The 226,348-nt window shown below is 61.3% G+C and carries 217 protein-coding genes and 6 pseudogenes (1 of these 223 only partly in view); 101 read left to right on the top strand and 122 right to left on the bottom strand.

Going from position 1 to position 226,348, the window contains the following annotated elements; genetic code table 11:
- The 11 genes from gspE to gspD all read left to right on the top strand — a co-directional run.
- Nucleotides 1-1,439 carry the 3' portion of a type II secretion system ATPase GspE gene (gspE, locus tag ACWJKU_RS02265; RefSeq protein WP_454145407.1) on the top strand. It extends 322 nt beyond the left edge of the window, so 1,439 of the gene's 1,761 nt are visible here — the last part of the coding sequence; its start codon lies beyond the left edge, outside the window; it ends in the stop codon at nt 1,437-1,439.
- Nucleotides 1,440-1,444: 5 nt separating this feature from the next.
- The gene (locus tag ACWJKU_RS02260; RefSeq protein ID WP_454145406.1) at nt 1,445-2,662 is read left to right on the top strand and encodes a type II secretion system F family protein; all 1,218 of its coding nucleotides are present in this window, start codon (nt 1,445-1,447) and stop codon (nt 2,660-2,662) included.
- A gap of 66 nt (nt 2,663-2,728) precedes the next feature.
- A complete protein-coding gene (gene gspG, locus ACWJKU_RS02255) occupies nt 2,729-3,163 on the top strand; it encodes a type II secretion system major pseudopilin GspG (protein ID WP_454145405.1) in 435 nt (144 codons plus the stop codon).
- Between the two features lie 89 nt (nt 3,164-3,252).
- Nucleotides 3,253-3,774, top strand: a complete 522-nt coding sequence (locus ACWJKU_RS02250) for a GspH/FimT family pseudopilin (RefSeq protein WP_454145404.1) — start codon at nt 3,253-3,255, stop codon at nt 3,772-3,774.
- Entirely contained in the window at nt 3,764-4,189 is a 426-nt protein-coding gene (locus ACWJKU_RS02245) for a type IV pilus modification PilV family protein (protein ID WP_454145403.1), read from the top strand. The genes ACWJKU_RS02250 and ACWJKU_RS02245 overlap by 11 nt, the downstream gene beginning before the upstream one ends.
- Entirely contained in the window at nt 4,189-4,824 is a 636-nt protein-coding gene (locus tag ACWJKU_RS02240; RefSeq protein ID WP_454145402.1) for a prepilin-type N-terminal cleavage/methylation domain-containing protein, read from the top strand. Before ACWJKU_RS02245 ends, ACWJKU_RS02240 begins: the two co-directional genes overlap by 1 nt.
- Nucleotides 4,825-4,828: 4 nt before the next feature.
- Nucleotides 4,829-5,743: a general secretion pathway protein GspK gene (locus ACWJKU_RS02235; RefSeq protein ID WP_454145401.1), complete on the top strand. Its 915-nt coding sequence runs from the start codon at nt 4,829-4,831 to the stop codon at nt 5,741-5,743.
- A 5-nt stretch (nt 5,744-5,748) separates the two neighbouring features.
- Complete coding sequence (locus tag ACWJKU_RS02230) at nt 5,749-6,861, top strand: PilN domain-containing protein (RefSeq protein WP_454145400.1); 1,113 nt, start codon at nt 5,749-5,751, stop codon at nt 6,859-6,861.
- Entirely contained in the window at nt 6,809-7,420 is a 612-nt protein-coding gene (gspM, locus tag ACWJKU_RS02225) for a type II secretion system protein GspM (protein WP_454145399.1), read from the top strand. The genes ACWJKU_RS02230 and gspM overlap by 53 nt, the downstream gene beginning before the upstream one ends.
- A gap of 3 nt (nt 7,421-7,423) precedes the next feature.
- The gene (locus ACWJKU_RS02220; RefSeq protein ID WP_454145398.1) at nt 7,424-8,101 is read left to right on the top strand and encodes a hypothetical protein; all 678 of its coding nucleotides are present in this window, start codon (nt 7,424-7,426) and stop codon (nt 8,099-8,101) included.
- Between the two features lie 388 nt (nt 8,102-8,489).
- On the top strand, nt 8,490-10,910 hold the full coding sequence (gene gspD, locus ACWJKU_RS02215; protein WP_454145397.1) for a type II secretion system secretin GspD: 2,421 nt from the start codon (nt 8,490-8,492) through the stop codon (nt 10,908-10,910).
- A gap of 110 nt (nt 10,911-11,020) precedes the next feature.
- Here gspD and ftsY read toward each other — a convergent pair whose 3' ends face one another.
- The 3 genes from ftsY to ACWJKU_RS02200 form a co-directional block, all read right to left on the bottom strand.
- Complete coding sequence (gene ftsY / locus ACWJKU_RS02210) at nt 11,021-13,036, bottom strand: signal recognition particle-docking protein FtsY (RefSeq protein ID WP_454145396.1); 2,016 nt, start codon at nt 13,034-13,036, stop codon at nt 11,021-11,023.
- Between the two features lie 126 nt (nt 13,037-13,162).
- Nucleotides 13,163-13,765: an SCO family protein gene (locus tag ACWJKU_RS02205; RefSeq protein WP_454145395.1), complete on the bottom strand. Its 603-nt coding sequence runs from the start codon at nt 13,763-13,765 to the stop codon at nt 13,163-13,165.
- Nucleotides 13,766-13,787: 22 nt separating this feature from the next.
- Complete coding sequence (locus ACWJKU_RS02200) at nt 13,788-14,519, bottom strand: SURF1 family protein (protein ID WP_454145394.1); 732 nt, start codon at nt 14,517-14,519, stop codon at nt 13,788-13,790.
- 61 nt (nt 14,520-14,580) lie between these two features.
- Here ACWJKU_RS02200 and ACWJKU_RS02195 point away from each other — a divergent pair, with 61 nt between their 5' ends.
- Nucleotides 14,581-14,844, top strand: a complete 264-nt coding sequence (locus tag ACWJKU_RS02195; protein ID WP_454145393.1) for a twin transmembrane helix small protein — start codon at nt 14,581-14,583, stop codon at nt 14,842-14,844.
- A gap of 537 nt (nt 14,845-15,381) precedes the next feature.
- On the opposite strand, the gene ACWJKU_RS02190 is transcribed toward ACWJKU_RS02195, so the two are convergent.
- Genes ACWJKU_RS02190 through gap form a run of 3 tightly spaced genes read right to left on the bottom strand, consistent with a single transcriptional unit; the run spans nt 15,382 to nt 18,910 of the window.
- Nucleotides 15,382-16,419: a class 1 fructose-bisphosphatase gene (locus ACWJKU_RS02190; RefSeq protein WP_454145392.1), complete on the bottom strand. Its 1,038-nt coding sequence runs from the start codon at nt 16,417-16,419 to the stop codon at nt 15,382-15,384.
- Between the two features lie 24 nt (nt 16,420-16,443).
- On the bottom strand, nt 16,444-17,886 hold the full coding sequence (gene pyk, locus ACWJKU_RS02185) for a pyruvate kinase (protein ID WP_454145391.1): 1,443 nt from the start codon (nt 17,884-17,886) through the stop codon (nt 16,444-16,446).
- 10 nt (nt 17,887-17,896) lie between these two features.
- Nucleotides 17,897-18,910 carry a type I glyceraldehyde-3-phosphate dehydrogenase gene (gene gap, locus ACWJKU_RS02180; protein WP_454145390.1) on the bottom strand — a complete coding sequence of 338 codons (1,014 nt, stop codon included), beginning with the start codon at nt 18,908-18,910 and terminating at the stop codon, nt 17,897-17,899.
- 288 nt (nt 18,911-19,198) lie between these two features.
- Here gap and ACWJKU_RS02175 point away from each other — a divergent pair, with 288 nt between their 5' ends.
- Nucleotides 19,199-19,618, top strand: coding sequence for a hypothetical protein (locus ACWJKU_RS02175; RefSeq protein ID WP_454145389.1), 420 nt, complete (start codon nt 19,199-19,201; stop codon nt 19,616-19,618).
- Nucleotides 19,615-21,969, top strand: coding sequence for a Lon protease family protein (locus tag ACWJKU_RS02170; protein ID WP_454145388.1), 2,355 nt, complete (start codon nt 19,615-19,617; stop codon nt 21,967-21,969). Before ACWJKU_RS02175 ends, ACWJKU_RS02170 begins: the two co-directional genes overlap by 4 nt.
- 144 nt (nt 21,970-22,113) lie before the next feature.
- Here ACWJKU_RS02170 and ACWJKU_RS02165 read toward each other — a convergent pair whose 3' ends face one another.
- The 5 genes from ACWJKU_RS02165 to ACWJKU_RS02145 are packed head-to-tail and all read right to left on the bottom strand — an operon-like array spanning nt 22,114 to nt 26,118.
- Entirely contained in the window at nt 22,114-22,374 is a 261-nt protein-coding gene (locus ACWJKU_RS02165) for a YfhL family 4Fe-4S dicluster ferredoxin (protein ID WP_454145387.1), read from the bottom strand.
- 7 nt (nt 22,375-22,381) lie between these two features.
- The gene (coaD, locus tag ACWJKU_RS02160; protein ID WP_454145386.1) at nt 22,382-22,870 is read right to left on the bottom strand and encodes a pantetheine-phosphate adenylyltransferase; all 489 of its coding nucleotides are present in this window, start codon (nt 22,868-22,870) and stop codon (nt 22,382-22,384) included.
- On the bottom strand, nt 22,867-23,436 hold the full coding sequence (gene rsmD, locus ACWJKU_RS02155; RefSeq protein WP_454145385.1) for a 16S rRNA (guanine(966)-N(2))-methyltransferase RsmD: 570 nt from the start codon (nt 23,434-23,436) through the stop codon (nt 22,867-22,869). The genes coaD and rsmD overlap by 4 nt, the downstream gene beginning before the upstream one ends.
- Nucleotides 23,433-24,746, bottom strand: a complete 1,314-nt coding sequence (locus tag ACWJKU_RS02150; protein WP_454145384.1) for a M16 family metallopeptidase — start codon at nt 24,744-24,746, stop codon at nt 23,433-23,435. The genes rsmD and ACWJKU_RS02150 overlap by 4 nt, the downstream gene beginning before the upstream one ends.
- Nucleotides 24,736-26,118 (bottom strand): M16 family metallopeptidase, encoded by a 1,383-nt coding sequence (locus ACWJKU_RS02145; RefSeq protein WP_454145383.1) that lies wholly within the window; start codon nt 26,116-26,118, stop codon nt 24,736-24,738. Before ACWJKU_RS02145 ends, ACWJKU_RS02150 begins: the two co-directional genes overlap by 11 nt.
- Before the next feature lie 83 nt (nt 26,119-26,201).
- Between ACWJKU_RS02145 and cyoE the strand changes: the two genes are divergently transcribed.
- The 4 genes from cyoE (at nt 26,202) to lon (ending at nt 31,871) form a co-directional block, all read left to right on the top strand.
- Nucleotides 26,202-27,116 (top strand): heme o synthase, encoded by a 915-nt coding sequence (gene cyoE / locus ACWJKU_RS02140; protein WP_454145382.1) that lies wholly within the window; start codon nt 26,202-26,204, stop codon nt 27,114-27,116.
- Nucleotides 27,117-27,195: 79 nt separating this feature from the next.
- Complete coding sequence (gene recJ / locus ACWJKU_RS02135; RefSeq protein ID WP_454145381.1) at nt 27,196-28,965, top strand: single-stranded-DNA-specific exonuclease RecJ; 1,770 nt, start codon at nt 27,196-27,198, stop codon at nt 28,963-28,965.
- 129 nt (nt 28,966-29,094) lie between these two features.
- Complete coding sequence (locus ACWJKU_RS02130; protein ID WP_454145380.1) at nt 29,095-29,499, top strand: Hsp20/alpha crystallin family protein; 405 nt, start codon at nt 29,095-29,097, stop codon at nt 29,497-29,499.
- 8 nt (nt 29,500-29,507) lie between these two features.
- Nucleotides 29,508-31,871, top strand: a complete 2,364-nt coding sequence (lon, locus tag ACWJKU_RS02125; protein ID WP_454145379.1) for an endopeptidase La — start codon at nt 29,508-29,510, stop codon at nt 31,869-31,871.
- Between the two features lie 249 nt (nt 31,872-32,120).
- On the opposite strand, the gene ACWJKU_RS02120 is transcribed toward lon, so the two are convergent.
- Nucleotides 32,121-32,798 (bottom strand): DJ-1/PfpI family protein, encoded by a 678-nt coding sequence (locus ACWJKU_RS02120; RefSeq protein ID WP_454145378.1) that lies wholly within the window; start codon nt 32,796-32,798, stop codon nt 32,121-32,123.
- A gap of 114 nt (nt 32,799-32,912) precedes the next feature.
- On the opposite strand from ACWJKU_RS02120, the gene ACWJKU_RS02115 reads away from it, so the two are divergent.
- The 4 genes from ACWJKU_RS02115 (at nt 32,913) to ACWJKU_RS02100 (ending at nt 36,866) form a co-directional block, all read left to right on the top strand.
- Nucleotides 32,913-33,527: a TetR/AcrR family transcriptional regulator gene (locus tag ACWJKU_RS02115; RefSeq protein ID WP_454145377.1), complete on the top strand. Its 615-nt coding sequence runs from the start codon at nt 32,913-32,915 to the stop codon at nt 33,525-33,527.
- Nucleotides 33,528-33,872: 345 nt separating this feature from the next.
- Complete coding sequence (leuA, locus tag ACWJKU_RS02110; protein ID WP_454145376.1) at nt 33,873-35,585, top strand: 2-isopropylmalate synthase; 1,713 nt, start codon at nt 33,873-33,875, stop codon at nt 35,583-35,585.
- 68 nt (nt 35,586-35,653) lie between these two features.
- The gene (locus ACWJKU_RS02105; protein WP_454145375.1) at nt 35,654-36,292 is read left to right on the top strand and encodes a DsbA family protein; all 639 of its coding nucleotides are present in this window, start codon (nt 35,654-35,656) and stop codon (nt 36,290-36,292) included.
- Nucleotides 36,285-36,866, top strand: coding sequence for a GNAT family N-acetyltransferase (locus ACWJKU_RS02100; protein WP_454145374.1), 582 nt, complete (start codon nt 36,285-36,287; stop codon nt 36,864-36,866). The genes ACWJKU_RS02105 and ACWJKU_RS02100 overlap by 8 nt, the downstream gene beginning before the upstream one ends.
- 82 nt (nt 36,867-36,948) lie before the next feature.
- Here the strand turns inward: ACWJKU_RS02100 and ACWJKU_RS02095 are convergent, their stop codons facing one another.
- A complete protein-coding gene (locus ACWJKU_RS02095; RefSeq protein WP_454145373.1) occupies nt 36,949-37,965 on the bottom strand; it encodes a methyltransferase in 1,017 nt (338 codons plus the stop codon).
- Between the two features lie 275 nt (nt 37,966-38,240).
- Here ACWJKU_RS02095 and ACWJKU_RS02090 point away from each other — a divergent pair, with 275 nt between their 5' ends.
- The 7 genes from ACWJKU_RS02090 (at nt 38,241) to ccmI (ending at nt 44,413) form a co-directional block, all read left to right on the top strand.
- The gene (locus ACWJKU_RS02090) at nt 38,241-39,080 is read left to right on the top strand and encodes a class I SAM-dependent methyltransferase (RefSeq protein ID WP_454145372.1); all 840 of its coding nucleotides are present in this window, start codon (nt 38,241-38,243) and stop codon (nt 39,078-39,080) included.
- Nucleotides 39,081-39,450: 370 nt separating this feature from the next.
- On the top strand, nt 39,451-39,621 hold the full coding sequence (ccmD, locus tag ACWJKU_RS02085) for a heme exporter protein CcmD (RefSeq protein WP_454145371.1): 171 nt from the start codon (nt 39,451-39,453) through the stop codon (nt 39,619-39,621).
- Entirely contained in the window at nt 39,618-40,073 is a 456-nt protein-coding gene (ccmE, locus tag ACWJKU_RS02080; RefSeq protein ID WP_454145370.1) for a cytochrome c maturation protein CcmE, read from the top strand. The genes ccmD and ccmE overlap by 4 nt, the downstream gene beginning before the upstream one ends.
- The gene (locus ACWJKU_RS02075) at nt 40,070-42,046 is read left to right on the top strand and encodes a heme lyase CcmF/NrfE family subunit (RefSeq protein WP_454145369.1); all 1,977 of its coding nucleotides are present in this window, start codon (nt 40,070-40,072) and stop codon (nt 42,044-42,046) included. Before ccmE ends, ACWJKU_RS02075 begins: the two co-directional genes overlap by 4 nt.
- A 184-nt stretch (nt 42,047-42,230) precedes the next feature.
- Nucleotides 42,231-42,761: a DsbE family thiol:disulfide interchange protein gene (locus ACWJKU_RS02070; protein WP_454148011.1), complete on the top strand. Its 531-nt coding sequence runs from the start codon at nt 42,231-42,233 to the stop codon at nt 42,759-42,761.
- Entirely contained in the window at nt 42,758-43,213 is a 456-nt protein-coding gene (locus ACWJKU_RS02065) for a cytochrome c-type biogenesis protein (RefSeq protein WP_454145368.1), read from the top strand. Before ACWJKU_RS02070 ends, ACWJKU_RS02065 begins: the two co-directional genes overlap by 4 nt.
- Nucleotides 43,214-43,219: 6 nt before the next feature.
- Complete coding sequence (ccmI, locus tag ACWJKU_RS02060; protein ID WP_454145367.1) at nt 43,220-44,413, top strand: c-type cytochrome biogenesis protein CcmI; 1,194 nt, start codon at nt 43,220-43,222, stop codon at nt 44,411-44,413.
- Nucleotides 44,414-44,639: 226 nt separating this feature from the next.
- Here ccmI and ACWJKU_RS02055 read toward each other — a convergent pair whose 3' ends face one another.
- The gene (locus tag ACWJKU_RS02055) at nt 44,640-45,092 is read right to left on the bottom strand and encodes a hypothetical protein (protein WP_454145366.1); all 453 of its coding nucleotides are present in this window, start codon (nt 45,090-45,092) and stop codon (nt 44,640-44,642) included.
- Nucleotides 45,093-45,421: 329 nt separating this feature from the next.
- Between ACWJKU_RS02055 and ACWJKU_RS02050 the strand changes: the two genes are divergently transcribed.
- Nucleotides 45,422-46,012, top strand: a complete 591-nt coding sequence (locus tag ACWJKU_RS02050) for a hypothetical protein (protein WP_454145365.1) — start codon at nt 45,422-45,424, stop codon at nt 46,010-46,012.
- 5 nt (nt 46,013-46,017) lie between these two features.
- Here the strand turns inward: ACWJKU_RS02050 and tnpC (ACWJKU_RS02045) are convergent.
- The 3 genes and pseudogenes from tnpC (ACWJKU_RS02045) to tnpA (ACWJKU_RS02035) all read right to left on the bottom strand — a co-directional run bounded on the left by tnpC (ACWJKU_RS02045) (nt 46,018) and on the right by tnpA (ACWJKU_RS02035) (nt 48,098).
- A pseudogene (gene tnpC / locus ACWJKU_RS02045) lies at nt 46,018-47,500 on the bottom strand (IS66 family transposase).
- Nucleotides 47,437-47,691 (bottom strand): annotated as a pseudogene (gene tnpB / locus ACWJKU_RS02040) (IS66 family insertion sequence element accessory protein TnpB); the annotation flags it as partial. The pseudogenes tnpC (ACWJKU_RS02045) and tnpB (ACWJKU_RS02040), both read right to left, overlap by 64 nt.
- Nucleotides 47,688-48,098 (bottom strand): IS66-like element accessory protein TnpA, encoded by a 411-nt coding sequence (gene tnpA / locus ACWJKU_RS02035; protein ID WP_454145364.1) that lies wholly within the window; start codon nt 48,096-48,098, stop codon nt 47,688-47,690. The gene tnpA (ACWJKU_RS02035) and the pseudogene tnpB (ACWJKU_RS02040), both read right to left, overlap by 4 nt.
- Nucleotides 48,099-48,212: 114 nt before the next feature.
- On the opposite strand from tnpA (ACWJKU_RS02035), the pseudogene ACWJKU_RS02030 reads away from it, so the two are divergent.
- Nucleotides 48,213-48,533: pseudogene (locus ACWJKU_RS02030) on the top strand (right-handed parallel beta-helix repeat-containing protein); the annotation flags it as partial.
- 141 nt (nt 48,534-48,674) lie between these two features.
- Nucleotides 48,675-49,184 carry a choice-of-anchor Q domain-containing protein gene (locus tag ACWJKU_RS02025; RefSeq protein WP_454148009.1) on the top strand — a complete coding sequence of 170 codons (510 nt, stop codon included), beginning with the start codon at nt 48,675-48,677 and terminating at the stop codon, nt 49,182-49,184.
- A 212-nt stretch (nt 49,185-49,396) separates the two neighbouring features.
- Here the strand turns inward: ACWJKU_RS02025 and ACWJKU_RS02020 are convergent, their stop codons facing one another.
- The 4 genes from ACWJKU_RS02020 to ACWJKU_RS02005 all read right to left on the bottom strand — a co-directional run bounded on the left by ACWJKU_RS02020 (nt 49,397) and on the right by ACWJKU_RS02005 (nt 54,762).
- Nucleotides 49,397-50,641 carry an HlyD family efflux transporter periplasmic adaptor subunit gene (locus ACWJKU_RS02020; protein ID WP_454145363.1) on the bottom strand — a complete coding sequence of 415 codons (1,245 nt, stop codon included), beginning with the start codon at nt 50,639-50,641 and terminating at the stop codon, nt 49,397-49,399.
- 118 nt (nt 50,642-50,759) lie between these two features.
- Nucleotides 50,760-52,280, bottom strand: coding sequence for an efflux transporter outer membrane subunit (locus ACWJKU_RS02015; protein WP_454145362.1), 1,521 nt, complete (start codon nt 52,278-52,280; stop codon nt 50,760-50,762).
- Nucleotides 52,277-53,872, bottom strand: coding sequence for a DHA2 family efflux MFS transporter permease subunit (locus ACWJKU_RS02010; RefSeq protein ID WP_454145361.1), 1,596 nt, complete (start codon nt 53,870-53,872; stop codon nt 52,277-52,279). Before ACWJKU_RS02010 ends, ACWJKU_RS02015 begins: the two co-directional genes overlap by 4 nt.
- Nucleotides 53,869-54,762 (bottom strand): hypothetical protein, encoded by an 894-nt coding sequence (locus tag ACWJKU_RS02005; protein ID WP_454145360.1) that lies wholly within the window; start codon nt 54,760-54,762, stop codon nt 53,869-53,871. The genes ACWJKU_RS02010 and ACWJKU_RS02005 overlap by 4 nt, the downstream gene beginning before the upstream one ends.
- Nucleotides 54,763-55,113: 351 nt before the next feature.
- Between ACWJKU_RS02005 and norR (ACWJKU_RS02000) the strand changes: the two genes are divergently transcribed.
- On the top strand, nt 55,114-56,655 hold the full coding sequence (gene norR / locus ACWJKU_RS02000; RefSeq protein WP_454145359.1) for a nitric oxide reductase transcriptional regulator NorR: 1,542 nt from the start codon (nt 55,114-55,116) through the stop codon (nt 56,653-56,655).
- 136 nt (nt 56,656-56,791) lie between these two features.
- On the opposite strand, the pseudogene ACWJKU_RS01995 reads toward norR (ACWJKU_RS02000), so the two are convergent.
- The 4 genes and pseudogenes from ACWJKU_RS01995 to ACWJKU_RS01980 all read right to left on the bottom strand — a co-directional run bounded on the left by ACWJKU_RS01995 (nt 56,792) and on the right by ACWJKU_RS01980 (nt 60,532).
- Nucleotides 56,792-57,579 (bottom strand): annotated as a pseudogene (locus tag ACWJKU_RS01995) (sensor histidine kinase).
- Nucleotides 57,580-57,810: 231 nt separating this feature from the next.
- Nucleotides 57,811-58,083, bottom strand: a complete 273-nt coding sequence (locus tag ACWJKU_RS01990; RefSeq protein WP_454145358.1) for a TraR/DksA C4-type zinc finger protein — start codon at nt 58,081-58,083, stop codon at nt 57,811-57,813.
- Nucleotides 58,084-58,361: 278 nt separating this feature from the next.
- A complete protein-coding gene (locus tag ACWJKU_RS01985; RefSeq protein ID WP_454145357.1) occupies nt 58,362-58,760 on the bottom strand; it encodes a hypothetical protein in 399 nt (132 codons plus the stop codon).
- A 173-nt stretch (nt 58,761-58,933) separates the two neighbouring features.
- A complete protein-coding gene (locus ACWJKU_RS01980; RefSeq protein ID WP_454145356.1) occupies nt 58,934-60,532 on the bottom strand; it encodes a diguanylate cyclase domain-containing protein in 1,599 nt (532 codons plus the stop codon).
- A 145-nt stretch (nt 60,533-60,677) separates the two neighbouring features.
- Here ACWJKU_RS01980 and ACWJKU_RS01975 point away from each other — a divergent pair, with 145 nt between their 5' ends.
- The 3 genes from ACWJKU_RS01975 to ACWJKU_RS01965 all read left to right on the top strand — a co-directional run bounded on the left by ACWJKU_RS01975 (nt 60,678) and on the right by ACWJKU_RS01965 (nt 63,463).
- Nucleotides 60,678-60,902: a hypothetical protein gene (locus tag ACWJKU_RS01975; protein WP_454145355.1), complete on the top strand. Its 225-nt coding sequence runs from the start codon at nt 60,678-60,680 to the stop codon at nt 60,900-60,902.
- A 188-nt stretch (nt 60,903-61,090) separates the two neighbouring features.
- Nucleotides 61,091-61,510, top strand: coding sequence for an RDD family protein (locus ACWJKU_RS01970; RefSeq protein ID WP_454145354.1), 420 nt, complete (start codon nt 61,091-61,093; stop codon nt 61,508-61,510).
- A 132-nt stretch (nt 61,511-61,642) separates the two neighbouring features.
- Nucleotides 61,643-63,463: an adenosylcobalamin-dependent ribonucleoside-diphosphate reductase gene (locus tag ACWJKU_RS01965; RefSeq protein WP_454145353.1), complete on the top strand. Its 1,821-nt coding sequence runs from the start codon at nt 61,643-61,645 to the stop codon at nt 63,461-63,463.
- A 136-nt stretch (nt 63,464-63,599) separates the two neighbouring features.
- Here ACWJKU_RS01965 and ACWJKU_RS01960 read toward each other — a convergent pair whose 3' ends face one another.
- From ACWJKU_RS01960 to ACWJKU_RS01950, 3 genes are all read right to left on the bottom strand, one after another.
- Nucleotides 63,600-63,962 (bottom strand): HPF/RaiA family ribosome-associated protein, encoded by a 363-nt coding sequence (locus tag ACWJKU_RS01960; RefSeq protein ID WP_454145352.1) that lies wholly within the window; start codon nt 63,960-63,962, stop codon nt 63,600-63,602.
- 307 nt (nt 63,963-64,269) lie between these two features.
- On the bottom strand, nt 64,270-65,508 hold the full coding sequence (locus tag ACWJKU_RS01955) for an aminotransferase class I/II-fold pyridoxal phosphate-dependent enzyme (RefSeq protein WP_454145351.1): 1,239 nt from the start codon (nt 65,506-65,508) through the stop codon (nt 64,270-64,272).
- 15 nt (nt 65,509-65,523) lie between these two features.
- The gene (locus ACWJKU_RS01950) at nt 65,524-66,498 is read right to left on the bottom strand and encodes an L-threonine 3-dehydrogenase (RefSeq protein ID WP_454145350.1); all 975 of its coding nucleotides are present in this window, start codon (nt 66,496-66,498) and stop codon (nt 65,524-65,526) included.
- Nucleotides 66,499-66,710: 212 nt separating this feature from the next.
- On the opposite strand from ACWJKU_RS01950, the gene ACWJKU_RS01945 reads away from it, so the two are divergent.
- Complete coding sequence (locus tag ACWJKU_RS01945; protein WP_454145349.1) at nt 66,711-67,088, top strand: 4a-hydroxytetrahydrobiopterin dehydratase; 378 nt, start codon at nt 66,711-66,713, stop codon at nt 67,086-67,088.
- 105 nt (nt 67,089-67,193) lie between these two features.
- Here ACWJKU_RS01945 and hflD read toward each other — a convergent pair whose 3' ends face one another.
- Complete coding sequence (gene hflD / locus ACWJKU_RS01940; protein WP_454145348.1) at nt 67,194-67,823, bottom strand: high frequency lysogenization protein HflD; 630 nt, start codon at nt 67,821-67,823, stop codon at nt 67,194-67,196.
- 51 nt (nt 67,824-67,874) lie between these two features.
- On the bottom strand, nt 67,875-68,231 hold the full coding sequence (locus ACWJKU_RS01935) for a nucleotide pyrophosphohydrolase (RefSeq protein ID WP_454145347.1): 357 nt from the start codon (nt 68,229-68,231) through the stop codon (nt 67,875-67,877).
- 146 nt (nt 68,232-68,377) lie between these two features.
- Here ACWJKU_RS01935 and ACWJKU_RS01930 point away from each other — a divergent pair, with 146 nt between their 5' ends.
- Nucleotides 68,378-68,686 (top strand): hypothetical protein, encoded by a 309-nt coding sequence (locus tag ACWJKU_RS01930; protein WP_454145346.1) that lies wholly within the window; start codon nt 68,378-68,380, stop codon nt 68,684-68,686.
- A 5-nt stretch (nt 68,687-68,691) separates the two neighbouring features.
- Nucleotides 68,692-69,744: a metallophosphoesterase gene (locus ACWJKU_RS01925; protein ID WP_454145345.1), complete on the top strand. Its 1,053-nt coding sequence runs from the start codon at nt 68,692-68,694 to the stop codon at nt 69,742-69,744.
- Here ACWJKU_RS01925 and ACWJKU_RS01920 read toward each other — a convergent pair whose 3' ends face one another.
- From ACWJKU_RS01920 to ACWJKU_RS01910, 3 genes are all read right to left on the bottom strand, one after another.
- Entirely contained in the window at nt 69,745-70,227 is a 483-nt protein-coding gene (locus tag ACWJKU_RS01920) for a CDP-archaeol synthase (protein ID WP_454148007.1), read from the bottom strand. It lies immediately after the preceding gene.
- A gap of 134 nt (nt 70,228-70,361) precedes the next feature.
- Nucleotides 70,362-71,024 (bottom strand): DUF1614 domain-containing protein, encoded by a 663-nt coding sequence (locus ACWJKU_RS01915; protein WP_454145344.1) that lies wholly within the window; start codon nt 71,022-71,024, stop codon nt 70,362-70,364.
- Nucleotides 71,025-71,082: 58 nt separating this feature from the next.
- Nucleotides 71,083-71,589, bottom strand: coding sequence for an Hsp20/alpha crystallin family protein (locus tag ACWJKU_RS01910; RefSeq protein WP_454145343.1), 507 nt, complete (start codon nt 71,587-71,589; stop codon nt 71,083-71,085).
- Nucleotides 71,590-71,890: 301 nt separating this feature from the next.
- Here ACWJKU_RS01910 and ACWJKU_RS01905 point away from each other — a divergent pair, with 301 nt between their 5' ends.
- Nucleotides 71,891-73,180, top strand: coding sequence for a hemolysin family protein (locus tag ACWJKU_RS01905; protein WP_454145342.1), 1,290 nt, complete (start codon nt 71,891-71,893; stop codon nt 73,178-73,180).
- A gap of 26 nt (nt 73,181-73,206) precedes the next feature.
- On the opposite strand, the gene ACWJKU_RS01900 is transcribed toward ACWJKU_RS01905, so the two are convergent.
- The 4 genes from ACWJKU_RS01900 to ACWJKU_RS01885 are packed head-to-tail and all read right to left on the bottom strand — an operon-like array spanning nt 73,207 to nt 75,971.
- A complete protein-coding gene (locus tag ACWJKU_RS01900; RefSeq protein ID WP_454145341.1) occupies nt 73,207-73,392 on the bottom strand; it encodes a hypothetical protein in 186 nt (61 codons plus the stop codon).
- Nucleotides 73,393-73,405: 13 nt separating this feature from the next.
- Entirely contained in the window at nt 73,406-73,990 is a 585-nt protein-coding gene (locus tag ACWJKU_RS01895; protein WP_454145340.1) for an alpha-ketoglutarate-dependent dioxygenase AlkB family protein, read from the bottom strand.
- A 47-nt stretch (nt 73,991-74,037) separates the two neighbouring features.
- A complete protein-coding gene (locus ACWJKU_RS01890; RefSeq protein ID WP_454145339.1) occupies nt 74,038-75,375 on the bottom strand; it encodes a nicotinate phosphoribosyltransferase in 1,338 nt (445 codons plus the stop codon).
- Nucleotides 75,372-75,971, bottom strand: a complete 600-nt coding sequence (locus ACWJKU_RS01885) for an isochorismatase family protein (RefSeq protein ID WP_454145338.1) — start codon at nt 75,969-75,971, stop codon at nt 75,372-75,374. The genes ACWJKU_RS01890 and ACWJKU_RS01885 overlap by 4 nt, the downstream gene beginning before the upstream one ends.
- 198 nt (nt 75,972-76,169) lie before the next feature.
- Here ACWJKU_RS01885 and ACWJKU_RS01880 point away from each other — a divergent pair, with 198 nt between their 5' ends.
- Nucleotides 76,170-76,475, top strand: a complete 306-nt coding sequence (locus ACWJKU_RS01880; protein WP_454145337.1) for a heavy-metal-associated domain-containing protein — start codon at nt 76,170-76,172, stop codon at nt 76,473-76,475.
- A gap of 337 nt (nt 76,476-76,812) precedes the next feature.
- A complete protein-coding gene (locus tag ACWJKU_RS01875) occupies nt 76,813-77,793 on the top strand; it encodes a malate dehydrogenase (protein ID WP_454145336.1) in 981 nt (326 codons plus the stop codon).
- A 76-nt stretch (nt 77,794-77,869) separates the two neighbouring features.
- Here the strand turns inward: ACWJKU_RS01875 and argF are convergent, their stop codons facing one another.
- The 3 genes from argF to ACWJKU_RS01860 are packed head-to-tail and all read right to left on the bottom strand — an operon-like array spanning nt 77,870 to nt 80,216.
- Complete coding sequence (gene argF / locus ACWJKU_RS01870) at nt 77,870-78,769, bottom strand: ornithine carbamoyltransferase (RefSeq protein WP_454145335.1); 900 nt, start codon at nt 78,767-78,769, stop codon at nt 77,870-77,872.
- Nucleotides 78,766-79,953 (bottom strand): acetylornithine transaminase, encoded by a 1,188-nt coding sequence (locus ACWJKU_RS01865; protein ID WP_454145334.1) that lies wholly within the window; start codon nt 79,951-79,953, stop codon nt 78,766-78,768. The genes argF and ACWJKU_RS01865 overlap by 4 nt, the downstream gene beginning before the upstream one ends.
- Nucleotides 79,950-80,216, bottom strand: a complete 267-nt coding sequence (locus tag ACWJKU_RS01860) for a hypothetical protein (protein WP_454145333.1) — start codon at nt 80,214-80,216, stop codon at nt 79,950-79,952. Before ACWJKU_RS01860 ends, ACWJKU_RS01865 begins: the two co-directional genes overlap by 4 nt.
- Nucleotides 80,217-80,238: 22 nt before the next feature.
- Between ACWJKU_RS01860 and ACWJKU_RS01855 the strand changes: the two genes are divergently transcribed.
- Nucleotides 80,239-80,778 (top strand): ferritin-like domain-containing protein, encoded by a 540-nt coding sequence (locus tag ACWJKU_RS01855; protein WP_454145332.1) that lies wholly within the window; start codon nt 80,239-80,241, stop codon nt 80,776-80,778.
- Between the two features lie 12 nt (nt 80,779-80,790).
- Here the strand turns inward: ACWJKU_RS01855 and parE are convergent, their stop codons facing one another.
- The 5 genes from parE to alaC form a co-directional block, all read right to left on the bottom strand.
- The gene (gene parE, locus ACWJKU_RS01850) at nt 80,791-82,677 is read right to left on the bottom strand and encodes a DNA topoisomerase IV subunit B (RefSeq protein WP_454145331.1); all 1,887 of its coding nucleotides are present in this window, start codon (nt 82,675-82,677) and stop codon (nt 80,791-80,793) included.
- A 25-nt stretch (nt 82,678-82,702) separates the two neighbouring features.
- On the bottom strand, nt 82,703-83,794 hold the full coding sequence (gene thrC, locus ACWJKU_RS01845) for a threonine synthase (protein ID WP_454145330.1): 1,092 nt from the start codon (nt 83,792-83,794) through the stop codon (nt 82,703-82,705).
- 101 nt (nt 83,795-83,895) lie between these two features.
- Nucleotides 83,896-84,114, bottom strand: coding sequence for an addiction module protein (locus ACWJKU_RS01840; protein WP_454145329.1), 219 nt, complete (start codon nt 84,112-84,114; stop codon nt 83,896-83,898).
- A 44-nt stretch (nt 84,115-84,158) separates the two neighbouring features.
- Entirely contained in the window at nt 84,159-85,469 is a 1,311-nt protein-coding gene (locus ACWJKU_RS01835; RefSeq protein WP_454145328.1) for a homoserine dehydrogenase, read from the bottom strand.
- Nucleotides 85,470-85,503: 34 nt separating this feature from the next.
- Nucleotides 85,504-86,688, bottom strand: a complete 1,185-nt coding sequence (gene alaC / locus ACWJKU_RS01830; RefSeq protein WP_454145327.1) for an alanine transaminase — start codon at nt 86,686-86,688, stop codon at nt 85,504-85,506.
- 172 nt (nt 86,689-86,860) lie between these two features.
- On the opposite strand from alaC, the gene thiD reads away from it, so the two are divergent.
- Nucleotides 86,861-87,664 (top strand): bifunctional hydroxymethylpyrimidine kinase/phosphomethylpyrimidine kinase, encoded by an 804-nt coding sequence (thiD, locus tag ACWJKU_RS01825; RefSeq protein ID WP_454145326.1) that lies wholly within the window; start codon nt 86,861-86,863, stop codon nt 87,662-87,664.
- Here thiD and ACWJKU_RS01820 read toward each other — a convergent pair.
- The 3 genes from ACWJKU_RS01820 to ACWJKU_RS01810 all read right to left on the bottom strand — a co-directional run bounded on the left by ACWJKU_RS01820 (nt 87,649) and on the right by ACWJKU_RS01810 (nt 89,672).
- The gene (locus tag ACWJKU_RS01820) at nt 87,649-88,407 is read right to left on the bottom strand and encodes a BON domain-containing protein (protein WP_454145325.1); all 759 of its coding nucleotides are present in this window, start codon (nt 88,405-88,407) and stop codon (nt 87,649-87,651) included. The genes thiD and ACWJKU_RS01820 overlap by 16 nt on opposite strands.
- Nucleotides 88,408-88,466: 59 nt before the next feature.
- Nucleotides 88,467-89,033 (bottom strand): HPF/RaiA family ribosome-associated protein, encoded by a 567-nt coding sequence (locus tag ACWJKU_RS01815; RefSeq protein WP_454145324.1) that lies wholly within the window; start codon nt 89,031-89,033, stop codon nt 88,467-88,469.
- A gap of 144 nt (nt 89,034-89,177) precedes the next feature.
- The gene (locus ACWJKU_RS01810; protein WP_454145323.1) at nt 89,178-89,672 is read right to left on the bottom strand and encodes a BCAM0308 family protein; all 495 of its coding nucleotides are present in this window, start codon (nt 89,670-89,672) and stop codon (nt 89,178-89,180) included.
- Between the two features lie 220 nt (nt 89,673-89,892).
- Between ACWJKU_RS01810 and ACWJKU_RS01805 the strand changes: the two genes are divergently transcribed.
- Entirely contained in the window at nt 89,893-91,509 is a 1,617-nt protein-coding gene (locus ACWJKU_RS01805; RefSeq protein ID WP_454145322.1) for an NAD+ synthase, read from the top strand.
- Nucleotides 91,510-92,384: 875 nt separating this feature from the next.
- Here the strand turns inward: ACWJKU_RS01805 and ACWJKU_RS01800 are convergent.
- The 18 genes from ACWJKU_RS01800 to ACWJKU_RS01715 all read right to left on the bottom strand — a co-directional run bounded on the left by ACWJKU_RS01800 (nt 92,385) and on the right by ACWJKU_RS01715 (nt 115,796).
- A complete protein-coding gene (locus tag ACWJKU_RS01800; protein WP_454145321.1) occupies nt 92,385-93,260 on the bottom strand; it encodes a VPLPA-CTERM sorting domain-containing protein in 876 nt (291 codons plus the stop codon).
- Nucleotides 93,261-93,784: 524 nt separating this feature from the next.
- A complete protein-coding gene (locus tag ACWJKU_RS01795) occupies nt 93,785-96,664 on the bottom strand; it encodes a PAS domain S-box protein (protein WP_454145320.1) in 2,880 nt (959 codons plus the stop codon).
- A gap of 162 nt (nt 96,665-96,826) precedes the next feature.
- Entirely contained in the window at nt 96,827-97,618 is a 792-nt protein-coding gene (locus ACWJKU_RS01790) for an ABC transporter permease (protein ID WP_454145319.1), read from the bottom strand.
- 258 nt (nt 97,619-97,876) lie between these two features.
- Nucleotides 97,877-98,593 (bottom strand): ABC transporter ATP-binding protein, encoded by a 717-nt coding sequence (locus ACWJKU_RS01785; protein ID WP_454145318.1) that lies wholly within the window; start codon nt 98,591-98,593, stop codon nt 97,877-97,879.
- Nucleotides 98,577-99,221, bottom strand: a complete 645-nt coding sequence (locus ACWJKU_RS01780) for an MBL fold metallo-hydrolase (protein WP_454145317.1) — start codon at nt 99,219-99,221, stop codon at nt 98,577-98,579. The genes ACWJKU_RS01785 and ACWJKU_RS01780 overlap by 17 nt, the downstream gene beginning before the upstream one ends.
- Nucleotides 99,222-99,448: 227 nt before the next feature.
- Nucleotides 99,449-101,251, bottom strand: a complete 1,803-nt coding sequence (gene oadA / locus ACWJKU_RS01775) for a sodium-extruding oxaloacetate decarboxylase subunit alpha (protein ID WP_454145316.1) — start codon at nt 101,249-101,251, stop codon at nt 99,449-99,451.
- Between the two features lie 7 nt (nt 101,252-101,258).
- Entirely contained in the window at nt 101,259-102,677 is a 1,419-nt protein-coding gene (locus tag ACWJKU_RS01770; protein WP_454145315.1) for an acetyl-CoA carboxylase biotin carboxylase subunit, read from the bottom strand.
- 145 nt (nt 102,678-102,822) lie between these two features.
- Complete coding sequence (locus ACWJKU_RS01765; protein WP_454145314.1) at nt 102,823-103,977, bottom strand: autotransporter domain-containing protein; 1,155 nt, start codon at nt 103,975-103,977, stop codon at nt 102,823-102,825.
- Entirely contained in the window at nt 103,961-106,297 is a 2,337-nt protein-coding gene (locus ACWJKU_RS01760; RefSeq protein WP_454145313.1) for a DUF3438 family protein, read from the bottom strand. Before ACWJKU_RS01760 ends, ACWJKU_RS01765 begins: the two co-directional genes overlap by 17 nt.
- 16 nt (nt 106,298-106,313) lie before the next feature.
- Nucleotides 106,314-106,793, bottom strand: a complete 480-nt coding sequence (locus ACWJKU_RS01755; RefSeq protein WP_454145312.1) for a hypothetical protein — start codon at nt 106,791-106,793, stop codon at nt 106,314-106,316.
- Nucleotides 106,790-108,010 carry a type II secretion system F family protein gene (locus ACWJKU_RS01750; protein ID WP_454145311.1) on the bottom strand — a complete coding sequence of 407 codons (1,221 nt, stop codon included), beginning with the start codon at nt 108,008-108,010 and terminating at the stop codon, nt 106,790-106,792. Before ACWJKU_RS01750 ends, ACWJKU_RS01755 begins: the two co-directional genes overlap by 4 nt.
- Before the next feature lie 6 nt (nt 108,011-108,016).
- Nucleotides 108,017-109,816, bottom strand: a complete 1,800-nt coding sequence (locus ACWJKU_RS01745) for an ATPase, T2SS/T4P/T4SS family (protein WP_454145310.1) — start codon at nt 109,814-109,816, stop codon at nt 108,017-108,019.
- A 70-nt stretch (nt 109,817-109,886) separates the two neighbouring features.
- Entirely contained in the window at nt 109,887-110,498 is a 612-nt protein-coding gene (locus ACWJKU_RS01740) for a hypothetical protein (RefSeq protein ID WP_454145309.1), read from the bottom strand.
- On the bottom strand, nt 110,495-111,907 hold the full coding sequence (locus tag ACWJKU_RS01735) for a hypothetical protein (protein WP_454145308.1): 1,413 nt from the start codon (nt 111,905-111,907) through the stop codon (nt 110,495-110,497). Before ACWJKU_RS01735 ends, ACWJKU_RS01740 begins: the two co-directional genes overlap by 4 nt.
- A gap of 32 nt (nt 111,908-111,939) precedes the next feature.
- Nucleotides 111,940-113,100, bottom strand: coding sequence for a prepilin-type N-terminal cleavage/methylation domain-containing protein (locus ACWJKU_RS01730; protein WP_454145307.1), 1,161 nt, complete (start codon nt 113,098-113,100; stop codon nt 111,940-111,942).
- Nucleotides 113,100-113,777, bottom strand: coding sequence for a type II secretion system protein (locus ACWJKU_RS01725; protein ID WP_454145306.1), 678 nt, complete (start codon nt 113,775-113,777; stop codon nt 113,100-113,102). Before ACWJKU_RS01725 ends, ACWJKU_RS01730 begins: the two co-directional genes overlap by 1 nt.
- A gap of 40 nt (nt 113,778-113,817) precedes the next feature.
- Nucleotides 113,818-114,552 carry a hypothetical protein gene (locus tag ACWJKU_RS01720; protein ID WP_454145305.1) on the bottom strand — a complete coding sequence of 245 codons (735 nt, stop codon included), beginning with the start codon at nt 114,550-114,552 and terminating at the stop codon, nt 113,818-113,820.
- A gap of 311 nt (nt 114,553-114,863) precedes the next feature.
- Entirely contained in the window at nt 114,864-115,796 is a 933-nt protein-coding gene (locus ACWJKU_RS01715; protein WP_454145304.1) for a type II secretion system protein, read from the bottom strand.
- 856 nt (nt 115,797-116,652) lie between these two features.
- Here ACWJKU_RS01715 and ACWJKU_RS01710 point away from each other — a divergent pair.
- Nucleotides 116,653-118,845: a TonB-dependent receptor domain-containing protein gene (locus ACWJKU_RS01710; RefSeq protein WP_454145303.1), complete on the top strand. Its 2,193-nt coding sequence runs from the start codon at nt 116,653-116,655 to the stop codon at nt 118,843-118,845.
- A gap of 96 nt (nt 118,846-118,941) precedes the next feature.
- Here the strand turns inward: ACWJKU_RS01710 and ACWJKU_RS01705 are convergent, their stop codons facing one another.
- From ACWJKU_RS01705 to ndhC, 13 genes are all read right to left on the bottom strand, one after another.
- On the bottom strand, nt 118,942-120,375 hold the full coding sequence (locus tag ACWJKU_RS01705; RefSeq protein ID WP_454145302.1) for an NADH-quinone oxidoreductase subunit N: 1,434 nt from the start codon (nt 120,373-120,375) through the stop codon (nt 118,942-118,944).
- Entirely contained in the window at nt 120,372-121,898 is a 1,527-nt protein-coding gene (gene nuoM, locus ACWJKU_RS01700; protein WP_454148005.1) for an NADH-quinone oxidoreductase subunit M, read from the bottom strand. The genes ACWJKU_RS01705 and nuoM overlap by 4 nt, the downstream gene beginning before the upstream one ends.
- The gene (gene nuoL, locus ACWJKU_RS01695; RefSeq protein WP_454145301.1) at nt 121,898-123,730 is read right to left on the bottom strand and encodes an NADH-quinone oxidoreductase subunit L; all 1,833 of its coding nucleotides are present in this window, start codon (nt 123,728-123,730) and stop codon (nt 121,898-121,900) included. Before nuoL ends, nuoM begins: the two co-directional genes overlap by 1 nt.
- Nucleotides 123,731-123,902: 172 nt before the next feature.
- Complete coding sequence (nuoK, locus tag ACWJKU_RS01690) at nt 123,903-124,214, bottom strand: NADH-quinone oxidoreductase subunit NuoK (protein ID WP_454145300.1); 312 nt, start codon at nt 124,212-124,214, stop codon at nt 123,903-123,905.
- Nucleotides 124,211-124,711, bottom strand: coding sequence for an NADH-quinone oxidoreductase subunit J (nuoJ, locus tag ACWJKU_RS01685; RefSeq protein WP_454145299.1), 501 nt, complete (start codon nt 124,709-124,711; stop codon nt 124,211-124,213). Before nuoJ ends, nuoK begins: the two co-directional genes overlap by 4 nt.
- A gap of 9 nt (nt 124,712-124,720) precedes the next feature.
- A complete protein-coding gene (gene nuoI, locus ACWJKU_RS01680) occupies nt 124,721-125,248 on the bottom strand; it encodes an NADH-quinone oxidoreductase subunit NuoI (protein ID WP_454145298.1) in 528 nt (175 codons plus the stop codon).
- A gap of 28 nt (nt 125,249-125,276) precedes the next feature.
- A complete protein-coding gene (gene nuoH, locus ACWJKU_RS01675; RefSeq protein ID WP_454145297.1) occupies nt 125,277-126,221 on the bottom strand; it encodes an NADH-quinone oxidoreductase subunit NuoH in 945 nt (314 codons plus the stop codon).
- Entirely contained in the window at nt 126,218-128,896 is a 2,679-nt protein-coding gene (nuoG, locus tag ACWJKU_RS01670; RefSeq protein ID WP_454145296.1) for an NADH-quinone oxidoreductase subunit NuoG, read from the bottom strand. The genes nuoH and nuoG overlap by 4 nt, the downstream gene beginning before the upstream one ends.
- A gap of 122 nt (nt 128,897-129,018) precedes the next feature.
- The gene (gene nuoF, locus ACWJKU_RS01665) at nt 129,019-130,293 is read right to left on the bottom strand and encodes an NADH-quinone oxidoreductase subunit NuoF (protein ID WP_454145295.1); all 1,275 of its coding nucleotides are present in this window, start codon (nt 130,291-130,293) and stop codon (nt 129,019-129,021) included.
- The gene (gene nuoE, locus ACWJKU_RS01660; protein WP_454145294.1) at nt 130,278-130,778 is read right to left on the bottom strand and encodes an NADH-quinone oxidoreductase subunit NuoE; all 501 of its coding nucleotides are present in this window, start codon (nt 130,776-130,778) and stop codon (nt 130,278-130,280) included. The genes nuoF and nuoE overlap by 16 nt, the downstream gene beginning before the upstream one ends.
- A 527-nt stretch (nt 130,779-131,305) precedes the next feature.
- Nucleotides 131,306-133,096, bottom strand: a complete 1,791-nt coding sequence (gene nuoC / locus ACWJKU_RS01655) for an NADH-quinone oxidoreductase subunit C/D (RefSeq protein ID WP_454145293.1) — start codon at nt 133,094-133,096, stop codon at nt 131,306-131,308.
- Between the two features lie 10 nt (nt 133,097-133,106).
- Entirely contained in the window at nt 133,107-133,745 is a 639-nt protein-coding gene (locus ACWJKU_RS01650; protein ID WP_454145292.1) for an NADH-quinone oxidoreductase subunit B, read from the bottom strand.
- A 14-nt stretch (nt 133,746-133,759) separates the two neighbouring features.
- A complete protein-coding gene (gene ndhC / locus ACWJKU_RS01645) occupies nt 133,760-134,173 on the bottom strand; it encodes an NADH-quinone oxidoreductase subunit A (protein ID WP_454145291.1) in 414 nt (137 codons plus the stop codon).
- A 269-nt stretch (nt 134,174-134,442) separates the two neighbouring features.
- Here ndhC and argS point away from each other — a divergent pair, with 269 nt between their 5' ends.
- Nucleotides 134,443-136,203, top strand: coding sequence for an arginine--tRNA ligase (gene argS, locus ACWJKU_RS01640; RefSeq protein ID WP_454145290.1), 1,761 nt, complete (start codon nt 134,443-134,445; stop codon nt 136,201-136,203).
- Between the two features lie 115 nt (nt 136,204-136,318).
- Nucleotides 136,319-136,879, top strand: coding sequence for an SPOR domain-containing protein (locus ACWJKU_RS01635; RefSeq protein WP_454145289.1), 561 nt, complete (start codon nt 136,319-136,321; stop codon nt 136,877-136,879).
- 83 nt (nt 136,880-136,962) lie between these two features.
- Here ACWJKU_RS01635 and ACWJKU_RS01630 read toward each other — a convergent pair whose 3' ends face one another.
- From ACWJKU_RS01630 to ACWJKU_RS01605, 6 genes are all read right to left on the bottom strand, one after another.
- On the bottom strand, nt 136,963-137,265 hold the full coding sequence (locus ACWJKU_RS01630; RefSeq protein ID WP_454148003.1) for an antibiotic biosynthesis monooxygenase family protein: 303 nt from the start codon (nt 137,263-137,265) through the stop codon (nt 136,963-136,965).
- A 43-nt stretch (nt 137,266-137,308) separates the two neighbouring features.
- The gene (gene ppnN / locus ACWJKU_RS01625; RefSeq protein WP_454145288.1) at nt 137,309-138,673 is read right to left on the bottom strand and encodes a nucleotide 5'-monophosphate nucleosidase PpnN; all 1,365 of its coding nucleotides are present in this window, start codon (nt 138,671-138,673) and stop codon (nt 137,309-137,311) included.
- A 275-nt stretch (nt 138,674-138,948) separates the two neighbouring features.
- The gene (locus ACWJKU_RS01620) at nt 138,949-139,617 is read right to left on the bottom strand and encodes a uracil-DNA glycosylase family protein (RefSeq protein WP_454145287.1); all 669 of its coding nucleotides are present in this window, start codon (nt 139,615-139,617) and stop codon (nt 138,949-138,951) included.
- Complete coding sequence (mdoH, locus tag ACWJKU_RS01615; protein WP_454145286.1) at nt 139,595-141,658, bottom strand: glucans biosynthesis glucosyltransferase MdoH; 2,064 nt, start codon at nt 141,656-141,658, stop codon at nt 139,595-139,597. Before mdoH ends, ACWJKU_RS01620 begins: the two co-directional genes overlap by 23 nt.
- A gap of 18 nt (nt 141,659-141,676) precedes the next feature.
- On the bottom strand, nt 141,677-142,177 hold the full coding sequence (locus tag ACWJKU_RS01610; RefSeq protein ID WP_454145285.1) for a hypothetical protein: 501 nt from the start codon (nt 142,175-142,177) through the stop codon (nt 141,677-141,679).
- Nucleotides 142,174-143,757, bottom strand: coding sequence for a glucan biosynthesis protein (locus tag ACWJKU_RS01605; RefSeq protein ID WP_454145284.1), 1,584 nt, complete (start codon nt 143,755-143,757; stop codon nt 142,174-142,176). The genes ACWJKU_RS01610 and ACWJKU_RS01605 overlap by 4 nt, the downstream gene beginning before the upstream one ends.
- 474 nt (nt 143,758-144,231) lie before the next feature.
- Here ACWJKU_RS01605 and ACWJKU_RS01600 point away from each other — a divergent pair, with 474 nt between their 5' ends.
- Both ACWJKU_RS01600 and ACWJKU_RS01595 read left to right on the top strand, forming a co-directional pair.
- The gene (locus ACWJKU_RS01600; RefSeq protein WP_454148001.1) at nt 144,232-145,062 is read left to right on the top strand and encodes an HAD-IIA family hydrolase; all 831 of its coding nucleotides are present in this window, start codon (nt 144,232-144,234) and stop codon (nt 145,060-145,062) included.
- A gap of 13 nt (nt 145,063-145,075) precedes the next feature.
- Entirely contained in the window at nt 145,076-145,570 is a 495-nt protein-coding gene (locus ACWJKU_RS01595) for a SixA phosphatase family protein (RefSeq protein ID WP_454145283.1), read from the top strand.
- 89 nt (nt 145,571-145,659) lie between these two features.
- On the opposite strand, the gene ACWJKU_RS01590 is transcribed toward ACWJKU_RS01595, so the two are convergent.
- The 5 genes from ACWJKU_RS01590 to ACWJKU_RS01570 form a co-directional block, all read right to left on the bottom strand.
- Nucleotides 145,660-146,364 carry a C39 family peptidase gene (locus ACWJKU_RS01590; protein WP_454145282.1) on the bottom strand — a complete coding sequence of 235 codons (705 nt, stop codon included), beginning with the start codon at nt 146,362-146,364 and terminating at the stop codon, nt 145,660-145,662.
- Between the two features lie 47 nt (nt 146,365-146,411).
- Nucleotides 146,412-147,050 (bottom strand): hypothetical protein, encoded by a 639-nt coding sequence (locus tag ACWJKU_RS01585; protein ID WP_454145281.1) that lies wholly within the window; start codon nt 147,048-147,050, stop codon nt 146,412-146,414.
- Nucleotides 147,051-147,315: 265 nt separating this feature from the next.
- On the bottom strand, nt 147,316-147,609 hold the full coding sequence (locus ACWJKU_RS01580) for a hypothetical protein (RefSeq protein WP_454145280.1): 294 nt from the start codon (nt 147,607-147,609) through the stop codon (nt 147,316-147,318).
- 1,129 nt (nt 147,610-148,738) lie between these two features.
- Nucleotides 148,739-150,094: a sigma 54-interacting transcriptional regulator gene (locus ACWJKU_RS01575; RefSeq protein WP_454145279.1), complete on the bottom strand. Its 1,356-nt coding sequence runs from the start codon at nt 150,092-150,094 to the stop codon at nt 148,739-148,741.
- 245 nt (nt 150,095-150,339) lie between these two features.
- Nucleotides 150,340-151,584 carry a transporter gene (locus ACWJKU_RS01570; protein WP_454145278.1) on the bottom strand — a complete coding sequence of 415 codons (1,245 nt, stop codon included), beginning with the start codon at nt 151,582-151,584 and terminating at the stop codon, nt 150,340-150,342.
- 753 nt (nt 151,585-152,337) lie between these two features.
- On the opposite strand from ACWJKU_RS01570, the gene ACWJKU_RS01565 reads away from it, so the two are divergent.
- From ACWJKU_RS01565 to ACWJKU_RS01530, 8 genes are all read left to right on the top strand, one after another.
- Complete coding sequence (locus ACWJKU_RS01565) at nt 152,338-152,931, top strand: DUF2238 domain-containing protein (RefSeq protein WP_454145277.1); 594 nt, start codon at nt 152,338-152,340, stop codon at nt 152,929-152,931.
- A 37-nt stretch (nt 152,932-152,968) separates the two neighbouring features.
- On the top strand, nt 152,969-153,649 hold the full coding sequence (locus tag ACWJKU_RS01560) for a TIGR04283 family arsenosugar biosynthesis glycosyltransferase (protein WP_454145276.1): 681 nt from the start codon (nt 152,969-152,971) through the stop codon (nt 153,647-153,649).
- The gene (locus ACWJKU_RS01555; RefSeq protein WP_454145275.1) at nt 153,642-154,421 is read left to right on the top strand and encodes a sterol desaturase family protein; all 780 of its coding nucleotides are present in this window, start codon (nt 153,642-153,644) and stop codon (nt 154,419-154,421) included. Before ACWJKU_RS01560 ends, ACWJKU_RS01555 begins: the two co-directional genes overlap by 8 nt.
- A gap of 3 nt (nt 154,422-154,424) precedes the next feature.
- On the top strand, nt 154,425-155,072 hold the full coding sequence (locus ACWJKU_RS01550) for a TIGR04282 family arsenosugar biosynthesis glycosyltransferase (protein ID WP_454145274.1): 648 nt from the start codon (nt 154,425-154,427) through the stop codon (nt 155,070-155,072).
- 116 nt (nt 155,073-155,188) lie between these two features.
- Nucleotides 155,189-156,169, top strand: coding sequence for a tRNA dihydrouridine synthase DusB (gene dusB / locus ACWJKU_RS01545; protein WP_454145273.1), 981 nt, complete (start codon nt 155,189-155,191; stop codon nt 156,167-156,169).
- Nucleotides 156,166-156,456: a helix-turn-helix domain-containing protein gene (locus ACWJKU_RS01540; RefSeq protein ID WP_454145272.1), complete on the top strand. Its 291-nt coding sequence runs from the start codon at nt 156,166-156,168 to the stop codon at nt 156,454-156,456. The genes dusB and ACWJKU_RS01540 overlap by 4 nt, the downstream gene beginning before the upstream one ends.
- 45 nt (nt 156,457-156,501) lie before the next feature.
- Entirely contained in the window at nt 156,502-158,064 is a 1,563-nt protein-coding gene (gene purH / locus ACWJKU_RS01535; protein ID WP_454145271.1) for a bifunctional phosphoribosylaminoimidazolecarboxamide formyltransferase/IMP cyclohydrolase, read from the top strand.
- Between the two features lie 24 nt (nt 158,065-158,088).
- Entirely contained in the window at nt 158,089-159,327 is a 1,239-nt protein-coding gene (locus ACWJKU_RS01530; protein ID WP_454145270.1) for a (Fe-S)-binding protein, read from the top strand.
- Nucleotides 159,328-159,417: 90 nt separating this feature from the next.
- Here ACWJKU_RS01530 and speD read toward each other — a convergent pair whose 3' ends face one another.
- The gene (gene speD, locus ACWJKU_RS01525; RefSeq protein ID WP_454145269.1) at nt 159,418-160,212 is read right to left on the bottom strand and encodes an adenosylmethionine decarboxylase; all 795 of its coding nucleotides are present in this window, start codon (nt 160,210-160,212) and stop codon (nt 159,418-159,420) included.
- Nucleotides 160,213-160,326: 114 nt separating this feature from the next.
- Nucleotides 160,327-160,746, bottom strand: a complete 420-nt coding sequence (locus ACWJKU_RS01520) for an OsmC family protein (protein WP_454145268.1) — start codon at nt 160,744-160,746, stop codon at nt 160,327-160,329.
- A gap of 117 nt (nt 160,747-160,863) precedes the next feature.
- On the opposite strand from ACWJKU_RS01520, the gene crp reads away from it, so the two are divergent.
- Complete coding sequence (gene crp, locus ACWJKU_RS01515; RefSeq protein ID WP_454145267.1) at nt 160,864-161,511, top strand: cAMP-activated global transcriptional regulator CRP; 648 nt, start codon at nt 160,864-160,866, stop codon at nt 161,509-161,511.
- 226 nt (nt 161,512-161,737) lie between these two features.
- On the opposite strand, the gene sodB is transcribed toward crp, so the two are convergent.
- Both sodB and ACWJKU_RS01505 read right to left on the bottom strand, forming a co-directional pair.
- Nucleotides 161,738-162,319, bottom strand: coding sequence for a superoxide dismutase [Fe] (gene sodB / locus ACWJKU_RS01510; protein WP_454145266.1), 582 nt, complete (start codon nt 162,317-162,319; stop codon nt 161,738-161,740).
- Between the two features lie 277 nt (nt 162,320-162,596).
- Nucleotides 162,597-163,091, bottom strand: coding sequence for a YybH family protein (locus ACWJKU_RS01505; RefSeq protein ID WP_454145265.1), 495 nt, complete (start codon nt 163,089-163,091; stop codon nt 162,597-162,599).
- Between the two features lie 94 nt (nt 163,092-163,185).
- On the opposite strand from ACWJKU_RS01505, the gene ACWJKU_RS01500 reads away from it, so the two are divergent.
- The 8 genes from ACWJKU_RS01500 (at nt 163,186) to ACWJKU_RS01465 (ending at nt 170,671) form a co-directional block, all read left to right on the top strand.
- Nucleotides 163,186-164,109 (top strand): LysR substrate-binding domain-containing protein, encoded by a 924-nt coding sequence (locus tag ACWJKU_RS01500; RefSeq protein ID WP_454145264.1) that lies wholly within the window; start codon nt 163,186-163,188, stop codon nt 164,107-164,109.
- Nucleotides 164,110-164,198: 89 nt separating this feature from the next.
- Nucleotides 164,199-164,672, top strand: a complete 474-nt coding sequence (locus tag ACWJKU_RS01495) for a CYTH domain-containing protein (RefSeq protein WP_454145263.1) — start codon at nt 164,199-164,201, stop codon at nt 164,670-164,672.
- 76 nt (nt 164,673-164,748) lie between these two features.
- The gene (locus tag ACWJKU_RS01490) at nt 164,749-165,306 is read left to right on the top strand and encodes an SRPBCC family protein (RefSeq protein WP_454145262.1); all 558 of its coding nucleotides are present in this window, start codon (nt 164,749-164,751) and stop codon (nt 165,304-165,306) included.
- A gap of 578 nt (nt 165,307-165,884) precedes the next feature.
- On the top strand, nt 165,885-167,297 hold the full coding sequence (gene ntrC, locus ACWJKU_RS01485; RefSeq protein ID WP_454145261.1) for a nitrogen regulation protein NR(I): 1,413 nt from the start codon (nt 165,885-165,887) through the stop codon (nt 167,295-167,297).
- 299 nt (nt 167,298-167,596) lie between these two features.
- Nucleotides 167,597-167,773, top strand: coding sequence for a hypothetical protein (locus ACWJKU_RS01480; protein ID WP_454145260.1), 177 nt, complete (start codon nt 167,597-167,599; stop codon nt 167,771-167,773).
- A gap of 43 nt (nt 167,774-167,816) precedes the next feature.
- Nucleotides 167,817-168,188, top strand: coding sequence for a hypothetical protein (locus ACWJKU_RS01475; RefSeq protein WP_454145259.1), 372 nt, complete (start codon nt 167,817-167,819; stop codon nt 168,186-168,188).
- A 473-nt stretch (nt 168,189-168,661) separates the two neighbouring features.
- Nucleotides 168,662-170,056, top strand: a complete 1,395-nt coding sequence (locus ACWJKU_RS01470) for a sodium:solute symporter family protein (protein ID WP_454145258.1) — start codon at nt 168,662-168,664, stop codon at nt 170,054-170,056.
- 9 nt (nt 170,057-170,065) lie between these two features.
- Complete coding sequence (locus ACWJKU_RS01465; RefSeq protein WP_454145257.1) at nt 170,066-170,671, top strand: CPBP family intramembrane glutamic endopeptidase; 606 nt, start codon at nt 170,066-170,068, stop codon at nt 170,669-170,671.
- 45 nt (nt 170,672-170,716) lie between these two features.
- Here ACWJKU_RS01465 and ACWJKU_RS01460 read toward each other — a convergent pair whose 3' ends face one another.
- Genes ACWJKU_RS01460 through ACWJKU_RS01450 form a run of 3 tightly spaced genes read right to left on the bottom strand, consistent with a single transcriptional unit; the run spans nt 170,717 to nt 174,461 of the window.
- Nucleotides 170,717-171,817: an XdhC family protein gene (locus ACWJKU_RS01460; RefSeq protein WP_454145256.1), complete on the bottom strand. Its 1,101-nt coding sequence runs from the start codon at nt 171,815-171,817 to the stop codon at nt 170,717-170,719.
- Between the two features lie 11 nt (nt 171,818-171,828).
- A complete protein-coding gene (locus ACWJKU_RS01455; protein ID WP_454145255.1) occupies nt 171,829-173,997 on the bottom strand; it encodes a molybdopterin cofactor-binding domain-containing protein in 2,169 nt (722 codons plus the stop codon).
- 2 nt (nt 173,998-173,999) lie between these two features.
- Entirely contained in the window at nt 174,000-174,461 is a 462-nt protein-coding gene (locus ACWJKU_RS01450; protein WP_454145254.1) for a (2Fe-2S)-binding protein, read from the bottom strand.
- Between the two features lie 91 nt (nt 174,462-174,552).
- Between ACWJKU_RS01450 and ACWJKU_RS01445 the strand changes: the two genes are divergently transcribed.
- Nucleotides 174,553-175,173: a nucleotidyltransferase family protein gene (locus ACWJKU_RS01445; RefSeq protein WP_454145253.1), complete on the top strand. Its 621-nt coding sequence runs from the start codon at nt 174,553-174,555 to the stop codon at nt 175,171-175,173.
- 182 nt (nt 175,174-175,355) lie between these two features.
- Nucleotides 175,356-175,673 (top strand): hypothetical protein, encoded by a 318-nt coding sequence (locus ACWJKU_RS01440; protein ID WP_454145252.1) that lies wholly within the window; start codon nt 175,356-175,358, stop codon nt 175,671-175,673.
- Between the two features lie 69 nt (nt 175,674-175,742).
- On the opposite strand, the gene greB is transcribed toward ACWJKU_RS01440, so the two are convergent.
- Genes greB through smrA form a run of 3 tightly spaced genes read right to left on the bottom strand, consistent with a single transcriptional unit; the run spans nt 175,743 to nt 178,011 of the window.
- Entirely contained in the window at nt 175,743-176,249 is a 507-nt protein-coding gene (gene greB / locus ACWJKU_RS01435; protein ID WP_454145251.1) for a transcription elongation factor GreB, read from the bottom strand.
- A gap of 38 nt (nt 176,250-176,287) precedes the next feature.
- On the bottom strand, nt 176,288-177,379 hold the full coding sequence (locus tag ACWJKU_RS01430; RefSeq protein WP_454145250.1) for a phosphotransferase enzyme family protein: 1,092 nt from the start codon (nt 177,377-177,379) through the stop codon (nt 176,288-176,290).
- Between the two features lie 35 nt (nt 177,380-177,414).
- Complete coding sequence (gene smrA, locus ACWJKU_RS01425; RefSeq protein ID WP_454145249.1) at nt 177,415-178,011, bottom strand: DNA endonuclease SmrA; 597 nt, start codon at nt 178,009-178,011, stop codon at nt 177,415-177,417.
- Nucleotides 178,012-178,537: 526 nt separating this feature from the next.
- On the opposite strand from smrA, the gene ACWJKU_RS01420 reads away from it, so the two are divergent.
- Entirely contained in the window at nt 178,538-179,659 is a 1,122-nt protein-coding gene (locus ACWJKU_RS01420) for a CapA family protein (protein WP_454145248.1), read from the top strand.
- Between the two features lie 23 nt (nt 179,660-179,682).
- Here ACWJKU_RS01420 and ACWJKU_RS01415 read toward each other — a convergent pair whose 3' ends face one another.
- Both ACWJKU_RS01415 and ACWJKU_RS01410 read right to left on the bottom strand, forming a co-directional pair.
- A complete protein-coding gene (locus ACWJKU_RS01415; RefSeq protein WP_454145247.1) occupies nt 179,683-180,642 on the bottom strand; it encodes an OmpA family protein in 960 nt (319 codons plus the stop codon).
- Nucleotides 180,643-180,678: 36 nt separating this feature from the next.
- Nucleotides 180,679-181,479 carry a motility protein A gene (locus ACWJKU_RS01410; protein ID WP_454145246.1) on the bottom strand — a complete coding sequence of 267 codons (801 nt, stop codon included), beginning with the start codon at nt 181,477-181,479 and terminating at the stop codon, nt 180,679-180,681.
- Between the two features lie 261 nt (nt 181,480-181,740).
- On the opposite strand from ACWJKU_RS01410, the gene ACWJKU_RS01405 reads away from it, so the two are divergent.
- A complete protein-coding gene (locus ACWJKU_RS01405) occupies nt 181,741-181,986 on the top strand; it encodes a hypothetical protein (protein WP_454145245.1) in 246 nt (81 codons plus the stop codon).
- Nucleotides 181,987-182,229: 243 nt separating this feature from the next.
- On the opposite strand, the pseudogene tnpC (ACWJKU_RS01400) reads toward ACWJKU_RS01405, so the two are convergent.
- From tnpC (ACWJKU_RS01400) to ACWJKU_RS01375, 6 genes and pseudogenes are all read right to left on the bottom strand, one after another.
- Nucleotides 182,230-183,712, bottom strand: a pseudogene (gene tnpC / locus ACWJKU_RS01400) (IS66 family transposase).
- Nucleotides 183,649-183,903 (bottom strand): annotated as a pseudogene (gene tnpB, locus ACWJKU_RS01395) (IS66 family insertion sequence element accessory protein TnpB); the annotation flags it as partial. The pseudogenes tnpB (ACWJKU_RS01395) and tnpC (ACWJKU_RS01400), both read right to left, overlap by 64 nt.
- Nucleotides 183,900-184,310 carry an IS66-like element accessory protein TnpA gene (tnpA, locus tag ACWJKU_RS01390; RefSeq protein ID WP_454145244.1) on the bottom strand — a complete coding sequence of 137 codons (411 nt, stop codon included), beginning with the start codon at nt 184,308-184,310 and terminating at the stop codon, nt 183,900-183,902. The pseudogene tnpB (ACWJKU_RS01395) and the gene tnpA (ACWJKU_RS01390), both read right to left, overlap by 4 nt.
- Before the next feature lie 99 nt (nt 184,311-184,409).
- The gene (locus tag ACWJKU_RS01385; protein ID WP_454145243.1) at nt 184,410-185,177 is read right to left on the bottom strand and encodes an enolase C-terminal domain-like protein; all 768 of its coding nucleotides are present in this window, start codon (nt 185,175-185,177) and stop codon (nt 184,410-184,412) included.
- 278 nt (nt 185,178-185,455) lie between these two features.
- A complete protein-coding gene (locus ACWJKU_RS01380; protein ID WP_454145242.1) occupies nt 185,456-186,010 on the bottom strand; it encodes a c-type cytochrome in 555 nt (184 codons plus the stop codon).
- A complete protein-coding gene (locus ACWJKU_RS01375) occupies nt 186,003-186,656 on the bottom strand; it encodes a molybdopterin-dependent oxidoreductase (protein ID WP_454147999.1) in 654 nt (217 codons plus the stop codon). Before ACWJKU_RS01375 ends, ACWJKU_RS01380 begins: the two co-directional genes overlap by 8 nt.
- Nucleotides 186,657-187,090: 434 nt before the next feature.
- Between ACWJKU_RS01375 and ACWJKU_RS01370 the strand changes: the two genes are divergently transcribed.
- On the top strand, nt 187,091-187,510 hold the full coding sequence (locus ACWJKU_RS01370) for a hypothetical protein (RefSeq protein ID WP_454145241.1): 420 nt from the start codon (nt 187,091-187,093) through the stop codon (nt 187,508-187,510).
- 69 nt (nt 187,511-187,579) lie between these two features.
- On the opposite strand, the gene ACWJKU_RS01365 is transcribed toward ACWJKU_RS01370, so the two are convergent.
- Entirely contained in the window at nt 187,580-187,714 is a 135-nt protein-coding gene (locus tag ACWJKU_RS01365; RefSeq protein WP_276205406.1) for a hypothetical protein, read from the bottom strand.
- A gap of 81 nt (nt 187,715-187,795) precedes the next feature.
- On the opposite strand from ACWJKU_RS01365, the gene ACWJKU_RS01360 reads away from it, so the two are divergent.
- From ACWJKU_RS01360 to ACWJKU_RS01350, 3 genes are read left to right on the top strand one after another with little or no spacing between them, the layout of a single operon-like run.
- Complete coding sequence (locus ACWJKU_RS01360; protein ID WP_454145240.1) at nt 187,796-188,638, top strand: REP-associated tyrosine transposase; 843 nt, start codon at nt 187,796-187,798, stop codon at nt 188,636-188,638.
- A 25-nt stretch (nt 188,639-188,663) separates the two neighbouring features.
- A complete protein-coding gene (locus ACWJKU_RS01355) occupies nt 188,664-188,834 on the top strand; it encodes a hypothetical protein (protein WP_454145239.1) in 171 nt (56 codons plus the stop codon).
- A complete protein-coding gene (locus ACWJKU_RS01350) occupies nt 188,816-189,148 on the top strand; it encodes a DMT family transporter (protein WP_454145238.1) in 333 nt (110 codons plus the stop codon). The genes ACWJKU_RS01355 and ACWJKU_RS01350 overlap by 19 nt, the downstream gene beginning before the upstream one ends.
- Before the next feature lie 106 nt (nt 189,149-189,254).
- Here the strand turns inward: ACWJKU_RS01350 and ACWJKU_RS01345 are convergent, their stop codons facing one another.
- The 3 genes from ACWJKU_RS01345 to ACWJKU_RS01335 are packed head-to-tail and all read right to left on the bottom strand — an operon-like array spanning nt 189,255 to nt 191,817.
- The gene (locus tag ACWJKU_RS01345; RefSeq protein ID WP_454145237.1) at nt 189,255-190,079 is read right to left on the bottom strand and encodes an NYN domain-containing protein; all 825 of its coding nucleotides are present in this window, start codon (nt 190,077-190,079) and stop codon (nt 189,255-189,257) included.
- An 8-nt stretch (nt 190,080-190,087) separates the two neighbouring features.
- Nucleotides 190,088-190,897 carry a tRNA pseudouridine(65) synthase TruC gene (gene truC, locus ACWJKU_RS01340; RefSeq protein WP_454147997.1) on the bottom strand — a complete coding sequence of 270 codons (810 nt, stop codon included), beginning with the start codon at nt 190,895-190,897 and terminating at the stop codon, nt 190,088-190,090.
- A gap of 5 nt (nt 190,898-190,902) precedes the next feature.
- Nucleotides 190,903-191,817 (bottom strand): D-hexose-6-phosphate mutarotase, encoded by a 915-nt coding sequence (locus ACWJKU_RS01335; RefSeq protein WP_454145236.1) that lies wholly within the window; start codon nt 191,815-191,817, stop codon nt 190,903-190,905.
- Nucleotides 191,818-192,159: 342 nt separating this feature from the next.
- Here ACWJKU_RS01335 and ACWJKU_RS01330 point away from each other — a divergent pair, with 342 nt between their 5' ends.
- Nucleotides 192,160-192,591 carry a YcgN family cysteine cluster protein gene (locus tag ACWJKU_RS01330; protein WP_454145235.1) on the top strand — a complete coding sequence of 144 codons (432 nt, stop codon included), beginning with the start codon at nt 192,160-192,162 and terminating at the stop codon, nt 192,589-192,591.
- Between the two features lie 226 nt (nt 192,592-192,817).
- Here the strand turns inward: ACWJKU_RS01330 and ACWJKU_RS01325 are convergent, their stop codons facing one another.
- The 3 genes from ACWJKU_RS01325 to ACWJKU_RS01315 are packed head-to-tail and all read right to left on the bottom strand — an operon-like array spanning nt 192,818 to nt 197,547.
- Nucleotides 192,818-194,173, bottom strand: a complete 1,356-nt coding sequence (locus tag ACWJKU_RS01325; protein ID WP_454147995.1) for a di-heme oxidoreductase family protein — start codon at nt 194,171-194,173, stop codon at nt 192,818-192,820.
- Nucleotides 194,173-195,507, bottom strand: coding sequence for an ABC transporter substrate-binding protein (locus ACWJKU_RS01320; protein ID WP_454145234.1), 1,335 nt, complete (start codon nt 195,505-195,507; stop codon nt 194,173-194,175). Before ACWJKU_RS01320 ends, ACWJKU_RS01325 begins: the two co-directional genes overlap by 1 nt.
- A 15-nt stretch (nt 195,508-195,522) precedes the next feature.
- On the bottom strand, nt 195,523-197,547 hold the full coding sequence (locus ACWJKU_RS01315) for a TonB-dependent receptor plug domain-containing protein (RefSeq protein WP_454145233.1): 2,025 nt from the start codon (nt 197,545-197,547) through the stop codon (nt 195,523-195,525).
- A 475-nt stretch (nt 197,548-198,022) separates the two neighbouring features.
- Between ACWJKU_RS01315 and ACWJKU_RS01310 the strand changes: the two genes are divergently transcribed.
- The 12 genes from ACWJKU_RS01310 to ACWJKU_RS01255 all read left to right on the top strand — a co-directional run bounded on the left by ACWJKU_RS01310 (nt 198,023) and on the right by ACWJKU_RS01255 (nt 208,541).
- Nucleotides 198,023-199,567 carry a porin gene (locus ACWJKU_RS01310; protein ID WP_454145232.1) on the top strand — a complete coding sequence of 515 codons (1,545 nt, stop codon included), beginning with the start codon at nt 198,023-198,025 and terminating at the stop codon, nt 199,565-199,567.
- 69 nt (nt 199,568-199,636) lie between these two features.
- Nucleotides 199,637-200,398, top strand: a complete 762-nt coding sequence (gene modA / locus ACWJKU_RS01305; RefSeq protein WP_454145231.1) for a molybdate ABC transporter substrate-binding protein — start codon at nt 199,637-199,639, stop codon at nt 200,396-200,398.
- Between the two features lie 38 nt (nt 200,399-200,436).
- On the top strand, nt 200,437-201,252 hold the full coding sequence (locus ACWJKU_RS01300; protein ID WP_454145230.1) for a TOBE domain-containing protein: 816 nt from the start codon (nt 200,437-200,439) through the stop codon (nt 201,250-201,252).
- Between the two features lie 16 nt (nt 201,253-201,268).
- Nucleotides 201,269-201,961, top strand: a complete 693-nt coding sequence (gene modB, locus ACWJKU_RS01295) for a molybdate ABC transporter permease subunit (protein WP_454145229.1) — start codon at nt 201,269-201,271, stop codon at nt 201,959-201,961.
- Between the two features lie 9 nt (nt 201,962-201,970).
- On the top strand, nt 201,971-203,077 hold the full coding sequence (gene modC / locus ACWJKU_RS01290; protein ID WP_454145228.1) for a molybdenum ABC transporter ATP-binding protein: 1,107 nt from the start codon (nt 201,971-201,973) through the stop codon (nt 203,075-203,077).
- 278 nt (nt 203,078-203,355) lie between these two features.
- Nucleotides 203,356-203,685, top strand: coding sequence for an ArsR/SmtB family transcription factor (locus tag ACWJKU_RS01285; RefSeq protein WP_454145227.1), 330 nt, complete (start codon nt 203,356-203,358; stop codon nt 203,683-203,685).
- Nucleotides 203,682-204,110, top strand: a complete 429-nt coding sequence (locus ACWJKU_RS01280) for an ArsI/CadI family heavy metal resistance metalloenzyme (RefSeq protein WP_454145226.1) — start codon at nt 203,682-203,684, stop codon at nt 204,108-204,110. Before ACWJKU_RS01285 ends, ACWJKU_RS01280 begins: the two co-directional genes overlap by 4 nt.
- On the top strand, nt 204,011-204,613 hold the full coding sequence (locus tag ACWJKU_RS01275; protein WP_454147993.1) for an arsenate reductase ArsC: 603 nt from the start codon (nt 204,011-204,013) through the stop codon (nt 204,611-204,613). The genes ACWJKU_RS01280 and ACWJKU_RS01275 overlap by 100 nt, the downstream gene beginning before the upstream one ends.
- Nucleotides 204,614-204,781: 168 nt before the next feature.
- The gene (gene arsB / locus ACWJKU_RS01270; protein ID WP_454145225.1) at nt 204,782-205,936 is read left to right on the top strand and encodes an ACR3 family arsenite efflux transporter; all 1,155 of its coding nucleotides are present in this window, start codon (nt 204,782-204,784) and stop codon (nt 205,934-205,936) included.
- Nucleotides 205,937-205,977: 41 nt separating this feature from the next.
- Nucleotides 205,978-206,340, top strand: coding sequence for a hypothetical protein (locus ACWJKU_RS01265; RefSeq protein ID WP_454145224.1), 363 nt, complete (start codon nt 205,978-205,980; stop codon nt 206,338-206,340).
- 350 nt (nt 206,341-206,690) lie between these two features.
- Complete coding sequence (locus ACWJKU_RS01260) at nt 206,691-207,110, top strand: hypothetical protein (protein ID WP_454145223.1); 420 nt, start codon at nt 206,691-206,693, stop codon at nt 207,108-207,110.
- Between the two features lie 510 nt (nt 207,111-207,620).
- Nucleotides 207,621-208,541, top strand: a complete 921-nt coding sequence (locus tag ACWJKU_RS01255) for an FAD-dependent oxidoreductase (RefSeq protein ID WP_454145222.1) — start codon at nt 207,621-207,623, stop codon at nt 208,539-208,541.
- A 381-nt stretch (nt 208,542-208,922) separates the two neighbouring features.
- Here ACWJKU_RS01255 and dinB read toward each other — a convergent pair whose 3' ends face one another.
- The 4 genes from dinB to ACWJKU_RS01235 form a co-directional block, all read right to left on the bottom strand.
- Nucleotides 208,923-210,083 (bottom strand): DNA polymerase IV, encoded by a 1,161-nt coding sequence (dinB, locus tag ACWJKU_RS01250; RefSeq protein WP_454145221.1) that lies wholly within the window; start codon nt 210,081-210,083, stop codon nt 208,923-208,925.
- Between the two features lie 122 nt (nt 210,084-210,205).
- A complete protein-coding gene (locus ACWJKU_RS01245) occupies nt 210,206-210,769 on the bottom strand; it encodes a YqiA/YcfP family alpha/beta fold hydrolase (RefSeq protein WP_454145220.1) in 564 nt (187 codons plus the stop codon).
- Between the two features lie 94 nt (nt 210,770-210,863).
- Complete coding sequence (locus ACWJKU_RS01240; RefSeq protein ID WP_454145219.1) at nt 210,864-212,759, bottom strand: Lnb N-terminal periplasmic domain-containing protein; 1,896 nt, start codon at nt 212,757-212,759, stop codon at nt 210,864-210,866.
- A 35-nt stretch (nt 212,760-212,794) separates the two neighbouring features.
- Nucleotides 212,795-213,232 carry a DUF3015 family protein gene (locus tag ACWJKU_RS01235; RefSeq protein WP_454145218.1) on the bottom strand — a complete coding sequence of 146 codons (438 nt, stop codon included), beginning with the start codon at nt 213,230-213,232 and terminating at the stop codon, nt 212,795-212,797.
- 412 nt (nt 213,233-213,644) lie between these two features.
- Between ACWJKU_RS01235 and ACWJKU_RS01230 the strand changes: the two genes are divergently transcribed.
- On the top strand, nt 213,645-213,866 hold the full coding sequence (locus ACWJKU_RS01230; RefSeq protein ID WP_454145217.1) for a hypothetical protein: 222 nt from the start codon (nt 213,645-213,647) through the stop codon (nt 213,864-213,866).
- A gap of 268 nt (nt 213,867-214,134) precedes the next feature.
- Here ACWJKU_RS01230 and ACWJKU_RS01225 read toward each other — a convergent pair whose 3' ends face one another.
- Nucleotides 214,135-214,437 carry a helix-turn-helix domain-containing protein gene (locus tag ACWJKU_RS01225; RefSeq protein ID WP_454147991.1) on the bottom strand — a complete coding sequence of 101 codons (303 nt, stop codon included), beginning with the start codon at nt 214,435-214,437 and terminating at the stop codon, nt 214,135-214,137.
- Nucleotides 214,438-214,521: 84 nt separating this feature from the next.
- Between ACWJKU_RS01225 and ACWJKU_RS01220 the strand changes: the two genes are divergently transcribed.
- Genes ACWJKU_RS01220 through ACWJKU_RS01210 form a run of 3 tightly spaced genes read left to right on the top strand, consistent with a single transcriptional unit; the run spans nt 214,522 to nt 215,212 of the window.
- Nucleotides 214,522-214,734: a hypothetical protein gene (locus tag ACWJKU_RS01220; RefSeq protein WP_454145216.1), complete on the top strand. Its 213-nt coding sequence runs from the start codon at nt 214,522-214,524 to the stop codon at nt 214,732-214,734.
- Between the two features lie 23 nt (nt 214,735-214,757).
- Nucleotides 214,758-215,027 carry a hypothetical protein gene (locus ACWJKU_RS01215; protein ID WP_454145215.1) on the top strand — a complete coding sequence of 90 codons (270 nt, stop codon included), beginning with the start codon at nt 214,758-214,760 and terminating at the stop codon, nt 215,025-215,027.
- Nucleotides 215,028-215,059: 32 nt separating this feature from the next.
- Complete coding sequence (locus tag ACWJKU_RS01210; protein ID WP_454145214.1) at nt 215,060-215,212, top strand: hypothetical protein; 153 nt, start codon at nt 215,060-215,062, stop codon at nt 215,210-215,212.
- A gap of 268 nt (nt 215,213-215,480) precedes the next feature.
- Here the strand turns inward: ACWJKU_RS01210 and norR (ACWJKU_RS01205) are convergent, their stop codons facing one another.
- Nucleotides 215,481-217,007, bottom strand: coding sequence for a nitric oxide reductase transcriptional regulator NorR (gene norR / locus ACWJKU_RS01205; protein WP_454145213.1), 1,527 nt, complete (start codon nt 217,005-217,007; stop codon nt 215,481-215,483).
- Between the two features lie 146 nt (nt 217,008-217,153).
- On the opposite strand from norR (ACWJKU_RS01205), the gene ytfE reads away from it, so the two are divergent.
- The 3 genes from ytfE to ACWJKU_RS01190 all read left to right on the top strand — a co-directional run bounded on the left by ytfE (nt 217,154) and on the right by ACWJKU_RS01190 (nt 222,174).
- Nucleotides 217,154-217,843: an iron-sulfur cluster repair protein YtfE gene (gene ytfE / locus ACWJKU_RS01200; protein WP_454145212.1), complete on the top strand. Its 690-nt coding sequence runs from the start codon at nt 217,154-217,156 to the stop codon at nt 217,841-217,843.
- Nucleotides 217,836-220,118 carry a nitric-oxide reductase large subunit gene (locus tag ACWJKU_RS01195; RefSeq protein ID WP_454145211.1) on the top strand — a complete coding sequence of 761 codons (2,283 nt, stop codon included), beginning with the start codon at nt 217,836-217,838 and terminating at the stop codon, nt 220,116-220,118. The genes ytfE and ACWJKU_RS01195 overlap by 8 nt, the downstream gene beginning before the upstream one ends.
- A gap of 625 nt (nt 220,119-220,743) precedes the next feature.
- Nucleotides 220,744-222,174, top strand: coding sequence for a multicopper oxidase family protein (locus ACWJKU_RS01190; RefSeq protein WP_454145210.1), 1,431 nt, complete (start codon nt 220,744-220,746; stop codon nt 222,172-222,174).
- Nucleotides 222,175-222,418: 244 nt separating this feature from the next.
- Here the strand turns inward: ACWJKU_RS01190 and ACWJKU_RS01185 are convergent, their stop codons facing one another.
- Nucleotides 222,419-222,697, bottom strand: coding sequence for a DUF5666 domain-containing protein (locus ACWJKU_RS01185; protein WP_454145209.1), 279 nt, complete (start codon nt 222,695-222,697; stop codon nt 222,419-222,421).
- 205 nt (nt 222,698-222,902) lie between these two features.
- Between ACWJKU_RS01185 and ACWJKU_RS01180 the strand changes: the two genes are divergently transcribed.
- From ACWJKU_RS01180 to ACWJKU_RS01155, 6 genes are all read left to right on the top strand, one after another.
- Complete coding sequence (locus ACWJKU_RS01180) at nt 222,903-223,223, top strand: DUF3450 family protein (protein WP_454145208.1); 321 nt, start codon at nt 222,903-222,905, stop codon at nt 223,221-223,223.
- Between the two features lie 64 nt (nt 223,224-223,287).
- Complete coding sequence (locus ACWJKU_RS01175; RefSeq protein WP_454145207.1) at nt 223,288-223,494, top strand: DUF3450 family protein; 207 nt, start codon at nt 223,288-223,290, stop codon at nt 223,492-223,494.
- A complete protein-coding gene (locus tag ACWJKU_RS01170) occupies nt 223,491-224,108 on the top strand; it encodes a hypothetical protein (RefSeq protein ID WP_454145206.1) in 618 nt (205 codons plus the stop codon). Before ACWJKU_RS01175 ends, ACWJKU_RS01170 begins: the two co-directional genes overlap by 4 nt.
- 6 nt (nt 224,109-224,114) lie before the next feature.
- Nucleotides 224,115-224,471 (top strand): hypothetical protein, encoded by a 357-nt coding sequence (locus ACWJKU_RS01165; protein ID WP_454147987.1) that lies wholly within the window; start codon nt 224,115-224,117, stop codon nt 224,469-224,471.
- Nucleotides 224,365-224,907, top strand: coding sequence for an energy transducer TonB (locus ACWJKU_RS01160; protein ID WP_454145205.1), 543 nt, complete (start codon nt 224,365-224,367; stop codon nt 224,905-224,907). Before ACWJKU_RS01165 ends, ACWJKU_RS01160 begins: the two co-directional genes overlap by 107 nt.
- A gap of 419 nt (nt 224,908-225,326) precedes the next feature.
- The gene (locus ACWJKU_RS01155; RefSeq protein WP_454145204.1) at nt 225,327-225,863 is read left to right on the top strand and encodes a PepSY domain-containing protein; all 537 of its coding nucleotides are present in this window, start codon (nt 225,327-225,329) and stop codon (nt 225,861-225,863) included.
- Nucleotides 225,864-226,348: the final 485 nt, after the last annotated feature.

The following is a 226,348-nucleotide window of genomic DNA, read 5'->3' as shown; positions in this document are numbered from 1 at the left end:
ATCTCAAGGAAAACCACGTGGTCGGCATCGCCGCCCAGGACAACGAATTCGTCGTGGCGGTGGCGGACCCGTTCGACCGCGAGCTGCTGGCCGCCCTGACCCTGGCCTGCGAAAAACCCGTGCGACCGTATGTCGGTCTGCCGTCCGAGATCGACCGCGCGCTCGAACAGCAGCTCGGCTCCGGCAAGACGCTGATGGGCCAGATCGTCGAGGATTTCGGCAGCGACGACGACATCGACGAGGCCGATGTCGAACACCTCAAGGACCTGGCCTCGGAAGCGCCGGTGATCCGCATGGTCAATCTGATCATGCAGCGGGCGGTGGAGTCGCGGGCGTCCGATATTCACGTCGAACCGTTCGAACAGCGACTGAAGGTCCGCTTCCGGGTCGACGGCGTGCTGCGCGAGGTGGAAGCCCCGCCGGTACGCTCGACCGCCGCCGTGATTTCGCGCATCAAGATCATGGCCAAGCTCAACATCGCCGAGCGCCGCCTGCCCCAGGACGGGCGCATCAAGCTGCAAGTGCAGGGCAAGGAACTGGATTTGCGCGTCTCCACGGTGCCGACCATGTACGGCGAAAGCGTGGTCATTCGTCTCTTGCACAAGGAAAGCATCGCGTTCGATTTTTCCTCGCTCGGCTTCGAGGGCGCCATGCTCGAGCGGTTCCTGGACGTGCTGGCGCTGCCCCACGGCATCATCCTGATCACCGGCCCCACCGGCAGCGGCAAGAGCACCACCCTGTACACGGCGCTGCACAAGCTCAATACGCCCGAGCGCAAGATCATCACCGTCGAGGATCCGGTGGAATACCAACTGGAGGGCGTCAACCAGATCCAGGTCAAGCCCCAGATCGGCCTGACCTTCGCCAACGCCCTGCGCTCCATCGTCCGGCAAGACCCGGACGTCATCATGATCGGCGAAATGCGCGATCTGGAAACTGCGCGCATTGCGGTGCAATCGGCGCTCACCGGCCACCTGGTGCTGTCCACGCTGCACACCAACGACGCCGCCGGCGGCGTCACCCGGCTCATGGATATGGGCCTGGAGGACTACCTCATCACCTCCACCGTGAACGGCATCCTCGGCCAGCGTCTGGTGCGCCGGCTCTGCCCGAATTGCCGCGAGGCCTATCCCGCGCTGGCGGAGATGGTCGAGGAAATGAAGCTGGCGCGGTTCGCCGACGGTCCGGTCGTCCTGCACCGGCCCAAAGGCTGCGAGCAATGCGACGGAACCGGCTACCGGGGACGCCTTGCGATCCAGGAATTCCTGGTCATGAGCGACGACATCCGCCGTCAGGTGATGAATCACGCTCAAGCGCGGCAGATCGAAGAGATAGCCTTGCAGGAGGGCATGTTCACCATGTACGAGGACGGTTTGCGCAAGGCCGTCGCAGGACAGACCACCATCGAAGAAGTGCTGCGCGTCACATCGGATAGTTGAGGATTATGGCTCTTTACGTCTATAAGGCCGTGGACCGGGATGGCGAAACGGTGGAAGCGGAACGCGAAGCCGTCGACGAAAGCACCTTGATCGCGACCCTGCAAAACGAAGGCTTCCTGCCGATCCGGGTGGCACCGGCGAAATCGCGGCCGCTCGCGTGGCTGAGTCTCGGCCGCAGCAAGATAAGGATTTCGCAGAAGCAGATCGCCCTGTTCACGCGCGAACTGCTGACCCTGCTCCACGCCGGGCTGCCGCTGGACCGGGCTCTCACCGTGCTGCTCGAACTGACCGCGAACGAACCGGCCTTGAACGGCCTGATCGCCAAAGTGCTGGATTCGGTCAAGGGCGGAGCGCAGCTGTCCGATGCGCTGGAAGCCCAAGGCGGGGTTTTCTCGCGCTTCTATATCAACCTGATCCGCGCCGGCGAAGCGGGCGGCGCGCTGGAACAGGTACTGGAGCGCCTGTCCGATTATCTGGAGCGATCCAAGGAGCTTCGCGATACCGTCACCACCGCGCTGATTTATCCCGCCATTCTGGTCGCCATGGCGGTGTTGTCGCTGCTGCTGCTGCTGACCTTCGTGGTGCCGCAGTTCACCGAGATGTTCGAATCGGCCGGCAAGGAACTTCCCGTGCCGACCCAGATCGTGGTCGGCGCGGCCGAGGGCCTACGGTCCTACTGGTGGGTCTTGCTGATGCTGATCGTGGGCGTTATCGGCTATTTCCGCTATCAATTCGCGGACGCGGACCGCCGGCGGGTCTGGGACGGACGGCTGTTGAGCCTGCCCCTGATAGGGGATCTGATCCGCAAGCTGGAAGTCGCCAGTTTCAGCCGCACCCTGGCCACCCTGCTGGCCAACGGCGTCTCCATGCTGGCGGCGCTGACCATCGTCAGGGAAACGCTCGGAAATCGGGTGGTCGCCGAAGGCGTCGGCGTGGCCGTGGAAAGCCTGAAAGGCGGCGGCAGCCTCTCGATACCGCTGATCGAGAGCGGTCTGTTTCCCACCCTGGCCATGCAAATGATCAAACTGGGCGAGGAATCCGGCCATCTAGCCGAGATGCTGGAACGCGTCGCGGTCACTTACGACAAGGAGATCAAGATTTCGGTACAGCGCCTGCTGGCTCTGCTGGAGCCGGTGTTGATCGTGGGCTTGGGTATCATGATCGCCGGAATCATCATTTCGATTCTGATGGCGATCTTGAGCGTCAACGATCTGGCTTTTTAAACTCGTTTCTTCACCATCCGCTCACACAATATTTTTACTCAATTTTTACTCATGGGTCTTACCGTCATGCCAAAACATCAATGCCTCACCCGCGCTCAGCGCGGCTTTACCCTGATCGAACTGTTGGTCGTGCTGGCCATCATCGGCTTGTTGGCCGGCTTAGTCGGACCGCAGGTCGTCAAACACCTGGGAGAATCCAAAACCAAGACCGCGCGGCTGCAAATCGAAGAATTCTCTTCGGCGCTGGACATGTATCGCCTGGATGTAGGCCGTTATCCGGCCACCGACGAAGGACTCGCGGCGCTCGTCGAGCAGCCGAGCAACGCCAGGGTCTGGAACGGCCCGTATCTCCGCAAGAAAAAAATCCCGGCCGATCCCTGGAACAATCCTTACCATTACGCATCCCCCGGCCAGCACGGCAAATTCGATTTGTTCACCCTGGGAGCGGACAACGCCGAGGGCGGCGAAGGCGAGGACCAGGACGTCGCAAGCTGGGAATGAATCGGCGTGTTCCCGGAATGTTTTGAGCCCGGAAAAAAGCCTGCCGGCGAGTTTCAAGAAATGCTCTTCGATGCCGGGCGGTCCATCGCGTGGAACGCCCCGCCCGGGTGATCATGCGCAAGCTTCGCCGTCCGCATCGCGCATCGCTTCGCGCCCCGACCACCGGAGCTTTCCGGTCGTTCGGATTCACGCTGCTGGAAATGCTGCTGGCGCTGTCCGTGGCGGCCGCGCTGACGGCCGTGGCGGTGCCGAACATCGCGCCGATGCTGACCCGTGCCCAACTCACCGCGGCCGCGCGAGACGTCGCGTCCGGCCTGCGGTACGCGCGCGGCCAGGCGCTCAGCGAGGCGCGCGAAGCAAGCTTCGAGCTGAACGTGAATCGCGGGACCTATCGAGTCAGCGGCCGTCGAAAGAATTTTTCATTGCCCGGGAGCGTCCGGCTCAGCCTTTACACCGCCGAACGGGAAGCCGGCGAAGACGGCATCGGCAGCATCCGTTTTTTTCCGGACGGCTCGTCGACCGGCGGGCGCGTCACTCTGGAAGCGGCCGGAAAAAAGCGTCTGGTGGACGTCAACTGGCTCACCGGAGAGGTCGTGATTCGTGAAGAATAGGCGCGCTTCCCGCCAGGGCGGATTCTCCCTGCTCGAGATCCTGGTCGCTTTCGCCATACTGGCCTTGGCCTTGGGCGTGCTGCTGCGCATCTTCGGCGGCGCGGGCCGCATCGCGGGACTCGCCGGCAATTATGCGCGCGCCGTGGTGATCGCCGAATCGCTGCTGGCGGCCGCCGACACCGAAACCCCTTTGCAGCCGGGCGAAACGAACGGCGACATCGACGCGGTTTTTCATTGGATCATGCGCGTGAGTCCCTATCAGGGCGAGGAAAACGTCTCGTTTGCCGAGAACCTGCCGGTCGCGCCTTATCAAGTGGCGCTCAGCGTGGCCTGGGAGGAAGGCGACGAGCCGCGCTCGTTCGAGCTTACGACGCTCAGACTGCTGCCCACTAAAACGGGAATCACCGGTTTTTGATGGCCACACCGCATAAACGCCGCGCCAGCGCCGGTTTTACGCTGATCGAGGTTCTGATCGCCACCACCCTGCTCGGCGTCATGATGCTCTTGTTGTTCGGCAGCCTGCGTATCGGCGTAGCTAGTTGGGACAGCGGCGAAGACAGGATGGCGCGGGCCAGCCGACTGTTTCTCGTGCAAAACTTCTTGCGCAACCATATCGGCAGCGCGCTGCCTCTGGTCGAGATGGACGAGTCCGAAGGGGGCGCCACCTCCTTGAGAGGCGGGGAAGACTGGATCGAATATGTTGCGACCATGCCGCCGCAAATCAGGTCGGGCGGGCTTTATCGCTTCAGGCTGTATGTCGCCGGAGACGGGCACCAACAGGATCTGAAGGTCGCCATGCGGCCGTATGTCTCGAACCCGAATTCGAGCGGAGCGGCCGAACCGATCGAAGATGTCGTGTTGCTGGAAAAGCTGGATCGAATCAAATTTTCCTATCTGCCGGAAAATCTCCGGATCGGACAACAGAACAATTCGGTCTGGCTGGCGGAATGGCAACAGCCTCGGCTGCCGATGCTGATTCGAGTGCAGATCGAGCCGGAAAACGAAGAGCCCTGGCCCGATTTGGTGATCGCGCTCAGAACTCGCAGATAACCCTATGGCATCTCGCTCCCGAGCGAAACAGCAAGGCGTAGCCCTGATCTTGGTACTCTGGATATTGGCCTTGATGACCGTCATGGCAGGCAGTTTCGCATTGTCGACCCAGCGCGAAACCTCATTGGTGACCAATGTCCGGGAACGCGCCAAGGCCGTGGCCTTGGCCGACGGCGGCATACATTACGCCATGTTCATGCTGAGCTTGCCGAACGCGGCGGAGCGCTGGCGCGCGGACGGCACGCCCTATCGAACGATATTGGACGGCGTGCCCGTTCAAATACGTATTTATGACGAAGCGGGAAAAATCGATCTTAATATCGCTCAGGAAGCGACGTTACGGACTATATTGACGAAATTGCTCCAAAACGAAGATCAGGCGGTAAAATTGACGGATGCCATTTTGGATTGGCGCGACGGCGACGACATGAAACGTCTCAACGGCGCGGAATCCGCCGAATACCGCGCGGCCGGGTTGGACCAGATGCCGCAGAATCGCAATTTTCTGGTATTGGAGGAACTCCGTGGAGTTTTGGGCATCACGCCGTCGCTGTACAAAAAATTAGAGTCTTTATTCACCCTTTACACCAATGTCGACGGTATCAATCCGGCAAAAGCCTCGAGAGACATCTTATTGGCCCTGACCGACGGCAACAGCCAGGCCGTGGACGGCTTCATCGCCGCCCGCCAGGCAGGAAACGGAAACGTATCCCCGCCTCCGCTTCCCGCCATTCCCGGCATTCGATTCCACTCATTCGGCGATTCGGTTTACACGATCCGCGCCCGCCCGGTATCGCGGGACCGCGCCGAGCCGCCGGTTACGGCCGTCGTTCGCCGGGAAGCGAGCCGCCTGGGCGGAATCCCCTTCGTCTTCCTGAGATGGAAGCCGCAAACAGCCGGCGTCACGCCCGATCAATAGTACCCATGCTGAAACTCGATACGTCGATCGATCTCGACATCGCCAGATTTCTCCGCTGGTGGGCGGGCGAATTGTCTTTCCTCGTCCCCGCGAGATTGAAGAAATTTTTCGGCACGGCCAGCGAACGCCTGGTCTTGACCAAAGACGATTTCGGACTGAACGCGATTTACCTCGGCGACGAAGGAGACCGCCCGCTCGGCCGTTTCGCCTTGGACGAAAGCGGCAGCCAGAAACGGGAGCGCCTCCTCGCCGGCATGCCGGCTCTGGCCGAGGCAAAAGTCCTCCTGCGATTGACCGACGGCCAGTCCTTGCGGAAGACGCTCAAGCTTCCGCAGGCGGCGGAAGAAAATCTGAGCCAGGTAGTGGCCTTCGAAATGGATCGCCTGACGCCGTTCAAGAGCGATCAGGTTTATTATGCGACGCGCCTGCTGGAACGGTCGCCGGCAACTCGCCAGATCACGGTGGAACTCATATTGACCCCTCGTCATAAATTGGACGCCATGCTGGACGAGTTGGCGGTTTGGGGCTGGCGGCCGGACATCGTGGACATGGCGGGCGATTCTCCGCCCGGCGCCTACAACCTGTTGCCCGAAAAATATCGGCCGCCGCGGAACCCGTGGCCTTACAGGATCAACTCGGCGCTAACCGGAACGATCGTCTTGCTGATGATCGCGCTGAGCGTCATTCCGGTCTGGGCCAATCGGTCGCTCGCGCTAAAACTGGAACAGGAGGTGAAAAAGGCCAGCAAGAGCGCAAAGGAAGTCGAGTCCTTGCGCCAGCAGATGGAAGATCTGGTACACCGAACGAAATTTCTTCAGCAAAGGAAGCGCACCGAACCGGCCGTGGTGGATATGCTGAAGGCGCTGACCGATGTCATGCCCGATCAAACCTGGCTCAACGGCTTGCAGTATCGGGACCACCGGCTCGTGATACAAGGGCAGTCGCCGTCCGCTTCGGCTTTGATCGAGCTGATCGAGGCGTCGCCCTTTTTCCAAAACACCAGCTTTGTCTCGCCGGTAACGAAAGATACGGCCAGCGGACTGGAGCGTTTCCAGATCGCCAGCGATGTCGTCAACGGGAGGTTCTCTGAAAAACCGGCTTCATCTGAATCTGAATAAGCCCAGGCTTCTGGCTTTAGGCATTCTCGCCGGCCTCATCGCCCTGCTCTATCTCGTGGCGGTCGGTCCGCTGATCGGCCTTGCCCGGGAGTACGGCGAATCCGTCGACGATTTGCGGTTTCGCTTGCAGCGCTATCGAAAAGTCGCCGCGGAAAAGAACGACTTGATCGCCAAGCTGGAACAGATCAGGACCGCAGAACGGCAGGACGAACGGTTTATCGCGCGCGATACCGCCGCCCTGGCGTCGGCCGACCTGCAATCGATGATCAAGGAAATCGTGAGCCAAGCCGGCGGCGAACTGACCAGCACCCAGGTGATCCCGGAGCGGAAAGAAGAAAATTTCACCCGGATCTCGGTAAAGGTGCGCGTGAACGGCAGCACCACGGTACTGCGCGACGTATTGCACAGCATCGAAACCTCAAAACCCATGCTGTTCGTGGAAAACCTCAATATCCGGCCGATTCGGATGCCGCGCTACCCTGCGGCCAAGCCGTCCCAGCCTGCGGTCGACAAGCTGAGCGTGGATTTCGACGTCATCGGTTACATGCAAGCCGGTTAAGCCATGCCCAAATGGTCCCGCGATAATGTATTGAGCTTGATTTTGGCCGGCGTCGCGGCCTTGCTGCTCATCGGCGTCGTCATTGAATCAGCGGTGCTGAAAAGCAAGCGCTCGGCCGTGATGGCTTCCTCGGAAAAAGTCGCGGCTCCGGAAGCAATCGAGCCCGTCGACACCGAAGAGGTCGAGTTGCCCGATATTCAGGAATACGAAACCATCGTACAGCGCCCGCTATTCATGGAAGGCCGGCGTCCGGGAGCGGAGGGCGGGGAAACGACGGCGACGGCGGCGCAAAATACGCCGTTGACCGTGAAGCTGATGGGCGTCGCGTTCACGCCGAAGGACAAGACCGCGCTGTTCGTGGATGCCAAGGGCAAGTACAAGCGGCTGAAGAAGAACGGCTCGATCGAGGGCTGGACGCTGATCGATTTCGCCTTCGACAGAGTGACGCTGCAACAGGGCGATGAACAAAGGGTACTGATGCTGCTCAAACCCAAACCTAAAACGGCGCCGGTTCAGGCCACACCGGGCCAACCTCAGCAAGCACCGCAGCAACAACAGCAACCGGTGCCCGCGAATCCGGTGGCGAGCCCGTCGCCCCCCGTGGACGACACGGGCGAAGAAACCGAGGTCATCGAAGAAGAAGAAACGGCTGATGAAGACGCCGAAAACGCGGAGCAGTAAAACGAGCCTTTCCGAGCCGCGGATACCGGGCTGCTCAATGTTCCGAGCGATTGTCGGCGATTAATCGGCTGCCGCGCTCCGAAAAGCGGAGTCGCGGCCGCTTTCTTGCTCGAAAGACCGTTGGATGTCCGTTTTCGAGCCGTCACCGAGCGGTCGTTCATGCTGAATGATCGTGACAAATCGTAAAATGCGATAACGAAGGACGAAACGGCAGGTCTGGCGCGCAGCCGCCGAGAGGAGGCCGGATATAACGGGTCCGACGCGTGCCGCTTCATTCAGGATCGATACCGGCTCCGTGATTTCGATCGAAGGATGGTTCGAGTGCTGATCACATGCTACGAAACAGTACTTTAGATCGACTACCAGATTCCAAAAACGAAAAGAGTCCATGCATAAAACAAATCGATTCGTAGTTGCACCGCTGGCGCTTGCCCTGATTTTTTCCGGATGCGAATACCTCAAACCAAACGTAACCAAGCCGGCGTCCTTACCGGAAAATTTAACGGCCGAGCGTCCGAAAATCGAAACTACCGTTCCGCTGCAAACCGAAGCGATCGCCCAGGAACCGCCGAGGCCGCCCGAATATTACCCTCCATCCGGCAGCGTGATCGGCCCCGGCGCGCCTGTCGAGAAAGCCCGCCGCAAGGAAGGAAAGTACACCCTGAACTTCGATGATGCCGATCTGGGGGAAGTGGCCAAAGTCATGCTGGGCGACATGCTCAAGGTCAATTATGTCTTGAGCCCGAAAGTGGCCGGCAAGGTGAGCCTGCAAACGGCCCGTCCCCTGGCCGACGACGAACTGCTCCCCACCCTGGAGATGCTGCTCAAGATAAACGGAGCGGTATTGATCCGGGACAAAGGGCTCTACCGCATCGAACCGGAGACCACGGCGACGGCCGACGCACCGGGCGCGCGATTGGGCATCGCCGGGCAATCGTTGCCCGCAGGCTACCAATTGCGGGTGGTGCCTTTGCGTTATGTAGGCGTGCAGGAAATGCAAAAGGTCATCGAACCCATGATGCCGCCCAAGTCCATCGTGCGCGCCGACGAAAACCGGAACGTCATGGTCCTGGCGGGAACCGGCGAGGAGCTGGAGGGAGTGCTCGAAACGATCCGCATGTTCGACGTGGATTTCATGCAGGGCATGTCGGTCGGACTGTATCCCCTCAAAAACGTCGAACCCGCCATGCTAACGGAAGAACTGAACAAAGTTCTGGGCGACACGACCAAAGGCCCTCTGGCCGGCGTGATTCGCTTGCTGCCCATCGAACGCCTGAACGCCATTCTGGCGGTGACGCCCCAGCCGCGCTATCTGGACGAAGTGGAGACCTGGGTCGAACGCCTGGACCGCTACAGCAGTACGCGGGCTGGCGGAGTCCATGTCTATCGGGTACAGAACGTGGACGCCGTGGAACTCGCCGAAACCTTGTCCAACATATTCGGCGGCGGTCCTGGACCGCGGCGAACGCCCGGCCCATCCCTGGCGCCGGGCATGCAAGGCACGACCATCGGAGGCGTGGGGGGCGGCGGGGGCTTCGATCAAACCGGCGGTGGCATCGCCTCCGGCAGCGAATCGACGGGAATCTACGGCGGCGGCACGGGAAGCGCTCTCGGCGGCGCCAACTCGATGTCGAGCGGCTTCGGCTCCACGGCGGGAGGACTGGGCGGGACCACAGGAGGACTGGGCGGGACCACAGGAGGACTGGGCGGGACCACAGGAGGACTGGGCGGGACCACAGGAGGACTGGGCGGCGTAAGCGGCCGAAGAACCGGCGGCCTGGGTACGCGAGGCGGGATCGGCGGTGCCCGGGCCGGCCGCGGCGCGACGGTGGCCGAACTCGGCGGCGTCCGCATCGTGGCCGATCCGCCCAATAATGCCTTGATCATCACCGCCAAAGCGCAGGAATACAAGGAAATCGAAGCGGTGATCAAGGAGTTGGACATCATGCCCTTGCAGGTGCTGGTGGACGCCACGGTTGTCGAAGTCACACTGAGCGGCAACCTGCAATACGGGCTCCAGTGGCTGTTCAATCAAGGCAGCAGCGCGTATGGACTGGGCAGCACGACAGCAGGACAAGAAAACGGTTTAACGACAAATGCGCTTACGACGGCTGCCGCAGCAGCCGCAGGAGGGGGCTTTTCCTACGCCCTCGTCAACAGTGCCAAGGATATCCGGATCGTCCTCAATGCCTTGGCGAGCGAGAACAAGCTCAACGTGATTTCCTCGCCCTCCTTGATGGTGCTGAACAATCAGGAAGCCCAGATCAACGTGGGCGATACCGTTCCCCTCGCGACCGGTCAATCGACCCTGCTCGCCGGCGTCGGCACCACCAATCAACCGGCCATAACCTCTCAGTTTCAGTACGTCGACACCGGCGTGATCCTGCATGTCCGCCCCCGGGTCAACGCGGGAGGACTGGTGACCCTGGAAATCACGCAGGAAGTCAGCACGCCTCATCACATCACAGTAGGGAATACCGATACGTTCACCATCTCGAAGCGAGCGATCGAAAGCGCGGTGGCCGTCGGAAACGGCGGAACCATCGCCTTGGGCGGCCTCATTCGAGACAATCACACCAAGGATTTATCAGGGATACCCTTCCTGAGCAAGATTCCCTGGATCGGTCCCTTGTTCGGGACGACCACAAAGAAGCTCGACCGAACCGAACTGGTCGTGCTTCTGACGCCCAGGGTGGTTCAGCAGGAAAAGGATATCGGTGCGATCACGTCCGAATTCAAACGAAAACTCACCGGACTTTTCGAAGAGACGGGCCGGCCCGGCGAGCTGAGACTCAAAACCAAGGAATAGAACACGCCCGGCACCGTGCATCGGACGGCGCAGACCGGGCGCCGGTGAAGTAGCCTCGGCGTACCGGCCTCAAGCGGTTAATGGCCTTTTTCGCACGAGCAGGTCTCCGGTCACTCCGCGAACAAGGCGTCCACGAATTTCCGTGCGTCGAAATCCTGTAGATCGTCGATGCCCTCGCCGATCCCGATGAACCGGATCGGCAACCCGAACTGCTTGGCTAGGGCGAAAATGACGCCGCCCTTGGCGGTGCCGTCGAGCTTGGTGAGCGCGATGCCCGTCAGCCCGACCGCCTCGTTGAACAGCCTGGCCTGCGAAATCGCGTTCTGGCCGGTGCTGGCGTCGAGCACCAGCAGCACCTCGTGCGGCGCGGTTTCGTCCAACCGGCTCATGATGCGCTTGATCTTGCTGAGCTCCTCCATGAGATTCGACTTGGTGTGGAGGCGTCCCGCGGTATCGGCGATGAGCACGTCGACACCCCTCGCCTGGGCCGCCTGCACCGCATCGTAGATGACCGACGCCGAATCGGCCCCGGTATGCTGGGCGATCACCTGGACGTTGTTGCGCTCGCCCCAGGTCTGCAATTGCTCGACCGCCGCGGCGCGGAAGGTGTCGCCGGCCGCCAGCATCACGCTGTGCCCCTGGTTTTGCAGGCGCTTGGCGAGCTTGCCAATGGTCGTGGTCTTGCCCACGCCGTTCACGCCCACAACCAGGATGACGAAGGGCCGGGTCTCCGCCGGGATGTCCAGCGGGAAACTGACGGGCCGGAGAATGTCGTACAAATATTCGCGGAGGCTGGCCGCCAAGGTGGCGATGTCGCCGAGCTGATGCCGCTCCAGGCTTTCCGTCAGATGGCGAACGATGTCCTGAGTCGCCGTCACGCCGATATCGGCCATGAGCAACTGGGATTCGATATCTTCCAGAACATCCCGGTCGATGGCTTTCTTGCCGAGGGCGAGGGTTCCGAGAAAGCCGGTGAGACCGCCGCGGGTTTTTCCGAGTTGGCTTTTGAGCCGAACGAATAAGCCTTCCGGCGTGGGCCGTTCGGGCACCTTTTCGACCGGAACCGGCGGAACGATCGGCGGCAAGACCTCGGCGGACGGCGCGACGGCGATGCGCTCGGCGACTATCTCGCGCTCGGGCGCCTCAGCCTCGATCCGGCGCGGCAGGCGCAGATAAAGATGAACATGGACCAGATTCAGCCAAAGCAGCGCGGCCACGGCATGGTGCGCAACCGCAACGGCAACCGGCAAGCGCAGCAGAACCGCCGCGATCCCCAGGCTGACCTCCGCCAGCAGCAAAAAGCTGAGAAGCACGCCGGCCTTGCTCAGGCGAGGCACCTTGCGGTTCGAGGTGATCGCGAAAGCCAGCACGCTGAGCACCAGAAACACCGCGACGGCTCCCACGCGATGCGCCCAATGGATGGCGATGCGGGCATCCAGCGGCAATCCGCCCTTTTGATAGTCGGGACCGATTCCTCGCCAAAGCGTAAAGCCTTCGGCGTAATCGGCACCGGGCCAATACGAACCCATGCACGTGGGGAAGTCCGGGCAGGACAGCGCGGCGTAATTGGACGAGGTCCATCCGCCCAGAAAAATCTGCGCGAACAGCAACAACAGGGAAAAACCGCTCAGGCGGCGCAGCCAGCGGGTATCTCCGGCCGGGGGCGTCTGCGGACTCACTGCGAGGTACAGCCAATACAACAAGGCGAGCGTCACAAACCCCGCCAATAAATGGGCCGTGACGATGGCCGGCATGACCAGAAATTTCACGGTCCACATGCCGAGAAGCGCCTGCCCGATCACCAGGGCAAGGCTTGCATAAGTCAACGCGATCGCCTTGCCCCGGTTTTCCCGCACCCGGAACACCAGTCCGGCCAGCACCAGGACGGAAACGCCCAAAGCGCCGGCCAGATAACGGTGGATCATTTCTTTCCAGGCTTTGGCCGCCTCGAACGGAGCATGCCGCAACGCCTCGGCGATCTGCGGCTCCTCCACGATCATCTTTCCGTAACAGCCGGGCCAATCCGGACAGCCGAGCCCCGCATCGGAAATACGGACATAAGCTCCCATCGCCATGACGCAAAAGGCGAGAATCAGGGAAAAAAGGGTTAAGTTTCTGAAGAACATAGTCCTATGTTGTTATTGTCGTCTCGACGTTCGAGCCCGGTGATCCGGAGCGGATAGCGGTCCCGGTTCGGAGGCTGTGTGAAGAGAAGCTTCGCGAATCCCGGCCGTAGAGCATTTCGCGGTCTTTCAGCCGATCTGTGACGCGCGAAGCAGATGCTTCAAATCCTTGAGCACGCCGTAAGGATCGAACCCGGAATCGTACCACAGGGCCGCATTTCCGAGCGGATCGACAAGAATCATCATGTCCTCGGCTAACGGTTTTCCGACCACGGCCGCCAGTTTCTGCGACAAAGCCTCGCTCGTTACCGCCACCAGCAGGGTTTCGTCGTCCTTGAGCACGGGAGCGAGACCGACCGCGGCCGAGTCATCTCCGACCAGCAACAAACGGTGCACCCGCGGAATTTCCTTGTTCAGCATGAGCCGGATTTGCCTGGTCTTGTGAAGAGTTTCCGCACAGCGGTCGGCGCATGTGCCCGAAACCACGTGCAACATCACCCAGCGGCCTTTGATTTCCGACGACATGTCGCTCTGGTTGACGGGGCGAGCGAGCAATTCGCCGTAATCGAGGGGTTTCGGCGGCAGGATCAAGCTGCCGTAGTTGCTGCGCTGGGTGATCAACTGCGGATTTTTGGCGTAATACCACGCCGCAGCGAAAGGAATGATGGAGATAAGCGCGATAAAAACGATCAGGGCGCGATTTCGCCACAGAGAGCTTTTTGGAACAGACATGGGACGCATGGAATTGAAAAAATTAGGACATTATCGTCTTCGCCCGCGATTTGACGCCGTGCCGAACATACAACACTAGCGCGACCAAAGCGAACAGAAACCATTGCAGCGCATAGCCCAGGTTTTTTCCCGGATCTGGACGGTTTTCCTTCCAGGCCCGGACGTAACCTTCGCCGGCCGTTTCATCCGCCAGAATCTGATAGGGAAGCACCGCATACCCGAGCCGCTCGCCGATGCGGGCGGGGTCCACGACTTGCACCACGGCCGGCCAACCGGGCGTGGGTATTTCGGCGCCTTCGAGCCGCAAACCGACATCCGGAAAGCGCTCCGCCGTGCCGGCGATGCGCACGGTCGGCTGGCGAATATCCAGCTTGGGCAGTTCGGAACGGTTCGACCCCAGCGGTATCCAGCCCCGGTTCACCAGAACCGCGGCATCGGTCCCCGCGATGCGCAAAGGCGTCAACACATGGTATCCGGGGCTTTGCCGATGAATCTGATTGTCCAGGAGAAATTGATGATCCACGTCGTATTCGCCGGAGACGATGACGCGCCGATATCGAATGCCTTCCAGGCTCGGTTCTTCGGCGCGCAGCGTAAGCGGCTGGTCTTGCATCCGCTGCTGCTGCAACGCTATCAGTTCCTTCTTTTCGTCGGCGCGATGAAGCTGCCAAACGCCCAAGGAAACGAACAGGGGAAGGGCTACGATCAAGCCCAGCGAAGCCGCCAGCCCCGGTTTGAAGCTATAATCACGCAATCGTCACCTCTGGTGTAAACGTCCGGTCATCGCACCGCCTCAACCACACTGAATATCATTCGTGAAAGCGTTCATCATTCTGGTCCTGCTGATCATCATCGGAAGCCTGGGCACGGCGCTGGTTTACCTCGTCAAGGACCGCGCCCGCTCTCCGCGCACGGTCAAGGCCTTGACCATCCGCATCGGCTTATCCATAGGCTTGTTCTTCCTCTTGCTCCTGGCCTACCGCCTGGGACTCCTGCACCCTCACGGCCTTCCGGTCGGCCGAATTCCGCCGCCCGCGGAGAATCAGGGCCAGGCCGACGGCTTACGGCAACCGCCTTAATGTAACTCTGATTAAGTCCTTCGACGGCTCAGGGCGAACGGTAACGTATCGATTCCGTTCGTGGCGAGCCCTTCCAGGCTCAGGACAGGCCCTTCGACTCTGCTCAGGACAGGCTTGTCGAACGCTCTTCCGAGCCTGCCCCGAGCCTGTCGAAGGGGCATGAACGGAATCCGCTTGTTCTCGGAGCTTCCTTAACCGCGCGGTGAATTCCGAAATGCGGCGTTCCATTCCGGCTGCCGCCAAGGACGTTATGATACCCGGTGCAGGCGTAAATTGAGCGAGATTTTGCGTGCCGCAGGTTTGGCCGAGGATGGCGAATGGATGTATCCGGGACGCCCCGAGCATCGCCGCCGCTATCGATTCGACGCGCCGATTCACGGAAAGCAGCCGAAAAAAAGCCCGGCAACCAGGAACCGCCAAGCTTTCTCCGGGCTGTTACCTGCGTGAAGCAAAGTGTGAGGCCCCGTTCGATCGCCTCGCCCCGACTCGATCGGAGGGCGAAGGGCTCGCGGCTTTTTTGGGCTATCGGTAACGCTATTACCGGTGGTAAGACACCACCCGATCGACTTCCGCTTTCGACCCCAAGATCACGGGTACGCGCTGATGAATGCCGGCCGGCTCGATCTCCATGATGCGCCGGCGTCCGGTGGAACTCGCCCCGCCCGCCTGCTCGACGATGAAACTCATCGGATTAGCTTCATACATCAAGCGCAGCCGGCCCGGCCTGCCGGCGTCGCGGGTGTCGTAGGGATACATGAAGATGCCGCCCCGGGTCAGGATGCGGTAAACCTCCGCGACCATCGAAGCCACCCAGCGCATGTTGAAGTTCTTCTCGCGGCCGCCGTCCCGGCCTTTGAGGCACTCGTCGATATAGCGCTTGACCGGCTCTTCCCAATAGCGCTGATTGGACATGTTGATGGCGAATTCGGAGGTCTCTTCGGGAATCCGCATATTGCGGTGCGTCAAGACGAATTCGCCCACATCCCGGTCCAGGGTGAAGCCGTTCACGCCGTTGCCGGTCGTCAGCACCATCAGGGTGGTCGGACCGTAGGTGCAGAACCCCGCGGCCACCTGCTTGGTCCCCGGCTGGAGGAAATCCACCTCGGTCGGGTTGTCCCGGCCTTCCGGCGCGCGAAGGATGGAGAAAATCGTGCCCACCGTCAGGTTGATGTCGATATTGGACGACCCGTCGAGAGGATCGAAGCAGATCAGGTATTTTCCTTTCGAATAGCCCGGCGGAATCCGAATGATTTCGTCGTTCTCCTCGGACGCCATCGCCGCGAGATGACCGGTCCACTCCAGCGACCCGATGAAGATATCGTTGGCGATCACATCCAGTTTTTTCTGCGCTTCGCCCTGAATGTTTTCGGAACCCGCAATCCCGAGATTGCCGGCCAGTCCGCCCCGATTCACCTCGTGCGCGATGGACTTGCAGGCGGTCGCGATATCGCTGAGCAGCATCGTGAACTCGCCCGTGGCGTTCGGACTCTTGCGCTGCTCGTGGATGAGAAACCGGGTCAAATAGTCGCCGTTCATGTTTTCTCCCTTGATGACGAAAGTGATAAAAGCCGCCATCCCTAACGGCAGGGAATCCGCGCCCTATGCCGCCCCGACCCGGGCGATCTTCAAGGCGTTGGTTCCGCCGCGCACGCCGGTGAGATCGCCCTTGGTCAGAATGACCAGATCGCCCGGCTTCGCCAGGTCGCGCTTCAGGAATTCGTCGATGATCTCTCGATTCAGCACCGCGTGATCGGATGTCGTGCTGTGAAAGCTGATGGGATAAACGCCGCGATACAGGGTGACTTTGCGGCAGGTTTTTTCGTGCCGGGTCAGCGCGTAAATCGGAATGCCGGAACTGATGCGCGACATCCACAGAGGCGTCGAGCCCGATTCCGTCTGCGCGCCGATCGCCGCGACCGGCAAATGGTTGGCGATATACATGGACGCCATCGCAATCGCTTCGTCGATGTAGTCGAAGGTCTCGTCGATGCGGTGGGTGGACTGCTGGAGCCGCGGATGCTGCTCGGCTTCCCTGCATATCCTGCTCATTGCCGCGATCGCCTTGTCCGGGTAGTTGCCGGTGGCCGTTTCGGCGGAAAGCATGACCGCATCGGTGCCGTCGATCACCGCATTGGCCACATCGAACACCTCCGCCCGGGTGGGCATCGGACTGCGGATCATGGATTCCATCATCTGGGTGGCGGTGATGACCGCCCGATCCCGGCTGCGCGCCAGCTTGATCAGGTCTTTCTGCACCCACGGCAGGACGGCGTCGCCGATTTCCACGCCGAGATCGCCGCGCGCCACCATGATGGCGTCGGACGCATCGACGATGGCCTCGATCACGCCCGGGTGCAGAGCCTCGGCGCGTTCTATCTTGGCTACGATGCCCGCTTCTCCCCCGGCGGCGCGCAGCAAGTCCCGCGCTTCCTGGATATCCGAGGCGGATCGCGGGAAGGACACGGCCAGGTAATCGGCATCGATTTCCGCGGCCGTCCCGATGTCCTCCTTGTCCTTGTCGGTCAGGGCCGCGGCGGACAGGCCGCCGCCCTGCTTGTTGATGCCCTTGTGGTTGGATAGCTCGCCCCCGACGATCACCCGGCAGACGATCCGCGTGCCCTCGATCCGGTCCACGCCCAACTCGATGCGACCGTCGTCCAGCAGCAGAACGTCGCCCGGCCGCACGTCTTTCGGGAGATCGGGATACAGGCAGCCGACCTGGCGTTCGTCGCCCTGATCCGGGGGAAAGGCGATGTCGAGATCGAAGCGGGCGTTTTCTCGAAGGTAAACCTTGCCGTTCCCCAGGAACCGCGCAATCCGGATCTTGGGTCCCTGCAAATCGACCAGAATGCCGACGTGCCGGCCCAGTTTCCGGCTGATCGCGTTCACCGCCGCGGCGCGCTTTTTGTGAGTCTCGGCGTCGCCGTGGGAAAAATTGAGCCGGACGACGTCGATGCCCGCTCTGATGGCCCGCTCCAAAACGGCGGGATCGTCCGTGGCCGGACCCAGAGTCGCTACGATCTTCGTTCGCCTCATCGTCATCGCTCGATTTCTAGCCGGCTTCCATCAAAGCCACCGTGGCATCCAACATCCGGTTGGAGAAGCCCCACTCGTTGTCGTACCAAGCCAGCACTTTGACCATGTTGCCCTGCATGACCTTGGTAAGGGTCGCCTCGTAAATCGAGGAGCGGGCGTCGTGATTGAAATCCATGGAGACCAAGGGCAGATCGTTGTACCCGAGAATACCCTTCAGCGGGCCTTCCGACGCCTTGCGGATGACGTCGTGAATCTCGTCCTTGCTGGTTTTGCGCGATGCCACGAAGGTGAGATCGACCAGCGAAACGTTGATGGTGGGCACGCGAATCGCGAAACCGTCCAGACGCCCGGCCAGCTCCGGCAGGACCAATCCGACCGCCGCCGCGGCTCCGGTCTTGGTGGGAATCATCGATTGCGTGGCGGCCCGGGCGCGGCGCAGATCCTTGTGGTAAACGTCGGTCAGCACCTGGTCGTTGGTGTAGGAATGAATGGTGGTCATCAAACCGTGCTCGACGCCGATCGCCTCGTGCAGGGGCTTGACCAGCGGCGCCAGGCAGTTGGTGGTGCAGGACGCGTTGGAAATCACCGTGTCGCCGCTCTTCAGCGCGCGGTGATTGACGCCGTAAACGATGGTGGCGTCCACGTCTTCTCCGCCCGGCGCGGAAATGATCACTTTCTTGGCGCCGGCGGCGAGGTGGGCCGATGCCTTGGCCTTGGAGGTGAAGATGCCGGTGCATTCGTGGACGACGTCGACGCCCAGATCGCCCCAGGGCAGCTTGGCCGGATCCCGCTCGGCAAACACGCGAATCCGGTCGCCGTTGACGATCATGCAATCGCCATCCACCGAAACTTCCCCCGGAAAGCGGCCGTGTACCGTATCGTATTTGGTCAGGTGAGCGTTGGTGTTGGCGTCGCCCAAATCGTTGATCGCCACGATTTGAATTTCCCCGGTCCGTTGCGACTCGTACAAGGCCCGCAGGATGTTCCGTCCGATGCGGCCATATCCGTTGATTGCAACTTTAATTGTCATGGTTATTCTCCAAACTCAAAGGATAACGGTACTGATGGGATGGTCTTGATGATTCTTGAATTGGACCGATCTCGTCCGGACGCGTTCGCGCTGGCACTTGGAACGGAGAGTGAAGTGACTCGGCATAACTTGGCCTTTCGCCCGAGGATTCGCCAGCCGCGCTCGCGTCCCGGCTTTCTTGAAAAGACTGGGTTTCGAATATAGCAAACTCAAACTTCGTTATCCAGTTATTGAAACCGGCCGGCCCGCGCGCTAGCGTAGGCCGAAATCTTGGTAAGGAGCGGCGAAATGTATTCGAAGGAAGTGTTCCATCGTTCCCGAGAACGCCGGCGGGAAAGGCGCGCCTTGGCCGCTGCCGTTTACAACCTTTCGCGAACCCTGCTTTACCGGAGCGGTGAAGCAGCCTTGTTCGTCCCGGTCCGCAGCATGCAGTATCTGGCCGTGATCGATCCGGAGGAAATCGTCTTTCTGGACGGCGCCGTTTCCCGCAGCGACATCGTCCTCGCCTGGCAAAGCTTCAGGGCCGCGGAGCGTAGCGCCCTGGACGAGCCGGTCATCTACGAGGCGGTTTATTACACGGACGATGCGCCGACCATCATGCCGCGCATCCAAAGCGAATTTCCGCGCGCGCTACGGCAAATGGACGAAAAAAACCGGAGCGCGTCCGGTGCGAATGCCAAAATCATCCCATTGAAAAAGCGCCGATGACAAATCCTCGCGGAACATTCGGGCTGCCTCCGGCCGCCCTCAAATCGAGCGTCCGGCCGGAAGATCTGCCCTTCGCAACGACCGAAGACCTGGAACCGTTCCACGGCATGCTGGGGCAAGCGAGGGCCCACTCGGCCATCGCCTTCGGCGTCGCCATGCAAAGACCGGGTTACAACATCTACGTGATGGGCGAAGCCGGAACCGGGCGCCTCTCGCTGGTCACCCAATACCTCAAGGCGCGAGCGCGGGAACAGCCGCCTTCGAGCGATTGGGCCTACATCAACAATTTCGACGACCCGCGCAAGCCTTTTGCATTGGAACTCCCGCCGGGCCAGGGAAAATCCCTGTTCGCCGACATCGAAACGCTGGTCGACAACCTTCTGGCCACCTTTCCGGCGGCCTTCGAGAACCCGAGCTATCAAAGGCGCAAAACGGCCATCGAGCGGGAGGTCAAGCAACGTTACGGCCGGGCGGTCGACAAAGTCGAGCGGCGTGCAAAGGAACGCAATATCGCCCTCTTCCGCGACGGCGACACTGTCGTATTCAGCCCCCTGATCAACGGCAAACCCGCCGGAGAAGACGATTTCGCCGCCTTGCCGGAGGCCGAAAAAAACCGGTTCCACGATCATGTCAGGGCCTTGGAGGATTACCTGAACGAGCTTCTCGCGGAAATGCCGCAGTGGAAGCGCGAGAGCATCGACCAGCTACGGCAGCTCGACAAATCGACGATCGACGAAGCCATCGAGCCCCTGTTGGCGGGCTTGCACGAAAAATACGCCGACCTGCCCGCGGTGCTGTCTTATCTGGCGGAAATCCGCCGCAGCCTGCCGCGCGTCGTCGCCGAGCACTTGGCCGGGGAGCGCGGATACGAGCCCCACGAGGAAGCGGCCAAACGGGCGGCTCTGATCGCGCAATACGCCCCGCGGCTACTGGTCAGCCACGGCCCCGATGCCGGCGGGCCCGTGGTCTACGAGGCGAACCCCAACCACCCCAACCTGTTCGGCCGCCTCGAATACGTCAGCGAGCAAGGCGCCTTGACCACCCATTACCACTTGATTTATCCCGGCGCGACGCATCAGGCCAATGGCGGCTACCTGATCCTGGAGGCCGAAAAGCTGATCGCCGAGCCGCACGTCTGGCCGACGCTGAAACGAACGCTCAAGACCCGCCGCATCAGGATCGAGCCGCCCGCCGAATATCAACCGGCCGTCGCCCCGACGATCGATCCGGATCTGATCCCGCTGTCGGTCAAGCTGATTCTGGTCGGCTCTCGCGAACTTTATTACCTGTTGCAATCGATGGACGAAGAGTTCAACGAATTGTTTCGGGTTCTCGCCGAATTCGACGACGATATCCCACTCACCCCGGCATCGATGCTGACTTTTGCGCGGCTCGTCAAAACCCACGCCGAAGCCGACGGGTTCAGGCCGATCACCGCGGACGCCATCGCCCGGCTGATCGAGTTCAGCTCGCGGGCGGCGGAACACCAGGAGCGCCTTTCCGCACAGGTGCACGACGTCTTCGAACTGGTCGCGGAGGCGGAGCAATTCCGCGGACAGGAGGGCGCGAAAGCGATTGCCGGGCGCCATGTCCAAAAGGCTTTGTCGGCCAAGGAAGAACGCCTCGGACGGATCAGCCAGGTTCTGCTGGAAGACATGCTGAGCGATACCATCCTGATCGACACCGACGGCGACTCCGTCGGCAGAATCAACGGCCTAACCGTATTGGAGGTCGGAGACTGGCGATTCGGAATGCCGGCGCGCATCACCGCCACCGTTTATCCCGGCAGCCGCGGCGTGGTGGACATCGAACGGGAAGTCGAACTGGGCCAAGCGATCCATTCCAAGGGCATCATGATTCTCTCGGGCTATCTGGGCCACAAATATGCCTCCGAATTCCCTCTGGCGATCTCCGCCAACATCGCCCTGGAGCAATCCTACGGCTACGTGGACGGCGACAGCGCGGCCCTCGCCGAATTGTGCGCCTTGCTTTCCGCCCTGACCGGCGTGCCGCTGGCGCAGTCCTTCGCCGTCACCGGCTCCATCAATCAATACGGCGAAGTACAAACGGTCGGAGGCGTCAACGAAAAGATCGAGGGCTTCTTCCGCCTGTGCCGGGCGCGGGGACTGACCGGGATGCAGGGGATCGTCATTCCCAAGGCCAATACTCGCAACCTGATGCTGAAAGACGACGTCATCGAAGCCGTTCGCCGCCGTGCATTTTTGATTCACGCAGTGAGTTCGGTGGATCAGACCCTGGAATTGCTGACCGGGCAAAAAGCCGACGACATCAATCGTCTTGCCGTGGCCAAACTGCGGCAAATGGCCAGGCACGCGGAGCGGAAATGCTGAGAGTCATGGTCGAGCGCCGGGAACGGCCACCGCCCCATCGACTTCAAGTAGGTCGCCAATCCTTTGGCGACGAGGATGTCGGGAAGGGATTCCCGACTCAATCAAACGGGGTGAGGGCCGGCCTGACCCCGATCCACACCGGATTCACGTCGCGCCCTGCCCTTTGGTCAAGACCAAATATTTTTGGTGAAGCGTCTCGCGGTCTTCCGCGTAATTCGGATCCTTTTGAATGCAGTCCACCGGGCACACTTCCATGCATTGCGGCCTGTCGAAATGCCCGACGCACTCGGTGCACAGCGCCGGATCGATCCGGTAAATGTCCTCGCCCTGCGAAATGGCGACGTTCGGGCACTCGGGCTCGCACACATCGCAGTTGATGCATTCGTCGGTAATCATCAAAGCCATAACGATCTCACTCAGAAGTTGCGTATTTTGCGACCAGCGCTTCCCGCACCAGTTCCGGCACGAAACCCGACACGTCCCCGCCGAGTTTGGCAATCTCGCGAATCACCGAAGACGAGATGAAGGCGTACTTTTCGCTGGGCGTCAGAAACATCGTCTCCAAGTCCGCGCAAAGATGGCGATTCATGCCGGCCAATTGAAACTCGAACTCGAAATCCGACACCGCGCGAAGCCCGCGCAGAATCACGGTGGCGCCGCACTTTTTCGCGCAGTTCACCAGCAGGGTATCGAAGCCCAGGATTTCGACGTTTCCCAAGGCGTGCAGCGAACGGCGCGCCAGTTCCACCCGCTCGTCCAGGGTAAACAAAGGCGTCTTGTTCTTGTTCTCCGCCACGGCCACGACCACGCGGTCGAAAATGCGGGCGGCGCGCGTCACCAGGTCGACATGACCGTTGGTGATGGGATCGAAGGTTCCTGGATAGATCGCGGTAATGTTCATGAGGATGAACCGGGCGACATGCGCTCACACAAGTGATAGCCGACCTCGCCGGCCGTATCGCCGCGCAAAACCCGCCAGTTTTCCGGAAGCCCGTCGAGCCGAAAGCCGCTCTCGGCTTCCAGATAGATCTTGGCGCGGGGCGACAGCCAGCCGTGCTCTTCCAGCGCCCGGCAGCACGGGATGATCAAATTCCGACGGAAGGGCGGGTCGAGAAAGACCAGATCGAACGGCTGCCCCGTCCCCGCCAGGAAACGCCCGACTTCCGCTTGGACGATCTCCATCGTCTCGGCGTTCAACAATGTGCGATTCCGTTCGAGGGCCGCGCACGCCGCGGCATCCCGTTCCACTTGCACGACCCTTGCGGCGCCGCGCGAAGCGGCTTCGAACCCCAGCGCGCCGCTGCCGGCGTACAGATCGAGGCAACGCGCGCCGTCGAGGTCGTTTCGCAGCCAGTTGAACAGCGTTTCCCGCACCCGGTCCGGCGTCGGCCGAAGCCCGGGCGCGTCGGGAAACCTGAGCTTGCGGCTGCGGAAACGGCCACCGATGATACGCAGCTCATTCCTCACTTCGCCCCGCCGCCGACCAGCACGGTCTGGAGCTTGCCCGGATCGATCCGGGACCGGAAAGCGCGCTTGACGTCTTCCCGGGTCACCGCTTCCACCTTGCCGGTGAACGTGGCGAGATAATCCAGGGGACGATCGTAAAACGCGATGATGGCCACCTGCTCGGTGAGCTTTTGATTGCTGTCCAGGCGTAGAACGAATCCGCCGACGATGTTTTTCTTGGCGGCTTCCAGCTCCTTGTCGGTCGGTCCGTTTTCGGCGAAATCCTCGATCGTCTTGAGCGCGACGCGCAGCGCCTCCTCGGCCTGATCGTTGCGGGTCTGGAGCCCCATCTGGAACGGGCCGGCCTTCTTGAGCGGCATGAAATAGCTGTAGGCGCTGTAGGAAAGTCCCCGCTTTTCGCGAACTTCTTCGCTGATGCGGGAAACCAGGCCGCTGCCGCCCAGGATGTGGTTGCCCACATAAAGCGGAAAATAATCGGGATCGGTCGCCGTCATCCCGAGAACTCCGGCGCGGACGTGGGTCTGCTCGGACGGAAACGGCTGTTTGACGGTTTCGGCCGACTTGAGCGGCTCGGGCGCCGGCAACGCGGACGGAGCGGCGCCTTTTTCGAGACCCGACAGCAATTTTTCGGCGATGGCTTCCGCGTCCGCCCGTTTCACTTCGCCGACGATGACGACGATGGCGTTGCTCGCCACGTAATAGCGCTTGTGGAAGTCGGCCAGATCGTCGCGGGTCAGCGGCTGCACGGTTTCGGCAAACCCTTCCTGCGGATGGGCGTAAGGATGGTTGCCGTACAGCGCCTGAAAGAAGGCGATTTCGGCGAGGTCGTCGGGCTGTTCGCCGCGCTGCTTGATCGCGAGCAGCGTCCGATTTTTCTCCCGATCGAAGTCTTTTTGCTCGAAGCGGGGACGGGCCAGGATTTCCCGCCCCGTGTCCAGCGCGACACTCAGCTTTTCGGGATGAGTCAGGCTGCGCAGCGACAGCCAGGCCGAATCGCGCGAAACGCCGGTTCCCAGCACCGCTCCGACGCTCTCGAGCCGCTGGGCGATGGTGTCGGCGTCCCAATCGCCGGCGCCGGTATCGAGCATGCCGGAGGTGAGGGAGGCGAGGCCGAACTTTTCACCATCGCGGGCGCTGCCGGCGTCGAACACGACCCGGACGTCGAGCAGCGGCAAGCCCTCGGTCGGCACGAAATAGACCCTGCCGCCCTGCGGCGAGACCCAGTGCTGGATTTCCGGCACGGCGTAAACCGGCGCGCTGGCCAGCAAAAACAGAAACACGAGGCATCGCGACGCGCGCTTAACGAACATGATCACCTCCCATCGGTGCGGTTTCTTCCGGCGCCTTCGCGCCCTCGGGCAAGGGTAAGGGCTCCAGATAGGCCACGCTGAGCCGGTCGTCGATCAGGTATTTTTGGGCAACCTTCTGAACCTGCTCGGCAGTCACGGCGTTGACCTTGTCCACATACTCGCGGACGGTTTTCCATCCGAGTCCGACGGTTTCGGTCATGCCGAGCTGCATCGCCTGATAAAACATGGAATCCCTCTGATAAACATGATGGGCCAGCACTTGCGCCTTGACCCGCTCCAATTCTTCGACGGACACCGGTTCGTCGCGAAGACGGCGGACTTCCTCGTTCAGCGCTTTTTCCAGGGCCTGCAAGGTTTTGCCCTGAACCGGCGTCCCTTCCAGAGTGAAGAGATTGGTCAAGCGGGAATAGAGATCGTAGCCGGCCCCGGCGGATGCGGCCACCTGCTGTCCGCGCACCAAACGGCTGGACAGGCGCGCGCTGTTGCCGCCGTCCAGAATCCCGGCGGCGACTTCCAGCGCGTAGGCCTCCCAATCCTCCTCGCCTATCGTTCGCAAGGCGGGTGTTTTGAAGCCCATCACCAGATAGGGCAGCTTGGCCGGCAGGCGAACGATCATGCGGCGCGGTCCCAGTTGCTCGACTTCGCCCCGGCGCTTGATCTCCGGCAGCTTGCTGGGCTTCAACGGACCGAAGTATTTCTTGGCGAGCGCGTAAACCTCCTGCGGGTTCACGTCGCCCACGATGACGACCGTCGCATTGTTCGGCGCGTACCAGAGTCCGTACCAGTGCTTGAGGTCGTCGACGGTCAGTCCGCTGACGTCGTCCGGCCAGCCGATGACCGGGTTCTTGTACGGACTATCGGTGTAGGCGACCGCCTGGAAGTGTTCTACCATCTTGGCGCGCGGCTGATCGTCGGTGCGCAGCCGGCGCTCCTCCAGGACGACCTGTTGTTCTTTCTTGAATTCTTTATCGGCCAGCAGCAGATTCCGCATGCGGTCGGCTTCGAGTTCGAAGCTCACCGGAAGCCTGGTTTTTTCCAGGGTCTGGAAATAGGCGGTGTAATCTTGCCCGGTGAAGGCGTTTTCTCGACCTCCGTTTGCTGCGATAATACGGGAGAATTCGCCCGGCGGATGTTTTTCGGTACCCTTGAACATCATGTGTTCGAGCATGTGCGAGATGCCGGTGATGCCGCCGTGTTCATAGCTTGCGCCCACTTTGTACCAGACCTGCGAAACGACTGCCGGCGCACGGTGGTCTTCTTGGACCAAAAGCTTCAACCCGTTATCCAGCCGGAACTCGTGAACCGCAGGCTCAGCAGCGTGAAGCGACAGCGGCGATATCAGCAGGGCCAGACGGAGTCCGCGAAACAGCATTTGACGCTCTCCTTAATGTGTTGAGGATCGGACGGCAGGTTGCCGAACCAGCCGATATTGTAAACGAAGACCGTAGTGAAACGATGAACTCGACGACTCATATCGAATCCACGAACGCCGTTTCCTGGAGAACCTATCTCGCTCTGTGCAAGCTCAAGGTAGTTGGCCACATCGTGTTCACTGCCGTGATCGGCATGTTTTTGGCCGTGCCGGGACTGCCTCCTCCGGCCGTTTCGTTGTGGGCGACTCTGGGCATCGGACTGGCCGCCGCTTCCGCGGCCGCCATCAACCACTTCCTGGACCGGCGCGCCGACGCCGAAATGGCGCGAACCCAGCAACGGCCCTTGCCGTCCGGCCACGTTCAGCCCAATCAGGTGATAACCTTCGCTGCCGTTCTGGGCACGCTTTCGATGGCGATCCTGGTCATCTTCGTGAACCCGCTCACCGCGTTTTTGACCTTCCTCTCGCTGATCGGCTACGCCTTCATCTACACCGTTTATCTGAAGCGCGCGACGCCGCAGAATATCGTTATCGGGGGAGCCGCCGGCGCGGCGCCGCCGGTGCTCGGCTGGTGCGCCGTGACCGGCGCGGTGCATCCTTACTCTTTGCTGCTGTTTCTGCTGATCTTCACCTGGACCCCGCCTCATTTTTGGGCTTATGCGATCGCCAAGCGGGACGACTACGCCAAGGTGAACATCCCCATGCTGCCCGTCACCCACGGCGTGGAGATCACCCAGTTGCACATTCTGCTCTACACCATATTGCTGCTGATCGTGAGCCTGTTCCCGTATCTCACGGGGATGAGCGGCTTTCTCTATCTTGGCGCGGCCGTGGGACTGGGCGGCGGGTTTCTGTATTACGCGATTCGCCTCAAGAGAGAAGTCGACAACCAGTTGGCCATGAAAACTTTCGGCTATTCGCTGGTCTATCTGATCGGAATCTTTTCGGCTTTGCTGATCGATCATTACGTGCCGCTCATCGCAGGCTTATCCCGATAGTCCCGAGCAGCAGGATGGGCAAAGGCCGTCAGGCCGTGCCCATCCCACAAAATCCACATTCGACGGTCAGCATTACCCGATGCCTTACTATCCGGTCAAAAAGAAAATCATTCCCCGCGGCCCGGATCGGCTTCCCGACCGAGCCTTTTCCCATCTCCCGCCGCTGCTGCAACGCATTTATACCGCGCGCCGACTGACCGTCGCCGACGAATTGGACCGCTCGCTGGCGCAACTCCCTTCGCCCTGGCTGTTGAGCGGCATGGAGGGCATGGCCGATCGACTGGCGGAGGCGATCCGGAACAATCGGAGCATTCTGGTCATCGCCGATTACGACACCGACGGCGCCACCGGCTGCGCCGTGGCCGTCCGCGGGCTCAAGCTGCTCGGCGCGGAACGGGTTTCCTATCTCGTGCCCAATCGCTTCGAATACGGCTATGGCCTGACGCCGGAAATCGTCGCCCTGGCCGCCCAAAGCGCCCCGGACATCCTGCTCACCGTCGACAACGGCATTTCCAGCATCGAGGGCGCGGCGGCGGCCAAGGCCCGCGGCATGCAGGTCTTCATCACCGACCATCACCTGCCCGGGTCGGAGCTTCCCGACGCGGACGCCATCGTCAACCCGAATCTGGCCGGCGATCCTTTTCCGAGCAAGTATTTGGCCGGCGTCGGCGTGATGTTCTACGTGCTTTCGGCGGTGCGGAACCGGCTTCGAGCCGCCGGTCATTTCGCCCGAACCGGCCCTTCGACTGGCATCAGGACAGGCACGGAAGAACCGAATCTCGCGCAACTGCTGGATTTGGTGGCTTTGGGAACGGTCGCCGACGTGGTGACGCTGGATCACGTCAACCGCATCCTGGTTCACCAGGGGCTGCAGCGCATCCGTTCGGGGCAAGCCCACGCCGGATTGCTGGCGCTGCTGGAGGTTTCCGGGCGCCCTTCGCGGCTGATCGCGGCGGCCGACCTCGGCTTCGCCGTGGCGCCCCGGCTCAACGCCGCCGGGCGGCTCGAAGACATGACCCTCGGCATCGAGTGCTTGCTGACCGACGATGCCGACGCCGCCCGCGTCATGGCGGCCCGGCTCGACCAGTTGAACCGGGAGCGGCGCGAAATCGAGGAACAGATGAAACTCGACGCCCTCGCCCACCTCGAAAATCTCGATGACTCCCTGGCGACGACGGCGGGGCTTTGCCTGTTCGACGACTCCTGGCATCAGGGCGTAGTCGGCATACTCGCCTCCCGGATCAAGGACCGCGTGAACCGGCCGGTGATCGCCTTCGCCCGGACCGACGGCGACGAGATCAAAGGATCGGCGCGCTCCATTCCGGGCGTGCACATCCGCGATGTTCTGAGCGATATCGCCACGCGCTGTCCGAACCTGCTGCGGAAGTTCGGCGGCCACGCGATGGCTGCCGGGCTGAGCCTCCGCCGCGACGACCTGCCGCGCTTCACCGAACTGTTCGAGGAAGAAGTGGCCCGCCACCTGACCCATCTGGATCTCGACCACGCCGTCCACAGCGACGGCCCGCTCGAAGCCCACGAGATGGTGCTGGAAATCGCCGAGTTGCTGCGCCAGTCGGGACCCTGGGGCCAAGGTTTTCCCGAACCCTTGTTCGACGGCGAATTCGACGTGGCGCAAAGCCGCATCGTCAGCGACCGCCATCTCAAGCTGCTGCTCAGGATCCCGAACTCCGACAGGCTGATCGACGGTATCGCCTTTTTCGTCGACGAGCCGGCCGATTGGCTGGCTTGCCGGCGGCTGCGGGCGGTTTATCGGCTCGACATCAATGAATTTCGCGACGCCCGAAGCGTCCAACTTCGCATGGAGTACATGGAAAGCAGCGACGCCTAGCCGCGCCTCGCGGCGGATTCGCCGAAACCGGCGTCCGCACGGCGTTCATCGTTCGGGCAGGCATATCTGCGGCCGGGCGCCGGCTTTCGCCATGTACGGCCCCAAGCCCGCTTTCGCGAGATTATTGCCATGTCGCACGGTCCGACAACCTGGATGTGGGCGCAAGCCTGCGAAATGCTGGAACAGGCGGAGCGCCTTCACCGGCGCTTCTTTCAAGTCCACCGGCTGGCCGCCTCCCGGCCGGCGTGGGAACCGCCCGTCGATATCATCGAAACCGGCGATGCGCTCACCATCACGGTCGTACTGCCGGGCGTACCCCCGGAAGCCATCGACGTCGCTGTGACCGAGGACATGCTCGTCGTGTCCGGCGAACGGTCTTTGAATATAGCCCCGGACGCCGCCGTCATCCATCGTCTGGAAATTCCCTATGGCCGCTTCGAGCGGCGCATTCAATTACCGCCCTGGCGCTTGCGTCCCGGCGACCCGATTTACGCAGACGGCTGTCTGACCATTCCTCTTTTTAAGACGGATTGAGTGCCGCCATGAAAACCGAACAACGATCAGACAAATACTCCGAATCCGCCGCGGCCCTGCCCCCGGATGCGATCGCGATCATCCCGGTGCGGAATATCGTGCTGTTTCCGGGCGTCATCATTCCGATCAGCATCGGTCGTGAACCCTCCATCGCCGCGGCCCAGTATGCGCTGCGCCGGGACACCTCGATCGGAATCCTGTTGCAGCGGGACGCTAAGGTGGACACGCCCGAACCGGACGAGCTGTATACGGTCGGCTCCCAGGCCGCCATCCTGCGCTACGTGACCGGACCGGAAGGCTCGCACAACATCGTCTGCCAAGGCGAGCAGCGGTTCCGGGTCCTCGAATTTCTGCAAGGGTATCCGTTTCTGGCAGCCCGCATCGAGCCGGTCAAGGAGCAAGAGATCGAAACGCCGGCCATCGAGGCCCGCCTGTTGCAACTGAAGGATCAAGTGGCCGAGGTGCTGGCGTTGCTTCCGCAAGCCCCGCCGGAATTGTTGAACGCCGTTCAACAGGTATCCTCGGCGCCCATGATGGCCGATTTGGTGGCTTCGTTCATGGATCTGGCGATCGCGGAAAAGCAGGAAATCCTCGAAACGTTCGATCCCCAGGCGCGGCTCGACCGGATTTCGAACCTCCTTCGTCACCGCATTCAGGTTCTTCGCATTTCCAAGGAAATCAGCGAGCAAACCAAACAGAGCATGGACGAGCGGCAGCGCGAATTCCTGCTCAGGGAGCAGCTTAAAACGATCCAGAGACAGTTGGGCGAAACCGACGAGCACACCGAGGAAATCGGCGAACTGTACGAAGCCATCGCCAAGGCGAAAATGCCCGAAGAAGCCGAAAGCCAGGCGATGAAAGAACTAAAGCGGCTGGAACGGATGCCCGAAGCGAGCGCCGAGCACTCCATGGTGCGCAGCTATCTGGAATGGCTGGTCGAACTGCCCTGGTCGGTCGAGACCGAGGATCGGCTGGATATCGCCGAGGCGCGCCGAGTGTTGGACGAAGATCACTACGGCCTCGAAAAGATCAAAAAACGGATTCTCGAATACCTGGCGGTGCGCAAGCTGAACCCAGCCGGGAAAAGCCCGATTCTCTGCTTCGTCGGGCCGCCCGGCGTCGGCAAGACGTCCCTCGGTCAAAGCATCGCCCGCGCCACCGGCCGCAAGTTCGTGCGGGTCAGCCTGGGCGGCGTACACGACGAGGCCGAAATCCGGGGCCACAGGCGAACCTATATCGGCGCCTTGCCCGGCAACATCATCCAGGCCATCCGTAAGGCCGGCGCGCGCAATTGCATCATGATGCTGGACGAAATCGACAAGCTCGGCGCCAGCTTCCACGGCGATCCCTCCGCCGCATTGCTGGAAGTGCTCGACCCCGAACAGAACAGCACCTTCCGCGACAACTACCTCGCCGTTCCGTTCGACCTCAGCCACGTCATGTTCATCGGCACGGCCAACATGCTCGACACTATTCCGGGCCCCTTGCGCGACCGCATGGAAGTGATCCACCTGCCCGGCTACACGGCCGAAGAAAAGCTTCAGATCGCCCGGCGCTATCTCGTTTCCAAGCAGGCCGAAGCTTGCGGCCTGGATCCCGACCAATGCGAGATCACCGACGAGGCGCTGAACGCCATCATCCGCGACTATACCCGCGAAGCCGGCGTAAGAAACCTGGAACGGGAAATCGGCGCCGTGTTCCGTCATGCCGCCGTCCGCATCGCCGAGGGCGAAATCGAGCGTCTGACGGTCACGCCCGAATTGCTCCCGGCCATTCTCGGGCCGAGGCGCTTCGAAAGCGAGGTCGCGATGCGCACCAGCGTCCCCGGCGTCGCGACCGGCCTCGCCTGGACCCCGGTGGGCGGCGACATTCTGTTCATCGAAGCCAGCCGCGCTCCCGGCACCGGCAAGCTGACCTTGACCGGGCAACTGGGCGACGTCATGAAGGAAAGCGCCCAGGCTGCCCTGAGCCTCGCCAAGGCCCGCTGCGCCGACCTCGGCATCCAGCCCGAACTGTTCGAGAAAAGCGACATTCACATCCACGTGCCCGCCGGAGCCACCCCCAAGGACGGCCCCAGCGCCGGCGTCGCCATCTTCGTCGCGCTGGTGTCGCTGCTAACTCAAAAAGCGGTCCGCAGCGACACCGCCATGACCGGCGAAATCAGCCTGCGCGGCCTCGTGCTTCCCGTGGGCGGCATCAAGGAAAAGGTGCTCGCCGCTCTCGCCGCCGGCATCGCCCGCGTGCTGCTGCCGGCCCGCAACCAAAAGGAACTGGAGGAAATTCCCGCCGAAGCGAAAGAAAAACTGCAATTCGTCTGGCTGGAACAGGCGGAAGACGCCCTCCGCGAAGCGCTCGGCGAACGCCCCGCTTGATCGCGCCGATTCGTCCCGTTCAGACGCGCCGGCTCGACCGCCGCCGCACTTCGACCAGGCCCTGCGAGAACGTCGGCGCATATCCGAAGCCGCATAGGCGGCCGCGCCGATCGCGTTGACCGAACCGTCGCCGTGACTCCACCAAAGAAAGCCACATTCGGCGGCAGGCGAGTTACTTTTCTTGGCTTGTACAAAGAAAAAGCACCCGGATGGCTCTGTTCCTCCGGTCAGTTATCGTGCGATTTCCAATCAAGATGAAGCGCGGGAATCGGCATATTCGACGTCCGTCGCATACATCTCGTAAGCCTTGCTGTATTCCATGACCCGGGCCACCTCCCTGATGAAATCTTCGCCGTACCCCGCCCTGCGCAGCAGGTGAAATCCCACCTCCATCCCGGAGCTGATGCCGCCGCCCGTGATGATCCGTCCGGCATCGACCACCCGCGCCCGGCTGATGCGGCAGGCCGGCGCCAGGTCGGCCAGGCGATCGATAGGCACTTTACCCGAGGGGGATTGTTCCACGCGATCGGGCTCCTTGCGGTTGGTCGCCGCTTTTCCGTCCAACAGCCCCATCCGCGCGTAAATCCACGAGCCGGTGCAGACCGAAACCAGCAGCGTTTTCTCGGGCAAGCCGCGAATGAATTTGTGCAAATGCCCGTTGTTGATCTCCTGACGCGTGCCGAAACCGCCCGGAATCAGGAAAGCGTCCATGTCGGGCCGGTCCGCGAAGGAGTAGTTGGGCAGCACCGTGAAGCCGGCCTGTGCCTGCACCGGCCGCAAGGACTCGGCGATGAAGAACGCCTCCAGCTCGGGATCGAATCGACGAGCAACCGAGAACACGCCATAGGGCGCCGCGAAGTCGACGATTTCCAGATCCTTGCAGATATAAATACCTAATCGGAAACCGGGTTTGAACGTGTAACTCATGGTCGTTTCCTTGTGTTGGTTGAGGGCCAATCCGCCATGTAGACAGATCTGTCTACAGCATTGATGAGACAGACTATTCTGTCAATAATCCCGTAAACGCTTTCAAGAGCTTTTATGACTCAAGACGCCGCGCCCGTTACGCCCTCGGCCCGCGACCGCATCCTGGAAACCGCACAGCGGCTGTTCTACCGGCACGGCATCCGCGCCGTCGGCGTGGATCGCATCATCGCCGAGTCGGGGGTCGCCAAGATGTCCTTTTACCGCCACTTTCCATCGAAGAAAGACCTGGTGATCGCATTCCTGGAACGGCGCCACCGGTTCTGGATGGACTGGTTCACCGGGCGCGTTCGGGAACTGGCGGCAACTCGGACTTCGCCCGGCCTCGCCGTCTTGGCGGACGCGATCGAGGAGTGGTTTTCGGAACCCGACTTCCGCGGCTGCGCGTTCATCAATACGGTCGCGGAACTGAGCGAAGATTCGGCGGAAGAACGCCGGATCGCGGCGGATCACAAGCGCGAACTGCGGGATTTCATCAGGACGCTGATCCCCGAGCGGCCGGGGCTCTCGGCGGACGACACGGCGGAACGGGCTGTGCTGATCATCGACGGCGCCATCGTGCGGGCCCAGATGACGGGCGATGCCAAACCGGCCGAGGACGCGCGCGCCTTGCTCGCCCTCCTGCTGGATGAAAGGATTTTTGGCTCGTCGTATACGACAGATGCGTATTGACACCCCAGCGAGCGTGCTGTTAGCGTTGGACCATGAATAAACGGCAGCCCTCCTCCATCCTTCCCCTTCCGGCTCTTACCTTGGGCCTGGGTCTGCTGCTGCCCCTCGCGGGCAAATAACTCTCCTCACACTCCTTTTTCGATCGACTGAATACCCCTTGCGGGGATAACTGCGTCCATCCGACGCCATGTCCTGGAGTACGACCATGAACGACCTGATGCTTTCTCTGTCCCTGCTTCGACTTCAACCCGGTTGCCTGGCCTTGCGCTCGCGGCAGCCCGGCAGCCTTTTCGTCGCCGCCCCGAACACCCGTCCCATCCGACGAAAACCCAGGAGTCACCGATCATGTTGAAGCATCCGAACACCAAGTACCGCTCCTTTCCCAAGGTCCAACTCGCGGACCGCACCTGGCCCGACCGGGTCATCACCCAAGCCCCCATCTGGATGAGCACCGATCTCCGGGACGGCAATCAGGCACTGTTCGAGCCCATGACCGCCGAGCGCAAGATGCGCCTGTTCAAGAAGCTGGTGGACATCGGCTTCAAGGAAATCGAGGTCGCCTTCCCTTCCGCCTCCCAAACCGAATTCGACTTCGTCAGAACGCTGATCGAAGGCGGTCACGTCCCCGCCGATGTTACCATCGAGGTGCTCACCCAAGCCCGCGAACACCTGATCCGACGCACCATGGCATCGCTCTGCGGCGCCCGCCGCGCCATCGTTCACGTCTACAACGCCACCGCCCGGCCGTTCCGGGAAATCGTTTTCGGCATGAGCCCCGACCAGGTCATCGCGATGGCCGTTTCCAGCGTGAAGCTGGTGCGGGAACTGGCGGAAGCGCGTCCGGAAACCGAGTGGATACTCGAATACAGCCCGGAAGCCTTTACCGGCACCGAACTCGAGTTCGCCCGCGATATTTGCGACGCGGTGGTGGAAGCCTGGGGCGCCACGCCGGAGCGCAAGGTCATCCTCAATCTGCCGGCCACCGTGGAAATGGCGACGCCCAATGTCTATGCCGATCAGATCGAATGGATGCATCGGAACCTGTCGCGGCGCGACGACATCGTTCTAAGCGTGCACCCGCACAACGACCGAGGGTCGGCCATTGCCGCCGCGGAACTGGCGCTCATGGCCGGAGCCGAGCGGGTCGAGGGCTGCCTGTTCGGCAACGGCGAGCGGACCGGCAACGTGGACTTGGTGACCTTGGCGCTCAATCTATACACCCAGGGCGTCGATCCGGGCCTCGACTTCTCGAACATCAACGACATCGCGCGAACCGTGGAAGACTGCATCCGCCTGCCGATCCATCCGCGCCACCCTTACGTGGGCGATCTGGTATTCACAGCCTTTTCCGGTTCACATCAGGACGCGATCAAGAAAGGCCTAGCCCACCAGCGACCCGATGCGTTCTGGGAAGTGCCCTACCTGCCGATAGACCCCGCCGACCTGGGCCGCTCTTACGACGCCGTCATCCGGGTCAACAGCCAGTCCGGTAAAGGCGGCATCGCCTATCTTCTGGAATCCGCTTACGGCCTGTCGTTGCCGCGCCGGCTCCAGGTGGAGTTCAGCAGCGTGGTGCAGCGCCATGCCGACGCCACCGGCGCCGAAATCATGCCGGACGAACTTTGGCGGATGTTTTCGGAGGAGTATCTGGAACCGGCGACGACCATCCGCTATCTCGAGCATCATTTGTTCAAGCACGGAGCGGTTCAGGGCATTCGTCTGATGCTGGAAACGAACGGCCGGCGGATCACGCTGACGGGCGAAGGCAACGGCCCCATCGACGCCGTGGTCCACGCACTCGGGGGAATGGTGCGGCTACAGTCCTATGAAGAGCGCTCCATGGGCCAGGGCTCCGACGCCAGGGCCGCCGCCTTCGTCGAAGTCGCGATCGACGGCATTCCCGGCATCCGATACGGCATCGGCATAAACGCCAACATCGTCGCGGCCTCGGTGCTGGCGATCGTCAGCGCGCTGAACCGCGGTCTCAACGGCATCGAACCCGAGGCACGGCAAAGGCTTGTCGCCATTCTGCAAAAGACCGCGCGGCAGGTCGCTTGATCGGCGCCGCCCAGACGCGGATGATGGGCGCGGTTTGAGGCCCATCGTCCGCCGCTTCGAGTTCGTGCATGAAAAACCTGCGTTTTTATTTCAGTTTTCGCAGCCCTTATGCCTGGCTGGCCTTCTACCGGTTGAGCAAGATCTCGGATCGGTTGCCGGCGCCTATCGAATACATTCCTTTGTTTCCGCCCAAGCCGTTTCCCGGCGATCCGGTTGCTTCTCCGCAGAAAACGGCTTATGTGGCCGAGGACGTCGGGCGATTCGCCAAGGCTTACGGGCTTCCGCTGCAATGGCCGAAGCCGTTCGACACGGACTGGAAACGGCCCCACGCCGGCTTTTTGTACGCCCTTGATCAGGGCCGGGCGGTGGAGTTCGGACTGGCGGCGTTTGCCGCGCGTTTCTCGCGGAGCGAAGACCTCGGCGACGACGCGACTCTGATCGGGGTGGCAGAACGCTGCGGGCTGGAACCGGACGCCGTCATTCGAAGCGCCGACGACCTCGCCTTGCAGCGGCGCGTGCTGAAAGGCGTCGTGCGCGGACAGCGGGAAGGACTGTTCGGCGTGCCCTTCTTCGTTTACGGTCCGCACCGCTACTGGGGCAACGACCGTCTCGAATGGGTGCTGCGCGACATCGCCGCCGACTCGGGGCGAAAAGTCCCCGACTTGAAGAACGATGTTTTTTCCGGTTTGTTTTCCTTCGATGACTGAATCGATCGAATTCGACACCGAACGTCTCCGGTTGCGTCAATGGCGCGCCGCCGACCGCGAGCCTTTTGCACGACTGAATGCCGATCCGCGGGTGATGGCGTTCCTCCCTTCCCCGCTCGACCGAGCCGCCAGCGATGCGATGGCCCAACGCATCCAGGCGTTGATCGAGGAACGCGGATGGGGTTTCTGGGCCGCCGAACTCAAGCGGACCGGCGAATTCATCGGATTCGTCGGGCTGCATGTGCCCATGCCCGAGCTTCCGTTCGCGCCGTGCGTCGAAATCGGCTGGCGACTCGCATACGCTCACTGGGGCCGCGGCTATGCGACCGAAGCGGCGAGAGGCGCCTTGCGCGTCGGCTTCGATGTGCTGAATTTTCCCGAAATCGTTTCTTTCACGGCAGTGGGCAATACCCGGTCGCGCGCCGTCATGGAACGGCTGGGCATGGTTCAAGCGCCGGAAACGTTTCGGCATCCAGCCCTTCCCGCCGGCCACCCGCTCCGCGAGCACTGTTTGTATAGGCTGCCCGGAGACTCGTGGGAAAACCTGCGACAAGCTCGGGACTCATGCCGATAAGCCTTGAGCGGCGTCCGATTTACTCAGCGACATAAAAGCGACGGCCCCGGCAAAAACAGCGAATACGCGATTCGGCTATCTCTCATTTCCTCGCTTCCATGACTTTATAGCCGTCGCGTTGGGTCAGCACCCTGTCGTGCCCGGCACACGCCCGAACGACTTTTTCGTAAGGCAGATGCCGGTTGGCAACGAAATAGAGTCGACCGCCGGGCTTCAGGGACGTCAGCGCCGCCCGCACGAAGGCTTGGCCCAAGCCGGGCTCCGCCTCCCGGCCGGCGTGGAACGGCGGGTTCATAACCACGAAATCGAGCCGGTCGACAGGCAATCCCGCGGCGACGTCGTACCAATGGAAATGCAACTGCGTGCCGGAGGCAAACGCGGCGAGATTGTGCCGGGCGGCCTCCAGCGCCTTGCGCTCGGCTTCGAACAGGCACAATTCGGCGACGGCGGGCGAGCGGGCGAGCAGCATCCGGCTCAAATAGCCGTAACCGGCGCCAAGATCGGCGCCGCGCCCCGCCAGGCCGTCCGGCAAATACTCGGCGAGCAGGCGCGAGCCGGGGTCGATGCGGTCCCAACTGAATACGCCGGGCCGGCTCACCAGATCCGTTCCCGGTATTGGCCGAAGTTCGCCGCCCCGAAGCCAGGACGCCATCAGCGCCGAGTCGAGCCGCGCCGATTCTTTGGTTCCCCAAAAAACCCGGCATTTATGCTTGCTGAACGACCGAACGCCGCCGAGCAGCTCGGCACAGCGTTTTTCCAGCGAAGCCGCGCCCAGATCGTTTGCGGCCGTGACCGCCAGCGTTCCGCCCTCGACCAGCCGAGAAGCCGCCCGCGCCATGTGGTAAAGGGTTTCTTCCTTGTGCTTGGTCGCGAAAACGATGCAGAGGCCGCACGGCGCATCGGCGTCGGCGACGGTCTCGACGCCGAGTCTGGCCAAGGCGTCGGCATCCGGCTTGTTCGTCTGTTGGCACACGACCGCCCCCCCGCCGAGCCGCCGGAGATAGTCCCCCGGCGCGGCGCGAAGGATCAGAATGTCCCCGCCGCTCTCGATGGGATGCTGCTCGAGGAATTTGTCTAGGGCTGAAGCTTGGGGATTCATGCGTGTCGGTCCGGGGACGTGCGGGAGTGTTGCTATGGCGCATCGGCGAGGGGCGGCTCCCTCGATTCGGGAACGATGCCGATGTTTGCCGCCCGAACGCCTGGTAGTATACAAGCTCGCGGCCTCGTTCCGGCGTTGAGAGAGATCCGATTGACTCTCCGATCCGGGCCAATGAATTATGTAATCTTTTCGAACTAAAAGGCCCTCGCCACCCTCTCCAATCGCAAACGGCCATCCCGGAGAGAGGGCCTTTTCGGAGTTCTGAGCGATCGACCATGTCCAACCCCATCGAATTGCCCTATTTCGACGCGCTCTTGAGCCTCCTGGACCGCGGCCATCCGGCCGTCGATCGAGCCTTCGGACGCCATGTCCACTGGGGCTATTGGCCCGAGCCCGAACTGGCGGACGGCTCGCCGGAAGATTTCGCGCTAGCGGCCGAACGGCTTTCCGAGCTGGTTTACGCAGCAGCCGAGGTCGGGAACGGCCAGCGGATTTTGGATGCGGGCTGCGGCTTCGGCGGCACGATCGCGAGCCTCAACGACCGATTCCGGGACATCGTCGCTTCCGGCCTGAACATCGACCGGCGCCAACTGCGACGAGCGGGCGAGCGCGTTCCGGCCGAGCCCGGAAACGCCCTGGACTGGATTCAGGCCGACGCCTGCGCCCTGCCCTTTGCCGACCGCAGTTTCGACGCGGTTTTGGCGGTCGAGTGCATTTTCCATTTCCCGAGCCGGAAAAAGTTCTTCGAGGAGGCTTATCGAGTGCTGAAACCCGGCGGGGGGCTGGCCTTGTCGGACTTCGTCCCGACGCCCTTGTTGCGCCCCGCCATGACCTTCGCCTCCCGCTGGCCGGTCTCGGCCGGCTTTTACGGACGCTGCCAGTTTCACAGCACCTTGAAGGACTATCGCCGCCTGGCCGAGGAGACCGGATTCGTCGTCCGGCACGAGCGGGACATCACGTCCAATACCCTGCCCACCTATGACTTCGTGCGGAAGCTGGCCAAGGACATGTCCGTGAAAACGGCGTCGGCGGTCGTGGAGACGCTATTCGCCGAAGGGGCCAGCCGCCTGGGACTGCTGCGTTATCTGGTGCTGGCTTTCGAGAAGCCCCGCTAAGGGACTATCGAGTCGAGGCCTCCAGTTCCGATTCCGGTGCAGGGTGGGTTAGGCGCGCATGACCCCGAGCCAGCGATGTTCGCTGGCGTTTCGGCGCGCGGAAAGTCCCGCGGGGTATAAATAGTTTATGGCGGTGCGCGCCTAATCCACCCTACAATCTGCGGTTGTTTTCAAGCAGAACGGAATGTCCTTGGTGAACGACTCCCACGGAACTGTTCGGGCCTTGAACGGTCCCATCGAACGATCGAATTTTCTTGAAAAGCGTCCAAATCTGTTGGTTTTTCGAGATTTACTTTCACTCGCGCAATTATTTCGCCTCGATATGGTTTAATAGCGAGGCTAACAGTCTCAACGAGCTTCAATCGACTCCATGAATTGGCAACAGTTTTTTTCCATGGGCGGCTACGGCTTCTACGTGTGGACGTCCTACGGTTTGATGTTTGCGGTTTTGGGCCTCAATCTGTTTCTGTCCACGCGCCGGAAATCCGAGGTGCTGAAGAGCATCGCCCGGCGTCCGAAACAGGAGGGTAGAGCGTCATGACGCCGCGCCGCCGCCGCATGATCGTGGTCGGGGTGATTCTGATCGGCGTCAGTCTGGCGACCTTTCTCGCGCTCACCGCGTTCCAGAAGAATCTGCTGTATTTCTACACGCCGTCGCAAGTCGCCGCCGGCGAAGCCCCCAAGGGTTATCCGTTCCGCGTGGGCGGCCTGGTGGTCGAGGGCAGCGTTCAGCGCGAACCCGACAGCCTGACCGTGCGCTTCTCCGTCACCGACGGAAGCTCCGCGGTTCCCGTCCATTACACCGGAATCCTGCCCGATCTGTTCCGGGAAGGCCAGGGCATCATCTCGGTCGGACAAATCAACGAAGCGGGCGTGTTCGAAGCCAGCGAAGTGCTCGCCAAGCACGACGAGAATTACATGCCGCCGGAAGTCGCCGATGCGCTGAAGCAGGGCGGACAGATGCCCACCAGTTATAAGGATTACCAGAAATGATGGCGGAACTCGGGCACATCGCCCTGATCATGGCGCTGTTCATGGCGCTGTTGCAGTCGGTGTTTCCGCTGCTGGGCGCGGCCCAGGGCGTGCCGGTGTGGATGGCGGTGGGGCGTGCCGCCGGGCGCGCCCAGTTCTTCTTCCTGGCCGTGGCTTTCGCCTGCCTGATCGGGAGCTTCGTGAACCATGATTTTTCCGTGCTCTATGTGGCGCGGAACTCCAATACCGCCTTGCCCCTTTATTACCGCATCTCGGCCGCCTGGGGCGCCCACGAAGGGTCGATGCTGCTCTGGGCATCGATCATGGGACTGTGGACCGTGATGGTGACGATCTTCAGCCGCAGCCTGTCGGAGGAATTCCTGGCGCGCGTCCTGGGCATCATGGGCCTGGTCAGCGTCGGCATCCTGCTGTTCATCCTGCTGACCTCCAATCCGTTCGAGCGTCATTTTCCGCCACCCGCCGACGGCAACGATCTCAATCCCCTGCTGCAGGACATGGGCATGACGGTTCATCCGCCCATGCTGTACATGGGCTACGTCGGACTCTCGGTCGCCTTCAGCTTCGCCATCGCGGCCCTCCTCGGCGGCTCTCTGGATTCGGCCTGGGCACGCTGGTCGCGGCCCTGGACCCTGATCGCCTGGGTGTTCCTGACCTTCGGCATCGTGCTCGGCTCCTGGTGGGCGTATTACGAACTCGGCTGGGGCGGCTGGTGGTTCTGGGACCCGGTGGAAAACGCCTCGTTCATGCCCTGGCTGGTCGCGACCGCCCTGCTCCACTCGCTGGCGGTCACCGAAAAGCGCGGCGCCTTTAAGGCATGGACGGTGCTGCTCGCCATCTTCGCCTTTTCGCTGAGTCTCCTGGGCACCTTCCTGGTGCGCTCCGGCGTCCTGACCTCGGTGCACGCCTTCGCCTCGGACCCGGCGCGCGGGCTTTTCATCCTGATCTTCCTGGCCGTGGTGGTGGGCGGTTCGCTGCTGCTGTACGCGGTGCGGGCGCCGACCGTCAAGGACCGTGTCCGTTACGGCTTCGTGTCCAAGGAAAATCTTCTGCTGCTGAACAACGTCCTGCTGATCACGGCGGCCGCGAGCATTCTGCTGGGGACGCTCTATCCCCTGGTTCTCGACGCCTTGCAATTGGGCAAGATTTCCGTCGGCTCGCCGTATTTCGCCAGCGTGTTCGGCCCGGTCATGACGCCCATTTTTCTTTTGGCCGGCATCGCGCCGATGTTCGCCTGGCGCGAAGCCGATCTCGGCAAGATCGGGCGGCGCGTGCGCCATGTCCTCCTCGGAAGCCTGGCGCTGGGCGTGGCGTCCACCGCGGTTTTCTGGGACGCCAAGGACATCAAGACCATGGCGGGACTCGCGATGGCCTTCTGGCTCGCGGCCAGCGCGCTGTTGAGCCTCTGGAACCGGGTCCGGCTGCGCGAGTCGCCGCTTCAGGGCCTCAAGGCGCAGTCCCGGAGCGTCTACGGCATGACCCTGGCCCATATCGGCATCGCCGTGTTTCTCACCGGCGTCGTCCTGTCGGATCGCTACAGCGAAGAAAAGATCGTGCGGCTGGCTCCGGGGGAATCCTCGGCATTGGGCGATTACACGTTCACGTTCAAGGGCGTGACCGAGGTGCAAGGCCCCAACTTCGTCGCGCAGCAGGGCGATTTCCGCGTGCAGCGGGGCGACCGGGAGATCGCCGAACTCCATCCGCAAAAGCGCGTTTACCGCGTGCAGCGCAATACCATGACCGAAGCGGCGATCGACCCGGGCCTCACCCGCGATCTTTACGTCGCACTCGGCGAGCGGATGGACGCCGATGCCTGGAGCGTGCGGATTTATTACAAGCCGTTCATCCGCTGGATCTGGCTGGGCGGACTATTGATGATAGCCGGCGGCCTGTTTTCCGCCGCGGACCGCCGTTACCGTTTGGCGCCCCGCCGGGAGGAAGCTTGGAGCGAGTCGGCGGAAAGCAAGCCGGCGTGAGGGTGAAGGTCATTCGTTGTCGAGAATGCGGGCTCCACCCCTTTGTGGGCCGGAATAAAATCGCGGGTCGGGCATCTGTTCCGGCTATTTGTCGGCAAAGGATTGCCGACCATTACCGTCTAATCCAGACCCAGGTTTCCTTGATTTATAGTACGTCTCTTTTCGCAACCGCAGTTTCATGACCATGCGTTATCTCATTCCCTTGGCCGTGTTCGCCGTCATGGTGATCTTTCTCGGCATCGGCCTGACCCTGAACCCCAGAGAAGTGCCTTCGCCGTTCATCGGCAAACCCGCGCCCATGTTCACCTTGCCGCAAGTGAACGACGCCGCCAAGACTCTGAGCCGCGACGATCTCAAAGGCCAGGTGAGCCTGGTGAACGTCTGGGCTTCCTGGTGCACCTCCTGCCGCGAAGAACATCCGGTATTGGTGCAGCTCGCCAAGCAAAACATCGTTCCCATTTACGGCCTCAACTACAAGGACGAGCGGGACAACGCCCTCGCCTGGCTGCAACGCCTGGGCGATCCTTACACGGCCAGCGCCTTCGACCCCGAGGGCAAGACCGGGATCGACTGGGGCGTGTACGGCGTGCCGGAAACCTTCGTCGTCGACCGCGACGGCATCATCCGCCACAAGCAGACCGGACCGATCACGCCGGAAATCCTGGAAAAGAAATTGCTGCCCTTGATCCGCCAATTACAGACCCAACCTTCATGATGCACCGGTTACTACCGTTCTTCTTAATCCTTCCCTTCACCGCTCAAGCCATCGAAATCCGCCAGTTCGACGATCCGGACAAACAACAGCGGTATGAGCGCCTGATCGAAGAGCTTCGCTGTCTGGTCTGCCAGAATCAATCTTTGGCCGATTCCGATGCCGATCTCGCCCGCGATTTGCGGGACGAGGTCTACACCATCATCCAGACCGGCAAGAACGAAGAGGAAGCGGTCAAATTCCTGACCGACCGCTACGGCGATTTCGTACTGTATCGCCCGCCTTTCAAAATGACGACGGCCCTTCTGTGGATCGGACCGTTCCTCCTGTTGACCGCCGGCGGCGCCCTTCTCTGGCTGCAGGTGAAACGCCGCAGCGCGGCGGACAATCTGGTCGAGCTTACGGATGAAGAGAAGAAGCGGCTCGAACGGCTGAGAAACAATCTGGAAGGGTAAACGTCGATGATGGGGTTTTGGCTTTCGACCGTGCTGCTGTTGACGGCAGGCTATGTCTTTTTTCTTCCCGCGCTTCTCGGCAAAACCGGCGGCGGACGGATAAACCGGGCCCGGCTCAATCTTCTCCTGCACCGCCAGCGGCAGACCGAACTCGCCCAGGAGGCGGCCAGCCCCGAAGACCTGGAGCGCCTGACCGCGGAATCCGAACGGAATCTGCTCGGCGATCTGGAGGCGGTCGAAGAAACGAAAACGCATTCCGGCACCCGCGGCCGGCCGGCCGTCATCGCCACTCTGGCCGTCGTTCCGGTGCTGGCCTTGACCCTCTACCTCGCGCTGGGCCGGATCGATCTCGTCGGCGCGCGCGCACCGGACGACATGGCCAACGTCCAGGACAGCATCAATCAGTTGGCGGAACGGCTGGCCAAACAGCCGAACGACCTGGAAGGCTGGGTGCTGCTCGCCCGCTCGCTGCAAGCGACCCATCAGCCGGACAAGGCGATGACCGCCTACGAATTCGCCCTGAAACTCGCCCCCGAAGACCTCGACGTCAAGGCGCTGTATGCCCAGGCTCTGGCCGAAACGCATCAAGGCAGCATGGCCGGCAAACCGACCGAAATCATCGACGAAATCCTCAAAAAGAATCCCGACCATCAAACCGCGCTCTGGATGGCGGGGCTGGCCGCCGCGGAGCGGAAGGACGCGGCCAAGTCGGTGGAATATTGGGAAAGATTGAAAAAGCAATTCACGCCGGGCAGCGAGGAGGACAAGCAAATCAGCGCGTATATCGCTCAGGTTCGAGGCCATGCGGCACCCGGCGAGACAACGGCGCCGGCCGCCGCAACCGCCGGCGCCGGCAAACGCATCCGCGTCGCGGTGAGCCTGGCCGAAAACCTCAAAGCCCGGGTTTCGCCGAACGACGCCCTGTTCGTCTTCGCTCGCGCGGCCGAAGGCCCGCCCATGCCCTTGGCGGTCGTTCGCAAACAGGCCAAGGATTTGCCGGTTGAAGTCGAACTGGACGATTCCATGGCCATGATGCAGGGCGTGACGCTCTCGACCTTCGACCGCGTCGTGATCGGCGCGCGCATTTCGAAGAGCGGACAGCCGAAACCCGAACCCGGAGACCTGCAGGGCCTCAGCGAAGCCGTGACGCCGAAGGACAACGGAAGCTACAAGATCGTGGTCGACCGGATCGTCGAGTAGGAGGCCGGGCGCTAGAGCGCTTTCGGTCGTGGCGCCCTTACCGCCGACACTTGTCGCCCAATCTCGACTCGACGGGTGATTTCATGCGGGAGCGGATTTCGGCCCGCGGCGGCACGAGACCGTCGGCGAAGCCGATTCCCGCCGAAGCGAAACATGGACGCGCCCCCGCGCGCCGTCTCCGGAACCGCCGGCCCGTGCGGTCCTCCGAACGGCGCTCGGTTCAACCTTACCGCCGACACTTGATCTGTAAAGAATTGATATTGCGGTGAAAATTCAGGTCGCCCAGGTGATGCGCCTTGACTCCGGGCCCGAAGCTGATCTTCAAATCCTGATAGCTCCCGATATCCTTTTCTCCCCAGGCTTTAAGTTCATACGGGTGATTGACCGGCCCCTGGGGAGTGTCCTTGAAGTTTTCCTGGCGAAAGGCGAAAACTTCGGCGTCCGGGCCGACCGCCAAGCTTTCGATCCGGTTGCTCCAATTCTCGCCGCTCAGCGACTTGAGATCGGAAAGCTCGGCAGGTCCTGTCAGGCGAACATGGGAACCTTCGTAATCGGGTTTATCGTAGAGATCCAGCCAACATTCTCCCGCGGCAAGCGCCGGGGATCCGGATGACAACAAAGCAGCCAAGGAAAGACAGGATGCGAGCCAGCCGAATTTACGAGCGGACTTGCTATACATGGCAAACTCCTTTGTGTCGAAGGTTAGTCTGCAAACAGCCGCGACGAATCGTCGTTATAGCGCCCCTCCCTGGCATCCGGCTCCACTCGACTTGGAGCCTCCCTTGCGAAACGAGTTCCTGAACCTTTGCAAGCCTCGGTCCGTCAACGCCGATCAGCGGCTTCGGCTCAGATTACGCCTCAGAATTCTTGCCGGCAAGGTCCGGGCGGATTGGCCGATTTCGCTGTTTTCTGTATTCTTGAAGCGCGCCGGCGACCGGATGGGACTCTCGCGGCCACCGGCAACCTTTCGGATCGTGCAGGACTTGTGTCGAACAAGGAGGAAAAGACATGGCTGCTTTCATCTTCAATTCGGCGCTTCGCCAATGCCTATCGGTATTGCCGGTACTCCTCGCCTTAGCGGCCGATCCCGTCGAGGCGACTGTTTTCACGGTCGGTGCGGCCGGCGGCGACCCGGCTTGCACGCTGGCCGATGCGATAACGGCAGCGATAATCAATACCCAAACCGGAGGCTGCCCCGCAGGATCCGCGGACGATACCGACATCATTGAACTTACCGGCGACGTCATCCTCACGGAAGCCTTGCCCGAGGTGAGGAGCTACTGCAGCCCCGAGCGAGAGCCCTATCCCTGTGCTGAGAGCGTTCAAACCCGCATCACGATCAACGGCCACGGTCATTCGATCGCACGCCCGCGCGATCCGGATACCCCGGAATTCGACCTGCTAACGATTTTTACGCCTTGTGGCGAAATCGATATGCCTGCGCCAATCATCAAACTGAACGAGGTCGAACTAAAACATGGCCGGGCCGGCATTTCATTGGAGGGTGGAACGCGCGGCACCTATTGTCTGCCGGATCTTGAGCTGGTGAATAGCCGGATTACCGACAATGACGTAAGCGTCCGAGCCTTACCGTGTTGACGGCGTCAAGCGGCGATGGGCTGGGTCAGTTCCGTCACCTGATCGGCGAGGTTCCAGGGCAAGAGTTCGTCGATCCGATTGACCGGATGCTCGGCGATGCGGGCAGCACGGTCCGGAGGTACGCCTCCGGATCGAGGCCGTTGAGTTTGGCCGTGCCGATCAGGGTGTAGATCGCCGCCGCTCGCTGGCCGCCGGCGTCGGAGCCCGCGAACAGATAGTTCTTCCGGCCGAGCGCCACCACCCGCAACGCGCGTTCCGCGGCATTGTTGTCGATCTCCAGACGACCGTCATCGCGATACCGGGTCAGTGCCGGCCAGCGCGTCAGGGCATAGCGGATCGCCTCGGCTAGAGCCGACTTTTTCGAGACCTGTGTCAGCGTGGTGTGCAGCCAGGTTTGAAGCGCCTCAAGCTGAGGACCCGCGCGGGCTTGCCGCGCTGCGGCGCGGGTCTCCGACGACTGGCCCCGGATCTCGGCTTCGAGGGTATAGAGCGCGCCGATACGCTGGAGCACCTCGGCCGCCAAGGGACTCCCGTGGGCCTTGTGGAGCTCGTAGAACTTGCGCCGGACATGCGCCCAACAGGCCACCTCCCGCACGCGGCCGGTATCGTACAGCCCGTTGAATCCCGCATAGCCATCCGCCTGCAGGGCGCCTTCGAAGTCCTCCAGATGCGTCCCGGGATACTGGCCTTGGCGGTTCGGCGAGTAGGCGAACCACACCGCGGGCGGTGTGAGATCACCGGCCGGGCGGTCGTCCCGGACATAGGTCCACAGCCGACCGGTCTTCGTCTGGCCCTGACCGGCGCGAGCACCGGGACCGGGGTATCGTCGGCATGCAGCTTCGGACCGGCGAGCACATGGCGGCGGATCGCCAAGGCCGACGGGTGGAGGAGGCCCGCGGCTTCCCCGACCCAATCGGTCAAGGTGGACCGGGACAGGTCCACGCCTTCGCGGGCGTAAATGGCCGACTGGCGGTACAGCGGCAGATGATCGCCGTATTTCGAGACGAGTACATGGGCCAGGAGCCCCGGACCCGCGAGCCCCTGGGCCATGGGCCGGCTCGGCGCCGACGCCTGGACGATGCGGTCGCAGCGGGCGCAGGCGCACTTGGGGCGGACGTGGCGGATCACCCGGAAGCGGGCCGGGACGTACGCCAGGATTTCGGCGACCTCCTCGCCCAAGGGCTTCAAGGGACCGCCACAGTCGGGGCACTGCGCGAGGTCGGTCTTGTGGATGTGGCTTTCCCGCGGCAGATGGTCGGGCAGTGACCGAGACGTCCTGGCCCGGCGCTCGGCCGCGCGGGGTTCGACGATCGCCGCGAGTTCCGCATCGCCCGTTTCCAGTTCTGGACGGGAGCCGTGCGGATCGGGCGGCGCCAGTCGATGCCTTCGAGCAGCATCGATAACTGGGCGGGGGTGAGGGAGACCGTGCCGTTGGTGGCCTGCGGCCAGACGAAGCGGCCCCGCTCCAGCCGCTTGGCGAACAGGCAGAGTCCATCGCCGTCCCACCAGAGTAGTTTGATCCGGTCGCCGCGTCGCCCGCGAAAGGCGAAGATATGGCCGGAGAAGGGATCCGCCTCGAGCTGGGTCTGGACCAGGGCGGCCAAGCCATCGAAGCCACGGCGCAGATCGGTCACCCCGGCAGCGATCCAGATGCGGGTGCCGGACGGAAGCGCGATCATGAGCCCTTGAGACTCGCGAGGACGGTGCGCAAGGTCGCCGCATCGACGGAACCTTTCACCTGGACCCGCGTACTCCCAAACTCGATGGTGATGGTGCCCGGCGGAGCGGATACCGTGGCTTCACGCGCCGGCACGGCCACTGCGGAGTCCAGAGCGGGCGTCATCGCCACCGGTAATAAGGTCGGCCTCAGCGGATCGGCCGGTGCGTTCCGGTCCTTAAGGTACTGTCGGCGCCATTTGAACAGTTGATTGGCGTTGATCCGATGCGCCAGCGCAATCCCCGCGACCGAGACGCCCGGCTGTAGGGTCCGCTTCACCCGTTCGCGCTTGAACTCAGGCGCAAACCGCCGCCGGCCCAAGGTATCCATCGCCACCACGCCCGTTGTGAAGTCAGCATCGTGAGTCATCAGTGCGTCCACCTCAAGAGTGCGCGGACACCCCATGCGTCCGCTCGCACCAGTGTCGCCTGAGCCTTTCAACCCGTCGAGACGGTCCCCGGCGGACGCTTACACAATGACGGGGCTGGCATATCGGCGCGCTTTGCCTCGCTGCGGCTCACGAACAGCGTGATCGAGAACAATGGCGGCCGTGGCATCGGCGGTTATGCCAGCGACATTGAGCTGACGGACAGCACCATCGCGCACAATGCGGATCGCGGTGTCTCGGTTCTTGGCGGCATTCCCGAATTTGAAACACAAGGGGTGCTATCCGTGACCCGCAGCACCCTCGCCGACAATACCGGCGGCGGCGTCGAACTCGCCCGTCTTCACGCCACGCTCGTGAACAGTACCGTGTCCGGAAACGGAAATACCGAGACTACGGGAGGCGGCATTTACGTGGTGCCCAGCAGCAGTAGCAGCGATGAACAACCGGTAACCGAGTTAACGCTCATCAACACGGCCGTTTCCGACAACGTCGCTAAGCTCGGCGGAGGCGTATACCGCGAGAGCGGAAAGAACAGCTTCTTTATCGACAGAAGCGTCATGATCAACTCGATTCTTGCCGATAACACCGGCGGCGACTGCGTGAGCGCCGCCGGCACCACGCGCATTGCCTTCATCGGGCAAAACCTGATCGAGGATGGCGGTTGCTTCGACCCGAGCTATTCGAATCCCCCGCTGATCGGCGATCCCAAGCTCGGTCCCCTCGAGGACAATGGCGGGCCGACGCTGACCCATGCGCTTCGAAGAGGCAGCATAGCGCTGGATCGGATCGCTTTCGTTTACGGTGCGAACGGCAACCCGCTGGGCTGCGAAGGTACGACCGACGGCGTTACCGCCGGAGTCGTGACCGATCAGCGAGGGGCCAACCGAGCACGGCCCGGTGACGACTTTTGCGACATCGGCGCCTTCGAGCTCGCTCGTCTCCCATCCGGCAAGAGCGACTGCAAAAATGGCGGCTACAAGAAGTTCGGCTTCGAAAATATCGGACAGTGCGTCCGATACGTGCTTACCGGGAAATGGAGCCGCGCTGCGGCGCTTTTACGTCAGTGAACGGAAACCGGCGATCAACGCGGCGACCGCGGTAATTTCGCCGTTTCTCGCGCCTCGGGCAACCAGGGGCCGCGAGTTTATCGAAGCCCGCGGCGCCTGGCTTCGACCGTGCCATAGCCGGGTTTCAGCCCCGGTGAGCGCGGCTTCGCCAAATCGATCCGACGCCGCAAAGCTGGCCCGGGCATCGTCGAAGCGGCGCGGGATGCGATACTCTAGCGGGCCGTCCCCTTTCGGCCGGACAGGTCCTGACCGACGTAGGAAAGCGCATCGGACCAGGTGCAGGAAGATTCCAATGAATCGTCTTTCGGGACCACGTTGGCCGAGATGATTTCCTGAGCCTTGAATTCCGCGGCGGCCAGCTCACCACCGAAGATATCGGTTTCGTACTCCTCGGTCGAAGCCTCCGCGAGCGAGGTACTTAAAGAGCGGCCGGGCTCGTTGATGTGAATGGACGTCACGGTGGACAGTCCGGGACGAATGGGGTTCTTCAGGAGATCCTCTTTGCGCAGGGCGATACGCACCGGAACGCGCTGAACGATGTGAATGAAATTGCCGGTGGCGTTGTCCGGCGGCAGCAGGGCGAACACGCTGCCGGTGCCGGGCACCAGTCCTTCGACCGTTCCGCGATAGGTATGGCGCCTACCGTACAGATCGATGATCACCTCGACCGACTGGCCGGGCCGCACCTCGCGCATCTCGGTTTCCCGCAGGTTCGCCTCGACCCACAGATGGTCCAGGGGAACCACCATCATGATCGGGTCTCCGGGACGAACCCGGTCTCCGACCTGAGCCTTGCGCTTCGCGACATACCCCGAGATCGGCGCCTGGATACGCTGCCGGACGAACTCCAGGTAGGCATCGATGAAGCGATGCTTGGCCGCCTCGATATCGGGATGCTCGGTCCGGGTGGTCCCGCCCACCCGCGCTTCTATGGAATTGAGCTCGGCGACGACCTCCCGCAACTCGGCATCGAGAGCGGCCATCTGATCTTCCGCGTTTTGAAGAACCTGTTCGGACACCGAACCGCTGGGAAACGCCATGCGAAAACGAACGACGTCGTGACGCACGCGGGCGAGCTGCGCCGACCGCGCGGCCAGCTTCTGGCACAGTTGCTGGCGCGTCGCAAAGAGCGCGCCGATTCCGCGCACCGTACGCCCCAAATCGCCCTCGCTCTGCCCCAGGGCCGCATAAGCGCGGTGTTCGTCGAGCCGGACCAGCAGGTCGCCTTTGTTGACATACTGGGTTTCTTCGACCAAAACCTGAGTGACGATGCCCGTCGCATCGGCTTCGACCGGGATCAGGTTGCCCGTGATGAAGGCATTGTCGGTCACGACCCAGAAACGGCCGTGAATCCACCAATAGGCGGCATAGGACAGGGCGCTCGCGAGCACTGCCAGCGCCACCAGCAAGAGACGGCGATTACGCCGCGCGCGGATAGCCTTGGGATGAATCTTCATAGGAGCCTGTTCGGGTTTCCCTGGTTTTTATTCGAATTCGGGTAAGAGGGTGTTTCTTGTTCTTGCGATTCGGCAGGGCCGCGACGGGGCTCGGCCCTGCCTCGGCGAGGCCGGAGTTTCAATCCGCTATCTGCTGGGGACGAGTGATATCGATATCCTTCGTGTACCCGCCGCCCAGAGCTTCGATCAGATCGGCCATGGCCACGAGCTGATTGGTTTCCAACGCCTTCAGCGCAAACTCATGGTCCAGAACGGAGTGCCGGCGCTCCAGCACCGCCCGGCGATCGTCGAGCCCGCTGCGATATCGATCCTGAGCGAGATCGAGCACCGCGCGCTGCGACTTCAGCAGGCGGTTGTGCGCTTCGACGATGGTTCGCCCCTCCTGCCACCCGCTCAGACTGTCGGCGACTTCCTGCGCGGCTTGCAGCAAGGTCTGGTTGTAAAGCTCCACCGCCTCGTCGTATTCCGCCCGTTGCGCCGACAGCTCCCCGCGCAGGCGCCCTCCCTCGAAGATGGGGAGCCGCACGCCCGGCGCGATGCCATAGGCGAAGCTCTTCCCGGAAAACAGAAGGCTGGCGAGAGAGCTTGCGCCCTTGGTAAAGCGGAGGGCGCTCAGACCGACGAAAGCCGTCATGTCGATCGTCGGCAGAAAGCTGGCTTTGGCGACCTTGATCCGTTGCGCCGCCGCCTCGGCCCGATAGAGCGCCGAAGCGAGATCCGGACGATGGGTGAGCAGCTCCAGCGGAAGCTTCGTCGGCATCGGAATTCTTTCGGGAATGCTCACCGGCTCGATAAACAGACCTCGCGTCGCGTCGGGACCTCGCCCGATCAGGCGCGCCAGCAGATTCCGCTGAAGATCCAACTGATCGCGGGTACTCGCCTCGCGCTTGCCGGCCGCCTCCAGGTCGGATTCCGCCAGTTTGACCGGATCGGCGGAATCCAGCCCCGTGTCGTAGCGCGTTTCGGCCAGGCGGAGCAATTCGCGCCGCAATTCCACCATGTCCTCCACCAGTTCGAGCTGCTGCCGCAACGCGATCCCCCGGAAGTAACACCGGGCAATCGCAGTGGTCAATTGCAGCCTGACTTCGGCCTCCTCCGCCTCCTCGGCGGCCATTTCGCCCAGGGCAGCCGCCAGTGCGGCGCGGTTCTTCCCCCAAAAGTCGAATTCATAACGCAAGCTCAACGGATTGATGGTACCTACGACGATATGAGCTCCGGCCGCTTCGGGGTTGAGCGCGGCATAGACGCTGTCGCCCGAAAGCCGCGCGTGCTCGACCTCCGCCTCGGCATCGAGGAACGGCAACAATCGCGCCCCTTCCACCCGGGCATAGCCATCCGCCTCGCGCAGCCGGGCCGCGGCCGCCTTGAGCCCGGGGTTGTCGTTGAGCGCCATATTCATCAGATGATTCAGCTCGGAACTGCCGAATTGCAGCCACCAGTAGTCCCGCGGCCAGGATCTTCGCGCCGTGAGAGGTTCTTCCTCGCGAGCGTGCGACAATTTGTGCTCCATCTTCGGATGTTGCAAGAATTCGGCGCGTTGCCCGTCGTGCGGAATCCAGGCACACCCCCCCGCCAGAAAGAGGGACGCCGTTCCGATTCCGGCGAGCAGGCGCCGTCGATGAATGAATAGACGACTCATGGTTTCTCCATCAGTTCTTCGGCCCTGGTGTCTCTCACATCCTGCGCCGGACTCGGGCGCAGCGGCCGGTGAGTGGGATGGGCCAGCCACACCAGCCCGGCCAATCCGAGAAAAATGTAGCTCGCCATCAAGAAAGCGTCATTGAGCGCCAAAATGCCGGACTGTTGCTTGATGAGAGCGAAGAGCGCGCCCTTTGTCATGCCGGCGTCGAGACCGGCGGCTTCCAGCCGCGGAGAAATCCAGCCCAGCACATCGACCGACGGAAACCGCCGTCCTCCGAAATTATCCGCCAGATGCAATTGGTGGAAAGGACTGCGACGAAACAGCATGACCCCCTGCAACGTGATGCCGAGCGCGCCGGCGGCGATACGCAGCAGCGCCGTTTCCTCCGCGGCGCGCATCACCTCGCGCGGCGGCATGCCGTGGAGAGTGATCACGGTCAGCGGCGTGAAGAACGACCCCAGGAAAAAGCCGAGAAGCATCATGGGCCAAATAATTTGGTCGAACGATTCAGGGTCGTCGAACAGCCCGATCCAGTACAGGGTAAACGCCAGGCCGAGCAGATTGATACAGGCGAGCACCCGAGCGTCGATGCCCCTGACCACCAGGTGCATGACAGCGGTCACCGGCGCCGCGAACACGATCATGGAGAGAAACAACAGGCCGGCGAGAAACGAGGAATATCCCAGCAGCAGTTGAAGTTGAACGATGAACAGCGACAGCAGACCCTGAATGGACAAAAACCCCAGGGAGAGGCAAATCACGCCGATGGCAAAATTGCGATAGGAGAACAAGCGGATATCGAACACGGGATGGCGTTCGCCCAGCTCCCAGATCACGAGACAGGGCAGCGCCACGGCGACGACGATCAGCACGCCGCGCAGGAAGGGCGAATCGAACCAGTCGAAATCGTTGCCCTGATTCAGGATGGTCTGCACGCCGCCGAGCACCAGGGCCAGCAGCACGAAGCCGACGAAATCGAAACGGATGTGGCGGCGCTGAAATCCCCGCCCGTACAACAACGCGCCGGTTACGCCCGCGATGATCAGGGCGAGGGGGACGTTCAGATAGAACAGATAGCGCCAGCCGATCTCGTCGGCAACCCAGCCGCCCACCGGAAAACCGACCGTGAAGGGCATCAGCGTGAACAGCCCCCATACCCCCAATCCGATCGATTTGCTCCGGTCGGGATATTCTTTCAGCAACAGGGCCTGCCCGATGGGTAGCGTGACGCCGCCGGTAAAGCCGAGAAAAATGCGCGCAGGCAGGAACAGCTGCAGCGTTTCGCTGATGGCGCATAAATAAGAGGCCACGGCATATATCAGGAATGCCGCGACGAACAAGCGGTAATCGCCGAAACGTCCGGCCAACCAGCGAGCGATGGGAAACGCCAGCGCCAGGGAAATCATGAAATCCGTCTGGGCCCAGGTGCCGAAGCTCGGCAATACTCCGCCGAGATCGCCCGCGACGTGGGGCATCAGTGCGATATAGGCCCCGGCATTGAACAGTATGTTCATGTGCGCCAGGCCGAGCACGATATTGAACAGAACGAAGCGCCACCCACGCAGGCGCCGGGGAAAAACGATCGTCACGGAGTCGGCGCCCCGGCTGCAAAGGCTGTTTCGATGTTCCGTCCGCTCGACAAGGCATCCTGCGGCGCCGGCGCCAGCCCCAAGTCGCTCAAACCGCGACTGATGAGCCGCGCTCCGGCCTCGGCCACGAGCGCCTTGAATTTTTCCGCCTCATGGTCGAGCAGTGTTTGCGCCGTCCCTTCGACCGGAAAAGCTTCGATGCCGGCTCTGCCGATGACCTGCCGGGTCGCCGGATCGACCAGTTTGACCAGCACCTGCAAGGGCGCCTGAGCCTCGAAAATTCGGTAAGTTCCGATGCCTACCTCCAACACGGCGTCGACGCGCTCCGCTCCATGCGAGCGATAGTCGATCGGCGAGGTGTCCTGGTTGTACCACTGCCGGATGGCGCCGTGCCAGTGCGCAAGATTTGCGGTGCGGTCGCGAAGGGACATCGGAAGGCGGTAGTAATGTGCTCCGGAAACCGCTTTGAACCCGCCTGAATTCAACTGTGAAGCCGCCTCCCGCGCCAGCACGAAAGTGGGTGTCCAGTTGTCATCGAGAGATGCGGCCGGCTCCAGCCCGGGCATGTTTTCCGCCGCGGACGACATCCGCCGGGGAACCGCTTCCGGCACGAGGTCGTCGCGGCTTACCAGACCGGCGATGAGCACTCCGCCCGGATTTCTGTAGATTTTCTTCTCCAGGAACAAATCGAACGGCACGGTATCGTTCTGCCGATAGATGGGCAATCGAGATTCGATCAAATCCGGTATCACTTCGAGGGGCGGCGGCTCCACCGGGATCACGAGCACCGTGTTTATTTCGCCCGCTCCGGCGGCCGGCGGCTTGACCGGCGGAGCAACGCAGGCGCTCAGTGCAACGAGCAAGGCCAGCAATACGCTATAACGCTTCATATTTGGCGGATACCACAGCCCCACGGAATTTCTTGCGAATAAGGAATACGGCCGCCCCGAACAAGCCGTCGATTTCCGACACGCCGGCACGGCCTTTTCGCTGTAAGCAAACTCAATGCCACGACACAAATCCTTGATTACTAAAGAAACTCTGTGAACGAGCAAAACCCAATGTCGTCGCAATGACATCGACTCGACAATACGTCGGGCTCAAGCTCGGCACTTTACTCCCAAATTACGGGCGTTACCAACACATGGCGGGCGATTTGTCATGAAAACGCATCGCTGTCATTCTGATAACATATGTCGATTCGACAGCATCTTGACAATAAATCGAAGCACGAAAACAGAATGACCGGAGACTCCATTCACGAAGCCGTATTGAGCTTGACGGCGAATCTTTCGATGAAAGAGCGCATCGAGAAATTTCTCGAAATTTTCGCCAAGGTCACGGGAAATCATGCCTGCATCCTGTTGCGCTATCAGGACGGGGTACTCGTGCCCGTGGCGACCCGCGGCCTGTCGCCCGAAGTCATGGGGCGGCAATTCCGTCCGGATCAGCACCCCCGGCTGGCGGCCATCCTTCAATCGAGAACGCCGGTCCGATTCGAGGCCGACGATCTAAGACCGGACCCTTATGATTCGCTCCTGCTGAATGACATCGGAAGCCGGTTGCCCGTTCATGCCTGCATCGGTTGCAGCCTTTATAACGAGAATACCCTGTTCGGGGTGCTTTCGGCGGATGCGCTGAAACCCGGAGCGTTCGACGGCATCGACGATCACATTTTCCAGACCTTCGCCGCCATCGCGACCGTGGCCTTGCGCTATGAAACCTTTATCGGCGCGCTGGAAAAACGGGCGAGACACCGCGAACTGGTCACCAGCGAATTGGTGAACGAGGCTTTTCAGCGCGGCGGCCAGATGCTTGGCGAAAGCCCCGCCTTGCAGGAACTGAGGCGCAATATCGGCATCGTCGCCCGATCCGATCTGACGGTCCTGATCATGGGCGAAACCGGGGTCGGCAAGGAAGTCGTGGCGCGCCTCATACATGCGCAATCGCTGCGATCCGATCAACCCCTGGTGTACGTGAACTGCGCCGCGCTGCCGGAATCCTTGGCGGAGAGCGAACTGTTCGGGCATGTCCGCGGCGCTTTCACCGGAGCCAACACCGACCGGGCCGGCAAATTCGAATTGGCGGAGGGAGGCACTTTATTCCTGGACGAAGTCGGCGAACTGCCCCTCTCGATCCAGGCGAAGCTGCTGCGCGCCTTGCAGTTCGGCGAAATCCAGCGGATCGGCTCGGACAAGAGCCACCGGGCCGACGTCCGCATCATCGCGGCGACCAATCGCAAACTTGCCGAAGAGGTGAAGGCGAGACGGTTCCGGGCCGATCTTTATCACCGGCTCAGCGTATACCCTTTGAACGTACCGCCGCTGCGGGAACGGCTTACCGATGTGGCCCAGTTGGCCGGGCATTTTCTGGACCAGGCCCGAACGCGCCTGGGTCTGGATCGGGCAAACCTGGCGCCCGCGACGATCAAGTCGCTAATGGCTTATTCATGGCCGGGCAACGTCCGCGAACTCGAACATGTCGTGGTCCGCGCCGCTCTGCGCGCCTCCGCGGATCGCGGCCGCTCGCTGACTTTGGAACCCGGCGATTTGGACATCGGCCCCGACATTCAGCGGAGTGCGGACGCCAAAACCGGCCAGCCGGGCGGCACGATATCGCTCGCATGCGCGGTGGACGACCTTCAGCGGCAGTTGATTCTCAAAACCCTGGACGAATGCCGTTTCAACTGGTCGGAAACGGCACGCCGCCTGGGGCTCGACCGCGGCAATCTGCACCGTCTTGCCCGGCGCCTGGGACTGAAGCCGGCCAGCCGTACGCATTGACGGCGTCCGCCCGCGAAGAAAGGACGACGATAGAGTCGACCGTGCCACATCCGGCCGGTCGATGCCCAAAAAAAAGCCGGACGATATGTCCGGCCTGGATGTAAGGAAAGCAACCATAGTCTCGAGCTTTCGACTGCTACGTCGCCAAAAAGTTTAGGCGGGACCAGGTTGCCCGAGAATCGTGCGGATCGCGGCCCGACATCGGCTCTTGCTCCGCTCGAAGCGGCAGCCGCACGACGAACTCGGTGCCGCGGTTTTTGTCCTCGCTGCAAACGTCCACCCGCCCGCCGTGCCTCTCGACCAGGCTTCGCACCAGCAAAAGACCGAGCCCAGGCCGCCCTGGGTGCGGTCCAGCGTCCTCGGACCTTGTATAAACAAATCGAAGATATGGGGCAAAAGCTCGGGCGGTATGCCGATACCTTCATCTTTGATGCGCACCGCCGCTTCGCCGGATTCGACCTCTACCGAGAGCCAAATGCGGCCTCCATCGTTACTGTACTTGGCCGCATTGTTGAGAATATTGGCCAGAGCCTGCGTCAGGCGCACCTCGTCGCCGTCCAAATCGATGCCGAGCGGTTCCGACTCGACGATAAGGTCGAGCCGGCGGGCCTTGATTAGCGGCAAATTGACCTCGATCGCCCGGACGATCACGGCAACGAAATTGAGCGGAGCCTGGCGCAGCGTAATCTTCCCGCGGGTAATCCTGGACACGTCGAGCAGGTCGTCGACGATTCGGGTCAACTGAGCCGCTTGACGATCCACGACCTCCCATGACCACTCGGCCCTGGGCTCCTGCAAATTCAAGCGGCGCAGCACTTCGACCGCAATGCGGATCGATGCCAGCGGATTCCGCAATTCGTGGGCCAGCATCACGAGAAACTCGTCTTTGCGCGATTGAACCTGAACGATGTCTTCGCCGGACATCGAATCGCCGATGTCCATGATCTGGACGCCAGGATCGGATGACGACATAGCGCAAGCACTTCCTTAGCCATTGAAAAAACACGGCCGCCGGATCGCTCGGAGTGCCCGAAAGCTTTGCCGGGCGGCGCCGACACATGCGCCGCGACCGCCCGTGACGCCTCGCGGTCGAGCCGTAAATCGAAACGGCGGCAGGAACGTACTTCGAACACGGGCAGGATCGGATGCCACGAATCACGTGTCCCAATCATCGAACCCCGGATACAGTCGGGCCTCGTTCTGCTGCTCGCGATCGTACTCCGTTTGGCAATCGATGCAGCGTACCGCGCAGGGATTAGCCGCAAGACGCTCCACGGGGATAGGCGCCTCGCAGTCGAGGCAAACGACCAGTCCGCATTCGGGATCGGTCATCTGCTGTTCCTTTTCGGCCAGCGATGCCTTCAGGCGCTGCAACGCTTCGGTACGCGCGCATTCTTCGACGATCTGGGCAATATCGATATAGTCCATGTCGGCAGCCTCCTAATCAGGAAAGATTTACGCCCGGGGCCGTTCGACGGGCTGTCGGGCGACTTAACCCCTTCGAGAAAGTCATGCTTTGTTCGGTTCCCGCCACCGTATTGGTACTTAATGGTGTAGCGGAAGGCGCGCCGACGGTATCGGGTGAGACACTTATGGAACCCTACTTACGCCGAGCGAATGGGTATACGCATCCTCAAGGGCATCACCGGACAGCCGAGAAGCCTCATGAGATGCGCGCGGCGGAACGTCCGCCTTGATTGATCGTGCTATTCGGCAGGCTCGTTTTGCTCGAACTTCGAAAATTCGTCCTGATCCAGCCGGCCGTCCCGATTCTTGTCCAGTTCGCTCCAGCGCTCCTTTAATTTACTGTCGGCTTCGGCCTCTTTTTCCGAAATCAAACCGTCATGGTTCTCGTCCAGTTTTTTGAAGCGCTCGCTCTTGATTTCCCTTTCGACCTGGACCTGATGGCGGCTCGCCGGCATATCCTTTTCGATCTGCTGACCGGCCGGCAAATCGACCGGAGGCTCGGCCGGCTGATTGGTGATGTCTAAAGATTTTTTCGTCGCTTCGTCCGGATTGGACACTCCCGGCACTTGCTGTTGTTCAGCCAACGCCGCGGACGAACCCAGCAAGGCGAGAATCGTTAAAACAGTCGACGCTTTCACGGCAAACCTCCATATCCAACCACAAGGTGTCAAACGATATGAAGCGAAGCTGTCAGGTTTTCCGCTTCTGACGATTAGGACCGAATGTCCCGGGAACGGTTCAAGGCTTTTGCCGATCCGGGATTTTCGTGGCGAGGGCTTTTACGCTGCGGCGAATCCGGGGATACAAGCCATCACCACGGCATCGGGCGAAAATCCAGAGATTCGAGCCCGGAAGCAAAGAATGGCCGACCTTTGCCTGCAGCCTTATCCTGGTACATGGCCCGATCGGCCGCTCTCAGCAAATCGGCGGCGTTCGATCCGTCCTCGGGGTAGACGGCCACCCCCACGCTGGCGCCCAAAACGGGCAATATCTTATTGATTCCATTGATTTCAACGAATGACTGGCGAAAAGCATTCTTGATTTTCTCGGCGACGGATTCAGCACCGCAACGATCCCCGACGTTTTGCAGGAGCACCACGAACTCGTCGCCGCCAAGCCGGCCGACGGTATCCATTTCCCGAACGGAATGCTGAAAAATCCGGGCGGCGCGCTGCAAGACCTTGTCTCCGATCTGATGGCCGTAATAATCGTTAACCTGTTTGAAACCATCCAGATCGAGATAGAGCACGGCCACTTTTTTCTTCGACCGGTGCGCCGAAATCAACGCCTGGTCCAAACGGTTCAAGAACAACTGGCGATTCGGCAATCCGGTCAAAGGGTCGAAGTTGGCCAGCAAAAACAACCTGTTGCCCTCTTCGAGCCGACGCTTCTCGTAACGGTCGTGAATTCTGGCGACGCCCAGAAAAACGAGGAGAGAAGCCAATGATCCCACGAAGATTAAATTCAGCCGGCGCCAGTCGAGGTTGGTCCACCCTAGCTGTTGCTCGATTTCGAGAACGAAGAATTTTTCCGGCTCCCCGAGCGAGCTGCGGAAGAACAGCTTGGGAAACAAGGCGGATTCGAGGGGCGTTACCGGCAATGCCGGCCGGCGAATCAAGCCGTCGTTCGGGCTTGCGCCCTCGCGCGCCGACTCGAAAAGACCGAGCGCCAGCGAGGCGGAGTCGGCAGGCATCTGGAGCAGGGCCTTCACCCGACATATGACGACCGCAAAGCTGACGCCGTCTCTCCGGTTTACCGGCTCTATCAGGGCATAGCCCCAATCGCCGTTGCCCAGCAAGAACGGGTGGCTGGCCCAAATTCCTCCGGTATTCAGGGCATACCGGAAAGCGTCGCTGAGCAAGGGCGCGAAGTCGAAATCAAAACCAGACGAAGACCGGACCTTATCGTCGAGCGGCTCGACCGGGATCGAAGGATACGAAAGCGGTTTATTCGCGATCGCCTGCCAAATCGGATTATTTTCATCATGGAAAAAGGCGCGCACCGAGGTACCGTTCGCCTCCTCACGAGGGCGAAGCGTTACGAATTCGTTCAACGCTCCCTTTTCGGGTTTCGGGAGCGTGCCCATAAAGTGGATGCCCGCATTTTTATCGGCGAGCAAGCGCGTATAGGCCGAGATTTTTTCTTGATTCAGGGAATCCTGAACCTTCAGGAACGCGGCCAGACTATGCGTCGCGTCGATATAGTGGCGGGTCTGCGAAACCAGTTGCGCCTGAATGAGCGCGGACGTTTCGGAAAACCGCCGGGTTTCGCGCTGAATGTCGAGAAAAACGGCGAACGCCAATCCCGCGCTGGCCATCAGCAACCAGCAAATCGTCAATAACGCATACAAAGAAAACCGCTTGACGATCTGCTCGACAATTCCCTTTTGCAGCAAGGACGCAGTCTGCATGGCTTTTGTGCTACCATTCGGCGCTGCCGGCTCAGCCTCAAGGATTCTTAGATCGTCACCGGAATGGCGGTGCGGCCCGAAAGGAACGTACCACTCTGCATCTCTATGAATCCATGATTGCAATAAATTTTGGAAGAGGAGATACATGTTCAAACCCAGACTCGACGTATTCCTTGCTCACCCGATTCATACCTGCGCGCTCGTCGCGAATTTCATCGTTCTGCTGCTGGTACGCCCACCGATCATGCTGTCCATGCTGCTCGTCACGCTGCTGGTTTATCTCTCGATGTTCTTTGGCGCCAAACTGGCGCCGGACGAGGCTCAAACGTCTTTGTCGTCGAGCAACGACGATAAACCGGGCGTTCGCTGAGCGGTCATCATGTTCTCCCGCCGATCCGATGGATTCGCTGAGTAGCTTACCTGCGGACGGCGCAAGGTAATGTGATTTAATACCAACTTCTGCAAAAACCGCTCGTCGATAATTCGTGCAAAAATCATGCACAAATTTTTCCGCATCCGCCGGAAACGAACCTTGAACGCTTCGATTGATTCGCCCTCGTGACTCCGGAGCACGACTCATCTGCCCTGCTGCGCCGCCTGGCAGCCCTTTTTTACGACACCGTAGTGCTCGTCGCGGTACTCTTCGCCGCAACCGTCGTCCTGCTGCCGTTTCATGACGGGAAAGCCTTCCGGCCGCATCACGGCTTCTATACCGCCTATTTATTGATGGTCAGCTTCGTTTTTTTCGGATGGTTTTGGACTCATGGCGGGCAAACCCTCGGAATGCGCGCCTGGAAAATTCGCCTGTGCACGACAGCCGGCAATCCCGTATCCTGGAGCCAGGCCTTCATCCGCTTTGTCGGCGGCCTGTTATCGTTCGGTTGCCTGGGATTCGGCTACCTCTGGACTTTGTTCGATTCACAAGGGCGGAGCTGGCACGATCGCTTGTCCGGGAGCAAAATCGTTCGCCAAGACTGACGGCCGCCAGGACGGCCATCGATCTCGAGCGTCTAAGGCGAAAGCGATACCGGATGGGGCGGCGAATCGGGCAAATTCCGCTCGCCCTTCATCACGGCGCGAGAAACCAGGAAAACGCAGCGGAGACGTCTCATGCAAGACCGCCCCGATGTATTCGAGAATCCCGTGTCCCGGGAAGTCTGGAACTGGAAATATCGCCTCGCCGACGACGAGGCGCGCGACGCCACCGTCCGAGATACCTGGCGGCGCGTGGCGCGGGCTTTGGCCAGCGTGGAACCCGAACATTCCGAGCAGTGGGAAAGCGCCTTTCTGGAAGCGTTGGAAGACTTCCGCTTTCTGCCCGGCGGGCGCATTCTGGCGGGTGCCGGCAGCCGACGCGACGTCACCTTGTTCAACTGTTTCGTGATGGGGACTATCGAAGATTCCATGGAGGGTATTTTTTCCGCGCTCAAGGAAGCGGCGCTGACCCTGCAACAGGGCGGCGGCATCGGTTACGACTTTTCCACTTTGCGTCCGTCCGGCATGCCCGCCCGACGATGCGGCGGCGTGGCTTCCGGCCCGGTTTCCTTCATGCGCATCTGGGACAGCATGTGCGCCACGCTTCTTTCCGCCGGAGCCAGGCGGGGAGCCATGATGGCCACATTGCGCTGCGATCATCCGGATATCGAAATCTTTATCGGCGCGAAGCATGCCTTGGGCGAACTGCGGAATTTCAACCTTTCCGTGCTGATCACCGATGATTTCATGGACGCGCTGGAGCACGACCGGGATTGGCCGCTGGTTTTCCCGGCCCCCCCCCGGGAAACACCCGCCGACACCGGGCCAATCGTCTTCCGGCGCTGGTCTCACACCGACTCGCCCGTCCCGTGCCGGATCGTTCGCGTGATCAAGGCCCGGGCGCTGTGGCATGCCATCATGCGGTCCACCTACGAATACGCCGAACCGGGCGTTCTGTTCATCGATCGCATCAACCGGGAAAACAATCTTTGGTATTGCGAGCACATCTCCGCCACCAATCCGTGCGGCGAAATTCCTTTACCGCCTTACGGCGCTTGCGATTTAGGCTCCGTCAATCTCGCGCGCTTCGTATCGGACCCGTTCGAGGACAACGCCGCTTTGGATTTCGCGGCCATTGAACGGATTACCGCCGTGGCCGTGCGCATGCTGGACAATGTCATCGATGTCAGCCGCTTTCCCCTGCCGCAACAACGGGATGAAGCGCTCGGCAAGCGACGTATCGGCCTGGGAATCGCCGGCCTGGCGGACGCACTGATCATGTTGGGACTACGCTACGACGACGAGCGCGCCTGCCGGCTTGCCGGCAAAATCATGCGAACCATGTGTCTTGCCGCGTATCGGTCGTCCATCGAACTGGCGCGAGAGAAGGGTTCTTTCCCGCGCCTGGAGCGCGACAAATACTTGCAGAGCCGGTTCGTTCGCGCCCTGCCGCACACGGTCAGAAAAGGCATCGCCGAGCACGGCATCCGCAACAGCCATTTGCTGGCGGTCGCCCCCACCGGCTCCATCAGCCTGCTCGCGAACAACATCTCCAACGGGCTCGAACCGGCATTTGCCGAGCGCTACCAACGGCACATCCTGACGCCCGAAGGCCCGCAGAACTACGACATCGAAAACCATGCGGTTCGGTTGTGGCGGCTCGGCCGTTCGGAGCACGTGCGGCCGCCCGCTTTCGTCACCGCCTTCGAGCTGTCCCCGCTGGCTCATTTACGGATGCAGGCCGCAATCCAGCGCTCCGTGGACAACGCCATTTCGAAAACGGTTTACCTGCCGGAGGACTTTCCCTTTTCCGATATGGAGTCGCTGTACCGGCAGGCTTACGACATGGGCTTGAAAGGGTGTACCACTTATCGGCCGAATCCCGTTACCGGAGCAGTGATCAGCCCGTCGGAACCGTTGACGGCTTCCGCGCTCTGCTGCGAGCAAAACGTTTAGACGGCGTCTGTCGCCCTGTCACGACGGGTGAACCGAACGGGCAGCGGGAAATAACGGGGAATCGATGGAGACCGGTTCGGCGGGGCGTAAAAAGATTCGAATCTCGCTACGCCCCGGCCACGGTGCGATGAGGCGATTAAAGGGCGGTGGACGAAATCTTGTGGTTCTTGACTTCGCCGCGCTGCATGCGAACGTGCTCTTCGAGCTGACGCTTGGCGGCGTCGAAAGCGTCGCGTAGCGCGACGTATACATCCTCGTGCGCCTGTTTGTCATGATGATCGCGGCTGACCACGATCTGTTTCTGGGGCACGCTCAAATCGATTCTGACTTTAAAGAGATTACCCTGGTGCTGGTGATGATGCTCCGCTTCGACGGCGACTCGACAACTGATGATGTGATCGCAGAATTGCTCCAGTTTTGCGGCTTTCTCCCGAATGCGGGTTTCAACGGCGTCGGAGTGAGGAATTCCTCGAAACGTAATCTCTAGTGGAACTTGCATAGGTCTTTCCCATTAAGTGTCAAGTCTGAAAATAATCCAAAAACATCCACCGAAGCGCCGGCTCGTCCAGGTTATCGGCTTTTTCGGCAGATTGGATCCATTGGCTGCTTATATCGTGTGCCCGTAGGGCCGGGGTCGAGAGCGCCGTAAATACGATCAACCCCTGATTCCGTGCCGCTCCGGTAACAATGATATACAACCCGAACTCATCCTGTCGACCTGGGGCCGGCGCACGCTCGGCCGCCGTTCATGCGGGGTTTGGCGAGTTGCCGCCGCGCCGTATCCGAACCCGGAATCCGAAGTCCGGCTACGAGGCATCGGTTCCGCCGAAGTCTTCCAGCGCCGCCAACGCCAGGTCGAGATCCGCCTCGGTATGGTCGGCGGAAATCTGAAACCGGATTTCTTCGTCGCCGCGCGGTACGACGGGATAAACGATTCCGGTCGCCAGAATGCCCCGCTCCCACAGGTGAAGAACCATGCTCCGGGTCTTTTCGGTATCCCTGAGCATCAAAGGGACGACCGGATGCTCGCCGGGCAGCGTTTCGAATCCCAAGCCTTTCAGCCCCTGCCGGAATCCGGCCGTCAGATCGCGCAGCCGGTCGAGCCGGTGTCGCCCTTGGGGACCGCTCACGATCTCGACCGCTTTCGCGGCGGCGGCCGCCTCGCCCGGCGTGATCGGGTTGGAATAAATATACAGCGGGGCTTTTTCGCGCAAATAATCGACCAACAGCGAACTGCCGACGACATACCCCCCATTGACGCCGAAAGCCTTTCCCAAAGTACCGATCAAAATATCCACCGGCCCGCACTCCGCATATTCTTCGGTTCCCCGGCCGGTTTGTCCGAAAGCGCCGACGCCGTGGGAATCGTCGACGATGAGCACGACTCCCTCGGCGAATTTTTCTTCGTAGCTCCCGGCCAGCGTCAGCAGTTCCTTGAGCGGTGCATGATCGCCGCGCATGCTGAAGATGCCGTCGGTCACCACGACCGCGCGCCGGCACGATTCGGCGGCCTGCCGTAAAAACGTTTCGGCCTGATCGACGTTCAAATGCCCGTATACGAATTTCTCCTTGGGACGGGCCAGACGAATCGCGTTGATGATGCAGTTGTGGTTCAACTCGTCGCTGATCACCGCGGTTTCCGGGCTGATCAAGGTCGGCAAAATCCCCATCACCGCGGCGTAAGCCGAGCTGAACAGCATCGCCGCCTCGCGGCCGTGGAACTCGGCCAGGCGCTGCTCCAGCCGCACGTGCGGCTCATAGGTGCCGCTGATGAATCGCACGGCACCCGGGCCGGTGCCGTAGGCCCGAACGCCGTCCTCCTCGGCTTTCATGACGTCCGGATGAAACGCAAGCCCCAGATAGCCGTTGGAATTCATGCGGAGAAACGGACGATCTCCCTCCCCTTGCAGCAGATAACGGATACCGCGCCCGTCCCGCGGCGGCAAGACGGCGGTGATGATCGTTTCCCGGCTCTTGCGCAGGCCGGATTGGTCCAGCCGCGCCAATTCTTGCTTCAACAAGCTCTTCATGCGCTCCGCGGACATAGTTCACCTCATTGGCTAAACGGTTGACGCGCTTTGCAGTTTGGCGTGAATCTTAGCGAGCATATCGCTCGTCATTCGCGCAATGTCGTAGTTCGGCACCCAGCCCCATTCCGCCCGCGCCGCGCTGTCGTCCAAGGATTGCGGCCAGGAATCGGCGATCGCCTGGCGCACGGGGTCCACTTCATAATCGATCGCGAAATCCGGAATCGTTTTGCGAATCTCCGCGGCCAGTTCGCTCGGGGTAAAACTCATGGCGGTCACGTTGAACGCGTTGCGGTGCTTCAACCCGCCCGGATCGGCTTCCATCAGCGCCATCATGGCGCGAACGGCGTCCGGCATGTACATCATGTCGAGGCGGGTGTCGGCCCGAAGAAAGCAGGTGTAATGGCGATAGCGGATCGCTTGATAGAAGATGTCCACCGCGTAATCGGTGGTTCCGCCGCCGGGCGGCGTCCGATAGGAAATGATCCCCGGCAGGCGCAAACCGCGGGTATCGACGCCGAACCGGCGGAAATAGTAATCGCAGAGCAATTCGCCGGTGAGCTTGGTGATGCCGTAGATCGTGGTCGGGCGCTGGAGGGTGTCCTGGGGCGTGCCTTCGCGCGGCGTGGTCGGGCCGAAAGCGCCGATCGAACTTGGAAAGAACACGGCGCATCGGTGCTGGCGGGCGACCTCCAGCATGCGATACAAGCCGCCCATGTTGATGTTCCAGGCCACTTGCGGCCGCTCTTCGGCCACCGCGGAAAGAAGCCCCGCCAGATGATAAATGGTCTCGATCCGGTAACGGCGCACCACGTCCTGAATCTGGCGCAACTGGGTGCAGTCGAGATGCTCGAACAGGCCATCGCCCGCTCCGGCCGGGGGCATGCGGATATCGGCCGCCACCACGCGGTCCTCCCCGTATCGGGTTCTCAACGCCGGAATCAGCTCCGAACCGATTTGACCGAGCGCGCCGGTCACCAGAATTCGACCTCGCAAACCCAGGCTCATCTCTCTCCCTCCGAATCAGCGGACAGACAAGGACCTTCCGATCGCCGAGCGGCTTGCGCTCAAGGTTAAAACGCGCCGCCGGCGGGGTCAATGCAACGCATTCGGGATCACGGGGTCGTACAGATAGCCCTGACACCTAAGAGCCTTGACAGGCGGTCTCGGGATCAACAAGCTGAATCTCCCCGTCGACACTTACGCCCAGAGGTAATCCCATGTCCGAAAGAGAAGAAAAGGCCTATTCGCAGGAAGACATCGAGCGCCGCCTGAAACAGGAGCTTCCGCATTGGTATTACGAAAACGGCTGGATACGCCGCAAGTTCCGGACTCACGGCTGGAAAGCCACCCTGATGGTGGTGAATACGGTCGGACATCTGGCGGAAGCCGCCTGGCATCATCCCGACCTGACCGTCTCCTACGCTTTCGTCATCGTCAAGTTGATGACTCACACGGCGAAAGGCGTGACGGACAAGGATTTTGCGCTGGCGAAAAAGATCGAGGAGGTGGTGCAGTGGAACGCCAACGCGGAGACCGGCGGTGTTCTGGAAGGCACGCCGGACGACCCGCGCCTCAGATACATCAAATACGACTGAACGATTCCGGCAACGAGCGCACTGCCCTTCGCCGAACCGAGCCCGTCGCGACGGGCTCGGTTCGGCGCCGCATTTTCGAGGCCAGAACCGTTGCCGGCCTCGACCTCAAACCCGGCTGAGCGATTCCAGCAACTGATGCGCTTCCTTTTGCAGCTTCGGGCGGAGAAACAGCAATTTCCACCGGCTGCCGCCGCATTTCCGCCACAGCACCGTCGAGCGGATGCCGGCCAGCAAAAGCGACCGGATTCTATTGGCATTCTCCGGATCGGACAGATACATCTGCTCGCCGGCCACCATCACCCTCGGCTTCAGTTGGCTGATAGTCTGCTGATAGGTTTCGGCCAGCGTGGCAAGCACGTCCTCATCCAGAACGCCCCGGTCCTCCGCCTGAGCGACGGCCTTTTCCATGCCCAGGCGAATGGTTTCGAGCATGCGAGGCTGCTTCATCAGCTTGCGCTCGAGAAAAATCAGCGTCGAAGCGTAGCGCGCCTGCTCCGGATCCACCACATCGGGACCGCCCAGTTGCCTCTCGATTTGCCTTAGGCCCGTCATGATCCGGTGAAGGCCGCCATAAACATCCACCACGTCTCCCGAATCGATCTTGAGTACGCTGCCGATGCTGGCCTCCATGTCCTCGCGATCCACCGTCCCCCGCTTGGCGATGTGCTGCACGAGGTAAACCGCCTGGGACAGGCCGGCCAAAGCGATCACTTGATTGCGTAAGGTTTTCATCATGACAGATCGAAACTCGTGTCGGGGAATGGCGGAAACATTCCCCGCGCTGGATTATTGTTCGCGCCGATTGTATTTCACCGCGTTTCCTTTGGCCAATTCGACGGGATACTTTTCGGCGTTCTTCCGCATCTTGTCGCTGACCGCCTCTTCCAAATCGACATCCAGCCGATCGGCCAGCCGCAGCAGATAAATCAGAACGTCGGCAATCTCTTCCCGCACCGCGCGGTACTCTTCGGGCTTTTCCGCCAGGCGGCGCGACTCGTCCTCTTGAAGCCATTGAAAATGCTCCAGCAGTTCCGCCGCTTCCACCGCCAGGGCGATCGCGAGGTTTTTCGGGCTGTGGAACTGATCCCAGTCTCTTGCGTCGGCGAATTCTCTTAAAGCCTGTTGTATCGCTGCAATGTTCATGGAAAGCTCTGTATATCGTATTTTTTTATTGACGCGGAATAAGCGAAAATAGTTGACACGAATATCGCAACGGAATGAACACACCAGACTCCGGGTGAAATCCGATGATGTCGTGTCCGTAACCCATCGCTCGTGAAGGTGTAAAAATGGAAAGCCTGATTCAGAACCTGCAACGCACGATTCGCGCCTTGGAGAGCCTGAGCGAAAAAAAACTGCCCGAAGCCGATCGGGTGGACGAACTGCTCGATCAACTGTTTCAGCAGAAAATCGACCTGGTCAATGTCAGCGCGAACAGTTCGTCTCCGGTCTACCAGCAGGCGACCCAAGCCATGAGCCAGGCGGCATCCCGCGTCGAGCGGGCCGTCAAGGAGCCGTCCCGGATGGACGAGGCCATTCCGGTCGTGTTCGACGCCATCGGCAAAGTAGCCAAACTTTTGAATCATGTGATGCACTGAGACGAATGCAGCCGATACCGCCGGATCAGCGATTTCCCTTTCCGCCGCTGGAAACGGCGGGGAACGCCACGCTTGCGGCGCGCGCCCTCTCGCCCCCTCACCTTCGTTGCCCGCCCATCGATCCGGAAACCTATCGATGGCTGGAAAGGCGGGTGGGACGCTGCCATCTCAACCAAAGACTGGGCATCGAGCATGATTTCGAGGCCCGGGTGTTCGGTCAGGGGCGCACCTTGTTCCACATCGAGAACTGGTACTCCGTTCACGGCCTGATGCGCCATGTCCTGAGGCTCTTGTGGCTGCACGGGCGCGGCCGGGAAAACGCCCGGACCATACAAATCCGACGCAACGAGATCAAGCTGGAGCGGCTCCCCCGAGCGTTCGACGGCTTTACCTTGCTGCACATCACCGATCTTCATCTGGACATCTCCGAAGACATGCCCGATGCGCTCATCGAAGCCGTGGGCCGGGTCGACGGCTACGATGCCTGCGTTCTGACCGGCGATTTTCGTGCGAAAACCTTTGGCCCATACGAACCGACGCTGACCGCCATGCGGAAGGTTCGTCCGTTTCTGAAAGGACCGGTCTATGCAGTTCTCGGCAATCATGACACCATCCGCATGGCGCCCGGACTGGAAAACCTCGGCATCCACATGCTGTTGAACGAATCGGTAGCCCTCGCCCGCGGCGATGCCAGCATCTATCTCGCCGGCATCGACGATCCGCATTATTACCGCGCCGACAATATCGAAAAGGCGACCGATCAAATTCCCGAGGAAGCGGTTTCCATTCTATTGTCCCACTCGCCGGAAACATACCGGCATGCGGCCTATGCCAGCTTCGACGTGATGTTGAGCGGCCATACCCACGGCGGCCAGATTTGCCTGCCCGGACGCATCCCCGTCATGCTCAACGCGAAAGCCCCGAGAGCGTTCTGCAACGGCCCCTGGCGCTATCATTCCCTGCAAGGTTATACCTCGGCCGGCAGCGGGGTCAGCATCGTGGACGTACGGCTGAATTGCCCGCCCGAAATCACCCTGCACCATCTGCGTTGCGCTTGATCAATAAGGTTGCTGGCGTATGCGGAGCTGGAAGAGAACGCGCGAGAGCGCCAGCTCTAAGCCTATGAAAGCAGCGACGAGAGCGGCGACGCAGGACAATTCCAAGCCCAGCTCGGCGCGCACCGCAAGCAGCGGAAACAAGGATTCGGGAATCTGATCCAATCCGAACGCCATGCCGCTGGAAGGAACGCCGAGACGCCGCTTGACGAAACTGGAAAAAAGATCGCCCGACATGGCCGCGACGCCGATCCAGAGCCCCAGTTCGACGGGAAGCCCCAAACCCGCGGCGGCCAGTCCCGTGGCGGGAATCGCGGCGACGAGTCCCCGCCAGGTCTTCGACGAGCCGAACAAAGGACGCCGGTCGAGGAAATGCGCGCCGCCGTCGATCGGCCATGCCAGGCGTTCGCCCAGCCCCTTTTTGAGCAATATGGGAGCGCCGTTAGCGGCCATCAGTAGGAACAGAAGCTTGAAAGCCAGCATCATCACCTAGAGCGGCCGCACCAATCGACCGATGAGATACATCCTAAATGATCCGCCGCCGCGAAGAAACACGCGCCTTCGGAGGATGAACCGGGAACCGTTCCCTCCCCCGCATCGAATTCACGAATTCCGCCGCGTCAGCTCAGGAGCACCGCCACCAGGCCCGTCATGAAGATGCCGTCGAACGTGCCGGCGCCCCCGATCGAAGCGATCGGAGCCGCCATGCGGCGGATGTCCTTCAGACGCAGCAGGTCGGCGCCGATCAAGACCCCCAAAGATCCCGAGATATAAGCGAGAGGAGCCCGATACTCCTCTCCCAGAAAAATGGCGGCCAGCGCCGCCGAAAGTGGCGCGACCAGGATCGGCATGCCGATGCCGAGTCCCGGAATGGGCCGGCTCATGACATAGCTGACGCAAGCGACGAATGCCGTGGCCGCCACGATATGCAGAGGCGGAATATCGTAGTTTTTGATCAAGTACAGCGAGAACAGCACCGGTACCAGGCAACCGCCTACGTTGACCGCGACCTGGGTGCGCCCGGTAAACGGCACGGACGGGCGTCGCAACAGGCCGTACCCTATCCTTTCGACCGGCGGCGGCGCGGACACGCGCAGCGTAAACAAAGGCAAATTGATGGCGCTCCCGAGCAAGGACGTTATCAGCAACGTCAGCGCTGATTCGGGATTCAAACCGAGTTTCTGGAAGGTTAACGCGATCAGCCCCAGCTTGATGCTGAAGGTGATCCACAGCAGCAACCCCAAAAAGAACAAAAAAAACAAAGGCGAAAACGGTGATCGCACGAGCACGGATCCGGCTGATAAAAAGGCCGCGGGTTCAATTCCCGCGGCCTATTGAAGATTATTCCACTTTGATTTTTTGACGCGCGGAGCCGGCCACTTTGGGAATGGTCAGTTCGAGCACGCCGTCTTTGAAGCTGGCCTTGGTCTTATCGCCTTCCACCCGGCACGGCAAACGAACGGTGCGCTGGAATTCGCCCCGGCTCAACTCGCGCCGGTAATACTGACCCTTTTCCTCCTTTTCCTCGTGCTGGGCCGTGGCCCGAATCGTCAGGGAATTATCCTGCAACGAAACGTCGAGATTTTCTTTGACGACGCCCGGCAGTTCCGCGCGAACCGCCAATTCCTGTTCGCGATCGATCACATCCACCCGGGGCACGCGGCCGCCGAACAAAGGCTCCCTTTCCGGCCAGCCCCGCCCGAAAAAGAACGGCTGCATCCAGTTGCGCCGCACCTCGTCGAACCATTGCTCGATTTCATCGAAGGGGCTCAAGAACTGTCCCTGCTGCGGTTGGACCATTTCCTTGCCGGTGGTTTTTTTGGTTTGGCTCTCTTGCTTATCGGTCATGACATTTCCTCCTTTACATCACACGAAGCCAAGTCCGCATATCGGACCCGATCAAGACATCAAAACCGAACCATCGATTTGTGAAATAAGGTTGCCTATGGCCGTTTTCAACGATTTTGAAGGATCATGGCTTTTCGATAGGCCTGCAACATTCGACTGCGTCTCGGGTCAAAGTGTTGCCTTGCGAAGGTCGTTTCTTCGGTCTTTTCGTCCGCTCGCTTCGCGCGGCGCAGTACCGCTTTTGCATCACTCTTTCTTATTCGCTACTCTAGCTTACCGGATTAACAACCGCTATCCCTTGATGGAAATCCTCATATTGGTCTTTCTTTTCCTATTGAATGGCGTATTCGCCATGTCGGAAATGGCCATAGTCTCCGCCCGAAAAATCCGCCTGCAACAATCCGCCCAAGAAGGCCATTCCGGCGCCAAGATCGCCCTTCGACTGGCGAACGAGCCGTCCCATTTTCTTTCCACGATTCAGGTCGGCATTACATTGATCGGAATCCTCAGCGGCGCTTTCGGCGAAGCCGCCATTTCCGGCCGACTCGCCGCCTATCTCGAACGGTTTCCGGAAATCGCCCCTTACAGCCACGGACTCTCGCTGGCCGTGGTGGTCATCGGCATCACTTATTTTTCTTTGATCATAGGCGAACTGGTCCCCAAACGGCTGGCGCTGCAAAAGCCCGAAAAAACCGCCATGGTGATCGCCCGGCCGATGCGCTTCATTTCTCTGGTGGCTTATCCCCTGGTCAAGATCCTGAGCCTGTCGACGGACTTCATCCTGCGACTGTTCAGAGCCCGGCAACCCGAGGAACCGCTGATCACTGAAAAAGAAATCAGGATCATGATCGAACAGGGTACCGAAGCTGGCGTGTTCCATAAATCCGAACAGGAGATGGTTTCGAACGTTCTGCGCCTGGACGATCTCCGCGTCGGAGCGATCATGACGCCCCGCATGGATATCTATTATCTGGATATCAAGGATTCGTTCGAGGAAAACCGCCGCAAGATCATCGATAGCCCCTACTCGAGAATTCCCGTGTGCAAAGACGGGATCGACAACGTCATCGGATTCGTCCAGGCCAAGGATCTTCTGACCAAAGCCCTTCTCGGCGAAAGCATGGACCTCGGCCGATTGATCAGGACGCCGCGCTACGTCCCGAAGTCCCTCAATCCCATGCAATTGCTGGAGGAGTTCAAACGCTCGAAGACGCCCATGGCTTTAGTCGTGGACGAGTACGGCGAGGTTGCCGGACTGGTCACGCTCAAGGACGTGATGGAAGCCATCGTGGGCGACATCCCCATGGCCGAGGGAGAGGAAGAACCCGAAGCGGTTCAGCGGAACGACGGCTCCTGGCTCTTGGACGGAATGCTGAGCACCGCGAAATTTAAGCAGCTTTTCGATCTGGAAGAACTGCCCGACGAAGCGACCGGTAATTTCCACACGATAGGCGGTTTCGTCATGCTGCAACTCGGCCACGTTCCCCGCGCCGCCGACCATTTCGAATGGAACCATCTGCGCTTCGAAGTGGTGGACATGGACAAAAACCGCGTAGACAAACTGCTGGTTTCGCCGGTCGATCTCGATTAACCGGCGATGTTCGGCCGCTGCCCCGATCAGCGCAACTCGCTCTTCGCGGCGCCGCAGCGTTCGCACCGATACACGGTGACCAACCTGCCCTGTTTCACGTCGAAGGGCTTCTCCTGCGCCACTTTCCATTTGTGAAATCCGCTGCGGCACAGGGTCTTGCCGGCATGCTTTTCCGACGGCTTGGGCCGTCGGAACTTAACGACGTTGTTCATGGATCGATGCTCCTCAAGCGAGGGAAAAAAGGGTTCTGAAGGTCAGATTGATGCGCTCGGTCTTCGGCTCCCGCGTCTTCGGAACCGAGTGCCGCCAGCCGTGCTGCAAGCTCCCGCCCATGAGCAGCAGACTGCCGTGAGTCAAACGTATGTCCAGCGTTTCTCCGGTCTTGTTGTGGCGCAACTTGAACAGTCGTTCGGCGCCGAAACTCAGGGAGGCGATAAACGGATTCGGCCCGAGCTCTTTTTCCTTGTCCGCGTGCCAGCCCATCGAATCCTGGCCGTCTCGATAGAGATTGCCGAGCACGCTGTTGAAGTTCCGCCTGCAAAAACCTTCCACGCGGCCCTTGAGCATCAGTAGGATTTCGACCCAAGGCAAGGGGATATGGTCCACGCCCGAATAGCGATAAATTGCGCCGGGATCTCCGTACCAGCACATAAGGCGCGGCACCTTGACCCGCCGGCCGACGATCGTAATCTCCTCTTCCTGCCACGCCAAATCCCGCCGCAAGAGCGCATGAAACGAATCCGCCTCCGCGCGGGGAATAAAACACTCGACGAAATAAAGCTCGCCGTCGCGAGGGGCGAGATTCGTCATGGGCACGCGACTCATCGAGCTTGACCTATTTTCAAGAGGCAGACGGCTCAAAGCCCCATGCGGTCCATCCGCTCCACCAAGCGTTGCAGACCGTCCGAAATCAGCACGGGATACGGCGCGGACTCCTCGACGGATTTCAGCGCGGGCGGCAATCGCTGCAATTGATCCCACAGCCGTTCCCGCATGACGGCAAGCGATTCCTGCGCGCCGAGGCGCTTGCCCTTCGTCATGACCTGGCGAAGCAGCGGTTCGCCGCCCGTACGAGGTTCGCATTCTTCTGCGATGACATCGTGCAGCATTTGGCCGCCGTTGCCGTAATGGCGGTACGCCTGCTTACATCCGGGCCAGTTCTCCTTGCCTTTCGACCGCTTGCGTCTGGGCCGTCCGGCATATTCCTGTAGTTTGTACGCGCAGTTCAAGTAAGGCATGTCTTCGGACGTCGTCATGCGCGTACCGATCCCGAATCCGTCGATGGGAGCCCCCGTCTCGAGCATATTCAAGAGTGCGTGCTCGTCCAGATCGCCGCTGGCGAAAATGCTGCACTCGGAAAGCCCACCCCGGTCCAGAATCGACCGCACGCCCTTGGCCAACTCCGCCAGATCGCCGCTGTCGAGACGCACTCCTTTTATAGGAATATTTCTCGCGGCCAGCCTGGAAGCCAGAGCGACCGTTTTTTTGGCGGCATCCAGAGTGTCGTAGGTATCGATCAGGAGCAGCACGTTGCCAGGCAGGCTTTCCGCGAACCGCTCGAATGCCTCCGCCTCGTCGTCGTGAGCCATGATGTAGGAATGGGCCATCGTGCCGTAAATCGGGATGCCGAACAGTTTTCCGGCCAGAACGTTCGACGTGCCGTCGAAACCGCCCAGATAAGCGGCGCGGGCTGCCATCAGCCCGGCCTCGGCGCCGTGGGCGCGGCGCAGCCCGAAGTCCACCAAAAGCTTGCCGGGCGCGGCGAGCGCCGACCGAACCGCCTTCGAAGCGATCAGGGTCTGGAGCTGAACGATATTGATCAAGCGGGTTTCGACGATCTGCGCTTCGGAGATCGGCGCGGTTATCCGGGCGATCGGCTCGTTCTGAAAAAAAACCGTTCCTTCCGGGATGGCGTAAACATCTCCGGTGAAGCGAAGGCCGGACAAATAGTCAATAAACTCGGGCGTGAAGTACCCTAGAGTTCTGAGCCATTCGCACTCTTCGTCGGCAAACCCGAAGTTTTCCAGGAACCCGACGAGTTGCTCCAACCCCGCCGCGACCAGGAAATTACGCTGCGGCGGGACCTTCCGCACGAACAGTTCGAAGGTCGCCGTGTCGGACATGCCCTCCCGATGGTAGGCCTGCAGCATGGTGAGCTGATAAAGATCGGTAAGGAGCGCGCTGTTCCCGTTCATGCCGTCATCCGATCCTGCGATATCAGGCGAGCCCCCAGGCGCGCCATCTCGCTTACGGCCTTTTCGCCGTCGCCGGGATTCCGGTCGATGGCCTTGATCGCATCTTCCAGCACGTAAACCCGAAACCCCAAGGCCAAAGCGTCCTTGACGGTGTTCAGGACGCAATAATCGGTTGCCAGGCCGCCGACGAATACCGTCTCCACGCCCTTTTGCAACAAGCGGTCGTGAAGATCGGTGCCGGAAAATCCCGAGTAAGCCTCGGCATCTTTTTGGGTCGCTTTCGACACGATCTGAACGTCGGGCGGAAGTTTCAAAGATCCGGCGAATGCCGCTCCCCATGTCCCGGCGATACAGTGCTCCGGCCAAGGGCCGCCTCGATCGGTAAAGGAGCAATGTCCTCTCGGATGCCAGTCGCGGACGGCAAAAACAGGCGAACCCGAACGGCGGAAGCGTTCGATATACACATTGAGCGGTCGAATCACTTCGTTGCCATGAGGCACCGCCAGGCGGCCTCCGGGCAGAAAATCGTTCTGAACGTCGGCAACGATCAGAGCATCCTTGGATGTGAGCAGAATTGTCGGGCTATTCATAGTCATAAGTAAGACGAGATTCGCTCGTATCGCATCATCCGGCGTTTGAACATTTATTGTAAACGGTCTATCGCTTTAAACGCCTTTCACGCCGGTATTGAAGGTATCTGGCCCGCTCAAACGCCAGGACTTATAATTCTTGGGCGTCCGGACACGGCACCAAGTTCAAGCCTTCGGCGAAAGCGGCATCGTCCGCTTTGAACTTTGGCGCAATTCGTCGCTGTTGGTTCAGAAGATGTCGCAATCGCGGCAGCTCCGGAAATCCGTGTCGAAAACCACAGCATTCACATATTGGGTGTGACCATGGCTAAAATTGTCTTGAAAGTATCGGGCATGAAGTGCGGCGGCTGCGAAAACCAGGTTCAGGACGCCGTCAAATCCTGTGTCGGCGTTTCAGCAGCCAAGGCCTCCCACACGGCGGGCTCGGTCGAAATCGATTATGACGAAACGAAAACCGACCTGGCCTCGGTCAGAAAAGCAATCACCGAAAAAGGCTTCGCCGTCGGCTGAAAATACCGTCGCAGAATGGGATAGAGCCGATCGATTTCGCGGAAAATGCCAAGCCGGACGCCGATCGAAGCCGGCTCGGAAAATGGTCGGCGCGCCTGCGCCCCGGCGAGACCATTCTTCGCGACGACCGGTACCGCCATCACAAATCCCACACGCGACGAGATAGCGGCCTCCGGCCCAAGCCGGCATTCGGATTCGGAAAAGCGCCAATGGATACATGATGGAATGGCAAATCGCGCCGCACACCTGTCTAACGTCTAGAGACTCGCGGGCAAGGACAAGCCCCCGCTCTTAGCGTCACGGCTCGATACTCAAATATCATAAAAAGGGTAATCACATGAAAACGCCTGCGCATATCGCCGTTACCGGAGCGGCGGGGCAAATTAGTTATGCATTGCTTTTTCGGCTGATTGCAGGGGATTTGCTGGGCGACGATCAGCCCATCGTATTACGTTTACTTGAGATTCCCGAGGCCCTTTCCGGACTGGAAGGCGTCAGAATGGAACTGATCGATTGCGCCTCGCCCTTGCTCCATGACGTGATCGTGTCCGATAACCCCTATGTGGCGTTCGAAGACGCCGACCTCGCCTTTTTGATCGGCGCCAAACCGCGAGGCCCCGGCATGGAGCGCAAGGATCTGCTGAGAGTGAATGCGGACATATTCGCCATCCAGGGCCGGGCCCTCAACGCCGCCGCCAAGCGAAGCGTCAAAACCCTGGTAGTCGGCAATCCCGCCAACACCAATGCGCTGATTACGCAACACAACGCGCCCGACCTTCCGGCGGAAAGTTTCTCCGCGATGAGCCGGCTCGATCACAATCGGGCGGTGAGCCAGTTGGCTCTGCACTGCGGTTGCCCGGTGCGCGATATCAAAAGAGTGATCATCTGGGGCAATCATTCGACGACCCAGTATCCGGACTTGCAGCACGCGCTGGTTCAGGGAAAGCCGGCTTTAGAACGGATCGAGCGGAACTGGTACGAAAAGGAGTTCATACCCACCATACAGAACCGGGGCGCCAACGTGATTCAAACGCGCGGAAAGTCGAGTGCCGCTTCGGCCGCCAACGCGGCGCTGGACCATATGCGCAACTGGATATTCGGCACGCCGCCCGGCGATTGGACCAGCATGACCGTGCGCAGCGACGGCAGTTACGGCATCACGCCGGGCCTGATGTTTTCCTATCCGGTGGAAATCGAGCACGCGAAGTACCGGATCGTGCGGAATCTCGATACCAGCGAGTTTGCCCGCGCAAGACTCAAGATAACGGAGGCCGAATTATTGGCCGAGCGTGAAGCCGTGCGGCATCTTCTCAATTAAGGTCGGGCGAGGCGCCGGAAGCTTCGATTCTACGGCGGACGCGATGGGATTCCGTCCGCCGCGGCCCGATGAAAAATCAGTTCGCCACCATCAGCAATTCCAGCAAAGCCTTTTGCGAATGCAAGCGGTTCTCCGCCTCGTCCCAAACCACGCTTTGCGGACCCTCCAGCACTTCGGCGCCGACCTCTTCTCCGCGATGAGCGGGCAGACAATGCATGAACAGCGCATCCGCCGCCGCCAGCTTCATCAAAGCCGAATCGACTTGATAGCCCTGGAAGGCGCGCCGGCGCTGCGCCTGCTCAGACTCCTGCCCCATGCTCGCCCACACGTCGGTGACCACCAGGTCGGCGCCACGCACCGCATCCGCCGGATCGCGCAGCAATTCCACCCGGTCGCCGCCCCATTCGATCAGCGCCGGTTCGGGCTCGTAGCCCTCGGGGCAAGCGATCCGGAGCTTGAAATCGAGCATTTCCGCCGCGTGGATATAGGTCTGGCACATATTGTTGCCGTCGCCGATCCAGGCCACCGTCCTGCCGGCGATATCGCCGCGGTGTTCCAAATAAGTCTGCATGTCGGCGAGCAACTGGCAGGGATGGAACCTGTCCGTCAGGCCGTTGATGACGGGAACTCGCGAATAGGCCGCGAAGGTTTCGACCGTTTCGTGGGCGTGGGTGCGAAGCATCACGGCATCGACCATCCGCGAGACGACCCGGGCGGAATCTTCGATGGGTTCGCCCCGTCCCAACTGGGTATCCCTGGGCGACAGAAAGATCGCAGCGCCCCCGAATTGCACCATGCCGACTTCGAACGACAGCCGCGTACGGGTGGAGGATTTCTCGAACATCATCCCGAGCACTTTGTTTTTCAGCGGCTCGTACGGGCTCTTGAGGTGCTTGAGTTCGATGGCCCGCCGGATGAGCGTTCGAAATTCGCCGCCGCTCAAATCCAACAGAGTAATCAAATGACGTGGCTTCATAGGCTTTCTCCGACCCCATGGGCCGTATGGTCGGCGACCAGATCGGCGATGCCTTCGATCAGCGCCTTCTCTTCTTCGTCGTTCAAAACGAACGGCGGCAACAACCGGATCGTTCGATCCGCCGTAACATTGATCAAAAAGCCCCGGCTCAGGGCCTGGACGACCAGGTCGGCGCAAGGGGTATCGAGCTCGATACCGATCATCAGACCTTTTCCGCGGACCTCGACGACACGGGAGTTGCCGGCCAGTTTGCGCCGGAAACCGGCCAACAGGCGCTCGCCCAATACCGCCGCGCGCTCCACCAGCCGGTTTTCGGCGATCGTCCGGAGCACCGCCAGCGCGGCGCCGCACGCCAAGGGATTGCCGCCAAAGGTGGAAGCGTGCTTGCCGGCGGTCAGCATGTCCGCCGCGATACCCCGCGCGAGACAGGCGCCGATCGGCACGCCGTTGCCCAAAGCTTTGGCCAGGGTGATGACATCGGGCATGATGCCGTGGTGCTGAAATCCGAACCACTTACCGGTCCGGCCGATGCCGGTCTGAACCTCGTCCAGCATCAAGAGCCAGCCGCGCTGATCGCAGACGCGGCGAAGGCCGGGCAGGAAATCGTCCGGCGGAACGCGCACGCCGCCCTCGCCCTGGACCGGCTCGACCAGAACGGCCACGACATTCGGATCGGCGACGGACTCGACGGCGGCGACGCTGCCGTACGGCACCCGCAAGAAGCCTTCGACCAGGGGTTCGAAACCGTCCTGCACCTTGGGATTACCGGTGGCGCTCAAGGTCGCGAGCGTGCGCCCGTGAAAGCTGGCTTCCATGACGACCACGGCGGGCCGTTCGACGCCGCGATGATGCCCGTAACGGCGGGCGATTTTGAGGGCCGCCTCGTTCGCTTCGGCGCCGGAATTGCAGAAAAAGGCGTTCTCCAGTCCGCTCAGGCGGCACAGTTCGCCGGCAAGCTGCTCTTGCGGCTCGATTCGGTAGATGTTCGAGGTGTGCAGCAATTTGCCCGCTTGCTCGCAAATGGCGCGGGAAATGGCCGGATGGGCGTGACCCAGGCTGCATACCGCCACGCCTGATATGGCGTCCAGATAGCGCTTGCCTTCCGTGTCCCAAAGCCATGCGCCCTCGCCCCGGTCGAACGTTACCGGCAGCCGGGCATAAGTCGGCATTACCTGACTGGTCATCGGTTCTCTTCCCAAAAATAAAAAGGCAGTCGCAAGACTGCCCTGAAAATGAAGGCAAACATTATAGTAAAAAAAAGCACCGGCACAAGCGCTGGGGTGCTCGCGGCCGGATAGCGGCAACCAGCCCGGTTGCCGGGCATTTTCCGGCATTCGGGCATGACGATTCCTGCAAAAGGAACCGCGCCGCCGAAACCCGGCGACTTTTTCGCCGGATCGGCTGTCTTAACGAATAGCGGACCATCCTCATCAGCAACGATGTCCATTACTGGAAAGGAGAACCGAGTTATGGCGGATCGACCGTTTTTGACCGATGTCAAAACCCTGCGGGAGCGTGCGAGACAACACATCGAGCAGGGCGCGGTGACTCCGGGCTACAAGGCCGACCGGGAAACCGTGATCAGACTCCTCAACGAAGCGCTGGCCACCGAAACCGTATGCGTGCTTCGCTACAAGCGCCACTACTTCATGGCGACCGGCATCAATGCCCAAAGCGTCGCCCAGGAATTCCTGGAGCATGCCAACGAAGAACAGGCGCACGCCGATCGCATCGCCCAGCGCATCGTGCAACTGGGCGGAGAGCCCGATTTGGCGCCGGACGGGCTGTCATCGAAAAGCCATTCCGAATATGTAGAGGGCGAGTCGCTGGTCGATATGATCAAGGAGAACCTGGTCGCCGAGCGTATCGCGATCGACAGCTATCGGGAGATCGTCGAGTATCTCGGAAACGACGACCCCACCACCCGTAGCCTCATGGAAGAAGTTCTGGCCGACGAAGAGGAACATGCCGAGGATTTGGTGAGCCTACTTCAGGACTTGGGGCCGTAGGCCGAAAGAAGCTCAGATCTCCGCCAGATTGCCTTTTTCCTCGAGCCAGATCTTGCGATCGGCGGCGCGCTTCTTGGCCAGGAGCATATCCAGGCGCTCGTCGGTCGCTTGCTGCTCTTCGAGGGTCAGTTGCACCAGCCGCCGGGTATCGGGGTTCATCGTGGTTTCGCGAAGCTGCGACGGATTCATCTCGCCCAGGCCCTTGAAGCGCTGAACGTTGATCTTGCCCCTGATCTTTTCCGCCTCGATCCGGTCGAGCACGCCTTTTTTTTCCGCTTCGTCCAGAGCGTAATAAACGTTCTTGCCCACGTCGATGCGATACAGGGGCGGCATGGCGACGAACACATGCCCCGCCGCCACCAAGGGCCGGAAATGACGGACGAACAGCGCGCACAGCAGAGTGGCGATGTGATTGCCGTCGGAATCGGCGTCCGCCAGCACGCAGACCTTGCCGTAACGCAGCCCGCCGAGGTCGGCGGAACCCGGCTCGACCCCAATCGCGACGCTAATGTCGTGCACTTCCTGAGACGCGAGCACACCGCCCGAATCCACTTCCCAGGTATTGAGAATCTTGCCGCGCAAGGGCATCACCGCCTGGTATTCCTTGTCCCGCGCCTGCTTCGCGGAACCGCCGGCGGAATCGCCTTCCACCAGGAACAACTCGGTCAACTGCATGTCCTGGGAACTGCAATCGGCCAGCTTTCCGGGCAGGGCCGGCCCCGCCGTGACCTTCTTGCGGGTCACCTGACGACTGGCCTTGAGCCGCTTCTGGGCGCTCTCGATCACCAATTCGGCGATACGCTCGCCGATGGCGGGATGCTGATTGAGCCACAGGCTGAACGCATCCTTCACCACGCCGGACACGAATGCCGCGCATTCGCGGGAACTGAGCCGCTCCTTGGTCTGGCCGGAAAACTGCGGCTCCTGCATCTTGACCGAAAGCACGTAATGGCAGCGCTCCCAGACATCTTCCGGCGCGATCTTGATACCGCGCGGCAGAAGATTCCGGAACTCGCAGAATTCCCGCACCGCCTCGGTCAACCCGGTGCGGAGTCCGTTGACGTGAGTTCCTCCTAAAGGCGTCGGCACCAAATTGACGTAGCTCTCGGTGACCGGCTCGCCCGCCTCGGGCGTCCAGACCACCGCCCAGTCGACGGCTTCCTGATGCCCTTCGAGGTTGCCGACGAACGGCTCTTCCGGCACGCACTCGTTCGATCCGATACGGTCCAGCAGATACTGTGGAAGTCCGTTCTCGTAGTGCCATACTTCCTCTTCGTTGGCCTGTTCGTCCTTTAGCGTGATTTTGAGCCCCGGACACAGCACCGCCTTGGCGCGAAGCAAGGCTTTCAGGCGCGGAACGGCGACGCGCGGCGTATCGAAATAGCGGGCTTCCGGCCAAAACCGGACCGTGCTGCCGGAATCCCGCTTGGCGGTCGTGCCGATTTCGCGAAGCTCGGAGGTTTTTTCGCCGCGGGCGAAACTCATCGCGTAGATTTTCCCGCCCCGGCGCACTTCGACTTCGAGGCGGTCGGACAGCGCGTTCACGACCGAAACGCCGACCCCGTGGAGTCCGCCCGAGAAGCGGTAATTCTTGTTGGAGAACTTCCCGCCTGCATGCAGCTTGGTCAGAATGACTTCCACTCCCGAAACGCCGAGTTCCGGATGAATGTCCACCGGCATCCCGCGCCCGTCGTCCCGGACTTCCACTCCGCCGTCGGCCAGCAGCCGCACTTCGATGGATTTCGCATAACCCGCCAAAGCTTCGTCGACGCTATTGTCGACCACTTCCTGGACCAGGTGATTCGGGCGAGCGGTATCGGTGTACATGCCCGGCCGCTTCCGCACCGGGTCGAGTCCCGAGAGGACTTCAATGGATGAGGCGTCGTAGATTTCGTTCATGAACACTCTAAGGAGTCGATTACAACTACATCGCCTCCAAAATCGCCCGTTTCACCGAATCCAGGGTCGCGTCCACCGTCGCCGGCTGGGCCGAGCACTGGGCGATGGCCGTGTCGGGGTCCTTGAGACCGTTGCCGGTCAGAGTGCAGACGATGGTGCTGCCTTCGGGAATCCGGCCGGACTTGATGTCGTGCAAGGCGCCGGCCAGGGAAGTGGCCGAGGCCGGTTCGCAGAAGATGCCTTCCCGTTCCGCCAGAAGTTTCTGTGCCGCCAGGATGTCCTCGTCGGTGAACGGCGCGAACCAGCCGCCCGATTCCTTTTGCGCGCGCCAGGCGCCGTCCCAGGACTGCGGATGCCCGATGCGAATCGCGGTGGCGACGGTTTCGGGATGGTCCACGAACGCGCCGCTGACGAAGGGCGCGGCGCCCGCGGCCTGATAGCCGCACATGACCGGTCGTTTGTCGGTGATCGGCGCATGGGTTGCGGTGCCGAGAGCGTATTCGCTATAGCCCTTCCAATACGCCGTGATGTTCCCCGCGTTGCCCACCGGCAGACAGTGATAGTCCGGGGCGCGGCCGAGCGTGTCGACGATTTCGAAAGCGGCGGTTTTCTGCCCTTCAATGCGGTACGGATTGATCGAGTTGACGATCGTTACCGGCGCATGATCCGCAATCTCCTTGACCAACTGCATGCCGGCATCGAAATTCCCGTTGATCTGGATCACCTTGGCGCCGTAGATCATGGCCTGGGCCAGCTTGCCCATCGCGATCTTGCCCTCCGGGATCAGCACGAAGGCGGTGATGCCGGCGCGCGCGGCATAGGCGGCGGCGGCGGCCGAGGTATTGCCGGTGGAGGCGCAGATGATGGCCCGACTGCCCTCGTGCACGGCCTGGGTCACGGCCATGGTCATGCCGCGGTCCTTGAACGAGCCGGTGGGATTCAAGCCTTCGAACTTGACGTAAATATCCACGTCCTTGCCGACCAGCTTCGGGATGTTGATCAGTTGGATCAGCGGCGTGTTGCCCTCGCACAGGCTGATGGGCCGGGTGTCCGGGGTTACCGGCAGGCGGTCGCGGTATTTTTCGATGAGGCCGGTATAGCGGGTCGAATATGCCATGATGAGTCTCTAAGCGATTTGTTTAAAACTTGATTATTTTGCTCGATCGCGCCAGTAACCGGGCTCACGATGCAAGTGGGCAATGCCTACAAACCGGACATTCAATGAACGGAATACTTCGCCATCACATCTTCTATCGAGACGGATTCTATTTTTCCGGAGCGATAGTCTTCCAGACGCATTTCTGTCTCTTCGGCCCACAATTTATCGATGGCCTCATCCGACCGGTCGAGGCTATTTAAAACGTGTTCGACCAATTCGATCCTTTCGCCTGGCGAAAGGGATAATGCCTTCTGAATCAATTCGTTCGTGGTTGCCATATTTTTTCTCCAGGGCGTGCCGGACTAGGCTGTCAAGGAGACCGCTACCCCAGCGTTTCCAACCGAATCCGCTTCACCGGTCCGTTGATGGCGGACAGCGCTTCGATTTCGCGGACGGCGTCGTTCAGCCTCCGCTCCTGGACCTTCTGCGTCAGCATGATGACGGGCAGATGACGTTCGCCTTCGGGCGGTTCCTTCTGGATAACGGCCTCGATGCTGATGTTGTGATTGGCCAGGATGCGCGTCACGTCGGCCAGAACGCCGGGTTTGTCCTCGGCGCTGAGGCGGAGGTAGTACGCCGTTTCGACATCCTCGATGGGCAGGATGGGAATGTCGGAAATCGCCTCGGGCTGGAACGCCAGGTGCGGTACCCGATTCTCGGGATCGGAGGTCAGCGCGCGCACCACGTCGATGACGTCGGCCACGACCGACGAAGCCGTGGGCTCGGCTCCCGCTCCTGCGCCGTAGTACAAGGTCGGACCCACCGCATCGCCCTTGACCAGCACGGCGTTCATGACGCCGTTGACGTTGGCGATCAGGCGCCGCTCGGGAATCAACGTCGGATGCACCCGCAGCTCGATACCTTTTTCGGCGCGGCGGGCGATGCCGAGCAGTTTGATGCGATAGCCCAGGGCTTCCGCATAGGCCACGTCGAGGGCCGTGATGCTGCTGATGCCCTCGGTCCAGACCTTGTCGAACTGGAGCGGAATGCCGAAGGCGATCGATGCGAGAATCGTCAGCTTGTGGGCGGCGTCGATGCCTTCCACGTCGAAGGTGGGATCGGATTCGGCATAACCCAGCGCTTGCGCTTCCTTGAGCACGTCCAGGAAATCCCGCCCTTTTTCGCGCATCTCGGTCAGGATGAAATTGCAGGTGCCGTTGATGATGCCGGCCAGCCACTCCACCTTGTTGCCCGAGAGCCCTTCGCGCAACGCCTTGATGATCGGAATTCCGCCGGCCACGGCCGCTTCGAAAGCCACCATCAAACCCTTTTCGCTGGCCTTGGCGAAGATCTCGTTGCCGTGCAACGCGATGAGCATCTTATTGGCAGTGACGACGTGCTTGCCGGCGTCGAGCGCCCGCATCACCAGATCTTTCGCCGGATCGACGCCACCGATCAGTTCGACGACGATGTCGACCTCGGGGTCGGTGACGACTTCATAAGGGTCCGTAGTCAATCGGATGCCGGTGGTGTCGCAAATCCTGGAACGGTTGGGGTCTCGAGCCGCCACCACGCCGATGTGGATTTCCCGGCCGGCTCGCCGCGTGATTTCGCCGGCGTTCCGCTTGAGGACCTTGACCGTGCCGCCACCGACCGTGCCCAGACCGAGCAAACCGATATTTACGGGTTTCAAGACGATCTCCTGTGTAGCAATAAAAATGCCTAAATTATACCGAGTTATCCTTGCGCATCATATGCCGTATGCCGCGGATCGCCTGGCGGGTGCGGTGTTCGTTTTCGATCAGGCTGAAGCGAACATGATCGTCTCCATACTCGCCGAAGCCGATGCCGGGCGATACCGCCACCTGAGCTTCGAGCAGCAGTTTCTTGGCGAATTCGAGGGAGCCCAGATGCTTGTACTGCTCCGGAATCGGCGCCCAGACGAACATGGTGCCCTTGGGTTTCTGAACCGTCCAACCGATGTTGTCCAGCCCCGCGCACAAGACATCGCGGCGCATGCGGTAGGTTTCGCGGATTTCGGCGACGCAGTCCTGAGGACCTTCCAGGGCGGCGATCGCGGCCACTTGGATCGGCGTGAACGTGCCGTAGTCGAGATAGGACTTGATGCGCCCTAGGGCCGCGACCAGTTCGCGATTGCCGCACATGAAACCGACTCGCCAGCCGGGCATGTTATAGCTCTTGGAGAGCGTGAAGAATTCGACCGCCACGTCGCTCGCGCCCGGCACCTGCAGGATGGACGGCGCGGTGTAGCCGTCGAACACCAGATCCGCATAGGCGATGTCGTGCACGACCCAGATTTTGTACTCCCGGGCCAGCGCGACGACCTTCTCGAAGAACTCCAGTTCCACGCATTGCGTGGTCGGATTGCCGGGGAAGTTCAGGATCAGCATCTTGGGCTTGGGCCAGGAGGTCTTGATGGCTTTCTCCAATTCCTCGAAGAAGTCCACGCCCGGCGCCAGCGGCACATGGCGCACGTCCGCTCCCGCCAAAACGCAGCCGTAGGGATGAATGGGATAAGCCGGGTTCGGCACCAGCACCGCATCGCCGGGGCCCAGAGTGGCGAACATCAGATGGGCCAGGCCCTCTTTCGAACCGATGGTGACGATCGCCTGGGAATCGGGGTCGAGGTCGACGCCGAAACGGCGCCGATACCAACCGCAGATCGCTCGGCGAAGACGGGGAATGCCTTTGGAAACGGAATACCGGTGGGCGGTTCCCTTGTGAGCCACTTCGACCAGTTTGTCGACGATGTGCTGCGGCGTGGGGCGGTCGGGGTTGCCCATGCCGAAATCGATGATATCGACACCCTGGGCACGCTCCTTAGCCTTGAGTTCGTTAACGATATTGAAAACGTAGGGAGGCAGGCGCTTGATACGTTGAAATTCTTCCATCCAGGACTCTTTGAATAGGGATACTTTTTAAAGCGGAATGAGTGGGCGCGTGGCCAAACGACTTAAAGTACCGATGCACTTTTAGCCTGTCAACGGCGCTTTAGGGCGGAAAGTCTAGCCGAGCGCGGCCGGCCGTGGGAAACTTCGTCTACGAACATTCATCGCCCCACCCATGAAGCCCTCACCTCCCATCGTCTTGTGCTTGTCGGGACACGATCCGACCGGCGGCGCCGGCATTCAGGCCGATATCGAAACCGTTTCCCGACTCGGCTGTCATCCCTGCTCGGTCATAACGGCATTAACCGTTCAGGACACGCATAACGTCCGCAAGGTCTTGCCGCAGAACGCCGAAGACTTTCTGGAGCAGGCGCGTACGGTGCTTCGGGATCTTCCGGTCGCCGCCGTCAAGATCGGCCTGCTCGGAAGCGTCGATATCGTTCACGCGGTGCGCGAACTGCTCGAGGCCGCCGCCGGCATTCCGGTCGTCCTGGATCCGATTCTGGCGGCGGGAGGCGGAGCGAATCTGTCGAACGAGGCGCTGATCGACGCGTTGAGACAGGCGCTGATCCCGCGGGCGACGGTGCTGACGCCGAATTCCCCCGAGGCCAGAAAATTGACGGGGACGAGCGATCTGGCGGATTGCGCGCGAGAACTCCTCGCACTCGGTTGCCCGAACGTCTTGCTGACGGGAACCCATGAGGACGATAGCGAAGTCGTCAATCGCCTGTACCGCGCTTCCGGCTCGAAAACCTATCGCTGGCCGCGCTTGCCGGGAAGCTATCACGGCTCCGGCTGCACCCTGGCATCCGCCGTCGCCGCCGGGCTGGCCCGCGGCCGGGATGTCGAATCCGCCGCATCGGCGGCTCAGGATTTCACCTGGCGAGCCTTGAACGCGGGATTTCGGCCCGGCCGCGGCCAATGGCTCCCGAACCGGCTTTGTCCCGCGTCATCGAAAAGCCGTCATCCCGCGACCTGAATGCGGTCTACTACGTCGTGTACGCCGGGGATGTACCACGCATCGAGCACGGCCAGGCGCCGCTCCTCGTCGCTGGGGAGATATCCTTCCAGCGTCACCGTGCCCTGTTCGGCCGTGACATAAAGCTGCGACTGGTGAACCAAGGGATCCTTTTCCAGCACCATGAGCACGGCGTCGGCCAGTTCGCCGCCGGTTTCCCGCTCGGGGGGGACGACGTGCAGCAAGTTCTCGACCGCTTCGCAGCCGGCGGCCCACCATGCGAGAACTTCCGCAAAGCGGCGATGGGATAGGCTGAGCACGTTGCCCGACAACTTCACGGTGCCGTCCCGCACGTCGATCTCGATGCGCTGTTCGCCCCAGTCGCCTTCGCTGCGGTCGGGCCACTCGCTGCGGCCGACGCGAATCGTCTCGAGGCGGTCTCCTTCGCGCACGTAGAGGCCGCAATCCCGGAAAACCGGCTCCTGCTGCAGCAGATTGACGACCTCGTCGCGCAGTCCGCCCGCCTTCTCGGACGGCGGTACGGCGATACGCAACCGGTCCACGACCGGCGCATTGTCCGCGTGGCGATAGGCAACGGCGTGCGCGATCCGTTTTGCCGCGATATCGCCGACCCTGCCTTCCAAGACGAGGGCGCCGTCCTCGACGCCGATGCGGATGGGATAATCGTGCAGATTGACCCGGGTGTCGTGTTCCAGGTCGGCCAGCACGGCCTTGATTCGATCATCCTGCGGATGGGTCGGCATATATCGCTCTCCTTGACTCCGAACTGTACGAGCCCTGCCCGTCGACGCGCGGATCCCGGCTAACCCACGACGTGGTGCTTTCCTTCCACCGTCACCGAACTCGCCTGAGGGCCCTGCTCGCCCATTTCCTCGACGAAACGGACGGGGTCGCCGATGCCTAATTTGTCGAAATCGCCCTGCACCACGCTGTTCCTATGGAAATAAATCAGGCGACCGTCGGGCGTCTCGATCATTCCGTAATCGCCCTCCGGATTGATCTGGGCAATGTTTCCGTGGGGCACGATCTCGTGGGTTTTGATGTCCTGCCGGGTCCGCCGGTTGTAATCCTCCAGTTGTCGGCGGGCGGCGTCGAAAGCGTCGCGGATCGCCACGTAAGCGTCTTCGTGCGCATGATCCTTGCCCGGATCGCGGCTGACCACCAACTCGTCGTTCGGCACGGTGATATCGATTCTGACATGGTAGGTATTGCCTTGCCGATGATGCCGATGCAGTGCTTCGACCATCACCCGGCAGGACATGATGCGATCGAAGAACTGATCCAATTTCGCGGCGCGATCGCGAACCGCTTGCTCCATAGCCTCGGACGGCTCCATGTTGCGGAAAGAAATCTGTAACGGCAGTTGCATGCTCTTACTCCTGAAACCGGACGGGGCGCGGCTTTTCGATACGCCCTAGTTATCCACAGATTTTGCAAAAAAGCATGACGTAAAAGCCCGTACCCGCCGCCCGGCCGGGGCCTTCCCCGGCATGGCGGCGGGTACGGGCAGAGATCAGCGCGACCAGTTCACCCTGAGAAGAAACTCCTCTTCCTGATAGGAAAAATCGAGATCGCCTTTATAGGCGTTCTGGATCGCCTGCCCGGCCGCCCTGGCAAGCTGGGGATCGGTGAAGGTGATCAACGCGCCGCCATCCTGCTCCTCGACGGCCATGATGCGTTTTAAGGGCCGTTCGGCCTTTTCCCTTTCCTCGATATTGCGGACGAGATGCAGAATCTCATCTTTGTGCCGGGCGAAAAACTCGCCCATCAGGGTGAGAAATCCGGCCGGGCATTTGTCATGGATGCGGTGGCAGGCGGGACACAGCGCCTCGTTTGCGCCCGCGGGCGCTTCGGACCACTGCCAGCGGCCGTCCTGATAAACCGCCCGGCATTCGGAGCAAGCCGTGGGCTCCGGCAATTTTTGCCGTATCTTATAAGTGTCGTGCTCATGCTCGCGGAGCAAACGGTCTCGCCGCTCTTCGCGGTGCAGATTGGGGGGTTGGGTCATGACGAAATCTCCTTCTCGAGTGCGGTCGAAAGTAAATCCGAAACAATACCGTCCTGCGCCTGCGGTCGACGGCGAATCATCGTCGGGGACCGAGGCACGGACCTCGCGCGCGGACGACGCCTTTCCGGCCGAAAGCGGACGACGTCGTTTCCACTCGTTCCGGCGGCGATTTCAGGCGAAAATAGCCGTCATACATTGGACATTCGAATCGCTAAAAACCGTGAACCTTCGCATCGTCATCGCCCAACTCGATTTTCTCGTCGGCGACCTCTCGGGCAACGCGCGCCGCGTTTTGGACGCCGCCCGCGAGGCGCGCGACCGGCTTCAAGCCCACGCCGTGGCGTTTCCCGAACTGGCCCTGACGGGCTACCCGCCCGAAGACCTGATCCTGCGCCCCGATTTCGTGGCTCAGGCCGCGCGCGTCCTCGACGAAATCGCCGGCCAGGTGAACGGCATCGACGTGATTCTGGGTTTTCCGGAAAAACGGAGCGGGATGCCTTACAACAGCGCCGCCGTGCTGCGGAACGGCAAAATTCACGCGATCTACCGCAAGCAGGCCCTGCCCAATTACGGCGTGTTCGACGAGAAACGTTATTTTCTGCCCGGTTCGGAACCCTGCGTGTTCGACTTGCAGGGGATACCGGTGGGCCTCACCATTTGCGAGGATCTATGGCAGCCCGGCGCCGTGGAGCAAGCCGCGAAAGCCGGCGCCAGACTGATCCTGAACCTCAACGCCTCGCCCTATCACGCCAACAAGACCCGGGAACGCGAAGCGGTCGCCCGGGAGCGCATCGCGGCGACCGGCGTGCCGCTGATCTATGTCAACCTGGTCGGCGGGCAGGACGAGCTGGTCTTCGACGGCGCGTCGTTCGTGATGAACCGGGAAGGCGCCGTCACCTGCCGCGCCCCGGAATTCGAAGAAACCCTGACACCCGTCGATTTTGCCTGCGGCAACACGGTGGAACCGATCGTAGACGGCATCGCCGAACCGCTGCCGGAGATCGAAAGCATCTACAAAGCCCTCGTCATGGGCATCCGCGACTATGTCGGCAAGAACCGTTTCGAAGGCGCGGTGCTCGGATTGTCCGGCGGCATCGACTCGGCCTTGACCCTGGCGCTCGCGGCAGATGCCCTGGGAGCCGGCAGAGTCGAGGGCATTTTGATGCCGTCGCGCTACACCGCGGCCATGAGCATCGAGGATGCCCGGCTCGAGGCCGAAACGCTGGGCTGCCGCTATCACACCATTCCCATCGAACCGGCCTTCGACGCCTTTCTCGACATGCTCGAGGAAAGCTTTGCCGGATTGCCTCCCGACACCACCGAGGAAAACATCCAGGCGCGCTGCCGGGGCATCATCCTCATGGCGTTTTCCAACAAGAAGCGAAAAATCCTCCTCACCACCGGCAACAAGAGCGAGATGAGCGTGGGCTATGCCACCCTCTACGGCGACATGGCGGGCGGATTCGCGCCGCTGAAGGACGTGCCCAAGCTGCTCGTCTATCGGCTGGCGGAATATCGCAACAGCCTTTCGCCGGTCATCCCGCAGCGGGTGATCGAGCGCCCGCCCTCCGCCGAGCTCAGGCCCGACCAGAAGGACGAAGATTCGCTCCCGCCCTACTCGGTGCTGGATCCGATTCTCGAACTGTACGTGGAGTACGACAAATCGGTGGAGGATATCGTCGCCGCCGGATTTCCCGAGCGCGAGGTCAAGCGCGTGGCGCAAATGGTCGATCGCAACGAATACAAGCGCCGCCAGGCGCCGCCCGGCGTCAAGATCACGCGCCGCGCTTTCGGCCGGGACCGGCGCTATCCGATCACATGCGGATACGGGCGGTAGCGCGGCATCCCGGTCGATTTCCGGCAGCCGGCTCAAAAGCGAACGTCCGACTTCGCGCCGGTCGCCCGGACATCGCGGCGGAAATGACGGCTCCGCGTCATGGAAAAATAAAAAAAGAAGGCAGAACAAAGTGCTTGGGGGGGGGATGGGGGTGTTCTGCCCTCTGGGGAAGTCTTGAGGAGAAACTCTCGAATGCCGGCCGGCTCGTCAAGGAATTTCGGCTCATGTCCTATTCGGTCCGAAATCTGTTTTCGCTCGAACGACCGCCGTCCCTAATCGACGAGTTGCCGTACGCCAAAGTAAAGTAAAGCCCTGTTCGAATCCAGCGTCGCCTTGCGAGCGTACGAAAGGCTTCATCCGATTCGGAACGTTCCGTCTCCTTTCGGAAGGTTCCGAATCGCTCGGAATTTCAACGAAACATCCCGGTTCCGTCGGGACCCTCCCGTCCCCGGCGACATCCCTGAATCCCTTCGCCACATCCTGCGCTCCCTGTCGAAAGCTCCTGCTTCCGCCTCGATGCCGCAACCGTCGGAGACTTCCTCCACCTTCGGTTACGATTGCTTTCGAGTGGTTGTCATTAAACCGGGATTTCAAGTTACGGAAAATACGGATGAATTCGTACGTTATTCCGCGGAAGGCGAGGCTCGCGCGCTCAAAGTCGGAGCGGCCGGCCGGCGCCGCGCGGGAGAAGCCGAAAATCGGCGGCCCCGCCGACGGAAACGCGCTGCCGCCGGGATAGGCACCCGCAAGGAGCGTGGCGGCCGACGCCAAGGCCGGGTACGGGCCCGGCCTTGGCCGACGCGGCTCGTCGCCGCGCCGGGGCATCCTCGCCCCGAATCAACCCGACCCATAGGCCGGGTCAGCGCATCGCCGGTTCACGCCCGAGCGCCCGCCACACGGCGGCGGCCGATCGTGATCAGGCCGGACAAGGCGGACCCGAGCAGCCAGACCGAAGCGGGCAGCGGAATCGGCGCCGGCTGAAATCCCGGCGCCACGTCGACCCTCAAGTCGCCGAAGTCTTTCTCGATCCAGGCAAAGCCGTTCCCCAGCGCAGAGGCCGCAAGAATGTCCTTCACCGTCAACTCGATTTCGATGGAGTTCGTGGCGACATCCTGATTGACGGTCAAATCCCAGGGACCGCCATGAGTGGCGGTGCCGGTTCCGGACGCGGAAAACGTCTGGGTTTTGGTATCGCCGATGACTTGAGAGGTCGTCGCATCTTCGATCCGCAGGGATGCGAAAGCCGATACCCACGACCCGTCCCCGGTCACCTGATGGACGCCGCCCTCCCGCCAGCTCACGCCGGTAATCGTCTGGTTAGGCGCGGCCGTGGCCTTGAACGTGAAGCCGACGGCCTCATGATCGGTGCCGGCCGATCCATTGTTCGCCTGGCCCGCGCCGGGAGACAGCGCGTCGAACGACAACGGCGCCGGCCTGAAGCTGAGGTCGACGCCGGTATCGTCCGACGTCACCGTCGGGCTTCCCAATGCGCCCAGATCGCCGTTGACCAGGGTGAAGTCCACGAGATCGCCGGACCAGGACGTCGCGGCATGAGCCGACGGCCACGCCAGTCCCAGCGACAGCATGGCGGCTGCCGGGATGAATGCCTTTAGCTTAAACATGACCTTGTGCCTCCAACACTTGATTTCCCTGAAAATCGCCCGATTTCCGAAGCGCCGGACGCGGCGTTTCCGCCACTCTCGCGCCTGCAAACCGGGCAACAGCCATTTTCCCTTGGCGGCTCCGGACATCCTGTATCCGCCACGGCGGACGCGATGTCCGCCGTGACTGCCACAATGACTTGATGCTCAAGCTCCGAAGGCTATCGACTTCACCGCTCGGTCTTTCCTCTGCCGAGCGCGAAAAATCCGCGCCTGCAGCCGTCCGTCAAAGAGCAGCCAGGTTGCTGACACAAATCGGCAAAACCGATTGTGATCCCAAAAAAACGGGTTCTCTCCAGATTAAAGAGAACCCGGTCTTTCAGGATAATGCCCCGCCCGAAGGCGGGTTCCGCGATCGAAACGGCCCACCGGCCCCGAAACCTCGATCGCTCCAAAAATCTCGACGGCCAGACCCGACTCGTTGGTATGCATTTCCGGAATCACTCCTTTTGGAACTGCCCCACTGAAGTTCATGAACGGACCGGTCAGCGTCCCAATCAGCGGATCCGAGAAACTACATTAAAACGTCGGCGCTCTCCTCGAAAATACGCGGAAATTCGTAAGTACTTCGTTACCGGGCCGTCACTTCAGAGATAAATCGGAGCCGCCGTGCCTCAACCGTCCCGCAGCGTGGCCAGCAACGCGCTCAGGATCTCGGGATCCACCGGCTTCACCAAATGATGGTCGAACCCCGCCGCTTTCGACCGGGCGCGGTCATCCGCCTGGCCGTAGCCGGTAACGGCGATCATCAGTGCCTTTTGCAATCCCGGCAGTCCGCGCATTTGCCTCGCGACTTCATAACCGTCCATGCCCGGCAATCCGATATCGAGCAGCACGGCTTCGGGCTGGAATTCGCCGGCCACGGTCAGCGCGCCGGGGCCGTCGAAGGCGGTGCGCACGTCGTGTCCGTCCAGGCTGAGCAGCAAGGCCATGCTTTCCGCGGAATCGACGTTGTCGTCGACGACCAGGACTCGGACGCCGGCCGATTGCGATGCGGATTCGCCGCCCGCCGGGCCCGAATCTTCTTGAGCCGGCGCCGCCGCGATCCGGGGCAGGCGCACGATGAATTCGGCGCCGTTGCCGGAACCCGAACTTTGCGCGTCCACTCGACCTCCGTGCATTTCGATCAGCCGCCGCACCAGCGCGAGCCCGAGTCCGAGCCCGCCCTGGGAGCGATCCAGAGAACGGCTGCCCTGGGTGAACAATTCGAAGATGTGCGGCAAAAGCTCGGCCGGAATCCCCATGCCGTTGTCGCGCACCCGCACCAGCGCATCGTGCGGCGAAGCCTCCACGATCAGTTCGATGCACCCGCCGGCATCGGTGTACTTGGCCGCATTGTTCAGGAGATTGGCGATGGCCTGCACCAACCGGGTCACGTCGCCCTCGACCCGCACCGGCTCCGGCGGCAAGCCGACCGTCAGCTTGTGGCGGCGGGATTTGATCAACGGCAGGCTGGTTTCGACCGCCCGCTCGATCACCGTTGCGAGATCGAGCGGCACCTTTTTCAAAGCGATGGTGCCGCGGGTAATGCGGGAAATATCGAGCAGATCGTCGAGCAGGCGGCTCATCTGAGTCACCTGGCGGCCGATCACGTCGCGCGTCCATTTCAGTTCGGGATCGGTCAATCCCAGTTGCCGCAGAACCTGCACGGCATTCCGGATGGGCGCCAGCGGATTCCGGAGCTCGTGGGCGAGCATGGCGACAAACTCGTCCTTGAGACGGTCCGCCTCGCGCAGAGCCTGTTCCGCCTTCCGGCGATCGGTCACGTCGATCGCCATGGAGGCGAGAAACGGCCGCCGGTCGGGCAGGCGCATGGGCGCCGATCCGTAAAACAGCCAGCGCCGCGAGTCGCCGGCCTTGGTCCATACCGTGATCTCTTCCGGCTCCGCGATCGAGCCTTCGGTAAACCGCCGCTGCGTTTCCGCCAGCACGCCATCCACCGCGTCCTCGGGAATTCGGCGCCCTTTCAGAAACCAGGCGCGGGCATCGGGAATCTCCTCGTGGGTCCACCCGGTCAGTTCGGTCACCGCGCAACTGATTTCGAGGATCTGGCCATCCGCGGCGTGCACGAAAATCGGAATCGGCGCCTGCTCCACCACCCGGCGGAAGCGCTCCTCGCTTTCGCGCAGGGCGTCTTCGGCCTGCATGCGCTCGGAAATGTCGCGGCAGACGGTGGACAAATATTCGACCGCCCCGTCCGCCCCCCGATGCGCCAGAATCATCTGCGAAACCGGAATTTCCGTCCCGTTCCGGGCCAGCAAAGCCGTCTCGCCGGTCCAGGCGCCTTCGCGCAAAGCCGCCGGAATGCCTTCCTCCAGAACCCGCGGCTTCATCCGCGGCGACAGATGGTCGCCTATCATGGTCGAGACGAGTTCGTTCCGGTCGGCGAACCCGAGCATCCGCTGCCCGGCGCAGTTGACGTAGATCAGTTCGCCGTCGGGCTCGGCCAGCCCGATCAAGTCCTGCGACGCCTCGATCATGCGCAGCAAACGGATCTGAGCGGCTTCGAGCCGCTTGCGGTCGGTCATGTCGCGAGCGATGCCGAGTATCGCCGGGCGGCGGTTGAAATGAATGCGGCGCGCGCAGAGTTCCACGGGCACCCGGCGGCCGTCCCGGCGCAAAAACGCCGTCTCGCGGCGCCAGGGAGATTCCCGCTCGTCGCTCTCGCTTTGCATGAAGCACTCGTCCCAGGACTCGACGTCTTCGGGCGCCATCACCGATCGAACGGGCAATCCGATACAGTCCTCGCCGGTATAACCCAGCAGCGCCGACAACGCGGGATTCGCGAAAGCCAAATGGCCGTCGTGGGCCACGAACACGCCGTCGTCGAGTGAGTCGAGCAGCGCCTTGTATTTCGCCTCGCTTTCCGACAAGGCCCGGGCCGCCTCCCGGCGTACCTTGGCGAGTTCGAGATGCGTCGCGACGCAAGCCAGAAGCCCGCGCGCCGAAATCGGCTTGATCAGATAACCGTCCACCCCGGCGCCCGATTCCTCGATGCAGGTTTTTTCCTCCGGACGCGCGGCGGTCAGGATCAGCGGGATGTGGTGGATTCTGGCGTTGGCCTTCAAGGCGTGCAACAGCACGGAGCCGTCGCATTGCAAGGTCTTGAGATCGGCCAGCACGAGATCCGGGGGATCGGTCAGGATCGCATCGAGCGCGGCCGTCCCCTGGGCCACGGTCGCGACATCGTACCGATCCTGCAAAAATCGCTTGAAGGAGATGCGCACGTTGGCGTTGCCGTCGGCGACGAGCAGGCGCGCGCGCGGCATGTGCTTTTCGCCGTCTCGGACCGCGGCGGACGCCGAGCGGCGGAAGTCCGGTTTCGGGATCGCGGCGGCCGCGCCGTTTTCGGATAATCGCCGCGAAACCTCGAATGTGGCGGGGTCTGGCGGGGCGGACCGGGCCTCGTGAAGCACCCCGATGCGCTCGATGAAGCCGCTGCCCGCAACCGGCCTTTCCGCGGTGATTGGATTGTCCTTCTCCATGCTGATCATCCTGTGATATTCCTGAGCTTGCAAGCCACGCCCGAAACGCCGATTTCTAACCGAAACGGCTTCCATCGCTAAGATTTCGAGCACGTATCGTCCTCTTGACCGACCGTTTTTACCGCACTTTGCCGGATCGAATCAAGCCTTCCGGGACATCGAACGCAGCCGTCAGACGTCCTCCGCGATATCCGCCTTCAAGACGTCGAATGCGTCGAATGCGATGTTCAGGCTGAACGCCAGATTGAGAATGCCGGTAAGCGTCGTGCCGGCGAAAATGCACAGCATGATGGCAATCTGGTATTTCACCGCCACCCAGGGTTCGCCGCCGCCCAGAATCTGGCCGGTCATCATGCCGGGCAGCGACACCAGCCCCATCGTCGCCATACCGGCCAGAGTCGGATTGACCGCGGCCTTGACGGCTTCGCGAAAGTAGGGCCTCACCGCCTCCCGGCGGGTGGCGCCGAGCAGCAGATAGGTCAGATATTCGTTTTCGTTTTTCTTGAGCGCGGCGTAGAAACGCTCCAGTCCGATCACGTTGCTCTGGAGGCAGTTGCCGAGGATCATGCCCGCCAGGGGCACCAGATAGCGGGCATCGTAATAGAGCGGCGGCCGGATCACCAAAACCAGCAGATAGGCCGTGGCGAACAAGACGCCGACGGACACCGCCGCGAACGTGGCGGCGAAGAAGTAACGCCGCTTCAAGCCGGCGCGTTTCAGAATCGTCCAGTCGGCCACCACCAGCATGGCCAGCACCCATAGCCCGTTCAGCCAGGGATTATTGAGCGCGAACAAAGTCTTCAGATAGACGCCCACCAGGGCCAGTTGCAGGCTCATGCGAACGATGCCGGTAATGATCGCCCCGCCGAGGCCCAGCCCGATCGATCCGAGCAGCAGCCAGGGCAGCAGCACGATGCCGTAAAGCGCCGCCATCTGCGGCAGGGCGATATCAATAGTTTCCATTGCGATGTTTCAATCCGTGCCCGGCCTCATGCGCCGGACGAGAACCCGCCAACGGATGGAGGCCGGCGGATCGGCCCTTCTCGTGAATGAGGAGGTTGCCGGAAGGATAACGATACACCGCATCATCGTCCAGATTCGGCCATTGCGAACCCTCTCCCTGGCGTCCGTCCCTTCGGGACCCGCCTGCCGGCGGTCCAAATACGCTCCCTTCGAACTTGTCCTCCTGCGAGGGAGGTTTCAGCTCCGCTGCTCTTCGAGTCAGACCGGCAAGGTGTTCTGATGAATTCGAATGAGGCGGCCGCCGTCCAACTCCAAAACGGCATCGCAGCGCGCAACCCAGTCGGGATCGTGAGCCACGGAAAGCACGGTGAATCCGGGATCGGCGAAGACATCCAGCACCACCCGCTTGCTCTCGGCGTCCAGGGCGCTGGTCACTTCGTCCAGGAGATAGAGGCTTTTTCCCAGCAACAATGCGCGCGCGATGGCGATGCGCTGCTTTTCGCCGCCGGAAACGCGGCTGCATTCCCGCTCCAGAATGTCCGGAGGCAACTGAAGACGCCGCAGCGCATCGATCAATCGAGACGCGGAAGGCTTGCTGTCTCTGTGCGCCTTGAATTGAAAAGGCAACATCAGGGCTTCGCGCACCGTTGCGGCGCCCAGCGCCGGCTCTTGACCGATGTAGGCGGCATGCCGCCGGACGGTGCGGACGGCCGACGGATCGAGCGGTCTGTCTTCGAACAGAATTCTGCCTCCCGCCAGCGGATAAAGCCCCAGCAAGGTCTTGAGCACCGTGCTCTTGCCGGAGCCCGATTTACCGCGAAGCACGGCCTTTTCGCCGGCGCCCAGGGTGAAACTGAGATCGGTCAGGATCGGTTTGCCGCGAACCGACACGCAGACCTGGTCGAAGCGGATGAGAGCCGCGCGATCCGGCCGACCGCCGGCCGGATGGCGTGCGAGATCAGCTCCGGACGGCATCGCCCACGAACGGGTTGGTGCGGCGCTCCTCGCCGAAGGTGGACAAAGGACCGTGGCCGGGGATGAAAACGACATCGTCGCCCAGGGGAAAAAGCCGCCCGCGGATGGATTTGATCAAAGCGTCGTGATCGCCGCGGGGCAAATCGGTCCGGCCGATGGAACCTTTGAACAGCACGTCCCCGACGACGGCGAGCCGTTCGCCGGGATGAAAGAAAACCAGATGGCCCGGCGTATGGCCTGGGCAGTGCAAGACCTCGAGAGTCTGATGGCCGAACCGCACCGTATCGCCGTCCTCCAGCCAGCGGTCGGGGGTGAAGGCGGCCGTCGGCGGAAAATCGAACATTTCGCACTGTTCCGGCAACTGATCGATCAGGAACCGGTCTTCCTTCTGCGGACCCTCGACCGGAATGCCGAGCCGCGCGGCCAAGATCGCGGTGCCGCCGGCGTGGTCCACGTGGGCGTGAGTCAGCAAAATCTTGACGAGCTTCACGCCGGCCTTTTCGGCCGCCTCCAGGATTCGATCCAGATCGCCGCCGGGATCGACCACGACGCCTTCCCGGGTGTCCTCGCACCAGAGGAGCGAACAGTTTTGCTCAAATGTCGTAACAGAGAGGGTGGTAGCTTTCATATCGGTATCGCGAAGTTGGATTCAAAGGCAGATGATACCGGAAGAACGCTGTCGCGCGGACCCGACGTTTGCCGGCAACGGCTGCCGCTTCGGCCGGAGTCGAGACGGGCTCATCCGCGTATCCGTCGATTTACCGGCGAATCCGTAAGCTCGGAGCAGTCCATCGGTCTGTGAGCTTCGATTGCGAATGGCTTTCGTGCGGAACGCAGGGCCGTATCGGAAACGCTCTAAGGCTCGATTTCCATCAACACTTCGTTGGGATTCACCCGGTCGCCTTTCTGGACGTGAATCGCGGCGACCGTGCCGGCGATGGGGGCCTGGATTTCCGCTTCCATCTTCATCGCCTCGGTGACCAGGACGCGCTGCCCCGCGCCGACCTTGTCTCCCGGCCGCACCAGGATGTCGACGATGTTGCCCGGCATCGCGGTCACCACGTCGCCCGGCTTGCCCGGAACGGGGCGCCCGCTCGGCGTGACGCCGCGCCGGTAGCCGCTCAGCACCTCGAGGTCGACTTCCTGGGGCACGCCGTCGAGAGTGATGTAAAACCTCCGGTGGCGCGGATCGTTGAAATTGGCGCCGGTGATGTGGACGTCGTAGGCCTCGCCGTGAACGAACACCTTGAACTCGGTGGGCACCTCGCCTTGCTCCGCCGGCTGTGACGGCGCCTCCGGCGGAACCAAAGGCTCCGGCTGGAGCCGGCCTTCGCGCCGCTCCTGGAGGAATTTCCGGCCGACTTCGGGAAACATGGCGTAGATCATCAGATCGGTTTCGCTCTCCGCCAGATCGCCGATTTCCGCGCGCAGATTGTCCAGTTCCGGCGGCAGGAGGTCCGCGGGGCGGCATTCGGCCGGCTGCTCGCGGCCAATGGCGCGGCGCTGCAAGTCCGGATCGACCGGCGCCGGCGGGCGGCCGTAGCCGCCCTGGAGATAGCGTTTGACCTCGTTGGTGATGGACTTGTAGCGCTCGCCGGTGACCACGTTCAGCACCGCCTGGGTGCCGACGATTTGCGATGTCGGCGTTACCAGGGGCGGATAGCCGAGGTCGCGGCGAACTCGCGGGATTTCATCGAAGACGTCGAGGATGCGGTCGAGCGCGCCCTGCTCCTCCAACTGCTTGGCAAGGTTCGACATCATCCCGCCCGGCACCTGGTTGATTTGAACCCGGGTGTCGACGCCGGTGAATTCGCTCTCGAACCGGCGATATTTCTTCCGCACCTCGGCGAAATAGGCGGCGATGTCCTGCAACAATTCCAGGTCCAGCCCGGTTTCGTGATGGGTGCCGCGCAAAGCGACCACCATGCTCTCGGTGGGCGGATGGCTGGTGCCGCCGGCGAAGGACGAAATGGCGGTGTCGATGTGGGTGCAGCCATATTCCACCGCCTTGAGCTCGCACATTTCGGCCAGGCCCGAAGTGGCGTGGGAATGGAGATGCAGCGGCACGCCGAGGTTCTCCGAGAGGGCCGAAACCAACTCGGCCGCGGCCACGGGCGTCAGAAGCCCCGCCATGTCCTTGATGGCGATGCTGTCGGCGCCCATCTCGACCAGGGCCTGGGCCTGCTCCACGTAAAGATCCACCGTGTGCACCGGGCTCAGGGTGTAGCAGATGGCGCCCTGGGCGTGCCTGCCCGTTTCCTTCACCGCCCGGATGGCGGTTTCCATATTGCGGATGTCGTTGAGGGCGTCGAACACGCGGAAGACGTCGATACCCTCCTTTGCCGCAAGCCGCACGAATTCCCGCACCACGTCGTCGGAATAGTGCCGGTAGCCGAGAAGGTTCTGGCCGCGCAGCAGCATCTGCAAGCGGGTGTGGGGCAAGGCGCGGCGAAGCGTCCGCAACCGTTCCCACGGGTCCTCCTTCAAAAACCGCAGGCAGGCGTCGAAGGTGGCGCCGCCCCAGACTTCCAGCGACCAATAGCCGACCCGGTCCAGCTTGTCGCAGACGGGCAGCATGTCCCCGGTGCGAAGGCGCGTCGCGATCAGGGACTGGTGGGCGTCGCGCAGTACGGTGTCGGTGATGTAAACCTTGCTCATGGCTCTCTCAAAGCCCCACGTGGGCGGCGATAGCGGCCGCGACGGCCAGGGCCGCGTCGTCGTGGCTGCGTTTCTGGGAATAATTCAGGAGTTCCGGATGATCCTGCAAAAATCCGGTATCGAAGCGCCCGGCGATGAAATCGGGATGATCCAGGATTTCCCGATAGAACGGCATGGTGGTCCTGACGCCGCTGACGGCCATGTCGCCGAGCACGCGCCGGCCGCGCGCCAGCAGTTCGGCCCAGGTGCGGCCGCGCACGATGACCTTGGCGCACAAGGAGTCGTAATACGGCGGAATTTCGTAGCCGGTATAAATGGCGGTGTCGATGCGGACGCCGGGCCCGCCCGGCGCGTAATAGCGGGTGATGCGGCCGTAGCTCGGCAGAAAATCGTTTTTCGGGTCTTCGGCGTTGACGCGGAACTGCATGGCATAGCCGGCAACCTTCACGTCTTCCTGGCGTAACGGCAAGGGTTCGCCGTCGGCGATACGGATTTGCTTCTGCACGATGTCGAAACCGGTGATTTCCTCGGTGATGGTGTGTTCCACCTGCACCCGCGTGTTCATCTCCATGAAATAGAATTCGCCGTTCTCGGCGAGCAGGAATTCCACCGTCCCGGCGTTCCGGTAATTCGCCGCGCGGGCGGCGCGCACCGCGAGCCGGCCGACGCGCTCGCGCTGTTCCGGGGTGAGCTGGGGCGACGGCGCGATTTCGATGAGCTTCTGGTTGCGTCGCTGGATCGAGCAGTCGCGCTCGTACAGATGGACCAGGTTGCCGTGATGGTCGCCCAGCACCTGCACTTCGATGTGTCGGGGACGCTCGATGCACTTTTCCAGAAACACTTCGGCGTTGCCGAACGCCTTGGTGGCCTCGGAAATCACCCGCTCGTAATTCAGGCGAAGCTCCTGAGGCGTGTCGCAGCGACGAATCCCTCGCCCGCCGCCGCCCGAAGTTGCCTTGAGCATGACCGGATAACCGATGCGTTCGGCCTCCGCCAGTGCCCGATCGAGGCTGTCGACGTTGCCCTCGCTGCCCGGCGTCACCGGCACGCCGGCGCGGGTCATGGTCTCGCGGGCCGCGGTTTTGTCGCCCATGCGCCGGATGGTGTCGGCGTCCGGGCCGATGAAGGCGATGCCGCGGGCGACGCAGGCGGCGGCCAGTTCCGGGTTTTCCGACAGAAAGCCGTAGCCCGGATGGACCGCGTCGCAGCCGGTTTCCACGGCCAGATTGACGATGCGATGGGGATTCAGATAGCCGGCCAGTTCTTCCGAGCCGATGCAGTAGGCTTCGTCCGCCTTTTTCACATGGAGCGCGAAGCGGTCGGCCTCGGAAAAAATCGCCACCGAGCGAATCTCCATTTCGGCGCAGGCGCGGATGATGCGCACCGCAATCTCGCCGCGGTTGGCGATGAGAATTTTACGGATCATGTGGTTTCCCGCGGATCGGAACCGATTTATCCGAACAACCTAGAGAAACCTTATTCTACAGAAACCCGACACCAAGAATAGCCGGGCAATCCCTTGTTTTTATTATTGAAACCATAAGAATACCGAATGTTCGCGAGATAGCTCCTCAATAGCGGTAATTTAGACCGACCGAAGCGGAGAAGGCTTCCCACCGCACGCCGTTCAAGCGGGCAGTCAGGGCCGCGCCGTCCGCGAAATAAGTCTTGTCCTTGCCGTCGTCGGTATGCCAGTGCCGATAGTCGCCTCTGACGCCGAGCGACAGCCGCGGCGTGATCGCGTAATCGATCGAACCGCCGGCCCTCACCCCTTCGCCGTCGGCATCGTGGCGGAAGCTTTCGGGATGCCGAAAATCCTCACGCAGATTCCAGTCCGCCTCGGCGTGGAAATCGGCCCAGTGATATTCGGACCACAGGCTCAGCCTCAGACCGGGCAAGGGCTGTGTCCGGAATTTCAGGCCCAGCCACGGCCCGTGCCAGCGCGTATCGTAGCGGCTGTCCAGCCCGTCGAAGCGGCCGAGCGGCGTCGGGAAACCGTGCGCGGAGACGGTCTGGCGGCCGTCCTGCATCCGGAGATTTTGCTCCTGGTAGGCGTAGCCCGCCATCGGCGTGACGCTGAGCCGGTTCGGATCGCCGCCCGCGGGGATGAAAAACGAATGCCCGATGCCGAGCGAAGCATCCAGCATGTGGCCTTTGTCCGCCTTGCTGTCGGAACGGGAGAATTCCAGCGTGCGGTCGTTTCCCAAAAAATCGGAATCCCGGCTGTCGCCGTCCACCACCCAGGCGTAGCCGAGCTTGCCGTCGAAATGCCAGCCGCCGGGCGTGACGATCTCGGCCTGACCGGCCAGTTGCACGCTGCGAATGTCCTTCCATTCGAGTTCCGAAAGCACGTTCGGGTTGCCGGTCGGCGAGGCGATGCTCCAGTTCAGCCGATCCTGCCGATAACCGGAGGCGAGGCCGTAGTCGAATTCGTAGCGCCTTTTCGAATCCGGTTTCCGCGGAGATTCGCCGTTTTTTTCGGGTTCGGCTTCGGCGCGGCGGCGGGCGGGCGCGGCGCTCGCTCCCGAAAACACCCTCATTTCGAGCGGCTTCGCGCCTTCGCGCTCGACGGAAACGATTCTCGCGCCCGCGTCTTCCGGAGCGGCATGAAAGACGTGCATCTTCAGATCGGGAAGCGCTGCGCCGCCCGCAATCGCGATCGTGCGGGCCTGCGCCCCGGCGGCCGCGAGCAAGGCCGGCAGCAATGCGCTAACGGCGCAGCGCATCGTGGAACGGCTCCGCCGAGATCAAATAGGCATAAGTGCCGTCGCCGCTCGTTCCGGCCTTGGCGAGCCGTTCCGATTCGAAGGTCGCGGCCAGCCAGCGCCCGCGCAACTGCTCGTGATCGACGCGGCGGCGCGACGGCGCGAGGTTCTGAAGATAGACCGCGGTGACGTGGACGCCGTCTTTTTCCCAACCGGCCACCGGGCTCGCCTCGATGTCCCGGTTCGCTATCAGCGGCAGGGCGTCGCGGCGGGCCAGTTCGGTCCGGTAAATCCCCGGCGGCGGTTCGGTAATGCCCGGCTGGCGCATCGCTTCGGCGGCCACGCGGGTCAGTTCGGCGTAAGTGTCTTCCGGCCGCCCGGCCCGCGCCGCATCGAGGGGCCGTTTGGCCACCGCGTCGTCGGACGCTTCCGGCGGGCGCTTGGGGCGCGAGCGCGGCGGTCTTCGGTATTCGTCCAGGTCGTCCTGGCTATCGTAGAACTTGTACTGGTCCTCCAGCTTGTAACGGTCGTGCTGGCGGCCCGGATTGCGATAGATGTCGAGGGAGCCGCCCATCTGCGCAGCGTTGGGATGGATGCTCCCGTCCTCAATCACCTCCCGGCTGACGATCGCCGCTTCGCCGGGCGTCTTCATGACGTGCGGAGTCAGAATCACGATCAGCTCGCGCCGCGTCCTTTGCTTGGCGGTGTCGCGGAATATCGCGCCGAGCAGGGGAATGTCGCCCAATATCGGAACCTTCTTTTCGGTATCCGAGGCTTGCTCGTCGATCAGGCCGCCGATGGCCACGGGGCTGTTGTCCTTGGCCACCACCGTACCGCTGAAAGTCCGGGAATTGACCACATCCACCAGCGCATCCTGAATCTGCGCCTGATTCTGCGGGTTGGTCACCGCCAGGGGGATGCTCGCCTTGGCGCCGAGAGCCGACTGCTCCACCAGGATGCGGATGCTGACCGTGCCGTCGGCGTTGATGTTGGGGGTCAAGAGCAGGGTCGTGCCGACCGAGCGCAATTCGGTGCGCGGCACCAGAATGGGCTGGATGGCGGTCGACGTGAGCAGCCCGCCGGTCGGCTGGCTCGACGTATTGGTGGAGGCGTCGTAGCCGGTCGTCACCGGCCGCTCCTCGCCGAGAAAGATGCGGCTCACCTCCTGATTGGTGGTCAGCAGCATCGGCGTCGCCACGCTGGTGACCCGCCCTTCCTTCTCCAGAATCTGAATCTTGGCGTTGAACTTCTTGTTGACGAAGGTGGACAAGAGCGCCGCATCGATGGCGCGGGCGCCGGGCAATACCGACAGGGCCAGGTCGCCGGCGGTGATGTCGAAGTTGAATACCGAATCGAAGCCGTCCGACAGATCCACCGAAAGAATCTTCACTTCCAGCATGAGGGTGGAAAGCTCCTGATCGAGCTCGGCCACCAGCGCCCGGATATGTTCGAGCGCCTCGCGGTCGCGGGTGCGGACCATCACCTTGTTTTGCGAGCGCAGCACGCTGACGAAGATGCGCGACATGCGCCGCTGGATTTCCTGCTCGAGCGGGGAACCGGCGCCGGTCTCGCCCGCGATCTTGAGCTGCCGGTTCAGATCCTCGCCGCTGATGATGGCCTCCTCCATGCGGTGGGCCGCCATGTCCTGCGCGGCTTGCCGGCGGGTGTCCTGCTCGTCGCGGTCGCTGATGGCCGGCCTGGAAACGCGCGGCCCCGACTGGAACGGGCCGGTGGCCGCGCCCTGCATCGTCTGGTTGCCCTGAAACAGAGACTGGTTCTGCTGCCGGGAACTTCCGCCTCCGCCGGAGCCGAATCCCTGGGTGCGCTGCGAATCGATGATATTGAAGCGGCGGAACCGCCCTTGCAGATCGGCCGCGATTTCCGCCTGATCGGACCCCGGCGCGAACTCGACCCGCTCGCCGTACAAATCGCGGACGGCATAGGCGATTTCGAGCGCGTAAGGATATTTCAGCGTGAAGATTTTGGTCTCTTCGTTGGTCGCGTCCGCATCGCCCAGCTTGAACTCGCGCGTGGTGTAGACGCGCAAGATGCGCGAATCGGGATCTTTCTGATACCAGAGGCTGTGCATCCGACCCAAGGCGTCGAGCACTTCCATCGGCCGCACGTTGCGCAGGAACAGCGCGGTCTTGATCGCCGCCGCCTCCTTCGAGGCGATGATGTTCAGCCCCGATTGATCGGACAGAATGCGCAACGCGTCGCCCACCGTGATGTCGCGAAAGTCGATCGCCGCGATGACCTGATCGGCGGCGTGCAAGGCGCGCGCGGGCCAGATCGCCGCGACCGAAACCAAAAGCAGAAAAATCAAGCGGAAACGTTTCATGCGGGAAGGGTTCTCGTCAGCGCAGGATAAGGGTCTGCCGGAAGGGAAGCAGCTCCAGCTGAAGGCCGGCGTCGTCGAAGGCTTTGGCGCGGACGGTGATAGGCTCCCCCGACCGGGTGTAGCAACTGATTTCGCCGTCCGGCTCGATCAGGTAATTTGCACCGTCGACCTCGATCATCGCCTTGCCGGCGCCCGCGCCTCCCCGCACCGCGGCCACCAGGCGAACCCTGGGCGGCTTGGCCGCCGGCGCTTGTCCCGAAGACGCGGCCGGCGCTTTCGGAGCCGCGTTGCGCAAGGCGTCGCGGAGCACGGGCGTGAGCCGCGTCGGATCGTCCAGCTCCCGCACCGTGTCCTTTAACACCCGATCGCGCCGATCGAGGACCGCCTCCACCTTTTCGGCCACCGAAGGCTCGGGTAGCGTCGTGTCCTCGGCCGACGCCGACAGAACGACCAAAGCAAGCGCGGCGCACCCGGCGCGAATCGACAGGGGCATCATTTCGGAGATCCTCCCCCGGCGGCGAACATGGCGGTCAGGAACGCGGCGTAGACGAAGCCGATGATGCCGCCGACGACCACGGTCATGGCCGGGGCGATCATCCCGCTCATCCGGCGGATGTCCTTGGCCAGGAGTTCCTGATGAAACGCGCCCATCTCCTCCAGCATCTCGTCCAGACGGCCCGAGTTCTCGCCGATCACCATCATCCGCGCCAGCATGGGCATGTAACCGAAACGGGCGGCCAGCGATTCCGAAAGCGAGGCGCCCTCGGCCACCCGCTTCCGGGCATGGGCCACGCACTGCGCGAGATAGCGGTTGCGGTGCAGGCCCTGCACCGTCTCCAGCGCCTCGAGGATATGAACGCCGCTGCGGAGCAGCGCTTCCATCGAGCGCGCGAACACCACCGTGCCGGACAGCCGGAACAGCCGCCCGAACAGGGGCAGCCTCAGAACCAGCGTGTCCAGCGCCAGGCGGCCCGGCGGCCAGCGGTACAGGCCGATCAGCACCGCGAGCGCTGCCGCCAGACCCGCCGCGATGGCCGGGGTATAGGTCTGGAACCATCCGGAGGCATCGATCAGCGCCTGGGTCATGGGCGGCAGCTTGCGCCCCATGATGGACAGAAATTTCTGGAGTTCGGGAATGATCTTGACCAGCATGAAAACGGTGACGCCGATGGTGAACAACAGCACGAAGCAGGGATAGAGCAAGGCGCCGACCAGTTGCGCGCGAATCTTGCGCTGCTCCTCCAGCTCCGTCGAAGCGTGCTGGAGCGCGCGGTCGAGATAACCGGTCTTTTCCCCGACCCGCACCAGTTGAATGCTCAGTTCGGTGAACGCCTTGTGCTCGGCCAGCGCGTCCGCGATGCTGCTGCCCTGACGGATGCGGGCGGACACCCGGCGCCAGATTTTCTGCACCGACAGTCGCGAGTGATCGGCGACGAGATCCACGGCTTCCAGGAGGCTGACGCCGCTCTTGAACATCATCGCGATGTGGTGGAAGTTCTGGGCGACGTCCACCGAATTCATCGAGCGGTATTCCAGGGGATTGAGCGAGCGCAGCCGCTCGCCCAGCGACGTCTCGCGATCCTCGGCGACGGCCAGCGGCAGCAGCCCCTGCCGGCGCAGCAAGGCGATCAGATCGTCGCGGGAGGCGGCGACGGTCACGCCGGTTTGCGCGATGCCCTGGCGATTGCGCGCGGTATAACGGAATCGAGGCATAGCGCGTTACCAGGACAGGGCGATCTGCATCACTTCGCCGGCCGAGGTCCGGCCGGCGATCAGTTTTTCCAGCCCGTCGTCCAGCAGAAACCGGAAACGCTCGGCCCGCATGCGCTCGACCAGTTGCGGTTCGGTTTCGCCTTCGACGATGCCGCGCGCCCACTCCGATTTCAGCGGCAGCATCTCGTACAAGCCGAGCCGTCCGGCGTAGCCCTTGCCGATGCAATAGACGCAGCCGCCCGGCTCGTAAACCGTCAGACCGGTCAGATCGGGGCGCCCCAGGGCGAAGGCTTCGCGCTCGGCGAGCGGGCGCGGAATGCGGCAATGCGAGCAAAGCCGGCGCACCAGGCGCTGAGCCACGATCAGCCGCATCGTGGCGGCCACCAGATAGGGCTCGACGCCCATGTCGAGCAGACGGGTGACGGTCGCCGCCGCAGAATTGGTGTGCAGCGTGCCGAGCACCAGGTGTCCGGTCAAGGCGGCCTTGATCGCCACGTCGGCGGTTTCCCGGTCGCGGATCTCGCCGATCATCATCACGTCGGGATCGTGCCGCAGCATGCTGCGCAGCGCCTTGGCAAAGCTCACCTTGTCGGCGGCGTCCACCTCGCACTGGGCGACGCCGTCGATGGCGTATTCGATGGGATCTTCCACCGTCAGGATATTCACGTTGCGCTCGCTCAGCAGCAGGCGGATCGCGGCGTAAAGCGTGGTGGTCTTGCCGCTGCCGGTGGGGCCGGTCAGGATCATCATGCCCTGGCTGCGGCGCAGAAAGGTTTCGATGGTGCGGCGGTGGTCGACGCTGAAGCCGAGCTTGTCCAGCGTCAGCGATTCGGTGTCCAGCGCCAGGAGGCGCAGCGTCATGCGCTCGCCGTATTTGGTGGGCAGCGTCGCGACCCGGAGGTCGATGCGCTTGCCGCCGCCGGCGCACTGATGGGTAAAGCGTCCGTCCTGGGGCGCGCGCTTTTCGGCGATGTCCAGCCCGCTCATGACTTTCAGGCGGCTGACGATTTCCTGGTAAACGGCGCTGGGAAACCGGGCGTAGGTCTCCAGCCTGCCGTCGATGCGAAAGCGCACGGTGACGCCGGTCCGCTCCGGATCGATATGGATGTCCGACGCCTGCCGCAGAAACGCGGCGTTCAACAAATCGTCGCTCAATTCGCTGGCGCTCTGGCCGTCGCCGACGACCGCCACCGCGTTCTTCGCCTCGCGGCTGTCTCCGTAAACCCGCGTCAGCACCGACTTCAGAGCATCGGGATCGGCTTCCCAGGCCACCACCGGCGCTTTCAGCATGCGTTCGGCCACCGCCAGGGCGCCGGCGTCCTGCGGGTCGGCGCAGGCGACGTGCACGGCGCCGCCGATTTGGACGAAAGGCAGCAGTTGGCGGCGAAACGCCACGTTGGCCGGAACTTTCATCGCCCAGGCCGGATCGACGCGCACCGACGCGATGTCGAGCCGGTGCGAATCGGGCGTAAAGGCGGCGTATTCGCGGAATTTCAGCCCGAGCCGTACGCCGTCGCCGCCGGGCGCCAGCCAGCAGAGTTCCGCCGGGCGGGTAAACGCCGTTGCCGGCGCGTGGATCGTCACGGCCAGTTCGGCCCCTTCGCGCAGAAGATCGGCCGGCGCATTCGCCGGCAGCCGCAGCCCGGCGCCGCCGGGCGAAATGTTCGCCACCGTCGCGCCGAGTTCCATGCCGTCCGGGCCGTAAACGGTCGCCATCCAATCGGACGGCGCGCTCTCGCGCCGATTCAGCCGTTTCTCGGCGGTCGGCTCGGTATCGTCTGCAAGCGGTTTACGACTGATCGGCATGTTGTTCATCACCTTGTTTTTCTCCGCGCCACTCGCGCCCTCCCCATCGAAACGGCCGGCGCTACTCCGCTCAGGCACCCGGCCCCAGCCACATCCACAAGGACCATTGCAAATCCGAAGACTCGTCGCCGGGCGGATACATGGCCCAGATCACCGGAAGCAGGGCCGCGCCGTCGTCCTCGGCGATGGCCTCGAAAACCCGGCGGGCGGCGCGATAATCCCCGGCAAAGTCGACGCGCAGGAGCGTCCAGCGCGAATCCTTGGCGTTTTGCAGCCGCTGAACGATGTCGCGGTAGGTCTTGGGCAGGTTCTGGCCCGGGTCTTCGGCGGTATTGTCGCCTTCCCGAAGACCGTGCCGTTCGAGCAGCCGCGACACGCGGTCGCTCACCTGACCGGCGTAACCCGGACGCCCCGCCAGCCCGGTCCGCTCCTGGACCATGCGGTTGAACTCGTCCTGCTGGCTTTTCATGCGCCGGATGTCCTCGTCGAGCCGGGTCTGCTGGGCGCGAACGCCCGGCAGGGCTTCCGGCGCGATTCCGCGCGACATCATCTCCGTCGCCTCTTTTTCGGTTTGTTCGGCCTGGCCGCTGATCCGCCCGCTGACGAACGTGAAATAAACGACCAGCAGCACCAGCGCCGGCAGAATTCGCTTGAGGAGCCGTTCCCGCTTTTCCTCGTTCATGCGCCCTCCTTCCGCTCGCTCGCCGCCGGCGATTGCGAAAATCCCTCGAGACCGCCATCCCTCAGCTTGATTTCGAAACCCCACGGGCCGCCGCCTTCCAAATATTTCAGATCGTTGCTGAGCGCGGGCGCCACGTCCCAGCCCAGGGGCTGTAACGGCTCGTGCAGCGACGACGCGAGGCGGACCGCTTCGCTCGGGCGCAAGGCGATGCCCCGCACCGCAATCTCGCCCTGGCCGGTCGCGATCTCGTCGATGACGATGCCGTCGGTGCGGTATTGCGCGAGCGCCTTCAACAGCGCCGCCGGGCGCTCGCGCAAGGCGCTCACCACCGCCGGGAGCGAAGCCTGGCTGCCTTCGAGCGCCGCCACGTCCTTGCGCAGCTTGTCGTATTCTTCCTGCTTCTTCTTGATGGCGTCGCGCAGCGTCTTGATCTCGGCGTCGGCCTTCTTCAGCTCGTCCAGCCGGGCTTGAGCGCGGCCCGCCTGAACCGAGAACCAGCCGAAGTGTGCGACGCAGATCGCCAGGGCGGCGGCCGCGAACCCGCCCATGAAAAAATATTCCCGGTAAGGATGGGCCCTGGGACGGAATACCGGCACCACCGGCGCTTCGGCCGCCGTCAGGAGCTTGGCCCAGGCGCCCAGCCAGCGGGGCAGGTCGCCTTCGTCGTCGAGCCGGAAATGGGCGATCTCAGCCGCCCTCTCCTGAACCGCTCCCGAACCGAGCTGCTCCACCCGCGCGCCGGCCGGCAACCGCTTGCGCCAGCGCTCCAGATCGCGCTGCGCCCGCGGCTGGAACGCCTGCACCGAGTCCGCCCCGGCTCCCGCTCCCGATATCCCCAGCACGGTTTCCGGCCAATATTCCAGACGCCACCAATCGCCGCTCCCGTCCGAAAGCGGCAGAGGCAGTCCCCCCGGATGGAGCAGCCCGCTCAACCGGCCGCCCGCTTTCCCGACCGCCGCCTGAACCTGCTTGAACGCATCCTGCGGCGCGAGCGACACCCAATACTGGTTCATGTCGTCCTCGGAACCGGTCAGCGTGAACGCCAGATCGCGCCCGGCGGTCGGAAACCCCATGGCCGCCTCCAGTTCGAACGACAGCGCCTGGATCAGCAAATCGTCGGCAACCCCGGCGGTCTGGACCGTCGGCAGGCTCAGGGAATGAACGGACAACCCGTCGCACAGCACCCAGACGCTCCGGCCGAACGTCCTTCCGCTCGCGGCGGCGACGAAGGCGACGATCTCCGGCAACGTCTCGATGCCTTCGCAAGCCTTGCCGAAGACCTCCGGCACCCCGATCTCGCCCTCGCCATCGGCATCGACCCGGACGACCTCCTTGGCGCCGGCGAAGATCAGGGTATGGGCGGGGCCCGGGGAGCGCAGGCGGAATTTTTGGAGGGTTTGTTTAAGCATGAGATGGATTCATCAATCGCGACGGCCAAGGCTCAGGGCAACAGCCATTCGATGGGCGCTATCGAAGATCGCGGCCAGTAGAGATTGGTCGCGTAGGAGACTACGAAGCACTTGTTCGTCGATCCTCCTTCCCACCATCCTCCCTGTGCATTGCACGCCGCCGGATCGGAAATTGGCGGGGTTTTGACGATTTCCTGGGTGGGTTTCCAGCACTTGCTGTTTGCGGCATCCCAATAGCCTTTATTGGCTTCGCAAACCGCTTGGGCGCCATAACTGCCGGTAGCATCCTCAAAGACTGCCGCCGCGTATTCGCCCAAGCGCAAATCGATGACATTGGTTCCCGAGAAGTTGAAGGTCACACCCGGCTGAGCGCAGTCTTTGTACAGCGTTGAACTGTTAGGGTCGCTGACCTTTCGGACTAGCCCCCCGTCATTTCGGATGACGAGATGCAGATGAACCGGGGAGTTATATGGGCTATTGCAACCCGCGCCAGGCCCGATGAAATTGACGTGTAAACGGCTGATCCCCGTTTGCTGATAATCCTGACTCAACACCTGACCCAAACAGTCTTTCCTATAGTCGTCGCCGCAATTGCCGGCACCTCTGACTCGATCGCTGCCGTAACTCAAAACCACGGCATCATCACCCCCGCTTATGCCGTACCACCATCCGTAATTCCGGTCGGCCGTATCCAGGGTCCACGTACCGCCGCCGGTCGTGCAGTCGAGTTGATTCGTGTAATTCAAGTCGCTGCAATAACCCTGCGCTTCTCGTCCCCAGCCGTCGGTGAAAGCATCGGGGTGTGCCGGATTCTGTGAACTCGGGAGATAGGGTCCGCGCCAGCCGTAGCCCAGGCCGGTGAGAGGATCGATGGCGTAAACGGGTAATCCCGTGCCGTCCAGCAACTCGCGCAAATCGTTCGGCAACCGCCCCATATCCGCCACGAATCCGCTGACCACCGCCCGGCCGTTCACCGTTTTGCGCGGGTCGCCGAGGATAGCTTCGCGGATCATATGCAGGCGATTTTGGGTCTGTTCGAAGCGGGCCTGGTCCTGCAGTCCGCCGGTCGATTGCAGGGCGACCGTGCTCAGCATGGCGAGAATGAGCAGGGTGACGGTCAGTTCGAGCAGAGTGAGGCCGCTTTGCTTGCGGAAAGGCCCGATTTCGTGCCGAGCACGCCTCTGCCGCTTCATCACTCGCACGCCTGATTTCCCTCGGGTCGAGGATCGGGAAGGCGCAAGAACAGCACGCGATCGTCGTGGCGATTCGCGGCGTTCGCGTCAGCCTCGGACGTGTCCAGCGCGCCGTCCGGCCCCGGGGACACCAGGCGGGCGTAATCGGCAATCCGGGCTTCTCCGGCATCGCAGGTATTGTCGGCGTCGACGTCGTTGCAGGGTATTTGCAGAACGATGGCGCCGCGATTGCGGAACATGTCCCGAACCCCTAATTCCCCGGTGGTTTCGTTCAAGGTCGATCCGTTCAGAAGATAGGGGCCGTGCCAGCCGCGGCGGGTGGCTGGGTTGAATGCCCGATGCCTGTCGCAGCTCGCGTTGCCGGGGTCGTTGGGAGGCAGGCAGTCCGGGTCGGAAACGTCCCAGTCGGCAAGCAGATAATGCAGGCTATGGCCCGAGCCGGCCGCTGCGGTCGGATGCCGCGGCAAATCGCCCATATCCCCCCGATATCCCGGCGCCGCACCGCTGCCCATGATGGCGTCGCGAAGGACGGCGAGGCTGGCGTCGGTGGTTTGGCAGGCGGCCGCCCGGCTTGTTCCGCTCAGATACGGCATGGCGATGCCCGCCAGCCCGATCAGCACCATCAGCACGACGCTCAGCTCGACCAGCGTCATGCCGCGTTGATTGCGAATGTTCATCGTTCTTGTGTCAGCGCCGCCCGAAGCGAATCGGCCGGCGTCATTTGCACTTCCGGTTGCCGCCGCCCGGATCGCCCATTTGCAGGTACAGCACCCGGTCGTCGCCCCGGCTGCCGGCGTTGTAGTCGGTCAGGGCGGTTTCCAGCACCCCGTCGGGGCCGGCCGATACCAGCCGCGCGTTGCCCGGCAGCCACATATCTTCCCGGTCGCCGCAGGCGCCGTTGCGGTTCTTGTCGTCGCAGGGAATCTGGAGCACGATCGGATTCCGGCAGTAGCGTTCGGCATCCGAATTGGTGCATTCGGGCGCGTGATGCCTGAATCCGTCGAGGACGCCCATATCGCCGTTCGCCAAGCCGTTGATGAAGCGGCCGCTGCCGCAACTGTCGTCGGAGAAGCTGCAATGGGCCTTGCGGACGTCGATCCGCACGCCGTCTCTCAGGTACGGACCGTGCCAGCCCCGGCCGGTCGCCGGATCGAAGGCGTGGAGCGGCAGCAGCAGCGACGCCGGGTCGAACAGATCGTGGATCGAGTGCGGAATCTCGCCGACATCGGCGCGGTAGCCCAGTCTGGCCGGCACGCCCAGAATTGCGGCGCGGACCGCGATCAGGCCGGCATCGGTGGCGGCGCACTCGGCCGCGAAATCGCCGCCGTGCACAAACGACATGGTCACGCCTATTGATGCCGACACGATCGTCAGCACGGCCGCGCGCTCGGACAGGCTCATCCGGCGGCGCGCCCTGAAAAAGCGGTGTAGCGGGTGGTTCGACGCAATCATACGCAGATATTTTTCCAGTGGTTCGACGAGCACGAGCGTCGGCGCCGAAGCGCCCTTCTCCCTCCGGCCGGGTTCAAGGCGGGTTCGGCTCGGATTGTCCCTTGTCCCCAGCAGTTCGTTTTTTTGCGTCCCATCGCTGAGCCGCCCCGGAGCGGCTCAGCGATGGGATCAGCCCGGCATCCGTCCGTACCTGTCGGGCTGAAGATTTTCCGATCTTGAGCCGGACGCGTCCTGCGTCCGGTCTTCGCTATGCAGGCCGGGCAAGATTCGCCCGAGCCCGGCCCGCGGCTACTGCGCCCGGTTCGGGATCATCAGCTGCCGTTAGCGATATTCTCGTAGCTGTGGCTCAAGCTGTTAGCGGTACCCCACAGATGACCCGCGCCGGAGCCCATCGCCATCGCCGTACCGATGAACTTGGCCGCTTCCATGCCCGCCGTGCAGCCCGAATTGGCAGCGCCGGGCGCGACCGCAGCCATTGACTTGTCCACCTGGTAGACGGCGATGAAACGGTTGTATTTGTTGACCGGACCCATGCTGCTCTGGCTGGCGAAATGGACGGGCGCAGTGGACATGACGCGGCCGGTCATGCTGGAGCCGTCGCCGATGCCGAAGGCCACGTAGTCGTAGCAAGTCGAATCGAAGCTGCTGGGTTGCCGCCCGAAAGCTTGCGCCATGTGATCCTCGATGGTGCCGGCGCCGAGCGTGGCCACCGCGGCCACCGTCGCCACAGTGTGGGAGCCGGCCGTCAGGTCGGTCGGCGTCGGCTGCGTGGATGCAAACGTGGCATTGGCCGTATCCGGATCGTTGTAAAACAGCGAAGTGATGCCGGCCATGTTCAGCGATCTGTACCGGACCAGATCGGCGGAACCCGGCGCTCCCGCAGGGTCTATGGTTGCGGGCGCGAAGAAGCCGGTGTGCATCATCTTGCAATAGACGTCGTTCGCCGCAGCGCCTGCGCAATCGGGCGCTGCGGCGGCGGTGGCGGCCGCGCCGTTAATCAGGGCCTCCAGGTTGTTCGGAGCCCCCATGAACTGGGTGTGGTAGCGCTGGACGGCGTTGTCCAGATTGGCCAGATTGTTGGTGCCGGTACTGTCGTGCGTTTTTCCGACGAAACCGGTTACGTAGGGAATCAGCAAGCCCGCCAGGCCGATCAACACCAGCAGCACGACGGTCAGTTCGATCAGCGTCATACCCGCCTGTCTGCGGGGTGCCTGTTCCGACAAGATTGCGTTATTATTTTTCATTGAAGGTTCTCCTGAACTTCGTTTAGTTAAAAGATTCGCACTCGATTAACGTCAAGCGAACTGAGAGAGGGCGCCATCCGTGTCCTTGGCCTCAGCCCGGGAGAACCTTCCCCCCAAACCGTATTCTCTGCCTGAATCGTCCATTCTTTCTCTTCGCTCTTCTGCCCTTTGCCTCGCCCCGCCGCACTTTCTTTTTGGCGAACGCGGTTCTCAACAAAGTAAGCCTAGGATTACAGAAAGCGTGCCAGCGATCTTATGTCTTTGATTTTTCGTAGCCGACTTGACGAATTTCGAAACCTGGTCTACGCGGGACGAGCAAAACCATCGAAAACATGAGGGAAATGACATAGGGCGCCTAAGCGAATGAGGCAACCAATAAATCAGTAAATCGCGATATAACCATGAACTTAGGGCTTCGCCCGGACTTTCGGCGACGCTGCGGCAAATCGCCGAGCGACTGCGGGATTTGCCCGAAATGTTTTTTTGGCCCACCGGCGCCCGCGTTTTCCGGCCCCTTGTCCTTCTTTCAGCCATCGGGCCCCGGGAGAGGGCGACCGTTCCCGGCGAACAAATCGCCGAACTTATCGAGCGAGCGCCCTGGAGTGCGCGGTGTTGCGGCAGGCGCGCCTCGTCCCGAACCTGTCCCCGGTTCGAAGGAAAGAACGAAAGTGTCGATGTACGCGATATCGCTCAGTATGGCATGGCATTTGCCTCAAACCGCCAATAAAAAATTTATACATAATAAAGTAAGCATTTGATAATACTTAAATAACCTACATTTGGTGCGGTTTTTGCCATAACGCTCGGAGCCGGCCCTCGCCGGCACCTTCTCTTGTGCTATCTGACGAGGTTATGTGTGAAAAAGACCGTTTTGAACGAACGATTGGCCAAGGCGCTGACCGGCGCCCTTTCGTTCTCGTACGCCGTCGCGGCGTTCGCCGCCGATGAGGCGGAGATCCGAAACAGCGGCGAAACCGTGCAGCTCGATAAAATCCTCGTGATCGAATCATGGACGCCGCAGTTCAAATCGCTGAACACTACCGAATCGAGCAGCGAAGAGGTGGCCAAGAGACAAGCCCGCATCAGCGACACCGCCGAGCTGTTCGACGACGCGCCGGGCTTCAGCCGTTACGGTTCGGGCGGATTGTCCAGCCTGCCGGTGATTCATGGCCTCAACGACGACCGGGTCAAGGTGCAGATCAACGGGATGTCGATCACCTCGGCCTGCGCCAATCACATGAATCCGCCCTTGTCCTACATCGATTTGCGCAACGTGGAGCAGGCGACGATGGTGGCGGGCATCACGCCGGTCAGCCTCGGCGGCGACAGCCTCGGCGGTACGATCATCCTCGATGCCATCACGCCCCGTTTCGCCACGGCCGAGGAAGGCACGCTATTCGGGGGCAGCGTTTCGTCGTTCTACCGCAGCAACGGCGAAGCCTTCGGCGGCAGCGTGACGCTCAGCGCGGCGGGCGAGCACATTGCCCTCTCCTACACAGGCTCCCACACCGAGAGCGACAACTACAAGGCGGGCGGCGGCTTCGAGGTCAAATCCAGCCAGTACGAGGCGCAGAACCATTCGATGACCCTGGCGCTCGGCAACGACGACCATCTGCTGGTCATCAATGCGGGGCAACAGAACATTCCTCGCCAGGGCTTCCCCAACGCGCGCATGGACATGGTCGACAACGACAGCACCTTCGGCAATGTCCGCTACAAGGGAAAATTCGGCTGGGGCAATTTCGAAACCCGGTTCTACTACGAGAACACCCAGCACGAAATGAACTTCTTGAGAGACAAAAAGCCCGCCGACATGCCGATGAAGACGGAAGGCGTCAACCTCGGCTATCTGGTCAAGGCGGAGATACCGCTGTCGGATCGGGACACGCTGCGCGTCGGCAACGAATACCATCGCAACGAACTGGACGACTGGTGGCCGCCGGTCGCCGGCAGCATGATGATGGGACCGGAAACTTTCTGGAACATCCGCAAGGGCGAGCGCGACCGGATAGGCACCTTCGCCGAGTGGGATGCGCGCTGGAACGAGCAATGGAGTTCGCTGCTCGGTCTGCGCCACGACCATGTGAGCACGAATGCGGGCACCGTGCAGCCGTATTCCTCGATGTCCATGATGCAGCGCGCCGACCAGACGGCGGCCAGAGCTTTCAACGCCGAAAGCCGCGCCCGCACCGACGACAATTTCGACGTGACCGCCCTGGTGCGCTATACGCCCAACGCCACCAGCCAGTTCGAAGCGGGTTACGCGCGCAAGAACCGTTCCCCCAACCTTTACGAACGCTACGCCTGGGATCTGGGGCGCATGGCCATGAACATGAACGGCTGGTTCGGCGACGGCAACGGCTATGTCGGCGACCCGGACCTGGAGCCCGAGGTGGCCCATACGCTGAGCGTCACGCTCGGCTGGCATGACGCGCAGCAACGAGAATGGGACGTCAAGGTCACGCCGTATTACACCTATGTCGAAGATTACATCGACGTGGACCGTTGCCCGCCGGCTGTGGGCACGGGCTGCACGGCGGCGAATCTGCGGGCGACCGACGGTTTCGTGTTTCTCAAGTTCGCCAACCACGACGCCCAGCTCTACGGCGTCGACTTCTCCGGCAAGGCGCTCCTGGGCGACACGCGCTTCGGACGCTTTACCGGCCGGGGCATACTGGGCTATGTCCGCGGCGAAAACCTCGACACCGGCGACAACCTCTACCACATGATGCCGGTCAACGCCAAACTGACCGTCGACCACGAATGGGGGGGCTGGAACAACGCCGTCGAACTTCAGTTGGTGGCGTCGAAAACCGACGTGTCCGACGCCAGAAACGAACTCAAGACCGGCGGCTACGCCTTGGTCAACCTGCGCACCGGCTACGAATGGAAGCACGTCCGCGTCGACGCCGGACTCGATAACCTGCTCGACAAGAACTACGATTTGCCGCTGGGCGGCGCCTACCTCGGTGCGCGTCCGATGACCTACGGCACCGCCTTGCCCGGCATGGGACGCTCGGCTTATGTAGGCGTGACATTGAAGTTTTGATGACCGCACACCGCCCGCCCCTTCCCGCAATCGGGAAAGACGGGACACGGCGGCGGCCGGCAAAAACGCCGACGCGCGTTCCGGCTCGTTCTTCGCTCACTTCGAAGATTCGATCTTCGGATGCAGCAGATCGATGAAAGGTGCGGGATAAACGCCCAGACCGAAAATCAAAAGCAGCAACACGGCCAGCACGAAATGCCCGCCGAGCGGCTGGGCTTCCGATCGGAGCGGCATTGCGCCCGGCGCCTGAGCCATCCGGAAGACGATGCGCAGGTAGTAGTAGAGCCCCAGTCCGCTGCCGACGATGAGCGCCCCCATGAGCACCCAGAGCGAACCCTGGCCTCCGGCCGCGAACAGGTAGAACTTGCCGACGAAGCCGGCGGTCAGCGGTATGCCGGCCAGAGACAGGAGCGACACACTGAACACGGTCGCGAGCCAGGGACGAGTCCAGAACAGCCCCGCGTAATCGTCCAGATCTTCCGCCTCGCGATCGGCCGGGCTGATGACCGAAACCACGCCGAACGCCGCCAGCGTCATAAGGAAATAAGCGGCGAGATAAACCATCAGCGCTTCGGCCGCGAAATCTCCTCCGACAACATTCGCCGCGATCAGCGCCACCAGGAGATAACCCATGTGGCCGATGGAGGAATAGGCCAGAATGCGCTTGACGTTGTTCTGCCGCAAAGCCAGAAGATTGCCCACCAGCATGGAAACGACGGCGATCGACGCCAGAAGGACATCGAGTACCGGCGCGCGAAGAACGCCGCTTTCCAGTCCGTAGCGCAACAGCAACACGAACACCGAGCCCTTGGAAACCGTCGCGAGCAGGCCCGTGATCGGCGCCGGCGCGCCTTGATAGACGTCGGCGGTCCAGAGATGAAACGGCACCAGCGATAATTTGAAACCCACGGCCACCACGATCAGGATCGTTCCGATGACGGACGGAAACGTTCCGGGCGCGGCGCCCGGAGCCGCGAATGCCAGGGTGCCGGTCTCGGCGTAGATCAAGGCCATGCCGAACAGCAGGAGCGCCGAAGCGACGCCGGACAGCACGAGATATTTGATACCCGCTTCCAGCGCCCGGCTTTCGCGCAAGGGGTAGGCTATGAGCGCGAACAGGGACACGCTGAGGGTTTCGAGCCCCAGGAAGAACGCTGCGAAATGATGGGCGGAGGCCAATACGCCCGCGCCGAGCAGCACGGTCAGCATCAGAAGATAAAGTTCTTCCGGCTGGCCCTTGCGGACGCGGAAATATTCCCGGCACAGCACCGCTGTGGCCAGGCCCGCGGCATAGGCCAGGACGATGAAGACCAGGGCATAGCGATCCACCCGCAGAAGCGGCGTTACCGGCCTCGGAGCGAGGTCCGCGGCCAGCGGCACCGTAATCAGCGAGACCAGGATACCGATGACGGTCAGGACGAAGATCAGGCGATGATCGCGCCGGAAAGCGATGGCCAGCATCACGATCACCGCCGCGGACGACAGCGCGATCAAAGGCAGGAGCGCGAGAAGATCGGTTGCGGTGATCATGGCTTTCCCCCGCTCAACAGGCTGATGCTATCGAGCCGCGAATGACTCTGCCGCGCGACGCCGTCCTCCCAGACGCTCAGACTGCTCTTCGACCATGCTTCGGAAACGCCGAGCATGGACTGCGGATACACCCCGATCCAGACCGTCGCCGCGATCAACGCGCCCATCAAGGCCATCTCGCGGGCGCCGAAATCGCGCATCGGATGTTTTTCCCGCGGTTCGCCGTGAAAAGCCCGCTGAATCAGAATCAGCGAATAAACCGGCGCGATGATCAAGCCGAGAGCGGCGGCGGCCGTCACGGCGGCATCCGCCCGATAGGCGCCCAGCAGCACCAGAAACTCGCCGACGAAATTGCCGAGCCCCGGCATGCCGAGCGCGGCTATGGAAAAGAACAAGCCGATGGCCGCCATGCGCGGCACGTCGGTCCAAAGTCCGCCCATGCGGTTCATGTCGCGGGTATGGATGCGTTCCTGTAGCGCTCCGGCCAGCGCGAACAGGGCGGCGGCCGAAATCCCGTGAGCCAGCAGGGTGATCACCACGCCTTGCAGCGCCAGCGCATTCCAGGCGAACAACCCGACCAGCACGAACCCCATGTGGCTGATGCTGGTATAGGCGACCAGGCGCTTTATGTCCGACTGCGCGAAAGCCAGCGCGCCGCCGTAGAGAATGCCGGCCACGCCCAGCCCCATCGCCACCGGGGAAAAATCCGCGACCACTTCGGGAAACAACGGGATCACGAAGCGCAACAGCCCATAGGCGCCGGTCTTCAACATCACTCCCGCCAGAATGACGCTGCCGCCTGTCGGCGCCTGGGTATGGGCGTCCGGCAGCCAGGTATGGAACGGCACGCCCGGCAGTTTCACGGTAAAGGCGATAAAGAAACCCAGCATCAGCCACAAAGCGGCAGCGACGTCGAGATTCGTCTTCAGCAAATCGAAATAATCGAAGGTATAAACGCCGGTATTGCCGTGGTGGATCACCACCAGCACGACTATGGCCAGCAGCATCAGAAGCCCCGAGACCTGGGTGAACAAAAAGAACTTGATGGCCGCGTAAGCCCGGTCCTCGTGCCCCCACAAGGCGATCAGGAAATACATGGGAACGATCATGATTTCCCAGAACACGAAGAACAGGAACAGGTCCAGCGCGAGAAACACCCCCATCACGCCGGCCAGCGTCCACAGCAGATGGAAGTGGAAGAATCCCACCCGCGCCTTGATCTCGGTCCAGGACGCCGCCACGGCCATGACGCCGAGAAAAATCGTCAGGGCGGCCAGCAACAGGCTGACGCCGTCCAGCGCGAGATGAAAACCGATACCGAAGCGCGGTATCCAGCGCCAGTGGACATCGTCCAGCCAAACGCCGGCATCGGGGAAACCTCCGGCGAAATAGGAAACCAGCAATGCGCCGTCCACTACCAGCGCGGCGAGCGCGATCCAGCGCGGAGCATCGGCGGCATAGCGCTCCGCCTGCCAGGCGAGCAAGCCGCCAGCTATCAACACCAGAATCAGCGCCGCGAGCATCACGACAGTATCCCCAGGGCGATGGCCAGCACGGTTCCGCCCGTAAGGCCGGCGACATACCAGCGCAACTGCCCGGTCTGGGTGGCGGCGAACGCGCGGTGCCCGTAGCGGCTGACCGCCGCAACGCCGCGATAGACGTCGTCCACCACGTCGTCCCGGTTGATCGCGGCCAGCCGACGGAACGGATTCACCAGCAGCATCCCATAGAGCCAATCGAATCCCCAGCCGCTGAACCAGAAGCGGTGCAACACGCCCCCCAAATCGGTCGCCGCCAGCGCTTCGGCGGAAAAGGTCCGGGTCAGATAGAAAAGCACCGCGACGCCGATCCCGATGAACGGCGCCAGATCGGTGAGTATGCCCGCGATCGGCCCCAGCTCGCCCGATTCCGGTTTCGGGAACACCGAACCCAGCGGCATCGAAACCCAGCCGCCGAACAAGGCCAGTGCGCCGAGCAGAATGAGCGGGATGGTCATGGCGAATCCGAGATGCTCCGAAGCCCGCTCGTTTTCCGGACCGAAAAAGGCGACGAACAGTAAGCGGAAGCTATAAATGCCGGTCAGCAGCGCCCCCAGCGTGCCGGCGGCCCAGAACCACAATCCGTTTTCCGCCCGGAAAGCGGAAGCCAGGATCTCGTGCTTGCTGAAATAACCCGAGGTGAGCGGCAGCGCGGTCAGCGCGGCGCTGCCGATGACGAAACTCCAAAACGCGACCGGCAGCCGTTTTCTGAGACCGCCCATGCGGAAGATGTCGTGCTCGTGGTGATAGCAATGGATCACCGCTCCGGCCGCGAGGAATAGGAGTGCCTTGAAATAGGCGTGCGTGGTCAGGTGAAAGATGGCCGACGAAAACGCGGTCACCCCCAGCGCCAGGAACATATAACCGATCTGGCTGATGGTGGAATACGCCAGAATCCGCTTGATGTCGCGCTGGGTCAGCGCGGTGAAGCCCGCTATCAGCAGGGTGACGGCGCCGATGGCGGCGACCAGTTGCAACACCGCGGGCGCCAACTCGAACAGCGCATGGGTGCGGGCGATCAGATAGACCCCGGCGGTCACCATGGTCGCAGCGTGGATCAGGGCGCTGATCGGCGTGGGGCCGGCCATGGCGTCGGGCAGCCAGGTTTGCAGCGGCAACTGGGCCGACTTGCCGACCGCGCCGCCCAAGAGCAGCACGGCGGCGAGCGCGGCCAGGCCGGAGCCGACCGGCCAAGTCGAGGCCGCCCTCTGCATGAGGGTCTGAATGTCGAGAGTGCCGAGGTGCGTGAAAAGCAGCAGCAGCCCCACCGTCATCGCCGTATCGCCCGCCCGGGTCATCACGAAAGCCTTGCGGGCCGCCGCGCCGTTCTCCGGATTCTCGTACCAGAAGCCGATCAGGAGATAGCTGCACAGGCCCACGCCCTCCCAGCCGAGGTACAAAAGCACCAGGTTGTCCGCCAACACCAGTATCAGCATGGCGAAGACGAACAGGTTCATGTAGGCGAAGAAACGGGCATAACCGGCATCGTCCGCCATGAAACCGGCCGAGTAGACGTGGATGAGAAAGCTGACGCCGGTCACCACGAACATCATGTTCAAGGACAAGGCGTCGAGATAGAGCGACACTCCGGGCGTGAAACCGCCCACCTGGATCCAGGTCCACAGCGTCTGGCGGTACGGCGCGAGCGAGCCGTTCAAGAACTCGACGCCGATCAGCGCGGCGAATATGACCGACAGTCCGACGGCCCCGGCGCCGATCCAGGGCACCCAGCGCCTCGGCATGTTCCCCTGGCTCGCCACCAGAATCAGAAAGCCGATCAACGGGAAAAGCGGAACAAGGCCCAAGTAGTTCAGCACCCTTATTTCTCCTTATTGGTTAGAGGGTTGTCCTGCGCCAGTCCCCTCGCGGCTGCAGCGCCCATCATTCCTCACTCCTCTTCATCAAAATCCGATTTCCCTTCTGGCAAGGGGAAGGAAAAAAACCAAGGTAGTCCGAAATAGACATCGACGGTTCATATCGCCTGCGGGCTCAACCCTTCATCCGACTCAACACATCCACATCCAAAGTCTGAAATCTACGGTAAATCTGCATCACCAAACCCAGGGCCACGCCCACTTCCGCCGCCGCCAGCGTGAGCACCAGCAGAAACATGATCTGCCCGTCGGATTGATTCCAGCGCGAGCCGGCCACGATGAACGCCAGCCCCGCCGCGTTCAACATGATTTCCAGAGACATCAGGACGGAGATCAGGTTACGCCGCACCAAGACACCGGTCAGCCCGAGCACGAACAGGACGGCCGCCAGAATCAGTCCGTGTTCCGAAGGAATGGCGCCGGTCATGGCGTAGCCTCGCGCCGGGCCAGATGATAGGCGCCCACCAGTCCGGCCAGGAGCAGCATGGACGCCAGTTCCACGGCCAGCACGTAGGGCCCCAGGAGCTGCATTCCGACTTCCTTCGGCGTGACGATATGACCGGTGGCAAAGCTCTGGCCCTTCTTCAGCACAAACAGAAATTCGATCAGCAATACCGTCGCTATGGCGGTAGGCCAGCGCCATGCGGAGGGTTGCAGCCAGCGCCGTTCCTGTTCGAGGGTCTGCTGCCCCAGATTGAGCATCATCACGGCGAACAGGAACAACACCATGATGGCCCCGGCATAGATGATCACTTCGAGCAGCGCCGCGAAATAGGCGCCCATCAGATAGAACACCACGCCGGATGCGATCAGGGACAGAATCAGATAAAGCAGCGCATGCACGGCGTTGATGCTCATGATCACCCGCGCCGTGGAGAACACGGCGACGAGGGCGGCGGTGTAGAACAAAACGTACAGCATCATGATGCGTTCCTAAGGCAATAAACTCCTGACATCCACCGGCGGCGCCTCGTTCTCGGCCTCGCCCTTGCCCTTTCCGGCGATACTTTTCCCGGCGACGCGGTAGAAGTTGTAATCGTGATACTTGCCGGTCCCGTCGATCAGAAGATGCTCCTTCTCGTAAACCATGTTGCGGCGGTCGTACTCGCCCATTTCCATGTCCGGCGTCAATTGAATGGCGTAGGTCGGACAGGCTTCCTCGCAAAACCCGCAGAAGATGCAGCGGGAAAAATTGATGCGGAAGAACTCCGGATACCAGCGGCCGTATTCGTCCTGGGTTTTCTGCAGGGCGATGCAGTCCACCGGACAAGCCACGGCGCAGAGATTGCAGGCCACGCAGCGTTCCTCGCCGTCGGGGTCGCGGGTCAGCACGATGCGCCCGCGATAGCGCGGCGACAAAGCCGGTTTCTGTTCCGGATATTGCACGGTGTCGGCCTTGGTGAACGTATGCTCGAGCACGGTCCACAGCGTCTGCAACTGGCTCAGGAAAGCTTTCAGCATGGCCGCACCCGCCCGAGGTTTCGCCGCTTCACTGCCATAGGACAATGCCTCCCGTAACCAGAAGATTCAGCAGCGACAGCGGCAGCATCGCCTTCCAGCCGAACGCCATGAGCTGGTCGTAGCGCGGCCGCGGCAAGGCGCCGCGCAGCAGAATGAAGAACAGGATGAACGCCAGGGTCTTGAGGATGAACCACACGACCGGCGGCAACACCGGCCCCAGCCACCCGCCGAAGAACAAGGTGACGATGACGGCGGAGCTGAGCGTGATCGCGACGTATTCGCCGACGAAGAACATGCCGAACTTCATGCCCGAATATTCCAGGTGAAACCCGGCCACCAGTTCTTGCTCGGCTTCCGGCAAATCGTAAGGGGCGCGATGGGTCTCGGCGACCGACGCGATCAGGAACAGGACGAATCCGAGAAACTGCGGAACCACGTACCAGCCGTTGCGTTGCGCCTCCACGATGGCGCGGAGGTCGAAGGTCCCGGCCAGCATCACCACGCCCATGATCGACAGGCCCATGAAGACTTCGTAACTCAAGGTCTGAGCCGCCGCCCGCAACGATCCGTACAGAGCATACTTGCTGTTGGAGGCATAGCCGGCCAGCACCGCGCTGTAGACGGACAAGGACGAGAGCGCCAGGAAATAAAGCAGGCCGAAGCTGAAATCGACGACCCCGATGCCGGGCGCGACCGGCACGATGGCGAAAGCGGCGAGCATGAGCACCATGATGATGGTCGGCGCGAGCAGGAACACCGGCTTGTCCGCGAAAGGCGGAATCCAGTCCTGCTTGCTCAGAATCTTGACCATGTCGGCGACCACCTGGAGCAAGCCCAGCGGCCCCACCCGGTTGGGTCCCAGCCGGTCCTGCCACCAAGCGAGTAGCCGCCGCTCCACCCAGATCAGAAGCGCCGCCGTGCCGATCAACACCAGGAGAATGCCGGCGACGTCGAACGGCGATCCGACGGTCATGACCCGCCCCCCTCTTTCTCGATGGCGATCCAGGCCGGAAGATCGCTCCGGAACAGCCCGGCAAGGCCGACCGAGATGCCGACGGCGCCTCTGGGCAATGACGGCTCCAGCCGCAGCGGCAAGCGCACGAGGCGCTCGTTCAGCCGCACCGCCAAAGTCTCGCCGACATCCAGCATGGCCGCATCGTCCGGATGCAGCGCGGCATAGGCCGGCGGCACCCGCTCCGCCACCGGCGGCGACAGCACGCTCAATTCATCACTGCCGAAAATGTGATAAAGCGGAATTGATCGCCAGCGCGTTTCGTCGCGCAAATGGCAGGGCACTTCGTCGAACCAGCGGGGTTTCGGCGTCTTCGGCGATTCGAAAAGCCTGACGCCGGGATCGCCGTTTCGCAGAGAGCCGCCCACCTGGTCCTGAAACTTGTTGACCGACTGCTGATTCGAGTTCCAGCCGGGCGCCCAGAAGAACGGCAACAGCGCCGGCGGCACATCGATATTCGCGCCTTCCATGGAAAACGCCAAAGCCGAATCCGGGTCGTCGGGCGGCTTGGGCTCGTGGATATCGCGGTTCGCGTTCATCGAGGTCCGCCCGCTATAGCGGTGCGGCTGGCGCGGAATCTTTTCGCCGTCGATCCTAAAGCCCGCCGGCGGAGCGGCATTCCGGATCGGGCCGAAATCCGCCAGAGCCGCGGCGCAGGCGGCGGTAAGCGCATCGATGTTCGCCCAGCGCGCGCCGGCGGCGGTGGCCAGCCAGCGCCAACTGTCCCGGATTTCGCCGCCGGCCGGCATGGCGGAATAAAACCGTTGCGCCCGCCCTTCGAGACTGACCAGCGTGCCCTCGGTCTCGGCGAACGTGCCGCCCGGCAGGAGTAACTGGGCTTTGGCCGCAGTGCCGTGGCGAATATGGTCGATCACCACCACGTGCCTGCTGCGGTTGAAAAAACTGTCCACGGCCCCGGCGTCGGCCCGGCGGTAAAGATCGTTCTCCAGCACGATCACGGTATTCAGGTCTTGAGCCGTTGCCGCGGCGAACGCATCCTTGACGCTGCGCCCGTCCATCATGGCCAGTCCGAGCGTATTGCATTCCGGCACGACGTAGCACAGATCGGTCGCCCGGCCTTCCCGCCGGTTCGCCAGGGCACAGGCGATATTGGCCGCCGCCCGGATCACGGCGAGACTCCCGCAGCCGGTGCCCGACACCACGAGCGGGCGCGCCGCGGATTTGAGGCTGTCGCCGATGCGTTCCGCCAGACGCTCATCCTCCGGCGAAAGATCGGCCACGACCGGCGCGTCCGGATCGATCCGATGGGCGACCGCCAACGCCAGCCGCGCAATGTCTTCCGGCGTCCCGCGGTAAATCGACTCGGCCACGTCGTCCAGTCGGGTCGCGGTAGGCGCCAGAATGAACAGAGGACTCTTCTCGTCCTGAGCGGCCTCCCGCACGGCGGCATCTTGCCAGTGCGCTATCTTCAGTTCGTCGGCGCGTTCGAACGCGCGGTTCCGTACCGCCTGGCGCAGCGCGAGCGCCAGGCGCGGCGCTGTGTTCGTCGCATCCTCGCCCACCACCAGAACGGCGTCCGCCCGCTCGATCTCGCGCAGCGACGGAACATGTACCGGCCAGTGCCTGAACACGTCCAGTATGGCCGCCGCCAGCGACGCTTCGGTCTGGGTCAATCCGGCGTAGAAATTGGCCGCGCCGACCAGTTCGCGCAGGGCGAAGTTGGCTTCCAGCGAGGCGCGGGGTGAGCCGATGCCGATCGTATGGCCGCCGAGCAGGCTTTTGAAATGATACAGGCCGGTTTCTCCGGAGACCGGCTCTCCCCGCAGCATCGGCTGGCGGATGCGCCGCTCGCTGTTGACGAATCCGTAGCCGAAACGGCCCCGATCGCAGAGAAAATAGCCGTTCACCTCGCCGTTATAGCGATTGACGATGCGGCGAAGGGTTCCGTAGCGCTCGCCGGGGCTGGTGTTGCATCCCACCGCGCAATGCGCGCAAACCGAAGGCGCGTTCTGCAAATCCCATTTGCGGACGTAATGCTTGCTGAAGGTCCGGTCGGTAAATACTCCGGTGGGACAGACTTCCACCAGGTTGCCGCTGAATTCGTTTTCGAGAACGCCGTCCTCGAAGCGCCCGAAGTAGACATTGTTGCGCGAGGCGAACACGTCCAGATCCCTGCCCCCGGCATAGTCGCGATAAAGGCGAACGCAGCGGTAACAGGCGATGCAGCGGTTCATCTCGTGGTTGACGAACGGCCCCAGATACTGGTTTCGGTGGGTGCGCTTCAAGCCCCGGTACCGGCGAAACGTGTGTCCGCTCATGACCGTCATGTCCTGCAAGTGACATTCGCCGCCTTCTTCGCACACCGGACAGTCGTGGGGATGATTGGTCATCAGGAATTCGATGACGGCAGCGCGGAATTCCCGAGCTTGAGGCGCTTCGAGGGACACCCGCAAGCCCTCGGTCACCGGCGTCATACAGGCCATGACCAGCCGACCTTTGGTATCGTGCTCGTCCTTGTACTGGACGACCGCGCATTGCCGGCAGGCGCCCACCGACCCCAAGGCCGGATGCCAGCAGAAATACGGCAAATTCATCCCCAGCGACAGACAGGTCTTGAGCAGATTGTCGCCCGCTTTTACGTCGTGAGTTTGTCCGTCTACCGTAATTTTCGCCATGATCGAATCCTATTCCCTTTCGAGCTTTACGGACGCCGCGCCCGACCGCTCCCCGACAGGTGCGGGGACTCGAAGCCGCTGGCGTCCGGCATCAACGAAGACGATGGTTCCCGATCGATGCATCAGGCCACCCTCGCATTTGACGATGGTTTCAAATAGCGCTCGAAATCGGCCCGAAAGTATTTCAAGGCGCTCTGCAACGGTTCCGCGGCGCCGGGCGCGAGGGCGCAAAAGGTATTGCCGGGCCCCATCAGCCGCGTAAGCCGTTCGAGCGTATCCAGATCCTCCGGCCGCCCGGTTCCCGCCAGCAATCCTTCGAGAAGTTGGACGACCCACGGCAGCCCGTCGCGGCAGGGGGTGCACCAACCGCAGGATTCCTGCGCAAAGAATCGCTCCAGATTGAGCACCATCTGCACCGGGCAAGTCCGGTCGTCCAGTACGATCATCGTACCGGTGCCGAGGCGGCTGCCCGCCTTCATGATCGCGTCGTAATCCATCGGCAAATCGAGATGCCCGGGCAGCAGAAAATCGGTGGATGCACCGCCCGGCAGGAATCCGCGCAGCGCATAACCTTCCTTCATGCCGCCGGCGCACTCTTCGATGAGCGTCCGGATCGGCGTCCCCATCGGCAGTTCCCACAAGCCCGGTCGCTTGACCCGGCCGCTCACGCCGAACAGCTTGGTGCCGGCATCCTGGCCGCGGCCCAAGCCCCTGTACCAGTTGACGCCGTTGCGAATGATGTGAGGCACGTTGCACAAGGTCTCGACGTTGTTGACCACCGTCGGACGGCCCCACAGCCCGCTGACCTGGGGATACGGCGGCTTGGCCCGCGGGATCGCGCGCTTGCCTTCGAGCGAATTCAGCAGCGCGGTTTCTTCGCCGCAGATGTAGCGCCCCGCGCTGGTGTGGAGATGAATGTCCAGACCGAAATCCGAACCCAGGATGTTTTTGCCGAGATAACCGGCGCCGTAAGCGTCCTTCAAGGCCTCATCCAGCCGATGGGCGGCGCGATGGTATTCGCCCCGGAGAAAGATGTAGGCGACATCGGCCCGCACGGCATAGGCGGCAATGGCCACGCCTTCGATGAGTTGATGCGGATCGGCCTCCATGAGCAGGCGGTCCTTGAAAGTGCCCGGCTCCATCTCGTCGGCGTTCACCACCACGTATTTTTGCCCCGTCGATTCGCCCTGCGGCACCAGGCTCCATTTGATGCCGGTGGGAAACCCGGCGCCGCCGCGCCCGCGCAAGCCCGAATCCTTGACTGCCCCGATCACGTCCGCGGGCGTCATGTCCTTCACGGCTTTGGTCAATCCCTCGTATCCCCCAGCGCGGCGGTAATCGTCCAGCATCACCGGCGAGAGATCGGGTTTGATGTTCTGGGTCAGCGGTCTGTCCATTTCGGGCCGTTCTTCTTTATTAATAGTCCGTCGATTCGGGTTTCGTCCACGTTCTCGTGAAGCTCCTCGCCGATCATCACTACCGGGGCGCGGTCGCAAGCGCCGAGACAGACGACGGGCAGCAGCGTGTAGCGTCCGTCCGCCGTGGTTTCGCCCAAGCCTATGCCCAGGCGCTCGGACAGACGCTCGCGAATCGTGTCGGCGCCCAACATCCAGCAACTCACGCTGTCGCAGCACAGGATGACGTTCTCGCCGACGGGCTTACGAAAAATCAGGTTGTAGAACGTCGCCACACTGTCCAGTTCATCCGGCGACATCCGCAATAAACCGGCGATCGATTTCAAGGCTTCGTCCGACACCCAGCCCCGATATTTCTGCACGATCTTGAGCGCTTCGATGGAAGCGGCGGACTTGTCCGGATAATGCCCCGCCGCCTCGATGATCTCGGCGGTTTCCTGTTCGCTCAGGATTCGGGCTTCGTTCATAGATGCTCCCCAGGGCACCCCGCCGGGAACGGCTTCGCCTTATCCCGGCCTACAATTTCGGTTATTGGTCCCGTATGATACGCCCGAGCATCGTAGTCCTGAGGCGGAACAGCCCGAAGGGGCGCGCGCGGCGACCGAGGGACAGGAAGTCCCTTCGGTCGTCCCCGGCTCAGGGCGAGAAGCGCAGGATTAAGCGTGTCATTCGGGTGCCCTTTTCTTTGGTTTCGCTGATTCGCACCATCCTTGGTGCGAACCCTTCGGGTGCGCTTCGCGCGTCCAAGTTTGTTCCTGACAAACTTGTCTTTTGGGCAAGCAAAAGACCAATTCGCCGGGAGCGAATTGGGACAGCGGAACGCTGGCCCGAAGGGCAAACTCCAGGGAAGGAGTTTGCAGCGTAACTCGCCCGCGGGGCGAAACCCGCATCCAAAATCACCGGCAGCGCCAGCCGCCACCACCTCAAACCCGCTGGCTAGTCCGACATCCTCAATATCCGCGAACAAACCATTGAGAAACATCATATTTCCCCCTCACCTATCCACATCCGACATCACGAAATCGATGCTTCCCAGGATCGCGACGAGGTCGGCGATCATGAGGCCACGGCTCATCAGGGGAATCATCTGGAGATGCGCAAACGAGGCGGTGCGGATGCGGGTGCGGTAGGACGTCGTGCCGCCGTCGCTGGTCAGGTAGTAGCGATAGAGTCCCTTGGTGCCTTCCACGCAGGCGGAGCCCTCTCCGGCCGGAATCACCGGCCCCCAACTGACGCTCAGAAAGTGCTGGATCAGGGTCTCGATGTCGTGCATCGTGCGCGCCTTGGGCGGGGGCGTGGTCAACGGATGAAACGCCTTGTAGGGTCCTGACGGCATGTTGTTCAGGCATTGCTCGATGATCCTGAGGCTTTGCCGCATTTCTTCGACCCGCACCAGGCAGCGGTCGTAGCAGTCCCCGTTTTTCCCCGACGGGATGTCGAACTCGAAATTTTCGTAGCCGGAGTACGGCCGCGCCTTGCGGTAATCCCAGGCCAGTCCCGTGGCCCTGAGACCGGGCCCGGTCGCGCCCCAGTCGATCGCCTCTTTCGTGCTGTAAACCCCGACGCCCTGGGTGCGCCGCTTAAGGATGCTGTTCGCCAGGACCATCTTGTCGTAGTGCGCCAGCCGTTTCGGGAAATAATCTATGAATTCCCGCACCTTCTTGTTCCAGCCCTCGGGCAGATCCATCGCCGTGCCGCCGATGCGGAAATAGCTGGCATGCATGCGCGCGCCGCTGATGGCTTCGACGATTTCGAACACCTTCTCGCGATCGATGAACATGTAGAAGATCGGCGACATCTGCCCCACGTCCTGGGCGAAGGTGCCGTAAAAGAGCAGATGATTGGCGATCCGGTAGAACTCCGAAACCATGACCCGGATCACTTGCGCTCTGGGCGGCACCTCGATGCCGGCCATTTGTTCCAGCGCCATGACGTAAGGGAGGTTGTTCAACGCGCCGCCGAGATAATCCACTCGGTCGGTATAAGGGATGTAGGTGTGCCAGGACTGGCGTTCGCCCATTTTCTCCGCGGCGCGATGGTGATAGCCGATATCCGGCACGGCGTCGACGATCTCCTCGCCGTCGAGTTGCAGAGCGATGCGGAAGACGCCGTGCACGCTGGGATGGTTGGGACCGAGATTGAGGAACAGAAAGTCGCTGGTTTCGCTGGATCGCCGCATTCCCCATTCTTCGGGCGCGAAACGCAAGGCTTTCTGTTCGGTCTCCTGCTTTTCCTCGGGCAGCGCGAACCGGCCCATCTCGGTGGCGCGGGCCGGATGATCCTTGCGCAACGGATGTCCTTTCCAGGTGGGCGGCATTAGGATGCGGCGGAGATTCGGATGCCCTTCGAAGCGGATGCCGAACATGTCGAAGACTTCGCGCTCGTACCAGTTGGCGTTGGGCCAAAGCGAAGCGATGCTCGGCACGGACAAGCTGTCCGCGGACAAGGGAACCTTGAGACGGATGTCCTCGTTCCGGTCGAACGACAAGAGATGATAAACCAGCGTGAAATCGCTGGCCGGGAGTCCGTTCCGGCGTTGGCGCAGACGCTCGTCCATGGCGGTGAGATCGAACAGCATGGCGTAAGGCCGCTCGGTCTCGCGCTTCAGATAAATCAGGCAGTCGAGCAAACGGTCCTTGCCCACCCAAAGGGTCGGAATGCGGTCGCAGGTCGACTGAACGGCAAATCCCCCGTCCCCGAAACGGCCGCGGAGTTCGGCGGCGATGTCGCCGGCATCTGGCCTTTCCGCCGCGATTTCGCCGAACTCGGCTGCGCTGGAAACCATCCTCATGGCCTTAAATGTGGTCCGGGCTGCGCAATTCGGAGACCCGCTTACGTTCCGGGGTCTTGAGGTCGCGGAGGCTTTGGATGGGCGCTTTTTGAACGCCGCCTTCGCCGACCACCCAGCCGAGCGGACGCCGTTCTTTTCCGATGGCGTCCTGCAACAGGATCAGGCCTTCCAGCAAGGCGTCCGGGCGCGGCGGGCAACCCGGCACGTACACGTCCACCGGCAAAAATTTGTCGACGCCCTGAACCACGCTATAGATGTCGTACATGCCACCCGAATTGGCGCACGATCCCATAGAAATGACCCAGCGCGGCTCCAGCAACTGCTCGTACAGGCGCTTGATGACCGGAGCCATCTTCATGAAAACCGTGCCCGAGATCACGATCAGATCCGCCTGCCGCGGGCTGGCCCTGATGACCTCGGAACCGAACCGGGCGATGTCGTAGCGGCTGGTGAAGGCGGTTGCCATTTCGACGTAACAACAGGAAAGGCCGAAATTGAAAGGCCAGACCGAGTTCGCTCGGCCCCAGGCGATCAAATCCTCCAGCTTCGCCATGAGCAGGTTGCGGCGCATGGATTCCTCGCTGACATGCTCGCCGGGACGAGGTGCGGGGTCGGTATCGGCTTTGGTGAGAGTCCACTGCATCGGTGATTCCTCTGCTAAATCCGTAATCGGGCATCCTGCAATTTTTGCCGTGTCGTGCGCCAATCCAGGGCGCCGATTTGCCAGAGATAGAACAAGGCCGCCAGCAGGATGCCGATGAACACCGACATCTCGATGTACCCGACCCATCCGGCTTCGCGAAACGCGACGGCCCAGGCGAAGATGAAAACGGACTCCAGGTCGAAAATCACGAAAAAGATCGCGACCGGATAAAACTGGATGGAAAGACGGACGTGAATGTCGCCCACCGGGACGATGCCGGATTCGAATTGCTCGTCGGTGGCGCGCCCATGGCGGTGCTGGGCCAAAAGATAAGGGATCGCCAGCATCGCCGCGACCACGACGATTATCGCCGCGATATAGGCGATGAACGGCCAAAGATCGGACACCTGCACCAAATCGACATTCATGCCGCACCTCCGGGTAGGTTGCAGTGGAGTGCAAAGGCGATCAGCTTGGCCGCAGATTAATCGGGCTGGCTATGGCCGGCCTATAAGTAAAAATACGTACCTCCGAAAAACCGATCAGGCGGAGGAGACGCATCGGCACGAATATCCATGAAAACGAAACGGCAGGGAACGAGACGCTCGCCGGCCGGAGTCGGCATCCGCATTGCAAGCATGTCCGCGATTTTAGGATAATAGCGGTCCATTTTTTTCCCGTCCCAACCGTTCCCCGCATGAAAAAACGTCTGGAGAATCTGCTACATGACGCCGTTTCCGCATTGAAAGCGAATGGCGAACTACCCGCCGATATCGATCCGACCATCATGATAGAGCGCGCCCGCGATGCGCAGCACGGCGATTTCGCCTCCAATCTGGCGATGGCCCTGGCCAAGCCCGCTCGTTGCAATCCCCGGCAACTGGCGGAAAAAATCGTCGCGGCGTTACCCCGCGATAGCGTCATCGCCAAGATCGAGATCGCCGGCCCCGGATTCATAAACTTCTTCATCGATCCCCAAGCTCAACATCGAATCGTGTCCGACATCCACGAAGCCGGACACGAGTTCGGCAAAAGCCTCGTCGGCGCGGGTCGCAAAGTGCAGGTGGAATTCGTTTCGGCCAACCCGACCGGCCCTCTGCATGTGGGACACGGCCGCGGCGCGGCTTACGGCGCGGTGGTGGCGAACCTCTTGGCCGCCGTCGGGTTCGAGGTGCATCGCGAGTACTACGTGAACGATGCCGGCCGGCAGATGGACATTCTGGCCGCCAGCGTCTGGCTCCGTTACCTGGAAGAATGCGGCGAGGTTCTCATCTTCCCGAGCAACGGCTATCGCGGCGAATACGTCAGGACGATCGCCTGGGATCTGCACAAGCAGGCGGGGGAGAAATTCAGGCGGCCGGCCGCCGAGGTCATGGCGGACATTCCGCCGGACGAGCCCCAGGGCGGCGACAAGGAAGCCCATATCGATGCGCTGGTGGCGCGCGCCAAGTCGCTGCTCGGCGACGAAGATTACCGGACCGTGTTCGACGCCGGCCTCGACAGCATCCTCGATGACATTCGCCAGGATCTGGAGGAATTCGGCGTTCATTACGACCAGTGGTTTTCGGAACGGAGCCTCTCCGATGCCGGAGCCATCGGACGGGCGCTGGAAAGACTTCAAGCGGCAGGCTATCTCTACGAGAAGGAGGGCGCGACCTGGTTCGCCTCGAGCCGCCTGGGGGACGAAAAAGATCGCGTGGTGGTCCGGGAAAACGGCCAGATGACCTACTTCGCATCCGACGTCGCTTACCATTTGAACAAACTGGAACGCGGCTTCGATCAAATCATCAACATCTGGGGCGCCGACCACCACGGCTATATCCCCCGCGTCAAAGCCGCCATCAAAGCCCTGGGCGGCGACTCCGACCGGCTCCACGTGCTGCTCGTCCAGTTCGCGGTTCTGTATCGCGGCGAGGAAAAAGTCCAGATGTCCACCCGCTCCGGGGAGTTCGTCACGCTCCGACAGCTACGCAACGAAGTGGGCAAGGACGCGGCCCGGTTCTTCTACGTCATGCGAAAATCCGACCAGCACATGGATTTCGATTTGAAGCTGGCCACGTCGAGGACCAACGAGAATCCGGTCTATTACGTGCAATACGCGCACGCGCGGATTTGCAGCGTATTCCGGCAACTGGACGAAAAAGGCTGGGAACGCGACCTGGTCGGCGGCATGAATCATCTGGATCTGTTGACCGAAGCGCACGAATCGGCCCTGATCAACACCTTGTCGCGTTATCCCGAGGTCGTCGAACAGTCGGCGTTGCAGCACGAACCGCACCATCTGGTGCATTATCTGCGCGAACTGGCGTACGAATTCCACACCTATTACAACGCACATCAATTCCTGGTAGAAGACGCGGCGCTGCGCGACGCCCGCCTCAATCTGATCGCCGCGGTCAGACAGGTGATCGGCAACGGTTTGAACTTGCTGGACGTTTCCGCCCCCGAAGCGATGTAAAGGTATGTCCAAGGACTACAAGCACAGGATTCCAGGATACCGGAAACGCAGACTTCGAGTCCCGAAACAATGGAGCTTGGCGGCGGCCGGCCTTGTCGCCACGATCGGCCTCGTCATGCATTTTTTCTCTGACGCCGACGAAGAGGAAAGCCCCAAGATATCCGAAGCCGCGACCTTGCCGGCGCCGCCGCCTCAAGTCGCCGCGATCAATCCGGACGACGGAAAGACAATTCGGCCGGAGAAAGAGGAGAAAGAAAAAAAACCGGACGCTCAGGACGAGAAAAAAACCGCCGCGAAGCCGGAGCCAAAGCCGCAGCCGGTCAAACCTCGAGAGCCGCGGTTCACCTTTTATAAAATCCTCCCCGAAAAGGAAGTCATCATTCCCGAAAGCGAGATCAAGACCATCAAGCGGGAGGAACGCCTGGGAAACCAGCCCGCCTCGGTTCTTTATCTGGTGCAGGCCGGTTCCTTCGACAATCTCCAGAGCGCCGAACAGCTAAAGGACGACTTGGCCAAGATCAGGATCAAAGCCAAGATCGAAATGATCGAGATCGAGAATTCCGCCTGGTATCGCGTCAAAATCGGCCCTTACGCCACCCTGGCCGACGCCGACAAGGTCAGGGCGTACCTGCGCAAGAAAGGCATCGACAGCATCGTGCAGAAAGCGGCGAAATGACTTGCGGGTCGGAATCTCTTGCCGACCCGCAACCGATTCCCCGAATACAGGCCGGAACAAGCGAACGGAGTTCGGCGGATCGCTTAAAGGACGACCTCGAACCCCTCGAATTGCGGATGGCCGAGATAAAGTCCTTTGCTTCCTCCGGCGCTGCCGTGAGCCCTCCGAAAAGCCTCCGATCGCGTCCAAGCCTCGAAAGCCTCTTTCGACTCCCAAACCGAATGGGAAGCGAATAACGTATGTTCTTCGTTGCTCGGGCCGCGCAGCAGATGAAACTCACGAAAACCCGGAACCTCGCTCAAATAGGTTTCGCGATTCCGCCATATCGCGACGAATTCGTTCTCCTTGCCCAGAGCGATCTTGAAGCGGTTCATGGCGATAAACATCACGGACTCATACCTCCATAATCGTTGTTTCCCCCCGTTCGGATCACGCGACCAACCGATAACACGGCTCGTAACGCACACCGGGCAACTTCATGCGGCCCTGCGCCACGAAAGCGGCCAACAGTTCGTCCAGAGGTTTCAAAATGGCCGAATCGCCGCACAGTTCGAAAGGTCCATGTTCCTCGATGGCGCGAATGCCCTCCGCCTTCACGTTTCCGGCCACGATTCCGGAAAAGGCCCGGCGCAGATTGGCCGCCAGATGGTGAGGCTCCTGCTGCCGGTGCAACTCCAAAGCGGCCATGTTCTGATGCGTCGCCAGAAACGGCGTTTGGAAATGCTGCTCGATCCTGAGCAGCCAATTGAAATAGTAAGCGTCGCCGTTCTGTTTTCGGAACTCCCGCACCAGACTGATGCCCTCTTTCATTTCTCGCGCCACTCCGGCCGGATCGTCGACGATGATCCGGTAGCACCGGCGGACGTCCCCGCCGATCGTCGAGACCATAAACCGGTCGATCAACTCGAAATAGCCGGCGCACTCGGCGGGCCCCGTCAGAATCACCGGGAAAGGGACATCCTTGTTGTCGGGATGAAGCAGGATTCCGAGGAGGTGAAGGATCTCCTCGGCCGTGCCGACGCCGCCGGGGAAGATGATGATGCCGTGCCCGAGCCTGACGAACGCTTCCAGGCGTTTTTCGATATCCGGCATGATGACCAGTTCGTTGACGATGGGATTGGGCGGCTCCGCCGCAATGATACCCGGCTCCGAAACGCCGATATAACGGGCGTCGTGTATACGCTGTTTGGCATGGCCGATGGTGGCGCCCTTCATCGGCCCCTTCATGGCTCCCGGGCCGCAGCCGGTACAGACGTTGAGCCCCCGCAACCCCAGTTCATGGCCCACCTTCTTCGTATAATCGTATTCCTCCCGGCTGATCGAGTGCCCTCCCCAGCATACGACCAAATTCGGACTGGCGTTCGTCACCAGGCAGCCGGCGTTGCGCAGAATATGAAAGACCGCGCTGGTGATGTCTTCCGATTTGCCCAGATTGAGTGCCGGATTCGATACGATCTCCGATCCGGTGAAAACGATATCCCGGAGCACCGAAAACAGATGCTCCCGTATGCCTTTGATCATTTCGCCATCGACGAAAGCCGAGGCCGGCGCATTCAACACTTCCAGCTTGATGCCGCGCTGTTGTTGCAATACGCGAATGTCAAAGTCTTTGTGTTGTTCGAGCACCAACTTGGTGTCATCGACGGCACTGCCGCAGTTCAGGACCGCCAGCGAACAACGACGGAAAAGCTCATGGAGGCCGCCCTGGCTGGTATCGAGCAGCTTTGCCACTTCCAGCTTGGACAATACCTCGAGAGTGCCTTCCGGCCTTACCTGAGCGCTGATCGTTTGCATCGCTATTCCTTTGTTAAAACCGTCCGCTGATTCGCAAAAACGATTCTGTCGTACTTTCCGAAGAAGATATTCACAGAACCTGTGGATAATTTTGTGGAGAGCGGCTCTAAAACATGTTAGAAGCCTTGCCGCTCCGTATATTTCGTTAACTTGACGAAATCTTAATCATGCCAAAAAAACGACCATAATCAATAACTTGAAAAACCGCCTCAGAACAGGCTCGGGGGCGGCGGGAGATCGAGAACGGTGACATCCGTTTGTGCATAACTTTTGAGTTATGTCAAAAATCCACCGCTTGAGTTGCGGCAAACCTCGTTCCAGGCAGGATGCTCCCGAATCAGCCTCAACGCAGCGTACAGCAAGGTTTTACCTGGTTCTCGACGGTGCCAGGTCGAGGCGCCGGAGGGGTGGGGCAAGGGTATCACATCCACCTCCAGCCCTTCCCGGCAAAGCTTATGCTGGCGTCCGACGACCTGATCCATCCTGTCTGCGACGAGAATCCGGCGGATCGCGAGCTTGCCGACCGGAATCACGAGATTGGGCCGTAGAAGCCGAAACTCGGCATCCAGCCAATCGGCGCAACGATCAATCTCCTCGGGAGCCGGGACCCGGTCGCCGCCTTTTGGATTTTTGCCGGGAAAGCAGCGGCATACCGCCGCCATGTAGACGTTGCGGCGAAAATCGTCTTCGGATAGGCCTGTCTCGGCAAACCACTTGAAGAGAGTTTTTCCGGCCGTCCATGCAAAAGGTTTTCCGAATTGTCCCTCCTTGGCCCCCGGCGCCTGGCCGATGAGAAGCACCGGCGACAACACGGCCTGCCCCATGACGACCGGCCCGATCATCCCGGCGCAACGGACGCATTGCTTCAGTGCCTCCTGATGGAGAATCAAGGCGCGCTGCCGTTCGCTCATGGACAGGCATTCATCGGGACGGTCGAGGAACATCCTTGTCCTTCCGGCTCCAAGCCAGAGTATGCAAACGCGCCAGCGTCTCTGGATCGGCAATCAAGGCGCGCTTGTCGGTGGCGGAGAGCGTTTCCGGTCCATCTTCCACCAATTGATACACCAAAGCACGCAACTGATGGCGCTGGCGCTTTTTGACCGGGCGATTGGGCAGCAGCGCCAGATGCAAGGAATACGCGCCCGGATCGGCGACGTTCAGCTCGCCTTCATTTTGCCCCCCCTCATCCTGGGCGCGGGCCAGATTTTCATGAAGCAGCTCGACGACGCGTGGCGCCTTGTATTCTTCCGGGGTCATGAAAAATCCGAGTTTCCGGGCGAGCGAGCCCACTTTGGTGCTGCTGGACAGAATCGAAATGGGAATCGCAAGAACCAGCCCGGCCAAGACCGGTATCAGCCACAGGAAAAAATCGGGCACGTACTCATAGCTCAGCCAGCCGGCGCCCAATCCGGCCAAGGTTTGCCCGCCGTGGGCCAGCGTCGCCTCCTTGATGCTCAAGCGGTGATCGCCGCGATTCTGCGGAGGCCAACCGACGCTGCGGCGCAGCAGAATGGCGACGACGAATTTGCTCTGGTACAGCATCAGCACCGGCGCCGTCAGCATGGAAAAAACGCTTTCGAAGAAGACGCTGAGAGCGGCCCGTATAACGCCGCCGTAACTCTTGGTCACTTTGGGCCGCGCCAGGAGCAGCAGGAAACTCCAGAATTTCGGCAGAAACAACATGGCCAGCGTCACCAGCAGCACCGTCGTCATCTCGACCGCGTAAGATTCCGGCCAGACCGGAAAGATGTTGTCGCCGAAGAAATAAACCGGCATGGTTTGGCTTTGCACGTACGCCTCGAAGCCGGTCAACACCAAAAACAGCAACCACAGCGGCGAGGACAGATAGGACATGATGCCCATCAGGAAATACAGGCGGCTGAGTCCGGAAAAGCCGCGGGCGAACACCATGCGCAAATGCTGTAGATTGCCCTGGCACCAGCGCCGGTCGCGCTTGGCGTAGTCGATCAGCGTGGGCGGCAGTTCCTCATAGCTGCCCTTGAGATCGGCCGCCAGCCACACCTCCCAGCCGGCCTCGCGCAACAAGGTCGCCTCGACGAAGTCATGGCTCAAAATCTCGCCGCCGAAAGGCTCCCGCCCCGGCAATTTGGGCAACCCGCAATGCTGTACGAAGGGCTGCATGCGGATGATGGCGTTGTGCCCCCAATAATTGCCGCCCGAAAGCTGCCAAAAATTGATTCCGGCAATGAAGATGTCGCTGTACAGGCTGCTCGCGAATTGCAGGATGCGGGCGAACAGCGATTTGTGGTTCACCGGCAGCGGCGGCGACTGAATCAGCGCGACCCGCGGATGGGCTTCCATCAGGTCCACCATTTTCGTCAGCGTTTCGCCGGCCATCAGGCTGTCGGCATCCAGCACGATCATGTAGCGGTAACGGCCGCCCCAGCGCCGGCAGAAGTCCTCGATGTTGCCGCTCTTGCGGGCGATGTTCTTCTCGCGGTTGCGGTAAAAGATCTTGCCGTGCGCGTTGAAGTCGCGGCACATGCGATACCAGTTTACTTCCTCCTGCATCCAGGTATCGGGCTCCCGGGTATCGCTGAGAATGAACAGTTCGAACTCATCCGCGCGACCGGTTTCGCACAGCGATTGATAGATGGCCCGGAGCCCCGCGAATACCCGCGCCGGATCTTCGTTGTAGATCGGCATCACCAATGCAGTGCGCGCCGGTTCCTGGTCGGAGGCCATATCGGCGCTCGGGGCCAGCCGCGTGATCGAACGCTTGTCGCCGCCCCGGGTCAAGCACCAGAACCCGAGCGTAGCGGTCCAGAAGGACGTGCTGATCCATAGAATCAATAAGGTATAGAGCACGAGCAGCACGATCTCCTGCGGCGTGATGCCGTTCTGCAGGAAAGCGCTCGTTATCATGGCAAGCGCCGCGAAGGCCGTCAGGGTCACCAGAGTAAAGAAAAACGTTCGCCTCAAAGTGCGGACATAGCCCGGCAGAGCGCTGACATGGGAAGACATAGCTGAAGACGTAAAAGGTTAACTGCGTTGATGAGTCGACTTGAACAACCAGAATCTCAGCGGCTGTTCGGTCATGGGGACAGGATCTTCCGGCGGCGTGGAACGGGGCAGGATCTCCTTCAGCGTTTCACCGATCTCCGGCGACAGGTCAGGATTTCCGAACAATGCGTCGCCGGCCGAGGGCCCGCCGGTCAGCAGCAAGGCTGAGCGGGCCGCCGCAATGGGGTGGGTGTCTTTGGACGGAGACAAACGCATGGCGCGGGCCAAGGCATGATCGAAACGCCGCTGCGCCTCCTCGATCGCGCGCATCAGCAGTTCGTCTCCGGCGCTCCGTCCTATCCGGCGCTGGGCACGGTTCAGGCAATCGTCGGCCAAGTCTTCGATGAGCCGCTGCCGAGACAGGCCGAGACTCCGCAGGTAATCCATCACTCGATCCCTGATTCCAGGAGGCCAGTTTTGCGGAGCGGGCTCCGGATCGCCGACCGTCGTCATTTCTTGCAAAATCCGCACTTGATTCATCGCTGGTTCCACTGGTAAACCCATGTTTCGGTGAGCGCATCCCTGCCGGATTTCAACATCGCGCGCAACTCAACCGGGTCTTTGTCCTTTTCGGGCTCCAAGTCAAAACACAGCCGCCAATTGCCATTTTCCCCGTTTTTCTGGACTACGGTATTGGTAATCTTACCCGCGGAAGCGCTCACCTCGGCTTCGACCACGGCCTTGTCGCTGAGCAGCTTGAGCGCCGGGCTGGCAAACTCGACGATGAACTTGCGATCGGAACTGTCCGGAGCCGCGGCGCCGACGCGGGTGGCGACGACTTTGCCGCCGCCCGGCGCGGTAAACTCCTCCGATTCGAAGTGCAAGCGGTAGCTATAGGTATATTCCTTGCCTTCCCCGGCCGGCTGATCGGGCACCCAAAAAGCGACCACATTGTCGTATTTTTCAGCATCGCTCGGAATCTCGATCAAATAAACCGCGCCGGGCCCCCAATCGCCCAAGGCTTCGATCCAGGCGCTGGGACGCCGATTATAGCTGGCTTCCAGATCCTGATAGTGATCGAAGTCGCGATCCCGCTGCATCAACCCGAAGCCTACCGGCTTGGTGTCCTTGAAAACGCTGATGCGAAGCTGGCGCGGATTGTTCAACGGCCGCCAGACCCATTCGCCGGTGCTTCTCCCGAGCAGCAGCCCGTCTGAATCGTGTACCTCGGGGCGGAAGTCGTCCATAAATCGGTCGGTGTTCTCGCCGTGGAAAAACATGCTGGTCAGGGGCGCAATTCCAATTCGCTCGATGCTTTGGCGAAAATAAAGATGGCTCGTCACATCCATGGTCAAATCAAGACCGGGATGAATGACGAAGCGATAAGCGCCGGTTACCCGCTGACTGTCCAGGAGAGCGTACGCCGTAAGCGAACTTGCGTCCTTGGCCGGCTTTTCGATCCAGAACTCCCTGAAAATCGGGAATTCCTCCGCCTTGGGCAAGCCGGTATCGATCGCCAGCCCGCGCGCAGACAAACCGTAGACCTGTCCCAGCCCGACCGCCCGGAAATAACTCGCGCCCAGAAAAACGGCAATCTCGTCGAAGATGTCGTCTTTCCGCAAAGGATGATGGAAACGCAGTCCGGCAAATCCGAGATCCGCAGGAAGAGGGTTGGGAAACTGGTTCTTGCCGAAGTCGAACAACTCGGGCGAATAAGCGAGGCGCGTGGCGTTTCCGTGATCCACGATATTGATGACCACGCGGTCCTTGAACATGAAGCCGCGGTGGAAAGCCTGAATCTGAAAGGGCAAATTTTCGTCGAGCCAGAGGGCTTTTTCGGGTTTGTATCGGATATCGCGGTACTGATCGTAGTCCAGTTGAGTCAGGAACTCGGGCATTCCGGCTTCGTCGCGCTGGTAAGGCTTGCGGGCCAGATCCTTCGCCTTTTGCTCCACATCGGAAAATTCGAAAGGCTTGGCTGGCGCTTTGTCGGCCGGGGGCGCGACCGGTGCGGCCGGTGCTGGAACTGCGGGTGGCGGCGCTGGCTTGCCGGACTCGGCCGACACATCATTGAAAAACAAAGGAAACAGAAAGACGACGATCCAGCTTCGAAAGCTCACAGTGTTTTTTTCCTCGGAAACGCGGTAACCAAATTTTGTGCTACGGATCAGGCTCAAATCTCTTGTACGTTCATATGCAAATTTCTTTCCCATCAGGACAGAATCTAGGCCAAACCAGCCCTAAATAGCAAAACCCACAACATTGTCAAGGCATTACTAAAAGGGCGAACACTCCCGAAACACTCGCACGATCACTTTCGTGATGGAGCATTACAGACTTCGCTTGCGAAACGGGACGTTAAAAGAATGAACTGTTTCAAATAGACTCAGTCGAGCCCCTGGGACCCTGAAAGAGGATGAGAACGCGGCGGAAACATGCCATTCGAACACAGTATAACCTGCCGCTGCATAACGAAAAATCACCCCGCCAACGCACGGCCCGAGCTGTTTCATCGGGAGCGCATACCGTTTCCGCCGCTTGCGCCGAACGGTCCGATTTCCGAAAATGCCGCGCCCGGATTTGAGAGTCTAGTGATGTTCAAGCCTGCGTTTTTGCTCGACATGGATGGCGTACTTTATCGCGGCGACCGCGCCATTCCCGAAGCGCAAACCTTTCTGCGCGCCATCGCCGATTTTCCTTACCTGCTCGTCACCAACAATTCCTCGGCCACTCCGGAAGCGTTGACCCAAAAACTGGCAAGACTCGGCTTCCCGGAAATCGATCCCGCCAGGATATTGACCTCGGCGCTCGCCACGGCGGCGTTTTTGCAAGCCGAAAAGCCGGGCTTCACCTACTTCCCGGTCGGTGGCAGCGGCTTGCACGAAGCTCTCCGCCGGTACGGAACGGAAGACGCCGCCGCCCCCGATTATGTCGTCGTGGGCGAAGGCGAAGGTTTGACTTACGAAACCCTGACGCTAGGGATCGATCGGCTGATCTGCGGAAAGGCGGCCCTGATCGGCACCAACCCCGACCCGATTCTCGACGGAACCCGGAACGGCCGAGATATCGTGCTGCCCGGCGGCGGCGCCCTGATTGCGCCATTCGCCGCCGCTGCGGGCATCGAACCGCTTTTCGTCGGCAAACCGGAGCGCTGGCTGTTTTTGGAGGCCTTGCGTCGATTAAAACGATCGGCAGGCGAGGCGATCATGATCGGAGACCGTCCGGACACCGACATTACAGGCGCCGCCCGACTGAATATCGTCACCGTACTGGTGCGAACCGGGCGGTTTCCACCGGGCGAGCCCTATCCCGACGACCTGCCCGAGCCCGATTTCGACATTGATTCATTGAGCGAACTGGACCTCGGTCGAGTGCTGCGGACAGTGCGCGAAAGGCGAGCCCGGAATCCCGAATCGATCGTTTGAAGCGACCGCCATCATGAAAAATTTAATCGTCATCCGCCATGCCGAATCCGGCCGGGGCATCCCGTCGCAAGCCGACATAGACCGTCCCTTGAGCAACCGGGGCAAACGCGATGCGCCGTTCATGGGCGGCGTATTGAAATCTCGCGGGCTTGAGCCGGATTTGATCGTGACCAGCGCGGCGAGGCGCGCGCTCGAAACCGCCGGACTGATCGCGCAAGCGGTGGGCTACGACGGCAAAGCGATTGCCGTACGCGACGCCATTTACCTGCGAGAGATACCGGCGCTGGTGGAGTTGATTCGGTCGTTCGAGGACATCCATGACCGAGCCTACCTGATCGGCCACAACCCCCGGCTCACCGAACTGATCGATCGGCTGACCGGCGAAAGCATCGGCCCCATTCCCACCTGCGGAATCGCATCCATCGAGTTCCAAGTGGATTCCTGGGCCTGCATCATGGCGAAAAGCGGCCGGCTTGCTTTCTTCAGTTATCCCGAACGGGATCTGTAGGCATTCGAGAGCTTTATCGAAACCGACACCGGCATTTATCCGGCGAGGCGGCAGGGCTACCGCGACGGTCTCGCCACACGGCAGGCGATCTATTGCGGGTGTATCCTGACATTCAGATTGGTCGAGGAAATGGCCAGGACATCGCTCCGCTCGGCGAAATCCCGCAACCGGCCTTCAGGATAGTCGGAAGGTCGTCCCAGAGCCAGCGGATAGGAAACCAGATTCTCTTCTCCCGGCTTCCCCAGAACGAATATGACGCCGCCGTATTCGTCCTGAAAGCGGGACATGCTCATTCGAAGATTGCCGCGCGACGGATCGGCAAGATAGACGCGATCTCCGGCGATACCCCGCAATATGGCGAAATGGTGATACCCAAACGGATGTACGTAGACGAGAACGGGAGCAACAAGCTGTCTCAACTGATCGATCGTCAATTGGAAACCCGCGGCGCGATAGCCTTTTTCCTGAGCCACCCGCTTGAGATCAAGCAGCGAGAAACCGATCATTTTCTTGTGCGCCCATTGCTCCTTGGTCAGATTGGCCAAAAGCGCGCTGAGACGAACGAGCAGGTCTCTCTCCGTAACGTCGTCTCCAAAGTAGTACCGCATCAGGGTAGCCAAGGCCGCGGCACCGCAAGAGTAATCGAGTTGCTGCTTGACGACATACTGGTCGCGGAGTTCGATCAGCGTGTGCCGCCTCACGGCGGGAACATCCCCCTGGCCGGCCAAGACGACGCGATCCGCGACCGCACACAGCATCAACGCCCAAACGATCAATCGGCTAACCTTTGCCATCCCGTTCAAACCTTATACCAAAGAATATCTATTTTTACACCATAACCCTAAATGCGCGAAAGGGTTTTGATATTCGCGACTTGATTGCACTGGGATTTGCAAGTTTGCATTAACAATATGGATCTATCGACCTGATTTTCTTTAACGGCGCCTTCCGATGCGCCCGTTTTCGCGTCTTTCAGAAGGGTCGCGGCCTGCGACAGGTAAACTTGCTTTAGAATCTCTATCCGCTTCGACTCGGGATTTGTGAGCGCCTGCGATACCAGGTTACCCAGGTTCGATACATTCGTATCTAGTTTTATAATCGTATGTAACGCAGAATCGTTCGGCTTCGGCACATTCGGATCGTACGCCTTGATTTCCTGCACCGCCGGCTTGTTCGGCTTCACCGCAGTTACGGCGTATTTATTAAACTCCCGTATCACCAGATTATTCGGCTTCGACAAACCCAAATTTCGTTTTACGACCGTCAAAGACATCGCGTTACGCAGCCTTAACACGAGCCCTGAAAGATCCAGCCCTCCTTCCACCCGATCAAGCTCGCTGTCCTCCATCATGGAAGACGCGATAATACTTTCTTGCTGCGACAGTTTATCCAACGCATGAAAACCGGACTTGCCGTAGGCAGATGCCATAGATAACAGAGCGGCCGATGCCAAACCACTTAATATGAATGACTTTTTCATATGCGTCTCCATGATTTTTTGATCGATCCATCGTTTTTCAAAAAAGCCATGGTTTGTTATTTTTTTTAAGACATGGCAACGCGCCAAGCGAAGGTATATCGATTTGCCAGAGGATAACCGGCAACCAACACATCACAAAAGAACGTTGAAAGTTGAAAAAACCAAATGCCGGGCGGACGTTCGCCGCCTTCTCGACTCCCGGTCTTTCGACCAAAAAGGCGGGAGGCCGAATGACCGCCCCCCCGCCCTATTCTTTCGGCTTTAATTACTGGCGTACACGAACATAACGAGACTGATTAACAATGGACTGATTCGTGTCCTGATCGATATGCTGCCTGGCGTTTCCGAGCAAAGCCAGATTAACTGCGGTAATCGTGGGCACGGCTACGTTAAGATTAAGGGTGGTGTCCAACAAACCGCCTTCGACGGAGGCGAGTTGCCCTTCGGTCATCGGGGCAAGGCTAGAAACCTTCCCCAGAGCACGGAAGTCGTTATCTGCCAGCGCAGGGCCGGCAACCATAACGGAAGACAATACAGCAGCCAATGCATAAGATTTCATAATCGAACTCCTTTCCATATCTTGCATAATGAACTCATCCTTACTGCCGCGCCCTCACCTCAAGACGGCGCGAAGCAAGATCGCACTACCAAACTCCTTTTTGCTCCGGCCATATCCTTATGGCCGATATCCATTAAGCAGATTTCGTGCCATCATTGATCAAAACATTCCGGCAGCGCCGTATCGCATTGTTATCTAAAGCTTTTACAAATCAAAATCGCTTCTCGCGCCGTCCGCGGCGGTCTGATCGAGCCTGATCGCTCCCGTACCGCCGATTTTGAAACCGGAATCTTTACGTTTTTGAAAAAGGCAAATCCGAATCTTTTCTTGACTTATTGAGCCGCACCGTTTCGGATCTTTTCAAGCCGAACCAGAAAAGCAAAACAACCGATTCGGATTTCAAGCGAGGATCGTCCCGGCTCCGCGAAATCCAATAATTACACGCGATATTTTCACCAAAAATATTACAACGATGTCCAATGCAACTCGACCGGCCATATAGGACATGTTCACCTCGATTATATCGGTATAACCAAAACGATAGCCGGCCGTACCATTTGTGTTAATTTTCCGACATATCCGGCATTATCCAGAGCAGACCGGTCAATCCTCATAAACAATGCGTAATACTACCGATTCCGACCAGGTTTTAACTTTTTGTCATTACCACTTTCCAGACCAAGCTCGTGCAGATTCAACCCATTGATCCACAAGCATGTTTTACGCATAAGATATATTTAAATTTTTGAAAAAAAAGTCTATACGATACCTTAATTGCAAATCGGACCGTGAGCGGACATGATGGGCGCGTTACCCGCTATCGGGCACCTCGAAAAACCGACTCCGTTCAGGCTTCGACCGGCTCGGTACGAACGGAACCGATTGATCTAACGGGAACCGTTCACTCTGAGCCTGTCGAAGAAGTGATTTTTCGAGGCGCTCTATCGCAAAGCGCAGGCAAAATAACTGCGCCACGAAAGCGCCGAGGAAAACCGGCGGCGCACTTGCCTGCGAGCCTCCCCCGCGAAATACGGATCGAGGAGAACGGGTCGAACCCAGGAAGGGCTTGCTCTTGCTCGGCATTCCGGCGCCGGGCCGCCATGACCCTATAAGCCGGAACAAGCCGTGATTACTTTTGAATTTTGATATTGTGCTTTTTGATCAACCGGTAAAGTGTGACATGGGATACCCCCAGGATATGGGCGGCCGTCACCACGCTGTCGCCGGCCTGAGCCAACACTCGGTCGAGTATGTCCTTTTCCGCCTGATCCTTGAACGCTTTCAGGTTCAGGGTGAGCGGCTGCGGCGAGCACTCCTCCAGGCCGAGGTCGGCTGGCGTAATATAAATATCGTCACACATGACCAGCGCGCGCTCTACACGATTTTTCAATTCGCGCACGTTTCCGGGCCAGTTGTGATGGCGCATGATCTTTAAGGCGCGCCGGCTGAACTGCCGCGCCTTGCAAGCGTTTTCCTTCTTGAAATTGTTGAGAAAGTACTCCGCGAGCAGTTCGATATCGTAGGCTCGCTCCCGCAAAGGCGGCATGGCGACTCTCAAGACGTTGAGCCGATAATAGAGATCTTCTCTGAAGCGGCCTTTGCGGACAGCTTCCTCGAGGTCGACATGGGTTGCCGAAATGATTCGGACGTCGACGGCGATCTCTTCGTGGCCGCCGACCCGATAAATGGTTTTCTGCTGGAGAAAGCGGAGAAGATTGGCTTGCAAATCGAGCGGCAGTTCGCCGGCTTCGTCGAGAAAAAGAGTGCCTCCCGCCGCTTTTTCGATGAACCCCAGCTTGCGCTGATGAGCGCCGGTAAAGGCGCCTTTCTCATAGCCGAACAGTTCCGATTGGATCAGATTGGACGGCAGCGCGGCGCAGTTGACGGCGACAAAGGGACCGCCGGAACGGGGCGAATGCTTGTGTATGGCCAGCGCAGCCAATTCCTTGCCGGTCCCGCTCTCTCCCGTAATCAAAACCGGCAAGTCGTAAGACAGAACTTTGTCGATACTGTGGAAAACCCGTCTCATGGCGGGACTCGATCCTATCAACTCGTTCTTGCTGACCCATTCATTTTCCCGAGAAAATATCTTCCTCTTGACTCCCGCCATTCCCGAGGCGTGGCCGAGCGTAATCTTTAGCCTATCGATATCGAAAGGCAAGGTATGATAATCGTGAAAATACTCGGCAATAAGCCGGCAGACGGCCTCGTTTTCCATGGACGAGGAAGAAACCAAGGCCACCCATTGTATGGACGTTACCTCGGGATCATAAAAAATATCGCCGATAATGCGCCGGAAGAAATTTTCGTCGAACGGCTCGAACTGAATAAGCCCAACGCGAAACTTGCCGGTATTCAACAGATGCCGAGCTTTTGAGGGATCGTTCGCTACGTGAATTTCCCCGTCCACCGCGCTTTTTATCGATAAAACCGAGTCGTCTGCTGCCGGTTTTGGGGCGAGATAAAGAACGTTAATGCCTTCCATGCAATCTTCCCAATCTTGCGATCCATGCAAGCCTTGGCTAAGAAAAAGATCAAAGCCGATAAAGGGGATGCCGTTCAATTCATCCGATCCGGGCAATCATTTTGCGATATAAGTTATAGCGCTCCGGCAAATGCCATGAATATTCACAACCGCTCTACGCCACAGACGAATATCTCCGGCCATGACGTAGGTTCGCGGAACCAAAACCAACTGTCGTATCGATTTCCTTTACGCCCAAGCCCCGATCATCGGAAAAACGGCAACGGATACTGCCCATCAAACCGGTACGGTACATTGATGCCCGCAAAAAAGTCCGTGGCCTCCTCGGTCAATCCGAAATTGACGAAAGGTTCCAAGTACAGGCCTTTGGTCACCTGTACGGTCACGGAGAAATTGAGCGAATCGATATCCCGGCCGGAACCCGTAATCTCTCCGAAACCTTTCTGCTTGGTCCGGCCCACCGCGGCGCCGTTCAAGGATGTGGAGAAACTGACGCGGTCGTTCAGCGAGAACCCCATGCCGAAGGCATAGAGAACCTGGTCGCCCGGATCGTACCCGCCTTTTTCGAGGACGGCGTTATACCCTAGAGAACCGAAGAAAACCACCGGATCGATGGTTTTGACGAGAGATACGGTGCCTCCGATATTCCAAAATCCGGTTCCTAAGAACAGATTCTCATGGCCGGTATCGGATTTGACGTTCAAGCTTAAAGTCGTCTCCGGAATAAAGCCCTCTTCATGCAAGGCGCCCCATCTCAGGCTGCCGCTGACATCTCCCAGCCCCGAGCCGTCGCCGCGAATGAAACCGCGAGTGTAGCCTGGAGGCGGAGGTTCCACGGCCGTACTCGGATCGAGCTCTCGTTCGGCGAAAGTAAATGGAACGGACAGATCCAACTCCAGATCGTCGATCAGGCCGTAGCGAAACAAGACGCCGGCGCCGGCCGTTTTGAATTTCAATTTATACGGCGATATTTCCACCGTGTCGTGAGCATAAGTCGCGCTGAACTCGACCTGAAGATCGCCTTTCTTGAACAAAACCTTCTGCGACCTCAGGAACTGGTCGAGTTCCCTCTTGGCCTCCTCGGCCTCTTTTTCGCGGTTTCCCTCCTGCAACCCCATTTCCGTCAGCGGTTTTCTGGGCGCCGGGGAAGGCGTTTCCGCTTGCGCCGTCGTGGTCTTCTCTCCTTCCTTTTGCTCGGGCGCGCTTGCCGCCGCGGCCTTCTTTTCCTCTTTCTGCTCGGGCGCGCTTGCCGCCGCCTCCTCGGGTTTCTGCGCTTGTGGTTGTCCTAACGATTTTTGCACCCACGCTTCGTTGTTCATGAGGAACTGGACCTGAGATTTCAGCGACTCGACTTCCTGTTTCAGTTTTTCGTACTCGCTTCGCGGGACGGTATCCTCAGCCGCCGACTTCGTACGGGCATGGGAAACACTGCCGTTCGCGAGTGCGAGAAAGAAAACCCCACATATGAAAATCTTGCTTTTTTTTATCATTATCACTTCCTTGCTGGCTGCCGATCGTCAGATCAGCAGGAAACGTTGATGGAACGATGCTGGAAAGAAGCTCGAAACATGGCGCTCGGCGCGCCGGCAGGATGGCGGAAAGAGGCCTACGAGCGATGCGTCGCCACGGGCCGACCCGCCGCGTGAAATTTCCACACGTCAGACAAGTATTTTCGGAGAGTTTGTGCCGGAATCCGTCGATATCCGATAGATACCGGGCCAGAAATCGGGGAGATGGGTCAAATATCGAGTAAGTACCGTCTATCGTGTACAGCGTGACGGCCTCGAATGCTCGATCAGATCGGATTGCGGGCCTAAAGTACACTATGCTTCCTCCTTGAACTCGATACCGCCGCGACAAGGCGCGGCTTTCTGCAAAGTGTGTCGCTCGGACAGCCTAGAGCATGCTCGTAAGCTGTCGTAAAGGCTACCTGCCGGTGCCCGATTAGTCAACGCTTATCCAAGGGAAATGAGTCGCTTATGGCCATGCGCCTCGCCCGGAACCGGCCGCGCCGATCAAGCCGGGAGACTAAGGTATGACGGTTTCTCAAGCTTGACCCGATGTGATCGCTTTCGATTCGTGGCAGACTGTTGATCGAGATCCCCCCTGAAGGGCACTTCGACCCGCTCAGTGCGAACGGCTCTAATCGGATCGATCGGTTCCGTTCGTGCCGAGCCGGTCGAAGCCTGAACGGGGTCGGTTTTTCGAGGTGCCCTAAAGCAAACCGGGAGATATTCGGACCCTTGCTCAAAATCTTCATTTCAGCGTTCGTTACCGCGCTGGTTTGGTCGGCTGCACAGCCCTACAGTGGCGTCATCTGGCTTTTGGATGCGATCCCCGCCTTGGCCGCAGGCGTTGCCGTGCTCGTCGCGCACCGCCATTTCGCGCTCACGCCCCTCGCCAGCAGCTCGATCTTGGTTTTGTGTCTGTTGATCTTGGTCGGCGCCCATTACTCGTTTGGCAAAGTGCCTCTTTTCGATTGGCTCAAACCGCCATTTGGAACCCAGCGAAACCATTTCGACAAGCTGGCTCACTTCTTTCAGGGATTTTCGCCTGCGATCGTTTTGCGGGAGATTTTCATCCGTTTCGGCGTCTTTCGGGATCGGCGCTGGCTGGCCCTCGTCGTTCCGGCGCTGTGTCTTGCGCTCAGCGCCGCTTATGAGCTGTTCGAATGGGTCATCGCACTGATCTTGAAAGACGATGCGCTGGATTTCCTGGCGATCCAGGGCGACTTCTGGGATGCTCAGTCCGACATGGCCGCGGCGTTATCGGGAGCCGTCATCGCGCAAATCCTGTTGAGCCGGTGGCACGACCGGCAAATCGGCCGGATCGGTTGATGCCTCGTTCGGCACGCCTGCCTGCCACGGAGCGCTCATGAAGATCCGGTTATCGATCATCATTCCCGTTCTGAACGAGGTGGAGACGATCCGCGAGACTTTATCCCGACTGTGGCCTCTAAGAAATCGAGGAGCCGAGATCATCGTCGTCGACGGAGGAAGCGCCGACGGGAGTCTCGCCCTGGCTCGGGATCTGGCGTCACGGGCCATACCGGCGCCTCAGGGACGCGCGACGCAAGTGAATGCCGGAGCCCTCGCAGCGACCGGAGACTATCTGTTGTTTCTCCATGTCGACACCCGATTGCCTGAGAATACCGATCTCGTACTGACGAAAGTCTTGCAGGCGGGCGCCGCGTGGGGACGTTTCGACGTGCGGCTATCCGGGGATCGGCCGTTATTTCGCGCGATCGAAACGCTGATGAACTGGCGCTCCCGGTTGACCGGCATAGCGACCGGAGACCAGGCCATATTCGTGCGGCGGGACGTGTTCGAAGAAGTCGGCGGGTTTCCGGAAATCCCCCTCATGGAAGATATCGCGCTGAGCGAGCGGTTGAAACGAATCGCTCGCCCGGCCTGCCTTCGGGAGCGGGTGGTGACATCCAGCCGGCGCTGGGAACGGAACGGAACGGTGCGTACCATCCTCCTCATGTGGAAATTGCGATTGCTCTATTTCCTCGGCATCGATCCGGCGCGGCTGGCGACCTTGTACCATGACTGAAACGCTCGTTCGCCTCGTTTTTTTTCTCGGCATGCTCGGCCTGATGCTGCTGTGGGAATGGCGGCGGCCCTTCCGGACATTTCCCGAGGGCAAGGCACGCCGACTCGCACGGCACCTCGGCCTGACGACTCTCAACGCCTCCGCCGCACGCATCTCGAGCGGCGGAGGCGCGTATTTGGCGGCCGAATTCGCGCTCGATCGCGACTGGGGCTTGTTCAACCAGCTCGACCTGCCTTACGGCCTATCCTTCGCCGCGGGCTTGATCCTGCTCGACTTTGCCGTTTACCTTCAGCACGTTGCCTTCCACCGGATTCCACCGTTCTGGCGGCTGCATAAGATTCACCATCTCGACCTCGGGTTCGATACGACCACGGCCATACGTTTTCATCCTCTGGAAATCGTGCTCTCGACCTACTACAAAATGGCTTTGGCCATCGCTTTCGGGCTGTCGCCGCCGGTCGTTCTGATCTTCGAGATAGTGTTGAATGCCTGCGCCCTGTTCAATCATGGAAACGCGCGCATTCCCGAGCCTTGGGAAAAGAGAGTCCGGCGGTTTCTCATCACCCCGGACATGCATCGCATTCACCATTCCGCCTACAAGCCGGAAACCGACAGCAATTTCGGATTTTCCGTGCCGTTTTGGGATAAGCTGTGCGGCACCTATCGCGAGGCGCCGCATCTGGGTCAGGAAGGCATGGAGATCGGCCTCGAAGAACAACGCGATCCCAAACTGCTAGACTTTTGGCGGTTGTTGGTTTTGCCATTCCGCTGAAGCATGCCGGACTACCGTTTTCCGCTGGCCGTCGTGGCCGTGATGGCCAAGGCGCCGATTTCGGGCCGGGTCAAAACCCGGCTGATACCGGCCCTGGGCGCGGCAGGCGCAACCCGGTTGCATACCGCCCTGCTCCGCAAAACGGGCCGCGAGATGTTGCGCGCGAATTTGTGCCCGGTTCGAATCTGGTGCGCTCCCGACATCGACCACCCCGAATTCGCCGGCTTGAAGGCGCAAGGAGCGATGCTGAAAGCGCAATGCGGGGGCGATCTCGGCGCGCGCATGGCCTACGCGGCGCGCGAGGCGCTCGATACGGCAAGCCAGGTCGTCATCGTCGGCACCGATTGTCCCGCGCTCGATTCCGGGTATGTGGAAAGCGCCATCACCGCTTTGCTGAACGGGAACGATGCGGTCATCGGCCCCGCCGAGGACGGCGGCTACTGCTTGCTCGGACTGAGCCGGACCGACGACCGATTGTTCGAAAACATGCCCTGGGGCGGAAACCTGGTGCTGGCAGAGACGCGGCGGCGGCTCGCCACGCTGCGCTGGCGCTGGTCGGAACTTCCCTCGCTGTGGGACGTCGACCGGCCCGAGGACTTGCGGCGGCTCGAAAGCCTGGGCCTGCATGAGAGATGTCGTGAAAAACCGTAGCGATCGGGCGGTCGGCAAAGGGCGCACCGTCCCGTCCCGCGAGCTGACGAGGGAAAAACTTTTGCGTCCCCCTCCTGATCCGGCTAGACTTTTGCGCCCGCAACAGGCTCACCACTATGCACATTGGCCCGTATCGACTGGCTAACAGCTTGATTTTAGCTCCCATGGCCGGCGTAACCGACCGCCCCTTCCGAATGCTGTGCCGCCGTTACGGCGCCGCTCTCGCCGTGTCGGAGATGGTGTCCGCCAACCCTGCCCTGCGCAACGATTACAAAACCCTGCGGCGGAGCGATCATGCCGGAGAACCGGAACCCCGCGCCGTGCAGATCCTCGGCAACGACCCGCAGGACATGGCCGAAGCGGCGCGAATCAACGTCGACCGCGGCGCGCAGATCATCGACATCAATATGGGTTGTCCGGCCAAGAAAGTGTGCCACAAGGCCGCAGGGTCGGCACTCCTCAAGGACGAACGCCTGGTCGCACGGATTTTGGAAGCGGTCGTCGAAGCAGTAGAGGTACCGGTCACCTTAAAAATACGCACCGGCTGGGATCACGACCATCGTAACGCGGTCGCCATCGCGAAAATCGCCGAGAATGCAGGCATCCGCGCCATCGCGGTTCATGGGCGCACCCGCGCCTGCGGCTTTTCCGGCCAGGCCGAATACCTTACAATTCGCCAGGTCAAGCAGACTGTCGGCATCCCCGTGATCGCCAACGGCGATGTCGCTTCGCCGGAGCAAGCGTCGGCCGTTCTCGAACTCACCGGCGCCGATGCCGTCATGATCGGCCGCGCCGCTCTCGGAAACCCTTGGTTGTTTCGCCGTATCGACCGTTTCCTAAGCGGAAGCGGCGAGTCCGGCTCGCCCGGCACACAGGAAGTGCGGGACGTTATTTTGGAGCATCTCGAGGAACTTTATGCATTCTACGGCGAACATCTCGGAGTGCGGATCGCACGCAAGCACGTCGGTTGGTACCTGAGCCATCTTTCCTGCCCGCCGGATTTCGGCCCGCTGTTCAACATTCAAGACGGTGCCAATCAGCAACTGGATTTAATAAACCAACTGTTCAACGAAGAAAGTCGGAAATTGGCTGCATGAAAGCACAAGCAAGGAATATCGAGGCCATGATCAGCGCCGTCGAGATCAAAACCGATGCCACCCTGCTTTTGAGCGATCACGTGCGCGTGACTTTGATGCGCTACTTTGCTCAGCTCGACGGGCATGAGGCCACGGATCTCTATGCCATGGTCATCAGCGAAGTGGAAAAACCTTTGATCGAGACCGTATTGGAGCAATGCGGCCATAACCAGAGCAAGGCCGCGCTGGTGCTCGGCGTGAGCCGCAGCACTTTGCGCAAGAAAATGCTTCAGTACGGCATCGAATAGTCTTTTTCGGCATTTTTCAACGGCAGCAGCCCAATCAGACGTCTTATGAAAACCAAAGTATCCCGAGTTCTCGTCAGCGTGTCCGATAAAACCGGACTTGTGGAATTTTGCCGGGAATTAGCCGCCCTCGGAATCGAGATCCTATCATCGGGCGGTACCGCCGCGCTTTTGCGCGAAAACGGCATCGCCGCCGTGGAAGTATCCGATTACACCGGTTTCCCCGAAATGATGGGCGGCCGAATCAAGACCCTGCACCCCAAGATTCATGGCGGCATTCTCGGGCGCCGAGGGATCGACGAAGACGTGATGGCGCAACACGGCATCTCCGCCATCGATCTGGTGGTCGTCAATCTTTACCCCTTCGAGCAGACCGTCGCCAAGCCGGACTGCGAACTCGCCGAAGCCATCGAAAACATCGACATCGGCGGTCCCGCCATGATCCGTGCGGCCGCCAAGAATCACGAATCGGTCGGCGCCGTTGTCGATCCGGCCGATTACCCGCGGGTTCTCGGGGAACTTCGGGCGCAAGCCGGCTGTCTCTCCGACGAAATGCGATTCGAACTGGCGATCAAAAGCTTTCGGCACACCGCGGCCTATGACGCCGCCATCGCGGCTTATCTCGATAAAGTCGAAGGCTCCGAACCGTTTCCCGATCCGCTCGTGATGCGCTTCCGCAAAGCCCAGGCGATGCGCTACGGGGAAAATCCGCACCAGAAAGCGGCCTTCTACGTGGAACCCGGCGCCCCAAGCGGCACCGTCGCCACGGCGAAGCAACTGCAAGGCAAGGAACTCTCCTACAACAATATCGCCGACGCGGACGCGGCGCTCGAGTGCGTCAAGACTTTCACCGATACGCCCGCCTGCGTCATCGTCAAGCACGCCAATCCGTGCGGCGTCGCGCAGGGCGCGACATTGTCGGAAGCCTATGATCGCGCCTACGCCACCGACCCGACCTCCGCGTTCGGCGGCATCATCGCCTTCAATCAGGCGCTGGACGCACAGACCGCCCGCGCCATCGTCGAAAGACAGTTCGTGGAAGTCATCGTCGCGCCCCGGTTCGACGAAGAAACGCTTCGAATTTTGAGCGGAAAAGCCAACGTGCGGGTTTTGGAATCCGGTCCCTGGCCGAACGTTCCCGCGGCCGAGTGGGATTTCAAGCGCGTATCGGGAGGACTTCTGGTACAAGACCGGGATTTGGGCGTTATTAGCCGGGAAGATTTGCGCATCGTCACGCAACGCGCGCCCACCGAGGACGAGATGGCCGATCTCCTGTTCGCCTGGAAAGTGGTCAAATACGTCAAATCCAACGCCATCGTCTATTGCAAGAATCGCCGGACCATCGGCATAGGCGCGGGACAAATGAGCCGCGTCTATTCGGCGCGCATCGCCGCCATCAAAGCCGCCGACGAAGGGCTCGCCGTCCAAGGCTCGGTGATGGCTTCGGACGCGTTCTTCCCGTTCCGCGACGGGGTGGATTCGGCCGCCGCCGCCGGAATCACCGCCGTCATTCAGCCGGGCGGCTCGGTGCGCGATCCGGAAGTGATCGCGGCCGCCGACGAACACGGCATGGCCATGGTGTTTACCGGCATGCGGCATTTCCGCCATTGAGATAGTTTCTTTTCACGAATTTCCTTGAATCGATCCGAACGCTTTTCCGATACCGATCTTTGCGTCAAATGCGGGCTGTGCCTGCCCCATTGCCCCACCTACGGCAAGACTCTGGACGAGAACGAATCCCCGCGCGGACGTATCGCCCTGATCCAGGGCTGGGCGCAGGGCTCGCTCGAGGCGACGCCGGAACTGATCCGGCATATCGACAACTGCCTGTTGTGCCGATCCTGCGAAGCGGTCTGTCCGGCCTATGTTCCCTATGGAAGCCTGGTCGACCGGTTCCGCGGCGAAACCGGCGCAGCGGGCAAAACGGCCTTTACGCGCGTCAAAGCCGCCGGCATCAGGATTGCGCTGACGAATAAACGCGCATCCCGCTGGATGGAACGACTGGTCGGAAACGCCGGCAAATCGAGCCGAGGGCTGCTGAGAAAAACCGGTTTGCTGAAAGCCTTGGGACTGTCCGAATTCGAAGCGGGGCTTCCGGATACGTCAACGTCGGCACGCCGGAACGACTTTTATCCCGCGCAAGGCCAAGCCGAGCGTAGCCGGGCGGCCCTGTTTCTCGGCTGTACGGCAAACCTTCTGGATGCCGAGACGGTCGCCGCAGCCTTGCTCGTGCTGAACCGGCTCGGCGTCGGCGTTCACGTGCCGAGCGCGCAAGCGTGTTGCGGGGCGCTGCATTATCATGCCGGCGATCGAATTTCGGCGTATAAGCTGATGGAAAGCAATCTGGCCGCTTTCGGTCTGTCCGATACGGATACGGTCGTCACCATCGCCAGCGGCTGCGGTGCCATGCTGCGCGACTATCCGCAACTGGAACCCGCAGCCGCCGATTTCTCGAAGAGTGTCAAAGACATCAGCCAATTCTTGACGGAACTCTCCCGGCCCGACGACATCGAATTCAAACCCTTGGCGGCCAAGGTTTGCGTGCATGTGCCCTGCACCTTGAAGAATGTGTTGCGGGCGGAACGCTGCGGCGCCGACCTGCTCCGCCGCATACCCTCGCTGGAGGTGGCGCCCCTGCCCAGCGCCCAGCGCTGCTGCGGCGCTGCGGGCAGCTATATGCTGGAGCACCCCGAGACGGCCCGCGACCTGCGCGACGACGTGCTGAAGCAGGTGGCAGCCATCAATCCCGATTTCCTGGCCACATCCAATCCGGGATGCGCGCTCCACTTGAGGGCCGGCCTGAAGCAAAAAGGGCTGGGGCATATCGAGGTGCTGCATCCGGTCGCGCTGCTCGCGCGGCAGCTTGTCCAATAAAAAAGCCGGCCCGAGATTCCGGTGCCGGCTTCTGTAAGCATTATCTTTATCGATCGGCGCCTGCAAGCTCGCACAAGCGGCCGTCCCCCGTCATCGCCGCAATTTGTAATTCCGGCCGTAGAAGATTTCCGCCATTTCCTGCTTGAGTTGCTTCTGAATCGCGGTCCGCTCATCGTCGGCCAAGGCGTCCTTGTCGGTCTCGAACAGATAATTGTCGAGGTGGAAGTCTTTCAGGATCATCTTGGTGTGGAAGATCTTTTCCTGATAGACGTTCACGTCGATCATCTGATACCGCTCCGCCATCGCATCCGAGATGTAGTTCTGAATAGATGTGATCTCGTGATCGATGTAATGCTTCTGCCCGCTGATGTCGCGGGTGAAGCCGCGCACCCGGTAATCCATGATCACGATGTCGGATTCGAAGCTGTGGATCAGATAATTGAGCGCCTTCAAGGGCGAAATGCGGCCGCAGGTGGATACGTCGATATCGGCACGGAAGGTGCTGATGCCGCCGTAAGGATGGCTTTCCGGATACGTGTGCACCGTGATGTGGCTCTTGTTCAGATGCGCCACGACGGATTCCGGCGCGGGACCCGGCGCCTCCACGTTGGTGACGCTATCCGGCACGTGCCCTTCCGAGATGAGCATGGTCACGCTGGCGCCCTGGGGCTCGTAATCCTGGCGTGCGATATTCAAAATTTCGGCGCCGATGATCGCATTCACATCGGTCAATATCTGTGTCAAGCGTTCGGCATTGTACATCTCGTCGATGTACTCGATGTAACGGCGCTGCTGCTGCCCGGATTTGGCATAGCAGATGTCGTAAATATTGAAGCTCAACGATTTGGTGAGGTTATTGAAACCGTGTAACTGCAATTTTTCCATCGATCTAACGATTACCCCCGTAGTCGATTGTAACTACCACTTGGTCCGCCCGCTTTTGAATGAAGCGCCAAACCGGCGCCAAAAGTTCATGAGACCGGGAACCCCGCCCATCGTTCACTCGATTTCGACGATTTCGTAGTCGTGCGTGATTTGTGCCGTTTTTCCGAGCATGATCGACGCGGAACAATATTTTTCCGCGGAGAGATGAATGGCTCGATCGACCGCCGCGTCGCTCAGCCCCTTGCCTTTGACGATGAAATGCACATGGATCCGGGTAAAAACCTTGGGATCGGATTCCGACCGCTCGGCCTCCAGATGCAATTCGCAATCCCGCACATCGTGCCGCCCCTTGCGGAGAATGTGCACGACGTCGAACGCCGTGCAACCCCCCATCCCCATCAGCAACATTTCCATCGGACGCGCGCCGAGATTCCGGCCGCCCGATTCCGGCGATCCGTCCATGACCACTGCATGACCGCTGCCGGACTCGGCCAGAAACAGCACATTTTCTACCCACTTGACACGCGCCTTCATCGAAGACCCCCGAGTAAAAATAGCCGCATACTTTATCACAATTCCCTGTCGGTCCAAGTGAAATTAACGCTGCTAGACTTGGTGAATTGCATTCCACTCATTAGACGCACAACGCTTATGCAATCTCTCTCGAAACCGCAGGAAGCCCTGGCGAACCTACTACCTTATTGCCATCGCCGCCGTTACCCGAGCAAAACGAACATCATCCGGCCCGGAGACGCCGGAGACACGCTTTATTACATCATCGAGGGTGCCGTTACGGTCAGCATGCCGCACAAGCCGAGCGGAGACGATATCGTACTCGCTTATCTGAACAAGGGAGAGTTCATCGGCGAAATCGGCGTATTCATGGGGCCCATGCTGCGGGATGTGACGGTCACGACTCGGGAGCCGAGCCAGCTTGCCGAAATCGGCTATGCCCGATTCTCTCAACTGCTCAGAAACGAGCTCGCCGAACATGCCGTCAGCATTTTGAGCCTCCTGGGACGCCAGTTGTCTCTGCGTCTGCTCAATACCAGCCGCAAGGTCGGCAACCTTGCGTTTCTCGATGTCTCCGGCCGCATCGCCCACACCCTGATAGAACTGTGCAAGCAACCCGAAGCTTTGACGCATCCCGACGGCATGCAAATCCGCATCACCCGGCAAGAACTGGGCCGCATCGTCGGCTGCTCACGGGAAGTGGCCGGACGAGTCCTGAAGAATCTGGAGGAACAGGGACTTCTCTCGGCCAAAGGCAAGACGATCGTCGTATATGGCACCCGCTGAGCTCGAATCTTCCCGATCATTCAAGCCCTTCCTCCATTCGACGAATTACCGGAAGCCGCCGGATTCGGAGCTTCCCGCGAAACGCGCGGCGGCACCGACGGCGAAACCAAAGCCGTAGCCGGAACCTTCGGAATCAAAAAGGCCGGCCATCTTTCGAACCGGAAAGATGGCCGGCCTTGCAGGACGATGCCGACGAATCGGCAACCGGGGCGTCGCCCGATTCGGTTTAAGCGCCGAAATTCCTCTCGGCGAACTCCCAATTGACCAGGCTCCAGAACGCTTCGACGTATTTCGGGCGAGCGTTGCGGTAGTCGATATAGTAAGCGTGCTCCCAAACGTCGCAGGTGAGCAGCGCGGTTTGGCCCGTGGTCAAGGGACAACCGGCATTGCTGGTGCTGACGATCGCCAGGCTGCCGTCTGCATTCTTCACCAGCCATGCCCAGCCCGAACCGAACGTGCCGACGGCGCACTTGGTGAACTCTTCTTTGAACTTGTCGAATGAGCCGAACGCCTTGTTGATCGCATCGGCCAATGCACCGGCGGGCGCTCCGCCGCCGTTGGGCTTCAGGCTGTTCCAATAGAACGTGTGATTCCAAACTTGGGCCGCGTTATTGAAGATGCCGCCCGAGGATTTTCTGATGATGTCTTCCAACGACAGATTCTCGAACTCGGTCCCGGCGATCAGATTGTTGAGGTTGGTGACATACGCCTGATGATGCTTGCCGTAATGGTATTCAAGAGTTTCCGCGGAAATGTGCGGCTCCAGCGCATTCTTGGCATAGGGTAAAGGGGGAAGTTCATGTGTCATCAGATTCTCCTTTTGTCTATTGAGTAAACCGGTTCGCCCGATATTCGATGGGCGATATTCCAACCTAAATAGTAGGGAATGTAGTCTAACACTTGGAGGTTGCTCTAAAAAGCGCATGCAACACAGTCCGGCATTTCGGCCTCTTTTTCTTTTGACAAAAAAAAGAGCTTCGTTTATGAAGCTCTTTTTCGGAATACCTGATTTACAGGCCGATCTCGGACCATCGTTATTGTTTCCCCTTCACCTTGACAAGTAGACAGGCCGCCCGAACCACGCTTCAAATCCTGCGATTGCCGGCCCATTGCTGAACTTGCGCCTTCCAGCTTCCGTCCGCCTGACGCTTCAACACGCTGTAAAGGACTCCGTCGTAGCGATATTTCATCACCTGTGACGAATCTTGCAGCGTCTTGACATCGGACAGCTTCGTGGTGGCAACGATGGTATCATCATTGCCGCTGCGCGCATCGACGATATCCATTGCGTAAACGCCCTTCTGGATCAGCGTTTGCCAAAATGCGCGGATTTCGCCGGCGCTCTTCGATACCGAACCGTTGGGCTGCACCAGCATCGCGTTATCGGCATACAAAGACAGAATCTCGTCGACTTTGCCTTTTGCGAAGGCCGCATTCCACTTTGCAATACTGGATTCCGCGATTTGTCTAACGTCATCGGCTGCCTGCGACGTACCGGTCGCCACGGCCGCGGTTAAAATCACCATCAATCCTAAGCTGCGTTTCATGTGACATCCCTCCTGATGCAAAATTTTTTGCATGCGAGGGCAGACTATAAGCGAATGAACTTGGTTTACAATATCCAATAAATTTTACTAATTGTTTCCATAATTAAAATTATCGATTCGGATCATCATGGATAAATTGACTAGCATGTTGGTATTCACCAAGGTCGCGAAAGCCGGCAGTTTCGCGTCGGCCGCCAAAGAACTCGGGCTGTCCAGAGCCATGGCGACCAAGCACGTGATGCAACTGGAGAATGGCCTCGGTATCAGGCTGCTGAACCGCACCACCCGAAATCTCAGCCTTACCGAGGTGGGAATGGTTTATTTGGAGCGATGCCTGCAAATCCTCGACGAGATGGAAGAAATGGAAATCGCCGTTACCCGGTTGCAGACGGAACCGCGCGGAACCCTCAAGGTGAATGCCACGCCGTTCTTCGGCGCGTATCATCTGGCACCGGCGATAGCCGCCTACATGGAGGCGTTTCCGGACGTGAACGTAGAGTTGGTGTTACAGGCGGGTTATATCGATCTGATCGAGGAAGGCTTCGACCTCGCGATTCATCTCGACGAGATGCGCGACTCCAGCCTCATCGCGCGCAAACTGGGCAGTTCGCAACGAATCGTCTGCGGTTCGCCCGATTACTTTAAGAAACACGGAATACCCCGCACGCCGGACGATCTCCGAAAGCACAATTGCCTCACCAATTCCAGCCTGCCGCCCCGCGATCACTGGCAATTCAGCATACCCGGCGGCGAAACCACGGTGGTCAAGGTCACCGGCAACATGGAGGCGAATGTCGCCGATGCCCTGCGCATGGCCGCCATCAATGGCTTGGGCCTCATACTGCTGCCGACGTATATGGTCGGCCAGGACATCCGCAAGGGCCGGCTGAGTCCGGTGCTCACCGATTACGTACCCGCGCCCCTGGAAATCCACGCGGTTTACCCGCATCGCAAGCACTTGTCGGCCAAGGTCAGAACCTTCGTGGACTTTCTGAGCGAGCGCTTTCATCCGAAGCCTTACTGGGAAGATTGGGCCGACGCACAGGAATAGCCGATGCCCCAAAATCCGATCCGGCGCGCCCGGATCGCGAATCTTGCCCGGAAAGCGCGTCATTTTTCATTACGCAGTAACGATCGACCATGGCTCTCGAAATCGAACGTAAATTTTTGGTCCTCGACGATCGCTGGCGCGATTCCGTCCGGGAATCCGCCTACTTTCGACAAGGTTATCTCAACGATGAAACGCATTGCTCCGTCAGGGTGAGGATTTGCGGCGACCGGGCCTGGCTCAATATCAAGAGCGTCACCATAGGCACCCAGCGGCAGGAGTTCGAATACGAAATTCCGATCGCCGACGCTCACGCGATGTTGAGCGGCTTGAGCCGCAGACCGCTCATCGAAAAGACCCGGTATTTCGTCGACATCGGGCCTCATACCTGGGAAATCGACGTTTTCGAGGGCGACAACGCCGGCCTGGTGGTGGCGGAAATCGAACTGGAAAGTCCGGACGAAGCCTTCGAGAAACCGGCCTGGGTGGGCGATGAAGTGACTTACGATCCGCGTTATTACAATACGAGTTTGTCGACGACTCCTTATAATAGCTGGCATGATTAAGTAAGACGGGTCCCTCCCCGCCGTTCTTCTGGGCTTTCGACGGAAGTCGGATTTCCTGGCCGCTGGAGTCGCCGACATGATGACTTTTTTATTCATCCTGCTGCTGTTTGCCGTCGCTGTCGCGGCGGCGACGCGCATCGGCAAAAGGTTGCCCAAAACCCATGCAGCCGCCAGCCGAATCCGCCTCAAAGCTCCGCCGAAAGCGATTTGGGACATCATCACCGATTTCGAGTCTTATGCGACTTGGCGACCGGGTCTCGTTCGTATCGAACGAGGTCCCGATATCGACGGCTTGCCCAGTTGGTACGAGATTTGTTCCCGATGCAGCCGGGTGCATTTCCGAGTCGTCGAACATAAGCCGCCATCGCGCCTCGTCACCAAGATCGTCGGCGACGATCTCCCCTTGAGCGGAACCTGGATTTACGAACTCAAAGAGGACGGCGGCGGCACCGTGCTCACCATTACCGAACAGGACAACATCTATCATCCGCTGTTCCGATTCTTCGACCGTTTTGTGATCTGTTACTACGGCGTCATGGACGTCTATTTGATTGCCCTGGCCATCAAGCTGGGCGACTCGGCCAGACCGGAACACCTCAACGTCAAGATCGAAGATCCGGGCATGACGGCCTGATCCGATCCGGCCGTTCCGCCGGCTATCCCGCGGCGTATTTACCGCCTTTTTCCCGCGCTTTTCCCGGCGACGCGAACCCGCCGCCGGGCAATCTCCCCCAAAGCCCCTCGGCTGCGGTTCATTTGAGCCGCACCGGTTGTTTTAAACCGGCAACATTGATCTAATAATATCTGGTATCGCCTCGATACCGAGCGCGGCAGTTCGGCCGCTTCTTCAGTCCTCGTTTAGAACGTTTTTCGCTACGGCCTAACCGTGGCTAACGCGAATACCGGCGGACGGAACAGGGCCTGGCTTGCGGCTTGAACGGCCGAACCATCGCGCGGCACTCTCCCGCCGGCACGGCCAGCCCGACTTTTTCCGATACATCGGCACGAAGAAGCATGACGCAACGAATCTTCCGGCAATCGCCCGCCCCACCGGATCAGGCTATGGATCATCGTAGACATCGTTTACGCGCCGCGGCCGCCGGCCTCGCCTTCGACGCGGAAAACAGCGGCTCATTCGCTTCGCGGCTTGCAGATGCAAAGTTCTGAATTCGAGGCGCCGGCGAGCATCATGGAAGCCCGGAGAACCCTTTCTTGAAAAGTCTTAGCGCAACCGATCAGTTATCGCCCCAGGTATGGGTGGTCGACGACGACCGTCCCATTCGAAATCTATTGGAGAACGCATTGCGCCAGGCGTTTTTCGAGACTCGCTCGTTCGATGGCGCGCGCAGCCTGCTCAAAGCGCTGGAGCAGGGTCGCCCGGATGTGATTTTGGCCAATCTCCGGATTCCCGGGCTGGACGGCCTGGCGCTGTTACGAAAGCTATTGGCTCGTCACGCCCAGCTTCCCGTCATCGCCATGACCGCAGATGCGGATTTGGAGTTCGCTGTATCGGCCTTCCGCCACGGCGCATTCGAATATCTGCCCAAGCCGTTCGACATGGGCGATGCCGTGAGCCTCGTCCGCCGCGCCTGTATGGAGCGCGGCCCGTGGCCGCATCGACTTCCGCCGATGCCGCAAAAAATCCCGGAGATCGTCAGCGAAGCGCCGGCGATGCAGGAAGTGCTCCGAATCATCGCCCGCCTCGCCCGATCCCACATCGGCGTACTCATCACCGGCGAAGCGGGAACCGGCAAGGAATCGGTCGCCCGCGCGCTGCATCGCCGCAGCCCGCGAAGCGATAAACCGTTCATCGCCGTCAATATGGCCGCGCTTCCTTATCACCTCGTGGAATCCGAGCTGTTCGGCCATGACCTCGGAACCTACGGGCGGCGCCCCGGATGCTTCGAACAAGCGGACGGCGGAACGCTGTTCCTGGATGAAATCGACGACATGCCGCTCGATTTGCAAGGCCGCCTGTTGCGCGCGATGGTCGATGGCGAGATCTTCTCCGCGGGAGATCGCGCTCCAACCAAGGTCGACGTTCGCATCATCGCAGCCAGCCGCCGCAATCTGGAAGCCCTGGTAGCGTGGGGACGGTTCCGCGAGGACCTTTATCACCGCCTCGGCGCCGTCCGCCTCCGCCTGCCTCCGCTGCGCGAACGGCGCGAGGATATTCCCCCGCTGCTGCGGCATTTCCTTGCCAAAGCCGGCCGGGAATTGAGCGCGGAAACCAAGGTGCTGCGGCCCGAGGTCGAGGCTTATCTGTGCCGGCTCGACTGGCCGGGGAACGTCCGCGAACTGGAAGACGCCTGCCGCAGGATCAGCGTGATGGCTGCCGACAGGGAAATTCATCTCGGCGATTTGCCGCCCGAACTGCTGGAAATGCGGCCGCAATGCCCGCCAACGACCGAGAACTGGCAGGATGTCTTTCGACACTGGGTGGATCGGCGCTTCAAAGAAGGCGATCGCAACTTCGCCAAAGAATCCATAAAATCCGCCGAGAGCATTCTGATCATCGCGGCGCTGAAAATGACCCAAGGTTGCAAACAAGATGCCGCCAGGCTTCTGGGTTGCGGGCGCAACACCCTGGCAAGAAAAATCGATGAATTGAATCTTGAAGTTTGATCTCTCCATATCGCGCGAACCCGACCGCACAAGGCCTCACCGCGTAGTTGACACGGCTCGCAAGCCGGGCATACAGTATTGAGCCGATACCACACTGCAGCGACCGGCTGTTTTCCGACGTGACCTGCCGCATGCCGACGGGTATCGGCCCGGAATCCATTGCTGGTTCCGGACCGGCTTCTTCGTATTCTGAAAAAAGCAGTAACCGCAATGGCCCTATCAAGCGCCTGCGGCGATTCTGACTCCTAATAACCCCTGGCTCCGAAGGCCAGCTTATAACTGGATTAGGGTGAAAAAAAATGAATGTCGAGAACCAAGCGAAAAGAGATTATTTCTGGGTATATGTCGCTCTCATAACGGCGGCGCTGGTCGGCGCCATCGCGATGGTCAAGTTGAGTGAAAACGACAAATACGATCCCATTCGCCAGCAGTTGGCGGAAGAAGCGGCCAAAATGAACATCCGGGTTTTAAATTGATTACCGTCGCGTCGCACCACACTACTATCGGGAGGGGATTTTTATGAAAAGCGCATCGATCTCTAAATTGCTTTGCCTGTTAGCTGCCTTGTCCTTTTTCTGCGGTACCGCGTACGCGGCGGAATATATCGAACGGGATCTCATGGGAAACACGATACCGCCGCAAAAATGCGCCGCAAAAGACGAAGCCGCTCAAAAAGCCACCGATTCGTACAACGTCACCAAGTTCGCGAAACTGTTCTGCGAAACCCAAGGCTACGGGTGGTACCTGTCCGAGCAGAAAAACCAGGGGAAATTGGTCTGCGAGGAATGCAGCGACGACGCCGGAAAACAAAGATGCCATGTGGAGGATATCGTCGTGACCTGCAAGCGGATCAAGCCGGGCTCGGTGGGAATGCTCCCAGGAAAAGGCTAATACGCGACTTACGCCCTCTCCGCTGAACTCGGCATCGAATCACGCCGGTTCGCGGTTCGGGATTTCCGGCGGCATGCCGCCAAACCATCGCCGAACGCCCGCTTTTACCATTCCCGCCAATGATGATGGCGGGCGCTTTCGGATGTCCGGGCAAGCGTCTCTCCGCCGGACGAGGCTCGCGAGCCTGCGCCGAGGTTCCCCGATCCCTCGATCAGGCGCCGCCCCTTAGCGGCCGCTCAAACGCCAATCGTAGCCTTCGAGGCTTTCCGCGGAGCGATTCGGCCCGAACATCACGCCGGAATCGCGGTCAGGCTCATCGGCTTTCCGCACGCCCCGCCGTTCCGATCGCTTTCCCGAGGCTCGCCGCGCGACGGCGCACCGAAGCGCCTCAGGCCCGAGGCCATTTCCTCGCCAATCCGCTAGAATTACGCGCCCACACAGCTTCACCAATTTTCCGGAGAGTGCCGCCTCCCATGAACGCCGTGCTGCTCGGTATCCTCGCTTATATCCTGATCCAACTGCTGATCGGCATGCTGGTATCGAGGCATATTTCCAGCGAGGACGATTACCTTCTGGCAGGCCGCAGGCTGGGCCTGAAACTCGGCACCTTCACGGTTTTCGCCACCTGGTTCGGGGCGGAAACCTGTATCGGCGCGGCAGGTTCCATTTATCGATCGGGGCTTTCCGGCGGGTCCGCCGATCCTTTCGGCTATGCCGCCTGCCTCTTGTTGATGGGATTCTTTTTCGCGGTGCCGCTCTGGCGAAAAAAGCTCACGACCTTGGCCGATTTGTTCCGGATCCGCTATTCGCCCAAAATCGAGCGGCTGGTGGTGCTCATGATCGCCCCGACGTCGGTCATGTGGGCCGGCGCGCAGATTCGCGCATTCGGGCAGGTCATTTCCGCCTCGTCGAATTTCGAGGTAGACATCGCCATCACGATCGCGGCCGCGGTAGTCATCGTCTATACCGTATACGGCGGCCTGTTCGCCGATGTCATAACCGACCTGATCCAGGGCATAGCCCTCATCATCGGCCTTGCCGTTCTCTTTTATGCCGTGAACGACGCCAATGGAGGTTTCGGCGCGAGTCTCGACAAAATCGACCCGTCTCGGCTCCGGTTGTTCGGCGGCGGCGAAAAGCCGTTGCTGGAGGTCATCGAAACCTGGGCCATCCCGATCACCGGCTCTTTATTCGCGCAAGAACTGTGCGCGCGCATTCTGGCCAGCCGCTCCCACCGCGTCGCCAGGGCGAGTTGCCTGGCGGGAGGGGGGCTCTACCTGCTGGTCGGGTTGATTCCGGTCTTCATCGGGCTGGCCGGCGTTCATCTGTTGCCGGGCCTTGAAAATCCGGAGCAAATCCTGCCGCGGCTCGCTCAGGAGCATCTGTCCGCCTTTGCTTACGTGCTGTTCGCCGGCGCTTTGATTTCCGCGATTCTTTCGACGGTGGACAGCGCCCTTCTTGCCGCCTCGGCCCTGATTTCTCACAATCTCGTGATCCCCTTGGCCGGGGACGTGCCGGAGTCGGGCAAGGTGCGCATCGCCCGCGCCTGCGTATTGATTTTCGGGATCGTGGCCTATGTGCTGGCACTCCACGCCGACGGCGTGCATGAACTGGTGGAAGAGGCTTCCGCCTTCGGCGGCGCTCCGGTTTTCGTCGTCGCCCTGCTCGGCCTGTTCACTCGCATCGGTCATGCCAAAAGCGCTGCCGCGGCTTTGGCCGCCGGAACGATCGCGTGGCTCGCCGGCAGCTATGTGCTGGATCTGGCCACGCCCTATTTGGTATCCCTGGCGGCCAGCCTGACGGCGTATCTTGCCGTTGCCGCATGGGAGAGTCGCACCATGAATACGGCTGCAGAAGCCTCCATATAATTTGAAACGATGCTGGACCAACAACCTCCCACTCGATACAACCAATTTCTGAAGATCGCCACCTGGTTCGAAGGCGGCCTGATCCTCCTAGCCTATGGAATAGGCTGGGCCGTCTCGATCAACCCCTTGGCGCATATCGGATTCGGCCCGATGGCGCTGGCCTGGGGCATTTTGGGCACATTGCCGCTTTATTTGCTTTTTGCCCTGTCCTACAGCCTGCCGTGGAGCGGCATGCGTGCCGTAAAAAGCTTTTTGGTGGAAAAATTGGGACCTTTCCTGAGCCACTGCCGCTGGCAGGAGTTGTTGTATCTGGGTTTTCTGGCAGGAATTTCCGAAGAAATCCTGTTTCGCGGCTTGCTTCAGCCCTGGTTCGAGCAAAACTGGGGGTGGATCGGCGGCATCGTTTTCAGCAACCTGGTGTTTGCCCTGGTGCACTGGGTTACGCCCCTATACGCCCTGCTTGCCGGGCTCACCGGAGTTTATCTGGGCATTGCGCTCGATTTCGGCGGCGAACGCAATCTGGTCATCCCCATTCTCATCCATGCCATCTACGACTTCCTCGCTTTCATCGCCGTGGCGCAAACCTATCGCCGGGAAAAAAGCCGATCATTCTGATGCTTCCGGCTTATCCGAAAGATTGAAAACGCGCTAAAACGCCGGCTACCCGTGTATGGGCGCTGCGCGGTACTTGAGGGGCGCCCCCGAACGGTCGGACGAGACCGCCAGAATCTCGGCGATGATCGATAGAGCCACCTGCTCCGGCGTTTCCGCGCCGATGTCCAAGCCGACCGGGGCGTGGAGCCGGCTCAACCGGGTTTCGTCGAAGCTCGAGCCGTCCTGGGCCAATTCTTCGAGCATTTTTTGAGTGCGCCTGCGCGGACCGAGCATGCCGATATAAGCCATCGGCGAGCGCAACAGATGAGCGAGAATCGCCCGGTCGTGATGATAGTTGTGGTTCATCACCACCGCCGCGCCGCCCTGCTCCAGCGGAATCTCGTCCGGCACGGCTTCGGCCCGGCAAAGACGCACCTCGTCCGCCGTCGGAAAGCGCTCCCGCGCGATGTAGGCGGGACGGCCGTCCACCACCGCGACATGCCAGCCGAGCCGTTTGGCCAGATCCGCCAGAGGCATCGCATCGTGGCCGGCACCGAAAATGATCAAAGCTGGCGGCGGCTGGACGCCCTCGACGAACACCTCGAACTCGCCCGCATCGCCGCCGTAGGTTTTCAGCTCCGATCGGCCGCTGCCCAATATCGCCCGCGCATCGTCGATGATTCGCCCGGCATATGCGCTTTGGACGAGTTCTCCGCCGACGGCGTCGTCCGCGCCGATCCAGAAGCGCTCGCCCATGCCGCCGACGGCCAGAGCCACCGCGACCGGCCGGCGCGATTCGAAACCGGTTTCGACGGCTTGAAGATAGCCGGGAACCGCCCCTCCGAACAGCGGCTCGACCAGGACGCGGATCACGCCGTTGCAGCCCAGCGCCAGTCCGAACACCAAATCCGCATCGGAGGTATGGTCATAGGTGACGACCGCCGGTCGGCCGGCCGCGGCGATGTTCTCGGAGCGGGCGCAGATATCGGCTTCCAGGCACCCGCCGCTGATGCCGCCGACCATCGATCCGTCTTCCAGAATCAACAAGCGCGCGCCGGCGCGCCGATAGGTGGAACCTTTGGCTTCGATCACCGTCGCCAGAACGCGCGGCTTTCCGCCGTCCCTAAGCGCGGCCAGAATGTCCTGCAATTCCTTGCTCTGCGACATGGCGTTTCGCCTCAAACGGTTTTGAGATCGTGCTTGGACAAGGGCAGCGACCGGATGCGTTTGCCGGTCACGGCGAACACCGCATTGGCCACCGCCGGCGCCAGCGGCGGCACCCCCGGTTCGCCCACGCCGGACGGCGGCTCCCGGCTCGGTACGATATGCACCTCGACCGCCGGCATCTCGTCGATCCGCAACACCGGATAATCGGTGAAATTGCTCTGCTCGACCTCGCCTTCATTCAGAGTGATTTCGCCGTAGAACGCCGCCGACAAGGCCCAGACGATGCCGCTTTCCATTTGCGCCGCGATGGTGTCCGGATTGACCACCTGGCCGCAATCGATGGCGCAGACCACCCGATGCACACGGGCTTGTCCGTCTTCCACCGAGACCTCGGCCACTTGTGCCACATAGCTGCCGAACGAGGCATGCACGGCGATGCCGCGCCCGCGGCCTTTGTCGAGGGCCGAGCCCCAGCCGGCCTTTTTTGCCGCCAGTTCGAGAACGCCCCGATGCCGCGGATGTTTCGTCAGCAATTCGTGGCGGAACCGGTACGGATCCTTGCCGGCGGCGTGAGCGACTTCGTCGATGAAACTCTCGACCACGAAGGCGGTGTGAGAATGCCCCACCGAGCGCCACCACAGCACCGGAATATCGAGCCTAGGGCTATGCAAATCGACGCGGATGTTCGGAATCTCATAGGGCAGATCGGCCGCCCCTTCGACGGATGACGCATCGACCCCATCCCGGACCATCGCCCCCTCGAACGGCGTGCCGATGGCGATGGACTGGCCGACGATGGTGTGGGTCCAGGCGACGGGATTGCCTTTCGCGTCGAGGCCCGCGCTCAGCCGGTCGTGAAACGTCGGACGGTAGTAGCCGCCCTTGATGTCGTCCTCGCGGGTCCAGACCACCTTGACCGGTTTCTTCACCGCCTTCGCGACGTGCACGGCTTCGCTGACGAAATCCGACTGCGGATTCGCCCGCCGTCCGAAGCCGCCGCCGAGAAAGGTCGTGTGGAGCTCGACCTGCTCCGGCTTGAGCCCGGCGATGGCCGCGGCCCGGTCGCGATCGGCCGTCTGGAACTGGGTGCCGGTCCAGATCTCGCAGCGGTCCTCGCGGAGATCCACCGTGCAGTTCAAAGGCTCCATCGGCGCATGGGCCAGATAAGGCACCTCGTACTCGGCGCTGAACCGTTTCGCCGCCTTGTCAAGAACGGTATTCGCGTCGCCTCTGTCCCTAGCGGGAAGCCCCGAAGTCCGGGCCAGGCGGGCGAACTCCTCGCGCAGCTTTGCGGAAGACAGGTCGGCGTTCGGCCCCCGGTCCCACACGATGTCCAGGGCATCGCGCCCTTTCTTGGCCGACCAGAAATCCTTCGCCACCACGGCGATGCCGGACGGAACCTGAACCACGTCGACCACGCCGGCAACGGCCTTGGATTTGGCGGCATCGAAGCTCTTGACCTTGCCACCGAACACCGGCGGCCGCGCGATCAGGGCGGTCAGCAGTTCCGGCAAGCGCACGTCGATTCCGAATCGGGCCGTGCCATTGGCCTTGGCCGGCGTGTCGAGACGCCGGGTCGGCTTGCCGATCAGCTTGAACTGTTTGGGATCCTTGAGTTTGACCTGGGCCGGCATCGGCAGCTCGGCGGCCTTGGCGCTCAAGGCGCCGTAAGACAGCCGCCGCCGGGTCGGTTTATGGATGACGTAGCCGTCCTCGGCATGACAAGAATCCGGCTTGACCTTCCAGGTATCCGCGGCGGCCCGGATCAACAGCGCGCGCCCGGCCGCGCCGACCTTGCGGAGCTGTTCCCAGGAACTCGCCACGCTGGTGCTGCCGCCCGTGGCCTGTATGTTCCAGGCGGTATGGTTGTAGACCGGCGCGACCGGAGCCGATTCGACCCTGACCTTGCTCCAGTCCGCCTCCAGCTCGTCGGCCACCAGCATCGCGAGCGAGGTGTAGACCCCCTGCCCCATCTCCGACTTGTTGATCAGGATCGTGACCGTTTCGTCCTCGCCGATGCGGATGAAGGCATTGGGCGGATAGGTCTTGGCCGGGTCTTCCGCCGCCAGGGCGAACTTCATGGTGCGCGGCAGATAGAAGGCGATGACCAGGCCGCCGCCGACCAGCGCCGAAGATTTGAGGAATTGCCGGCGTCCCGGATGGGTGGGTTCGACACTCATGGCTAAGCTCCCTTCGCCAGATCCGCGGCGCGGTGTATCGCCTTGCGGATACGTTGATAGGTTCCGCAGCGGCACAATACGCCGGACATCGCGCTATCGATGTCGGCGTCGCCGGGATTGGGATTCTTCGCGAGCAGCGCCGCGGCCGCCATGATCTGGCCCGACTGGCAATAGCCGCACTGCGGAACGTCCGCTTCGATCCAAGCCTTCTGCACCGGGTGATCGCCCTGCGCGGAGAGTCCCTCGATGGTCGTGACCGGTTTGCCGACCACGCCGGAAACCGGAGTGACGCAGGCGCGGGTCTGTTCGCCGTCGACGTGTACGGTACACGCGCCGCACGCCGCCACGCCGCAGCCGTATTTGGTGCCGGTGAGCCCGAGATGATCCCGCAGAACCCAGAGCAACGGAGTATCTCCGGAAACATCCACCTGGTAACTCTTGCCGTTGACGTTCAGCGCGATCATGTGTTCCCTCCTCGCCGATGTTTATAATGAAAGCCGCACCGCATGTGCGATTTAAGCCGCTTAGTCAGCAAAATGCCCGAGGCGCCCGACGATGTCAACCGACCCGAACGAGCCGAAAATCGGCCTGGTACTGCTTGCCGCGGGCGGCTCCCGGCGTCTCGGCGAACCCAAACAACTGCTAGCCTGGCGCGGAGAAAGCCTGTTGCGCCGGGCGGCGAAAGCGGCCCTGGCCTCGCGCTGCGCGCCGGTCGTCGTCGTCCTGGGCGCCAACGCGGAGGCGCTCGGAAACGAGCTGGCCGGACTCCGGCTTTCGTCCGTCATCAATCCGGATTGGGAGGAAGGCATCGGCGGCTCGATCCGTTCGGGCCTGGCGGCGCTCGGCGAAACGGCACCGGAACTGGACGCGGTGCTTCTGGCCTTGTGCGATCAGGCATTGATCGAGCACCGCCATTTGAACGGCCTGATCGAGGCGTTCCGCGTTTCCCGCCCGGCCGTCGTCGCCTCTCGCTACGGCGATGCCTTCGGCGCGCCGGCGCTGTTTCACCGTCCGCTTTTCGGCGATTTGGACGGGCTTGCGGGCGACCAAGGCGCAAAGAAGATCATCCTTCGGCATCTTGAGTCCGCCGTATTCGTAGACTTGCCGGAAGCTAGCTTGGATATCGATACCGCGGAAGATTATGCGCGGCTGACACGCTGGCCGGATCGCCGATAACGACGACTCGCCAAGATCGGCTTTCCTCCGATCCATCCGCTCGTCCAGCAAGAACTTCCGGCCTGGGCGCTCTTCTAAATCCTTATCGACTCCGTCCAACGATCCGGCGCCATACTCGGAATCGTCGTGTCCCGGAGCCTTGATTATTCGGTTTCTCACCTCATTCGTTAAGGAAGCGCACCATGCAAAAGGAACGATTCATAGCTCCTTCCCTGGCTCTCTTGCTGTTATCCGGCTCTGCCGTTCTGTCCGCCGAAGAACGCAGCATGGAAGAGGCGCAGCAGGAAGAACAGTTCGGCGAGTCGGTTCAGGAATTGACCGACAAGGCACGCGCCGTTCAGGTGTACTCGCACATCTACGGCGCGGAACTCATGAGCGAGAAAGATCGCTGCGAATATCTGCTCAAGCTGGATGGCACGAAAGACAAGGCGGAGCGGGACAAAATCCGAGCCCAACACCGCGCGTACATTGATGAACGGAAGAAAAAGCTGGGCGGATGAAGCGTTCGAAGGATTACGACAGGATACGAGCGGCGCCTGATTGCCGGCGCATTGGATCCCTAAGCGGTTTCAGGATTTCTCCGGCTCGTAGTCGATATCCGCGATCACGCACCGAAGAGGTCCCGCGGGCGTGTCGACGACCACCTCGTCGTCGATCGCTTTCTTGAGCAGAGAACGGGCCATCGGCGAATCGACGCTGATCCAGCCTTTTTGCGGGTCGAATTCGTCGGGGCCGACGATACGGTACGTGGATTCCTCGCCGTCGGCGTTCTCAAGGGTCACCCAGGCCCCGAAAAAGACGCGCCCCCGGTCCGACGGCAATTGGGCGACGACTTTGAGTTCCGGCAGGCGCTTCTGCAAATAGCGGATGCGCCTGTCGATCTCCCTCAATTCTTTCTTTCGGTAGATATATTCGGCGTTCTCCGAGCGGTCGCCTTCGGCGGCGGCGGCCGAAAGATGCCGGGTCACGTCGGTGCGGCGTTCCCACAGCCCCTTGAGCTCGGCTCGAAGCTTCTCCGCGCCTTCCGCGGTAATGTAAGGCGAGGATTTGGAAGATGGAGGTCGCCAGCGCGCCATGATCGGATCCCGTGACTCATTTCGAACGGGAAAGTATATCAAGGCCGTTCGTCGATCACGGCCCGGACGAATTTTTCCTGTGCCTCGATGCTTTCCGCCAAACGGAATTGGACCAAGGCCCGCTGCAGATTCTGCCCCGGTTGCTCGATCTTGAAATAACGGTCGCCTTCCAGGTGGTCGGTCAGGAACCGCAGCCCCAGTTCCAGCGGGAGCAGCCGGATCGCATCGTACAAATAGCGGCGCTCGACGGCCGTCAGAAAGGTTCCGGTTTCGGCGAAATAAGCCCGAAGAATGGCGCGGCAGATATCGAGATCGAACCCGACCCGTGCGGCATCGCCGGCCGCTTCGCCCGACCGGTTGCAACAGGAGCGGAGGCAATCGCCCAGATCGTAATGCACCAGCCCCGGTTTCACCGTATCGAGATCGATCAGGGCGGCGGCGCGTCCGCTCCGCGCGTCGAACAGCACGTTGTTGAGCTTGGAATCGCCGTGGATGACTCTGAGCGGCAGCCTCGCCTCTTCCAGCACGGCGAAAACCGGACGGCGGGCATTCACGAAAGCCAGGGCGAAGCGAAGCTCCGCGCTGTCCGGAACGGCCAGACCCCGGGCCGCGACCCGATCGAACCGGGCAAGATAATGCGGCGCGACATGAAATCCCGGCAAGGTGTCGCGCAACGAGCCGGGATCGAGGTCGCGGGTCAGGGCATGGAACCGGCCCAGGGCATATCCCACTTCTCCCGCCTGGGCGGCGTCCTGCAAGGTGTTATGACTCCGCGTATCCGGAATAAAGCTCAAAGCGCGCCAAAAATCGCCGGCGCCGTCGACCCAGAAGCCCGCGCCCTCTCGGGTGGACCGGATTTCGGGAAATATCAGATCGCGGACATCGGCGGCAGCGGCCTGGCGTTTCCGGACGTGGCCCAGCAGAACCCGGAGATTCTCCATGATCGATCCGGGCTCGGGGAACACCCGCCGATTGATGCGCTGAAGAACGAATCGCCCTTCGCCCGGCCATTCCGCAGCAACCAGAAAGGTATCGTTGATCAGTCCGTCGCCCAGAGGCTCGACGCGCGGCTCGGCGCCTTCGGCCACGAACCGGCGGGCGACGCGGTTCGCGATGTCGCTCAAATCCATGATCGTCCGGATGTCTCCTTGTTTCGCCGAAAAACTCAGGGAACCGGCTTGCCGGAGGACAGCCCCAGGCGTTCGCGGGTCTTCTCTTTCTGTTTCTCGCTCTTGCGCAGCAAGAGATACACCGCGCCGGCGCCGCCGTGCCATTTCTGCGCGCTGTGAAAAGCCATGATCTCGGGGAACATCGGCAGCCAGCGCGCCAGGTAGCTTTTCAGCAAAGGCTTCTGCTCCTTGTTCCCGCGCCCCTTGCCGTGGCTGATCAAGGCCGACCGCACGTCGTGGCGCGCGCAGTCGCGGATGAACCGATACACTTCGCGGCGCGCCTGCTCCACCGTCAGGCCGTGCAAATCCAGCATGGCCTCGACGGCATACCCTCCCTGTCGCAATTTTCGAAAGACGCCGTTTTGAATGCCGTCGCGCTTGAAGCTGATGACGGCTTCCGGATGAACGAATTCTACAAACGCGGTCGGAAGCCGGCTTTCGTCGAAGGCGGCGCCGCGCTGGGCCGATTCGCGCCGGTAAAGCTGGCCAGGCGTGGGCGCCTCGCGGTGAGTCAGGACGGCGCGGCCGGAGTGATCGATGGGCCGGACATCGGCCATTTCTTGCTGAAATAATTTTAGGTCGTCGTCGGTCATATCTTTATACCTCGATCTAAACGCCGAGTTCTTGCGACGGGTTTGACCATCGTCGTCGTGATTGCGGCTCGCTTCGATCCGTACCCAGCCTCGCCCGTCGGTGGACGGAACCGGTGCGGGAGTCGCGGTTAGAGCATAACAAACTTTGCCGACGGACAAGGAGGATTTCCCGGCGCGGTTGCGTCAGGCCGATCCCATCGATAGGAGACGATGCTTTATCCCAAATCCGGCCGTTGGAAACGACCTGAAAAGCCCTAAACCCTCTCCCCGGCCCTCTCCCAAAGGGAGAGGGTGTTTTGAAGGTCGGGAGAAGGGCGTTTGGCCCCTCGCCCTTTGGGAGAGGGGTTAGGGTGAGGGCATGCGACGGCTGACGTGGCCTTGCGGTCATTTCGAAGATTCAACGGCGGCTTTTAGATTTATGAACCGCGGTCGCCGCCGGTTTCTCATCCGCTCCGGCAGTGCCGGGCTCGGCCTGCTCGTCGCCCGCGAACCGTTTCGACAATGCCACGGGAAGGAGGTTGCATTCATGGAGCCGAACCCAAACCGCATCAGGCTGTTTCTGTGCGGCGATGTCATGACCGGACGGGGTATCGATCAGGTCTTACTGCATCCCGGCAATCCGGACCTGTACGAGCCCTATGTCAGGAACGCGAAAATTTACGTCGAGCTGGCCGAACGGCTCAACGGCCTCGTTCCGCGGCCCGCCGGTTTTTCCTACATCTGGGGCGAAGCCCTCGCCGAACTCGATCGCGCCAGGCCGGACGTTCGCGTGATCAACCTGGAAACGGCGATCACCGCCAGTAACGATTACTGGAAAGGCAAAGGCATCAACTACCGGATGCATCCCGCCAACATCCCCTGCCTCGCCGCTGCCCGGGTCGATTGTTGCGTGCTGGCCAACAATCACGTGCTCGACTGGGGTTATCGAGGATTGGCCGATACCTTGGACGCCTTACAGCACGCGTCGCTGGCAACCGCCGGCGCCGGCCGCGACAGCCGGGAAGCGGAAACCCCGGCGATTCTGGATCGGGCCGGAAAGGGGCGCGTGCTGGTTTTCGGCTTCGGTTGCGATTCGAGCGGCATTCCGCCCGAATGGGCGGCGGCGGACGACAAACCCGGCGTGAACCGACTGCCGGACTTATCGCCCGAAACGGCGCGGCGGCTCGCCGCTCGGATAAGGCGCGTCAAACGGGAGCGGGATATCGTCGTGGCGTCGATACACTGGGGCGGCAACTGGGGCTACGCGATTCCCGACGAGCAACGCCGCTTCGCGCATGCCTTGATCGACGAAGCCGGGGTCGATATCGTCCACGGCCATTCGTCCCATCACCCCAAAGCCGTGGAGGTTTATCGGGGAAAACTCATCCTCTACGGCTGCGGCGATTTCATCAACGATTACGAAGGCATCGAAGGCTACGAATCGTTCCGGGACGATTTGGCGCTGATGTATTTTCCGACCGTGAACCCCGCCGACGGAAAGTTGACGAGCCTCGAAATGGTCCCGCTGCAGATGCGGCGGTTTCGCCTGAACCGGCCTTCCGCGGAAGACTTCCGCTGGATACGGGACCGGCTCGACCGGGAAAGCGGCAAGTTCGGCGGAGCCGTCGAAGCGTCCGACGACCGGCGTTTGATCCTGCGCCGGCGGTGATCGAACGATTCGACCGACCGCGCTCAGATTCTCACGCCGCCTTCGCGCGGCAGGAACATCACGATCGACACGCGCCGATTCCTGGCCCTGCCCGCCGGCGTATCGTTGGCCTCGCGCGGCTGGGTGTCGGCCAGGCCGACGGCGCGCAAGCGCCCGGGAGGAACGCCGTGCGCGATCAAATAGCGGGTGACGGCGCTGGCCCGGGCCGTCGACAGCTCCCAATTGGACTGGAATTTCGCCGTCGCGATGGGGCGGTCGTCGGTATGCCCCTCGACCGCGATCGTTCCGCCTTGAGCGCCGAGCACGCCGGCCAGTCGGTCCAGTGCGCTCGCGCCTTCAGGCTTCAACTCGGCGCTGGCCAGGTCGAACAGAATCGCGTCGCTGATCTCCAGGCGGACTTCCCCGCCGGCCGCCGAAATCTCGACCGCGCCGTCGAATTCCGCATCGGAGAACGCCCGTGAAAGAGAGGCCGCCGCGCTTGCCGCCGCGTCGCCGGCTTCGGCTATCCAGCCGTGTCCGGAAACCGGCGGAAACGGCTCGCCGGACGGTTCGGTCCAAGCCGGCGCGTCCTCGGCTTGCCGCGCCAAAGGATTCGTCCCGGCCGCGGACGCCGCCGGCACCGGATAAGCGGGCTGAACCTTGATCTCGGCCGCGGCTTTCGGGGCGGCGTCCGCGGCCTTTTGCAGCGGCCGGGCGGCCGGGCCCGAAGCCGCCGTAACCGTCTTCGACACCCTCACCACCGCGGGAGACACCGGAATCGGGGCCGTTGCCGCGGCCGTTTGCGCAGGGACGGTTTTCGACGCCACCGTCAGCGCCTTTTGATAGGCGAACAGCATGACGAAAAACGAGAACAGCAAGGTCATCACGTCGAGATAGCTCAGCAGCCAGCCGCCCTGCTCGGACGGGTGTTCGTCCGCCGCCGCTTGCCAGGGATCGATCAGGACATCCCGCTCGGCGGCCGTGCGCCGGGAATGCGTCAGCACCGATGCTTCGTTCGAGGACATAGTAAAAACCCGCGGCTACGATTTGACCACGCTGAGCGGGAGCGCATCGACCGGCTCGCTCGCCTCCGGCCGGTCGAAGAACGCTTGCCAATAGTCCCGGAACATCGCTGCATGGCAGCGGTCGTGCAGCATGAGCACCGATTCCATCTGTACGTACGCCCAGGCCAGATTCTCCTTGGCGCGCCGCTCCAGGCGCGTCGCCAGCGGCTTTAGCGCCAGGTTGGCCAGCACCAGCCCGTACACCGTGGTCAGCATGGCGAAGCCCATCGCCTCGCCGATCTGTTCCATGCGATTGGCGTCCAGGCCGTACATCATCCCGATCAGGCCGAACAGCGTCCCCAGCATGCCGAAGGCGGGCGCGAAAGTTCCCATGGTGCGGACGATCTGGATTTCGGCCTGATCCCGCTCGCGCTGCGCTCCGATCTTCCATTGCAGCATCCGTCTCAGGTCGGCCGGCGGGGTGCGGCTGATCACCAGTTCCGCGCCGGTTCGAAGCAGCGACTCCTGCAGCCGCTTGGCCGCCTGCTCGGCCGCGCGGACGGCGCCCTGGCGATGGGCATCCACGACGCGCAAGAACATATCCAGATCGTCGCTGGCCATCGAAGCCTTGCTTCCGAGCTTGCTCCGCAACTGGCGCAACAAATCGGTCACGCCGCGAAACGAATGCGCCAGAACGGTGGCGGCGAACGTTCCGACGACCACCAGAAAAAGCCCCGAAATATTGAAATACCGGCCCGACGGATCGGCCCACAAGAGAAGAACGAACAGGCCGAACAGCCCCGACCCGATCAAGATGTTTACGATAACGGCTTTCATGATGCTTCCGCCCGATTTTGGTTTTTACCGGAAACGTCCATGCAGATTCCGTTCCTATCGGCCATTTCTTTTACAATCAGCGGCCTGGAGACTTTCGCCGGGCTCATGTCGAATTTTTGACACGAGCCGGCGGCAGCGGCTTGCCAGGACCGGCAATCGCTGCCGGTGCGTCGATGGCAAGATCGGCGCGCCGGCCGGGTCGGAGATCCGCCGTGAACCAAGCGGCCTCCGCCGAAGTCGAATCGAGCGAGGTGGCCGACAGTGAACACGACCCGCTCAACCGCTCAGATCATCCCGTTTCCGGACACCAAACGGTGGCCGGCGATCGCCAAAACGTACATCGACAATCTGACATTGGGCGATCCGCGCGCGGCGTTCTTTTATCTGGAATACCAGTTGATCGCGTTGGAACTATCGGAGATTCCGACGGCGCTGAAAAGAGAAATCGAGCGCGAATACAGAAGACGCGGTTTTCAGGGTCCGGTGTATTTCGGCAAGCCCTGGTGAAGGGACGATGCTTTAGAGCATTTTCATCTCGCCTTAACGGCATTCCGTACGGAACGTATGTCGGATGCAGGGGCAGCTTGAGTCGCACCGATAACGGGTCTGTTCAACGCTCCGAAATTCACACAAAGTTAGGTTTTACACTTACCAACTCATCGATCCGGCACATCAAGGCAGGATTGCTTTCCGAGATCGGCCGGGGCGCGTAATAAACGTAAGCGTCCGAGCCTTACCGTGTTGACGGCGTCAAGCGGCGATGGGCTGGATCAGTTCCGTCACCTGATCGGCGAGGTTCCAGGGCAAGAGTTCGTCGATCCGATTGACCGGATGCTCGGCGATGCGGGCAGCACGGTCCGGAGGTACGCCTCCGGATCGAGGCCGTTGAGTTTGGCCGTGCCGATCAGGGTGTAGATCGCCGCCGCTCGCTGGCCGCCGGCGTCGGAGCCCGCGAACAGATAGTTCTTCCGGCCGAGCGCCACCACCCGCAACGCGCGTTCCGCGGCATTGTTGTCGATCTCCAGACGACCGTCATCGCGATACCGGGTCAGTGCCGGCCAGCGCGTCAGGGCATAGCGGATCGCCTCGGCTAGAGCCGACTTTTTCGAGACCTGTGTCAGCGTGGTGTGCAGCCAGGTTTGAAGCGCCTCAAGCTGAGGACCCGCGCGGGCTTGCCGCGCTGCGGCGCGGGTCTCCGACGACTGGCCCCGGATCTCGGCTTCGAGGGTATAGAGCGCGCCGATACGCTGGAGCACCTCGGCCGCCAAGGGACTCCCGTGGGCCTTGTGGAGCTCGTAGAACTTGCGCCGGACATGCGCCCAACAGGCCACCTCCCGCACGCGGCCGGTATCGTACAGCCCGTTGAATCCCGCATAGCCATCCGCCTGCAGGGCGCCTTCGAAGTCCTCCAGATGCGTCCCGGGATACTGGCCTTGGCGGTTCGGCGAGTAGGCGAACCACACCGCGGGCGGTGTGAGATCACCGGCCGGGCGGTCGTCCCGGACATAGGTCCACAGCCGACCGGTCTTCGTCTGGCCCTGACCGGCGCGAGCACCGGGACCGGGGTATCGTCGGCATGCAGCTTCGGACCGGCGAGCACATGGCGGCGGATCGCCAAGGCCGACGGGTGGAGGAGGCCCGCGGCTTCCCCGACCCAATCGGTCAAGGTGGACCGGGACAGGTCCACGCCTTCGCGGGCGTAAATGGCCGACTGGCGGTACAGCGGCAGATGATCGCCGTATTTCGAGACGAGTACATGGGCCAGGAGCCCCGGACCCGCGAGCCCCTGGGCCATGGGCCGGCTCGGCGCCGACGCCTGGACGATGCGGTCGCAGCGGGCGCAGGCGCACTTGGGGCGGACGTGGCGGATCACCCGGAAGCGGGCCGGGACGTACGCCAGGATTTCGGCGACCTCCTCGCCCAAGGGCTTCAAGGGACCGCCACAGTCGGGGCACTGCGCGAGGTCAGGCTCGTGGATATGGATTTCCCGCGGCAGATGGTCGGGCAGTGACCGAGGCGTCCTGGCCCGGCGCTCGGCCGCGCGGGGTTCGACGATCGCCGCGAGTTCCGCATCGCCCGTTTCCAGTTCTGAACGGGAGCCGTGCGGATCGGGCGGCGCCAGTCGATGCCTTCGAGCAGCATCGATAACTGGGCGGGGGTGAGGGAGACCGTGCCGTTGGTGGCCTGCGGCCAGACGAAGCGGCCCCGCTCCAGCCGCTTGGCGAACAGGCAGAGTCCATCGCCGTCCCACCAGAGTAGTTTGATCCGGTCGCCGCGTCGCCCGCGAAAGGCGAAGATATGGCCGGAGAAGGGATCCGCCTCGAGCTGGGTCTGGACCAGGGCGGCCAAGCCATCGAAGCCACGGCGCAGATCGGTCACCCCGGCAGCGATCCAGATGCGGGTGCCGGACGGAAGCGCGATCATGAGCCCTTGAGACTCGCGAGGACGGTGCGCAAGGTCGCCGCATCGACGGAACCTTTCACCTGGACCCGCGTACTCCCAAACTCGATGGTGATGGTGCCCGGCGGAGCGGATACCGTGGCTTCACGCGCCGGCACGGCCAATGCGGAGTCCAGAGCGGGCGTCATCGCCACCGGTAATAAGGTCGGCCCCGGCGGATCGGCCGGCGCGTTCCGGTCCTTAAGGTACTGTCGGCGCCATTTGAACAGTTGATTGGCGTTGATCCGATGCGCCAGCGCAATCCCCGCGACCGAGACGCCCGGCTGTAGGGTCCGCTTCACCCGTTCGCGCTTGAACTCAGGCGCAAACCGCCGCCGGCCCAAGGTATCCATCGCCACCACGCCCGTTGTGAAGTCAGCATCGTGAGTCATCAGTGCGTCCACCTCAAGAGTGCGCGGACACCCCATGCGTCCGCTCGCACCAGTGTCGCCTGAGCCTTTCAACCCGTCGAGACGGTCCCCGGCGGACGCTTACAGAGCATCCTCCGGTGTCCGACAGGATTCGTCGGCGGCCACCGGCACTCCGGCTTCCCGTGCCAGCTTTCCAAGGCCGTCCCAGTCCTCCCGGGCGACGGGCTGCTCGAGCATTGCGGGTTCGATTCCGGCAAGGCGGAGTTCTTTGAGCATGGCAAGCACTTCTTCCGCCGAATACCCGGCATTGGCGTCCAGAATCAAACGGCAGGCCGGATGCCCGCGCCTTACGGCCAGGAGCCGGTCTATATCGTCCGAACGGTCGAGGCCAATCTTGATCTTGAGGATTTCGAAACCTTCGCGGCGGTATTGCCGAGCCAGCGCTTCCACGTCCTCGGCCGCACAAATGGGTATGGTGATGTCGGTGGCGAGCCGGTTTTGGAATCCGCCGAAAAACTGGAATAGCGGAATCCTGCAACTGCGTGCCAAAGCGTCGATCAGCGCCATCTCGAGGCCGGCCCGCACCGATGGGAGATGCGGGATGCGTTCGAGGAGTTCGGCCGAAATCCGCCGCCATTCGCCCGCCTGTCGTCCCGGTAGCCGGTCGGCTTCGTCCGATAGCGCTTTCAGCGCGACCGCCTGATCCTCGGCCGTGACCGGCGGCAAAGTCGGAGTCTCGCCCCATCCGGCCGATCCGTCCGCGAGCGTGATTTGCACCGCGACGTTACGGACATGATCCAGCCGCGACGAGGCGATCGTAAACGGCGCAATCAGCGGCACGTCGAGTTTATGGATGTCGAGTCGTGCGATTTCGAGGTTTTTCTTCATTGTTTCTACTGTTTGTCGGTCGTTGTCCGGCGTTCAAACGAGCATGCGGCAGCAGGGTTTCCAGGCGCGGGGCGATCATCGGACGGCCCACGGTAAAGTGATATAGGCTCTGAAACTGCGTGCCCCGAAGCCCGAGCAATTCATGTACCGGATCGTCGAAGAAACAGCCGATGTCCGTGCCGCGGACGCCGGCGGCCGGCTTCGAGGTAAAGCGCCCGGCCGATCAGCCCGGTTTCCCGGAGGAGGCGGCGATATACCCACGGACCGAGGCCGCGTTTTCATGGCGATTTTTCTTCGCGCCAAATCCGTACGAAACCCTCGCGATTCGGCATCGCGACCCGAGGCAGCGTGTCGGCGTTCATTTCCGCCCGTTCGCCGATGATGCCGTTGATGTGCAAAAGGTAAGCCGTGGCGGCGTAGACCTGATTTTCGTTCAAGCGGCGGGGAGCGTCGAGCGGCATCGAGCGGCGAATGAAATCGAACAGGGTGGTGGCGTAAGGCCAGTAAGTGCCGATGTTTTTGTCCGGATGGGGACCCGTCAAAGAGCCGCCGCCGGCGAGTTCACCGGCGCTTCCGCCGAGGCCTTTGGGTCCGTGGCAGGATGCGCACGCCGAATCGTAAATGGCTTTGCCTTCGAGAGCGCTGCCCCGACCGGGCGGGAGTCCGCTGCCGTCGGGGAACACTGTGATGTCCTGGCCGGCGATGTCCTCCGGCGTCGCGGGCCGGCCGAGGCGATGACCTTCCGGCGCGGCGGCGAGCGCGGCCGACACGCCGAACAACAGTAGCGCCGGAGCCCATCGCCGCGGCCCGTTTCCGCGGCGGCGGTTACGCATACACATGGCTCACGCTGCCGTCGGCGGCCACGGCCCAACTGACGACGGCGTTGTAGTGGAAATAGCCGTGGCGCCCGCGTTCCGCGATCAGCGCCGCGCGCTCCGGCTGGATATAGCCGGCTTCGTCCGCGGCGCGGCTTTTGAGCACCAGAGGCGAGCCGTCCCAGCGCCAGGGCAGCCGGAAACGGGTGAAGCATTGCGGCAAAACCGGTTCCTGCAGCGCCGCTTCCGCCCAACTGCGTCCGCCGTCGGCCGACACCTCGACGCGCTCGATCCGACCCCGGCCGCTCCAGGCGAGACCGCTGATCTGGTAGAGGCCGGGGCCGCGCAGATGTTCGCCGGGCGAGGGGAAGGTGATGATCGATTTGGCGTCCATGACGAAGGTGAACTGCCGGGCCTTGCCGGACGGCAGCAGTTCCGTGTATTTGGCGGTTTCGTTGCGGGCCATGACCGGCCGGTTCGCCGCCTGCAAGCGGCGTAGCCACTTGACGCTGAGCACCGCCTCCCAGCCCGGCAGGATCAGCCGCAGCGGATAACCGTTTTCCGGGCGCAGCCGCTCGCCGTTCTGATAAAGCGCGAGCATGGCGTCGTCCAGGGCTTTTTCGACGTCAACGGGGTCATCAACGGGGTCAGGGTCACGCGTGATCGCAAGACCTGCCCCCCTTATCCGACCCCCTTATCCTGTTTGTCACCCTGCCACAGTTCCAACGGTTCGGGTGCGGGCGTGGTCTCGGGCGCCTTGTGAGCTTCGCCCATGCGCCGCTCGATAAACGCCCGGAGTCATCCACCAGATGGACCGGCACCCGCATCGTGACCGTTCCAGCGCCCCATTTCGACTTTCGCCCAGCGCCGGGCCGCTTTCCACCGCGTGTCATGTTCGTACCTTGTGATTTCGTGACGGAATCAGTCCATCCCGACCATTTTATTCTGTCACGGAATCATTCAACCGTGCCGAACCTTGCATTCCACCGATTCTGGCCTAGGCTGAAAGTGCCGCTCCCTCCGCTGGGTGATAAATTGCAAGCGGTAGCCCGGCTAAGGTGACGGGCGGGATCTATGAAAAAGAAAAGGAGAATGACTATGAGCAGCAACACCAATCCGACAGGATGTGGTTCCATCAACACGACGGTGTACGAGTTCACCACAAATGACGCGGGGAAAACGTCGGGCACGGCCTACGGCAATCTGCCGTTGGGCGACCCCAACGGCTCACAGGTGTCGATCAACGGCACCACCGACCTGTCCCAGATCATCGTTGGCAACAACGGGGCGTGTGTCATGTCGATCGTTTACCAGTACTTCGACGGGATCGCCCGCAAGTCGGCCATTTATGTCTTCGGCCAGGGGCCAAAGGGAATGGGGTCAGGGAGTCTCCACATGAGCTTCGTCACGTCGCAGGACACGCACACGTTGTCGCTGACGAGTTCGACCCCGTCGTGCCACGACGACAAATTCGAGGACATGAACGCCATCACGCAGATCACCTGGAAGTCGGATTAACCAGCGGTCCGAGCTGACCATCAACTTCTTGACGGAACAGTGAACTAGGACCTATACGTCGTATAGGTCCTACATGTCCTGAGTCATCATCGCCCGCGCATGTTCGTAGGAGTGGACCGCAAAGCGTGGCGCGCGCTTTTCGCGGCGCAGCTCGGGTGGATGCTCGATGCGACCGCCGATCTTACCGACGTTTGTTGATTTCAAAGGTCTTTCCAGCATGCACGGAGGTCACATGCACGGGGGTCAGGTCTTGCAAAACAACACCTCGCTCTGTAATCTACCGTCATGGCAAGACCTCTCCGCATCGAGTTATCCGGCGGCCTTTATCACGTCACTTCCCGTGGCGATAGGCGCGAGGACATTTATTTTTCCGATGCCGACCGCGAAGCCTGGCTAGGGTTGCTGGGGCGGGTTTGCGCGCGCTTCAACTGGGTTTGTCATGCTTATTGCCTGATGTCCAATCACTATCATCTGGTGATTGAAACGCCGGAGGGCAATCTCGCCCAAGGCATGCGCCAACTCAACGGGGTTTATACGCAAATGGTAAACCGGACGCACGGGCGCGTCGGGCATGTTTTTCAGGGGCGATACAAGGCGATTCTGGTGGAGAAGGACAGTTATCTGCTGGAGTTGGCGCGTTATGTCGTGCTGAATCCCGTGCGCGCCGGGATGGTCGGCGATGTCGGGGATTGGCCGTGGAGCAGTTATGCGGCCGTGGTCGGCTTGGCGCCCGCGCCCGCCTGGTTGCAAACCCATTGGCTACTGGGCCGGTTTGGCCGGAAACGCGACCCGGCAATCGCCGGGTATATTGATTTTGTGCGTGCCGGCGTTGGCTTGCCAAGCATTTGGGACCATCTGCAAGGCCAGATTTATCTGGGTAGCCCTGAATTCATCGAGCGCATGCAATCCAGTCTTGCGCCGGATCATCCGCTGGATGAAATCCCCCGCATGCAACGGCGCCCGTTGGCGCATTATCGAACGGAATATGTCGACGATCCGCGCACCGGCATGGCGCTGGCCTATCTCACCGGCGATTATGCGATGAAAGTCATCGCTCGGGAATTCGGCGTGCACTACGCCACCGTGAGTCGAGCGGTGAAAGCCTACGAATCCACGCATGGGATGTAACGTGATTTTGCAAGACCTGCCCCCCATGATCACGCGCGTTGATCACCGGCTTGAGCTTGCGGGCCACGCGGGCCGGCAAGACGTCGTGCTGAACAAGGTCGAAAAATTTCGCCAAGCCCAAGTCGACGGCGATACGGTAACCGGCCTTAATATGGCCTTGTACGAGAGCTACCGCAAATGCACTGGATATTTTTGACCGCAGCAATCGTTTGCGAGGTCGTCGGCACATCGGCCCTGAAGTCATCGGAAGGTTTTTCGCGCCTATGGCCTTCAGTTATCGTCATTATTGGCTACGCGTTGGCCTTCTGCTTCCTCTCACTCGCGCTCAAAACAATTCCGGTTGGGGTGGCCTACGCAATCTGGTCCGGCATCGGCATCATTCTAATAGCATTGATTGCGTGGACTCTCTATGGGCAAGCTCTTGATCTTCCGGCAGTCATAGGCATGTCGCTCATTGCGGCCGGCATCGTTGTTCTCAATCTGTTTTCCAAGGCCGTCTCTCACTCATGAGCCGTCCAACCCATCATCCCACCGGATCTGCGCAAAAAGCCGCGCAGGCCGCCGAATTCAAACGTTATAAGGGTATTGAGCAGCCCTGACCTCTACAACGGCGTCCCTAATCCTCGCGGCTTGTACCCTTGATGATATAGCCGCCCGATTTTTCGTCGTAGTCCAGCTTCAACAGCTTCCGTTCCTGGGCCTCTTCGAGCAGTTTCCCGAACGTGCGGAAACCGTGGTAGCTTTCGTTGAAGCCGGGTTTTCGCCGCTTCAGCGCCTGCTTCACCATCGAGCCCCACACCTTTTCCTCTTCCCCGCGCTCTTCCAGAAGATCCTCGACCGTCTCCAGCACCCAGTCCAGCGCTTGCTGTTTCTTGTCTTCCTCGGCTTTCTTTTCGCCTTCCGGTTCCGGCTGGCGGGCCGTCTTGGCGGGCGCGCGCTTGGCCTTGGGCCGCGGCTTCGCGGCCTCGCGCACCAGGTCGTCGTAGAAAATGAATTCGTCGCAGTTGGCGATCAGCAGATCGGAGGTGGACTTTTTCACCCCGACGCCGATGACGAGCTTGTTGTTCTCGCGCAGCTTGCTGACCAGGGGCGAAAAATCGGAGTCGCCGCTGATGATCACGAAGGTATCGACGTGCGACTTGGTGTAGCAGAGGTCGAGCGCGTCGACGACCATGCGGATGTCGGCGGAATTCTTGCCCGACTGACGCACGTGCGGAATTTCGATCAGCTCGAAGGCCGCCTCGTGCATGCCGCCTTTGAACTCCTTGTAGCGGTCCCAGTCGCAGTAAGCCTTCTTGACCACGATATTACCCTTGAGCAGTAGCCGTTCCAGCACTTTCTGGACGTCGAAGGCGGCGTATTTGGCGTCGCGCACGCCGAGGGCGATGTTCTCGAAATCGCAGAACAAGGCCATGATCTGGGTTTTGGGTGTATGGCTCATAGGCTTTTTTATTGTGAATGGGCCGATTCGCGGGCTTCGCTCAAAACGCCGGCCCAACCGAGATCGTTCACGATGCGTTGGAAAGAGTCGTCGAGAGGCGCTTTCAAGCATAGCCTCTCGCCCGTGGCGGGATGAACGAATGCCAGGCCGGTCGCGCAGAGCAGCAACCGGCGGCAGCCGAAATGGGTTCTGAAGAAATCGTTGTGGCGTCCGTCGCCGTGGCTGGTATCGCCCACGATCGGATGAAAAATATGCTTCATGTGGCGCCGGATCTGGTGTTTCCGCCCGGTTTTCGGCGACGCTTGCAACAGCGAATAGCGGGCGGTCGGGTAACGGCCCACCGCGAACGGCAGTTCCGCGACGCCCAGGCGGCGATAATGCGTGACCGCCGCCTGGGCCGGCTTGTCGCGCCGCGCGCCGGCGTCGGTCATCCGATCGAGTTGCTCTTCCAGCGCATGATCGATGGCGCCGGTTTCATCCGTATGGCCGCGCACTACGGCGAGATAAGTCTTATCGATGCCGCCTTCGGAGAATAATGCCGTCATCCGCCGGGCGGTATCCTGATCGAGCGCGAACAGCAAGATGCCCGAAGTCGGCTTGTCCAGGCGGTGGACCGGGTATACCCGGCGGCCGAGCCGGTCCCGCACGATCTGCATGGCGTGGCGGGTTTCGTGGCGGTCGATCTCGCTCCGATGCACGAGCAGGCCGGCGGGCTTGTTCACCGCCACGAGCGAATCGTCTCGATAAAGGATTTCCAGGCTTCGGTCGGCTTGGTTCGAAGCCTCCGTTCGGGAAAACGGGCGACAGTGCCCGGCCATCGCGCTCAATGCCGCGGCTCCACCGAGTAGCGCACCCAGAGACGATGGGTCCCGCCCGGAGCGATGGTCACCGCGTCGTCCGCCGCGTTGGCGCTTTCCACGCACACCATGCGGAGATAGCCGTCTTCGTCGAAGTCGCCCAGCGCCTCGGCCTTCTCGGCCCACGGATTCCACACCACGGTGGAGCGGCTGCCCCGCTTGGCGATGCGGATGCGGCGATTCAAGCCCGGATCGTCGATCAGGCAATCGGCGCTGGATTCGAGATAAATCCGGTCGGTTTCCTCCGAGAAGATCACGGGGCCCGACTGCCGTTTGAGCCGGCCCTCGTCCGTCTTGTCGATATAGGAACAGCCGTCCAGTCCGTGTATGGCAATCCGGCGGACATCGCTCACTTGAAAATAGGCATGCAGAGCCTCGCCGATCGTAACCGGCGCAGGTCCGTCGTTATACGTCACCAGCACCATCTCCAGGGCCGTGCCGATGGTCATGTAAAGTTCGAGCGGCGTCGAATGCGGCCACTGGGCGCGGGTTTCGTCGCTCGGGACGAGACGGAAACCCAAGCGGCTCGAACCGTCCTCCAGCGCCTGCGCTTCGATCACCTCCCACGGCACGGTGCGCGCGAAGCCGTGAGCCGGCAAGGAAGCCTCGCCCGGGTGCGGCCCGAACCACGGCCAGCACACCGGCACGCCGCCGCGGATGGCTTCGCCCGGCTCGAACTTCGCCCGCGGCGACAGCCAGACGACCGGTTCCTCCCGGTGCGGCGCCCAGCTCATCAGATGCCCTCCTTGCAAGGCGATGCTCGCCATAGCGAGGCCGTTGCCGATTTCCACCGCCCCCTGCCCGTTCGGACCTTCCTTGAAGACGACCTCGCCGGCGATGCCGAAGCGCGCGTCTAAAGCAAGAATATCGTTCGGGTCCATAAATACTCCTGTCGGGGTCGGGTTGGTCAAAGAGGTTCAGTCATTAGACAAATCTTGCCGCCGCAAATCGGGCCGCGGGCAAGACTCGAATGCCGGCATGGCGTTCCGAAACGATTCAGGACCGGCTCGCCGGGGGCGAACTTTATTGCAAAAGCACGTCGGCATTGCAAGAGACGTCACATTTTTTTCGCGGAAAATGGGCTAATGAAGCGCCGGCAACGGCGTTTGCCCGTACCTTCTTCCGGGGCGAAGCCGGGGGTGCGCAAATTCGGCGAGAACCTTTCCGAACCGTTTTGCGACTAAAATGAGCCTTCCGAATCAACCAGCCGCACCGCCGAACGCATGAAACACCCTTTCTGGCGCGAAAAATCACTGGCCGAAATGACCGAACAGGAATGGGAGTCGCTGTGCGACGGGTGCGGGAAATGCTGTCTGCACAAGCTGGAAAACGAAGATACCGGCGAATTGTTCTTCACCAGCGTGGCGTGCCGGCTGCTCGATATCGAGGCTTGCCGCTGCACCCACTACGAAGAGCGCACGTCACGGGTTCCGGAATGCCTGGACCTGCGCGCCGGTTTCACGCAATACCACTGGCTTCCGTCCACCTGCGCCTACCGCCTGCTGGCGGAAGGCAAGGACCTGCCGGCCTGGCATCCGCTGGTTTGCGGCGACCCCGAGACCGTGCACGATATCGGGATTTCGATACGCCGCTATGCGATACCGGAATCCGAGGCGGACGACCTGGAAGATCATGTCATCGAATGGATGGATTGAAGGCCGCGCCGAAGGCTCATGCCTGAAAATCTTCACCCGCGGCGAATCCGCCGATGAAGTCAGATCTGGCCGGAGCGCCGGAACGATGCCGCCGTTCGACCGCGCCGCGGTCGACAGAGCGTAGGATGCGGTGAACGAAGCGAACCGCATCGATCGCGAACTACGGCACTGATCCTGCGCGCCGCCCGCCGGGACCTGGGGCGATCGAACGGACCTGCCTTGCAACCTACAGCGAATCGAGAAATCGCAGCAGTGCCTGTCTGTCCGGCTTCGCCAGCCTTTTCACCCGGTCCCGCGCGACGGCCGCTTCGCCGCCGTGCCATAACACGGCTTCCAGGACGTTGCGGGCGCGGCCGTCGTGGAGAAAGGTCGTATGCTCGGCGATGCTCGCCGCCAGACCGATACCCCACAAAGGCGGCGTGCGCCATTCGCGCGGGCCTGCCAGGAAATCGGGCCGTCCGTCCGCGAGTTCGTCGCCCATATCGTGGACCAGAAGGTCGGTATAGGGGTGAATCGTCTGGTTCGATAGCTCCGGCAACGGCGCAAAACGGCCGGTTTGGAGCGTTTCGACGTGGCACTCGTTGCAGCCGATCTCGCGAAAGATGGATTCGCCGCGCACGACCTCCGGATCGTCCGGGTTTCGTCGCGCGGGCACCGCAAGGCTCCGGACATAAAGCACGACGGCATCGAGCTGTTCCGGCGCGAGTTCCGGACGGCGGGCAGAGGGCGCCATGCGGCAGTCTTTCTGCGTTGCCGCGCAGTTCTCCTCGGGCAACAAGGGCGAGGTGATGCCCATGTCGCCCAGGAAGGCGCCGGCGATTTGCTGCGGAAGATTCGGCACGTTGGCCTTGTGACCGAAACGGCCGATGGCAACCCGCCCGCTTGCCGCATCCCACACCCGGTTGACGCGGCCCTCGATGCCGTCCCGCTTGGTGCGGCGCTCCAGATCCAGCAAGGTCTCGTCGCTCACGGCTTCGAGCAGTCCCAGCCCGAACACTGCGGGTCCGACGCGGGCCGATGTCAGCACATCATCTCCCAAGGGTCCGTAGCGGAGTTCGCTCAGAACGATCTTGGGTTTTCGGAGAGAAACCGTCTCCCCGTCCGCCAGTGTGACGGCTAACTCCTCGTACTCGATTGATACCTTGCCCTCCTCCGCCACGCCGGGAATGCCGTGGTTTTGCAGTTGATCGCCGTATACCGGATGCGGTCGCGGTCCGCCGTTTTCGGACCGGCCCGGCACGCTCAAACGGATCAGCAGCCCGCCGGCGTCGTCGTCCGGACCGTCCGGCGGCCTGCCGCGCGCATTCTTGAGATGGCAGGCGGCGCACGAAATCCGGTTGTACAGCGGCCCGAGCCCGGCAATCTCGATATCCTGGGCGGGGGGAATGACCCAGCTTTGGCGGAACAGACCCCGTCCCTTGAAGAACTCGGGCAATCGTTCCGGATTCAGCGCGGGGCTCGGGCGGGAATACCCTTCCCGGCTGTCGTCCGTCACCGTGAAACTGCCGCCGGACAAGGTCTCCGCGGCGCCCGCCGCCGAAGCCGCTCCGAGCGATAGCGCAAGAACGAGGGCGAGACGCATCACGCGCCACCTCCCTGGCCCGCTCGTTCAAGCACTTCGCGGGCCAGGCGCTCCGCTTCGGCGGCGTTGCGCTCGATCGATTCGTGCCATGCGGACTTTGCCGCGTCGACACCGTGTTGAGCATCGCCCTGTCCGGACCGAGGCTTGAATTGATTTTTCAGCACATCGGCTGCCGCTTCCGAGACGGGAACGCTGCCCGCCAATGCTCGTGCCCGCGCCGTTTTCTCCCGGATGTCGGCCTTTCCGAGCCGCTTCGCCTCCGTTTCGGCCCGGCGAACCAGCGCCCACAGGGACTTCAGCCGCTCGTGCCGGCTCGCGATGGCGGCATCGAAGAGTGCGCTGGCCAGGGGCAGGCGGGCGAGATTTCGCGCGGCGTCGTAACCGAAGCCGTTTCCAGGTTGCTCGAACGGGCGGAAATACCCAGCGGGAGCGGATCGGTACACGTCCGGCCGGACCGGTAGTTTCCGGATATCCGGGTGAAACAGGATCTTTTGGCCGTCTTGGGATAAGAGAAACTCGACGAACGCCTTGGCCGCTTCGGGCTTTCCGGTCGATGCCGTGATAGCGACATGGGCCGGCGAGTAGCCGACCCGATCGGGGTAGGCGAAGGCCAACGGCGCGCCGTTCGCGATCGCCGAGGCGAAGAAAAAGTCCATCGACACGGCGACGCCTTTCTTTCCGTTCGCCAGAATATCGGTCATGAACGGTCCGCCGGGTGCGAACAATTCGCTATTGGCGGCGATTTCGCTCAAGAGCGCCCAGCCTTTATCCCAACCGTAGGCTTCGAGCACCACGTCCGCCAGCATCGGCGCGAAACCCACCTTGGACGGAATCGGGAACAGCAGATGGCCCTCGAACGCCGGCCTGGCCAGGTCCTCCCAGGTCTTAGGATTCGGCAAAGAATGCCGGCGGAGATACTCGAGATTGAGCCCGAAACCGTAGCCGGCCATCTCGGTCGCGGCGAAATAGCCCTCGGGATCGGCGATCGGGGCCTCGCCCGCCCGTCCCGGAACGCCGGCCCGATCGACGTCCAGCTTCCGCCAGGCATGCTCGGCCTTCAGGGCCAGAAAATTGGCATAAGCGGCGGACCAATAGACGTCCACGCCGCCCTGCTGAGCCTGCCGGAGATAAGACAAGGCATCGTGCGACCTTCGCCAAATGATTTCGAGATCGATGTCGGGCCGGACCTTCTTGAAGGCGGCCTGATAACGGGAAACCACGTCCTCGGGATAGGCGGTCAGCACGACCAGCCGTTCGGCGGCATCGGCCGCGGACGTGCTCAAACCGAACCCGAGTCCAACACGAAGAACGAAAAGAAATAGCGTTCTGATCATCTCTGGCCACCTTGCTCAAAACCTGAAATTGGCGTTCATGAAGTAAGTACGGCCCGGTTCCGGGAATCCCTCTTCGTAGGCGTAGTTTTCGTCGGAGACATTGTTCACCCCGAACTCCGCGTCCAGGTCCTTGCGCACCAGCCACACCGCCTTGAGATTTCCGATGAGGAAGGCGTCCGCCTGCCGTCGTCCGTCGGAGCTGCTGAAACGGCTGGAGTTGTACTCGGTGCTGGCGATGAACCGGGTGTACTGCCAGGGCGTGTATTCGAGATACGCAAAAACCTTGTGCTTGGGCGTATCGAGCGGCCGGATATTGGGATTGGTCCGGTTGTTGCGGTCCAGGAAGGTGTAGTTGGCGTGCAGCTTCAAGGTGTCGTCCAGCGTATAGGTCGCGAACGCCTCGTAGCCGAGATGCTCGGCCTTCCCGATGTTCTGCAGCTGAAAACACGGCGGGCGGCTGCAAGCCGTGGGCGCGATGGTGACGCTTTCGATGGCGTTGGCGATGTCGCTGTAGAAAAAGCTCGCGCCGAACTCTACCGGTCCTTGCCGGCTGTCGAAACCCACTTCGTAGTTGAGGGTATCTTCCGGCTCCAATTGCGGATTGGGAATGGCCGAACCGAGCCGGAAGGAATACCGGTCCTTGATGGTCGGAAAGCGGGTTTTCCGGGCCACGAAGGCATGCACCTGCGTGTTGTCGGTCACATCGTAGAACAGCCCGCCCTGCCCGTTGATCGCCGAACGGTTGTACAGCGGGAAACGTTCCGATACGCCGCTGGTGAAAGCCCGAGCCTGGAGCTGGTCCTGACTGTCGTGGCTGACGCCCAGGGAGAGCTTCAGACGGTCGGTGAGGGTGATCGTGTCTTCCAGCCCGTAGGAAAAGAGCTGGTCGGCGTAGCGCTCGGTCGGCGTTCCCTGGTTGAGGTCGTCGACCTCCCGGTGCACGTCCTGCTTGTAGCTGAAAGAGGCCTTGATCAGATGATCGTCGAGAATCGTGGTGCCGTATTCGAGACCGGCGCCGAAGGTGTAGTCGTCATATTTGCTGGCGAAAGCGAAAGGCCTTCGTTGCGTGGTGTAGGCGGCGTCGTCGTAGGAGTCGAGCGCGTTCTCGAAGGTGTCGTAATAAAGCCGGGTTTTTACATAGTGATCCTCGAGGAAGGCGGTGCGCGAAACGAAATACACGCTTTCCTTGTTCCAGTAGGGCCAGCGCCAGAAACGCGGCGATACGGTCGGATCGGTGCCCGCATACGGCGGCGTATCCTTGCGCCCGTTCTGGTTGTAATAGCTGATGGCATACTCGTCGGTGTCGTTGGGCGTATAGCCGAGCTTGAAGCTGCCCTTGTAATCGGTGTTCCCGCTGTTGTCCCGCCTGCCGCCGTCTTCGCTCCGGGTAGGCTCGAAATCCTCCGACAGACGGAAAAACTGGCGGTCCAGGTAAGAAAACCCGCCTTGGGCGTACCACGTTCCCTGGTTGGTGCCGACATTGACGTGACCCTGATAGAAGTTGTAGTCGAAATGGCTGTCGAATCCCACGCCCGTGCCGACATTGCCCTCCAGTCGCCGGGTGGGTCTCCGGCTGACCAGGTTGATGGCGCCGCCCAGGGTATTGGGCCCGTACAGCACCGACGAAAATCCCTTGCTGACATCGATCTCGCCGATATCGAAGGTGGTGAAGCGGTTCAGGTCCACGTTGCCGTCGTACGGCACGTAAACCGGGATGCCGTCGATGAACAACGGCACCTGGCGCGAGTTGAACCCGCGCACGTGGACCAGTCGTTCGTTGCGCGCCCCGAGATTTTGCAGCGTGACGCCCGGCAGCATGTTGACCGCCGACCCCACGTCGTAACGGTTGAATTTCTGAATGTCCTCCGCGGTGACGGTCTCGACCGTCGGATTGGTTTCCGACAAGAGATTCGATCCCGAAACTTCCACCACGCCGAGCGTAAACACGTTCGCCGCCCCGCCGGCTTTTTCGTCCTGCGCGGACGCTGCCGCAAACGGTAAAGAAATCCCCAAAGCCACCCACGGCTGTCTAAATCGCATAGAGCCCCCTTGTTCAAATTGCACGAAATGTGACGGCAAAATCGCCTTTTGTTCGAAAAACGACATCATTCGGGTCGCACCTTCGACCCCGGCGCCCGCGCTCAAGCGCCCTTATCATTATGTATAATTCTATATAACGTGAAGCAGGCAGAAATTACGGAGCGCGACCGAAAGCATCCTTCTCGGAACGCTCTGCGACTTGCACGCCTCGCTCCGCGTTTGTTCCAGGCAGGACGCGGCAATCAAGCCCAATCCCGGCAGACCACCCGCCTTGACCACGGCCTCGCTTTTGCGAGGCAGACGTTATAACCATTAAGAAATAACGAATCAAGACTCGAGGACTTTTGGGGCGGCTCGGACGGCATGTGCCGGGGAAGGGGTAATGGCGCCGAAATACATGACGATCATCGCGATCGGCGACGGCTCCCGACGAGCGATCGCCGATTGCCGGCTAAATCAAGCGGGGATACCTCTCGTGACGACAAAAAGAAAAACAGCGCTCGCCGTCGCTTGTCACGGCTTACTGCTCGCCGCGCCTGACGGCGCTTCGGCGGCCACCATGGAAGAACGGATGCAGGCGATGGAGCGGCGCCTGATGGAAATGGAAACCCGCCTGGAGCAATCGGAAAACGAAAACCGGCAGCTCCGCAAGCAAATCGCCGCGAAGACGCAGGAAGCGAATCCCGGACACCGGCCCGTCGCTGCGCCTGACGGCGAGGTAAAAGCTCTGAACGACAAGGTCGCCGTGCTCGAAAAGAAAATCGAGCAGGATCGCAAGGCGACGGCGGAAGCGGCAAAGAATGCGCCCAAGGTCGACATCGGCGACAAGGGCCTGGTCGTCAAATCCGCCGACGAGAACTACCGCTTGAGCGTCCGCGCCTATGCTCAGGGCGACGGCAATTTTTTCATGGACGATTCGTCAGGCGATGCGATTTCGGACAAATTCTCCATACGCCGCGCCCGTCTGACCATCGACGGCACCTTTTTCAAATGGGCGGATTTCCGTTTCTCGCCGGACTTCGGCCTGGGCAATCTGCGCCTGTTCGATGCCTTCGCCGATTTGCACTATTTTCCGTACGCCAGCCTGATGGCGGGCAAATTCAGATCGCCGATCAACGGTCTGGAACGCCAGCAGGGCGCACCCAACATCGCGTTCGTCGAACGCGCCCTGACCCAAAACCTGACGCCGGCGCGAGACATCGGCGTGATGCTGCACGGCCAAATCGCCTATCCCGGCTATACCACGCAGTACACGATATTGCCGGTGTTCAAGGAGTTCTTCGGCTATGAACTCGGCGTTTTCAATGGCGCCCGCGATGGAGCAAACGTGGACAGCGAAAAGGACGACAACAAGGAGTTCGCCGGCCGCCTCATTTCGCACCCGTTCCTGCACAGCGGCATCCCGGCTTTGGAAGGCCTGGGCATCAACATCGCCGGCAGTTGGGGACAGCCCCGGGGGCATAGCCTGAACCGGCTGACTACGGCCGGGCAGCAGGCCTTCCTGAATTACAACCCGAACGTGACTGCTTTCGGAGATGCCTACCGGATCACGCCCGGGGCTTATTGGTACTGGGGACCGTTCGGGCTGCTGACCGAATACGTCATGTCATCGCAACGGCTGGCCAACAGTACCGGCACCAGAACCGTGCGCCAGGACAACACCGCCTGGCAGGTACAAACCTCTTACGTGCTGACCGGCGAAAGGAATTCCTTCTTCGGGATCAAACCGGCCCGGAACTTCGATCCCTTCGCCGGCACCTTCGGCGCTTTCCAGATCGCGGCCCGCTGGGGCGAACTGGATGTGGACGACGATACCTTCAAGTACAACGGCGCTTTCGCCAACCCGTCCACCTCGGCCGGCAAGGCCACCGAGTGGGCGCTCGGCCTGAACTGGTATCTCAACCCCAATATCAAGCTGATGGCCGATTACGCCCAAACCTATTTCGACGGCGGTGCACCCCAAGGCCGGGATCGCCCGACCGAGAAAGTCTTCTTGACCCGGTTTCAGTACCAGTTTTGAGCGTATGCCACAAACTCCTCCGCCGGGCCCGAACCGGCGGCTTTCCAACTTCGATCCAGGAGAAACGTCATGATCGCATCCATAGCCAAATCGCTGACCCTAGCCGCCTCCGCATTCCTGCTGGGCATCGGCGCCGCCTCGGCCGATGTCACGGTATTCGCGGCCGCGAGCCTGACCAATGCCCTCGCCGACACCGGCAAAGCCTTCGAAGCGGCGAATCGGATTCCGGTGAAGTTTTCCTTTGCGTCATCTTCGGCCCTGGCCAAACAGATCGAGCAAGGCGCGCCGGCCGACATCTTCGCCTCGGCGGACACGAAATGGATGGACTATTTGGATAACAAGGGAAAAATCGACCACGATTCCCGCAAGAATTTGCTGGGCAATACCCTGGTGGTGATTGCTCCGCAAGGCAAGGGTTTCCCGGTGACGATGGCAAAAGGTTTCGACTTTTCGGGGGCTTTCGAAGGCAAGCTGTGCACCGGCGTGGTCGAGTCGGTTCCGGTCGGCATCTACGCCAAGGAAGCCTTGACCCGGCTGGGCTGGTGGGACGGTATCCGATACCGAACGGTCGGCACCGAAGACGTGCGCGCCGCGCTGAATCTGGTCGAGCGCGGGGAATGCGACGCCGGCATCGTTTACGAGACCGACGCGAAGCAAAGCAAAAAGGTCGAAGTCGTCGGACGATTTCCGGCGGATACGCATACGCCCATCGTGTATCCTTTCGCCCTGGTCACCCAATCCGGCGACGCAAAGAAATTTCTGGATTATTTGAAACAAAAACCGGCGGCCGAGATATTCGCCAGGTACGGGTTCAAGCTGCCGGAGCAGTGACCCGGCCCGGGCCGGCCGGCGGGTTACGGCACTCACAGATGAATCCGCATTCGACGAACTCCGAACAACCGCTTCCTTTGATCGAGGGCGAACTCCGGCTGATCGGCGGCCTCAACGAACGTCTCTTTCGACTGCTTGCGGCGATCGAAAAGACCGGCTCGATCAACCGGGCCGCCAAAGACGTGGGCCTGAGTTACAAAGGCGCCTGGGAAATGGTGGAGCGGGCCAACAATCTGGCTCCGCGAATCCTGGTTTCCACCGCGGTCGGCGGCCGGCACGGAGGGGGCACCCGGCTCACCTCCGCCGGCCGGGAGTTGTTGGAACTCTTTACCGATCTCCAGAAAGAGCACCATCGTTTTCTGGAGTCGAAAAACCGGCAATTGGCGGCCAACCCCAACCTCGTTTTCTTGTTCGGGAGATTGAAAATGAAAGCCAGCGCGCGCAACCAGTTCTTCGGCACGGTGACGGATATCCATACTGGCGCCGTCTACGCGGAAGTCACCGTGACGCTCAAGGGCGGAGATACGATCGTGTCGTCGATCACCATCGAGTCCGCGCAGTCGCTCGACATCAAGAACGGCGACGACGTGTTGGCGCTGGTCAAGGCCCCGCAGGTCATGATCGTCAAGGATTTCGGCGGCTATCGCCTGTCGGCGCGCAATCAGTTGAAAGGCACGGTCAAACGCGTTCAAAAAGGCGCGGTGAATTCCGAAGTCGTGATCGAGCTGGCGGGCGGCGATTCGGTGGCCGCCACCATCACCAACGAGAGCGTGGAGTCGATGGCGCTGCGCGAGGGCGACAGCGCTTGCGCCCTGTTCAAGGCGGGATCGGTCATGCTCGGGGTTGCGGATTAGCGGTCGCGGCGAACAGATGATATTGACGGCGGAAGAATGGTCGGCGCTGGCGCTGTCGCTCAAGGTTAGCCTCTGGTGCGTCGCGGCGGTTCTGCCGCCCGGCGTGCTGCTCGGATGGCTGCTCGCCCGGCACCGGTTCCACGGCAAATCCGTGGTCGAGGCCGTCGTGCACCTGCCCCTGGTGCTGCCGCCGGTGGTGACGGGCTACGTTCTGCTGCTCGCTTTCGGACGCAACGGCTGTCTGGGCCATTGGCTCGACACCTGGTTCGGCATTCGCGTGGCGTTTACCTGGAAAGGCGCGGTGATCGCCTCGGCGGTGATGAGCTTCCCGCTCATGGTGCGTGCGGCGCGGCTATCCATGAGCCTGATCGAGTCGCGGTTGGAACAGGCCGCCAGCACGCTGGGCGCGAGTCCCTTGCGGGTGTTTTTCACCGTGACCCTGCCCTTGGCCGCGCCCGGCATACTCACCGGCGCGATCCTGAGCTTCGCCCGCAGCCTGGGCGAGTTCGGCGCCACCATCACCTTCGTCGGCAACATCGAGAACGAAACCCGCACCTTGCCGCTGGCCTTGTACACCTACACCCAAACGCCCGGCACGGAAGAGCCGGCCATGCGCCTGGTGCTGATCTCCATGGCCGCGGCGTTCGCCGCCCTGATCGGGAGCGAGGTGCTGACCCGGCGCGCCGAACGGCGCTTGAGCGGCGAGTAGCGGATACCCATGCTGTCTCTCGACATCGAACTGCGTCGCCACGCCTTCGATTTGGTGGCGCAACTGGAGCTGAACGGGAACGTCACCGGATTGTTCGGTCCCTCGGGCTCGGGTAAAAGCTCGCTGCTCGGGATTATTGCCGGACTGATCCGGCCACAGCGGGGAACAATCGTTCTCGACGGCGAAACGCTCTTCGACAGCACAACCGGAATCTGTCTGCCGCCGCACCGGCGCCGGATCGGCCTGGTGTTCCAGGACAGCCAGCTGTTTCCGCATTACTCGGTGAAAGGCAATCTGCTCTACGGCCTCAAGCAGACGCCTACGAATCAGCGCCGCTTCCGCTTCGACGACATCGTCGATCTCTTAGGGCTGGCGCCCTTGCTTAACGCTCATCCCCGCAATATCTCGGGCGGCGAAAAACAGCGGGTGGCGCTGGGCCGCTCCTTGCTCGCCTCGCCCCGGCTGCTGCTGCTGGACGAACCGCTGGCGTCGCTGGATCAGGGGCTGAAAGCGCAAATCCTGCCGTTCCTGCAAAAGATCAGGGACGAATTGCAACTCCCCATGATCTACGTGTCTCACGCGCTGTCGGAAATCCTGCATCTGACCGACCGGCTGGTCCTGATCGAACAAGGCCGCATCGTCGCCGCCGGCGTCCTGCACGAGATTTTGCAAAATCCGCGGCAGGATCGGGCCGACCCGCTGGGATTGGACAACACCCTGCCCGTGACCATCGAATCCCATGACATCGAAGGCGGCTGCACCCTCGCCCGTTTCCGCGGCCTGCGCCTCGCTCTGCCGCTGCGCTCCCGGCTGGAAATCGGCCGAATCGCTTATGTCTCCGTGCATCGCGGCGAAGTGGCCTTGTCGCGCCAGGCGGTAACGGGCCTGTCCATTCAAAATCAGGTGCCGGGGCGGATCGTCGAGATCGAACCCCGCGGCGATGGCGTCGCGGTGCGGATCGACGCCGGCGCGCCTCTGCTCGCGGAAATCACGCCGCGCGCCTGGCGGGAGCTGAATTTAAGAGAAGGCGAAACGGTTTATGGCCTGATCAAAACCCGCTCGTTTTCCTATCTCATCGAGCAAACGCGAGCCGAATTCGAATCGCCCGCGCCGTAACGGTCAGCCGATCGCCCGTATCCGCAGGATTCCGACCGTCGCCCGCGCCGGCCGAGATCAGGCTGTCCTGAGCCGAGACGAAGGGCTTAATCCGCCCTACATTGTGCTGGTTGCCAAGCTCTAGCTTGGGAACCCGTTCTTGCAAGCCCCTGCTTGCTGTCGTTGGAGGAGCGGGAACTTTCGGGACGGCGTTGTCCTGACCGATATCCAGACAAATGCGGCATCGGGCCTCGAAAATTTCGCTTGCAATAATTTTATGTTTCCATAATCATTGAATTATGGAAATAAAATCCGTCGTCACCGCCCTCGCAGCGCTCGCCCAGGAATCCCGCCTGGCCGTCTTCCGTCTGTTGGTCCAAACCGGGCCGGAAGGCTTATCCGCCGGAAAAATCAGCGAGACGCTGGGCATTCTGCCCTCGTCGCTCTCTTTTCACATGAAGGAACTCGCCCACGCCGGTCTCGTTTCATCCCGGCAGGAAAGCCGTTACGTGATCTATTCGGCCAACTTCCGGACCATGAACGAGCTGCTCGGTTTCCTGACCGAAAACTGCTGCGGCGGCAAGCCTTGCACACCAACCGATTTTCCCCAACAGGAGCATTCGCCATGAAAAGATTCCATGTCCACATCGCCGTCGAAAACCTGGAAGAGAACATCCGGTTCTACAGCGCCTTGTTCCAGGCCGAGCCCAGCGTCCGGGAAGCCGATTACGCCAAGTGGATGCTGGACGACCCGCGCATCAACTTCGCCATCTCCGCACGAGGACGCAAGTCGGGCCTGGATCACCTGGGACTTCAGGTCGATTCCGGCGAGGAACTGGAACAGGTCAACCGCGGCCTGAGCGAGGCCGCCCTGCCGGTCGAAGCGCAAAAACAGGCCGCCTGCTGCTACGCCCAGTCCGACAAATACTGGACGGTCGATCCCCAAGGCATCGCCTGGGAAGCCTTTCACACCCTGAGCGGCATACCGACCTTCGGCAAAGACACGGCCATACAACTCAAACCCGCTTCGAGCTGCTGCAGCCCTTCAAAATAAGGAATCCGTCCGTAAACCCGCGTCCGCTGAACGTTCTCGTACTCTGCACCGGCAATTCCTGCCGCAGCATCCTGGGCGAAGCCCTGATCAATCACCTGGGCGCGGGACGTTTTCGTGCTTTCAGCGCCGGCAGCCACCCGACCGGCCGGGTCAACCCGAACGCCCTGGCGACGCTGGCGCGCCACGGCTTGCCGACCGAAGGCTATGCCAGCAAGTCCTGGGACGCGCTCGAAGGTACGCCGGTCGACATCCTGATCACGGTGTGCGATTCGGCCGCCGGCGAAGCCTGCCCGGTTTACCTGGGATCGGCGGTGCGCGGGCACTGGGGCTTGCCGGACCCGGCCCGCGTCACCGGCAGTCCCGAGACCATCGAAGCCGCTTTCGAAGCGACCTACACGGCGCTCGAAAAACGCATCCGCCGACTGCTGCCGCTGCCGGTGGAAACGATGTCCCGATCGGAACTGGCCGAGACGCTGAATCGGATCGGGACGGAACCCCTTTGAACGATAAGGCTGCCAGGCATGACGGGCACGGCCTGTCGGCCTTTGCCCATCCTACGAACTCCCGTATTCCGCTGCGCTTCATACGGGCTACGGATAGCGGCTTCCGCGACTCATTGCCGTATCCCAAGCGACGGATCCAGCTTGAATAGATCAAGAGAAACGACCGCCATGAACAAACAGACCCGAAATACAACCCGAAGCGCCCGCCGTTCCGCTCGCGGGTCGGGCGAAAAAGCCGAAGGCATGAGCCTGTTCGACCGCTATCTGACGGTCTGGGTATTCCTCTGCATCGTCGCCGGCATCGGCCTCGGGCATCTTTTCCCCGCAGCCTTCCAAACCGTGGGACGGCTGGAAATGGCGAAGATCAACCTGCCGGTTGCGGTGCTGATCTGGCTGATGATCATTCCGATGCTGGTCAAGGTGGACCTCAAGGCGCTGAAAGGCGTCGTGAAGCACTGGCGCGGGGTGGGCGTGACCCTGTTCGTCAACTGGGGCGTGAAACCGTTTTCCATGGCGCTCCTCGGCTGGCTGTTCATCGGCCAAGTGTTCCGGCCCTGGCTGCCGGCCGATCAGATCGATGCCTACATCGCCGGGCTGATCCTCCTGGCCGCAGCGCCGTGCACGGCCATGGTGTTCGTCTGGAGTCATTTGTCGCGCGGCGAGCCCCATTACACCCTGTCCCAGGTGGCGCTCAACGACATCGTCATGATTTTCGCCTTCGCGCCCATCGTCGGGTTGCTGTTGGGTCTGTCGGCCATCACCGTTCCGTGGAACACGCTGCTCCTGTCGGTATTGCTGTATATCGTCGTCCCCTTGATCATTGCCAACCTCTTGCGCATGGCGGTTCTGCGCCGCGGGGACGGATACGCCCGTCTGGACCGGCTGCTGAAAATCCTGCACCCCGTCTCGCTGACGGCGCTATTGGCTACGCTGGTGCTGCTGTTCGGTTTCCAGGGCGAACAGATTTTGGCTCAACCGCTGGTGATCCTGCTCCTGGCCGTGCCCATTCTGATTCAGGTGCTTTTCAACTCGGGATTGGCTTATCTTCTGAACCGCGCCGTACGCTCGCCGCATTGCGTGGCGGGCCCCTCGGCGCTGATCGGCGCCAGCAACTTTTTCGAGCTGGCCGTGGCGACCGCGATCGCCCTGTTCGGCTTCGAATCCGGCGCGGCTTTGGCGACGGTCGTGGGCGTCCTGATCGAAGTGCCGGTGATGCTGCTCGCCGTCGGCGTGGTCAACCGCAGCCGCGCCTGGTACGAACGCCGCGCCGGCGTGCCGAGCTACGAAGAATGCTGTCCGGCGCATCTGAACGCCGGGCACTGATGGCTTCGCCGCTTACCGATGAATTGACTGGAGATCGTGTCATGCAACATCGCAATCGCTGGGTATTTGCCGGAATCGTTCTCGCTCTTGGATTACCCACAGTGGTGCCGGCACAGACGGCGAGTCCGGAACGGATCGAGGAAATCGCCAAACGCGGGGCCGAGGTCATACCGTTCGACCTCAAGCAAACCCGACACATTTTCACCAAGACCGAAACGGGCGGAATCCAGCAGGTCGTGGTCCGGGAGCCCGCCAACGTCGGACAGATCGAACTCATCCGGCCGTACCTCACCAAGATCTCCCGGGAATTCGCCCGCGGCGATTTTTCCGATCCGGCGCGTATCCATGGGGAAGACATGCCGGGACACCCTCACGGGACAATGCACCCCCTGCACAATAACTAGCCTGGACCATCGGCTGGGTTGGGGGGCCCGAAACCCGGCATTCGGGCGTGCTTGCCGGTTACTTCGCCATCCCGGCCTGCCTTGTCGGGCATACCGCGGAATCCGCCATTGCGCCGAGGCTATTCCCCCCTTGCGCCGGGTAGCGACGCCGTCGAAGCCGACGTCCACGCACCGGATCGTGCCGAACGCGGACCACGACCGACCTTCCACCCGCGTCGGGGCCGTGATGAATTATTCGGGCCGGCGCCGTGCTTCGCTCGACACGAAAAATTCTTTTCCGGACTCGTGGTCAGTTTCGCTCATCCGGCTGTCTAATGGACTGTTAACGCCACGCTAACCAAGGATGCATCATGAGCCATCAGAATCCAGGTAACGAGTCGCGCGATTTGTCTCAAATGACGCAATTCGGCATCTTTTATCCGCTCGGCTATCTCGTGGTCGCGTTTCCGGACGAGAAAGATGCACAACAGGTGCAGCGCGATCTCATGACCGGCGGGTACGACCCGGCGGATTGTCAGCTTTTTACATGCGGAGACGTGGCGGCCGCCGCGCAGCGCAATCTCGCGGAGAATACGGGCTTTCTGGCACGATTGGGCTGGGCCGACGAGGCCGTGCAAGCCCATCTGGACGCGGCCAAGCAAGGCTCGGCGTTCCTGCTGATCTACGCGCCCGGCGATACCGAGACGGCACGTGCGCTAAACGTCGTCCGCCGCGTGCCGTTCGACTTCGCACACCGCTACCACCGCTTCGCGATCGAAGAACTGAAGTGATCGGGACTTACGCAGAACGGCCTTACTGCGCTTAGCTCCCTCTCACTTCGGGAAGGGCGTCTCCGGCGCTCGCGGAGACGCCGTTTGCGATTGGAAGGAGCCAATGCACAAGCCCCGAGAAAAAACAGGCAGTCTGTTCAGAAATCGGATGGAGGATTCATCTTCACTGACAGTCAAATTTGCGAGAGGCGTTCCTCACCTTATAAGAGTCCAATAGCGTCAATGAAGGAGATCATCATGAGCGGATATCAGATCGCCGTCATCGTCGGCAGCCTTCGCAAGGAATCGTTCAACCGCAAACTGGCCGACGCCGTCGTAACGAGATCATGGCCGCCCAAGGACTGCTGTTCGTCACGTCCGAATACAACCGGTCTATCCCCGGGGTGCTCAAGAACGCCATCGACTCCGCGCCAAACCCGTCCGACCGCCTTTGCCCCGCATCCACGTGCTGCGCACCATTCCGGACAGCCGGAAGATCAAGGCGGCGACGGCCGGCGCCTCGCGCGCTGATTGGGCGAAGGCGTCGCGGCCTTCGACCGGCACCCGGAGCACGGTTTGAACGTGCTGACATCCAAGGGCGAAACCATCGCCGCCGATCTGGTCGTCCTCGGCATCGGCGTGCGTCCGGAATCGGCACTCGCGGCCGATGCCGGCCTGGAACTGGGCGCCTTCGGCGGCATTCGCGTCGATGAATACATGCGTACCGGCGACCCCGCCATCTGGGCCGTGGGCGATGTGGTCGAAGTGAAAAATCGCGTCACCGGGGAATGGCAGCTCGTCCCGCTGGCCGGTCCCGCCAACCGGCAGGGGCGCGTCGCGGCGACCGCCATTCTTCAGCATTTCGATCGCAACGACGGTACGCCGCCGCCCCTGAAATTCGACGGCGTGCTCGGAACCGCCGTGTGCGAAGTGTTCGGTCTCGCCATCGCTTGTACCGGCGCCAACGAAAAGCTGCTTAGGCAAGCCGGCATGAATTACGAAAAGGTCTACCTGCATCCCGGCCACCATGCGAGCTATTTCCCGGGCGCCAGGCCGATCCACCTGAAACTGCTGTTCTCCGAGACCAACGGCAGGATTCTGGGCGCGCAAGCCGCGGGCGAACTCGACGTGGCACGGCGCATTGATGTCATCGCCACGGCCATGGTGCAGGGAGCTTCGGTATTCGACCTGGAGGACCTGGAGCTTTGCTATGCCCCCCAGTTCGGCGCCGCCAAGGACCCCGTCAATGTGGCCGGCATGATCGCCGCTAACCATCTCCGCGGCGGCCTGCCCCTGGCGGATTGGGATGAATTGGCGCGCACCGAAGCCCTGCTGGTGGACGTTCGCAGCGAAGCGGAATTCGCCGGCGGCCACATCCCGAACGCACGAAGCCTGCCGCTCGAAACCTTGCGCGGCAGGCTTCACGAATTACCCAAGGATCGCGAGATCTAGCTCATCTGCGGCGTCTGGCAACGGGCTTATTACGCCTTTCGGCTATTGGCGCAGAACGGCCTCCGGGTCAAGGTACTGTCCGGCGGCATGCAGACCTACCGCGCTCGGATGCGGACCGGCGGCTGAACACGGCGAGCAGAGGGGGCGACGGCCCTGCTCACGGCGCTTTTTCCGCGCGAGCCGGCTTTCGGCAGAGCCTTCATCCTAAATCCGGCCGTCGGAAACAACCTGAAAAGCCCTAAACCCTCTCCCCGGCCCTCTCCCAAAGGGAGAGGGTGTTTTGAAGTTCGGGAGAAGGGCGTTTGGCCCCTCGCCCTTTGGGAGAGGGGTTAGGGTGAGGGCATGCGGCGGCTGACGCGGCCTTGCGGTCATTTCGGAGATTCAATTGCGGCTTTCGGGTTCATCCACCCGGGTCTCGGACAGGGCGGGTTCCGGCGCGAACAGGTCCAACTGTCCCGTTGTCGGACGCTGCGCGCTTTCCAGAACCGAAAAGCTGACGCCCAGCAGCCGGACCTTGCGGCGGCCGGCTTCGGTGCGGTCGAGGAGTTCGGCGAGATGGGGGAGGACATCGCGGGCGTCTCGGAAAGGGCGATCCAGCGTTCGAGTGCGGGTGATCTGCTCGAAGTCGTCGTATTTGACTTTGACGGTCAGGCCATGAGCCTCGAGGCCGTGCCGGGCCAGTTTCCGGAGGACGCCCGCGGCCAGCCGGGCCAGGTGCTCGCGCATTTCGGCCCGGTCCGAAAGATCGGCCGGAAAGGTGGTTTCCGCGCCCCAGGATTTCCTCGGACGGTCGGGGATGACCGGCCGCTCGTCGATGCCGCGGGCGACCCGGTAATAGTGCTCGCCGGCCTTGCCGAACTGCCGGATCAGCGTGGCCAGCGGCACGCGCGCCAGGTCGCAGCCGCGATGGATGCCGAGCGCCCGCATCTTGGCTTCGGTGGCTTTGCCGATGCCGTGGAACGCGCCGATGGGGAGTTCCGCGATGACCGCCCGCCCCTGCTCCGGCGGGATCAGACAGAATCCGTCGGGCTTGTTCCGGTCGGAGGCGATCTTGGCGAGGAATTTGTTGTAAGAAACTCCGGCGGAGGCGGTGAGCCGGGTCGATTCCAGGATGCGGCGCTTGATCTCCCGGGCAATCCGAGTGGCGGAGCCTTGCAGGGCCGGGCTGGCCGTGACGTCGAGATACGCTTCGTCCAGAGAGACGGCTTCGACCCGGTCCGTGAACTCCAGGAAGATGGCGCGAATGTCCGCCGACACCGCCCGATACACCTCGAACCGAGGCCGGAGAAACACCGCCTCGGGACACAGCCGATAGGCGTGGGCCGCGGGCATGGCCGAACGAATGCCGAATGCCCTCGCCTCGTAGCTACAGGTGGCCACCACGCCGCGCGAGTCCGGAGCGCCGCCCACCACCACGGGCTTGCCCCGGAGTTCCGGAAAGTCTCGCTGTTCCACGGCCGCGTAGAAAGCATCCATGTCGATGTGGATGATCTTCCGGAGCGGCCGGGGCGGGTCGATTCGGTCGGGGCTATTCGCGCTCATGCGGCCAGACGCGCCGTCGGCAAAGGTATGGCCGCCGCCGGCTTATCCCGGCCTCGTACCGGTCGAGGCCCGGGCCGCTCCCGGATCCGCGGGTTTCCTGACGATGGCGGACGAAAAAATGTTCAGCCCTCCGCGAAATCGACGATCGCATCCAGAAAATCGGGAAAATGCCGAAAACTATGGTCTCCGCCCTCGATGACGGTTTGGCGAGCGCCGGCGTATTTCTGCACCGCCTGGCGATAATCCAGCACCTCGTCCCCGGTTTCCACCAGCAGCCAGAAGCGCTCCGGCCGCGCCAACTGCGGCACGGCCAAGGCGTCCAGTTCGGCGATGTGCTCGGACGTGAACTCGAAGGTCTCGCCGGTGTAGAGGTTGGTCTGCGGTCCGACGAAGGCGGCCAGGGTCCGGGGGGCATCCGCCGCCGGATTGATCAGTACCGCGCGGAGATCGTGCTTCTCCGCGAGATAGGTCGCATAGTAGCCCCCCAGAGAACTGCCCACCAACGTCGGAACCGTCGGGGATTGCGCCAGGGCGCGCTCGATCCGCTCGATCGCCTGCCGCGGGCCGACCGGCAACTGTTCGCACCAGAACCGGTCGGCCAACCCGCGGGCAGCCATGCGTTCCGCAAGGCGGCGGGCTTTTGCGGAGGCCGGCGACGAACGGAAACCGTGAAGATAGACAATCATGGATCCTCCATTTGGACGTTCAGAAACTCGGAAGAGCGATATCTTATGCTTTCGGCCGGTTTCCGGCACCGGAAGTCCGTCGCCGGGGAAGGCTTCAGAAATAAACCTGCCACGAGGCCATGCCGCCCAGAAAGTCGCGTCCGGCTTCCCGGCGCAGCGACAGCTCGAAGTGCAGCGCGTTCTCCTCCGAGAGGCCGATGCGCTGCTGAAGAAGCAGTTCGTCGCTGTGCCGGGGCCCGCCGAACCAGTAATTCAGCCATCGGCCGGAAAGCCCCGCGCGCCAGCTTTTCGAAAAATCGTGATAAACACCGAACGACGGTCCGATACCCAGGGCCACGATATTCCTGAACTCTTCGGCCACTTCCAGAGAGCCCTCGGCAAAGGCGTAAAAGAGAGTATGCCCCGCCAGGTCGTAGCTGAGCCCCACGCCCGGATTGAAACGCCCGACCAGCGAGGCGGTCCGGCCGCCGTCCAGATATCTTCGCGCCGCGCCCGCGCCGGCTTTCCACGAGATGCCGGACAGCGACCGGTTCCACGGCGCCAGGGACACGACGTCGAGAGCGTCGAATCGCTCCAGTTCAACCCTCCCCCGTTCCGGAAAAATCCGCAGCGCCGTGTTGAATACCTGGATTTGCGAACCCCGGATGTAGCCGCCTTTGGGGTCCATCAGATCGTGATAGGCGGGACGATATTCGAGCTGAAGAAAATAGCCGAGTGGGGCGAGTCCGTTGCCGAACCGGAATCGGCTGCTGGCATGGCCCTGATCCGGCCGCACCTCCGGTACCGGAACGTGCGGCGTTTGCGCGGGCAGATCCAGCCGGTTTCTGGCCTTGAGCAGGCCGAAGACGATCGGGCTCAGCGCTTCGGCCGTCTCGGCGTCGGTCGCCTTGCGATATTCGGCCAGATCGATGGCGAGTTCCAGCGCTTGCGCCCGTCTCGTCGTGGAAAGGGCTTCGAGTGCCGGAGCGTCCGGGACCGTTCGCCCCATCGCAAGAGCATCGGCCAGACTCCGCATTTCGCCATCGGCGGCGGCCCAGCGGCTCAGCGCCACCGTGCTGCGGGCCGGGCGGAACTTGACCGCCTTCAAGAGTCCCGGGGTTGCGGTAACGGCGCGGATCGTATCGGACGGTATCGCCCAGCCGCGAAACCGGTCCGAGAGCCGCAAGTCCGGCCGGGCCGCCTCCAGAAGCAGCAGCAATTGATAGGCGCAGTTCTCGTCGAGGAAGAAATAATCGGCATAAACCGCTCCGAGCTCCCATAAGTGCCGCAGCAGCCGCATCGTTTCGTCGGGAGTCAGGTCGAGTCGGTACTCCCAGAGATCGCGATTCTCGATATCGCCGTATTCCTTCACCTTGAGGTAATAGGGCAATACGGAAAACCGCCCGGGATAGCCGCCGAACAAGCCCTTGAGCGCGAACGCCATGCCGCGCTCCCCGCCGGTTCTAGCCGCGTAACTGGCGGCATGGGCGAGCAGGTCCGCCGAGTCTTCGGCATCGATGCGCAGCAGCGTGTGCCCGAACATCGAGGCGGGATTGTTGAGATAGGCCGAGGCAAAGATCAGGCTGATCCGCCGGGGCTGCAACATGGCGAGCCAGTTCTCGAAACGTTCGCAGCGCGGTTCGGCAAGCTTTTCGGGATCGAACCCGAGTTCCTGCTTCAGCCAGGCATAGCGCGCGGGAAACCGGCATCGTGCCGGCTCGACCGCGGCCTCGGAATCTCCCAAAAAAGCGGCTAGCGTCGCGGCCAGTTCGTCCGCCGGATCGGTCTTGCCGGCCGCCGCCAGAAAAAAGGCGGGATCGTCGATGAGACTCGTGGCGCCCGGCCCGAACAGGTCGGAGCGATAATGGAGCAAGGTCCGCCATTCCGCGCGGTCCGCCAGATGCCGATCCCGCGCCGCCTGCAACAACTCCTGCGCATAAACGTCGTCGCGGGCCGGGACGGAAGCGCAGACCGCGCAGAATCCCAGCAGCAGAATCAGACGTCCGGCCATGCGGGCTCAAACCGCCGCCTATCTGCCGACGGCGCTCAGGGCAGAGCGGCTTGCAGCTCCGGACGATCGGCCAAATCGGTCATGAATTTCGCCAGCCAGTCCTCGGCGCTGATCCGATCGGAGCCGAACCAGGTCGAAAACCGGGCCTTGATGAATTGGTAGAACATCGGACGATCGACCTCGGAAATCTGTAACAAATCCGCCAGCGCAGCCAGGTGCTCGCCGCTCCCGAGCGCCATGTCTTCCCGTAGGCGCTCGAAATTGGCGGCGGCGAATTCGTTTATCCGCGACCTCGCCGAGTGATCGTGCTTGTCTCGCGGACTGGTGCTCGACGTGAAATCCGAGGACGCATCGGTCGTATTCTCGAAGGTCTCCGTAGTCGACTCGGTCGAATCGGTGGTGACGGCGCAGGAGGACAACGCCAGTGCGACAAACAGAGCGCCCAGCGCATTAAAAAAGTTCGAAGCGTACATACGTCTACCTAAATCCATGAAAAAGGCCATTTCCCCTCTTTTCCAAGGCTTGACGGAAAATTCGCCCGGCCGCCATGTACGCACCCGGGTTTCACGAAGCGCGCGGGGGCGGCGCCGAATACCAGGAGAATATTTCAGTTATGACCCGGCTTTTTTACAACAATTCAACCCCTTAGGGCAAAGGAACGTTCGTTTTTTTAAACGGGGCCGGAGCGGGATTCGCGCATGCCGGAGCCTCTGCAAAAGGTATGCAAATTTGCGTATTGGAAGACGATGGGCTTTTCGTAACGATGACAATCGGACTGAAAACCCGGTAGCGGCCATCGGAGGCCGGATCGGATTTCAAGAGCGCCCCGGGCATTCTTCGATTATGGCCGGGATCGCCGGAAAACCACTCATCGGAAGGGATACCATGGAAACGATTCTTCAATCCAGCGACACCCGGTCCAAAGCCAGGCAAATTTCATTGCTCTGGGCCAAGTGGCTCAGGAAAAGCGGCAAGGAGGTCAAACGGGCACAGCGATTGGCGTTCGAATCGGAGCTGGACTCCTTCTTGCGGAAATATCCGGATTATTGGGGCGTGAACACGATCGAGATGCGCTTGAATCCCGTATCCGCCGAACATAACGGTTGAACGGTCCGCGCCCATATCCCAGGAATATTGCGCTTCGAAACCGGACAATCCCAAACCTCGCCCAGGCAAAACCATCCGGACATACGCTTTTATCGTTCCGGCGCGCTTTCCGATTTTCCAATGGCGGCCCGTGTGGTCGGGATGAGGGTCTTTCGGTTCGAATAGCGACGTCAATCATGGGTCTGAATCGGAGAGTCAATCGGAGCTTCCTTGGCTTACGGCGTTCGAGGAAAAATTTTTGGCGCCGCCGCCCTCCCCTTCCCGCTTGTCAGCGCTTCTCCGGCGGCGGTTCGGCTACCTTTAAATATCCTCGGGTCTCCTCGGTTTCCGGGCTGGTTTGGCCGACCTCGGGCAGGACTTTCCCCGTACAAAGCCAGTAACCGTACTGCGGCCACTCTTTGGAAATCGCCTCGATGTGCCAGGCGTAAACCTTTTGTTTTTTATGCTCCAGATTGCTGAGCTGGTTCGTTCCTATCCCTGTCTTTTGGGCGAATTCGTCCCTCGTCAGACCCAAAGTCTTACGCAACCGCTTGATGCGATCATTCGCGGCAAATTCATCGAGCCCATACATCACACTTGTATTATTTACAGATATGTATAAAATACACGTTCAAATAACCTGTTATTTCCCAATGTAACGCAACGAGGGGACATTATGGACGAACAGGACATCCGTCAAGTGCTGTTGCTGCCGCATGTGCAGGTGATGCACCGGGAGAAGTTCGCGGAGTTGGTCGGGGTATCGCCGGGCGTGGTGGAGGGCTGGGTCGATCGCGGCCAGGTGGACAGCATCGTCATCGGCAAGCACCGCCTGATCAACATGGTCAAACTCACCCTACGCTGCCTCGAGCATGAAACCTGTTTCTAAGCCGAACCACAGGAAAAACATCGATGCCGGCCCTTCGAACCAAGATTCCCCTCGGCGATCTTCACGCGGCATGCCAATCGATCGTGACCCAGTCGGTCGACTATGTCCGCCGCGGCGGTAGTATCGAACTCGGCTATTTGATGTACCGGAATCAGCTTCAAGGCTTTCTCCTCTTTACCGCCGGCACCGCCGGAGAGCCCGTCGTCAAACACGCGCAAAGCGCCCTCGACGCCGCATACCGCCACTTCAAGAACCGGCGGGAATCCGGGCCGCCGCACCTACCCCGCCGATGAAAATACCCGAGAACCGCCCCGGTGAATGCCCCATGAGCGTCTCCCGTTTCGCAAAACTTCTGGCCCAAACCGAGACCCGCATCGCTCTCGCCGCCCTTTTGCTCGCCGTTGCCTGCATCGGCATCGGCGGCGTGATTGCCGACCGCTTCGTGACCTTTCACCTTCTCACCGGAACGAAAGATTAGAGTGTTTTTCGGGCGTGTTATAGCCGAAACGCTTCCGATCCGGCATCGGTGCAGGCGCGCTGACTGCTTTTTGCCGGCACCGAACACCGTTTGGGAATCTCTGAGAAATCTCCAATTCGGAAGAGCGGCCTGGACAACCGATCGATCCAACAGACCTTCTCCGATCGCAAACCCCGCTTGAGCCTCGCCCCTTCCCGGGCGTTGGGTTTCGCGATTTTACTTTTCGACCATCCGTAAAAGGCGTCCTATCCCGGCTCCGTCTGCGAACCTATTTCAGGCCGAGCCGCCGCGCCAGCTTGTGCAGATTGCTCGGATCCACGTCCAGTTGGCGCGCGGCCCTGGCCCAGTTGCCGCCGCACAGACGAAGCGCATCCTGTATAGAGCGGCGCTGGCGCTCCTCAACCGCATCGCGCAATGTGGATACTCTTTCCGATTCGTTGGCCGCGGCGGCGGAATGCGCGTCGGCGACGCGCTCGAACTCATCGAGATCGAGCAGGTCGACGGGCAAGGTGACGATATCGTTTCGATCGACGCCGCGGCTCATGATCTTCAACGCGGCGCGGCTGATCACATGCTCCAGTTCGCGCACATTGCCCGGCCAGCGATATTGCTTGAGCGCGGTCTCCGCTTCCGGGGCGAGCCGCAGGCTGCGCAGACCCAGCCGCGCACGGTTGAGTTCGAGAAAGCGCCCGGCCAGGAGCAGCACGTCGTTGTCGCGTTCGCGCAGCGGCGGTATGTGTACCGGATAAACGGATAGCCGATGATAGAGATCCGCCCTGAATCCCCCGTCGCGCACCTGATCGCGCAGCTTGCGATTGGTCGCCGCGATGACCCGCACGTCCACATGCCGCGGCTGATCCTCGCCGAGCCGCTGAATCTCGCCGTTTTGCAGCGTGCGCAAGAGCTTTGCCTGCACCGAGAGCGGCAACTCGCCCACTTCGTCGAGAAACAGAACGCCGCCATCGGCGGCTTCGAAGCGCCCCGGCCTTTCGATGGTCGCCCCCGAAAACGCTCCTTTTGCGTGGCCGAATAATTCGCTCTCGGCCAGCGATTCGGGCAAGGCCGCGCAATTGACGTGCACCAGCGGCTGAGCGCGACGGCGCGACAGACGATGCAGCCGGCGCGCGAACAATTCCTTGCCCACGCCCGTCTCTCCCAACAGCAACACGGGCAATTCGGAGTCGGCCACCACTTCGAGTTCGCGCAGCAATTGGGTCATGGCCTGGCTCTGGCCGACGATCTCGCCGTCGTCCTGCGGCGGCGGCACCGCGAGGGACTCCTTACTGTGCACGAGTCGCAGCGCGCGGATTTCCGCTTCCAATCGGGTCACCCGTATCGATGCCTCGATCAGCGTCGCGAGTTCGCTCAGGCGGTTGCGCGCCGCCTCGTCGAAGGCGCCGACCTGCAAGGCATCCAAAGTGAGCGCGCCCCACGGCTGACCTTCCACGTACAGGCTGATGCCCATGCAATCGTGTACCGGCAGAGGTTCGCCGACGTGGGTGTCGATAAGGCCGTCGTAGGGGTCGGGCAGACCGCTGTCGTGATTGAAGCAGGTGAGATCGCGCCGCGAAAGAATGGCGGCCAGACGCGGATGCTGGCTCGTCGCGAAACGCCGGCCCAAGGCATCGCGCACCAATCCATCGATGGCGACCGGGCGCAAATACGCTTCTTCCAAGCGCAACAACGCTACCGCTCCGCAGCGGAATTGCATCCGCAAGGCGCTCACCAGTCTTTGCAATCGCACCGCCTGCGGCAAATCGGCCGCCAGATCGGCCATCAGCATATTCTCGAACATGGTTTATTTTACCGTTAAAGGTATTTTTAACCCTAACATAACTTGGTCAAAAATACCATTGATTATATAACTCGTTAATTTATATATTGAATTTATCTGGCCTACAATTTGCTGAATAAGAGTTGCAATTCACAAAGGATTCAATCATGAACACACTCGATCAATCTCTGGGCCATCTCGCCCGCACCATCGCCGGAGCAACGCAGATTTTCCATGAATACGGGCTGGATTTCTGTTGCGGCGGCAAACAAAGCCTGCGCGAAGCGGCCCGCGCCAAGGGCCTGCAACCGGAAATCGTCGCCCGCCGACTGGAAAACCTGCAAGCGCAGCAGACTTCGGATGCCGATAGATGGAAGGACGCGCCTACGGCCGAACTCATCGCGCACATCGTCGATCGCTTTCATGAACGCCATCGCGTGCAATTGCCGGAACTGATCCGCCTGGCGCGCAAAGTCGAACAGGTTCACGGCGATCGGGCCGAATGCCCGCACGGCCTGGCCGATCATCTCGGCACCTTGTGGCAGGAGCTGGAAAGCCATATGCACAAGGAAGAACGGGTGCTGTTCCCGCTATTGTCGCTCGGCGCGAGGGCCGCTGTGCAAGGGCCGATTCTGGTCATGCGCATGGAACACGACAATCACGGCGAAGCGCTGCAACGCCTGATCGAACTCACCGACGGCTTCACGCCGCCCGCCACGGCCTGCAACACATGGCGCGCCCTGTATCTGGGACTGGCGACGCTGTGCGTAGACCTGATGGAACACATCCATCTGGAGAACAACGTTCTTTTCGAAACCGCCTCGCAAACGCAAAAAATGGAGTCCTCCCATGGGTAACTACCGCAAGCTCTGGTTTACGCTGATCGGCATATTGGCCGTGACCTTCACCCTGCTCGGTTATTACGGCACCGAGGTCTATCGCAGCGCGCCGCCGATTCCGCAGCGCATCATCACCCACGAAGGCCGGACGCTTTACGCGCAGGAACGCATCCTCGACGGGCAGACCGCCTGGCAGTCCGTGGGCGGCATGCAACTGGGCTCGATCTGGGGACACGGCGCTTATCAGGCGCCCGACTGGACCGCCGACTGGCTGCACCGGGAACTGTCGAACTGGCTGGAGCTGGCCGCGCAAGCGGAATACGGCATGAGCTTCGACGCTCTCGACGGAGAACGCCAGGCCATTCTGACGGCGCGCCTGAAAAACGAGTACCGTCACAATACGTTCGACCAGGCGACCGGCGCCGTGACGGTCTCGGCGCGGCGAGCCGAAGCCATCGCACGGACGGCCGCCTATTACGAGCGGTTGTTCGGCGATGCGCCCGAGCTACAGAGCACGCGCGAAAGCTATGCCATGAAAGAGGCCACCCTGCCGAGCGCCGAGCGCCGCGCCGATCTGTCCGCCTTTTTCTTCTGGACCGCCTGGGCCGCCGCGACCGAGCGCCCCGGCTCCAGCGCAACCTATACCAACAACTGGCCGCATGAGCCGCTGATCGGCAATCGGCCCACCGGCGAGAACATCGTGTGGTCGATCGCCAGCGTTGCCGTCATGATGGCCGGCGTCGGCTTCCTGATCTGGGGCTGGGCGTTCCTGCGCAAGCACGACGAAAGCGACCCCAAAGCCCCGGCGAGCGATCCTCTTTCTCTGATTGCGCTCACGCCCTCCCAGCGCGCCCTCGGGAAATATCTGTTTCTCGTCGTCGCGCTCCTTTCCTTCCAGGTACTGCTGGGCGGCTTCACGGCGCATTACACGGTGGAAGGCCAGCATTTCTACGGCATCGATCTCTCGAAGTGGCTGCCCTACTCGTTGGCGCGCACCTGGCACATCCAGAGCGCCTTGTTCTGGATCGCCACGGGCTTTCTGGCCGCGGGCCTGTTTCTCGCGCCGCTCATCAACGGCGGAAAGGACCCGGCCTATCAGAAGATCGGCGTGGACATCCTGTTCTGGGCACTGGTGATCGTGGTGGCCGGCTCTTTCACCGGCAACTACCTCGCGATCGCGCAAGTGATGCCGAAAGAACTCAACTTCTGGCTCGGCCATCAGGGCTACGAATACGTTGACCTCGGCCGGCTGTGGCAGATCGGCAAGTTCGCCGGCGTCGCCTTCTGGCTGGTGCTGATGCTGCGCGGCATAGGACCGGCCTTCAAAAGGGTGGGCGACAAGAACCTGCTGGCCCTGTTCACTGCCTCGGTCGTGGCCATTGGCCTCTTTTACAGCGCCGGATTCTTTTACGGCGAGCGCACCCATCTGTCGGTGATGGAATACTGGCGTTGGTGGGTGGTGCATCTGTGGGTCGAAGGCTTCTTCGAAGTGTTCGCCACCACGGCGCTGGCCTTCGTCTTCTCCACTCTGGGCCTGGTATCCTCGCGCATGGCGACGACCGCAAGCCTGGCCTCGGCTTCGCTGTTCATGCTCGGCGGCGTGCCCGGCACCTTCCACCACCTTTATTTCTCCGGCACGACCACGCCGATCATGGCCGTGGGCGCGAGCTTCAGCGCGCTCGAAGTGGTTCCGCTGGTGGTGCTCGGCCACGAAGCCTGGGAGAACTGGCGTCTCAAGAACCGCGCGCCGTGGATGGCGAACCTGAAATGGCCGCTGATGTGCTTCATCGCCGTAGCCTTCTGGAACATGCTGGGCGCGGGCGTATTCGGCTTCATGATCAATCCGCCGATCTCGCTCTACTACGTGCAGGGTCTCAACACCACGCCGGTGCACGCCCATGCCGCGCTGTTCGGCGTGTACGGCTTCCTCGCGCTGGGCTTCACGCTGCTGGTGCTGCGCTATGTGCGTCCGCAACTGGCGTTCAACGAACGCCTCATGAAGAGGGGCTTCTGGTGGCTCAATGCGGGTCTGGTGCTGATGATCGCCACCAGTCTGTTGCCCATCGGCTTGTTCCAGTTCCATGCCAGCGTCAGTCAGGGGCTCTGGTACGCGCGCAGCGAAGCCTTCCTGCAACAGCCCTTCCTGGAAACACTGCGCTGGGTGCGCACTTTCGGCGACGCAGTCTTCATCGTCGGCGCGCTGTCGATCGCCTGGCAAGTCGTCAGCGGCTTGTTGCAGCGAGAGAGCGGCCTGCCGCTGCTAGCCGAAGCGCCCGCGCCCGCGACGGAGTAACTCTACTATCGAGCGAAAACCGCCTCGCCGCCGCACGATCGGACGCGGCGGCGACGGATCGGCCCGATCCGGGCGTCTGCCCATGCCGGAATCGAGAGGCGTGGCTGACCCCGGATCGCCATGCGGGACCGGAAGGCTCCAGAAACCCTGACAGCCCACCGGCAAAGCGGGCAAGCGCATCCCCCGCATCGAAAATCCCGGCGGGGGCGCGATTCAAGCCGCCGCCGGCGATTGCAAGAGACCGCCGCCACCAACCGCTCCTCATAATTTTTCCGTAAAATCAAATATATCCATGTTCATCTCTTCAGCAGAATGCGAGACGGCCTCATGCCCGGCATGGCGATGCTCCAATGCCAGCCATAAGCGGCGCGCCGGCGCGCTGGCCGTATCCGCGCTAGTCCTCGGGCTATTCGGCTCCAAAGGAATTGCCGCCGGCTCTGGCGACCTCCACGCCGCGCACGAGGGCCATCGCGGCAGCCCGATGACGGCTCAAACGGCCAATGGCCTCGAGACCCCCGGGACGGTCGACGCACCTCGCCAACAGGCGTTTCCCCGGGGGACGAAAGGGCTCCCGGAAGCGAAACCGACGACGGCCGTCAATTTGAAAAGCGGGGACGTGTTCGAAATGACGATCGCCCCAGTCAAGAAAAAGATCAACGGCCGGTGGGTGCGCCTGCTGGCCTACAACGGCTCCGTACCCGGCCCCGTGCTGCGCGTTCTCCAAGGAGGAGAAGTGACCCTGCGCTTGCACAACCGGGGCGATACCGAGACCAGCTTGCATGCTCACGGCGTACGCTTGGAGAACGCCTTCGACGGCGTGCCCGGCCTGACTCAAAAGGCGCAACGGATTGGCGAAACCGTCGAATACCGATTGAAGTTTCCCGATCCCGGCATCTACTGGTTCCACCCCCATGTCCGCACGGATTACGCTCTGGCGTCGGGGCTCTATGGCACCATCGTGGTCACGCCGACCGATTCCGCCTATTGGCCGCGCGTCAATCGGGAACTTGTCTGGGTGTTGTCGGACCTTGCGCTCGATCCCTCGGGCGATCGCGCGCTTTTTTTCAAAGAGACGGTCGACCATGCGCTCATGGGCCGGTTCGGGAACACCTTGCTCCTGAACGGCGACACTCATCCGCGCTTCTCCGTGAAACGCGACGAGACGGTTCGTCTTTACCTCACGAATGCGGCGAACGCGAGGACCTTCAACCTGTCCATCCCCGGCGCGCGAATGAAAGGGGTCGGCGCCGATCTCGGCCGCTACGCGCAAGAAACCTGGGTCGACAGCGTGCTCTTGGCGCCGGGCGAACGGCGCGTCGTAGACGTATTGTTCGATCAAGCGGGCGACTATCCCGTGCAGCACCGGACGCCGGATAAAACCTACTCGCTGGGCACCGTGACGGTTAAGGAGCCGGCGGTCGCTCAGTCTTACGCAAAGGAATTCGCCATCCTGCGGAGCGAAGAGCCGGACCTCGAGAACCGGACGGTCCTGGAACCCTTCTTCTCGAAGGAACCCGACAAAATTCTGAAACTCGACCTGGGCATGGATCACGCGATCATGGGAGCCGCGGGCAGCGACGAACATGGGGCCCACCGAATGCCCGACGGAACCATGATGCATCACGCGGCGACGGACGAGGATCGGCAAGACGACGGGATCGAGTGGGAGGACACGATGGCGACGATGAATCGCGTATCAACGTCCGAGACGGTGGTCTGGAAAATGGTGGACGAAATCACCGGCGAGGAAGGCATGGCCATCAAAACCTGGCGCTTCGACCGGGGCGATCAGGTCAAGATCCGCCTGGTGAACGATTCTCAGTCCATGCATCCCATGCAGCACCCGATTCATTTTCACGGCCAGCGCTTCCGGGTTCTGGCTACCAACGGGATACGCCACGAGAACCCCGATTGGCAGGATACCGTCCTCGTCCCGCGAGGAGCCACCGTGGACATTCTGCTGGATGCCGCCAATCCGGGAAGCTGGATGGCGCATTGCCACATCGCCGAGCATGGTGAGAGCGGCATGATGCTGCCATTTCAGGTGAATCCGTAGACCCAAGCCCGGCGCCGCGGATCCGAGCACGAATCGCCGCGCTACATGCCGGCGACGCGCAGGATCGGCGCGCCATCTGAGGACGGCCTCGGCGCTCAGAGGGCGGGGGGGGTGCCCAGGAAAAGCCCCCCGGACTGGCGGGCGAAGCCGAAGCGCAGTCGCGCCAGGTTTTTGCAGCGTAACGCGCTTACCGCCGAAGGCGGCTTCCTTTTCGGCCGTAAAGCCGCGATGAAAACGCTCTAGACTACTTCCGGCACTTGCCCGGCTCTTCGCTTTCAATCTCCTCGACCGAGCCGCCCTCGTACTCGACCTGTACACACGCCCCGACCGCCAGAGGACCGTCGTCTTCCTCCAGCTTGGTCGTTTCGGTCACCTGGACCTCGCGACCGCCTATCATCCAGGTGCCGACCTTGCCTTCCGGGCGCTTTTCAAGAATGCCGTAGAACTCTTCGCCGGCTTGGCTGTTCGCCGGGATCCAAAGAATTCCGCTGGACAGAAACAACAAGGTTATTAATCGTTTCATCGTTCGCTCCTTGAATGACATCGCTTCATTGGACAAACATCGCGTATCCAAAATTCGTCCGCGTGCGTCGATACGATCGTCAGGTTTGCCGGGAAAAGGCATATCCCGAGCGTCACCCCGCTAGGGAAGTTCTCCCGTTGCTTGCCATTGAAAAGCCTGTGATATCTTGCGGCCAATACCATCCCGGACATGGGGGCGACCCAAGGTGTTTCTCCGCCGCAGCGCGCTCTTCGCCTTCGCCGTTTGCCTGCTGGCCATTGCTGAGTCATCGGTCTTGGCGGCGCCACCTCAATCGGCTAACGACCCGGGGGCGAGTGCGTCCGAGCCGCCGGCATCGCCGGAGACCGTGGCGGCCAAACTTCAAACGCTTTCCGAGCTCGATCAGCGATTGGGCGGGATCCTATCCGACGCTGTTTCGGCCTTGAAGCAAGGCATCGAAAATGGCCCTCCGTTCCAGCTCGAAGAGCGCCGCGCGCGCCTCGATCGGCTGGAAAAACTGATTCGCGATCCCTCCGCGGACCCGTAGAGAAATATCGGCGCGTTCAGGAAGCCTACAGGGATGCGCTCCGGACGGGAACGACGAACGTCTGGTGGATTTCCTCAGTATCGGTCGCCTGGCACTTTATTATCAGACTCTGGATGGCCGCGAATCGGGGATCTGGCGCAATGACCGACGCCAGTGGCAGCGGCTGTCCGGCGAGGGGAACGAAGCCATCGCCCGGGGGCTGCGCACCGCACGCAAGCTGGAACCCCCACAACTGATGGTCCTGCCGCTGCCGGGGCCCAAATCACCGTGAAAGCGCTTTGCGTTCTCCGCTTCCTGCGAATCGCGACCGTTTGGGCGCTGTTCGGGGTTATCGTCCCGCCCGCCTTGGCCGACCCCGCCGTCTCATCCGAAGCCAAAACCGAGCGGCCGGCCTCGCCGTCGGAGGCGGAGGCCCAGTTGGCGACGGCCCTGGCGGGCAAGGAGGAATTGTTCCTGGCCATCCGGGAGAGCGCCGCGAATCTCAAGCCCTATCAGCAACTGATTCTGGCGGGTGACGCCGCGCGCCAGCGGGAACCGATCGACCGGCTCGCCGACAGCCGCCACATTCCGACTGCCGACGAATTGGCGCGGCTGTTCGGCAGTTTACAGGACCGGCTCGACGCTTTAGGACGTATCGAGACCTTCCGGGCTCCGGTTTATGCGCCGAACGGGCAGGCGGCCGAGAAAGATGTGCTCCGGCTGGGCGGATTCACTTTCCTTTCCGAAGGGCGTTACCTGGTGTATTCGCCCGAGGTCGACCGTTTGATCGAATTGCCCCGGCAGCCGCCCTCGAACCTGCTCGATCGGGCCCGGAAGTATGCCCGGGCGAATACGCAAACGCTGGCGCCGGTAGCCATCGATCCCATATCGGGACGAACCCTGTAGTTGATCGTGCAGATTCCGAACCTGCGCGAACGCATCGCCCAGGGAGGCGTCGTCGGCTACCTGATCCTGGTACTCGCGGGGTTTGCCTATGCGCTCGCCGCCTACCGCTTCGTCGAACTGACCCGGATCGGCTACCGGGTCCGAAATCAGTTGCAGTCGCCAAAGCTCCGGCTCGACAACCCTCTGGGGCGGGTGCTGGCACGGCTCGACCAGTTGGGCCTCGCCAGTCCGGCCCAGGCCGCCATCATTCTGGCCGATGCCCGGACCAGCACCGGCTTGCTGGTCAAAATGGTGGATCAGCTGCGCCTCGCCGGTTTCGTCAACATGTCGGTCGCGGCCAGTACGGCTCCGGACACGCCATGAAATCCTCCCTTGCCGGGATCTCGAGTCGCTCGAGATGGGTCCTGGCCGGGGCATTCGCCGTGACCTAGGTCATCAATCTGCCCTTGCCGTTATTGATCGACGCCTTGATCCGCCGGGGGGAGACCGAACTGATATCGGCTCCCAGTCCGCAGCCGCTCGATTTCATTCGCATCATTCCCAAGACCGAAGAGTCGAAACCGGTTCCGCCGCCCGTGCCCAAACCGATGACCGAGATCGCGCCGGAGGGCTGGTCGTACTCTCCCAGGTGTTGCCGGAGTATCCTCCGAGAGCCCGCGCGCAAAGGATCGAGGGCTGGGTGCGGCTCGAGATCGAGGTCAGTCCTGCGGGTACGGTCAGCGCGGCGAGGGTCGTGGCGGCCAAACCCGAGCGGGTCTTCGACGAGGCCGCGCTCAAGGCGATCCGGCGCTGGCGCTAGCGCTTCCAGCCCGCCTTCCGCGAAGGCCGCGCCGTCGCCCAGCGCGCCACGCTCACGATGAAATTCAGGCTCGAAGAGCGCTGAAGCGACTTCACCCGAATTCTCGCTCGCGGGCCTCGGCGCTTTTTGCCTGGCGGGAGATCGGAGAAACAGCACGGCTGGAATCTCGTCGATCAAGGCGCTCAGGACAGCAGAGACCCGCACCAAAATCGCGGGCGAGCAATCAGGCAAGCCTTCGGCTGGGAAAGCAGTGGCGCATCCCAAGAGATCCTCTTCGATTTCCAGGGCCATCATTGTCAATGAAGGAAAAAGGCTCTTATACTCGGCCCCGAAATCCGTTTGGAAAACAAATGTGGATTGCCGGATCAAATTTCTCAAGGGATTCCAATGTTCCCGTCAAAGCCAAAGGAGGCAAAACCATGAAAGCGCGATTCACAATAATGACATTCACCGCACTGTTTTTGTCCTTGGGAGCTACTGCGGCATTCGCCGAAAAATTCAAAATGCCGAAGACCAAGGTCAGCATGGAAAAATGCCTGGAGGCGGCCTTGGCCAAGAAAGACGGAGATGTCGTCAAGCTCGAATTCAAGATGGAACGGGACACGCCCACCTACGAATTCGAAATTGCCGGTAAAGATGGCAAGAGCTGGGAATATGAGTGCAATGCCAACACGGGAAAAATTACCGAAGAGGAGCAGGAAGTCGACAGCCCCGACGATCCCTTGTTCAAAGCCAAGATGAAGATCAGCGAGGAAGAAGCCAAGAAGATCGCCCTCGAAAAGCATCCCGGCGAGATCGTCGAAACCGAATACGAGATCGAGTCCAACGGCGATGCGTCCTATGAATTCGACATCAAGACCGCGGGCGGCAAGGAACTGAAAATGGAGGTCGACGCGGCCACCGGCAAGATCGTCGAAAACGATGAAGAAGAGATTTACCAGATCGGCAAAGAATAGCGACTCGTTCGAACTGCCCCAATCCTCGAACGGGCTCCTGACGAGCCCGTTTTTTCATCGCCCAGTCCCGCGTTGGAGACAGAGTCTGCGGCCTTTCGTCTCGGTGCGCCTCGTTTCTCGCTCTGCCGTTTGGATGCGGGTGGGAAGCTATGCTCGAAAGAATTTGGTTTGGCTGCTGTAGACAAACGTCTATCTCTACTTCTTATGCTGCCGCTCATCGGCGCAGGCGGCTCTGGCCGGAGAGAGGCGGGCGACGGGTGTGACGAGCGAATGAGCGGCCTAAAGCCAGACCGTGGAGCCAATGCAAAGCCTTCGACTGCCGTGTTAGCCATATACTCGTGCCAGCAGATAGCCAGCCAGCGGAATAACAGCAAAAAGCACAACGATACCGAGACAGCCTGAACTGGAACCTACGTTGCGCCGGAAAAGCCGAGGTGCCCTGGATTGAAGCCATTTGGCGTGGCACGACTGGCAGAAAAATTTAG

It is taken from the genome of Methylocaldum sp. MU1018, from assembly GCF_053646775.1.
This window is presented reverse-complemented; position numbering and strand designations above follow the sequence as displayed.

Coding starts and splice junctions, on each gene's coding strand:
- ACWJKU_RS02260 (WP_454145406.1), top strand. CDS start 1,445: ATGGCTCTTTACGTCTATAAGGCCGTGGACCGGGATGGCGAAACGGTG.
- gspG (WP_454145405.1), top strand. CDS start 2,729: ATGCCAAAACATCAATGCCTCACCCGCGCTCAGCGCGGCTTTACCCTG.
- ACWJKU_RS02240 (WP_454145402.1), top strand. CDS start 4,189: ATGGCCACACCGCATAAACGCCGCGCCAGCGCCGGTTTTACGCTGATC.
- ACWJKU_RS02235 (WP_454145401.1), top strand. CDS start 4,829: ATGGCATCTCGCTCCCGAGCGAAACAGCAAGGCGTAGCCCTGATCTTG.
- ACWJKU_RS02230 (WP_454145400.1), top strand. CDS start 5,749: ATGCTGAAACTCGATACGTCGATCGATCTCGACATCGCCAGATTTCTC.
- gspM (WP_454145399.1), top strand. CDS start 6,809: ATGTCGTCAACGGGAGGTTCTCTGAAAAACCGGCTTCATCTGAATCTG.
- ACWJKU_RS02220 (WP_454145398.1), top strand. CDS start 7,424: ATGCCCAAATGGTCCCGCGATAATGTATTGAGCTTGATTTTGGCCGGC.
- gspD (WP_454145397.1), top strand. CDS start 8,490: ATGCATAAAACAAATCGATTCGTAGTTGCACCGCTGGCGCTTGCCCTG.
- ftsY (WP_454145396.1), bottom strand. CDS start 13,036: ATGTTCTTCAGAAACTTAACCCTTTTTTCCCTGATTCTCGCCTTTTGC.
- ACWJKU_RS02205 (WP_454145395.1), bottom strand. CDS start 13,765: ATGTCTGTTCCAAAAAGCTCTCTGTGGCGAAATCGCGCCCTGATCGTT.
- ACWJKU_RS02190 (WP_454145392.1), bottom strand. CDS start 16,419: ATGGCGGCTTTTATCACTTTCGTCATCAAGGGAGAAAACATGAACGGC.
- pyk (WP_454145391.1), bottom strand. CDS start 17,886: ATGACGATGAGGCGAACGAAGATCGTAGCGACTCTGGGTCCGGCCACG.
- gap (WP_454145390.1), bottom strand. CDS start 18,910: ATGACAATTAAAGTTGCAATCAACGGATATGGCCGCATCGGACGGAAC.
- ACWJKU_RS02175 (WP_454145389.1), top strand. CDS start 19,199: ATGTATTCGAAGGAAGTGTTCCATCGTTCCCGAGAACGCCGGCGGGAA.
- ACWJKU_RS02170 (WP_454145388.1), top strand. CDS start 19,615: ATGACAAATCCTCGCGGAACATTCGGGCTGCCTCCGGCCGCCCTCAAA.
- ACWJKU_RS02165 (WP_454145387.1), bottom strand. CDS start 22,374: ATGGCTTTGATGATTACCGACGAATGCATCAACTGCGATGTGTGCGAG.
- coaD (WP_454145386.1), bottom strand. CDS start 22,870: ATGAACATTACCGCGATCTATCCAGGAACCTTCGATCCCATCACCAAC.
- ACWJKU_RS02150 (WP_454145384.1), bottom strand. CDS start 24,746: ATGTTCGTTAAGCGCGCGTCGCGATGCCTCGTGTTTCTGTTTTTGCTG.
- ACWJKU_RS02145 (WP_454145383.1), bottom strand. CDS start 26,118: ATGCTGTTTCGCGGACTCCGTCTGGCCCTGCTGATATCGCCGCTGTCG.
- cyoE (WP_454145382.1), top strand. CDS start 26,202: ATGAACTCGACGACTCATATCGAATCCACGAACGCCGTTTCCTGGAGA.
- recJ (WP_454145381.1), top strand. CDS start 27,196: ATGCCTTACTATCCGGTCAAAAAGAAAATCATTCCCCGCGGCCCGGAT.
- ACWJKU_RS02130 (WP_454145380.1), top strand. CDS start 29,095: ATGTCGCACGGTCCGACAACCTGGATGTGGGCGCAAGCCTGCGAAATG.
- lon (WP_454145379.1), top strand. CDS start 29,508: ATGAAAACCGAACAACGATCAGACAAATACTCCGAATCCGCCGCGGCC.
- ACWJKU_RS02120 (WP_454145378.1), bottom strand. CDS start 32,798: ATGAGTTACACGTTCAAACCCGGTTTCCGATTAGGTATTTATATCTGC.
- ACWJKU_RS02115 (WP_454145377.1), top strand. CDS start 32,913: ATGACTCAAGACGCCGCGCCCGTTACGCCCTCGGCCCGCGACCGCATC.
- leuA (WP_454145376.1), top strand. CDS start 33,873: ATGTTGAAGCATCCGAACACCAAGTACCGCTCCTTTCCCAAGGTCCAA.
- ACWJKU_RS02105 (WP_454145375.1), top strand. CDS start 35,654: ATGAAAAACCTGCGTTTTTATTTCAGTTTTCGCAGCCCTTATGCCTGG.
- ACWJKU_RS02100 (WP_454145374.1), top strand. CDS start 36,285: ATGACTGAATCGATCGAATTCGACACCGAACGTCTCCGGTTGCGTCAA.
- ACWJKU_RS02095 (WP_454145373.1), bottom strand. CDS start 37,965: ATGAATCCCCAAGCTTCAGCCCTAGACAAATTCCTCGAGCAGCATCCC.
- ACWJKU_RS02090 (WP_454145372.1), top strand. CDS start 38,241: ATGTCCAACCCCATCGAATTGCCCTATTTCGACGCGCTCTTGAGCCTC.
- ccmD (WP_454145371.1), top strand. CDS start 39,451: ATGAATTGGCAACAGTTTTTTTCCATGGGCGGCTACGGCTTCTACGTG.
- ccmE (WP_454145370.1), top strand. CDS start 39,618: ATGACGCCGCGCCGCCGCCGCATGATCGTGGTCGGGGTGATTCTGATC.
- ACWJKU_RS02075 (WP_454145369.1), top strand. CDS start 40,070: ATGATGGCGGAACTCGGGCACATCGCCCTGATCATGGCGCTGTTCATG.
- ACWJKU_RS02070 (WP_454148011.1), top strand. CDS start 42,231: ATGCGTTATCTCATTCCCTTGGCCGTGTTCGCCGTCATGGTGATCTTT.
- ACWJKU_RS02065 (WP_454145368.1), top strand. CDS start 42,758: ATGATGCACCGGTTACTACCGTTCTTCTTAATCCTTCCCTTCACCGCT.
- ccmI (WP_454145367.1), top strand. CDS start 43,220: ATGATGGGGTTTTGGCTTTCGACCGTGCTGCTGTTGACGGCAGGCTAT.
- ACWJKU_RS02055 (WP_454145366.1), bottom strand. CDS start 45,092: ATGTATAGCAAGTCCGCTCGTAAATTCGGCTGGCTCGCATCCTGTCTT.
- ACWJKU_RS02050 (WP_454145365.1), top strand. CDS start 45,422: ATGGCTGCTTTCATCTTCAATTCGGCGCTTCGCCAATGCCTATCGGTA.
- tnpA (WP_454145364.1), bottom strand. CDS start 48,098: ATGACTCACGATGCTGACTTCACAACGGGCGTGGTGGCGATGGATACC.
- ACWJKU_RS02025 (WP_454148009.1), top strand. CDS start 48,675: ATGATCAACTCGATTCTTGCCGATAACACCGGCGGCGACTGCGTGAGC.
- ACWJKU_RS02020 (WP_454145363.1), bottom strand. CDS start 50,641: ATGAAGATTCATCCCAAGGCTATCCGCGCGCGGCGTAATCGCCGTCTC.
- ACWJKU_RS02015 (WP_454145362.1), bottom strand. CDS start 52,280: ATGAGTCGTCTATTCATTCATCGACGGCGCCTGCTCGCCGGAATCGGA.
- ACWJKU_RS02005 (WP_454145360.1), bottom strand. CDS start 54,762: ATGAAGCGTTATAGCGTATTGCTGGCCTTGCTCGTTGCACTGAGCGCC.
- norR (WP_454145359.1), top strand. CDS start 55,114: ATGACCGGAGACTCCATTCACGAAGCCGTATTGAGCTTGACGGCGAAT.
- ACWJKU_RS01990 (WP_454145358.1), bottom strand. CDS start 58,083: ATGGACTATATCGATATTGCCCAGATCGTCGAAGAATGCGCGCGTACC.
- ACWJKU_RS01980 (WP_454145356.1), bottom strand. CDS start 60,532: ATGCAGACTGCGTCCTTGCTGCAAAAGGGAATTGTCGAGCAGATCGTC.
- ACWJKU_RS01975 (WP_454145355.1), top strand. CDS start 60,678: ATGTTCAAACCCAGACTCGACGTATTCCTTGCTCACCCGATTCATACC.
- ACWJKU_RS01965 (WP_454145353.1), top strand. CDS start 61,643: ATGCAAGACCGCCCCGATGTATTCGAGAATCCCGTGTCCCGGGAAGTC.
- ACWJKU_RS01960 (WP_454145352.1), bottom strand. CDS start 63,962: ATGCAAGTTCCACTAGAGATTACGTTTCGAGGAATTCCTCACTCCGAC.
- ACWJKU_RS01955 (WP_454145351.1), bottom strand. CDS start 65,508: ATGTCCGCGGAGCGCATGAAGAGCTTGTTGAAGCAAGAATTGGCGCGG.
- ACWJKU_RS01950 (WP_454145350.1), bottom strand. CDS start 66,498: ATGAGCCTGGGTTTGCGAGGTCGAATTCTGGTGACCGGCGCGCTCGGT.
- ACWJKU_RS01945 (WP_454145349.1), top strand. CDS start 66,711: ATGTCCGAAAGAGAAGAAAAGGCCTATTCGCAGGAAGACATCGAGCGC.
- hflD (WP_454145348.1), bottom strand. CDS start 67,823: ATGATGAAAACCTTACGCAATCAAGTGATCGCTTTGGCCGGCCTGTCC.
- ACWJKU_RS01935 (WP_454145347.1), bottom strand. CDS start 68,231: ATGAACATTGCAGCGATACAACAGGCTTTAAGAGAATTCGCCGACGCA.
- ACWJKU_RS01930 (WP_454145346.1), top strand. CDS start 68,378: ATGGAAAGCCTGATTCAGAACCTGCAACGCACGATTCGCGCCTTGGAG.
- ACWJKU_RS01925 (WP_454145345.1), top strand. CDS start 68,692: ATGCAGCCGATACCGCCGGATCAGCGATTTCCCTTTCCGCCGCTGGAA.
- ACWJKU_RS01920 (WP_454148007.1), bottom strand. CDS start 70,227: ATGATGCTGGCTTTCAAGCTTCTGTTCCTACTGATGGCCGCTAACGGC.
- ACWJKU_RS01910 (WP_454145343.1), bottom strand. CDS start 71,589: ATGACCGATAAGCAAGAGAGCCAAACCAAAAAAACCACCGGCAAGGAA.
- ACWJKU_RS01905 (WP_454145342.1), top strand. CDS start 71,891: ATGGAAATCCTCATATTGGTCTTTCTTTTCCTATTGAATGGCGTATTC.
- ACWJKU_RS01900 (WP_454145341.1), bottom strand. CDS start 73,392: ATGAACAACGTCGTTAAGTTCCGACGGCCCAAGCCGTCGGAAAAGCAT.
- ACWJKU_RS01895 (WP_454145340.1), bottom strand. CDS start 73,990: ATGACGAATCTCGCCCCTCGCGACGGCGAGCTTTATTTCGTCGAGTGT.
- ACWJKU_RS01890 (WP_454145339.1), bottom strand. CDS start 75,375: ATGAACGGGAACAGCGCGCTCCTTACCGATCTTTATCAGCTCACCATG.
- ACWJKU_RS01885 (WP_454145338.1), bottom strand. CDS start 75,971: ATGACTATGAATAGCCCGACAATTCTGCTCACATCCAAGGATGCTCTG.
- ACWJKU_RS01875 (WP_454145336.1), top strand. CDS start 76,813: ATGAAAACGCCTGCGCATATCGCCGTTACCGGAGCGGCGGGGCAAATT.
- argF (WP_454145335.1), bottom strand. CDS start 78,769: ATGAAGCCACGTCATTTGATTACTCTGTTGGATTTGAGCGGCGGCGAA.
- ACWJKU_RS01865 (WP_454145334.1), bottom strand. CDS start 79,953: ATGACCAGTCAGGTAATGCCGACTTATGCCCGGCTGCCGGTAACGTTC.
- ACWJKU_RS01860 (WP_454145333.1), bottom strand. CDS start 80,216: ATGGACATCGTTGCTGATGAGGATGGTCCGCTATTCGTTAAGACAGCC.
- ACWJKU_RS01855 (WP_454145332.1), top strand. CDS start 80,239: ATGGCGGATCGACCGTTTTTGACCGATGTCAAAACCCTGCGGGAGCGT.
- parE (WP_454145331.1), bottom strand. CDS start 82,677: ATGAACGAAATCTACGACGCCTCATCCATTGAAGTCCTCTCGGGACTC.
- thrC (WP_454145330.1), bottom strand. CDS start 83,794: ATGGCATATTCGACCCGCTATACCGGCCTCATCGAAAAATACCGCGAC.
- ACWJKU_RS01840 (WP_454145329.1), bottom strand. CDS start 84,114: ATGGCAACCACGAACGAATTGATTCAGAAGGCATTATCCCTTTCGCCA.
- alaC (WP_454145327.1), bottom strand. CDS start 86,688: ATGGAAGAATTTCAACGTATCAAGCGCCTGCCTCCCTACGTTTTCAAT.
- thiD (WP_454145326.1), top strand. CDS start 86,861: ATGAAGCCCTCACCTCCCATCGTCTTGTGCTTGTCGGGACACGATCCG.
- ACWJKU_RS01820 (WP_454145325.1), bottom strand. CDS start 88,407: ATGCCGACCCATCCGCAGGATGATCGAATCAAGGCCGTGCTGGCCGAC.
- ACWJKU_RS01815 (WP_454145324.1), bottom strand. CDS start 89,033: ATGCAACTGCCGTTACAGATTTCTTTCCGCAACATGGAGCCGTCCGAG.
- ACWJKU_RS01810 (WP_454145323.1), bottom strand. CDS start 89,672: ATGACCCAACCCCCCAATCTGCACCGCGAAGAGCGGCGAGACCGTTTG.
- ACWJKU_RS01800 (WP_454145321.1), bottom strand. CDS start 93,260: ATGTCCGGAGCCGCCAAGGGAAAATGGCTGTTGCCCGGTTTGCAGGCG.
- ACWJKU_RS01795 (WP_454145320.1), bottom strand. CDS start 96,664: ATGATCAGCATGGAGAAGGACAATCCAATCACCGCGGAAAGGCCGGTT.
- ACWJKU_RS01790 (WP_454145319.1), bottom strand. CDS start 97,618: ATGGAAACTATTGATATCGCCCTGCCGCAGATGGCGGCGCTTTACGGC.
- ACWJKU_RS01785 (WP_454145318.1), bottom strand. CDS start 98,593: ATGCCGTCCGGAGCTGATCTCGCACGCCATCCGGCCGGCGGTCGGCCG.
- ACWJKU_RS01780 (WP_454145317.1), bottom strand. CDS start 99,221: ATGAAAGCTACCACCCTCTCTGTTACGACATTTGAGCAAAACTGTTCG.
- oadA (WP_454145316.1), bottom strand. CDS start 101,251: ATGAGCAAGGTTTACATCACCGACACCGTACTGCGCGACGCCCACCAG.
- ACWJKU_RS01770 (WP_454145315.1), bottom strand. CDS start 102,677: ATGATCCGTAAAATTCTCATCGCCAACCGCGGCGAGATTGCGGTGCGC.
- ACWJKU_RS01765 (WP_454145314.1), bottom strand. CDS start 103,977: ATGCGCTGCGCCGTTAGCGCATTGCTGCCGGCCTTGCTCGCGGCCGCC.
- ACWJKU_RS01760 (WP_454145313.1), bottom strand. CDS start 106,297: ATGAAACGTTTCCGCTTGATTTTTCTGCTTTTGGTTTCGGTCGCGGCG.
- ACWJKU_RS01755 (WP_454145312.1), bottom strand. CDS start 106,793: ATGATGCCCCTGTCGATTCGCGCCGGGTGCGCCGCGCTTGCTTTGGTC.
- ACWJKU_RS01750 (WP_454145311.1), bottom strand. CDS start 108,010: ATGCCTCGATTCCGTTATACCGCGCGCAATCGCCAGGGCATCGCGCAA.
- ACWJKU_RS01745 (WP_454145310.1), bottom strand. CDS start 109,816: ATGCCGATCAGTCGTAAACCGCTTGCAGACGATACCGAGCCGACCGCC.
- ACWJKU_RS01740 (WP_454145309.1), bottom strand. CDS start 110,498: ATGAACGAGGAAAAGCGGGAACGGCTCCTCAAGCGAATTCTGCCGGCG.
- ACWJKU_RS01735 (WP_454145308.1), bottom strand. CDS start 111,907: ATGCTTAAACAAACCCTCCAAAAATTCCGCCTGCGCTCCCCGGGCCCC.
- ACWJKU_RS01730 (WP_454145307.1), bottom strand. CDS start 113,100: ATGAAGCGGCAGAGGCGTGCTCGGCACGAAATCGGGCCTTTCCGCAAG.
- ACWJKU_RS01725 (WP_454145306.1), bottom strand. CDS start 113,777: ATGAACATTCGCAATCAACGCGGCATGACGCTGGTCGAGCTGAGCGTC.
- ACWJKU_RS01720 (WP_454145305.1), bottom strand. CDS start 114,552: ATGATTGCGTCGAACCACCCGCTACACCGCTTTTTCAGGGCGCGCCGC.
- ACWJKU_RS01715 (WP_454145304.1), bottom strand. CDS start 115,796: ATGAAAAATAATAACGCAATCTTGTCGGAACAGGCACCCCGCAGACAG.
- ACWJKU_RS01705 (WP_454145302.1), bottom strand. CDS start 120,375: ATGATCACCGCAACCGATCTTCTCGCGCTCCTGCCTTTGATCGCGCTG.
- nuoM (WP_454148005.1), bottom strand. CDS start 121,898: ATGCTCGCGGCGCTGATTCTGGTGTTGATAGCTGGCGGCTTGCTCGCC.
- nuoK (WP_454145300.1), bottom strand. CDS start 124,214: ATGACCGGCGCCATTCCTTCGGAACACGGACTGATTCTGGCGGCCGTC.
- nuoJ (WP_454145299.1), bottom strand. CDS start 124,711: ATGATGCTGTACGTTTTGTTCTACACCGCCGCCCTCGTCGCCGTGTTC.
- nuoI (WP_454145298.1), bottom strand. CDS start 125,248: ATGCTGAAAGCTTTCCTGAGCCAGTTGCAGACGCTGTGGACCGTGCTC.
- nuoH (WP_454145297.1), bottom strand. CDS start 126,221: ATGACCGTCGGATCGCCGTTCGACGTCGCCGGCATTCTCCTGGTGTTG.
- nuoG (WP_454145296.1), bottom strand. CDS start 128,896: ATGGCGAAAATTACGGTAGACGGACAAACTCACGACGTAAAAGCGGGC.
- nuoF (WP_454145295.1), bottom strand. CDS start 130,293: ATGGACAGACCGCTGACCCAGAACATCAAACCCGATCTCTCGCCGGTG.
- nuoE (WP_454145294.1), bottom strand. CDS start 130,778: ATGAACGAAGCCCGAATCCTGAGCGAACAGGAAACCGCCGAGATCATC.
- nuoC (WP_454145293.1), bottom strand. CDS start 133,096: ATGGTTTCCAGCGCAGCCGAGTTCGGCGAAATCGCGGCGGAAAGGCCA.
- ACWJKU_RS01650 (WP_454145292.1), bottom strand. CDS start 133,745: ATGCAGTGGACTCTCACCAAAGCCGATACCGACCCCGCACCTCGTCCC.
- ndhC (WP_454145291.1), bottom strand. CDS start 134,173: ATGAATGTCGATTTGGTGCAGGTGTCCGATCTTTGGCCGTTCATCGCC.
- argS (WP_454145290.1), top strand. CDS start 134,443: ATGAAAAAACGTCTGGAGAATCTGCTACATGACGCCGTTTCCGCATTG.
- ACWJKU_RS01635 (WP_454145289.1), top strand. CDS start 136,319: ATGCATTTTTTCTCTGACGCCGACGAAGAGGAAAGCCCCAAGATATCC.
- ACWJKU_RS01630 (WP_454148003.1), bottom strand. CDS start 137,265: ATGTTTATCGCCATGAACCGCTTCAAGATCGCTCTGGGCAAGGAGAAC.
- ppnN (WP_454145288.1), bottom strand. CDS start 138,673: ATGCAAACGATCAGCGCTCAGGTAAGGCCGGAAGGCACTCTCGAGGTA.
- ACWJKU_RS01620 (WP_454145287.1), bottom strand. CDS start 139,617: ATGTTCCTCGACCGTCCCGATGAATGCCTGTCCATGAGCGAACGGCAG.
- mdoH (WP_454145286.1), bottom strand. CDS start 141,658: ATGTCTTCCCATGTCAGCGCTCTGCCGGGCTATGTCCGCACTTTGAGG.
- ACWJKU_RS01610 (WP_454145285.1), bottom strand. CDS start 142,177: ATGAATCAAGTGCGGATTTTGCAAGAAATGACGACGGTCGGCGATCCG.
- ACWJKU_RS01600 (WP_454148001.1), top strand. CDS start 144,232: ATGTTCAAGCCTGCGTTTTTGCTCGACATGGATGGCGTACTTTATCGC.
- ACWJKU_RS01595 (WP_454145283.1), top strand. CDS start 145,076: ATGAAAAATTTAATCGTCATCCGCCATGCCGAATCCGGCCGGGGCATC.
- ACWJKU_RS01590 (WP_454145282.1), bottom strand. CDS start 146,364: ATGGCAAAGGTTAGCCGATTGATCGTTTGGGCGTTGATGCTGTGTGCG.
- ACWJKU_RS01585 (WP_454145281.1), bottom strand. CDS start 147,050: ATGAAAAAGTCATTCATATTAAGTGGTTTGGCATCGGCCGCTCTGTTA.
- ACWJKU_RS01580 (WP_454145280.1), bottom strand. CDS start 147,609: ATGAAATCTTATGCATTGGCTGCTGTATTGTCTTCCGTTATGGTTGCC.
- ACWJKU_RS01575 (WP_454145279.1), bottom strand. CDS start 150,094: ATGGAAGGCATTAACGTTCTTTATCTCGCCCCAAAACCGGCAGCAGAC.
- ACWJKU_RS01570 (WP_454145278.1), bottom strand. CDS start 151,584: ATGATAAAAAAAAGCAAGATTTTCATATGTGGGGTTTTCTTTCTCGCA.
- ACWJKU_RS01560 (WP_454145276.1), top strand. CDS start 152,969: ATGAAGATCCGGTTATCGATCATCATTCCCGTTCTGAACGAGGTGGAG.
- ACWJKU_RS01555 (WP_454145275.1), top strand. CDS start 153,642: ATGACTGAAACGCTCGTTCGCCTCGTTTTTTTTCTCGGCATGCTCGGC.
- ACWJKU_RS01550 (WP_454145274.1), top strand. CDS start 154,425: ATGCCGGACTACCGTTTTCCGCTGGCCGTCGTGGCCGTGATGGCCAAG.
- dusB (WP_454145273.1), top strand. CDS start 155,189: ATGCACATTGGCCCGTATCGACTGGCTAACAGCTTGATTTTAGCTCCC.
- ACWJKU_RS01540 (WP_454145272.1), top strand. CDS start 156,166: ATGAAAGCACAAGCAAGGAATATCGAGGCCATGATCAGCGCCGTCGAG.
- purH (WP_454145271.1), top strand. CDS start 156,502: ATGAAAACCAAAGTATCCCGAGTTCTCGTCAGCGTGTCCGATAAAACC.
- speD (WP_454145269.1), bottom strand. CDS start 160,212: ATGGAAAAATTGCAGTTACACGGTTTCAATAACCTCACCAAATCGTTG.
- ACWJKU_RS01520 (WP_454145268.1), bottom strand. CDS start 160,746: ATGAAGGCGCGTGTCAAGTGGGTAGAAAATGTGCTGTTTCTGGCCGAG.
- crp (WP_454145267.1), top strand. CDS start 160,864: ATGCAATCTCTCTCGAAACCGCAGGAAGCCCTGGCGAACCTACTACCT.
- sodB (WP_454145266.1), bottom strand. CDS start 162,319: ATGACACATGAACTTCCCCCTTTACCCTATGCCAAGAATGCGCTGGAG.
- ACWJKU_RS01505 (WP_454145265.1), bottom strand. CDS start 163,091: ATGCAAAAAATTTTGCATCAGGAGGGATGTCACATGAAACGCAGCTTA.
- ACWJKU_RS01500 (WP_454145264.1), top strand. CDS start 163,186: ATGGATAAATTGACTAGCATGTTGGTATTCACCAAGGTCGCGAAAGCC.
- ACWJKU_RS01495 (WP_454145263.1), top strand. CDS start 164,199: ATGGCTCTCGAAATCGAACGTAAATTTTTGGTCCTCGACGATCGCTGG.
- ACWJKU_RS01490 (WP_454145262.1), top strand. CDS start 164,749: ATGATGACTTTTTTATTCATCCTGCTGCTGTTTGCCGTCGCTGTCGCG.
- ACWJKU_RS01480 (WP_454145260.1), top strand. CDS start 167,597: ATGAATGTCGAGAACCAAGCGAAAAGAGATTATTTCTGGGTATATGTC.
- ACWJKU_RS01475 (WP_454145259.1), top strand. CDS start 167,817: ATGAAAAGCGCATCGATCTCTAAATTGCTTTGCCTGTTAGCTGCCTTG.
- ACWJKU_RS01470 (WP_454145258.1), top strand. CDS start 168,662: ATGAACGCCGTGCTGCTCGGTATCCTCGCTTATATCCTGATCCAACTG.
- ACWJKU_RS01465 (WP_454145257.1), top strand. CDS start 170,066: ATGCTGGACCAACAACCTCCCACTCGATACAACCAATTTCTGAAGATC.
- ACWJKU_RS01460 (WP_454145256.1), bottom strand. CDS start 171,817: ATGTCGCAGAGCAAGGAATTGCAGGACATTCTGGCCGCGCTTAGGGAC.
- ACWJKU_RS01455 (WP_454145255.1), bottom strand. CDS start 173,997: ATGAGTGTCGAACCCACCCATCCGGGACGCCGGCAATTCCTCAAATCT.
- ACWJKU_RS01450 (WP_454145254.1), bottom strand. CDS start 174,461: ATGATCGCGCTGAACGTCAACGGCAAGAGTTACCAGGTGGATGTTTCC.
- ACWJKU_RS01445 (WP_454145253.1), top strand. CDS start 174,553: ATGTCAACCGACCCGAACGAGCCGAAAATCGGCCTGGTACTGCTTGCC.
- ACWJKU_RS01440 (WP_454145252.1), top strand. CDS start 175,356: ATGCAAAAGGAACGATTCATAGCTCCTTCCCTGGCTCTCTTGCTGTTA.
- greB (WP_454145251.1), bottom strand. CDS start 176,249: ATGGCGCGCTGGCGACCTCCATCTTCCAAATCCTCGCCTTACATTACC.
- ACWJKU_RS01430 (WP_454145250.1), bottom strand. CDS start 177,379: ATGGATTTGAGCGACATCGCGAACCGCGTCGCCCGCCGGTTCGTGGCC.
- smrA (WP_454145249.1), bottom strand. CDS start 178,011: ATGACCGACGACGACCTAAAATTATTTCAGCAAGAAATGGCCGATGTC.
- ACWJKU_RS01420 (WP_454145248.1), top strand. CDS start 178,538: ATGGAGCCGAACCCAAACCGCATCAGGCTGTTTCTGTGCGGCGATGTC.
- ACWJKU_RS01410 (WP_454145246.1), bottom strand. CDS start 181,479: ATGAAAGCCGTTATCGTAAACATCTTGATCGGGTCGGGGCTGTTCGGC.
- tnpA (WP_454145244.1), bottom strand. CDS start 184,310: ATGACTCACGATGCTGACTTCACAACGGGCGTGGTGGCGATGGATACC.
- ACWJKU_RS01385 (WP_454145243.1), bottom strand. CDS start 185,177: ATGAAGAAAAACCTCGAAATCGCACGACTCGACATCCATAAACTCGAC.
- ACWJKU_RS01380 (WP_454145242.1), bottom strand. CDS start 186,010: ATGCGTAACCGCCGCCGCGGAAACGGGCCGCGGCGATGGGCTCCGGCG.
- ACWJKU_RS01370 (WP_454145241.1), top strand. CDS start 187,091: ATGAGCAGCAACACCAATCCGACAGGATGTGGTTCCATCAACACGACG.
- ACWJKU_RS01360 (WP_454145240.1), top strand. CDS start 187,796: ATGGCAAGACCTCTCCGCATCGAGTTATCCGGCGGCCTTTATCACGTC.
- ACWJKU_RS01355 (WP_454145239.1), top strand. CDS start 188,664: ATGATCACGCGCGTTGATCACCGGCTTGAGCTTGCGGGCCACGCGGGC.
- ACWJKU_RS01350 (WP_454145238.1), top strand. CDS start 188,816: ATGCACTGGATATTTTTGACCGCAGCAATCGTTTGCGAGGTCGTCGGC.
- ACWJKU_RS01345 (WP_454145237.1), bottom strand. CDS start 190,079: ATGAGCCATACACCCAAAACCCAGATCATGGCCTTGTTCTGCGATTTC.
- truC (WP_454147997.1), bottom strand. CDS start 190,897: ATGGCCGGGCACTGTCGCCCGTTTTCCCGAACGGAGGCTTCGAACCAA.
- ACWJKU_RS01335 (WP_454145236.1), bottom strand. CDS start 191,817: ATGGACCCGAACGATATTCTTGCTTTAGACGCGCGCTTCGGCATCGCC.
- ACWJKU_RS01330 (WP_454145235.1), top strand. CDS start 192,160: ATGAAACACCCTTTCTGGCGCGAAAAATCACTGGCCGAAATGACCGAA.
- ACWJKU_RS01325 (WP_454147995.1), bottom strand. CDS start 194,173: ATGCGTCTCGCCCTCGTTCTTGCGCTATCGCTCGGAGCGGCTTCGGCG.
- ACWJKU_RS01320 (WP_454145234.1), bottom strand. CDS start 195,507: ATGATCAGAACGCTATTTCTTTTCGTTCTTCGTGTTGGACTCGGGTTC.
- ACWJKU_RS01315 (WP_454145233.1), bottom strand. CDS start 197,547: ATGCGATTTAGACAGCCGTGGGTGGCTTTGGGGATTTCTTTACCGTTT.
- modA (WP_454145231.1), top strand. CDS start 199,637: ATGATCGCATCCATAGCCAAATCGCTGACCCTAGCCGCCTCCGCATTC.
- ACWJKU_RS01300 (WP_454145230.1), top strand. CDS start 200,437: ATGAATCCGCATTCGACGAACTCCGAACAACCGCTTCCTTTGATCGAG.
- modB (WP_454145229.1), top strand. CDS start 201,269: ATGATATTGACGGCGGAAGAATGGTCGGCGCTGGCGCTGTCGCTCAAG.
- modC (WP_454145228.1), top strand. CDS start 201,971: ATGCTGTCTCTCGACATCGAACTGCGTCGCCACGCCTTCGATTTGGTG.
- ACWJKU_RS01285 (WP_454145227.1), top strand. CDS start 203,356: ATGGAAATAAAATCCGTCGTCACCGCCCTCGCAGCGCTCGCCCAGGAA.
- ACWJKU_RS01280 (WP_454145226.1), top strand. CDS start 203,682: ATGAAAAGATTCCATGTCCACATCGCCGTCGAAAACCTGGAAGAGAAC.
- arsB (WP_454145225.1), top strand. CDS start 204,782: ATGAACAAACAGACCCGAAATACAACCCGAAGCGCCCGCCGTTCCGCT.
- ACWJKU_RS01265 (WP_454145224.1), top strand. CDS start 205,978: ATGCAACATCGCAATCGCTGGGTATTTGCCGGAATCGTTCTCGCTCTT.
- ACWJKU_RS01260 (WP_454145223.1), top strand. CDS start 206,691: ATGAGCCATCAGAATCCAGGTAACGAGTCGCGCGATTTGTCTCAAATG.
- dinB (WP_454145221.1), bottom strand. CDS start 210,083: ATGAGCGCGAATAGCCCCGACCGAATCGACCCGCCCCGGCCGCTCCGG.
- ACWJKU_RS01245 (WP_454145220.1), bottom strand. CDS start 210,769: ATGATTGTCTATCTTCACGGTTTCCGTTCGTCGCCGGCCTCCGCAAAA.
- ACWJKU_RS01240 (WP_454145219.1), bottom strand. CDS start 212,759: ATGGCCGGACGTCTGATTCTGCTGCTGGGATTCTGCGCGGTCTGCGCT.
- ACWJKU_RS01235 (WP_454145218.1), bottom strand. CDS start 213,232: ATGTACGCTTCGAACTTTTTTAATGCGCTGGGCGCTCTGTTTGTCGCA.
- ACWJKU_RS01230 (WP_454145217.1), top strand. CDS start 213,645: ATGGAAACGATTCTTCAATCCAGCGACACCCGGTCCAAAGCCAGGCAA.
- ACWJKU_RS01225 (WP_454147991.1), bottom strand. CDS start 214,437: ATGTATGGGCTCGATGAATTTGCCGCGAATGATCGCATCAAGCGGTTG.
- ACWJKU_RS01220 (WP_454145216.1), top strand. CDS start 214,522: ATGGACGAACAGGACATCCGTCAAGTGCTGTTGCTGCCGCATGTGCAG.
- ACWJKU_RS01215 (WP_454145215.1), top strand. CDS start 214,758: ATGCCGGCCCTTCGAACCAAGATTCCCCTCGGCGATCTTCACGCGGCA.
- ACWJKU_RS01210 (WP_454145214.1), top strand. CDS start 215,060: ATGAGCGTCTCCCGTTTCGCAAAACTTCTGGCCCAAACCGAGACCCGC.
- norR (WP_454145213.1), bottom strand. CDS start 217,007: ATGTTCGAGAATATGCTGATGGCCGATCTGGCGGCCGATTTGCCGCAG.
- ytfE (WP_454145212.1), top strand. CDS start 217,154: ATGAACACACTCGATCAATCTCTGGGCCATCTCGCCCGCACCATCGCC.
- ACWJKU_RS01195 (WP_454145211.1), top strand. CDS start 217,836: ATGGGTAACTACCGCAAGCTCTGGTTTACGCTGATCGGCATATTGGCC.
- ACWJKU_RS01190 (WP_454145210.1), top strand. CDS start 220,744: ATGACGATCGCCCCAGTCAAGAAAAAGATCAACGGCCGGTGGGTGCGC.
- ACWJKU_RS01185 (WP_454145209.1), bottom strand. CDS start 222,697: ATGAAACGATTAATAACCTTGTTGTTTCTGTCCAGCGGAATTCTTTGG.
- ACWJKU_RS01160 (WP_454145205.1), top strand. CDS start 224,365: ATGCCCGGACCAGCACCGGCTTGCTGGTCAAAATGGTGGATCAGCTGC.
- ACWJKU_RS01155 (WP_454145204.1), top strand. CDS start 225,327: ATGAAAGCGCGATTCACAATAATGACATTCACCGCACTGTTTTTGTCC.